This is a genomic window from Aeromonas sp. 30P, assembly GCF_051919805.1.
In the GTDB taxonomy this organism is placed as follows: domain Bacteria; phylum Pseudomonadota; class Gammaproteobacteria; order Enterobacterales; family Aeromonadaceae; genus Aeromonas; species Aeromonas veronii.
In genome coordinates this window covers 2,703,565-2,934,250 of record NZ_JBQBEA010000001.1, presented here as the reverse complement: position 1 = coordinate 2,934,250, position 230,686 = coordinate 2,703,565, and the positions used below count along the sequence as shown (strand labels likewise).

General features: G+C 58.1%; 207 protein-coding genes, 3 tRNA genes and 4 pseudogenes (1 of these 214 cut by a window edge). 126 read left to right on the top strand and 88 right to left on the bottom strand.

Annotated elements, in window-relative coordinates; genetic code table 11:
• Nucleotides 1–112: 112 nt before the first annotated feature.
• The 3 genes from ACTG2B_RS13555 to ACTG2B_RS13545 form a co-directional block, all read right to left on the bottom strand.
• Nucleotides 113–2,089, bottom strand: a complete 1,977-nt coding sequence (locus tag ACTG2B_RS13555; protein ID WP_439996082.1) for a methyl-accepting chemotaxis protein — start codon at nt 2,087–2,089, stop codon at nt 113–115.
• Nucleotides 2,090–2,313: 224 nt separating this feature from the next.
• On the bottom strand, nt 2,314–3,816 hold the full coding sequence (gene glpK, locus ACTG2B_RS13550) for a glycerol kinase GlpK (protein WP_005337546.1): 1,503 nt from the start codon (nt 3,814–3,816) through the stop codon (nt 2,314–2,316).
• Nucleotides 3,817–3,870: 54 nt separating this feature from the next.
• Nucleotides 3,871–4,719 carry an MIP/aquaporin family protein gene (locus ACTG2B_RS13545; RefSeq protein WP_005350866.1) on the bottom strand — a complete coding sequence of 283 codons (849 nt, stop codon included), beginning with the start codon at nt 4,717–4,719 and terminating at the stop codon, nt 3,871–3,873.
• Nucleotides 4,720–5,208: 489 nt separating this feature from the next.
• Here ACTG2B_RS13545 and glpT point away from each other — a divergent pair, with 489 nt between their 5' ends.
• The 9 genes from glpT to ACTG2B_RS13500 all read left to right on the top strand — a co-directional run bounded on the left by glpT (nt 5,209) and on the right by ACTG2B_RS13500 (nt 15,120).
• On the top strand, nt 5,209–6,567 hold the full coding sequence (gene glpT, locus ACTG2B_RS13540; protein WP_005337540.1) for a glycerol-3-phosphate transporter: 1,359 nt from the start codon (nt 5,209–5,211) through the stop codon (nt 6,565–6,567).
• A 102-nt stretch (nt 6,568–6,669) separates the two neighbouring features.
• Entirely contained in the window at nt 6,670–7,428 is a 759-nt protein-coding gene (locus tag ACTG2B_RS13535) for a DeoR/GlpR family transcriptional regulator (RefSeq protein WP_005347045.1), read from the top strand.
• 317 nt (nt 7,429–7,745) lie between these two features.
• Nucleotides 7,746–9,233 (top strand): glycerol-3-phosphate dehydrogenase, encoded by a 1,488-nt coding sequence (glpD, locus tag ACTG2B_RS13530; RefSeq protein ID WP_005350869.1) that lies wholly within the window; start codon nt 7,746–7,748, stop codon nt 9,231–9,233.
• Between the two features lie 106 nt (nt 9,234–9,339).
• Nucleotides 9,340–10,428, top strand: coding sequence for a glycerophosphodiester phosphodiesterase (gene glpQ, locus ACTG2B_RS13525; RefSeq protein ID WP_005337531.1), 1,089 nt, complete (start codon nt 9,340–9,342; stop codon nt 10,426–10,428).
• A gap of 218 nt (nt 10,429–10,646) precedes the next feature.
• On the top strand, nt 10,647–11,129 hold the full coding sequence (eco, locus tag ACTG2B_RS13520) for a serine protease inhibitor ecotin (protein ID WP_005337529.1): 483 nt from the start codon (nt 10,647–10,649) through the stop codon (nt 11,127–11,129).
• Between the two features lie 298 nt (nt 11,130–11,427).
• Entirely contained in the window at nt 11,428–11,799 is a 372-nt protein-coding gene (gene maoP, locus ACTG2B_RS13515) for a DUF413 domain-containing protein (protein WP_005337527.1), read from the top strand.
• Entirely contained in the window at nt 11,799–12,671 is an 873-nt protein-coding gene (hdfR, locus tag ACTG2B_RS13510; RefSeq protein WP_042081968.1) for an HTH-type transcriptional regulator HdfR, read from the top strand. The genes maoP and hdfR overlap by 1 nt, the downstream gene beginning before the upstream one ends.
• A gap of 171 nt (nt 12,672–12,842) precedes the next feature.
• The gene (locus ACTG2B_RS13505) at nt 12,843–13,784 is read left to right on the top strand and encodes a hypothetical protein (protein ID WP_439996081.1); all 942 of its coding nucleotides are present in this window, start codon (nt 12,843–12,845) and stop codon (nt 13,782–13,784) included.
• Between the two features lie 145 nt (nt 13,785–13,929).
• Nucleotides 13,930–15,120 carry an amino acid aminotransferase gene (locus ACTG2B_RS13500; protein WP_439996079.1) on the top strand — a complete coding sequence of 397 codons (1,191 nt, stop codon included), beginning with the start codon at nt 13,930–13,932 and terminating at the stop codon, nt 15,118–15,120.
• A 126-nt stretch (nt 15,121–15,246) separates the two neighbouring features.
• On the opposite strand, the gene ACTG2B_RS13495 is transcribed toward ACTG2B_RS13500, so the two are convergent.
• Complete coding sequence (locus ACTG2B_RS13495; RefSeq protein ID WP_439996939.1) at nt 15,247–15,750, bottom strand: DUF2062 domain-containing protein; 504 nt, start codon at nt 15,748–15,750, stop codon at nt 15,247–15,249.
• Entirely contained in the window at nt 15,744–16,262 is a 519-nt protein-coding gene (locus tag ACTG2B_RS13490; protein ID WP_005347037.1) for a DUF2062 domain-containing protein, read from the bottom strand. Before ACTG2B_RS13490 ends, ACTG2B_RS13495 begins: the two co-directional genes overlap by 7 nt.
• Nucleotides 16,263–16,289: 27 nt before the next feature.
• On the opposite strand from ACTG2B_RS13490, the gene ACTG2B_RS13485 reads away from it, so the two are divergent.
• From ACTG2B_RS13485 to ACTG2B_RS13435, 11 genes are all read left to right on the top strand, one after another.
• Nucleotides 16,290–18,491 (top strand): DNA internalization-related competence protein ComEC/Rec2, encoded by a 2,202-nt coding sequence (locus tag ACTG2B_RS13485; RefSeq protein ID WP_439996077.1) that lies wholly within the window; start codon nt 16,290–16,292, stop codon nt 18,489–18,491.
• A 104-nt stretch (nt 18,492–18,595) separates the two neighbouring features.
• Complete coding sequence (msbA, locus tag ACTG2B_RS13480; RefSeq protein WP_005359702.1) at nt 18,596–20,359, top strand: lipid A ABC transporter ATP-binding protein/permease MsbA; 1,764 nt, start codon at nt 18,596–18,598, stop codon at nt 20,357–20,359.
• On the top strand, nt 20,359–21,360 hold the full coding sequence (lpxK, locus tag ACTG2B_RS13475) for a tetraacyldisaccharide 4'-kinase (RefSeq protein ID WP_216963406.1): 1,002 nt from the start codon (nt 20,359–20,361) through the stop codon (nt 21,358–21,360). The genes msbA and lpxK overlap by 1 nt, the downstream gene beginning before the upstream one ends.
• 121 nt (nt 21,361–21,481) lie before the next feature.
• Complete coding sequence (locus tag ACTG2B_RS13470) at nt 21,482–21,670, top strand: Trm112 family protein (RefSeq protein ID WP_005347033.1); 189 nt, start codon at nt 21,482–21,484, stop codon at nt 21,668–21,670.
• Complete coding sequence (gene kdsB / locus ACTG2B_RS13465) at nt 21,667–22,416, top strand: 3-deoxy-manno-octulosonate cytidylyltransferase (protein WP_439996075.1); 750 nt, start codon at nt 21,667–21,669, stop codon at nt 22,414–22,416. The genes ACTG2B_RS13470 and kdsB overlap by 4 nt, the downstream gene beginning before the upstream one ends.
• 212 nt (nt 22,417–22,628) lie before the next feature.
• Entirely contained in the window at nt 22,629–23,273 is a 645-nt protein-coding gene (uvrY, locus tag ACTG2B_RS13460) for a UvrY/SirA/GacA family response regulator transcription factor (protein WP_005337448.1), read from the top strand.
• A 127-nt stretch (nt 23,274–23,400) separates the two neighbouring features.
• The gene (uvrC, locus tag ACTG2B_RS13455; protein ID WP_439996073.1) at nt 23,401–25,254 is read left to right on the top strand and encodes an excinuclease ABC subunit UvrC; all 1,854 of its coding nucleotides are present in this window, start codon (nt 23,401–23,403) and stop codon (nt 25,252–25,254) included.
• A gap of 199 nt (nt 25,255–25,453) precedes the next feature.
• Nucleotides 25,454–26,008 (top strand): CDP-diacylglycerol--glycerol-3-phosphate 3-phosphatidyltransferase, encoded by a 555-nt coding sequence (pgsA, locus tag ACTG2B_RS13450; protein ID WP_031227442.1) that lies wholly within the window; start codon nt 25,454–25,456, stop codon nt 26,006–26,008.
• A 181-nt stretch (nt 26,009–26,189) separates the two neighbouring features.
• A tRNA-Gly gene (locus ACTG2B_RS13445) sits at nt 26,190–26,265 on the top strand.
• 35 nt (nt 26,266–26,300) lie between these two features.
• Nucleotides 26,301–26,374, top strand: a tRNA-Cys gene (locus ACTG2B_RS13440).
• A 41-nt stretch (nt 26,375–26,415) separates the two neighbouring features.
• Nucleotides 26,416–26,502: transfer RNA gene (locus tag ACTG2B_RS13435), tRNA-Leu, on the top strand.
• Nucleotides 26,503–26,777: 275 nt separating this feature from the next.
• Here ACTG2B_RS13435 and ACTG2B_RS13430 read toward each other — a convergent pair.
• Nucleotides 26,778–27,848, bottom strand: coding sequence for a permease (locus ACTG2B_RS13430; protein ID WP_439996071.1), 1,071 nt, complete (start codon nt 27,846–27,848; stop codon nt 26,778–26,780).
• 106 nt (nt 27,849–27,954) lie between these two features.
• Between ACTG2B_RS13430 and ACTG2B_RS13425 the strand changes: the two genes are divergently transcribed.
• A complete protein-coding gene (locus tag ACTG2B_RS13425) occupies nt 27,955–28,281 on the top strand; it encodes an ArsR/SmtB family transcription factor (protein ID WP_439996069.1) in 327 nt (108 codons plus the stop codon).
• Between the two features lie 88 nt (nt 28,282–28,369).
• Here the strand turns inward: ACTG2B_RS13425 and ACTG2B_RS13420 are convergent, their stop codons facing one another.
• A complete protein-coding gene (locus tag ACTG2B_RS13420; protein WP_416244377.1) occupies nt 28,370–29,752 on the bottom strand; it encodes an amino acid permease in 1,383 nt (460 codons plus the stop codon).
• A 346-nt stretch (nt 29,753–30,098) separates the two neighbouring features.
• Here ACTG2B_RS13420 and ACTG2B_RS13415 point away from each other — a divergent pair, with 346 nt between their 5' ends.
• Entirely contained in the window at nt 30,099–30,434 is a 336-nt protein-coding gene (locus ACTG2B_RS13415) for a hypothetical protein (RefSeq protein WP_317115244.1), read from the top strand.
• A 239-nt stretch (nt 30,435–30,673) separates the two neighbouring features.
• Here ACTG2B_RS13415 and ppsR read toward each other — a convergent pair whose 3' ends face one another.
• Nucleotides 30,674–31,486, bottom strand: a complete 813-nt coding sequence (gene ppsR / locus ACTG2B_RS13410; protein ID WP_005333888.1) for a posphoenolpyruvate synthetase regulatory kinase/phosphorylase PpsR — start codon at nt 31,484–31,486, stop codon at nt 30,674–30,676.
• 347 nt (nt 31,487–31,833) lie between these two features.
• Between ppsR and ppsA the strand changes: the two genes are divergently transcribed.
• Nucleotides 31,834–34,218, top strand: a complete 2,385-nt coding sequence (ppsA, locus tag ACTG2B_RS13405; RefSeq protein ID WP_439996066.1) for a phosphoenolpyruvate synthase — start codon at nt 31,834–31,836, stop codon at nt 34,216–34,218.
• A 69-nt stretch (nt 34,219–34,287) separates the two neighbouring features.
• On the opposite strand, the gene ACTG2B_RS13400 is transcribed toward ppsA, so the two are convergent.
• Both ACTG2B_RS13400 and asp read right to left on the bottom strand, forming a co-directional pair.
• Nucleotides 34,288–34,746, bottom strand: a complete 459-nt coding sequence (locus ACTG2B_RS13400) for a serine protease chaperone (protein WP_139435572.1) — start codon at nt 34,744–34,746, stop codon at nt 34,288–34,290.
• An 18-nt stretch (nt 34,747–34,764) separates the two neighbouring features.
• Nucleotides 34,765–36,639: a serine protease Asp gene (gene asp, locus ACTG2B_RS13395; protein ID WP_439996064.1), complete on the bottom strand. Its 1,875-nt coding sequence runs from the start codon at nt 36,637–36,639 to the stop codon at nt 34,765–34,767.
• 602 nt (nt 36,640–37,241) lie between these two features.
• Here asp and ACTG2B_RS13390 point away from each other — a divergent pair.
• Nucleotides 37,242–38,027 (top strand): MetQ/NlpA family ABC transporter substrate-binding protein, encoded by a 786-nt coding sequence (locus ACTG2B_RS13390; RefSeq protein WP_050552791.1) that lies wholly within the window; start codon nt 37,242–37,244, stop codon nt 38,025–38,027.
• An 85-nt stretch (nt 38,028–38,112) separates the two neighbouring features.
• Here the strand turns inward: ACTG2B_RS13390 and ACTG2B_RS13385 are convergent, their stop codons facing one another.
• Complete coding sequence (locus ACTG2B_RS13385) at nt 38,113–39,963, bottom strand: DUF3413 domain-containing protein (RefSeq protein ID WP_042053125.1); 1,851 nt, start codon at nt 39,961–39,963, stop codon at nt 38,113–38,115.
• Nucleotides 39,964–40,010: 47 nt separating this feature from the next.
• Entirely contained in the window at nt 40,011–40,238 is a 228-nt protein-coding gene (locus tag ACTG2B_RS13380; RefSeq protein WP_005333874.1) for a YejL family protein, read from the bottom strand.
• Between the two features lie 73 nt (nt 40,239–40,311).
• On the opposite strand from ACTG2B_RS13380, the gene yejK reads away from it, so the two are divergent.
• The 5 genes from yejK (at nt 40,312) to ACTG2B_RS13355 (ending at nt 46,787) form a co-directional block, all read left to right on the top strand.
• Nucleotides 40,312–41,361: a nucleoid-associated protein YejK gene (yejK, locus tag ACTG2B_RS13375; protein WP_019445372.1), complete on the top strand. Its 1,050-nt coding sequence runs from the start codon at nt 40,312–40,314 to the stop codon at nt 41,359–41,361.
• Between the two features lie 408 nt (nt 41,362–41,769).
• Entirely contained in the window at nt 41,770–42,951 is a 1,182-nt protein-coding gene (gene malE, locus ACTG2B_RS13370; RefSeq protein WP_005333871.1) for a maltose/maltodextrin ABC transporter substrate-binding protein MalE, read from the top strand.
• A gap of 75 nt (nt 42,952–43,026) precedes the next feature.
• Nucleotides 43,027–44,679: a maltose ABC transporter permease MalF gene (gene malF / locus ACTG2B_RS13365; RefSeq protein WP_076494354.1), complete on the top strand. Its 1,653-nt coding sequence runs from the start codon at nt 43,027–43,029 to the stop codon at nt 44,677–44,679.
• Between the two features lie 12 nt (nt 44,680–44,691).
• Entirely contained in the window at nt 44,692–45,582 is an 891-nt protein-coding gene (gene malG / locus ACTG2B_RS13360; protein ID WP_005333868.1) for a maltose ABC transporter permease MalG, read from the top strand.
• Between the two features lie 68 nt (nt 45,583–45,650).
• Complete coding sequence (locus tag ACTG2B_RS13355) at nt 45,651–46,787, top strand: ABC transporter ATP-binding protein (RefSeq protein ID WP_005333867.1); 1,137 nt, start codon at nt 45,651–45,653, stop codon at nt 46,785–46,787.
• 111 nt (nt 46,788–46,898) lie between these two features.
• On the opposite strand, the gene ppk2 is transcribed toward ACTG2B_RS13355, so the two are convergent.
• Nucleotides 46,899–47,714, bottom strand: a complete 816-nt coding sequence (ppk2, locus tag ACTG2B_RS13350; RefSeq protein WP_439996062.1) for a polyphosphate kinase 2 — start codon at nt 47,712–47,714, stop codon at nt 46,899–46,901.
• A 128-nt stretch (nt 47,715–47,842) separates the two neighbouring features.
• Between ppk2 and ACTG2B_RS13345 the strand changes: the two genes are divergently transcribed.
• Complete coding sequence (locus tag ACTG2B_RS13345; protein ID WP_439996060.1) at nt 47,843–48,643, top strand: alpha/beta fold hydrolase; 801 nt, start codon at nt 47,843–47,845, stop codon at nt 48,641–48,643.
• 111 nt (nt 48,644–48,754) lie between these two features.
• Here the strand turns inward: ACTG2B_RS13345 and ACTG2B_RS13340 are convergent, their stop codons facing one another.
• The 3 genes from ACTG2B_RS13340 to ACTG2B_RS13330 are packed head-to-tail and all read right to left on the bottom strand — an operon-like array spanning nt 48,755 to nt 50,926.
• The gene (locus tag ACTG2B_RS13340) at nt 48,755–49,561 is read right to left on the bottom strand and encodes a MipA/OmpV family protein (RefSeq protein ID WP_439996058.1); all 807 of its coding nucleotides are present in this window, start codon (nt 49,559–49,561) and stop codon (nt 48,755–48,757) included.
• 35 nt (nt 49,562–49,596) lie between these two features.
• Nucleotides 49,597–50,667, bottom strand: coding sequence for an AI-2E family transporter (locus tag ACTG2B_RS13335; RefSeq protein ID WP_005333851.1), 1,071 nt, complete (start codon nt 50,665–50,667; stop codon nt 49,597–49,599).
• Nucleotides 50,668–50,692: 25 nt separating this feature from the next.
• The gene (locus tag ACTG2B_RS13330; protein WP_100654019.1) at nt 50,693–50,926 is read right to left on the bottom strand and encodes a sulfurtransferase TusA family protein; all 234 of its coding nucleotides are present in this window, start codon (nt 50,924–50,926) and stop codon (nt 50,693–50,695) included.
• 121 nt (nt 50,927–51,047) lie between these two features.
• On the opposite strand from ACTG2B_RS13330, the gene ACTG2B_RS13325 reads away from it, so the two are divergent.
• On the top strand, nt 51,048–52,502 hold the full coding sequence (locus ACTG2B_RS13325) for a beta-barrel assembly-enhancing protease (protein ID WP_005333848.1): 1,455 nt from the start codon (nt 51,048–51,050) through the stop codon (nt 52,500–52,502).
• A gap of 90 nt (nt 52,503–52,592) precedes the next feature.
• On the opposite strand, the gene ACTG2B_RS13320 is transcribed toward ACTG2B_RS13325, so the two are convergent.
• Nucleotides 52,593–53,075, bottom strand: a complete 483-nt coding sequence (locus tag ACTG2B_RS13320; RefSeq protein WP_439996056.1) for a TlpA family protein disulfide reductase — start codon at nt 53,073–53,075, stop codon at nt 52,593–52,595.
• A 60-nt stretch (nt 53,076–53,135) separates the two neighbouring features.
• Between ACTG2B_RS13320 and arsC the strand changes: the two genes are divergently transcribed.
• A complete protein-coding gene (gene arsC / locus ACTG2B_RS13315; protein ID WP_139444290.1) occupies nt 53,136–53,486 on the top strand; it encodes an arsenate reductase (glutaredoxin) in 351 nt (116 codons plus the stop codon).
• Entirely contained in the window at nt 53,483–53,866 is a 384-nt protein-coding gene (locus ACTG2B_RS13310) for a DUF2069 domain-containing protein (RefSeq protein ID WP_005333836.1), read from the top strand. The genes arsC and ACTG2B_RS13310 overlap by 4 nt, the downstream gene beginning before the upstream one ends.
• Nucleotides 53,867–53,922: 56 nt before the next feature.
• Here the strand turns inward: ACTG2B_RS13310 and ACTG2B_RS13305 are convergent, their stop codons facing one another.
• Nucleotides 53,923–54,531 (bottom strand): ACP phosphodiesterase, encoded by a 609-nt coding sequence (locus tag ACTG2B_RS13305; RefSeq protein WP_335819493.1) that lies wholly within the window; start codon nt 54,529–54,531, stop codon nt 53,923–53,925.
• A gap of 390 nt (nt 54,532–54,921) precedes the next feature.
• Here ACTG2B_RS13305 and ACTG2B_RS13300 point away from each other — a divergent pair, with 390 nt between their 5' ends.
• Nucleotides 54,922–55,701 carry an ABC transporter substrate-binding protein gene (locus ACTG2B_RS13300; RefSeq protein ID WP_042053117.1) on the top strand — a complete coding sequence of 260 codons (780 nt, stop codon included), beginning with the start codon at nt 54,922–54,924 and terminating at the stop codon, nt 55,699–55,701.
• A 66-nt stretch (nt 55,702–55,767) separates the two neighbouring features.
• Nucleotides 55,768–56,898 carry a beta-aspartyl-peptidase gene (gene iadA / locus ACTG2B_RS13295; RefSeq protein WP_439996054.1) on the top strand — a complete coding sequence of 377 codons (1,131 nt, stop codon included), beginning with the start codon at nt 55,768–55,770 and terminating at the stop codon, nt 56,896–56,898.
• 103 nt (nt 56,899–57,001) lie between these two features.
• Here the strand turns inward: iadA and ACTG2B_RS13290 are convergent, their stop codons facing one another.
• Nucleotides 57,002–57,904 (bottom strand): lysine exporter LysO family protein, encoded by a 903-nt coding sequence (locus tag ACTG2B_RS13290; protein WP_439996053.1) that lies wholly within the window; start codon nt 57,902–57,904, stop codon nt 57,002–57,004.
• Between the two features lie 533 nt (nt 57,905–58,437).
• Here ACTG2B_RS13290 and ACTG2B_RS13285 point away from each other — a divergent pair.
• From ACTG2B_RS13285 to maiA, 10 genes and pseudogenes are all read left to right on the top strand, one after another.
• Entirely contained in the window at nt 58,438–59,208 is a 771-nt protein-coding gene (locus tag ACTG2B_RS13285) for an ABC transporter ATP-binding protein (protein ID WP_005337310.1), read from the top strand.
• 49 nt (nt 59,209–59,257) lie between these two features.
• Complete coding sequence (locus ACTG2B_RS13280; protein ID WP_005337307.1) at nt 59,258–60,031, top strand: ABC transporter substrate-binding protein; 774 nt, start codon at nt 59,258–59,260, stop codon at nt 60,029–60,031.
• Nucleotides 60,032–60,143: 112 nt separating this feature from the next.
• Complete coding sequence (locus tag ACTG2B_RS13275; RefSeq protein WP_005352911.1) at nt 60,144–60,884, top strand: ABC transporter permease; 741 nt, start codon at nt 60,144–60,146, stop codon at nt 60,882–60,884.
• Nucleotides 60,885–60,977: 93 nt separating this feature from the next.
• Nucleotides 60,978–61,669 (top strand): annotated as a pseudogene (locus ACTG2B_RS13270) (ABC transporter permease).
• A 176-nt stretch (nt 61,670–61,845) separates the two neighbouring features.
• Nucleotides 61,846–62,504 (top strand): annotated as a pseudogene (locus ACTG2B_RS13265) (TIGR01621 family pseudouridine synthase).
• Complete coding sequence (locus tag ACTG2B_RS13260) at nt 62,504–63,211, top strand: HAD family hydrolase (protein WP_270803761.1); 708 nt, start codon at nt 62,504–62,506, stop codon at nt 63,209–63,211. The pseudogene ACTG2B_RS13265 and the gene ACTG2B_RS13260 overlap by 1 nt, the downstream one beginning before the upstream one ends.
• 224 nt (nt 63,212–63,435) lie before the next feature.
• Nucleotides 63,436–64,572, top strand: a complete 1,137-nt coding sequence (gene hppD, locus ACTG2B_RS13255; protein ID WP_139476616.1) for a 4-hydroxyphenylpyruvate dioxygenase — start codon at nt 63,436–63,438, stop codon at nt 64,570–64,572.
• Entirely contained in the window at nt 64,565–65,716 is a 1,152-nt protein-coding gene (locus ACTG2B_RS13250; RefSeq protein ID WP_439996051.1) for a homogentisate 1,2-dioxygenase, read from the top strand. Before hppD ends, ACTG2B_RS13250 begins: the two co-directional genes overlap by 8 nt.
• Nucleotides 65,717–65,726: 10 nt before the next feature.
• Nucleotides 65,727–66,722: a fumarylacetoacetate hydrolase family protein gene (locus tag ACTG2B_RS13245; protein ID WP_439996050.1), complete on the top strand. Its 996-nt coding sequence runs from the start codon at nt 65,727–65,729 to the stop codon at nt 66,720–66,722.
• Nucleotides 66,723–66,861: 139 nt separating this feature from the next.
• The gene (maiA, locus tag ACTG2B_RS13240) at nt 66,862–67,497 is read left to right on the top strand and encodes a maleylacetoacetate isomerase (RefSeq protein WP_439996048.1); all 636 of its coding nucleotides are present in this window, start codon (nt 66,862–66,864) and stop codon (nt 67,495–67,497) included.
• Nucleotides 67,498–67,622: 125 nt separating this feature from the next.
• Here maiA and ACTG2B_RS13235 read toward each other — a convergent pair.
• The 3 genes and pseudogenes from ACTG2B_RS13235 to ACTG2B_RS13225 form a co-directional block, all read right to left on the bottom strand.
• Nucleotides 67,623–69,142: pseudogene (locus ACTG2B_RS13235) on the bottom strand (tripartite tricarboxylate transporter permease).
• A 21-nt stretch (nt 69,143–69,163) separates the two neighbouring features.
• Nucleotides 69,164–69,595 (bottom strand): tripartite tricarboxylate transporter TctB family protein, encoded by a 432-nt coding sequence (locus ACTG2B_RS13230; protein ID WP_042082375.1) that lies wholly within the window; start codon nt 69,593–69,595, stop codon nt 69,164–69,166.
• Between the two features lie 11 nt (nt 69,596–69,606).
• Complete coding sequence (locus tag ACTG2B_RS13225; RefSeq protein ID WP_439996046.1) at nt 69,607–70,593, bottom strand: Bug family tripartite tricarboxylate transporter substrate binding protein; 987 nt, start codon at nt 70,591–70,593, stop codon at nt 69,607–69,609.
• A 222-nt stretch (nt 70,594–70,815) separates the two neighbouring features.
• On the opposite strand from ACTG2B_RS13225, the gene tctD reads away from it, so the two are divergent.
• On the top strand, nt 70,816–71,490 hold the full coding sequence (gene tctD, locus ACTG2B_RS13220) for a transcriptional regulator TctD (protein WP_005350926.1): 675 nt from the start codon (nt 70,816–70,818) through the stop codon (nt 71,488–71,490).
• A gap of 43 nt (nt 71,491–71,533) precedes the next feature.
• Nucleotides 71,534–72,889: a sensor histidine kinase gene (locus ACTG2B_RS13215; protein ID WP_019445076.1), complete on the top strand. Its 1,356-nt coding sequence runs from the start codon at nt 71,534–71,536 to the stop codon at nt 72,887–72,889.
• A 67-nt stretch (nt 72,890–72,956) separates the two neighbouring features.
• Here the strand turns inward: ACTG2B_RS13215 and ACTG2B_RS13210 are convergent, their stop codons facing one another.
• The 5 genes from ACTG2B_RS13210 to ACTG2B_RS13190 all read right to left on the bottom strand — a co-directional run bounded on the left by ACTG2B_RS13210 (nt 72,957) and on the right by ACTG2B_RS13190 (nt 75,896).
• Entirely contained in the window at nt 72,957–73,205 is a 249-nt protein-coding gene (locus ACTG2B_RS13210; protein WP_005359720.1) for a GlsB/YeaQ/YmgE family stress response membrane protein, read from the bottom strand.
• Between the two features lie 246 nt (nt 73,206–73,451).
• On the bottom strand, nt 73,452–73,628 hold the full coding sequence (locus tag ACTG2B_RS13205) for a DUF3606 domain-containing protein (RefSeq protein WP_005337420.1): 177 nt from the start codon (nt 73,626–73,628) through the stop codon (nt 73,452–73,454).
• A 255-nt stretch (nt 73,629–73,883) separates the two neighbouring features.
• A complete protein-coding gene (lpxH, locus tag ACTG2B_RS13200) occupies nt 73,884–74,615 on the bottom strand; it encodes a UDP-2,3-diacylglucosamine diphosphatase (RefSeq protein WP_439996044.1) in 732 nt (243 codons plus the stop codon).
• The gene (locus ACTG2B_RS13195) at nt 74,612–75,409 is read right to left on the bottom strand and encodes a DUF4269 domain-containing protein (RefSeq protein ID WP_439996042.1); all 798 of its coding nucleotides are present in this window, start codon (nt 75,407–75,409) and stop codon (nt 74,612–74,614) included. Before ACTG2B_RS13195 ends, lpxH begins: the two co-directional genes overlap by 4 nt.
• Nucleotides 75,399–75,896, bottom strand: coding sequence for a peptidylprolyl isomerase (locus ACTG2B_RS13190; protein WP_033115878.1), 498 nt, complete (start codon nt 75,894–75,896; stop codon nt 75,399–75,401). The genes ACTG2B_RS13195 and ACTG2B_RS13190 overlap by 11 nt, the downstream gene beginning before the upstream one ends.
• Nucleotides 75,897–76,108: 212 nt before the next feature.
• On the opposite strand from ACTG2B_RS13190, the gene cysS reads away from it, so the two are divergent.
• Complete coding sequence (gene cysS / locus ACTG2B_RS13185; protein ID WP_139460808.1) at nt 76,109–77,485, top strand: cysteine--tRNA ligase; 1,377 nt, start codon at nt 76,109–76,111, stop codon at nt 77,483–77,485.
• An 83-nt stretch (nt 77,486–77,568) separates the two neighbouring features.
• Here the strand turns inward: cysS and ACTG2B_RS13180 are convergent, their stop codons facing one another.
• The 11 genes from ACTG2B_RS13180 to ACTG2B_RS13130 all read right to left on the bottom strand — a co-directional run bounded on the left by ACTG2B_RS13180 (nt 77,569) and on the right by ACTG2B_RS13130 (nt 88,860).
• Nucleotides 77,569–79,683: a DEAD/DEAH box helicase gene (locus tag ACTG2B_RS13180; RefSeq protein WP_439996040.1), complete on the bottom strand. Its 2,115-nt coding sequence runs from the start codon at nt 79,681–79,683 to the stop codon at nt 77,569–77,571.
• Nucleotides 79,674–80,531, bottom strand: a complete 858-nt coding sequence (locus tag ACTG2B_RS13175; RefSeq protein WP_439996038.1) for a HamA C-terminal domain-containing protein — start codon at nt 80,529–80,531, stop codon at nt 79,674–79,676. The genes ACTG2B_RS13180 and ACTG2B_RS13175 overlap by 10 nt, the downstream gene beginning before the upstream one ends.
• Nucleotides 80,532–81,036: 505 nt before the next feature.
• Nucleotides 81,037–81,690 (bottom strand): hypothetical protein, encoded by a 654-nt coding sequence (locus tag ACTG2B_RS13170; protein WP_439996036.1) that lies wholly within the window; start codon nt 81,688–81,690, stop codon nt 81,037–81,039.
• Nucleotides 81,691–82,508: 818 nt separating this feature from the next.
• Nucleotides 82,509–83,264, bottom strand: a complete 756-nt coding sequence (locus ACTG2B_RS13165; RefSeq protein WP_439996034.1) for a substrate-binding periplasmic protein — start codon at nt 83,262–83,264, stop codon at nt 82,509–82,511.
• 139 nt (nt 83,265–83,403) lie between these two features.
• Nucleotides 83,404–84,150 carry a substrate-binding periplasmic protein gene (locus tag ACTG2B_RS13160; protein WP_159143925.1) on the bottom strand — a complete coding sequence of 249 codons (747 nt, stop codon included), beginning with the start codon at nt 84,148–84,150 and terminating at the stop codon, nt 83,404–83,406.
• A gap of 130 nt (nt 84,151–84,280) precedes the next feature.
• On the bottom strand, nt 84,281–85,027 hold the full coding sequence (locus ACTG2B_RS13155) for a substrate-binding periplasmic protein (RefSeq protein WP_042083708.1): 747 nt from the start codon (nt 85,025–85,027) through the stop codon (nt 84,281–84,283).
• 71 nt (nt 85,028–85,098) lie between these two features.
• Nucleotides 85,099–85,617 (bottom strand): GDYXXLXY domain-containing protein, encoded by a 519-nt coding sequence (locus tag ACTG2B_RS13150; protein ID WP_439996033.1) that lies wholly within the window; start codon nt 85,615–85,617, stop codon nt 85,099–85,101.
• Entirely contained in the window at nt 85,614–86,618 is a 1,005-nt protein-coding gene (locus ACTG2B_RS13145) for a DUF4401 domain-containing protein (RefSeq protein ID WP_439996031.1), read from the bottom strand. The genes ACTG2B_RS13150 and ACTG2B_RS13145 overlap by 4 nt, the downstream gene beginning before the upstream one ends.
• The gene (locus tag ACTG2B_RS13140) at nt 86,611–87,549 is read right to left on the bottom strand and encodes a DUF2157 domain-containing protein (protein WP_439996029.1); all 939 of its coding nucleotides are present in this window, start codon (nt 87,547–87,549) and stop codon (nt 86,611–86,613) included. The genes ACTG2B_RS13145 and ACTG2B_RS13140 overlap by 8 nt, the downstream gene beginning before the upstream one ends.
• A gap of 164 nt (nt 87,550–87,713) precedes the next feature.
• Nucleotides 87,714–88,271, bottom strand: a complete 558-nt coding sequence (locus tag ACTG2B_RS13135; protein WP_005337386.1) for a TMEM165/GDT1 family protein — start codon at nt 88,269–88,271, stop codon at nt 87,714–87,716.
• Between the two features lie 259 nt (nt 88,272–88,530).
• Nucleotides 88,531–88,860, bottom strand: coding sequence for a translation initiation factor (locus tag ACTG2B_RS13130; RefSeq protein ID WP_005337385.1), 330 nt, complete (start codon nt 88,858–88,860; stop codon nt 88,531–88,533).
• Between the two features lie 119 nt (nt 88,861–88,979).
• On the opposite strand from ACTG2B_RS13130, the gene ACTG2B_RS13125 reads away from it, so the two are divergent.
• The 3 genes from ACTG2B_RS13125 to ACTG2B_RS13115 all read left to right on the top strand — a co-directional run bounded on the left by ACTG2B_RS13125 (nt 88,980) and on the right by ACTG2B_RS13115 (nt 91,843).
• Nucleotides 88,980–89,207, top strand: a complete 228-nt coding sequence (locus ACTG2B_RS13125) for a FeoA family protein (protein WP_005337384.1) — start codon at nt 88,980–88,982, stop codon at nt 89,205–89,207.
• Between the two features lie 129 nt (nt 89,208–89,336).
• Nucleotides 89,337–91,607 carry a Fe(2+) transporter permease subunit FeoB gene (gene feoB, locus ACTG2B_RS13120; protein ID WP_439996028.1) on the top strand — a complete coding sequence of 757 codons (2,271 nt, stop codon included), beginning with the start codon at nt 89,337–89,339 and terminating at the stop codon, nt 91,605–91,607.
• Nucleotides 91,604–91,843, top strand: a complete 240-nt coding sequence (locus ACTG2B_RS13115) for a FeoC-like transcriptional regulator (RefSeq protein WP_005350974.1) — start codon at nt 91,604–91,606, stop codon at nt 91,841–91,843. Before feoB ends, ACTG2B_RS13115 begins: the two co-directional genes overlap by 4 nt.
• A gap of 94 nt (nt 91,844–91,937) precedes the next feature.
• Here the strand turns inward: ACTG2B_RS13115 and ACTG2B_RS13110 are convergent, their stop codons facing one another.
• Nucleotides 91,938–92,588: a DUF2913 family protein gene (locus tag ACTG2B_RS13110; protein WP_101531291.1), complete on the bottom strand. Its 651-nt coding sequence runs from the start codon at nt 92,586–92,588 to the stop codon at nt 91,938–91,940.
• A 98-nt stretch (nt 92,589–92,686) separates the two neighbouring features.
• Nucleotides 92,687–93,982 (bottom strand): DEAD/DEAH box helicase, encoded by a 1,296-nt coding sequence (locus ACTG2B_RS13105; RefSeq protein WP_005337380.1) that lies wholly within the window; start codon nt 93,980–93,982, stop codon nt 92,687–92,689.
• A 286-nt stretch (nt 93,983–94,268) separates the two neighbouring features.
• On the opposite strand from ACTG2B_RS13105, the gene ACTG2B_RS13100 reads away from it, so the two are divergent.
• Nucleotides 94,269–94,847: an O-methyltransferase gene (locus ACTG2B_RS13100; protein WP_439996026.1), complete on the top strand. Its 579-nt coding sequence runs from the start codon at nt 94,269–94,271 to the stop codon at nt 94,845–94,847.
• Nucleotides 94,848–94,922: 75 nt separating this feature from the next.
• On the opposite strand, the gene ACTG2B_RS13095 is transcribed toward ACTG2B_RS13100, so the two are convergent.
• Entirely contained in the window at nt 94,923–96,338 is a 1,416-nt protein-coding gene (locus tag ACTG2B_RS13095; protein ID WP_021229438.1) for an FAD-dependent oxidoreductase, read from the bottom strand.
• 12 nt (nt 96,339–96,350) lie between these two features.
• Nucleotides 96,351–100,807: pseudogene (gene gltB / locus ACTG2B_RS13090) on the bottom strand (glutamate synthase large subunit).
• Between the two features lie 611 nt (nt 100,808–101,418).
• On the opposite strand from gltB, the gene ACTG2B_RS13085 reads away from it, so the two are divergent.
• From ACTG2B_RS13085 to ACTG2B_RS13045, 9 genes are all read left to right on the top strand, one after another.
• Nucleotides 101,419–102,348, top strand: coding sequence for a TIGR01212 family radical SAM protein (locus ACTG2B_RS13085; protein WP_042083735.1), 930 nt, complete (start codon nt 101,419–101,421; stop codon nt 102,346–102,348).
• Between the two features lie 377 nt (nt 102,349–102,725).
• Nucleotides 102,726–104,870 carry a type I secretion system permease/ATPase gene (locus ACTG2B_RS13080; protein WP_216948819.1) on the top strand — a complete coding sequence of 715 codons (2,145 nt, stop codon included), beginning with the start codon at nt 102,726–102,728 and terminating at the stop codon, nt 104,868–104,870.
• Nucleotides 104,863–106,296, top strand: coding sequence for an HlyD family type I secretion periplasmic adaptor subunit (locus tag ACTG2B_RS13075; RefSeq protein ID WP_005350982.1), 1,434 nt, complete (start codon nt 104,863–104,865; stop codon nt 106,294–106,296). Before ACTG2B_RS13080 ends, ACTG2B_RS13075 begins: the two co-directional genes overlap by 8 nt.
• Nucleotides 106,297–106,333: 37 nt before the next feature.
• Entirely contained in the window at nt 106,334–107,659 is a 1,326-nt protein-coding gene (locus ACTG2B_RS13070; RefSeq protein WP_160881689.1) for a TolC family outer membrane protein, read from the top strand.
• Between the two features lie 135 nt (nt 107,660–107,794).
• Nucleotides 107,795–108,547, top strand: a complete 753-nt coding sequence (locus ACTG2B_RS13065; protein WP_337739136.1) for a transglutaminase-like cysteine peptidase — start codon at nt 107,795–107,797, stop codon at nt 108,545–108,547.
• A gap of 3 nt (nt 108,548–108,550) precedes the next feature.
• On the top strand, nt 108,551–110,476 hold the full coding sequence (locus ACTG2B_RS13060) for an EAL domain-containing protein (protein WP_429203093.1): 1,926 nt from the start codon (nt 108,551–108,553) through the stop codon (nt 110,474–110,476).
• Nucleotides 110,477–110,739: 263 nt separating this feature from the next.
• Nucleotides 110,740–120,264, top strand: a complete 9,525-nt coding sequence (locus tag ACTG2B_RS13055) for a retention module-containing protein (RefSeq protein WP_439996023.1) — start codon at nt 110,740–110,742, stop codon at nt 120,262–120,264.
• 86 nt (nt 120,265–120,350) lie between these two features.
• Nucleotides 120,351–121,028 (top strand): hypothetical protein, encoded by a 678-nt coding sequence (locus ACTG2B_RS13050; RefSeq protein WP_439996022.1) that lies wholly within the window; start codon nt 120,351–120,353, stop codon nt 121,026–121,028.
• Nucleotides 120,967–121,683 carry an SIMPL domain-containing protein gene (locus ACTG2B_RS13045; RefSeq protein ID WP_042056170.1) on the top strand — a complete coding sequence of 239 codons (717 nt, stop codon included), beginning with the start codon at nt 120,967–120,969 and terminating at the stop codon, nt 121,681–121,683. Before ACTG2B_RS13050 ends, ACTG2B_RS13045 begins: the two co-directional genes overlap by 62 nt.
• Before the next feature lie 136 nt (nt 121,684–121,819).
• Here ACTG2B_RS13045 and ahpF read toward each other — a convergent pair whose 3' ends face one another.
• The 3 genes from ahpF to ACTG2B_RS13030 form a co-directional block, all read right to left on the bottom strand.
• Nucleotides 121,820–123,400 carry an alkyl hydroperoxide reductase subunit F gene (gene ahpF / locus ACTG2B_RS13040; RefSeq protein WP_201906385.1) on the bottom strand — a complete coding sequence of 527 codons (1,581 nt, stop codon included), beginning with the start codon at nt 123,398–123,400 and terminating at the stop codon, nt 121,820–121,822.
• Between the two features lie 123 nt (nt 123,401–123,523).
• Nucleotides 123,524–124,090 (bottom strand): alkyl hydroperoxide reductase subunit C, encoded by a 567-nt coding sequence (gene ahpC, locus ACTG2B_RS13035; RefSeq protein ID WP_005337335.1) that lies wholly within the window; start codon nt 124,088–124,090, stop codon nt 123,524–123,526.
• Between the two features lie 692 nt (nt 124,091–124,782).
• A complete protein-coding gene (locus ACTG2B_RS13030) occupies nt 124,783–125,229 on the bottom strand; it encodes a CBS domain-containing protein (RefSeq protein ID WP_013723842.1) in 447 nt (148 codons plus the stop codon).
• A gap of 212 nt (nt 125,230–125,441) precedes the next feature.
• Here ACTG2B_RS13030 and queA point away from each other — a divergent pair, with 212 nt between their 5' ends.
• The 7 genes from queA to nlpI all read left to right on the top strand — a co-directional run bounded on the left by queA (nt 125,442) and on the right by nlpI (nt 132,411).
• Entirely contained in the window at nt 125,442–126,494 is a 1,053-nt protein-coding gene (gene queA, locus ACTG2B_RS13025; RefSeq protein WP_005344678.1) for a tRNA preQ1(34) S-adenosylmethionine ribosyltransferase-isomerase QueA, read from the top strand.
• A gap of 74 nt (nt 126,495–126,568) precedes the next feature.
• The gene (gene tgt / locus ACTG2B_RS13020; RefSeq protein ID WP_005337329.1) at nt 126,569–127,705 is read left to right on the top strand and encodes a tRNA guanosine(34) transglycosylase Tgt; all 1,137 of its coding nucleotides are present in this window, start codon (nt 126,569–126,571) and stop codon (nt 127,703–127,705) included.
• Nucleotides 127,706–127,757: 52 nt separating this feature from the next.
• Nucleotides 127,758–128,093 carry a preprotein translocase subunit YajC gene (gene yajC, locus ACTG2B_RS13015; RefSeq protein WP_005337327.1) on the top strand — a complete coding sequence of 112 codons (336 nt, stop codon included), beginning with the start codon at nt 127,758–127,760 and terminating at the stop codon, nt 128,091–128,093.
• Between the two features lie 18 nt (nt 128,094–128,111).
• Complete coding sequence (gene secD / locus ACTG2B_RS13010; RefSeq protein ID WP_005337324.1) at nt 128,112–129,965, top strand: protein translocase subunit SecD; 1,854 nt, start codon at nt 128,112–128,114, stop codon at nt 129,963–129,965.
• Between the two features lie 10 nt (nt 129,966–129,975).
• Complete coding sequence (gene secF / locus ACTG2B_RS13005; protein ID WP_139411856.1) at nt 129,976–130,923, top strand: protein translocase subunit SecF; 948 nt, start codon at nt 129,976–129,978, stop codon at nt 130,921–130,923.
• A gap of 84 nt (nt 130,924–131,007) precedes the next feature.
• Nucleotides 131,008–131,376, top strand: coding sequence for a rhodanese-like domain-containing protein (locus ACTG2B_RS13000; RefSeq protein ID WP_019446086.1), 369 nt, complete (start codon nt 131,008–131,010; stop codon nt 131,374–131,376).
• Between the two features lie 90 nt (nt 131,377–131,466).
• Nucleotides 131,467–132,411, top strand: coding sequence for a lipoprotein NlpI (nlpI, locus tag ACTG2B_RS12995; protein ID WP_005351017.1), 945 nt, complete (start codon nt 131,467–131,469; stop codon nt 132,409–132,411).
• Between the two features lie 65 nt (nt 132,412–132,476).
• Here nlpI and ACTG2B_RS12990 read toward each other — a convergent pair whose 3' ends face one another.
• Both ACTG2B_RS12990 and ubiU read right to left on the bottom strand, forming a co-directional pair.
• Nucleotides 132,477–133,349 carry a U32 family peptidase gene (locus ACTG2B_RS12990; protein WP_439996020.1) on the bottom strand — a complete coding sequence of 291 codons (873 nt, stop codon included), beginning with the start codon at nt 133,347–133,349 and terminating at the stop codon, nt 132,477–132,479.
• 11 nt (nt 133,350–133,360) lie between these two features.
• Nucleotides 133,361–134,356, bottom strand: a complete 996-nt coding sequence (gene ubiU, locus ACTG2B_RS12985; RefSeq protein ID WP_439996018.1) for a ubiquinone anaerobic biosynthesis protein UbiU — start codon at nt 134,354–134,356, stop codon at nt 133,361–133,363.
• A 188-nt stretch (nt 134,357–134,544) separates the two neighbouring features.
• Between ubiU and ubiT the strand changes: the two genes are divergently transcribed.
• Nucleotides 134,545–135,078 (top strand): ubiquinone anaerobic biosynthesis accessory factor UbiT, encoded by a 534-nt coding sequence (gene ubiT / locus ACTG2B_RS12980; RefSeq protein ID WP_439996016.1) that lies wholly within the window; start codon nt 134,545–134,547, stop codon nt 135,076–135,078.
• Here the strand turns inward: ubiT and ACTG2B_RS12975 are convergent.
• Nucleotides 135,031–135,447: a hypothetical protein gene (locus ACTG2B_RS12975; RefSeq protein ID WP_323891968.1), complete on the bottom strand. Its 417-nt coding sequence runs from the start codon at nt 135,445–135,447 to the stop codon at nt 135,031–135,033. The genes ubiT and ACTG2B_RS12975 overlap by 48 nt on opposite strands.
• A 187-nt stretch (nt 135,448–135,634) precedes the next feature.
• Here ACTG2B_RS12975 and trmJ point away from each other — a divergent pair, with 187 nt between their 5' ends.
• The 20 genes from trmJ to ACTG2B_RS12875 all read left to right on the top strand — a co-directional run bounded on the left by trmJ (nt 135,635) and on the right by ACTG2B_RS12875 (nt 154,616).
• Nucleotides 135,635–136,357, top strand: a complete 723-nt coding sequence (gene trmJ / locus ACTG2B_RS12970) for a tRNA (cytosine(32)/uridine(32)-2'-O)-methyltransferase TrmJ (RefSeq protein ID WP_127006452.1) — start codon at nt 135,635–135,637, stop codon at nt 136,355–136,357.
• A gap of 92 nt (nt 136,358–136,449) precedes the next feature.
• On the top strand, nt 136,450–136,953 hold the full coding sequence (iscR, locus tag ACTG2B_RS12965) for a Fe-S cluster assembly transcriptional regulator IscR (RefSeq protein ID WP_100653984.1): 504 nt from the start codon (nt 136,450–136,452) through the stop codon (nt 136,951–136,953).
• Nucleotides 136,954–137,006: 53 nt separating this feature from the next.
• Nucleotides 137,007–138,221 (top strand): IscS subfamily cysteine desulfurase, encoded by a 1,215-nt coding sequence (locus ACTG2B_RS12960; RefSeq protein ID WP_013723838.1) that lies wholly within the window; start codon nt 137,007–137,009, stop codon nt 138,219–138,221.
• Nucleotides 138,222–138,262: 41 nt separating this feature from the next.
• A complete protein-coding gene (gene iscU / locus ACTG2B_RS12955; protein ID WP_005333813.1) occupies nt 138,263–138,646 on the top strand; it encodes a Fe-S cluster assembly scaffold IscU in 384 nt (127 codons plus the stop codon).
• A 15-nt stretch (nt 138,647–138,661) separates the two neighbouring features.
• The gene (gene iscA / locus ACTG2B_RS12950) at nt 138,662–138,985 is read left to right on the top strand and encodes an iron-sulfur cluster assembly protein IscA (RefSeq protein WP_005333812.1); all 324 of its coding nucleotides are present in this window, start codon (nt 138,662–138,664) and stop codon (nt 138,983–138,985) included.
• A gap of 118 nt (nt 138,986–139,103) precedes the next feature.
• Nucleotides 139,104–139,622 (top strand): co-chaperone HscB, encoded by a 519-nt coding sequence (hscB, locus tag ACTG2B_RS12945; RefSeq protein WP_371153950.1) that lies wholly within the window; start codon nt 139,104–139,106, stop codon nt 139,620–139,622.
• Nucleotides 139,623–139,650: 28 nt separating this feature from the next.
• On the top strand, nt 139,651–141,498 hold the full coding sequence (hscA, locus tag ACTG2B_RS12940; RefSeq protein ID WP_323891964.1) for a Fe-S protein assembly chaperone HscA: 1,848 nt from the start codon (nt 139,651–139,653) through the stop codon (nt 141,496–141,498).
• A gap of 1 nt (nt 141,499) precedes the next feature.
• Nucleotides 141,500–141,838, top strand: a complete 339-nt coding sequence (gene fdx, locus ACTG2B_RS12935; RefSeq protein ID WP_005333808.1) for an ISC system 2Fe-2S type ferredoxin — start codon at nt 141,500–141,502, stop codon at nt 141,836–141,838.
• Between the two features lie 172 nt (nt 141,839–142,010).
• The gene (pepB, locus tag ACTG2B_RS12930; RefSeq protein WP_058057390.1) at nt 142,011–143,315 is read left to right on the top strand and encodes an aminopeptidase PepB; all 1,305 of its coding nucleotides are present in this window, start codon (nt 142,011–142,013) and stop codon (nt 143,313–143,315) included.
• Complete coding sequence (gene pepB, locus ACTG2B_RS12925; RefSeq protein WP_005359802.1) at nt 143,312–144,595, top strand: aminopeptidase PepB; 1,284 nt, start codon at nt 143,312–143,314, stop codon at nt 144,593–144,595. Before pepB (ACTG2B_RS12930) ends, pepB (ACTG2B_RS12925) begins: the two co-directional genes overlap by 4 nt.
• Nucleotides 144,596–144,862: 267 nt before the next feature.
• Nucleotides 144,863–145,291, top strand: a complete 429-nt coding sequence (gene ndk / locus ACTG2B_RS12920; protein ID WP_005333805.1) for a nucleoside-diphosphate kinase — start codon at nt 144,863–144,865, stop codon at nt 145,289–145,291.
• Between the two features lie 167 nt (nt 145,292–145,458).
• The gene (locus tag ACTG2B_RS12915) at nt 145,459–146,562 is read left to right on the top strand and encodes a bifunctional tRNA (adenosine(37)-C2)-methyltransferase TrmG/ribosomal RNA large subunit methyltransferase RlmN (protein WP_005344856.1); all 1,104 of its coding nucleotides are present in this window, start codon (nt 145,459–145,461) and stop codon (nt 146,560–146,562) included.
• A gap of 11 nt (nt 146,563–146,573) precedes the next feature.
• Complete coding sequence (tapF, locus tag ACTG2B_RS12910; protein ID WP_106844530.1) at nt 146,574–147,365, top strand: PilW family type IVa pilus biogenesis/stability lipoprotein TapF; 792 nt, start codon at nt 146,574–146,576, stop codon at nt 147,363–147,365.
• Nucleotides 147,355–148,323: a cytoskeleton protein RodZ gene (gene rodZ / locus ACTG2B_RS12905; RefSeq protein ID WP_159157089.1), complete on the top strand. Its 969-nt coding sequence runs from the start codon at nt 147,355–147,357 to the stop codon at nt 148,321–148,323. Before tapF ends, rodZ begins: the two co-directional genes overlap by 11 nt.
• A 10-nt stretch (nt 148,324–148,333) precedes the next feature.
• Nucleotides 148,334–149,449, top strand: coding sequence for a flavodoxin-dependent (E)-4-hydroxy-3-methylbut-2-enyl-diphosphate synthase (gene ispG, locus ACTG2B_RS12900; RefSeq protein ID WP_005333801.1), 1,116 nt, complete (start codon nt 148,334–148,336; stop codon nt 149,447–149,449).
• A gap of 138 nt (nt 149,450–149,587) precedes the next feature.
• Nucleotides 149,588–150,865 (top strand): histidine--tRNA ligase, encoded by a 1,278-nt coding sequence (gene hisS / locus ACTG2B_RS12895; RefSeq protein ID WP_005351051.1) that lies wholly within the window; start codon nt 149,588–149,590, stop codon nt 150,863–150,865.
• A 3-nt stretch (nt 150,866–150,868) separates the two neighbouring features.
• Nucleotides 150,869–151,519, top strand: a complete 651-nt coding sequence (locus tag ACTG2B_RS12890; protein ID WP_439996012.1) for a YfgM family protein — start codon at nt 150,869–150,871, stop codon at nt 151,517–151,519.
• Complete coding sequence (gene bamB, locus ACTG2B_RS12885; RefSeq protein ID WP_421310812.1) at nt 151,512–152,696, top strand: outer membrane protein assembly factor BamB; 1,185 nt, start codon at nt 151,512–151,514, stop codon at nt 152,694–152,696. Before ACTG2B_RS12890 ends, bamB begins: the two co-directional genes overlap by 8 nt.
• Nucleotides 152,697–152,770: 74 nt before the next feature.
• Nucleotides 152,771–154,267 (top strand): ribosome biogenesis GTPase Der, encoded by a 1,497-nt coding sequence (der, locus tag ACTG2B_RS12880; RefSeq protein ID WP_005333794.1) that lies wholly within the window; start codon nt 152,771–152,773, stop codon nt 154,265–154,267.
• A 124-nt stretch (nt 154,268–154,391) separates the two neighbouring features.
• A complete protein-coding gene (locus tag ACTG2B_RS12875) occupies nt 154,392–154,616 on the top strand; it encodes a zinc ribbon domain-containing protein (protein ID WP_005333789.1) in 225 nt (74 codons plus the stop codon).
• Nucleotides 154,617–154,988: 372 nt separating this feature from the next.
• Here ACTG2B_RS12875 and mltF read toward each other — a convergent pair whose 3' ends face one another.
• The 26 genes from mltF to ACTG2B_RS12745 all read right to left on the bottom strand — a co-directional run bounded on the left by mltF (nt 154,989) and on the right by ACTG2B_RS12745 (nt 170,991).
• Complete coding sequence (gene mltF, locus ACTG2B_RS12870) at nt 154,989–156,473, bottom strand: membrane-bound lytic murein transglycosylase MltF (protein WP_005344877.1); 1,485 nt, start codon at nt 156,471–156,473, stop codon at nt 154,989–154,991.
• A gap of 158 nt (nt 156,474–156,631) precedes the next feature.
• On the bottom strand, nt 156,632–157,471 hold the full coding sequence (locus tag ACTG2B_RS12865; RefSeq protein WP_162518379.1) for a tyrosine-type recombinase/integrase: 840 nt from the start codon (nt 157,469–157,471) through the stop codon (nt 156,632–156,634).
• The gene (locus tag ACTG2B_RS12860; RefSeq protein ID WP_162518380.1) at nt 157,452–158,009 is read right to left on the bottom strand and encodes a response regulator transcription factor; all 558 of its coding nucleotides are present in this window, start codon (nt 158,007–158,009) and stop codon (nt 157,452–157,454) included. Before ACTG2B_RS12860 ends, ACTG2B_RS12865 begins: the two co-directional genes overlap by 20 nt.
• Before the next feature lie 201 nt (nt 158,010–158,210).
• Nucleotides 158,211–160,169, bottom strand: coding sequence for a cobaltochelatase CobT-related protein (locus ACTG2B_RS12855; RefSeq protein WP_439996009.1), 1,959 nt, complete (start codon nt 160,167–160,169; stop codon nt 158,211–158,213).
• Nucleotides 160,170–160,429: 260 nt separating this feature from the next.
• A complete protein-coding gene (locus ACTG2B_RS12850; protein WP_162518382.1) occupies nt 160,430–160,591 on the bottom strand; it encodes a hypothetical protein in 162 nt (53 codons plus the stop codon).
• Between the two features lie 79 nt (nt 160,592–160,670).
• On the bottom strand, nt 160,671–160,853 hold the full coding sequence (locus tag ACTG2B_RS12845) for a carbon storage regulator (RefSeq protein ID WP_139741482.1): 183 nt from the start codon (nt 160,851–160,853) through the stop codon (nt 160,671–160,673).
• Between the two features lie 10 nt (nt 160,854–160,863).
• Nucleotides 160,864–162,111, bottom strand: a complete 1,248-nt coding sequence (locus ACTG2B_RS12840) for an AAA family ATPase (protein ID WP_139741483.1) — start codon at nt 162,109–162,111, stop codon at nt 160,864–160,866.
• Between the two features lie 94 nt (nt 162,112–162,205).
• The gene (locus ACTG2B_RS12835) at nt 162,206–163,390 is read right to left on the bottom strand and encodes a DNA sulfur modification protein DndB (RefSeq protein ID WP_439996008.1); all 1,185 of its coding nucleotides are present in this window, start codon (nt 163,388–163,390) and stop codon (nt 162,206–162,208) included.
• 7 nt (nt 163,391–163,397) lie between these two features.
• Nucleotides 163,398–163,661: a hypothetical protein gene (locus tag ACTG2B_RS12830; RefSeq protein WP_439996006.1), complete on the bottom strand. Its 264-nt coding sequence runs from the start codon at nt 163,659–163,661 to the stop codon at nt 163,398–163,400.
• A 183-nt stretch (nt 163,662–163,844) separates the two neighbouring features.
• A complete protein-coding gene (locus ACTG2B_RS12825; protein WP_139741485.1) occupies nt 163,845–164,231 on the bottom strand; it encodes a hypothetical protein in 387 nt (128 codons plus the stop codon).
• Nucleotides 164,228–164,353, bottom strand: coding sequence for a hypothetical protein (locus ACTG2B_RS12820; RefSeq protein WP_439996004.1), 126 nt, complete (start codon nt 164,351–164,353; stop codon nt 164,228–164,230). Before ACTG2B_RS12820 ends, ACTG2B_RS12825 begins: the two co-directional genes overlap by 4 nt.
• A 16-nt stretch (nt 164,354–164,369) precedes the next feature.
• Nucleotides 164,370–164,585 carry a hypothetical protein gene (locus ACTG2B_RS12815; RefSeq protein ID WP_439996003.1) on the bottom strand — a complete coding sequence of 72 codons (216 nt, stop codon included), beginning with the start codon at nt 164,583–164,585 and terminating at the stop codon, nt 164,370–164,372.
• Nucleotides 164,582–164,893, bottom strand: a complete 312-nt coding sequence (locus tag ACTG2B_RS12810) for a hypothetical protein (protein WP_139741487.1) — start codon at nt 164,891–164,893, stop codon at nt 164,582–164,584. Before ACTG2B_RS12810 ends, ACTG2B_RS12815 begins: the two co-directional genes overlap by 4 nt.
• A complete protein-coding gene (locus ACTG2B_RS12805) occupies nt 164,883–165,146 on the bottom strand; it encodes a hypothetical protein (protein WP_439996001.1) in 264 nt (87 codons plus the stop codon). Before ACTG2B_RS12805 ends, ACTG2B_RS12810 begins: the two co-directional genes overlap by 11 nt.
• A gap of 41 nt (nt 165,147–165,187) precedes the next feature.
• Nucleotides 165,188–165,595 (bottom strand): hypothetical protein, encoded by a 408-nt coding sequence (locus ACTG2B_RS12800; RefSeq protein WP_236761315.1) that lies wholly within the window; start codon nt 165,593–165,595, stop codon nt 165,188–165,190.
• Nucleotides 165,571–166,281: a hypothetical protein gene (locus ACTG2B_RS12795; RefSeq protein WP_139741489.1), complete on the bottom strand. Its 711-nt coding sequence runs from the start codon at nt 166,279–166,281 to the stop codon at nt 165,571–165,573. Before ACTG2B_RS12795 ends, ACTG2B_RS12800 begins: the two co-directional genes overlap by 25 nt.
• A complete protein-coding gene (locus ACTG2B_RS12790) occupies nt 166,278–166,481 on the bottom strand; it encodes a hypothetical protein (RefSeq protein ID WP_139741490.1) in 204 nt (67 codons plus the stop codon). The genes ACTG2B_RS12795 and ACTG2B_RS12790 overlap by 4 nt, the downstream gene beginning before the upstream one ends.
• 14 nt (nt 166,482–166,495) lie before the next feature.
• Nucleotides 166,496–167,089 (bottom strand): hypothetical protein, encoded by a 594-nt coding sequence (locus tag ACTG2B_RS12785; protein WP_139741491.1) that lies wholly within the window; start codon nt 167,087–167,089, stop codon nt 166,496–166,498.
• A 313-nt stretch (nt 167,090–167,402) separates the two neighbouring features.
• Entirely contained in the window at nt 167,403–168,287 is an 885-nt protein-coding gene (locus ACTG2B_RS12780) for a DNA cytosine methyltransferase (protein ID WP_139741492.1), read from the bottom strand.
• A gap of 31 nt (nt 168,288–168,318) precedes the next feature.
• Nucleotides 168,319–168,642 (bottom strand): type IV toxin-antitoxin system YeeU family antitoxin, encoded by a 324-nt coding sequence (locus ACTG2B_RS12775; RefSeq protein WP_139741493.1) that lies wholly within the window; start codon nt 168,640–168,642, stop codon nt 168,319–168,321.
• Nucleotides 168,639–169,001 carry a hypothetical protein gene (locus ACTG2B_RS12770; protein ID WP_139741494.1) on the bottom strand — a complete coding sequence of 121 codons (363 nt, stop codon included), beginning with the start codon at nt 168,999–169,001 and terminating at the stop codon, nt 168,639–168,641. Before ACTG2B_RS12770 ends, ACTG2B_RS12775 begins: the two co-directional genes overlap by 4 nt.
• Nucleotides 169,002–169,075: 74 nt before the next feature.
• Nucleotides 169,076–169,603, bottom strand: a complete 528-nt coding sequence (locus tag ACTG2B_RS12765; RefSeq protein ID WP_139741495.1) for a hypothetical protein — start codon at nt 169,601–169,603, stop codon at nt 169,076–169,078.
• A gap of 66 nt (nt 169,604–169,669) precedes the next feature.
• Nucleotides 169,670–169,954, bottom strand: a complete 285-nt coding sequence (locus ACTG2B_RS12760) for a hypothetical protein (protein WP_139741496.1) — start codon at nt 169,952–169,954, stop codon at nt 169,670–169,672.
• Nucleotides 169,955–169,967: 13 nt separating this feature from the next.
• Complete coding sequence (locus ACTG2B_RS12755; protein ID WP_439995998.1) at nt 169,968–170,210, bottom strand: hypothetical protein; 243 nt, start codon at nt 170,208–170,210, stop codon at nt 169,968–169,970.
• A gap of 4 nt (nt 170,211–170,214) precedes the next feature.
• Nucleotides 170,215–170,469: a hypothetical protein gene (locus ACTG2B_RS12750; protein WP_139741498.1), complete on the bottom strand. Its 255-nt coding sequence runs from the start codon at nt 170,467–170,469 to the stop codon at nt 170,215–170,217.
• Nucleotides 170,470–170,544: 75 nt separating this feature from the next.
• Entirely contained in the window at nt 170,545–170,991 is a 447-nt protein-coding gene (locus tag ACTG2B_RS12745) for a hypothetical protein (RefSeq protein WP_193558414.1), read from the bottom strand.
• 424 nt (nt 170,992–171,415) lie between these two features.
• Here ACTG2B_RS12745 and ACTG2B_RS12740 point away from each other — a divergent pair, with 424 nt between their 5' ends.
• From ACTG2B_RS12740 to terL, 6 genes are all read left to right on the top strand, one after another.
• Nucleotides 171,416–171,796, top strand: a complete 381-nt coding sequence (locus tag ACTG2B_RS12740; protein WP_139739986.1) for a hypothetical protein — start codon at nt 171,416–171,418, stop codon at nt 171,794–171,796.
• The gene (locus tag ACTG2B_RS12735; RefSeq protein ID WP_139739985.1) at nt 171,793–172,083 is read left to right on the top strand and encodes a hypothetical protein; all 291 of its coding nucleotides are present in this window, start codon (nt 171,793–171,795) and stop codon (nt 172,081–172,083) included. Before ACTG2B_RS12740 ends, ACTG2B_RS12735 begins: the two co-directional genes overlap by 4 nt.
• Nucleotides 172,071–172,541, top strand: coding sequence for a hypothetical protein (locus tag ACTG2B_RS12730; RefSeq protein ID WP_439995995.1), 471 nt, complete (start codon nt 172,071–172,073; stop codon nt 172,539–172,541). The genes ACTG2B_RS12735 and ACTG2B_RS12730 overlap by 13 nt, the downstream gene beginning before the upstream one ends.
• Nucleotides 172,538–172,768: a hypothetical protein gene (locus ACTG2B_RS12725; RefSeq protein WP_139739984.1), complete on the top strand. Its 231-nt coding sequence runs from the start codon at nt 172,538–172,540 to the stop codon at nt 172,766–172,768. The genes ACTG2B_RS12730 and ACTG2B_RS12725 overlap by 4 nt, the downstream gene beginning before the upstream one ends.
• 375 nt (nt 172,769–173,143) lie before the next feature.
• Nucleotides 173,144–174,529 (top strand): hypothetical protein, encoded by a 1,386-nt coding sequence (locus ACTG2B_RS12720; RefSeq protein ID WP_439995994.1) that lies wholly within the window; start codon nt 173,144–173,146, stop codon nt 174,527–174,529.
• Nucleotides 174,477–174,815, top strand: coding sequence for a phage terminase large subunit (gene terL / locus ACTG2B_RS12715; protein WP_439995992.1), 339 nt, complete (start codon nt 174,477–174,479; stop codon nt 174,813–174,815). Before ACTG2B_RS12720 ends, terL begins: the two co-directional genes overlap by 53 nt.
• Here terL and ACTG2B_RS12710 read toward each other — a convergent pair.
• The gene (locus ACTG2B_RS12710) at nt 174,804–175,373 is read right to left on the bottom strand and encodes a hypothetical protein (RefSeq protein ID WP_139739981.1); all 570 of its coding nucleotides are present in this window, start codon (nt 175,371–175,373) and stop codon (nt 174,804–174,806) included. The two genes, terL and ACTG2B_RS12710, sit on opposite strands and share 12 nt — an antisense overlap.
• Nucleotides 175,374–175,499: 126 nt before the next feature.
• Between ACTG2B_RS12710 and ACTG2B_RS12705 the strand changes: the two genes are divergently transcribed.
• The 5 genes from ACTG2B_RS12705 to ACTG2B_RS12685 are packed head-to-tail and all read left to right on the top strand — an operon-like array spanning nt 175,500 to nt 182,012.
• Complete coding sequence (locus tag ACTG2B_RS12705; RefSeq protein ID WP_139739980.1) at nt 175,500–177,398, top strand: portal protein; 1,899 nt, start codon at nt 175,500–175,502, stop codon at nt 177,396–177,398.
• Complete coding sequence (locus ACTG2B_RS12700) at nt 177,395–177,667, top strand: hypothetical protein (RefSeq protein WP_139739979.1); 273 nt, start codon at nt 177,395–177,397, stop codon at nt 177,665–177,667. The genes ACTG2B_RS12705 and ACTG2B_RS12700 overlap by 4 nt, the downstream gene beginning before the upstream one ends.
• A gap of 1 nt (nt 177,668) precedes the next feature.
• Nucleotides 177,669–180,941, top strand: coding sequence for a tail fiber domain-containing protein (locus ACTG2B_RS12695; protein WP_139739978.1), 3,273 nt, complete (start codon nt 177,669–177,671; stop codon nt 180,939–180,941).
• On the top strand, nt 180,925–181,449 hold the full coding sequence (locus ACTG2B_RS12690) for a hypothetical protein (RefSeq protein ID WP_139739977.1): 525 nt from the start codon (nt 180,925–180,927) through the stop codon (nt 181,447–181,449). Before ACTG2B_RS12695 ends, ACTG2B_RS12690 begins: the two co-directional genes overlap by 17 nt.
• Nucleotides 181,450–181,508: 59 nt before the next feature.
• Complete coding sequence (locus ACTG2B_RS12685; RefSeq protein WP_139739976.1) at nt 181,509–182,012, top strand: hypothetical protein; 504 nt, start codon at nt 181,509–181,511, stop codon at nt 182,010–182,012.
• A 79-nt stretch (nt 182,013–182,091) separates the two neighbouring features.
• Here ACTG2B_RS12685 and ACTG2B_RS12680 read toward each other — a convergent pair whose 3' ends face one another.
• Nucleotides 182,092–182,622 (bottom strand): phosphatase PAP2 family protein, encoded by a 531-nt coding sequence (locus ACTG2B_RS12680; protein ID WP_139739975.1) that lies wholly within the window; start codon nt 182,620–182,622, stop codon nt 182,092–182,094.
• A 330-nt stretch (nt 182,623–182,952) separates the two neighbouring features.
• On the opposite strand from ACTG2B_RS12680, the gene ACTG2B_RS12675 reads away from it, so the two are divergent.
• From ACTG2B_RS12675 to ACTG2B_RS12650, 6 genes are all read left to right on the top strand, one after another.
• Nucleotides 182,953–184,590, top strand: a complete 1,638-nt coding sequence (locus ACTG2B_RS12675; RefSeq protein WP_139739974.1) for a phosphoethanolamine transferase — start codon at nt 182,953–182,955, stop codon at nt 184,588–184,590.
• A 26-nt stretch (nt 184,591–184,616) separates the two neighbouring features.
• Nucleotides 184,617–184,997 carry a diacylglycerol kinase gene (locus ACTG2B_RS12670; RefSeq protein ID WP_139739973.1) on the top strand — a complete coding sequence of 127 codons (381 nt, stop codon included), beginning with the start codon at nt 184,617–184,619 and terminating at the stop codon, nt 184,995–184,997.
• A 77-nt stretch (nt 184,998–185,074) separates the two neighbouring features.
• The gene (locus ACTG2B_RS12665; protein ID WP_139739972.1) at nt 185,075–185,500 is read left to right on the top strand and encodes a DUF5675 family protein; all 426 of its coding nucleotides are present in this window, start codon (nt 185,075–185,077) and stop codon (nt 185,498–185,500) included.
• The gene (locus ACTG2B_RS12660) at nt 185,497–185,787 is read left to right on the top strand and encodes a hypothetical protein (protein ID WP_139739971.1); all 291 of its coding nucleotides are present in this window, start codon (nt 185,497–185,499) and stop codon (nt 185,785–185,787) included. Before ACTG2B_RS12665 ends, ACTG2B_RS12660 begins: the two co-directional genes overlap by 4 nt.
• Nucleotides 185,784–186,050 carry a hypothetical protein gene (locus tag ACTG2B_RS12655; RefSeq protein ID WP_139739970.1) on the top strand — a complete coding sequence of 89 codons (267 nt, stop codon included), beginning with the start codon at nt 185,784–185,786 and terminating at the stop codon, nt 186,048–186,050. Before ACTG2B_RS12660 ends, ACTG2B_RS12655 begins: the two co-directional genes overlap by 4 nt.
• A 54-nt stretch (nt 186,051–186,104) precedes the next feature.
• A complete protein-coding gene (locus tag ACTG2B_RS12650) occupies nt 186,105–187,103 on the top strand; it encodes a hypothetical protein (protein WP_139739969.1) in 999 nt (332 codons plus the stop codon).
• A 31-nt stretch (nt 187,104–187,134) separates the two neighbouring features.
• Here the strand turns inward: ACTG2B_RS12650 and ACTG2B_RS12645 are convergent, their stop codons facing one another.
• Nucleotides 187,135–188,232: a hypothetical protein gene (locus tag ACTG2B_RS12645; protein ID WP_139739968.1), complete on the bottom strand. Its 1,098-nt coding sequence runs from the start codon at nt 188,230–188,232 to the stop codon at nt 187,135–187,137.
• A gap of 280 nt (nt 188,233–188,512) precedes the next feature.
• Between ACTG2B_RS12645 and ACTG2B_RS12640 the strand changes: the two genes are divergently transcribed.
• The 9 genes from ACTG2B_RS12640 to ACTG2B_RS12600 all read left to right on the top strand — a co-directional run bounded on the left by ACTG2B_RS12640 (nt 188,513) and on the right by ACTG2B_RS12600 (nt 200,741).
• On the top strand, nt 188,513–189,688 hold the full coding sequence (locus ACTG2B_RS12640) for an SU10 major capsid protein (RefSeq protein WP_139739967.1): 1,176 nt from the start codon (nt 188,513–188,515) through the stop codon (nt 189,686–189,688).
• A gap of 45 nt (nt 189,689–189,733) precedes the next feature.
• A complete protein-coding gene (locus ACTG2B_RS12635) occupies nt 189,734–189,991 on the top strand; it encodes a hypothetical protein (protein ID WP_139739966.1) in 258 nt (85 codons plus the stop codon).
• Nucleotides 189,975–190,421, top strand: coding sequence for a hypothetical protein (locus ACTG2B_RS12630; RefSeq protein ID WP_139739965.1), 447 nt, complete (start codon nt 189,975–189,977; stop codon nt 190,419–190,421). Before ACTG2B_RS12635 ends, ACTG2B_RS12630 begins: the two co-directional genes overlap by 17 nt.
• A complete protein-coding gene (locus tag ACTG2B_RS12625) occupies nt 190,421–191,947 on the top strand; it encodes a hypothetical protein (RefSeq protein WP_139739964.1) in 1,527 nt (508 codons plus the stop codon). The genes ACTG2B_RS12630 and ACTG2B_RS12625 overlap by 1 nt, the downstream gene beginning before the upstream one ends.
• Nucleotides 191,948–191,949: 2 nt before the next feature.
• Nucleotides 191,950–193,506 (top strand): hypothetical protein, encoded by a 1,557-nt coding sequence (locus ACTG2B_RS12620; RefSeq protein WP_139739963.1) that lies wholly within the window; start codon nt 191,950–191,952, stop codon nt 193,504–193,506.
• A 47-nt stretch (nt 193,507–193,553) separates the two neighbouring features.
• Nucleotides 193,554–193,958, top strand: a complete 405-nt coding sequence (locus ACTG2B_RS12615; RefSeq protein ID WP_439995987.1) for a GNAT family N-acetyltransferase — start codon at nt 193,554–193,556, stop codon at nt 193,956–193,958.
• Between the two features lie 9 nt (nt 193,959–193,967).
• Nucleotides 193,968–196,757 carry a hypothetical protein gene (locus ACTG2B_RS12610; RefSeq protein ID WP_139739961.1) on the top strand — a complete coding sequence of 930 codons (2,790 nt, stop codon included), beginning with the start codon at nt 193,968–193,970 and terminating at the stop codon, nt 196,755–196,757.
• Between the two features lie 665 nt (nt 196,758–197,422).
• Nucleotides 197,423–198,604 carry a hypothetical protein gene (locus tag ACTG2B_RS12605; RefSeq protein WP_439995986.1) on the top strand — a complete coding sequence of 394 codons (1,182 nt, stop codon included), beginning with the start codon at nt 197,423–197,425 and terminating at the stop codon, nt 198,602–198,604.
• A 10-nt stretch (nt 198,605–198,614) separates the two neighbouring features.
• Nucleotides 198,615–200,741: a hypothetical protein gene (locus tag ACTG2B_RS12600; RefSeq protein ID WP_139739959.1), complete on the top strand. Its 2,127-nt coding sequence runs from the start codon at nt 198,615–198,617 to the stop codon at nt 200,739–200,741.
• Between the two features lie 12 nt (nt 200,742–200,753).
• On the opposite strand, the gene ACTG2B_RS12595 is transcribed toward ACTG2B_RS12600, so the two are convergent.
• Entirely contained in the window at nt 200,754–201,254 is a 501-nt protein-coding gene (locus ACTG2B_RS12595; protein ID WP_139739958.1) for an H-NS family histone-like protein, read from the bottom strand.
• Between the two features lie 354 nt (nt 201,255–201,608).
• Between ACTG2B_RS12595 and ACTG2B_RS12590 the strand changes: the two genes are divergently transcribed.
• Nucleotides 201,609–206,519 carry a hypothetical protein gene (locus tag ACTG2B_RS12590; protein ID WP_439995983.1) on the top strand — a complete coding sequence of 1,637 codons (4,911 nt, stop codon included), beginning with the start codon at nt 201,609–201,611 and terminating at the stop codon, nt 206,517–206,519.
• Entirely contained in the window at nt 206,453–210,661 is a 4,209-nt protein-coding gene (locus ACTG2B_RS12585) for a hypothetical protein (RefSeq protein ID WP_439995981.1), read from the top strand. The genes ACTG2B_RS12590 and ACTG2B_RS12585 overlap by 67 nt, the downstream gene beginning before the upstream one ends.
• A 34-nt stretch (nt 210,662–210,695) precedes the next feature.
• On the opposite strand, the gene ACTG2B_RS12580 is transcribed toward ACTG2B_RS12585, so the two are convergent.
• The 4 genes from ACTG2B_RS12580 to ACTG2B_RS12565 form a co-directional block, all read right to left on the bottom strand.
• A complete protein-coding gene (locus tag ACTG2B_RS12580) occupies nt 210,696–211,325 on the bottom strand; it encodes a hypothetical protein (protein WP_439995980.1) in 630 nt (209 codons plus the stop codon).
• 241 nt (nt 211,326–211,566) lie between these two features.
• On the bottom strand, nt 211,567–212,070 hold the full coding sequence (locus ACTG2B_RS12575; RefSeq protein WP_139739955.1) for a hypothetical protein: 504 nt from the start codon (nt 212,068–212,070) through the stop codon (nt 211,567–211,569).
• Complete coding sequence (locus ACTG2B_RS12570; protein ID WP_139739954.1) at nt 212,067–212,846, bottom strand: AAA family ATPase; 780 nt, start codon at nt 212,844–212,846, stop codon at nt 212,067–212,069. Before ACTG2B_RS12570 ends, ACTG2B_RS12575 begins: the two co-directional genes overlap by 4 nt.
• A 2-nt stretch (nt 212,847–212,848) precedes the next feature.
• Nucleotides 212,849–213,262 (bottom strand): hypothetical protein, encoded by a 414-nt coding sequence (locus ACTG2B_RS12565; RefSeq protein WP_139739953.1) that lies wholly within the window; start codon nt 213,260–213,262, stop codon nt 212,849–212,851.
• Between the two features lie 130 nt (nt 213,263–213,392).
• On the opposite strand from ACTG2B_RS12565, the gene ACTG2B_RS12560 reads away from it, so the two are divergent.
• From ACTG2B_RS12560 to ACTG2B_RS12525, 8 genes are all read left to right on the top strand, one after another.
• Nucleotides 213,393–213,614: a hypothetical protein gene (locus ACTG2B_RS12560; RefSeq protein WP_139739952.1), complete on the top strand. Its 222-nt coding sequence runs from the start codon at nt 213,393–213,395 to the stop codon at nt 213,612–213,614.
• Entirely contained in the window at nt 213,611–215,521 is a 1,911-nt protein-coding gene (locus ACTG2B_RS12555; RefSeq protein ID WP_139739951.1) for an AAA family ATPase, read from the top strand. Before ACTG2B_RS12560 ends, ACTG2B_RS12555 begins: the two co-directional genes overlap by 4 nt.
• Nucleotides 215,522–216,331: 810 nt before the next feature.
• Nucleotides 216,332–216,703, top strand: a complete 372-nt coding sequence (locus ACTG2B_RS12550) for a hypothetical protein (RefSeq protein WP_139739950.1) — start codon at nt 216,332–216,334, stop codon at nt 216,701–216,703.
• Nucleotides 216,700–216,963 carry a hypothetical protein gene (locus tag ACTG2B_RS12545; protein ID WP_439995978.1) on the top strand — a complete coding sequence of 88 codons (264 nt, stop codon included), beginning with the start codon at nt 216,700–216,702 and terminating at the stop codon, nt 216,961–216,963. The genes ACTG2B_RS12550 and ACTG2B_RS12545 overlap by 4 nt, the downstream gene beginning before the upstream one ends.
• Before the next feature lie 228 nt (nt 216,964–217,191).
• On the top strand, nt 217,192–217,575 hold the full coding sequence (locus ACTG2B_RS12540; RefSeq protein WP_139739948.1) for a hypothetical protein: 384 nt from the start codon (nt 217,192–217,194) through the stop codon (nt 217,573–217,575).
• Nucleotides 217,572–217,889, top strand: a complete 318-nt coding sequence (locus ACTG2B_RS12535) for a hypothetical protein (protein ID WP_139739947.1) — start codon at nt 217,572–217,574, stop codon at nt 217,887–217,889. The genes ACTG2B_RS12540 and ACTG2B_RS12535 overlap by 4 nt, the downstream gene beginning before the upstream one ends.
• 309 nt (nt 217,890–218,198) lie before the next feature.
• Nucleotides 218,199–218,594, top strand: coding sequence for a hypothetical protein (locus ACTG2B_RS12530; RefSeq protein WP_139739946.1), 396 nt, complete (start codon nt 218,199–218,201; stop codon nt 218,592–218,594).
• Between the two features lie 66 nt (nt 218,595–218,660).
• Nucleotides 218,661–219,188, top strand: a complete 528-nt coding sequence (locus tag ACTG2B_RS12525; RefSeq protein ID WP_139739945.1) for a phage N-6-adenine-methyltransferase — start codon at nt 218,661–218,663, stop codon at nt 219,186–219,188.
• A gap of 34 nt (nt 219,189–219,222) precedes the next feature.
• Here ACTG2B_RS12525 and ACTG2B_RS12520 read toward each other — a convergent pair whose 3' ends face one another.
• Nucleotides 219,223–220,287 carry a tyrosine-type recombinase/integrase gene (locus ACTG2B_RS12520; protein WP_162518275.1) on the bottom strand — a complete coding sequence of 355 codons (1,065 nt, stop codon included), beginning with the start codon at nt 220,285–220,287 and terminating at the stop codon, nt 219,223–219,225.
• 295 nt (nt 220,288–220,582) lie between these two features.
• Here ACTG2B_RS12520 and purL point away from each other — a divergent pair, with 295 nt between their 5' ends.
• Nucleotides 220,583–224,506, top strand: a complete 3,924-nt coding sequence (gene purL, locus ACTG2B_RS12515) for a phosphoribosylformylglycinamidine synthase (protein WP_439995975.1) — start codon at nt 220,583–220,585, stop codon at nt 224,504–224,506.
• Between the two features lie 64 nt (nt 224,507–224,570).
• Here purL and ACTG2B_RS12510 read toward each other — a convergent pair whose 3' ends face one another.
• The 5 genes from ACTG2B_RS12510 to nuoM all read right to left on the bottom strand — a co-directional run.
• Nucleotides 224,571–226,115 (bottom strand): HD domain-containing phosphohydrolase, encoded by a 1,545-nt coding sequence (locus ACTG2B_RS12510; RefSeq protein WP_439995974.1) that lies wholly within the window; start codon nt 226,113–226,115, stop codon nt 224,571–224,573.
• Nucleotide 226,116: 1 nt separating this feature from the next.
• Entirely contained in the window at nt 226,117–227,574 is a 1,458-nt protein-coding gene (locus tag ACTG2B_RS12505; protein ID WP_439995972.1) for an HD domain-containing phosphohydrolase, read from the bottom strand.
• Complete coding sequence (locus tag ACTG2B_RS12500) at nt 227,571–228,707, bottom strand: FIST signal transduction protein (RefSeq protein WP_439995970.1); 1,137 nt, start codon at nt 228,705–228,707, stop codon at nt 227,571–227,573. The genes ACTG2B_RS12505 and ACTG2B_RS12500 overlap by 4 nt, the downstream gene beginning before the upstream one ends.
• Nucleotides 228,708–228,939: 232 nt before the next feature.
• Entirely contained in the window at nt 228,940–230,403 is a 1,464-nt protein-coding gene (gene nuoN / locus ACTG2B_RS12495; protein WP_236375720.1) for an NADH-quinone oxidoreductase subunit NuoN, read from the bottom strand.
• Nucleotides 230,400–230,686, bottom strand: partial view of an NADH-quinone oxidoreductase subunit M gene (gene nuoM / locus ACTG2B_RS12490; protein WP_236284518.1) — the 3' end only. Its footprint extends 1,258 nt past the window's final position; 287 of the gene's 1,545 nt are visible here — the last part of the coding sequence; the start codon falls outside the window, past its right edge; it ends in the stop codon at nt 230,400–230,402. Before nuoM ends, nuoN begins: the two co-directional genes overlap by 4 nt.

The window sequence follows — 230,686 nt, the reverse complement described above, 5'->3', positions numbered from 1 at the left end:
AGTTTCGTCGTCATTCCCGTTTCGAGAGCGCAGGCAAAATGATTTGCAAAATGAAAACGCCACCCTGTGGTGGCGTCTTGGTTATTGAGAGGGAGAGAGGGAAGTGCCGGGTCTAGCCAATCCGGTATTGGCGGATCTGCTCGTCGATGGCCTTGGCCAGTTCGAACAGTTCGCGGCTGGCGGCATTGCTCTCCTGCGCGTGTTCCCGCTGGTGTTCGGCCACCATGGCCAGCTCGTCCAGCGCCGTTCTGGCTTGCCCCATCTGTTGATTCTGCGCCTGCGCCAGCGCGCTGATCTCGTTGATCTCGAGGGCGGTCTGGTTGATCTGGCTGGTGGCATCAACCAGCACCTCTCTGGCCTGATTCATCCGGTTGTATCCCTCTTCGCTCAGGTTGCGGGAGTCTGCCATCGAGCTGCTGGCCTGCCGGGTTCCCTCCTGCAGGCGCAAGATAAGATCCTGTACATCCTTGGTGGCGGTCTGGGTACGCACCGCCAGTTGGCGTACCTCGTCGGCCACCACCGCAAAGCCCCGTCCCATATCCCCCGCCCGGGCCGCTTCGATGGCCGCATTGAGGGCCAGCAGGTTGGTCTGGTTCGAGACATCGCGGATGAGGTTCATGATCTGGGTGATGTTGTTGCTGTCTTTCACCACCTCATCGAGCAGGGCCGAGGAGCTGCCGATGCTGCTGCGCAAGCTGTCGAGTTGCACGGCGCTCTGGGTCACATCCTGCTCGATGCTGAGCATATGGTTGGCGATGCGTTGGGTTACGTCGTTGACCCCTTCCGAGCGGCTGGCGATCTGCTCGGCGTTGTCACCGATGGTGGTGACCACAGTGGTCAGCTCCTGAATGCTCTGGGCCTGCTGGCACGCTTCTCCTGCCAGTGCCTGGGCCTGTTGCATGGATTGGGACGACTGGGCGGAGAGGGCGCTGCCTGACTGCTGGAAGCGGGAGAAGCTCTGGTTCAGGCTCTGGATCAGCCGATTGAAGCTTTGGGCCATCAGCCCCAGCTCCGACTCGTCAGAGAAGTCGAGGCGGGTTGCCAGATCCCGATCGGCAGTGATGTGGTGCATGCCATCGGCAGCCTGACGAATGGGGCGACTGATGGAGTGAGCCAGCCAGGCGGAGGCCAGCATGGCGATCCCGCCTATGGCGAGCGACACCATGATGATGAGCTGGCGGGATTCCTGCAGTCCCTCTTCCAGCTCGGCGCTGTTGATCTCGCCAATCAGCAGCCGGTTGAGGGTGGGGATGTAACGTACCGCGATGAGGTAGGTTTGCCCCTCCAGTGTTAGCGCCTCTACGGCCACCTGTTCCCGGGCATTGGGAATAAGCCGTTTGACGGTATCGAGGAAGGATTGTTGGTGGTGGGCGGCCCCCTCAACCTCCTGCTCGGGGTGGATCTCGATATTGCCCTCCATGTCGGCCAGATAGACCTGACCGCTCTTGCCGATCCGGTAGCCGCTGATGAGCTTGCTCAGGGCGCTCATGTCGATGGAGGTACCTGCCACCGCCAGGGTCTTGCCCTCGTGGGTGACGGCGGTGTTGATATAGAGGGAGGCGCGCTTGTCAAAATCCGAGATGTCGAGGTTCAGCTCATAGGGTTTGCTGCGTTTGAGAAAGCCGTAAAACCACCCATCTTTCGGGTCTGATTCGCTCAGCGATTTCTGGGCGGTGGGGCCGCCGCTGAAGTTGATCAGGGTGTTGCTCTGGCGGGGGGCGATAAAGACGTTGCCGCCGATCCGCCGTTGCAGATCCTGAAAGTAACGCTCCATGGCGGGCCACTCTTGCTCTGGCATGCCAGCGGTCAGCCAGTCGATGACAAAGCGGTTGCTGGCCAGCGCCTGTGCTTCGGTCAGGTGCTGGATAAGCTGCGCTGTCAGCTGGTTGGCAATGCGATCCACGCTGCTTGGCAGCTCGTAGCGTTCGACCCGCTGCTGGGCCTGACTGTGGGATATCTGCTCGAGGATCAAGGTGATGCAGCTGATAGCGATGGCCATCAGTATCGCCACGCCAGCGAGGATCCGGGTGCGGATCCCGAGCCCTGACCAGAGTGAGTGCAGTGTAAAACGGTGTATCGCCCTCTCCATATCGCTCTCCTCATAAATAAGGTCGCATATGCGACCCAGATGATGATTATAGATAGATAGCTCAATTGTGTTGTGGCGGATGGTAACAACAGAGGGCGGCAGAAAAAGGGAGGGAGCAATTAGCGGGAAGGGGGCAGAAAGCGGCAAGGGAAAGCATAAAAAGAGAGGCCGACATAGCGGTCGGCCTCTCTGGTGTTTATCTCAACGGAATGTCGGGTGCCCGATCAATCCTCTTCAGCCCAACGGCGTGAACGCTCAACTGCTTTTTGCCAGCCGCTGTAACGTTTGGCGCGATCGTCTCTGTCCATCTGCGGGATGAACTCGCGGTCCACGCTGAACTTGTCTTCCAGTTCGTCCGAGCTCTTCCAGAAGCCGACGGCCAGACCGGCCAGGAAGGCGGCGCCCATGGCGGTGGTCTCGATGCGGGTCGGACGTACCACCGGGGTGTGCATCATGTCAGCCTGGAACTGCATCAGGAAGTCGTTGGCTACGGCGCCGCCGTCTACTTTCAGCGCTGCCAGCTTGATGCCGGAGTCCTGCTGCATGGCATCCAGCACATCGCGGCTCTGATAGGCGATGGATTCCAGCGCGGCACGGATGATGTGGTTGCGGTTGGCGCCACGGGTCAGACCGACCATGGTGCCGCGAGCATACGGATCCCAGTAGGGGGCGCCCAGACCGACGAAGGCTGGTACCAGATAGACGCCGTTGGTGTCACCCACCTTGGAGGCGAAGTAGTCGGTGTCGCGGGCATCGTGAATGATCTTCAGCTCGTCACGCAGCCACTGGATGGTGGCGCCGCCCATGAACACTGCACCTTCCAGCGCGTAGTTCACTTCCCCTTTCGGGCCGATGGCAACGGTAGTCAGCAGGCCGTTGCTGGAGCGAACCGGCTCGGTGCCGGTGTTCATCAGCATGAAGCAGCCGGTGCCGTAGGTGTTCTTGGCCATCCCTTTTTCAAAGCAGAGCTGGCCGAACAGGGCAGATTGCTGGTCACCGGCAATACCGGCGATGGGGATGCGGGAGCCGCCGCCACGGGTGGTGTAGCCGTACACTTCGGAAGAGGGTTTCACTTCCGGCAGCATGGACATGGGGATGCCCAGCTCGTCCAGCATCTTCTCGTCCCACTTCAGCTCGCGGATGTTGTAGAGCATGGTACGGGAGGCGTTGGTCGGGTCGGTGACGTGCACTTCGCCATTGGTCATCTTCCAGACCAGCCAGGTATCGATGGTGCCGAACAGCAGTTCGCCGTTCATCGCTTTCTCGCGGGCACCTTCCACGTTGTCGAGGATCCACTTCACCTTGGTACCGGAGAAGTAGGCATCCAGCACCAGACCGGTGTTCTCGCGAACATACTCTTCCAGACCGCGTGCTTTCAGCTCTTCGCAGATGGCGGCGGTGCGGCGGCACTGCCAGACGATGGCGTTGTAGATGGGCTTGCCGGTGGCCTTTTCCCATACCACTGTGGTTTCACGCTGGTTGGTGATACCGATGGCAGCGATCTCTTCACTGCGCAGGCCGGTCTTGGCCAGCACTTCGGTAAAGACGGAGGATTGGGTCGCCCAGATCTCCATCGGGTCGTGCTCTACCCAGCCCGCTTTCGGGTAGTGCTGGGTGAATTCGCGCTGGGAGGTACCGACAATGTTGGCATCCTGATCAAACACGATGGCGCGGGAAGAGGTGGTTCCCTGGTCCAGAGCGACGACATATTTCTTTTCAGCAGACATGATGTTCTCCACGTTTCTATTTTCCACGTTTTTATACGTTGGAGGGGACCGCTCTTATGCGGCAGCCTCTTCTTTGGCGGTTTGGGTCGCTTGCTCGGTGGTGACGACACGGTTGCCCGGGACGCAGGGAGCCAGCACTTTGACATACAGAGCGGTACCAATCTGGGCGCCAACGATGGGGCCAAGGATCGGAACCCAGAAGTAGGGGTTGTCACGACCACCGGTCAGGGCAACATCACCCCAGCCAGCAAAGAACGCGAACAGTTTCGGACCAAAGTCACGGGCCGGGTTCATGGCAAAACCGGTTAACGGGCCAAGGGAGGCTCCGATCACCGCGATCAGGATACCGATCAGCAGGGCGGCCGCGAATCCTTTGGGGGCGCCGTTGTTGTTGTCACCCAGCGCCATGATGCCCAGCATCAGGACGGCAGTGATCACCAGCTCGACGGCAAAAGCTTGCATGTTGGTCAGCAGGGCATTGGGGTAGGTGGAGAAGATCCCGGCGGTGCCGAGGCTCTCGACGCTGCCGCGCACCACGTTATGGGTCACTTCCCACTGGGTGAAAAGGTTACCATAAAGGAAGTAGACAAGGGCGGCGAAGCAGAAGGCACCGGCCATCTGGGCGATGATGTAGGGGACCACCTTGCGCTTGTCGAACCCGCAGAAGGTCATCAGCGCCAGGGTTACAGCAGGGTTCAGGTGAGCACCTGAAATGCCGCCGGTCACATAGATGGCGATGGCCACACCCAGACCCCAGGTAATGGAGATTTCCCACTGCCCGAAGTTGGCGCCTGCCAGCACCAGTGCAGCCACACATCCGACGCCGAAAAATATCAGCAGGCCGGTTCCGATAAACTCGGCGATGCACTCGCCAAGCAGGGTATTGGGTCTTTGTATGCTCATACTTTTGTTCCTTATATCCACCCGTAGAGGTTTGATGTTCCGTTTTATCTTTTTGTGTCTATCCGTTGCCGCCGAAAACGTTTCCTTGTTGTTTTTGCGTCTTGCGCAAACGTTATGCTCGTTTGCGCTCGTTATCGGTCGTGACAGAAAATAACCCTTCCCAATAATTTCACCATCCCCCCGCCATAGGAAATGTGGACAAGATCCCACTCATTGCTAAGAAAATGTGACGTAAAGCATCTTGATAACCGCCAGTTACCACTTAGGGGGTAGCTCGCAACCCTTGCCACACAAGGGCTGGCGCTTGCTGAGTGATTTCTCATTTGGAGCTTTTATTTGTAATAAAACTGCAATATTTGAGCATGCATCACAGATTAAATGAGCGCATATGAGCACAATAGGCTCGCTTACGAATTAGTGGACTCACATGATTCGTTGGAATGGTCAGGGCATCCTCAACCGCCCATAACAACAATAAGGAAGCAGAACATGCTTAGTCTCTTCAGGCCTGCGGCGCACATCGACAGGCTCCCGGCTGACAAGGTCGACCCCTTCTACAAACGCATGCGTTGGCAGGTGTTTTTCGGGATCTTCTTCGGTTACGCCGGCTACTATCTGGTACGGAAAAACTTCAGTCTGGCGATGCCCTATCTGATCGAGCAGGGCTTCTCCCGTGGTGATCTCGGTTTCGCGCTCTCCGGGGTCTCCATCGCTTACGGTTTGTCCAAGTTCCTGATGGGGAACGTCTCTGACCGTTCCAACGCCCGTTACTTCCTCTCCGCCGGTCTGCTGCTCTCGGCTGCCATCATGTTCATGATGGGTACCATGCACTGGGCCACCTCCAGCATTGCCATCATGTTTGTGCTGTTGTTCCTGAACGGTTGGGCACAGGGCATGGGCTGGCCGCCCTGCGGTCGCACCATGGTGCACTGGTGGTCACAGAAAGAGCGCGGCGAAGTGGTTGCGGTCTGGAACGTGGCGCACAACGTGGGTGGCGGCATGATTGGCCCGCTGTTTATCCTCGGGATGGGCTGGTTCAACGACTGGCGCAGCGCCTTCTATGTGCCAGCGGCAGCGGCGGCCGCCATCGCGGTGATCGCCTTCTTCGTGATGCGTGATACCCCGCAATCGGTCGGTCTGCCTCCCATCGAGGAGTACAAGAACGATTATCCGAAGGATTACAACGAGAGCCACGAGCAGGAGTTCTCCGCCAAGGAGATCTTCGTCAAGTACGTGCTGCACAACAAACTGCTGTGGTACATCGCGATCGCCAACGCTTTCGTTTACCTCATTCGTTACGGTGTGCTGGACTGGGCGCCAACCTACCTGAAAGAGGCCAAGCACTTCACCGTTGACAACTCCTCTTGGGCTTACTTCCTCTACGAGTGGGCCGGTATTCCGGGCACCCTGTTGTGTGGCTGGATCTCTGACAAGATGTTCCAGGGCCGCCGTGCACCGGCCGGTATCCTGTTCATGGTGCTGGTGACCCTGGCTGTGCTGGTCTACTGGTTCAACCCGGCCGGCAACCCGACCATCGACATGATGGCACTGGTGGCTATCGGCTTCCTGATCTACGGCCCTGTCATGCTGATCGGCCTCTATGCTCTTGAGCTGGCACCGAAGAAAGCAGCCGGTACTGCGGCAGGTTTCACCGGTCTGTTCGGTTATCTGGGCGGCGCCGTGGCAGCCAACGCCATGCTGGGTTATACCGTTGACCACTTCGGTTGGGATGGCGGCTTCATGGTGCTGACCGTCTCCTGCGTGCTCTCCATCATCCTGCTGGCGATGACCCTCAAGCATGAGAACATTGCCGTTGCGGCCAAGAAAGCGGCTGCCCATAAGGCATAAAACGTGATCCTCAGCTTATTGATCCCAAAGGGGATCAGGTAAACTGCCAAAAGGCCCCGCATCTGCCGGGGCCTTTTTTTGTCTCATCATCGGAGTGCAAGCGTGAAGCAAACCCAACGACATCTGGAGATCCTGGACGTCCTGACGCGGCAGGGATTTGTCTCGACCGACGATCTGGTGACCCACTTTGACGTCAGCCCCCAGACCATTCGCCGGGATCTGAACGATCTCGCCGAACAGAACAAGATCCGGCGCCATCATGGCGGTGCCTCCCTGCATTCGAGTACCGTCAATACCGCCTACAGCGCCCGTAAAGTGATGCAACTCAAGGAGAAAGAGCGCATCGCCCGCGAGGTAGCGGCCAATATTCCCGACGGCTCATCGCTCTTTATCGACATAGGCACCACCACCGAAGCCATTGCCCGCGCCCTGCTCGATCACCGTGAGCTGCGCATCGTCACCAACAACCTCAACGTGGCCAGCATTTTGACGGCCAAGGATGACTTCACCGTCATCATTGCCGGCGGCGAGATCCGCAACCGCGATGGCGGCATCGTGGGGGAGGCGACCCGCGACTTTATCGGTCAGTTTCGCATGGACTATGGCGTCATCGGGATTTCGGGGATCGACAACGACGGCTCCCTGCTCGATTTCGACTATCACGAGGTGAAGATCGCCCAGGCCATTATCGCTCACTCCCGTCAGGTGTTCCTGGCCGCCGACCACACCAAGTTCGGTCGCAATGCCATGGTCAATCTGGGCAATCTCAGCCAGATCCACGCCCTCTTTACCGATCAGGAGCCACCGGAAAAGCTGACGCGATTGATGGCGCAACACCAGATCGCCTGCCACATCTGCTGACGGCGAAACACGCCCAGGCTGTGCCGGTCGCCCGTCAGGGCGGCCTCCTTTCTCTTTATCTCCCCCATCCCTGCACCCATCTCACCCCTTTATAGGTATTGCAAAAACCACTATTCAATCTGGTTTTTTTGGCTAGTAACCCGCTGATTTCGGCCCGACGCCATTTGCTCCGCTGACCTGTCCCCTTTGCCACCTCTGGCGGGCTGTGGCGATCACACTTTCGCCATAAAATGTTCGTTTGTTGTATTTTCATGTTCTAAAATGAGCGAAATCAAACATTGCTGTTATAGCAATCATAAAAATGAAAGTAGGTGAACATGAGCGAACATTATGATCTGGTCGTCGTCGGTGGCGGCATCAACGGGGTCGGCATCGCAGCCGATGCGGCAGGACGGGGTCTGAAGGTTGCCCTGTTTGAGGCGCAAGATCTCGCCTCTGCCACCTCGTCCAACTCCAGCAAGCTGATCCACGGCGGTTTGCGCTATCTCGAACATTACGAATTCCGGCTGGTGAAAGAGGCTTTGGCGGAGCGTGAGGTGCTGCTCGGTATGGCGCCTCACATCGCTCGTCCCATGCGTTTTCGCCTGCCGCACCGCCCGCACCTGCGTCCGGCCTGGATGATCCGCGCCGGTCTCTTCCTCTATGACAATCTGGCCAAGCGCGACAAGCTCAAGGGGAGCTGCGGTGTGCGCTTTCTGCCGCAAGATGGCTTGACCGCGGGGATCAACAAGGGGTTTGAATATTCCGATGCTTGGGTCGACGATGCCCGGCTGGTGGTACTCAACGCCATGATGGCCCGTGACAAGGGGGCCGACGTGCAGACCCGCACCCGCTGCATCAAGGCGGTGCGCGGTTCCAAACACTGGACGCTCACTTTGGAGCGGGAAGGGGGCGAGCAGTTCACCGTCACCTGCCGGGGTCTGGTCAATGCGGCGGGCCCCTGGGTCAAGACCTTCTATGACGAGAGCCTGCACGAAAAATCCCCCCGCGGCATTCGCCTTATTAAAGGCAGCCACATGATAGTGCCGCGCATCCATGAGCGCGAAGAGGCCTATATCCTGCAAAACGAAGACAACCGCATTGTCTTCGTCATCCCTTATCAGCAGGATTACTCCCTCATCGGCACCACCGATGTGGAGCATCACGGCAGCCCGCGGGAAGCGAAGATCAGCGAGGCCGAAATTACCTACCTGTGCAAGGTGGTCAACGCCCACTTCACTCGCCAAATTGCGCCGAAAGATGTGATCTGGACCTATGCCGGGGTGCGCCCGCTCTGTGATGACGAGTCAGACTCGCCGCAGGCGGTGACCCGCGACTACACCCTCGAGCTCTCTGGCGAATCCGACGGTGCGCCGCTCTTGTCGGTGTTTGGCGGCAAGCTCACCACCTATCGCAAGCTGGCGCAGGCCGCCTGCAACAAGCTCAAGCCCTGGTTCAGCCAGATGGGGGATGACTGGACGGCGACCAGCCGTCTGCCCGGCGGCGAGTTTGACTGCTCGGTACGCGAGCTGGCCCGCGCCTTTGCGCTGGAGTTTGACTGGCTCGATGATCGCAGCGCCCTGCGCATTGCCGAAGCTTATGGCGCCCATGCCCGTCTTTGGCTGAAAGAGGATCGCGGCATTCACTTCGGTGGTGGCCTCTACGAGTCGGAAGTGCGCTATCTCATCGAACGGGAGTGGGCCTGTTCACTGGATGATATCCTCTGGCGCCGCAGCAAGCTGGGGCTGCGCCTGAACGAGTCAGAGCAGCAGATGCTGCAGATCTGGCTCGACCAATACCATCAGGCTCTGCGCAAGGCGAGCTGATGAGTAACGGTGGGCAGTGCGCTGCTGCCCACCGCTCTCCACCGTAAATGTGCAACAAACCTCTGATAGAACAATTACCTACACACAATAATAAAGAGCATCACATATGAAAAAACTCGCCGTTTCCCTCATCGCCTTGAGCCTTGGGGCATCCCTCTCATTACCCGTGTTGGCTGCCGATGAAGGCAAGGTGGTGATCGCCCACCGTGGCGCTTCCGGCTACCTGCCCGAGCATACCCTGGAGTCCAAGGCGCTGGCCTATGGCATGGGGGCTGACTATCTGGAGCAGGATCTTGTGATGACCAAGGATGACCAGCTGGTGGTGATGCACGATCACTTCCTCGATGGTATCACCGATGTGGCGGCGCGCTTCCCCGGCCGTGCCCGTCCAGACGGCCGTTACTATGTGGTGGATTTCACCCTGGATGAGGTGCGTTCCCTGCGTATGACCGAACCGTTCCAGCTGGTGGATGGCAAGCAGGTGCCGGTCTATCCGGCCCGCTTCCCGCTCTGGAAGTCAGACTTCAAGATCCACACCTTCCAGGAGGAGATCGAGATGATCCAGGGGCTCAACAAGAGCACCGGCAAGAACATCGGCATCTACCCGGAGATCAAGGCGCCCTGGCTGTTCCGTCACGAAGGCAAGGATATCTCCAAGGCGGTGCTGAAGGTGCTCAAGGAGTACGGCTACACCGGGAAGGATGACAAGGTCTATCTGCAGTGCTTCGATGCCGATGAACTCAAGCGCATCAACAGCGAGCTGATGCCCGCCATGGGTATGGATCTGAAACTGGTGCAGCTGATGGCCGAGACCGACTGGAACGAGACCATGGTCTACGACGCCAAGGGTAAGGCGACCCCCTACAACTATGACTGGATGTTCAAGCCGGGAGCGATGAAAACCATCGCCAGCTATGCCGAAGGGATTGGCCCGTGGAAACCGATGATCGTCACCGAGCCGGGCACTTTGGGCAAACCGGTCTTCACCGGCATGGTAAAAGAAGCCCATGCGGCGGGCCTGAAAGTTCACCCCTATACCTTCCGTCAGGATGAGGGGCAGATCCCGGCCTATGCCAAGGACTTCACCGATCTCCTTAACATCTTCCTCTATCAGGCCGATGTGGATGGGGTGTTCAGCGACTTCCCCGACAAGGCGGTGGCCGTCATCAAGGCCCATCAAGAGGCGGCCAAATAGCACTCTGGCGCCATTTGAATGCAAAGCGAGGCTAATTGGCCTCGCTTTTTGTTTCAGGTTCCCGCAACGGGAGTGTGCGCCCTGTCAGAAAATAGCCAGATCACGTCATGGTGTGCCGGATCTGCATCATTTTACGCAGTTTTTACGTAGCAGATCGCTGGCATGAAATCGGCAGAGCGGTTAGTCTAGCGGCGTTGAACCAACCCCATGAGGTACAGATGAAAACCGTATTGCGTTTTAGCCTGCTGGGCGCCTTGTTGCTGGGTGGCCATGCCTTCGCCGCCGAGCCGAAAAAATTTGATATCAGCATGTTCCCAGCCGCTGACGTGAATCAGGAACGTGTGGTGATCCGCCTGCCTGAAGTCGAGAAAGAAGCCGACATGATGGTCGAGCTGCAGGTCGGCAAAAAGATGATGGTTGATTGCAACGTACCGCGTTTTGCAGGCAACCTGGAACAGCACAGCGTCAAAGGCTGGGGCTACAACTACCTGAAACTGGGCAAAGTCTCCGACCCCATCAGCACCCTGATGATGTGCCCGGATAATCAGCAGAAAGAGACCTTCGTCCAGATCTACGGTCAGGGCTTCTTCGTGAACTACAACTCAAAACTGCCGTTCGTGATTTACGTGCCGCAGGAGTATGAAGTGCGCTACCGTCTGTGGCGTGCCGACAACCTGGCCCAACCGGCAATGATTGAGTAAGCATGTTTGAACCAAAGGTTCAGCTGGTTCACCTGATGTGATAAATAAAGCGCCGTATGGCGCTTTATTTTTGCCTGCACAGTCCAGAAAGTGACGTGCAAATTGGCTGCACGTTTACATAAGTTTATTATTTATCAACGTTTTTTGTGTGTTATGCCACAAAATCGGCGTCAACGATGGGGCAAAGTGACTTCGATAAAAGATATTTATTAACATAGTGAGAAAATTGATTTTGCACTCAGCGATGGCCTGATGATACTTGCCCGCAAAGGTCAAACTAACCAGAAAAAAGAGCACTATGAGCTTCGAATCAGACAAGCGTTTCAACGACTTCAAACATTTTCCCCGTGGCCTGCGTCGCAGTGGCGAATTCACTGTGGCCGAAGCGGACAGTCTGGAAAAGTATGGTACCGCCATGCTGGCACTCTACCAGGGCAACTTGGCACCCCGTGACGATGTCGAGTCCGCCTTCGTCGAGCAGGTCAAATCCGGCGCAGCCGGTGCCAACCCCCATGCCAAGGTGTGGTTCAAGTACCTCAAGGTGATCGGTCCCAAGCGCGTTCATCGCCTCTGCACCGTCGTTGGCGGCGCCAGCGAAGAGAGCAGCGGTGGCGGCAGCTTTGATGTCGGTGGTGGCAGCGGTGGTGGCAGTGACGAGTCCATCGATTAATGGATACCGAGCTGCTTCGGACCTTTATCGAGGTGAGCAAGACCCGGCACTTTGGTCGGGCTGCTGAAAATCTCTACCTGACCCAGTCGGCGGTGAGTTTCCGGATCCGCCAGCTCGAGCAGCAACTGGGTGTCAGTCTGTTTGCCCGTCATCGCAACAACATCCGCCTGACCGCCTCTGGTGAGCGTCTGCTGCCCTATGCAGACGCCATCTTGCATACCCTTGGTCGTGCCAAGCAGGATGTGGCGCTCTCGCCGGGATTCAGCCAGCAGTTGGCCATCGGCGCGCCCGCGGTGTTCTGGGAGCTCGATTTCAACGACTGGCTCAATCACATCTATGCGCTGGCGCCCGGTTTGGCGGTGCGGCTGGAAACAGCCTCCCGCGAGCACCTCTGCCGCCAGTTGCTGGAGCGCTCCCTCGATCTGGCCCTGCTCTCCGAGCCCACCAAGATCGACGAGATTGCCCTGCATCCCATCGGTGAGCTGGTGTTCGAGCTGGTGAGCCGGGATCCGGCCGCCAATGCCGACAACCTGATGCAGATGCCGCACATCCACCTCGACTGGGGCACCAGCTTCGAGCCGCAACCCAGCCGCTTGCAGAGCCTGCAAAAGACCCCGGTGCTGCACTCCAGCTCCGCCAGCATGGCGTTGCAGTTCGTGCTGGCCAACGGTGGTGCTGCTTACCTGCCACGGCGGATGGTCAGCCCCTTCCTCGAGAAGGGGGCGCTCCATCTGGTGGAGGGGGGCCAGCCGCTGAGCCGTCCGCTCTATCTCGCCTATCTGGAGAAATCCGATCGCCGGGAGCTGATCGATCAGTTGCTGACCCTGCCACTGGGTTGGCACGATGCCGAGTTGCGTCTCAACATCGAATAAGCATCGAGTGTTATCCAAGAAAGAGCCCACCCCACGGTGGGCTCTTCTGTTTGGGGAAAATTGCAGGGAGCGGGGTCACGTAATTGGCGCGGGAGGCTTGGCGTCATCGGCCTGTAACGGTACCTTTTCAGGCAGTTTATCCGATTGAGCACTGACAGGGATGGATTGTAATTGATCGACTTTAGTCACCCCGAATGGCGGGCACTGGCGCAGCAGTTGCTGAGCCACTCACCTGTGGTGATCCGTGGCCGCCAGTGGCAACCGCTGGTGGGCCTGCTCAAGGATAACCAGCTGCTGCTTGCCCATGGCAGCCACAGCTATGAGCTCACCCCGGCTGGACGGCGCTATCTCACCCGCGAGCTGATGCTGGCCGAGATCGCCACCGCCCCCCCTGAGCCCGAGGAGTGGTTGCATGCTCAGGGCTGGCAATTGGGGGAGCAGGTCAACGAACGGGTGCTGGCGGCGCTCTATCGCAAGAGCGAAGTGAACTTCACCCCCAACGAGCAGATCGATTTCGAGGACAAGGGGATCCGGCTCTGTGCCGATCAGCTGTTGCGCTTGCGCGCCGCCCAGCCGTTCAGCCTCTTTTTCAGCGGCGGCACCCTGATCGACGCAGCCCCTTGGTTGCAGGCGCTGGGGGAGGTGGCGCTGCCCGAGCGCACCTTGGCGGGTCTTGGCAAGATCCTGTGGGGGGAGGGTAGTATCGAGCGGGTGATCACCACAGATAGCGTCGGCGCCTTTGCCGAAATGCCCCTTGATGCTGGCACCTTGCTGGTGTGGGCTCCCCCATCGGCTCCTTTTGCCTTGCAGCAGGTGGTGGCCGCCTTGCCCCCCAATGTGTTGTGGAGTCATCTCACCGCTCTCGACCCTGCCGGGGTGGATCGGCTGCAGGCGCTGGCCCAGCGGCTGGGCCGTCCGGCCAGCTGGTGGTTGCCCCGTGATCTGGCCCCCATTCTCAGCGCGTATGCCCAACCTTTGACTGAGGCTAGGCACTGGGAGCCGAGCCGGATCCCCAAGCCATTGTTAGCAGTTTGTAGCGGTTTGGTTGAGTCCAATGGTGGCTTGTCGGCCGAGGTGTGCGCGCTGGCGCCAGCGTGGCATGCCGTTGGTTGAAATTGGCCTGAAAGCGAGCCAAAAAGCGGTTTTCCCCCATTGAACGCGGTGATATAAAGAGTTGACGAAGCGCTCGCCAGATGAGCGCTTTTGTTTATCAAGCCGCTTTGCCACCCAACGAACTCAACGGAATACAGGGAATACCATGTTTGAAAAGGTTGTTGCCGCCCCAGCGGATCCGATCCTGGGCCTGACCGAAGCCTTCCGCGCTGACTCTCGCAGCCACAAGATCAATCTGGGCGTAGGGATCTACAAGGACGAGTCCGGTGCTACCCCCATTCTTCACTGCGTCAAGAAAGCCGAGCAGAAGCTGCTGACCGACGAGAAGACCAAGAACTACCTCGGTATTGAAGGCAATATCGAATATGGCCGCATCGTACAGCAACTGCTGTTCGGGCAGCACTCTGCGCTGGTTGCCAGCGGCCGCGCCAAGACCGCGCAAGCACCGGGCGGCACCGGCGCCCTGCGTATCGCGGCCGAATTCGTGGTGCGCAACGGTCTGGCCAAGACCATCTGGATCTCCGATCCCACTTGGGCCAACCACGTCAGCGTGTTCCAGGCCGCCGGTCTGACCGTCAAGTGGTACAAGTACTACGATGCCGCCACCAAGGGGCTCGACTTTGCCGCCATGCAGGCTTCGCTGGCCGAAGTGCAGCCGGGTGAGCTGGTGCTGCTGCACGGCTGCTGCCACAACCCGACCGGTATCGACCCCACCAGCGATCAGTGGCGCGCACTGGCCAAGCAGAGTGCTGCCGCTGGCTGGCTGCCAATGTTTGACTTTGCCTATCAGGGCTTTGCCCGTGGTATCGAAGAGGATGCCGAAGGTCTGCGTATCTTCGCCGAGTGCCACGACGAGCTGCTGGTGGCGAGCTCCTTCTCAAAGAACTTCGGCCTCTACAACGAACGGGTCGGCGCCTTCACTCTGGTGAGCGCGACCAAAGAGATCGCCGACGTGGCCTTCACTCAGGTCAAGACCGTGATCCGAGCCAACTACTCCAACCCGCCGTCACACGGTGCCGCTGTGGTCACCGCCGTGGTGAGCGATCCGGCTCTCTATGCCGAATGGGTCGAAGAAGTGGCCGCGATGCGGGTGCGTATTCGCGAGATGCGCGAGCTGCTGGTAGAGAAGCTTGCTGCCCTCGGCGTGAGCCAGGATTTCAGCTTTATTCGCGAGCAGAACGGCATGTTCTCCTTCTCTGGTCTCTCCAAGGATCAGGTTGCGCGCCTCAACAGCGAGTTTGCCATCTACATCGTCGGCTCCGGCCGGATCAGCGTGGCCGGTATTACCCGCGCCAATATTGATCCCCTGTGCGAGGCGATCGCCAAGGTGCTGTAACCGCATCACCTTGTGCTCTGGCACTATGCGGCTCTTTGCGCCACTATGCCATGAAAAAGCCCGTCACCTTGGTGACGGGCTTTTTTGATCGCCAAGTGCTGATCGCCAAACAATGGGAAGGATGACTCAGTGGTGGCGGGCGCCTTGCCACAGTTTGCGCAACTGCAGTAGCAGAGCGGTCAGGGCGCCGCCGCTCAGGGCGGTGACTACCGCCAGCAGCAGGCTGCCGAGCAGGAAGGGAGGCACCAGAGTGGCCGCCTCCTGCTCCAGCCAGTGCAGGGTCCAGCTGAGGTGGAAAGGCTCCGGCGTCTGGTGCAGTACCAGACAACCGGTGCGATAGGCGTAGAGATACATGAACGGCAAAGTCAGCGGATTGTTGAACCAGACCGCCAGCAGCGCCAGCGGCAGGTTGAGGTTGAATGCCAGCGCCAGACCGACTGCGATAAGCGAGTGCATCGGGATGGGGAACCAGCAGGCGAAGATCCCGGCCGCCACCGCGCCACTCAGGGCGCGAGTGCCCCCTTGCCAGAGGGCAGGGGCAAGCAGTCGCTCACCAAACAGGGCAAACCACTTCTGCTGACGAAGCGTGTCGGGATCGAGCTTGAAGCGGGAAAACCAGCGACTCAGCATGGGCGGGCCATCTTGCGTTTTTGCCACTGGCGCACCGTGCTGATCCGCCAGAAGGTGCGGATCAGGGTGTAACCGATAAGAGAACTGAGCAGGGCAAGGATCAGCGAGCCCAGCAACAGCGGCGGTGCCACAGTCCCCAGTACCGAGACCAGCCACTCCCAGGTGAATTCAATCTCTATCTGCTGCGCGGAATGTCCCATGAGCTGGCAACCCACCAGATAGGCGCCATAGAGCAGGGGAGGCATGGTAAAGGGGTTGGAGAGCCAGACCAGCGCCACCGAGAGCGGCAGATTGACCCGGCACAGGATAGCGCCACCGGCGGCCAGCAGCATCTGGCAGGGGAGCGGCACCCAGGCCATGAAGAGGCCCACCGCAAATGCCCCTGCGGCCGAGCGACGGTTGAGGTGCCAGAGGTTGGCATCGAGCAGCAGTTTGCCGAACAGCCGCAGGTGCTTGTGTTCTTTCAGGGTTTGCTGATCGGGCATCCAGCGTTTAATGAGTCGTTTGGGCATATTGAAACCTTGCTAAATACTTGCTCCATGGATCTGCGTCTGTTGTCGTTTGCCCTGGGGGCAAGCTCCTCACTGCTCTGGCCATGGTTACCTTCACTCGCATGGGGGGGCCTGTTGCTGTCCCTGCTGATCCCCCTTGCATATTGCCGTGCATGGCGGTGGCTGTTTCTCCTGCTCGGCATCCTCTGGATGCAGGCCAATCTTGCCTATCGGCTGGCCTGGCTGGAGCGGTTGGGCGATCAGACGAGCCACATGATAACCGCACAGCTGCAAAGTGCAGAGCCCGAGGGGGATAAATTTGTCCGGCTGCTGCTGCGGGTTAGCTCCCTCGACGAGCAACCGGTGACACCTGAGCCCCTGATCCGGGTCAATGCCTATCAGGCATTACCCGCCATGACGGTAGGCAGCCGGATCACCCTGGTGACCTCGTTGAAACCGGCTCACGGTCTTGCCAACGAGGCGGGGCTGGATGGGCGGCGTCTGCTGCTGGGCAAGGGGATCACCGCCACCGGCAATCTGCGTCGGGTGATCGACATTCAACAGGTACCTGCGGGTTGGCGTGAACGTTGGTTGGGGGCCGCGACCGAGAGTTGGCGCCAACTTGATCATGCCCCCTTGCTGGCGGCGCTCACTTTTGGCGAGCAGAGCGGCATCACGGATGCCCAGTGGGAGCTGTTTCGCGGCAGCGGCCTGACCCATATCATCGCCATCTCAGGGCAACACATCGCGCTGGTGGCGGTGCTCGGGTGGTGGCTGGGCAGGCTGTTTGGTCTGCGCGGCGCCATCATCACCTCCCTGCTGTTTGCCGCCGTCTACAGCGCGTTGGCCGGATTTGCGGTGGCCACCGAGCGGGCCCTCATCATGGTACTGGTCTGGAGTGTGCTGCGCTGGAGCCGGCGGGAGTGGCCGGCCTGGCGCATCTGGCTGTGGGCCTTTATGGTATTGACCCTCTGGGATCCCTTCGCCCTCTATTCGGCCGGCTTCTGGCTCTCGTTTCTGGCGGTGGCCATCCTGCTGCTGGTGGGATATCTCCACGACAAGCCGGGGCTCTGGCAGATCCAGCTCTGGCTGCTGCTCGGTCTGTTGCCGCTGCAGTTGGCGTTGTTCGAGGGGATAGCGCCCCTTGCCATGGTGATCAACCTGTTGGCGGTGCCGCTCTTTTGTATCGCCATCATCCCGCTGGCGCTGATCGGTGTGCTGCTGGCGCCGCTCTCCACCTCGCTTGCCTATGGCCTGTTCTGGCTGGCGGATCTGGGGCTCGGGTGGGTGCTGACGATCCTGAACTGGCTGGCCGATCAACTGCAACTGTGGTGGCCACTGCCTGGCTGGTGGCTGCCACTCTGCACCCTGCTGTTGCTGCTCTGGTTCGCCGCGCAGTGGCGCCCGGCACGCTGGCTCTGGCTACCGGGTCTGTGTGCGCTGTTGCTGGCGCTCTGGCCAACGCCTGTCCGCTGGCAACTGCGGGTGCTGGATGTGGGGCAGGGGCTGGCAGTGCTGATCAGCAAGGGGGAGCGTGCCATCCTCTATGACACCGGTGATCGCTATCCCGGAGGCTACAACATGGCGGACGCGGTGATCCTGCCTCAGCTGAGCCATCTGGGGATCCGGGTCATCGATCGTCTCATTATCAGCCACAAGGATCGGGACCATGCCGGCAATCGCAAGCGACTGCTCAGCGCCATGCCGGTGCGCTACGAGCTCTCCTCTTACCCTTTTAGTGAGAGAACGACGCTCTGCCAGCGTGGGCAACAGTGGCGCTGGCAGGGGCTCTCGTTTGCAGTGCTCTGGCCCGAGCGCCCCGGTGGCGGGCGCAATAACGATGGCTGCGTGGTGCGTATCAGCGATGGGCAGTGCAGCGTGCTGCTCAGTGCCGATATCGAACGGCAGGCAGAGCTGAGACTGGTGGCACTGGAGGGGGAGGGGTTGGCCAGCACCTTGCTGGTGAGCCCCCATCATGGCAGTCGCACCTCCTCCACGCCCTCGTTTGTCGCGGCGGTGGCGGCAAAGGATGTGATCCACAGCGCCGGTTTTATGAATCAGTGGGGCTTTCCCCGTCCCGATGTGGTGGCCCGCTATCGGGATGCCCGCCAGTGGATCACCGGCCAGCAAGGGGCGATGCTGGTCGAACCCACAGCAGCGGGCTTGAGCGTCACCGCCGAGCGAGATCTGGGGCCCTGGTACCGACATAGTGGTGAGTGGTGGCGACCGCGAGTGTGGTTTGAACAATAATCCGCCATTTCTGCCGTGTAGGAATGCGATATGGGTGGCGGCGCTTGGTGTAAGCCTGCGCTTTGGCTAGAATAGCCCGTCATTTCCATTACTAACGGCTATTCATGCAACAAGAAACCTCACAAGAGAGCTGGCCAGTATTCAAACGCCTGCTCGGTTATGTCCGTGATCGCAAGCTGGGCCTGGTCGGTGGCATCATCGGGATGCTGGGCTACGCCGCCGTGGATACCACCTTTGTCTACTCCATCAAGCCGTTGATCGATCAGGGCATCAATGGCAACGACAGCACCGTTTTGAAATGGATGCCCTTCTTCGTCCTCGGCATCGTGGCCCTGCGCGGTGTCGCCAACTTTCTCTCCAACTACTGCATGGCCTGGGTCGGCAACCACGTCGTGATGCGTCTGCAACAGCAGGTGTTCAATCACATGGTGGCGATGCCGATGAGCTTCTTCGACCGCCAGAACACCGGTCATTTGCTCTCCAAGGTGACCTATGACGCCAGTCAGGTCTCCTCGGCGGCGAGCACCACGCTGGTGACCCTGGTGCGGGAAGGGGCGACCGTGGTCGGTCTGCTCGGCCTGATGTTCTGGCACTCCTGGCAGTTGTCGGTGATCTTTTTGGTGGTTGGCCCGCTGGTGGGGGTCATCATCGGCCTTATCAGCCGTCGTTTCCGCCAGATCAGCCGTCATATCCAGCAGGCGGTAGGGGATATCACCACCTCCACCGAGCAGATGCTCAAAGGGCACAAAGAGGTGCTGATGTTTGGTGGCCAGAAGGTGGAAGAGAAGCGCTTCTTCCAGGTCAGCAACAACATGCGCCAGCAGACCATGAAGATGGTCGCCGCCGATGCCATCGGCAGCCCTGTGGTGCAGATGGTGGCCTCCATCGCGCTGGCGGCCTTCCTCTATGTCGCGACCATTGACAGCGTCAAATCAACCCTGACTGCCGGTACGTTTACCGTCATGATCACCTCCATGATGATGCTGCTCAAGCCGCTGAAAAGCCTGACCGACGTCAATAACCAGTTCCAGCGGGCCATCACTGCCTGCCACAGCCTGTTTGGTCTGCTCGACACCGAGCCGGAGCAGGATACCGGCACCCGCACTCTGGAGCGTGCTCGCGGCGAGATCGAGTTTCGCAACGTCACCTTCACCTACCCGACCAAGGACACCCCGGCGCTGCACAACGTCAGCTTCAAGGTGGAGGCGGGTAAATCGGTGGCGCTGGTGGGGCGTTCCGGCTCTGGCAAGAGTACCATTGCCAGCCTGTTGACTCGCTTCTACGACATCGATCAGGGCGAGATCCTGCTGGACGGCATCAACATCCGCGAATACAAGTTGAGCGAGCTGCGCAAGCAGTACGCGCTGGTCTCCCAGCATGTCCACCTGTTCAATGACTCGGTGGCCAACAACATCGCCTACGCCGCAGAAGACAAATACAGCCGCGACCAGATCGTGCAGGCCGCCCGTATCGCTCACGCCGACGAGTTCGTCAGCAAGATGAGCAACGGGTATGACACTGTGGTTGGCGAGAACGGTGCATCCCTCTCCGGTGGTCAGCGCCAGCGTGTTGCCATTGCGCGCGCTCTGCTGCGTGATGCGCCGGTTCTGCTGCTGGATGAGGCCACCTCGGCCCTCGATACCGAGTCCGAGCGCCACATTCAGGCGGCTATCGACGAGCTTTGCAAGGCGCGTACCTCGCTGGTGATCGCCCACCGTCTCTCCACCATCGAGAAGGCGGACGAGATCCTGGTGATCGACGAAGGTCATATCGTCGAGCGCGGTAACCACGAAGCATTGATGGAGCAGCGCGGCACCTATGCCCAGCTGCGCGCCATTCAGTTTGGCAACGCGGGAAGCAAGGCCTGATGCTGGAACGGCTCTGGTATCGCAAAAGTGGCTGGCGCTGGTTGCTGGCCCCCTTTGCCCTGCTGTTTGCCATCATCAGCGGCACCCGCCGCTACGCCTATCGTCACGGCTGGTGCAGGGGGTATAGCGCCTCCTTGCCGGTGATCGTGGTGGGCAATATTTCGGTGGGGGGCAACGGCAAGACGCCGGTGGTGGTCTGGCTGGTGGAGCAGTTGCAAGCCCGCGGCTATCGCCCAGGGGTGGTGAGCCGTGGTTATGGTGGCAAGGCGCCCCATTACCCCTATCGGCTGGATGAGACCAGCACTACGGCGCAGGCCGGAGATGAGCCTGTGCTGATTGCCCGGCGCTGCGGCTGCCCCGTGGTGGTTGCCCCGAAACGGGCCGACGCGGTACGACTGCTGGAGCAGAGCGGTGAGGTGGATATCATCATCACCGACGATGGTCTGCAGCACTATGCGCTGGCCCGCGACATCGAGCTGGTGGTGGTGGACGGAGCGCGCCGTTTCGGCAACGCCTGCCTGCTGCCGATGGGGCCGCTGCGCGAGCCGGTCACTCGTCTCAAACGGGTGGACGCCATCATCTGCAACGGCGGCGAGCCGGGCAAGGGGGAGTACCCCATGCAACTGGTTGCCGACACCCCGCGCCGGGTGCGCGACGATGCCCCGCTGGCCGCCCCCTTGTCGGGGCCGGTTGATGCGCTGGCGGGGATTGGTCATCCGCCCCGCTTCTTTGCCACCCTAGAAGGGCTCGGCTATCAGCTGGATCAGCAGGCCGCCTACGGCGATCATCACCCCTTCGATCGGGATGAGCTGGTGGGGCGCTTTGCCAGCAAGCCGCTGCTGATGACCGAGAAGGATGCGGTCAAGTGCCGCCCGTTTGCCCTCGATAACTGGTGGTATCTGCCGGTCAGCGCCGAGTTGCCCGCCTCCTTGCTCGATACCTTGTTGCACAAGCTGAACACGAGTGGAAAGGCGCAAGGCGTAACCAAGGCACAAGATTAATCTCTCTCGCCTCGGCGGGGGAGCAGGGGGGGAATATGCCCCGCATGGAATAGCTGGTTGCTCGACATCCATCGCTGGCGTGATGAAGCCGCCAGCGCGACATCGTTGAAGGAGTATCGTTTTGGCTTTGGACATCAAGTTGCTCGACATCATCGCCTGCCCGGTCTGCAAGGGTAAGCTGCATTACAACAAAGCAGTTCATGAGCTGGTCTGCCGCTTCGACAAGCTGGCCTATCCGCTGGAAGAGGGGATCCCGGTACTACTGGAGAACCGTGCCCGTCCGCTCAACAGCGATGAGCTGCCGTCATGAGTTTCGTCGTCGTCATTCCTGCCCGCTATGCGTCAACTCGTCTGCCGGGCAAGCCGCTGGCGGATATCCATGGTAAACCCATGGTGCAGCACGTGGTGGAGAAAGCTCTGCAATCAGGTGCCGATCGAGTGATCGTCGCCACTGACGATGCCCGGGTACAGCAGGCACTGCTGAGCACCGGCGTCGAAGTATGCATGACCTCACCGGATCACCAGTCTGGCACCGAGCGTCTGGCCGAGGTGTGCCGTCACTACGGCTTTGCCGCCGATACCATCATCGTCAATGTGCAGGGGGATGAGCCGCTCATTCCGCCCGCCATCATTCGTCAGGTAGCGGATAATCTGGCCGCTGCCACGGCGCCGATGGCGACCCTGTCTGTGCCGATCAAGGATGCCGAAGAGGCGTTCAATCCGAACGCAGTGAAAGTGGTGACTGACAAGGATGGCTACGCCCTCTACTTCAGTCGCGCCAGCATTCCCTGGGATCGGGATCGCTTTGCCAAGAGCCATGAGCAAATTGGTGACAACTACCAGCGTCATATCGGTATCTATGCCTATCGCGCCGGCTTTATCCAGCGTTACGTAGACTGGGCACCGAGCGTGCTGGAGCAGGTCGAGGCGCTGGAGCAGTTGCGGGTGCTCTGGTACGGGGAGAAGATCCACGTCGCCCAGGCCCTTGAAGCGCCACCGGTCGGGGTGGATACCCAGGCCGATCTTGAGAAGGTGCGCGCCTTTTTGGCCAAGTGATGGCCACAGCACTAACGTCATGAAAAACGGTGTCGCAAGGCACCGTTTTTTGTTTTGAAAATTTATATAATTATTTGATTTTAAACGCTAAACATGGGTTTTCTCAAACTTTTGGCGTGCATGGTTTGCCAAAGCGACGAGTTTGGTTATGATGCAAGACGCCCTGTTAACCCTAACCGGGCGGCTAAAACGAGATAAAACGGGGTGTTTGGGTGATAAATGTATTCCTGGTCGATGATCATGAGCTGGTGCGTACAGGGATAAGACGCATTCTTGAAGATGTGCGCGGGATCAAGGTGGTGGGCGAGGCACAGAGCGGCGAGACCGCAGTTACGTTCTGTCGCCAACACCATCCGGACGTGATCCTGATGGACATGAACATGCCGGGTATTGGTGGTCTGGAAGCGACCCGCAAAATTCTGCGGATCCGCCCCGATGTGCGCATCATAGTGCTGACCATTCATTCAGAAAATCCGTTCCCCACCAAGGTGATGCAGGCCGGCGCCGCCGGTTACCTGACCAAGGGGGCTGCCCCTGACGAGATGATCCAGGCGATCCGGTTGGTGCACTCCGGTCAGCGTTACATCTCCCCGGAGATTGCCCAGCAGATGGCCCTCAGCCAATTTGCCTCCGCTGACGAGAATCCCTTCAAGTCCCTCTCCGAGCGCGAGCTGCAGATCATGATGATGATCACCAAGGGGCAGAAGGTGACCGATATCTCCGAGCAGCTCAACCTGAGCCCGAAGACGGTCAACAGCTACCGCTATCGTCTGTTCAGCAAGCTGGGGATCAACGGTGACGTGGAACTGACCCATCTGGCCATTCGCTATGGCATGCTGGATGCCGATACCCTCTAATCGGGTGGCGTGTGGTCACAAAGGCGGCGCGTGCCGCCTTTTTGCTTTTCTGCCCTTTTGCTTTTCAGGCGGCGGGGGCAGTATGCTCTGCCCGTCAATTTTTGCCTTTGTGTGAGCCGAGTAGCTGATGACCCTCTCTCCCGAACCTCTCTTCGACAGCAAGGCGTTTCTGAGCGCCGTCACCCATCAGAGTGGCGTCTACCGCATGTATGACAGCGGTGGCACCGTGATCTACGTGGGCAAGGCCAAGGATCTGAAAAAGCGGCTCGCCTCCTACTTTCGCACCAACGTCGACAGCATCAAGACCCGCACCCTGGTGCGCCAGATCGCCGATATCCAGGTCACCGTCACCCACACCGAGACCGAGGCGCTGATCCTCGAGCACAACCTGATCAAGCAGTACCAGCCCCGTTATAACGTGCTGCTGCGAGACGACAAATCCTACCCCTGGATCATCATCACCGCGCACCAGCATCCGCGCATCGGCGTCCATCGCGGCGCTCGCAAGATCAAAGGAGAGTACTTCGGCCCGTACCCCTCTGGCGGCGCGGTGCGTGAGAGCTTACACCTGATGCAGAAAATATTTCCGGTACGCCAGTGCGAGGATGCGGTCTATGCCAACCGCACCCGTCCCTGTCTGCTCTATCAGCTCAAGCGCTGCGCCGGCCCTTGCGTACCCGGGTTGGTGAGCGAGGCCGAATATGCCCAGCAGGTGGAGCTGGCCAAACTGTTTCTGGCGGGCAAGAACCAGCAGGTGATTGGCGAGCTGGTGGGCAAGATGGAGTCCGCCAGCGGCGATCTGCGCTTTGAAGAGGCAGCCCGCTATCGGGATCAGATCCTGGCGCTGCGCCGGGTTACCGAACAGCAGTCGGTGAGCGGCAACGTGCTGGACGAGCTGGATGTGGTGGGGGTCGCCTTCCAGCAAGGTGCGGCCTGCATCCACGTGCTCTTTATCCGTCAGGGCAAGGTGCTCGGATCGCGCAGCTACTTCCCGAAAGTGCCGGCTGACACCCCGCTTGACGAGGTGGTGCAATCCTTCCTGCTGCAGTTCTATCTGTCGGGGCAGGGGGGACGGCAGATCCCGAGCGAGGTGCTGCTCGACGTGGCGTTGGAGGACGAGAGTGTCATTGCCGAGACCCTGAGCCAGACCGCAGGCTACAAGGTGCGGGTTGTGAGCCGAACCCGCGCCGAACGGGCCCGCTTTATCAAGCTCGCCTCCATCAACGCCGAGACGGCGCTGCGCTCGCGGCTGGCTCACAAGAGCACCATTACTGCTCGCTACGATCAGCTGGAAGAGCTGCTGGAGCTGGAGCGCCCCATCGCCCGCATGGAGTGTTTCGATATCTCCCACACCATGGGGGAGCGCACCGTGGCCTCTTGCGTGGTGTTCAACCGGGAGGGGCCGCTCTCATCGGAATATCGTCGTTTCAATATCGACGGCATCACAGGTGGTGATGACTACGCGGCGATGGAGCAGGCGCTGGAGCGCCGCTTTGGCAAGCAGCAGGAGCCGGACAAGGTGCCTGATGTGCTGTTTATTGACGGTGGCCTCGGCCAGTTGCGCCGCGCCGAAGAGATCCTGGCCCGTCAGCTGGAGTTCCTCGGCGGCAAATATCCGCTGCTGGTGGGGATTGCCAAGGGGGTCACCCGCAAGGCGGGGTTGGAAACTCTCATTATGGGGGAGAGCCACGAAGAGCTGCATTTACCGGCAGATATGCCCGCTTTGCACCTTATTCAGCATATTCGCGATGAATCCCACCGTTTTGCCATTACCGGGCACCGGGCCAGACGGGCCAAGGCCCGCACCAGCAGCAGTCTTGAGGATATTCCGGGGGTGGGGCCAAAGCGGCGGCAGGCGCTGCTCAAATATCTGGGCGGCCTGCAGGAGGTCAAAAAGGCGAGCGTGGCTGAACTGGCCAAGGTACCCGGCATCAGTCAGGAGCTGGCCCAGATCATCCACGATGGCTTGCACAGCGCCTGAGCAGGGTTAGCGGCATGGCATAATCGCTAACTCCTTGATGCACAAGAGCCGTGACGCGGGGGGGCCGTAAATGCCATAATGGCCCTCGCATTTTGAGAAGATTGATGGATTAAAAAGACCAAGACGGGCGCCAGTGCGGTTGCATCGCAAATCGGCTTTGGCGCACTATGTAGCGACGTACAAGAAGTGGCTGAAAATAATGACAAACATACCTAACCTGTTGACGTTTTTCCGGATTTTGCTCATTCCCGTCTTCGTCATCCTGTTCTATCTGCCTTATCAATGGTCCTATCTGGCTGCTGCCATCATCTTTATTCTGGCCGCTGCCACCGACTGGTTTGATGGCTATCTGGCCCGCAAGCTCAATCAGTCCACCGCCTTTGGCGCCTTCCTTGACCCGGTTGCCGACAAGATCATGGTTGCCGCCGCACTGGTGGTCATTGTCGAACACTACAACACCATCTGGGTGACCATCCCCGCCATGACCATGATTGGCCGCGAGATCATCATCTCCGCCCTGCGCGAATGGATGGCCGAGCTCGGCAAACGCTCCTCGGTGGCGGTCAGCTGGATTGGCAAGTGGAAGACCATGATCCAGATGGTGTCACTCACCGGTCTGATTTGGCAATACAACGTCTGGATGGTGTGGCTCGCCTATGTGATGCTCTATGTCGCCACCGTGCTCACCTTCTGGTCGATGTTCCAGTACATGAAGGCAGCCTGGGGCGATCTGACCCACCACGCCAACCTGTGAGTCACTTGCGCCGCAAGGTGAGGTTTCCGCTGATTTGAGGCAGGAAACGGCCAAAGGCACTAAAACTGTTCAAAAAGGGCAAAAAATGCCCGAACGATCAGGTAATTAAATATTTCTGGTTGACTGGGCGAGGAACATCGCTAGAATGCGTCCTCGTAGTCAGGCAGTCAGCCAGACCAATGCGGGAATAGCTCAGTTGGTAGAGCACGACCTTGCCAAGGTCGGGGTCGCGAGTTCGAGTCTCGTTTCCCGCTCCAAATTCAGACAATAGAGAGCCAACTCTCTTTTGCATGGCGCGTTAGCAAAGCGGTTATGCAGCGGATTGCAAATCCGTTTAGTCCGGTTCGACTCCGGAACGTGCCTCCATATTGACAAGCCCGCCACGCGAGCTTGATACCGATTGCGGTGCCCGAGTGGTGAAATCGGTAGACACAAGGGATTTAAAATCCCTCGACGTTCGCGTCGTGCCGGTTCGATTCCGGCCTCGGGCACCATTAAAATCAAAGAGTTACGAAAGGCCACTAGAAATAGTGGCCTTTTTATTTTTCTTCAGTATCCACATTTGATCCACACAGATTTATTCCGGCAGCTCTGCCAGTTTCACTTCGAGTTGCAGGCGGTTGGTGTAGCCCTTAATTGTGAGGTCGACCACTGAGATGAGGAGCAGATCAAAGGAACGCCGATCAGTTGATCGGCGTTTTGTCTATGGGAAGCCTGAAGGTTTCACACTCAGCTGGCTTCACACCCTGTCTGTTTAATGATGGGCGACTTAAAACAGCAGTTGCGTCAGGTAGCCCATCAGGATCGCCATGCCGAGGATCACGGTAAGGAAGGCCGCAATCATCGGGGTTCTGAACATGGATTTGAGCAGGATCACCTCGGTCAGACTGGCACCGGCACTGCCGATGATCAGCGCCATGACGGCGCCCATTCCCATCCCTTTGCCCAGCAGTACCGACGCCAGCGGGATCACGGCCTCGGCACGGATGTAGAGCGGGATCCCGACGATGGCGCTGAAGGGGATGGCCAGCGGGTTGTCGGCACCAGCATGGGCGGCGATCCACTCGGCCGGAATAAAACCGTAAATAAACGAGCCGATGAGCACCCCTAGCAGCAGGAAGGGCAATACCGCTTTGAACTGCTGCCAGGCATCGAGGCATGCTTTGACCCAGGCGGTGGGGAGCTGTGGCGCACGAGTCAGGGTTGCCGTGCCATCGCCGCAGCAGGAGAGGGTGGCCTGTTCTGCCATCTCTGGTTGCGGTGCCGGGCAGCACGCTGCCCCGTTGAGGGGTTTGATTGCACGAATGGCGCTGCGTTGGTTGTCACTGCAATGTGCTTGAGTGGTGGCGCGGGTCGCCGGGCCACAGCCGCTACCGCAAGAGGGGGTGGCCTCTTTGGGGTCGATGACATGGCGCTCGAACCCGAGCCTGTCGAGCAGCATGCTCGCCATGATGGAGACGCTGGCAGCGATCACGGCGTAGAGCAGGGTCACTTTCCAGCCAAAGGTGGCCCACATCAAGCCGACGATGATGGGGTTCAGCAGTGGCGAGATAAACAGAAAGGTGAGGGTGGGGCCAAAGCCAGCCTTGGCCGAGAGCAGCCCTCTCAGCATGGGGATGGTGGAACAACTGCAAAAGGGGGTGACGGCGCCGAGCAGGGCAGAGAGCAGATAGCCCTTGCCGTGGCGGGCCCCCAGCATCCGCTGGATCTTCTCGTCGGGGATCTTCTGGCGGATCAGGCTGACCCCGGCGCTAATGACCAGAAACAGCACCGACAGCTCGACAGCCAGAAACAGGAACATCTGGGCTGCATCGGTCAGCATGGTTAACCACTCATTCATTGTCGTATCCTCACCTGGTTTCTATGTTTCCAAAATAATCGAAATGAATGGCCGGTCAAGATATTTCTGGTATTATCGAAATATCAAATTTGTGGAGGGCGCAGAGATGCAACTGGAAGAGGTCGCCAAGGCATTGAAAGAGCTGGGTCATCCGACCCGGCTGTTTATCTTCAAGCATCTGGTCAAGGCAGGAGAGCAGGGGCTGCCGGTGGGTGAGCTGCAAAAGCAGCTGGCGATCCCCGCTTCCACCCTCAGCCACCATATCGCGGCGCTGGTCTCGGTGGGGCTGGTGAAGCAAAACCGGGAGAGTCGCACCCTGCTTTGCGTCTCTCAATACGCGGTGCTGGAGGAGATCATCGCCTTTTTCCGCGACGAATGTTGCGTCAGCAGCCCGGAGCATCGGCAAGATCAAAGGCAAGCGCTGCCTTCCTGAGGGCTACGGCTGCTAGTAGTGCTGCGCGCAATAAAAAAACGCCGATCATGTGATCGGCGTTTTGCATTGTTTTTCTCAGCTGCGGGTATTAACCCAGATTGGCTGCAACCTTGCTTTGGGCCTGTCCCTTGCGCTTGATGACAAAGCCGATACCCAGCACGACCAGCCATGCCGGGATCAGTTCGACCGAGATGCGGAAATCGGGGGTCATATACATGATCACCAGGATGCCAGCCATGAACGCGAGGCAGAGATAGTTGCCGAAGGGATACCAGAACGCCTTGAACTTGGGCTGCACGCCTTCTGCGACCTTGGCCTTGCGGAACTTGAGGTGCGCGAGGCTGATCATCGCCCAGTTGATCACCAGTGCGGAGACCACCAGCGCCATCAGCAGGCCGAACGCCTTGCCCGGCATCAGGTAGTTGATCAGCACGCAGAGCAGGGTGGCGATGGCCGAGACCGAGAGGGCAACCAGCGGCACGCCGCTCTTGTTGGTTTTGAGCAGGGCTTTCGGGCCGTTGCCCTGTTTGGCCAGACCGAACAGCATCCGGCTGTTGCAGTAGACGCAGCTGTTGTAGACCGACAGTGCCGCCGTCAGTACCACGATGTTGAGTACGGTGGCGACCAGATTGCTGTCCAGAGCGTGGAAAATCATCACGAATGGGCTGCCGCCGTCCACCACTTTACCCCAGGGATAGAGGGACATCAGGATAGCCAGGGCGCCGATGTAGAAGATGAGGATACGGTATATCACCTGATTGGTGGCCTTGGGAATGCTCTTCTCGGGATTGTCCGCTTCGGCGGCGGTAATACCGACCAGCTCCAGACCGCCAAAGGAGAACATGATCACCGCCATCGCCATCACCAGACCGCTGATGCCGTTGGGGAAGAAGCCCCCTTGTGCCCACAGGTTGGTGACGCTCGCCTCGGGTCCGCCGGCACCGGAGAGGAGCAGATAGCCGCCAAAGCCAATCATGCCGATGATGGCGACCACCTTGATGATGGCGAACCAGAACTCCATCTCGCCAAACGCTTTGACGTTGGAGAGGTTGATGGCGTTGATCAGCACGAAGAAGAAGGCTGCCGACATCCAGGTCGGGATCTCGGGCCACCAGTACTGGACATAGATGCCCACCGCGGTCAGCTCGGCCATGCTCACCAGCACGTAGAGCACCCAGTAGTTCCAGCCGGACGCAAAACCGGCAAACTCACCCCAGTATTTGTAGGCAAAGTGGCTGAATGAACCGGCTACCGGCTCTTCCACCACCATTTCACCGAGCTGGCGCATGATCAGGAAGGCGATAAAGCCGCCGATGGCATAACCCAGCAGGACTGAGGGGCCTGCCATCTTGATGGTTTGGGCAATGCCCAGAAAGAGGCCGGTGCCGATGGCGCCGCCCAAAGCAATCAACTGAATGTGGCGGTTTTTAAGGCCGCGCTTCAGCTCCTCACCGTCTTGTTTCAAATCCATGGGTCTGTCCTTACGTCTCTGTTGTCTCTGGTCGGTGTTGGGCTCATCCTGAGCAGGCCGCAGTGCGTAGCCAAAACCTGACGAAAGTTGTATTTATTTCGTTACGCTATGCCATTTTCAATTTTTAGTGTTGGCTGGCAACCGAAGCAGAATAGTGATAATCCGCCATGAATGCACCTATTTTCCATCTCTAATGGCCGTGTTTTGTACCAAAGGCAGCTTTTTCATGATCTGAAGAGGCTTCTTGGTAGTTTCTGGTTGATGTTTGTGCAATCGAATTCTGTTTTATTGACATTTTGTCTTGTTGGTGCTCTTTGTGGTGCCAAGCCACAAATGGATGCAAATGATGCCAAACAAGCGAGAGTACAGGGAAGAGTGCAGGGAGTTGGAGTACAGAGAGCGCGAAAGCGTGCTGCAACAAGGGGTTGCCCGGGGTGTGCTGGTGGCGCTCTGGTTAGGGATTGCCGCCAGTCCGCTGTTGTTGCTGGTGGCCGCGATTATGTTGCTGGGTTGGCTGTTACTCGGTGATCAGGAGTTGCTGCACTACTGGCAGTCGCTGTTGCTGGTGGGTGGGGTAACGGGGGCGCTCGTTGGCGGCTGGCTGGCGGAGCGGGTTCGCCTGCGCCACGGTTTGCTGGCCTTCTATGCCCGGTTGATGAACAACCCTGAGCTCAATCGTTAGTTAACGCTGGCTGTTTGCCGAGCGCAGCAGAACGGAATCGAATAGCGGCTAACTGGCAGCGGGTGACAAGGGCACAACGGCAAGGTCGACAAGAAGAGGGATAAGCATTTGTTGTGCTTATCCCTTTTTTATCCACGCTTTTCACTGTCATCTATGTGAATTGCAGTTCGCCACAGCTGACTTTCGCCGCGACACTGTAATTTTTATCTTTTGTTGATGCCGATAGCTGTCAAGTTGGCTTAACAGAGCTGGCGGCGCAGACCGGTTGCCTCGAGGACCTTGGCGCTGATCTCCTCCACCGAGTGGGAGCTGGTATCCAGGAAGCGGATCGCCTCCTGGCGAAACAGTCGCTCCACGCAGGCCAGCTCCTGCTCGCACTGTTCGATGGAGGAGTAGCGGCTGTTGGCGCGGCGCTGGTTGCGGATCTCGTGCAGCCGCTGCGGCGCTATGGTGAGGCCAAACAGCTTGTGACGGTTGGCCTTGAGGGGGGCGGGCAGCTCCAGCATCCCCATGTCCTGCTCGATAAAGGGGTAGTTGGCGGCGCGAATGCCGAACTGCAGCGCCAGATAGAGGCTGGTGGGGGTCTTGCCGCAGCGGGAGACCCCGATCAGGATGATGTCCGCCTCATCGTACTCCCTGGTGGTGATGCCATCATCGTTGGCCAGTGCGAAGTTGACCGCCTCGATGCGATCGTCATAGAGCTTGCGGTTCTCCATACCGTGGGTGCGGTGGAGGCGGGGCTCGGCTTTTACCCCCAGCTCCTGCTCCAGCGGGCTGACGAAAGTGTTGAGAAAGTCGTGGCCGCACGCCTCCGATTTGAGTACCTCTTCCCGTACCAGCGGGTCGACGATGGTGTGAAACAGAATGGGGCGTACCCCGGTCTGGCGAAACTGCTCGTCGATCCGCATCCGCACCTGACGCGCTTTCTCCAGTGTCTCCACAAAGGGGATAGTGATCTGCTCGAAGGCCAGCGGAAACTGGCTCAGTACTGCGTGGCCGAACACTTCGGCGGTGATGGCGGTGCCGTCTGAAACATAAAATACGGTGTGCACGTAGGGCTCCTGTGATACCGCGGGTGGGGTCGCATGGGGTAAGGGGTGAGAAGTATCTCCCGAAACCATACCAGTTTTGTCAACCGGTCTGCTGTGCCCAAGTTGTGAAGTGGCTTGCAAACCTGAATCGTTATCTTTTTGTGTCGCCATTGTAGAATGTTCCGGTCATTCGACCATCCCCAACTCTTGCTCGGGGATTTTTTTGAAAATCAGTAGAAAACGTTTTCATTGTCGTTGGCAACAAAAGAAACAGACAATAACGCACCTGACTTACCCATAACCTCATCGATTAAATCGGGCGCACGAGGTGCTATGGCATCGGTGCCCACCAACCTGGAGACATCCAAGTGCAACAGTACGTGCTCTGGTACGAACAACTCGGAATGCAGGACGTAGAACGAGTTGGCGGCAAAAACGCATCCCTTGGCGAGATGATCAGCAACCTCTCTGGCGCTGGTGTATCCGTGCCGGGGGGCTTTGCCACCACCGCCTTTGCGTTTAACGAGTTTCTGGAGTCAAGCGGCCTCAACGGCAAGATCCATCATCTGCTCGACAATCTGGACGTGGACGATATCGCCGCCCTCAACCGGGCCGGTCAGCAGATCCGTGACTGGGTGATCGACGCCCCGTTCCAGCCCGAGCTGGAGCAGGCGATCCGGGTTGCCTATGAAAAGTTGAGTGCAGGCTTGGGTGATGGCATGAGTGCCTCGTTTGCGGTGCGTTCCTCCGCCACTGCCGAGGATATGCCGGACGCCTCCTTTGCCGGTCAGCAGGAGACCTTCCTCAACGTACGTGGCATCGATGCCGTCATGACGGCGGTCAAGCATGTGTTTGCCTCCCTGTTCAACGATCGCGCCATCTCCTATCGGGTGCATCAGGGCTATGACCACAAGGGCGTTGCCCTCTCGGCCGGGGTGCAGCGGATGGTGCGCTCGGATCTCGCCGCCTCCGGCGTCATGTTTACTCTGGATACCGAGTCCGGCTTCAACGACGTGGTCTTTATCACCGGGGCCCATGGTCTTGGCGAGATGGTGGTGCAAGGGGCGGTCAACCCGGACGAGTTCTATGTGCACAAGCCGACCCTCAAGGGGGGGCGCCCGGCGGTGGTGCGCAAGACCCTCGGCTCCAAGCTTATCAAGATGACCTATTCGGACGATGCCGGTCACGGCCGCCAGGTGAAGATTGTCGACACCAATGAGGCCGAGCGCAGCCGCTTCTGCATCACAGATGCGGAGGTGATGGCGCTGGCGAAACAGGCCCTCATCATCGAGCAGCACTATGGCCGCCCGATGGATATCGAGTGGGCCAAGGATGGTCAGGATGGCCAACTCTACATAGTGCAGGCCCGCCCGGAAACCGTGCGCAGCCGCCAGGAGGCCAACACCCTCGAGCGTTTTGCCCTCAAGCAAGCGGGCAAGGTGCTGATCGAGGGGCGGGCCATCGGTCACAAGATTGGCGCGGGCCCGGCGCGGGTCATCTCCTCCATCAGCCAGATGGACGAAGTGCAGCCCGGCGACGTGCTGGTGACCGACATGACCGACCCGGACTGGGAGCCCATCATGAAGCGGGCCTCCGCCATCGTCACCAACCGGGGAGGCCGCACCTGTCACGCCGCCATTATCGCTCGCGAGCTGGGCATTCCGGCGGTGGTCGGCTGTGGCAACGCCACCGACCATATTCAGCCGGGCCAGCGGATCACCGTCTCCTGTGCGGAAGGGGATACCGGTTTTATCTATGACGGCGAGCTGGACTTCGATGTGGCGGTGACCGAGGTGGGCAATATGCCGCGCCTGCCCATCAAGATCATGATGAACGTCGGCAACCCGGACCGCGCTTTCGACTTTGCCCAGTTGCCCAATGCAGGGGTTGGGCTGGCGCGCCTTGAATTCATCATCAACCGGATGATCGGCGTGCACCCCAAGGCCTTGCTGGAGTTTGACCAGCAAACCCCAGAGCTGCAGGCCACCATCGGCAAGATGATCGCCGGTTACGACAGCCCGCGGGAGTTCTATGTGGCCAAGCTGACCGAGGGGATCGCCACTCTGGGGGCCGCCTTCTGGCCGGAGCGGGTGATCGTGCGGATGTCGGACTTCAAGTCCAACGAGTACGCCAATCTGGTGGGCGGTCGTGGCTACGAACCCCACGAGGAGAACCCGATGATCGGTTTTCGTGGCGCATCCCGCTACATCGCCGACAGCTTCCGACCCTGTTTTGCCCTCGAGTGTGAGGCGATCAAGCGGGTGCGCGATGTGATGGGGTTGACCAACGTCGAGGTGATGATCCCCTTCGTGCGCACCGTGGGCGAGGCGGAGCAGGTGATCGACATCCTGGCCGAGAACGGTCTGCGCCGCGGCGAGCGGGGGCTCAAGGTGATCATGATGTGCGAGATCCCAAGCAACGCCCTATTGGCAGACAAGTTCCTCGAGCACGTGGATGGCTTCTCCATCGGCTCCAATGACATGACCCAGCTCACTCTTGGGCTGGATCGGGACTCGGGGCTGATTGCCCATCTGTTCGACGAGCGTAACGAGGCGGTCAAGGCGCTGCTGGCGATGGCGATCCAGGCTGCGCGCAAGGCGGGCAAGTACGTGGGGATCTGCGGTCAGGGCCCATCTGATCATCCGGACTTCGCCGCCTGGCTGGTGGAGCAGGGGATCGATTCGGTGTCTCTCAACCCCGATACCGTGGTCGATACCTGGCTCTATCTGGCGGAGCAGCATGGTGCCAAGTAAGCCACTATCAAAATGAGCAGTACAGAAAGGGGGCCATAATGGCCCCCTTTGTTATTTGTGTGTCGCGACCTATTTCGGCTGCTGTTCGGCCCCCGACAGCTCGATCTGCACATTCACCCCTTCGCTCTTGAGCTTGGTGGCGATGGCGTTGAGATCGGTGCCCGGTTTGGCCTCCAGCAGGGCGATACCACCACTGCTCTGTTTGAAGTTCAGGCTGTGGCGAGTCGCCAGCGCCTTGGCGCTGGCATCGTCAGCTTCCACCAGCAGGGTGCCGCTTACAGTCAGCTCCGGGCTGGCGGCCCCTTGCATCAACACGTCACCGCGGCGCAGGGTCTGTTGCGGGACCTTGCTGTCAAGGCTGCGGGCGACCCGCTTCTTGCTGCCGTTGTCAGGAATGAGGTAGGTCTGGCCGTTCACCTCTATGGTGCTGTACTGCTTGCCATCCATGGTGACGGACTCCTGGGCGCAGAGCTGTCCCGAGAGGGGGGCCAGCAGGGTTGCCAGAAGCAAGGTAACAGGTTTGTTCATGGTAATACTCCTAGCGTGTTAGCTGCGGTTGGCATCGTGACCCAGGACCCGCAGGGACCATGAGATCAGCTTGCCCGGTTGGCGATTGTTGCGCTCGGTCAGGGTGGTACGCTCACGGGTCTCGCGATTGAGCAGAGAGACCTGACGGGTACCGTTGGCAACATCGGTTACTTCCAGTCGCCACTGGCCTTCGGCCGATTCACCGTAAAACTTGTTGGATAGCATCCGCATGTCACGCAATCCCTTGGTTCGTACAAAGCCCAGCTGCTGCTGGTCGAGAGATTGGCCGACCAGGCTGTTGAAGGGGCTCAGCAGGATGCTGCGGGTGCCGGCGGGGGAGACCAGTTCGATCAGCAGATCGGGCAGACGCTGATGATCCAGACTCACCATCACCTGAACCGCTTCTACCGTCAATGGTGTCGCGATGCGGGTGGTGGAACGGGTAGGGCTGTTGCCCACATCCGCAATGGCGGCGGCACTGCCGGTGACATTGATCTTCTGCCATGGCAGCTGTACCAGCGGGGGCAGGGGCTGGTGATTGGCTGCCAGCTCAAGGGCCTTGTTGACGTCGATCAGACCGAAACCGTAAGTCGGGCTGAACCACATGCCGGCGGCATTGCGCTCCCAACCTTCCAGTCCTTTCACGTCGCGCACCTTGCCGGTGCTGCTGGTGTAGCTGACCATCACGGGCTGATGTTTGGCATCGACCCGGGTTGCGCTGCGCGCCAGCAGATCCCGCAGGTCACGTACCGACAGATCCGGGTAGGCGGACATCAGCAGCGCCATGGCGCCGGAGGTGCTGGGGGTGGCGGAGGAGGTGCCGTTCATCACGCCGTTGTAGTCGCAGCTGGCATCCAGTTGCGGGTTGCCGTGCAGCCGGTTGGTGCTGGGATCGTCGGTGCGGTTGTAACCCATGTCGCAGCCGGGCAGATCCGTGGTCACCATCGCCGGAGAGTCGGTACCGTATTCGCCGCCGGTCGCGCTCAGGAAGATGTTGCTACCGACGCTGGAGTAGGAGGATCTGACGCCATCGGCGTTGAGCGCGCTCACCACCAAGTTCCAGAAGTTGCTGTTGGAGGGATCAAGGTTGCTGTTTTCAAACGGCAATTTGGGACCATTGCCGGTGCGGTTAAGCACATAGCCGCCCGCCGCTATCTTGTTGAAGCCGTTGCCGGCGGCCTTGATATAGGCCGCGCCCTGCACCTTGAGGGTCTGCTGTTCAAACAGACGATCAAGTTGGGATTGATCCAGAGAGTTGGCAGAGCGGGGATCCACCACACTCATGCCGTAGCTCTGGTTGAACACCCGGTTGTTGCGGCTGGCATCGCTGTCGCCAAGGGCGTAGAGCCAATCTTTCTGCAACTGCTGGCTGTTGTCATCCAGCAGGTTGAACCCCTGCAGCTGGGCTCGCGGGGCAATTCCCTTGGTCCCGATGGCGTTGTCTACCGCCGCAATAATACCGGAGACCGAGGTGCCGTGGGCCGTATCCGGATCGGTCGGTGTCGGGTCATCGCTGCCGGTTACCACGTTTTTCGAACCCGGACGCACGTTCTCCGCCAGATCCGGGTGGGTGATGGCCAGACCATCATCCACCACGGCCACATTGACTCCCTGGCCCAGCACGCCGGTGCGATGAGCCCACCAGAGGTTGAGATCATTGCCCGCTATGCCGCCACGGCCGCTGAATCCATCCTGGCCGCTGTTGAGCAGATACCACTGCTGATCCTGCAGGGGATTGGCACCTGGCAGGCAGCGCTCGGTGCTGCTGCGTCCGATATCCATGCCGCTCTCCTTGCCGGTGAGCGGCGCACAACCTTCATTTGCCTGAACGAGCGCACTGGGCAGGGTCGACAGCAGTGCTGTGATCGCCAGTGCTAACGATGTTTGCTTCATTATTTTTTTAACTCCATCTTGGATCGCACCATCCTGAGTGCGACGGAAATCTATACACGGGTGGTAGGGGTTCAAAAAGAGCCATTTTCAAAAAACGCAATGAGGTTCAAAGAAATCTGATCTGGTTTATGGTAGGTATTCCAATGGCGCTGATTATGTGTTTTATTGAGAATGGTTCTCACCGCTCGCTACTGATCTTTTTATCTGTAATTCACTCCTCTCGCGACTCTCCTTCGCCGCAGCCATCTCGATTCGGGGCAATCCCGAGGGGAGCTCGTGCGCTCTTGAACGTGAGTGGCATGGTTGTGTGTGCCAATGTGATACAGCTATGCATTCGGGGGTGACAGCAAGGGTGATGAGGTGGAACTAGCCGTTTATTGCTTGGCGGCGGTGGATGGCTCTGTTATGGTAGCCAAAATAGCCGTTTGGATGGCTAGATTGCTGCGGTTTGAGGGGGAGAATCTCTGAGATCCACCCCGCCGCAGTCCCATAGCTTGATGCGTACCTGACAGGGAGTCCCTATGCCGTTTCGTTCCTTCTTATCTTCTCCTTTGACTGCTTCCTTGCGCGCCACTGCTGGCGCCAGCACCTTTATTGCCGCGATGGCGGTCGGGAGCCTCTCTTTTTCCGCGGTTGCCGCCGATGCGTCCTTGCCGACCAAACAGGAGATCGTGATTGGTACCACTGTGGGGGATTTTGCCGACATGGTGACCGACTCCATCAAGCCGCAGCTGGAGGCCAAGGGGTACAAGGTCAAGCTGGTGGAGTTCACCGACTATGTGACTCCCAATATTGCTCTGGCTGACGGATCACTGGATGTGAACTGCTTCCAGCACAAACCTTATCTGGAGAGTTTTGCCAAAGATCGCGGCTTGTCGCTGGCGCCCATTACCCAGGTGCCAACCGGTCCGATGGGACTCTATTCCGGCAAGTTGGCAGCACTCGACAAGGTGAAAGAGGGGAGCACGGTGGCCATCCCCAACGATCCCACCAATCAGGCGCGGGCGTTGTTGATGCTGCAGGATCTTGGTTGGCTGACCCTCAAGGAGGGGATAAACCCGCTAAAAGCGAGCGAGTTTGATGTGGTGAACAATCCGCACAATCTCAAGCTGGTGTTGCTGGAGGCAGCACAACTGCCCCGCTCGCGCGAGGATGTGGACTTCTCGGTGATCAACGGTAATTTTGCTGCCTCCAGCGGTATCCCGTTCAGTGAAGGACTGTTTCTGGAGCGCAGCTACGATTTTATCAACTGGGTGGTGGTGAAAAGCGCAGATGCGGATCAGCCGTTTGCCAAAGATGTGGCGGCGGCCTACAACTCGGCGGCTTTCAAAGCCTATGCAGCCAAGCGTTTCGTCGGCTACAAGTACCCGCAAGGGTGGGGTGGCTAACAGTCTTGAACGTGGCCCGGCTATACAACGAAAAACGCCCCGAATTCGGGGCGTTTTTTATGGTATCAAGCCATCAACGGGCGCTTCACTGGTTGCGATAGAAGCGGTTCAGCTCGTTCATCACCTGGATCATGGCGCCCATATCCGGGGTGCCGTGCTTGATCGGGCGATAGCTGTTGCGCTCCAGCAGTTCGAAGTCACCCTGCTTGTTGAAGTGGGTGATGGTCTCCCCTTCATAGATGGCGAAGTCGTTCTGATCCCCGGCCAGCAGCCAGTTGCGCGGGCTGGTATCAAACAGCGAGCGGCCAACGCTGTAATCGCGCGCCGGATTGCGCACGCCCAGCATCCCCTGCATCAGGGTCGGCGCCAGATCGAAATGGCTGCTCGGTTGTTCCCGAACGTCACTGCCGCGCCCCGGCCAGGCCAGTACCAGCGGTACCTGCACCTGATAGGGTGAGTAGTTGCTGCCTGCGCCCCAGCTGTTGCTGCGGGTGTCGTTGAACTCCTGACCGTGGTTGGAGGTGATGACGACGATGGTGTTGCTGTCCATCCCCTGCGACTGCAATTTGGTCAGCATCTGCTCAAGCAACTGGTCGGTATAGAAGACCGAGTTCTTGTAGCGGTTCTCCAGTTTTTGCAGGTTCTCCGCCCGATAGGCGGTCGCCGGATTGAAGTTGGCAAGCTCCGGCTGGAACGGCCCCTTCATGGTGGCGGGCAACTGGTAGTCGCCGGGGCTCGAGAGATAGACCAGCGAGAACCAGGGGCGCTCGGGAGAGCGCTTCTCCAGCCATTGCTGCCAGTCGGTTAGCAGCTTGCCATCGTCACTCTGTTCGGAGACAAACACCTGTTTGCGCAGACCGGCGAGGATGCTCTTGCGATACTTCTGGGCATCTTCCATCGCGCCGAACAGCCCGAACTGGTAATCCTGACGCAGCATCTCGTCGAACAGCACAGGCGGACGCTTGTCGCTGCTGATGTCCTTGTAGTAGTGACCGGGCAATCCGTAGAAGAGGCTGAACATGCCCATCAGGTCGTCGTTGCCGCCACTCAGGTGATTGCGGAACGTCAGATGCTGATCCGCATAGCGCTGCAGATTGGGCATGTTGATGTTGTTGAGCATGTCAAATCGCAGCGAATCGACCACCACAATCAGCAGATTGTTGTGAGTCAGGGGGGCGTTGACGTTGAGCGGGCGCAGCGGATAGTGCATCCGGCTGTCGCTGTTATCCCCCTGGGAAGCAGCCTGCTTCTCGTACTGATCCAGATCCAGCCAGCCATGTTTGGCCAGGAAGGAGCGGGCCGTCATAGGGTAGGAGAGGGGGAAGTTGGCTCTCTGCATGGTGATCGGCTGATAGAGGGTCGCATCCGCCCAGCTGTTGACCACGTGGGTCAGAATAAAGCAGATCAGCAGAGCCAGCCCCACCTGATTGCCGTACTGGCGGCGCTTGCGCTTGTTGATCTTGCGCCAGACATAGGCCGACAGCAGCAGTTGCAGCAGGAAGATGGTGGGCACGGCAACGAAGATGATGCTCCAGATTGAGCCCTCTTCGGTTTGCGCCTGATCCAGCAGCAACTGCCATACCTGACTGTTGAGGTGGAACTTGAACAGCCGGAATACCTGGGTGTCGATCAGCAGCAGCACCAGCGCCAGGGTAGCGATGATGGCCGAGATGAACCGCAACGACTTCTCCTTGGGCAGCACGAAGCTGAGCGGGAAGATCGTCAACAGGTAGGTGACAAAACTCAGAAACGAGAAGTGGCCAATCCAGCTTACAACGAGATAGATCACGCCAAGCGTGGTCGATGGCCAGCTGATGGCACCCAGATAACGGGTGGCGATGAGCATGGCCAGAATAATGTTGAAGAAGGAGAACCAATGCCCCCAGGTGATCAGGCGAGAGACATTATCACGATAGGGGTTACCGGTTTCGACCATAGTGATCCATCTGCGTTGAGAAACGTCAAATCAACAGAGTCTGGGACTCAGTGTGCGTCGTGGCGATTATCGACCGATGCGGTCAGGGCCTGGACAAACTTTTCAGTGATGGCCTGGCGCTGGGCCGGTGCCATACCGTTGATGATATTGGTGGTCAGATTGCCAAGCACCATAAGGCTGAGATCTACCGGCGCTTTATGCTTTTCCAGCGCGGTGATCAGGTCGTTCATCAGGGCGTCAAATTGCTCGTTATTGTACTTTGATACGATAGGCATAATCTTCAGTTCATCTCGGTTCAAAGCGCCTTATAATACTTCACCCTTTCGGCTAACACTATGGCTTTGTGACATGAGTCTCGATATCGACAAGATCATTCTTCACTCCTTGCGCCAGGGCGGCGATGGTCAACCCCACGCCGATACCCGCAGCCAGACCCTGCCCCCTGATGAGGCGGTACAGGGACTGATGGCGGAACTGCATCGGATCTACAACGGCAAGGGTGGCAAGGGCTTTGGCTTCTTTGCCGACCCCGAGGCCGCCGTCGCCGAGCTGGCCGACGGTGAAGAGGCTCCCAAGCAGCCTTCACCCGCGTTTCGTATCGCCCTCGAACAGCTGCTCGCCGAGCAGACCGAATTCGTTCCCTTTTCGGTCACTGTGACCCAGATGCTGGTCAAGCAGCTGGTGGAGCACGCCCTCGATGAGCAGGGGGTGCTGCTGTTTGCCAAATATAACTACGTCGGGGTCGATTATCTGCTGATTGCCCTGCTGGAGGGCAAGGAGAGCGTCACCGTCAGCGAAGCGCTGGAATTGCGCCATATCCAGTATCTGGATATCGGCAAACTCAATCTGGTGGCCCGCATTGATTTGACCGAATGGAAAACCCAACCGGATTCGCGCCGCTATATCACCTTCAGCAAGGGGCGCATTGGTCGCAAACTGGGCGACTTCTTTATGGATCTGCTGGGTGCCCGCGAGGGCATGGATGCCAAGGTACAAAATAAAGGCTTGCTGCAGGCGGTTGAAGATTATTGCGACAGTCGTCAGCTCGAACCGACCGAGCGCAATGACTATAAAAAGCAGGTCTTCAAATATTGCACCGAACAGGCGAGTGCCGGTGAAGAGATCGAAATCAAGGAGCTGTCTGCAGAATTGCCCGGCGACGGTGACCTCGATTTTTACAGCTTTATCGGTCAGGAGTATGAGCTGGAAGAGCGTTTCCCGGCGGATCGCTCTACCCTGCGTGGTTTGACCAAGTTTGTCGGCTCCGGCGGCGGTCTGACTCTGAGCTTTGAGCAGAAGCTGTTGAACAGCCGGATCTTTTACGACCCCCAGACTGACACCCTGACCATCAAGGGTGTGCCGCCCAATCTCAAGGATCAGTTGCTGCGCCAGTCGTAGTCATGCTCCCTAGTGTGATCAACTCGTCATTTCTCGCAAAAAGAGACTCCGCCCCGGCGGGGTCTCTTTTTTTATTGCGCCCGGGCAGACCTCGAAACTGGCGCGGTACTTTGTTAACAAATCAAACAAAATAAACCAGCTGAAAGGGTTTTCATTGAGGTGAAAACCCTTTCATTCATGAAATTTTATTTCATTTTGGTAATTATTATTCTGTGACTGTCTGGAATTAAGCCGATAAATGGCCGTAATCCCCTGAAATAAGAAAATGTTTTCAAAACTTTCTGGAAGGAAATACGTAATTGCATTTCAAAAATGCGAGTTGCGTCATGTGAGCCGTTTGCCGCTTGGGATAATATTCATCTCGCACACAATGCTCTTACAGCGCGGAACTAATACAAGGAAAGGCTCATGAAAAAGAAATTGCTGTCATCCCTGATCGGTCTGGCCACTCTTGGCGTCGCTTGCTCTGCTACTGCTGCCATCGATGAAGGCCAGCTGACCATCTGGATCAACGGTGACAAGGGATACAACGGTCTGGCTGAAGTGGGTAAGAAGTTTGAAGCAGAAACCGGCATCAAGGTTACTGTGGCTCACCCGGATCAGGTTGAAGTGAAATTCCAGCAAGCCGCCGCCACTGGCAACGGTCCGGACATCTTCTTCTGGGCTCACGACCGTTACGGTGAGTGGGTCAAAGCCGGTTTGCTGGTTCCGGTAACGCCGAACGCTGCCACCAAAGGCAAATTTGAACAGCTGGCATGGGATGCCATGACTGTTGATGGCAAAACCTATGGCTACCCGGTTGCCATGGAAGCTGTCAGCCTGATCTATAACAAAGACCTGCTGCCCGAGCCGCCGAAAACCTTCGAAGAGATCGCCAAGATTGACGAGACTCTGAAGAAAAACGGCAAGCGCGCCATCATGTGGGCTTATGACACCCCGTACTTCAGCTATCCGCTGGTGGCTGCCAACGGTGGTTACGCCTTCAAGAAAACCGCTACCGGTTATGACGTTAAAGATACCGGCGTGAACAACGCAGGTGCCAAGATGGGCGTGGGCTACATCTCCGAGATGATCAAGTCCGGTCACCTGGAAAAAGGCATCGACTACGGTGTGATGGACGCCAAGTTCAACAAGGGCGAAGTGGCCATGATGATCAACGGTCCCTGGGCCTGGAGCAACCTGGACAAGAGCGGCATCAAGTACGGCGTAGCGCCGCTGCCGACCCTGAACGGCAAGCCGGCCAAAGCCTTCGTTGGCGTACTGGGTGCCACCATCAACGCTGCCAGCCCGAACAAGGATCTGGCTATCGAGTTCCTGGAAAACTACCTGCTGACCGATGCCGGTCTGGCGCCGGTTAACGCCGACAAGCCGCTGGGGGCCGTTGCGCTGAAATCCTTCCAGAAGACCCTGGAATCCGATCCGCACATCAAGGCCACCATGCTGAACGCCCAGGCTGGCGAGCCGATGCCATCCGTTCCCGAGATGAGCCGTTTCTGGTCTTCCTTCGAAACTGCCCTCAAGAACGTGACCTCCGGTCGTCAGGGTGTTGACGAAGCTCTGGATACTGCTGCCAAGCGTATCGTTCAGTAAGCACGCACTACCCGGGAGGCCGTCATGGCCTCCCACTCTCTCAAATCTCTCTTGGCGTTATAAAGGTTAATTGGCATGGAAGTAGTACCTTCTGTTGAGTCCTATGCCGGTCCGAAGGATAAGCACACCTGGCTTAAGTGGACCATAGCGGCCCTGGTTGCCATCCTCAACGGCTACGCAGCCGTGATGATGTACGCCAGTGGCGAGTGGGTATTCGCGCTGCTGGATCTGGTGGTGGTTTCCGTCGGTCTGTATGTCTTCATGAACAAGAAGACCTATGCCCATCGCTACATCTTTCCGGGTGTTGCGGGCATGGTTGTGTTTATCATCTTCCCTCTTGCCTACACCATTGGCATTGCCTTCACCAACTATTCGGGGTCCAACTTGCTCTCCGTGGAGCAGGCGCGGGACTACCACCTGAAGAAAACCTACAAGGTGGCGGGCGGTGAATTCGATTTTACCCTGCTGGGTGGCGACAACGGCCAGTTCCAGCTGCTGCTGACACAGGATGATCAATCCTTTATCAGCCAACCTGTTTCCCTGATGACCAACAAGGCCCGTGAGCTGGCGTCCCGCGAGGGCCGTGTGCAGAACACCCAGCAAGTGGTCGAGCTGCAGCCCTTCACCGGCGAAGCGGCCAGCAAGGCCGCACCGATCCGCGCCATTGTTGAGCATCGTACTCACCTGAGTGACCTTGATCTGGTGCTGCCGGATGGCGGTACCCACCTGACCCTGAGCAGCCTGCGCAAGTTTGCCGCCCAGAAGCAGCACTACACCCGTCTGATGGATGGTGCCGTGCTCAAGTCCGGCGTGGTGATCAAAGACAGCAACCTGCTGCGTGATACCCAGAATGGCGAGCTGATGCTGCCCAATGGCGAGACCGGCTTCTATCAGTACATCGACGATCAGGGTCAGTTTGTCGGCAAGGGTATTGCTCCGGGCTTTGTGGTGAGCGTCGGTTGGAAGAACTTCGCGCGCATCGTCACCGATCCGGGTATCCAGTCACCCTTCCTGCAGATCTTCATCTGGACCGTGATCTTCTCAACCTGCTCCGTCGCTTTCACCCTGGCTATCGGCATGGTGCTGGCCTGTCTGGTGCAGTGGGAAGAGCTCAAGGGGCGCGGTTTCTATCGGGTCATGTTGATCCTGCCCTATGCGATCCCGGCGTTTATCTCCATCCTGGTGTTCAAGGGGTTGTTCAACCAGAACTTCGGTGAGATCAACATGTTCCTGGAAGCGGCGTTTGGCATCAAGCCGGACTGGTATACCAACCCCTTCCTGGCCAAGGTGATGATCCTGATTGTCAACACCTGGCTCGGCTACCCCTACATGATGATCCTCTGCATGGGCCTGCTCAAAGCCATTCCGGAAGATCTCTATGAAGCGTCCGCCATGGACGGTGCCGGTCCGGTACAGAACTTCTTCAAGATCACCGTGCCGCTGCTGATGAAACCGCTGACACCGTTGTTGATTGCCTCGTTCGCCTTCAACTTCAACAACTTTGTGCTTATCCAGTTGTTGACCAACGGTGCGCCCGACATCATCGGCGCCAGCACCCCGGCCGGTACCACCGACCTGCTGGTGAGTTATACCTACCGGATTGCGTTCCAGGGATCGGGTGGTCAGGACTACGGTCTGGCCAGTGCCATCGCCACAGCTATCTTCCTCATCGTAGGTGCGCTGGCGCTGCTCAACCTGAAATTGTCCAAAGCCGACAAGCAGCTGTAAGGAGGCTTCAACATGGCAATCGTACAACCCAAATCAGTCAAATACCGGGTGTGGGCAACCCACCTGGTCATGTGGGGCTTCCTGGCGTTGATCATCTTCCCGTTGATCATGGTTATCGCCATCTCGTTCCGTAACGGTAACTTCGCGGTAGGGGAGATCATCCCCTCCAATCCGACGCTGGATCACTGGAAGCTGGCGCTGGGCATGTCCATCACCAACGCCGACGGCAGCATCACGCCGCCGCCGTTCCCGGTGCTGACCTGGTTGTGGAACTCCATCAAGATCGCCGGCATCACTGCCCTGATGATCGTGACGCTCTCCACCACTTGTGCTTACGCCTTTGCCCGCCTGCGTTTTCGTGGCAAGTCCACCATCCTGCAGGGCATGCTGATTTTCCAGATGTTCCCGGCGGTGTTGGCGCTGGTAGCCATCTACGCGCTCTTTAACAAGATTGGTGACTATATTCCCTGGCTGGGTCTCAACACCCACGGTGGCCTGATCCTGGCGTACATGGGGGGGATTGCCCTGCACGTCTGGACCATCAAGGGCTACTTCGAGACCATCGACTCCTCCCTGGAGGAGGCGGCGGCCATCGACGGTGCGACCCCGTGGCAGGCATTCCGTCTGATCCTGTTGCCCCTGTCGGTGCCCATCCTGGCGGTAGTGTTTATTCTGGCCTTTATCGGTTCCATTACCGAGGTGCCCATGGCCTCCATCCTGCTGCAGGATGTGAACAATCTGACCCTGGCGGTCGGGGCCCAGCAGTACCTCTATCCGCAGAACTATCTGTGGGGTGATTTCGCGGCGGCCGCAGTGCTCTCCGGTTTCCCCATCACAGTGGTCTTCCTGTTGGCACAGCGCTGGTTGGTTGGCGGTCTGACTGCTGGTGGTGTGAAAGGTTAAGTTTATGGCCGGGGGAGCTGACTCCCCCCGCTATCACGATTTGCAAAGATTCTAGAGCGGAGCTCGTCATGGCTGAAGTAGTACTCAACAACGTTCGCAAAAATTACGATCCGGCTGTTCACAAGGACACCCTGCGCAACATCAACCTCTCCATCAAGGAGGGCGAATTCATCGTCTTCGTCGGCCCGTCCGGCTGCGGTAAATCCACCCTGCTGCGGATGATCGCGGGTCTGGAAGACATCACCAGCGGTGAGCTGACCATCGGCGGTCGCTACATGAACGACGTGCCGCCGGTAGAGCGCAACGTCGGCATGGTGTTCCAGTCCTACGCCCTCTATCCGCACATGAACATCTACGAGAACATGGCCTTTGGCCTCAAGCTCAAGAAAATGGACAAGGAGAACATCCACAAGCGGGTGATGCGTGCCGCCGAGATACTGGGTCTTGAGCCGCTGCTGGACAGAAAGCCCAAGGCGCTCTCCGGTGGTCAGCGTCAGCGTGTCGCCATCGGTCGCTCCATCGTGCAGCAGCCGCAGGTGTTCCTGTTTGACGAACCGCTCTCCAACCTGGATGCCGCCCTGCGGGTCAAGATGCGGATCGAGATCGCCAAGCTGCACAAGGAGCTTAACTCCACCATCATCTACGTGACCCACGATCAGGTGGAAGCGATGACCCTGGCCGACAAGATTGTTGTGCTGAGCCCGCTCAAGGCCGAAGCTGCCACCAACCTGGAACAGTTCGGTTCACCGCTGGATCTCTACCACAACCCGGACAACAAGTTCGTGGCGGGCTTTATCGGCTCTCCCAAGATGAACTTCCTGGCGGGCGAGTTGCTGGAGATTGGCGAGCAGGAGTGCCTGGTCAAGTTGACCTCTGGCGATACCGTGCGTGCCCGGGTCGATGCCCGCAGTGGCGCTGTGGGTGACAAGGTGGAGCTGGGTATTCGCCCCGAGCATCTGATGCCGCTGGATCACCCCCATGCGCACAGCAAGGTGAGCGGGATCGTGCAGGTGGCCGAGCACCTGGGCGCCGAGTCCTTCGTTTATATGGATGTGGATGGTCACGACTTTACCGTCAAGGCCACCTCGGATGTGGATGTGGCGACCGGTCAGACCTACAGCGTGGGTATCCCGGCCGAAGCCTGCTACCTGTTCGATGCCAAGGAGCAGGCGTTCCCACGTACCGCCAAATATATCCGTACCTGATTTTTTGTTGTGCCGGTTTTCCTTTCTTAATAATCAATGCCTTTTTGCCGGTCGTCAGACCGGCTTTTTATTGCCTGCGATTTGAACATGCAGATAGGCAAGGTAACCCGGTCAAGCCTCGAGTTCGGCGGTAATATCGGGCACAAAGGTCTGGCTGGCCAGCGGCGGGCGCTCATACCCTTCGGTCTTGATGGGGGGGAGCTTGATGGGCTCGTAGTGGATCGCCTCGTAGGGCACCTTGCTCAGCAGATGGGCGATGCAGTTGAGGCGGGCACGGCGCTTGTCGTCCGCCTCCACCACGAACCAGGGGCAATCCTCGGTGTCGGTGTAGGTGAACATGTCATCCTTGGCACGGGAGTACTCCACCCAGCGCGACCGGGATTGCAAATCCATCGGGCTGAACTTCCAGCGCTTGATGGGGGTGTTGATCCGCTCTTTAAAGCGCTTCTCCTGCTCCTCGTCACTGACCGAGAACCAGTATTTGATCAAGGTGATGCCGGAGCGGATCAGCATCCGCTCAAACTCGGGGCAGGCGCGCAGAAACTCGCGATACTCGGCGTCGCTGCAAAATTCCATCACCCGCTCGACTCCGGCCCGGTTGTACCAGGAGCGGTCAAACAGCACCATCTCGCCAGCGGCGGGCAGGTGGGCCACATAACGCTGAAAGTACCACTGGGATCGCTCCCGATCGGAGGGGGCGGGCAGCGCCGTGACCCGGCAGACCCGGGGGTTGAGCGGTTCGGTAATCGCCTTGATGACGCCCCCTTTACCGGCGGCGTCCCGTCCCTCGAACAGTACCACTACCTTTAACCCCTCCTGCTTGACCCACTCCTGCAGCTTGACCAGCTCCTCCTGCAGATGGGCAAGGTGGTGCTCGTAGCACTTCTTGTCCAGACGCGGCCGCTTCTTGCTCTTCTCCTTCGCCATGGGCTTCTCCTTTTGGCATCCTTTCATGGGTGACTTCTTTGAGTCACTGTCAGCTTGCACCAGGGAGGCGTCACCTGCCAAGGGGGACGTGATACACTGCCCGCCCATCGCTGGCAACAGGAGATAACATGAAGCATTTTATGGAGATAGCGGGCCGTCGGATGGCCTATCTGGACGAAGGGCAAGGGCCGGTACTGCTGTTTGGTCACAGTTATCTGTGGGACAGCGCCATGTGGGCGCCGCAAATCGAGGCGCTCAAGGGCAGCTATCGCTGCATTGTTCCCGAGCTGTGGGGCCACGGTGATTCCGACCTGCTCCCCGAAGGTGGCTGCACCCTGGCGACTCTGGCGCGGGATCACCTGGCGCTGCTCGATGCCCTCGGGGTTGACGAGTTCGTACTGGTGGGCCTCTCCATCGGCGGCATGTGGGGTGTTGAGCTGGCGCGCATGGCGCCAAACCGCCTCAAGGGGCTGGTGCTGATGGACAGTTTTGTCGGCCTGGAACCGCAGATCACCTGCGAGCGCTACCTCGGCATGTTGGCGATGATCGAACAGCTCGGCACCGTGCCGGCGCCCATCATCGAACAGGTGGCGCCTATCTTCTTTGCCAACCAGCCCGATGCCGACTTGCTGGCCGATTTCAAGGCGCGTCTGGCCGCCTGGCCAAACGAGAAGATTGCCGCCATGGTGGCGGTGGGCCGCAGCTTTGTGACCCGCGAAGATCGTATCGAGTGGCTGGAGGAGATCACCACTCCCGCACTGGTGATGACCGGCTGCGAGGACAAGGCCCGTCCGGTGCTGGAGGGCTATCTGATGGCCGAGGTGCTGGGTTGCCCGTTCAGGGAGATCCCGATGGCTGGCCACATCTCGTCGCTGGAAAATCCGGCCTTCGTCAATCAGCAGCTGACCGAGTTTCTGGCGGCGCTGTAAGCCTGAATTGGCAGCTTGAGCAGGCTGTACGACCAGCCTGATGGTCGTGGAAAAGGGAGCCGAGGGCTCCCTTTTGTTTGGTCGTGTCTCACGGTTCAAGATTCATAACCGTTACCAGATATAGCCCAGCGCAAAACCCGCATAGAGCTCGCCGTCGTGCTGGACGATGGGGCTGTTTTTGATGTCCCGATCATACCATTCGTAGTTCATGGCAAACATGCCAATCCAGTTGGGGCTGAAGCGGTAGCTGGTGATGAGGGCCGCCATCGGGGATAGGGTGGTACCGGTATCCCAAGCGGGTCGCTGGGCGGTTGCCTCGCTCTCGGAGATGCCGCCGAAGTAGTAGTTGGCCATCTTGTCGCTGCGCAGCATCATCCCCATCCCCGGCATGATCAGCAGGTTGTCGCGCAGGATGGGGAAGTCGGCCCACAGCAGCAGCTCCTGCCCCTTGCTGCGGCCGGTGACATCGCTGTTGGCCCGCACGGTCAGCAGGGCATAGGGGGTGATGATGTTGCCACCGATCCCGCCTTCCAGCTGCCATTTTCGCTGCTCCATGCCGCTGAAGGCGGGCGAGTCCTCGGGATCCAGATTGCCAAAACGGACCCGGCCATAGCCGTAGAGGGCCACGTTCTCATCCTTGTGGAAGTAGTAGCGGGCCCGATCCCCCAGAAACATGAATTGGTCGCCGAAGTAGATAAAGCCGGGGATGGCGTAGATGGCGTTGTCCTGCGCTTCATAACGGGCCTGTCCCCCGATGAGCGCCGCACCGGCGACAAAGCCCTGTGGCACCGGGCTGGTAGGGCTGTCGCTGGTGAGCAGATCCATGGCGCCAAGATCGATATCGGCACGCGCTGGCATAGCGGCAGCGAGGAGCAGGGCCGTCAGCCCTGCCGCTCTGATTTGACGAAAAAAGGTCATGGACACTCCGTTGTCACGATTGCAGGGGAAGCAGGTTATTTTGCGGCACCGGGCATCTCTTCGCGTTTTGGCCAGGCATTGATCACCGCCTTGACCAGGGTGGCGAGGGGAATGGCGAAGAAGACTCCCCAGAATCCCCACAAGCCGCCGAAGACCAGCACGGCGATGATGATGGCCACCGGATGGAGGTTGACCGCTTCCGAGAAGAGCACCGGCACCAGCAGGTTGCCATCGAGGGCCTGAATGACCAGATAAGCTACCATCAGCCAGGCGAACTCGGGGGTGAGCCCCCACTGGAACAGGGCCACCATGGCGACCGGAACCGTCACCACGGCAGCGCCGATATAGGGGATCAGCACCGAGAAGCCGACCGCGACCGCCAGCAGCACCGAGTAGCGCAATCCCATCAGGGCGAAGGGGACATAGGTGGCGATGCCGACGATGAGGATCTCGATCACCTTGCCGCGGATGTAGTTGATGATCTGGTTGTTCATCTCGACCCACACCCGGTTGACCAGGGTGCGGTTGCGCGGCAGGAAGCGGCGCAGGCTGCCCATCAAGACCCGCTTGTCCTTGAGCATAAAGAAGACCATCAGCGGCACCAGAATGAGGTAGATCATGATGGCGACTACGTTGACCAGCGAACTGAGGGAGGCGCTCACCAGATGCTCGCCGCCACTGAGGATGCGCTGGCGAATATTGTCGATGACGGTCTCCACCAGACTGACGTCGATGAGCTCGGGGTATTTGTCAGGCAGGGTGCGCACATAATCCTGAGCGTGGGTCAGCATGGCCGGCGCCTCTTTGGCCAGATTGATCCCCTGACTGACCAGCGTCGGGATAAGACCCAGCAAGGAGGCGACTGCTACCGCAATAAAGAGGATCAGAATGACGCTGGTGGCCAGGGTGCGCGACAGCCCCGCTTTTTGCAGCCGGGCGACCGGCCACTCCAGCAGATAGGCCATTACCAGCGCCACCAGCAGGGGGGCCAGCAGATCGCCAAACAGCCAGATGATGGTGAAGCAGAACACCAGCAACAGAAAAAGGGTAACGGCATCGGGATCGGAAAAACGGGTCTGATACCAGCGCTTCAATACTTCTAACATGACGGCATCCTTACATCACTGGGGCTCAAGATGGTTGTTTCGCCCCGACAACCAACTGCAAAGAGAGGGTTTTGTCCGCTTCTTGCTGCACCTCGACATGGTGGCCCTGACGGTGCAGATAGGCCGGAATATCCTGCCGTGAGCCCGCATCGGCCAGCCGGATGGTGACGGTTTGACCGCTTTTGGCCCCCCTTAACCAGAGCTTGAGCCGGATCAGCGGCTCGGGGCAACGCCAGGGGGTCAGGTCGAGAATTTCCATGGGGGCTCCATCAGGCAGGTGGCCGCTATTATGGCCGTGATAAGAGCATGAAACAACGCTTGTAGCCCTTGATGGGCAAGGGTATTCTGCCGAGGCCCTTTCTGATGGAGATAGAGATAACGTGGCACGTTTTTCCCCCCTGATGGCATCACTTCCCCTGCTGGCTTCCCTGATGGGCGCCACGTTTCATGCCGAGGCCAACAATCAGCTTCCCGACATCGGCACGGCCGGGGTTGCTGCCCTGCCCATCGAGCAGGAAGTGCGTTACGGCAACGCTTTTATGCGCTTTGCCCGTGCGGGTCTGCCGATCATCGATGATCCGGTGCTGAGCCAGTACATTGATGATCTGGGTCAGCGATTGCTGACCAACGCCGATGGGGTACGTTTCCCGTTTACCTTCTTCCTCATCAATGATCCCAGCATCAACGCGGCCGCCTTCCTCGGCGGGCGGGTCAAGGTGCACACTGGCCTCTTCCTCTACGCCGACAGCGAGAGTGAGCTGGCCTCGGTACTGGCCCACGAAATCACCCACGTGACCCAGCGCCATATCGCCCGTTATATGGAGGCGCAGGCGAGCAGCTCGGCGGTGACCCTGGCTGGTCTGGTGGGCTCCATCGCGCTGGCAGTGATCAATCCGACTGCCGGTATCGCCGCGCTGCAGACCACGCTGGGCCTCTCCATGCAGTCGGCCATCAACTACACCCGCGACAACGAATATGAAGCGGATCGCATCGGCATGAAGACCCTCTATGATGCCGGTTTCGACCCCATGGGGATGGCCAACTTCTTCCAGAAACTGGCTGCCGAATACCGTTACGCCAGCAAGCCGCCGGAAATGCTGCTCACTCACCCGCTGCCGGAGACCCGGATCAGCGAGGCCCGCGCTCGGGCGGGTAGCTATGGTCGCCGCGACTTGCCGCCCAGTCTCGACTTCTGGCTGGCCAAGGTGCGGATTCAGGTGCGTTTTGGTACCGATACCCCGCAGGGGCTGCTGAGCTACTTCGATAGCCGGATCCAGAAGGGGGATTATCCGCTCAAGGATGCCGCCATCTATGGCAAGGCGCTGGCGCTGATCCAGCTCAAGCGCACCGACGAGGCGGATACCCTGATGCAGGAGCTGGCGGCCCGTCATCCGGAAGATCTCTTTATCGTCGATGCCCAGACCGACATCGATCTGGCCAAGGGGCGCAGTGCCCAGGCCATCGCGCGCCTCGAGAAGTTCCGCAGCCGGATGCCGGATAACGAAGTGGTGGTGGTCAATCTCGGCAACGCCTATCTCGAGAGCGGCAACTACAAGAAGTCCATCGCCATCCTCGACCCCTATGCCCGTGCCCATGAGGAGAACAATCTGGCCTGGAACCTGCTGGCCGATGCCTATCGCAAGGCGGGCAGAATGACCGAGCTGCATATGGCGCGGGCTGAGATGCTCGCACTGCGCGGGGATTATCAGGCGGCCATCGACGAGCTGATCGTGGCACGCGGTACCACCAGCGACCGGATGACCCTGGCTCGTCTGGAGGCGCGCATCACCGAGCTGGAGCGGGCCAAGAAGGATCTCGACAGCCTCAAGGGCTAACGAAACCTATCAAACAAGGGCGCACTATGGTGCGCCCTGGTTGTTTATGGCGGTGGCGTTGATGTGGGGGACGGTGATAGCAGCGATGGGCTAGTGACTCATGCTGCTGGCGGTCGCCTTGAGCATCTCGATCTGCTGCTGGTCGAGCTCGCCGACCAGCGTCTGCTTGAGCTTGCCCTCGCTATCGAGCAGATAGCTGGTGGGCAGGCCGCTTGGGAGAGGGAAGGGGAGCCTGGCATCTTCATTGGCAATAAGGAGCGGCACCTTGATGTGATACTGCGCAGCCAGCTTGTTCAGCTCTGCTGGCGTGGTCGGGTCGTAGTTGATGGCCACCACTGTGATCTGGCCTTCTGCCGCCAGCGCGTTGAGGCGCGGCATCTCCCGCAGGCAGGGAGCGCACCAGGGGGCGAAGTAGTTGACCAGCAGCGACTTGCCGGCAAAGTGGCGCAGGCTGATCGGCTGTCCTTTGGCATCGGTAAATTCAGGGGCGGGCGTGCAGGCGCCCAGCAGGCCCGCCACAATCAGCCAACAAATTCGTTTCAATTCCTTTCCACTGCCGCTTACCCTGACCATCACTTTCCCCTACAATAGCGCCGTTTCTAGTCCCATCTTGCGATTAATCAGGGAGTTACCATGAGCGAGACCCAAATCTACCACAATCCGCGCTGCTCCAAGAGTCGCGAAACCCTGGCCCTGCTGGAACAGCACGGGATCGCCCCTGATGTGGTGCTCTATCTGGAGCAGGCCCCGAGCGAAGATGAGATCCGCAACCTGCTCTCTCTGCTTGGTTTTAACGATCCCCGCCAGCTGATGCGCACCAAGGAGGATCTCTACAAGGAGCTGGGCCTCAGCGAAGTGAACGGCGACGCCCTTATTCGTGCCATGCACCAGCATCCCAAGCTGATCGAGCGCCCCATCGTCATCAAGAATGGTCAGGCCCGTATTGGTCGCCCGCCGGAGCAGGTGCTGGAGATCCTCAAGTGAGCACCCGCTTCGCACGTTGGCTGACTCTGGTCGGCTTCTTCGGCCTGCTGGGCTGGGTCATCCTCTGGCATCTGTGGCTGTCACCCCACCCGGACCTCAACCCCTGGCTGCTGCCGGTGATCTGGACGGTGCCGCTGCTCTTTCCCCTCAAGGGGATAGTGCAGGGCAATCCCTACACCCACGCCTGGGGCAACTTCGTGTTGATGCCCTATTTCCTCCACGCCCTCACCCTGATCACCACGGATGAGGGGGAGCGGTGGCTGGCGGTGGTGGAGCTGGTCTTCACCACTCTCGCCTTTGTCGGCACCATCTATTACGCCCGACTGCGTGGTCGGGAGCTGGGCTTAAGCATTCGCAAAAAGAAAGACGAAGCCAACTGATGACAAATGCCCCGCAAGGGGCTTTTTTTATGGGGAAGCTGCTTTATCCAGAGGGATCACTGTGCCCCTTGGGCTGCCCGATATTGGGCCAGCTGCTGCTGGCTAAAGTCCATCAGCTGGGGATAGAAGCGCAGAAATCCCGCCTCGCATGTTTGCCACTGCGACTCATCGAGGGTCAGCAGCGCCTCTCCCAGTTGTACCGGGCGGCGCAGTCGGCGACCTATGCCATTTAGCGCTTGCCCCAGCCCCTCCCTGTGGCGGTAGGAGGCGATCCAGTTCTGCTCGGCCATCCGTTTGAGGGGGAGTGGCAGTCCGTCCGGCAGGCGTGGGTGATCCGCCAATAGCTGCTCATAACTGCGTTGCAGGAAGCGGGGCAGGGGCTCGGTGCTGAACAGTCCCCAGTGCAGGCTCAGCCAGTGGTCGTAGATCATATCAACCACTATGCCGCCAAAGCGGCGCCAGGGGGCCTCGAAACAGGCGACGGCCGCCTTGTGCTCGGGGTGGCTGTCGGTGAAAGCGTCAATTTTGCGGTGTAGCCAGATCCCCTCATCGAAGTGGGCGGCAAGCCCAGTGGGCAGCGTGCCTTTGACGAAATCGCCGAGCAGATTGCCGGTGAGAGAGCTTCGGGTGTGGGCAGCCAGATGGAGATGGGCCAGAAAATTCATCGGTCGCTGTGGGTCTGTTATGGGATGGCAAGGTGCTTCGAGCCTAACGGATCCCGCCTGCCTTGACCATGATCGGGATTTTGCTACTGCCTGGCGGCTGCCTCTTGCCGGGCAAAATTCGGGCGTGCTAAGGTGATTGCCATCTTTGTCACAGGACGCGACAAACCACCATGATGCGCAAAGCCAGAGGCTTTTTTCTGGCCTTCTACTTCAAGCCTTTCTATCTCTCCGAGTGGTTCGACGAATAGATCGAACCTCTGGAGCAGTTCACTGACGCCCGCTCGGGCGTGATCTCGCTCATCCAGATTTTGCCACTTTTGGTCATCGCATGCATTCGCCTGCGGTGCCTTGTCCGCGCCTGTGCGCTTTTTATGTAATGGAGTACTCAAGATGAAGATCAGACTGACCCTCTCAGCCCTGTTTGTTGCCAGCCTGCTGGCTACCCCCGCCATGGCCAAGGAGTGGAAAACCGTGCGCTTCGGGGTGGAGGGGGCCTACCCACCCTTCTCCTGGACCGATGCGTCGGGCGAGATCAAGGGGTTTGATATCGACCTCGCCAACGCCCTTTGTAAGCAGATGGCGGTCAAGTGCGAGTTGGTGGCGCAGGATTGGGACGGCATGATCCCGGCCCTGCTGTCGCGCAAATACGACGCCATCATAGCCGCCATGTCGATCACCGACGAGCGGCGCCAGAAGGTCGACTTCACCGAGAAATATGCCCATATTCCCAATCGCTTTGTGGCGGCCAAGGGGACCGAGCTGACGCTGACCCCGGAAGGCATGGCGGGCAAGCGTATCGGGGTGCAGCGGGCCACCACCCACGACAAGTACCTGACCGACAATTTTGGCTCGAATGTCACCATCGTCCGCTACGGCAATGCCGATGAGGCCTATCTCGATCTGAAGGCGGGTCGGGTGCTGGCCCTGCTGGCCGATGCCTCTGCCATCGAGCAGGGGCTCCTTGGCAAAGAGGGGGGCGACAAGTTCGATTATGTGGGGCCCGCCCTGACCGATCGCCAGTGGTTTGGTGATGGCATGGGGATCGCCGTGCGCAAGAGCGATAAGGAGCTCAAGGGCAAGCTGGACGAGGCGATAAAGGCACTGCGTGCCAATGGCACCTATCAGCAGATCAACCAGAAGTACTTCAAGTACGATATATATGGTGGTTGACGGGGGGAGGGAGCTTGCTCCCTCTCTTTTCATTGGGCAAGCGACAATCGTGCAAGGAGGATCGCCATGTTGACCCTGATCGAGGGGGCCGAGATCTTCAGCCCTACCCACCTTGGCCAGCAGGATCTGCTGGTGGCCGATGGCCGTATCGCCTGGATGGGCAAGGGGTTGACGGTGCCCACAAACTGGCCGCTGCACAGGGTCGGTGGTCGAGGCCGCTATCTGGTGCCCGGGCTGGTGGATCCGCTGGCCCATATCACCGGCGGCGGCGGTGAGGGGGGCTTTGCTTTTCGCACCCCGGAACTGGCGGCGAGCGAGGCGCTCAAGGCAGGTGTCACTACCCTGGTGGCGGCGCTTGGCACCGACAGCCTGACCCGCACTCCCGCGCAGGTGCTCGGCAAGGTGCGCGAGTTTCGCGCCGCCGGGGTGAGCGCCTTTATGTATACCGGCTCTTACCATCTGCCGGTCAAGACCCTGACCGGCACGGTGGAGTCGGACATCATCCTGATCCCCGAGGTATTGGGGGTGGGGGAGGTGGCCATCAGCGACCACAGATCCAGTGCGCCGACCCACGACGAGCTGGCCAGGCTTGCCAGCGAGGCGCGGGTGGCCGGGCTGCTTGCGGGCAAGAGCGGGGTCAGCTTCTTCCATGTCGGGGATGGCAAGGGGGCATTGGCCCCCCTGAGGGCGCTGCGCGATGAGACCGATATTCCGCTGCGCCAGCTCTATCCCACTCACTGCAACCGCAACCCCTGGCTCTTTGCCGAGGCCATCGAGTGGGGCAAGGCGGGAGGTTGGGTCGACCTCACCACCTCGAGCTTTCCCGATCTGCTGGAGGATGGCGAGCGGCTTGCCGCCGATGCGCTCCTCGAGCTGCTGGCCGCCAATGTGCCTGCCGAGCGCATCACCTTCAGCTCGGATGCGAACGCCAGCCTGCCGCGCTTTGATGGCGAGGGGCGGCTAATCGAGATGCGCTGCGGCCAGATTGCCAGCCTGTGGCAGCAGTGCGTGCGCGCGATCCGGCTCGGTGTCTCGCTGGAGAGGGCGTTGGCCGTGGTGACAAGCAATCCGGCGCAGGCGCTGGGGCTCTGCAGCAAGGGCCGTATCGGGGTCGGGCAGGATGCGGATCTGCTGCTGGTGCACGACCGGACGTTTGCTATCGAACGGGTGATGAGTGGCGGCCAGTGGCGCGAATAAGGCTGCGGGCAATATCGCAGCCAGTGCGAGTGCGTGGTTGCTCCAAACAGCAAAAGCCCGACAACAAGGTCGGGCTTTTTTATCTGCAATGTGGGAATCAGGCTTAGATCGCCAGAAACCCGAGGATCAGGATGGGGCCGAGCAGGCTCAGGATAAAGCCGGAGACAATGGCCACCGGCACCACCTGAATGCCCCCTGATTTCTGGATGACCGGCAGGGTGAAGTCCAGCGCCGTGGCGCCGCCATAACCGATGGCCGCCGAGGGGTGGCGTCGCATCAGGACCGGGATGATCAGAATAGCGATAAGCTCACGCCCAAGATCGTTGATAAAGGCAGCAGAGCCGAGCACCGGCCCCAGTTTGTCGGCCACCAGAATGCCGGAGAGCGAATACCAGCCGAAGCTCGAGCTCATCGCCAGACCATGGGCAAAGGGCATCCCCAGCAACTGGGCCGCCAGCAGGCTGCCCAGCCAGCTGCTGAGGATGACGGTGGCGGCTATCTTCATCCCCCAGGGGTTGAGCAGGATCTGGCGCAGCCGCATGCCGGAGTTGCGCATCTGCACCCCGATGAGAAACAGCAGCAGCATCAGGGCCCACTCGCTCCACTTGTCGATGGGCAGGGCGCGCAGATCCACCAGTAGGCCCAGCAGCACACCGCCGAGCACCACAAAGCAGAGCTGCAGGGATTCCCACAACAGGTGCAACTTGCCCGGCATCTTGGCATCGCTCGCCTCGTGGGTCGGCGGCGTGCGTTTGTCGAGCCACCAGAGGGCCAGCAGGTTGCAGACCGTGATCGCGGTGAGCATCACCCCGGCGACCTTGAAGATCACCGCCAGATTGCTGCCCAGGTTCTCCACATAGGCAAGCCCGAGCCCCATCAGAAACAGAATGAGGTAGACCATCTTGCCCAGACTCTGGTTGACCAGCTTGATCAGCCGGGCAGAGGAGAGGGGAATCAGATAGCCGATTGCCAGTGGCAACAGGATCAGCAACACATTGAACAGCATCGAGGCCTCGATCACAAAAACTGATAAAAACACCACCTTATCATTACTTATTGGCTCTGTGTCACATATCTATCGCTTTCATGGCCGAAAACAGCCCTTTTGGGGGCAGATTGTTACTTTTTTGCCACAACCTCTCTGTTTGATAAGGTTCTGTGCGAGCCCGAGTGCACCAATGAAATCAAGTTGATCCAATCGGGGGGCCGATATTTCGCTCGGCAAGGGGGTGCATAAAGCCATTTTGGTGCCGGTTTGGCACACATCACGCTTTTCTCTTGCCACTGATATGATTGGGGTATAAAAAGGCGTTATCGGAATAGCCATTGAAACGGCTGTTTATGCAAACAAAGTGCTGAAAAATACGCAAAGAGCGAATAAAAATAGAGCGAATCCCCTGAAGACCCTCGTTCTGTATTGTTTTTTCACTATACGGGTGATATTTTCGCTGAAGGTTGCCATCGGTTAACTTTTTGTTAAATGGACGATGGTTGAGTCACGCCCCCTGCGGCGTCTAGGGACAGACAAGGTTGTAATGGATGAGCGACGTTGCCGCACTGGAAGTACGTGATCTGCACAAATATTTTGGCACCCACGAAGTGCTCAAGGGCATCGACATGACCGCCCACAAGGGGGATGTGATCTCCCTTATCGGCTCCTCCGGCTCGGGGAAGTCGACCTTTCTTCGCTGTATCAATCTGCTCGAAACCCCCTCATCCGGCACCGTCTCGCTCCACGGCGAGTTGATCCGGATGAAAACCAGCCGCGCCGGCGAGCGGTTGCCCGAGGATATGCGTCAGGTGGAGCGGATCCGCAGCCGGCTGGCCATGGTGTTTCAAAGTTTCAATCTCTGGTCACACATGACCATCATGCAGAACATCATCGAAGTGCCGATCCAGGTGCTCAAGGTACCTCGCGCCGAAGCACTGGCCAAGGCAGAGCAACTGCTCAACCGGGTTGGACTCTGGGAGCGGCGTGACTACTATCCCGGCCACCTCTCCGGTGGTCAGCAGCAGCGGGCCGCCATCGCCCGTGCGCTGGCGGTAGAGCCCGAGGTGATGCTGTTCGATGAACCCACCTCGGCGCTGGATCCCGAGCTGGTGGGGGAGGTGCTCGGCCTGATGCGCGAGCTGGCCGAAGAGGGGCGCACCATGCTGGTGGTGACCCACGAGATGTCGTTTGCCCGGGATGTATCGAACAAGGTGATGTTTCTGCATCAGGGGCGGGTGGAAGAGGAGGGCAACCCCAAGGAGATTTTCGCCCATCCCAAATCCGAGCGGTTCAAGCAATTCATCTCCTCCATCTACTGATGGCGGGATGCCTGGTTACCCAATCAACTGTTTTATCAAGGAGAGATACATGAACAAGCTGATGCTGGCGACAGCCGTAGTTACTGCCCTCGCGTCCGGTAGCCTGATGGCCAAGGAGTGGAAAGAGGTCCGGATCGGGGTTGAGGGTGCCTATCCCCCCTTCTCCTGGACCGAGCCCAGTGGCGAGGTGAAAGGTTTTGATATCGACATCGCCAACGCCCTGTGCGAAGAGATGAAAGTGAAGTGCACTCTGGTCAAGCAGGACTGGGACGGCATCATTCCGGCGCTGTTGTCGCGCAAGTTTGACGCCATCATCGCCACCATGGACATCACAGAAGAGCGCAAGAAGAAGGTGGACTTCACCCAGAAGTACCAGCACATTCCGGCCCGCTTTGCCGCCAAGAAGGGCACTGATGTGCAGCTCGACAAAGCCTTTATGGAAGGCAAGTCCGTCGCGGTGCAGCGTGCAACCTCCATGGATACCTTTATTACCGACAACTTCCCCAATGCCACCATCAAGCGTTACGGCACCGCCGATGAAGCCTATCTCGATCTGAAATCCGGTCGTGTGGACTATGTGCTGGCCGACTCTGCCGCCATCACCGACGGTCTGCTGAAGAAAGAGGGCGGTGATGCCTTTGAATTCGTCGGCCCGAAACTGACTGATCCCAAGTGGTTTGGCGAGGGGGCCGGTATTGCGGTGCGCAAGGCTGACAAGGATCTGAAAGAGAAATTCAACGCCGCCATTCTGGCGCTGCGTGCCAACGGCAAGTACAAGGAAATCAACGACAAGTACTTCGAGTTCGACGTATACGGCGAGTAAGTCCAAAGACGTCTACGGCAAGTAACGACAGGTTGATCCCGTCAGTAGTCATCGGGCCCGTCACCTCCCTGAGGGAGTTTACGGGCCCGCATTGATTGCAATGGAGCTGCATATGTTTGATTTGAAAGGATACGAAGCCTCGCTGCTGGAGGGCGCCTGGGTCACCCTGGAAGTGGCGCTGGCCTCCCTGCTGCTGGCGTTGCTGCTGGGGATGCTGGGGGCGCTGGCCAAACTCTCTCCCTACAAGTGGGCCCGGGCCATCGCCACCGGCTACACCACCATTATTCGCGGCATCCCCGATCTGGTGCTGATGATGCTGCTCTTCTTTGGCGGTCAGGTGCTGATCAACGGCATCTGCACCTGGGTCAACGAGACTTACAATAGCTGGTTACTGGAGAGCAATCCCAATCAGGAGTGGGTCTCCCTGCTTCCGGACTATATCGACATCAGCCCCTTTGTGGCCGGTGTCGCGACCATCGGCTTTATCTTCGGCGCCTACATGACCGAGACCTTTCGCGGCGCCATTCTGGCAGTGGACAAAGGCGAACTGGAGGCCGCACGGGCCTTTGGCATGCGGGCAACCCAGGTGTTTGTGCGGATCCTCTTCCCCCAGATGATGCGCCACGCTTTGCCGGGGTTTGGCAACAACTGGCTGGTGCTGCTGAAAACCACCGCGCTGGTCTCCATCATCGGCCTTGATGACATGGTGCGCAAAGCCTCGCTGGCGGCGGGCTCGACCCAGCAACCCTTCACCTTCTACATGGCGGTGGCGTTGATCTTCCTGATCTTCACCGCAGTCTCCACCTCGGCGCTCAAGTGGGCCGAGCGTCACTATGCCATCAAGACGAGGTAAGCCATGTCGTACTCAATGCAGTCATCCGTTTACTGTGAGTGTCGCAGTGCCAGTGCCGAGCGTCACTACATCACGATGAAGACGAGGTAAGCCATGGATTTCTCAATCATTCTCAAAGAGTGGCCCACCTACTGGGAGGGGCTCTATACCACCGTCTGGCTGGTGGCTCTCTCTCTGATCCTCGGCCTGATGCTGGCGGTGCCCATGGGCATCCTGCGCAATAGCCGCAACTGGCTGATCAAGGGGCCGATCTGGGCCTATATCTACTTCTTTCGCGGCACCCCGCTGCTGGTGCAGCTCTTTATCATCTACTACGGCGCCGCCCAGTGGGAGTGGCTGAAGAACAGTGCCGCCTGGTCGCTCTTCTCCGAAGCCTGGTTCTGTGCGCTGCTGGCTTTCACCCTCAATACCGCCGCCTATACCGCCGAGATCGTGCGTGGGGCGGTACACAACATGCCGCGCGGCCAGATTGAGGCAGCCAACGCCTTTGGCATGACCCGCTGGCAGACCCTGCCCGGATCATTTTGCCCAACTCGTTTCGTCGGGCACTGCCGGCTTACAGCAACGAGGTGATCTTCATGCTGCAAGGCTCGGCGGTGGCGGGCATCATCACCATCGTCGATCTGACCGGCGCGGCGCGGATCATCAACTCTCGCTACTACAGTCCGTTCGAGGCTTTTTTGACCGCAGGGCTGCTCTATATGCTGCTCACCTTTGTCATCGTCTGGCTGTTCAAGAAGTGGGAAGCGCGCTGGCACGCTCACCTGCGCCCGCGCAATGTGTAAGGTGTGATCTGCCAAGATGAGCGAAAATGGCCCCGCCTGTTGCAGGCGGGGCCATTTTTTATCTTTATCCTCTGCCCGTCCGGTTTGCCAAATGGCGGACGAGCAGGGAGAATGCAGCACTCCCGAGCGCCGCCAGTCGTTGGCTGCATGCCTTATTCCCCAGTTCCCGAGGTTTTATGTACCGGATATTGTTTGAGCATCCCGCTTTCCTGGTTATCGACAAGCAGCCGGCATCGGCATGCACGACGAGAAGGGCGACGGTGAGTCGGTCAATCCGGGGCTGGTCAATCGGGTGAAGGCCGATACAGGGCTCACGCTCTATCCGGTGCACCGGCTCGACAAGATGACATCCGGCTTGGTGCTGCTGGCCCGCAGCACGGAGGCGAACCGTGAGCTGAGCATGGCTTTTGCGGCCCGTGAGGTGAGCAAGCAGTATCTGGCGCTCTCCGATCGCAAACCCAAGAAGAAGCAGGGCTGGGTAAAAGGGGATATGCAAAAGGGGCGCGGTGGTAGCTGGATGCTGGCGCGCACGCTGGATAATCCTGCCATCAGCTGGTTTGATTCGGTGTCGGTGCGCGAGGGGCTGCGGCTCTATCGCATCAAGCCCCAGACCGGCAAAACCCACCAGATCCGGGTTGCCCTCAAAAGTATCGGCGCCCCCATTCTCGGGGATGAGCGCTATGGCGGTATGCCAGCCGATCGCGGCTATCTGCACGCCTGGCGGCTCAGCTTTACCCTGGCGGGCGAGCCGTTCGATTTTGTCTGCCCGCCCGATGTGGGGAGTGAATTTGTCACTCCCGAGCTCACGGCAGCCATCGCAGCCCTTGCGCCCTGATGCTTATGCGCCCAGCGTCTGACACCATTATCCATTCAGCAAAAGAGCGTGATGCATCCAATGCCTCTGACGGGAGCACTCCGCGCTGGATCCTGGCCGACTTTGACGACACCCTGGCCCCCGGCGACAGCCACGCCGGTCTGCTGCGCTATATCCTGCGCCGCCGGATCTGGCCGCTGCTGCTGTTGCCAGTGATTGCGCTGGGTGGCTTGGTCTATCTTCTTCCCAGCCAGCGGCGGCGCGGTATCTCCCTTATCTGGTGGGCCATCACGTTGGGGCTTTCTCCTTTGGGCTGGCGCAAGCTGGTGCGTGCCTATTGCCGCACCAGGCCGGGGCTGTATCGTCAGGCTCGCGAGTTGCTGCAAAGCGAGGGGGCGCGCTGCTGGGTGATCTCCGCCAGTCCCTGCCCGCTGGTGCGAGCCCAGCTCTATCAGCAACTGCCCGGCCAGTTGCCCCACCGGATCATTGGCTCGCAGATGCACTACCGTTTTGGCGGCCTGATGCCGCGCTTCTATTGCCACGGCCAGCACAAGCTGTTGCCGGAGATCTGCGCCCTCGATGCCGAGCTGGCGCTTAGCGACAGCCTGCACGATCTGCCGCTGCTGGGGTTGGGGAAAGAGGCGTGGTTGATCAATCCGACGCCCACGCGACTGCAAAAGGCCCGGGCCTGCTTGCCCCATCTGATGGTCAAAAACTGGCAACTGTAAGGCAAAGCTGACAGCCATACTGGTCGTCACCGTTTGATCCGCAGGGCTGCCGCTTGAATGTCACAATTTATTTACATCTTTTGCTGCCAGCTGCGAAAAACTATCTGCAACCCGCCTCTTCTCTTCCTGCTACGCCCTGCTTCTAATGAAACAAGTTGTTAACACTTGCCGCGCCGCGGGGTGCTGCAATCCGTTTTAACCGAATCAAGAGCAAGGAGCGCCCGATGAATGCCACCTCTTCCGCCACCCACACCATCAATCCGTTAGGCACAGATGGCTTCGAGTTTGTCGAGTACACGGCCCCCGATGCCAAGGGGATTGCCGCCCTCAAGAGCCTGTTTGTCTCGCTCGGGTTTGCCGAGGTCGCCAAGCACAAACACAAGCAGTGCTGGCTCTACCGGCAGGGGGATATCAACTTCGTGGTCAATGCTGAGCCTCACTCCCAGGCGGAGCAGTTTGCCAGCCTGCACGGGCCGAGCGTTTGCGGCATGGCATTTCGGGTGAGCGATGCGGGCAAAGCCCAGCAGTACGCCATCGCCAAGGGGGCAAAGCCTTTTGTCGGCAAGATTGGGCCGATGGAGCTCAATATTCCCGCCATCTACGGTATCGGCGAGAGCACCCTCTCCTTTGTTGACCGCTATGGCGACAAGGGCTCCATCTATGACGTGGATTTTGTTTTCTACCCCGACTGGCAGGCCCGGATGGCCGAGGTGGATGCCGGTCTTATGGAGATCGATCACCTGACCCACAACGTCCATCGCGGCAATATGGATGTCTGGTCCAACTTCTACGAGCGGATCGGCAACTTCCGTGAAATTCGCTACTTCGATATCGAGGGCAAGCTGACCGGGCTGCATTCACGCGCCATGACCGCGCCTTGTGGCAAGATCCGCATCCCCATCAACGAGTCGGCGGATGACAAGTCCCAGATCGAGGAGTACCTACGCCAGTACAAGGGGGAGGGGATCCAGCACATCGCCATGGCCTCCAGCGATATCTACCACACCATCCGCACCCTGCGCAGCCGCGGTACCGGCTTTATGCCGACGCCCGATACCTACTACGAGAAGGTGAACAGTCGGGTCGAGGGGCATCAGGAGGATCTGGCGGCCCTCAAAGAGCTGCGCATCCTCATCGACGGCTCCCCTACCAAAGATGGCATCCTGTTGCAGATCTTCACCGATACCGTGATAGGCCCGGTCTTCTTCGAGATCATCCAGCGCAAGGGCAACGAAGGGTTTGGTGAGGGCAATTTCAAGGCACTGTTTGAATCGATCGAGCTGGACCAGATCCGCCGTGGCGTGCTGGATGGCGCCGAGGATGAGAAGGGTGCCCGCAAAGAGGGAGCGAGCGATGCGTAACTGGATTAACTTCCCCCATCGGGAGGGGACCCACTCCCGGCAAGCCCATGCCGACCTGCCGGAGCAGGCCATCTATGAGCGCGAGCTGGGGCGAAGCGGCTTTTTCGGCCCGGCTACCCACATGCACCACAAGCATGCCCCCACCGACTGGAGCAGTTGGGAGGGGCCGCTGCGGCCACGGCTGTTTGACTTGAATGCTCTGCAAGAGGAGGTAAGCTCGCTCTCTCCCTGGGTGGCTCCCGACATTCTCAGCAACCCCCACTGCCGCTATCGCATCTGGCGGCTCTCCGAGGCGATGCCGTTTCTGGTGCGCAATGCCGATGGCGACGAGCTGCTCTTTATCCACGAGGGGAGCGGCGAGTTCTTCTGCGACTACGGCCACCTGAGCCTGCGGGACGGTGACTATGTGGTGATCCCCCGCGGCACCATGTGGCGCATCGAACCCAGCGTGCCCATGTTCATTCTGATGATCGAGGCGACCAACGACAGCTACCAGCTGCCGGACAAGGGGCTGGTGGGCAATCACGCCATCTTCGACCCGGCGGCGCTGGATGTGCCCGCCATCAACGAGCGCTTTTTGGCCCAGCAGGATGAGAATCCCTGGTCGCTGCAGGTGAAGCGCCACGACGAGATTAGCGTCATCACCTGGCCGTTCAACCCGCTGGATGCACAAGGGTGGCACGGGGATTTGTGCGTGGTGCGCCTCAACTGGCGGGATATCCGCCCGCTGATGAGCCACCGCTACCATCTGCCGCCGTCGGCCCACTCTACCTTTGTGGCGAGTCGCTTCGTGATTTGTACCTTCGTGCCGCGCCCCATCGAAAGCGATCCCGGCGCCCTCAAGGTGCCCTTCTATCACAGCAATGATGATTACGACGAGGTGCTCTTCTACCACGCCGGGGATTTCTTCAGCCGGGACAACATCGAGCGGGGCATGGTTACCTTCCACCCTGCCGGTTTTACCCACGGCCCCCATCCCAAGGCGTTTGCGGCGGGGCAGGCCTATGCCAAGAAGTTCACCGACGAGGTGGCGGTCATGCTAGATACCCGCGATGCGCTGAACGTCGGCAGTCTGTGCGAAGGGATCGAGAATACCCGGTATGTCTCCAGCTGGCAGCGCCCGGACGCTGCTGCCGGCAAATAAGGAATCGCTTATGAAATTGGCAACATTGAACAATGGCAAGCGCGATGGCGCTTTGGTGGTGGTGAGCCGGGATCTGACCCGGGCTGTACGGGTGAGCGAGATTGCCCCGACCCTGCAGGCCGCCCTCGACGAGTGGGCCGAGGTTTCCCCCAGGCTCGAGGCTGTCTATCAGCAGCTTAACGAGAGCCGCGTGGCCGAGGCGTTCCCCTTTGACGAAGCGTCTTGCCTCTCTCCGCTGCCGCGCGCCTATCAGTGGGCCGATGGCAGCGCCTACGTCAACCATGTGGAGCTGGTGCGCAAGGCGCGCGGCGCCGAGATGCCGGAGAGCTTCTGGCACGATCCGCTGATGTATCAGGGGGGCTCCGACAGCTTTTGGGCTCCCCGTGGGCCGATTGTGATGGGTTCGGAGGAGTGGGGGATCGATTTCGAGTCGGAAGTCGCCATCATCACCGACGACGTGCCGATGGAGGTGAGCCCGCAGGGGGCCGCCAGCCACGTCAAATTGCTGATGCTGGTCAATGACGTGAGCCTGCGCAACCTCATTCCGGGGGAGCTCGCCAAGGGATTTGGCTTCTTCCAGTCCAAACCATCCAGCGCCTTCTCACCGGTGGCCATCACCCCGGATGAGCTCGGCGATGACTGGCGTGATGGCAAAGTGCATCTGCCGCTTCTGACCCACCTCAACGGTGCCCTGTTTGGTGCGCCCGAAGCCGGGGTGGACATGACCTTCAACTTCTTCGAGCTGATTGCCCATGCGGCCAAGACCCGCCCCCTTGGTGCGGGCTGCATCATCGGCTCCGGCACCGTCTCAAATTACGATCGCAGCGCCGGTTCATCCTGCATCGCCGAGCGCCGCATGCTGGAAATTCTTGATTGTGATCAAGCTATAACCCCCTATTTGCAGTTTGGTGATAGAGTGTCGATCGCGATGGAGGATCGCTCTGGCCAAAACCTGTTTGGCACCATCTCTCAACAGGTGGTGCCAGCGAGCGGTCAGGGAGGTTGATGGCCAGCGCCGGTTGACGGCAAGGATATTCGGGATATGTCCGGATCACGACGAGCCCTCAACCGGTGCCGGATACACAAGGAGGCAGGTGGCGAGCACCTGCCGGGCTTCGGGCCCAGATAAGATGCAGGGACAGATTATGTTGCAGTTGTTTGGCTATTGGCGTTCGTCGGCAAGTTTTCGGGTGCGGATCGTGTTGCAGCTCAAGGGGCTCGCCTATGAGCTGCACCCCATCAATTTGCGGCAAGGCGAGCAGAGCGAGAAGGCCTATCGCCGGATCAACCCGCAAGGGCTGGTGCCGTTTCTGGTGGATGGCGATGTGCAGATCGGTCAGTCGGTCGCCATCATGGAGTACCTTGACGAGACCTATCCCGCCTATTCTCTGATGCCCTCTTCCCCCGACGCGCGGGCCCGGGTGCGCCAGATCGTCAACATGATCGCCTGTGATATTCACCCGCTCAACAATCTGCGGGTACTCAACTATCTGGAAGAGCACTTCAGGGCCAACAACGAGCAGGAGGCCCGCTGGTATCGCCACTGGATTGACGAGACCTTCACCGCCCTCGAACAGCTGTTGATGACCACCGCCGGTGTCTACTGCATCGGCAACGAAGTGACCCTGGCCGACTGCATGCTGGTGCCCCAGGTCTACAACGCCCGTCGCTACGACATGACCCTGGACGATTACCCCACCATCCGCCGCATCGTCGCCAACTGCGAACAGTTGCAGGCCTTTATCAAAGCCGCCCCTGCCAACCAGCCGGACGCGCAGTGACCTACTGACCTGAATCGCGGGATGGCATCAACACGCCATTCATAAACAAGGGCCCCACTGTGTGGGGCCCTTGTTCGTTAACGGCACTCCAGTTTGCTGGCGTGCCTCTTTCTGTTCAGAGGGGATCAGGCTCCCTGCTCCGGGCGGGCGTCCGGGATCAGCGGATCGGCTTTGCTGCGGCGCAGCAGGCGTACCAGCGGGGGCAGGGTGATCACTACGATGGCCAGTACCAGCAGGGTCTGGCTGATGCCGCTGCTCCACAGGATGGCGGTGTCGCCATTGCTGATGGAGAGGGCGCGGCGCAGGTTCTGCTCCAGCATTTCACCCAGCACGAAGCCCAGAATGAGCGGCGACATGGGGAAGTGCATCTTGCGCAGCAGGTAGCCAAAGACCCCGAGGGCCACCATCAGCAACAGGTCGAAGGTGGTGCTGTGCACCGCATAGACTCCCACTGCCGAGACGCTGGCGATGGCGGGCACCAAAAACCAGAGCGGGATGGAGAGCATGCGGGTAAAGAGCCCCACCATGGGGATGTTCATCACCAGCAGCATGACGTTGGCCAGCAAGAGGGCGGCGATCAGTCCCCACACCACATCGGGCTGTTCGGTGAACATGGTGGGGCCCGGAGTGATGTTGTAGAGGGTCAGTGCCCCCATCATAACCGCCGTGGTGCCCGAACCCGGCACCCCCAGGGTCAGCATGGGGATAAAGGAGCCACAGGCTGAGGCGTTGTTGGCCGCCTCCGGCGCGGCCACGCCGCGAATGTCCCCTTCGCCGAATTTGGCCTTGGGCCCCGCCAGGCGCTTCTCGGTCATGTAGGTGATGGCACTGGCGATGGTGGCACCGGCGCCGGGCAGAATGCCGACGAAGAAGCCGATGGTGGAGGAGCGCAGCATGGTGCCGGTGCAATGGACCAGCTCCTTGAAGTTGAACAGCATCCGTCCGGTGGTGCGCACCAGCTTGCCGCCGCCACTGGTGTGCTCCAGCATCAGCAGGATCTCGCTCACCGAGAAGAGGCCGATCACCACCACGATAAACTGCACACCGTCCGAGAGGTGAACGCTGTCGAAGGTGAAGCGATAGACGCCGGTGTTGGCATCCACCCCGACGGTGGCGAGTCCCAGCCCAATCAGCGCCGCCATAAAGGACTTGAGCGGGTTCTGGCTCATCATGCTGCCAAGGCAGGCGATGGCGAACACCATCAGGGCGAAATACTCCGCTGGGCCGAAGGCCAGTGACCAGCGCGCCAGCGCCGGGGCGAACAGAATGATCCCGCCGATGGCGAGCATGGAGCCGACAAAGGAGCTGACCGCCGAGATGGAGAGGGCCACTCCCGCCTTGCCCTGCTGGGCCATGGGGTAGCCATCCAGCGCGGTCATGATGGCGGCGGCATCCCCCGCACGTTGAGCAGGATCGAGGAGATCCGCCCGCCATACTCACAACCGATATAGACGGTGGCGAGCAGAATGAGCGCCGATTCGGGGGGCAGTTTCAGGGCAAAAGCCAGCGGCAACAGGATGGCGACCCCGTTGATGGGGCCAAGGCCCGGCAGCAGGCCGACTACGGTGCCGACAAAGCAGCCGATCAGGGCAATCACCAGATTCTCCGGGGTGAGTGCCACCGCAAAGCCCTGGGATAGGTACATCCAGGTATCCATATTGACTCCTTAAGAGAACCAGACGCCGAGGGGCAGGGTGACATCCAGCAGCCGGTCGAAGGCGAGATAGAGCACCAGACCGCCGACAACGCCGGAGAGCAGGGCGGCTTTGGCAGAGGCGCCAAACAGGCGCCCCAGAACAAAGGTGAGCAGGGTGGTGGCCAGCGGAAAGCCCAGCCACTCGAAGCTGGCACCGTACCCGGCCAGCGCCACCACCATGATGGCGAGGTGGCGCAGGGTACGCAGCGGCGGCCAGGTAACGGTGTCCGGCTGGCGGCGCAGCAGCAACAGGGCGCACAGCGCCATCAGGCCGATGATGCCGAGCGGGAAGGGGCGCGGCCCCAGCGGCTCATAGCTGTATTCGCTCTGGATCTGCCAGGCGATGGCGGCGCCTGCCAGACAGAGCAGCAGCCAGATGGCGGCGAAGATGCGATCGCTCATGGCTGCGGCTCCTATTTGGCCAGACCGAAGGCTTTGGCCTGCTCGCGATATTGCGCTACCTGCTCCTTGACGTAGCTGTCGAGGGCCTCGCCGGTGAGGTCAAACTCGAACAGGCCGCGCAGATCCCGCTGCGCCTTGAAGGTGTCGGTCTTCACCAACTGATCGAAGGTCTGCTTCCACCACTGGTATTCGCTGTCGCTCACCTTGGGGCCGACATAGAAGCCACGGATCACCGGCCACACCAGGTCATAACCCTGCTCCTTGGCGGTGGGGATGGTGGCCAGCTTGCCGGGCAGCCGCTCGGCAGAGAACACCGCCAGCACCCGCAGTTTGTCGCCACCTATATAGGGCACCATCTCGCTCAGATCGCCGGAGACCGCCTGCACATGGTTGCCCAGCAGCGCGGTGACCGGCTCGCCGCCCCCTTCAAAGGCGACGTAGCGCATCTTGTGAGGGTCAACCCCGGCCTGTTTGGCCAGCAGCGCCGTCTTCATCCAGTCCTGACTGCCGATGGAGGCACCCGCGCCGATCACCACGCTGTTGGGATCGCGCTCCATGGCGCTCACCAGCTCCTTGAGGTTCTGATAGGAGGCATCGTGGCGCACCGCGATCATGCCGTAATCGGTCCCTACCGCCGCCAGCCAGCGCACATCATCCACCCCGTAACGGCCAAATTTACCCTGTGAGAGGTTGAGCAGGGAGCCGCCGGAGAAGGCGACCACAGTCCCCGCCTCGGCAGGGCGCTGGGCCACGATGGCGTTGTAGGCCACGGCGCCGACCCCGCCCGGCATATAGGTGACCCGCATCGGTTTGTCGATGGTGCCGGTCTCCTGCAGGCTCACCTGCAGCAGCTTGCAGGTGAGATCGAAGCCACCGCCCGGTTTGGCCGGTGCGATGCATTCGGTACGGCTCGGGGTCGTGGCACTTTCGGCCGCCTGCAGTGGCAGGGCACCGAGCAGGGTCAGCAGGGCGAGGGCATGACGTGTGCGTTGCTTCATGGTTGTGTGCTCCATCTTGTCGTTGTTTTTCCTGGGTGTGACTCCGTCGATAGACGAAGTGATGCGAAATTGTTAAAACAACAACCTTTCATTCACCTTTCAATCGCTGACCAAGAGCCGGGAGTGTGACCCTGATCGCACCTTCTCCCGCAATAGCAGTGATGAAGGGATGCAGTTGAAGCACTGCGGCTGAATGCCGTGGTTAGGAACAAGGGGAGAGGGATGCGCTTGCTGTTGGCAGAAGATAATCACGAACTGGCCCACTGGCTGTCGCGGGCACTCACCAGCGCCGGTTTCGCGGTGGATTGGGTGGCTGACGGGGCTCAGGCTGATCACCTGCTGCGCCACGAACAGTACGCGCTGGCGGTGCTCGATATCGAGATGCCCAAGCTCGACGGGCTGGCGGTACTCGGCCGATTGCGCAGTAGGGGGCAGGGAGTGCCGGTGCTGCTGCTCACCGCCCGCGGCGCGGTGGAGGAGCGGATCTGTGGCCTCAATGCCGGTGCCGATGACTATCTGGCCAAGCCGTTCGATCTGGGAGAGCTGGATGCCCGGCTGCGAGCCCTGCTGCGGCGCAGCGAAAGTGGCGGTGCCGAGCTGCGGCTGGGTCGCCTGACCCTGCACCCCGACGGCTATTTTCTGCTGGCCGATGCCCGGCTGGCCCTGACTCCGCGCGAACTGGCGCTGCTGACAGCGCTGATGTACCGCCACGGGCGGCCGGTCGCCAAGGGACAGCTGTTCGAGCAGGTGTTCAACCTCGATGACGAGGTAGGGCTCGACAGCATCGATCTCTATATCCACCGGCTGCGCAAAAAGCTGGTGGGCAGCGGGGTGGTGATCACCACCCTGCGCGGTCTCGGCTATCTGCTGGAAGCGGCGCCGGAGGCCTCCCATTAGCCGCTCCCTGCTCCATCAACTGCTGCTGTTTCTGGGGGGCCCCTTGCTGATCCTGTGGGCTGCCTCGGCCTGGTACAGCTACTACGGCGCGTTGGCGGCGGCCACCTCGGCCTATGATCGCACTCTGCTCGCCTCGGCCCGTACCGTTGCCGAGCGGCTGACGGCAGCCGAAGGCAGCCTCAGGGTGGATGTGCCCTATGTGGTGCTCGACAGCTTCGAGCGCAACATGCGCGATCGCCTCTTCTATCAGGTGCGCGGTATCGACGATAGGGTCATCTCCGGCTTTGACGACTTGCCCCCCATGCCGGACGGTACGCCACTGACCGACCGCTATCCGGCGCTCGCCTACTTCTATGACGGGCTTTATCAGGAGGCGCCGATCCGCGCCGTGATGCTGCTGCAACCGGTAGGTGAGGGGGGCGTCAACGGCATGGCCCGCATCACGGTGGCGGAAACCCTGCTTGGTCGCCAGCAGTTGGCGGAGCAGTTGCTCTGGTCGGCCCTGCTGACCCAGGGGGCACTGGTGGTGCTCACCCTGCTGCTCGCTTATCTGTTGCTCAAACGGCTGCTCACCCCAATGCGCCGTTTGTCGCGGGAGATCCTGCGCCGCGATGCCGCCAATCTTGCCCCCTTGCCGGATTTGCTCCCCTGGCAGGAGACCCGGCCGTTGGTGCAGGCGTTCAACCGCCAGCTGGCTCGATTGCGCCAGCTGGTGGCCCGGCAGGAGCGCTTTAGCGCCGATGCCGCCCATCAGCTGCGGACGCCGCTCACCATTTTGAAAACCCAGGTGGAGGTGGCGCGCGGCAGTGGCGATCCGGCCCTGATGAGCGAAAGCCTCGATGCCATGGCCGTGCGGCTCGATCACACCATCGCCCTGACCGAACGGTTACTGTTGCTGGCCCGGCTCAAATCGGACGAGTGCTCCGGGCTGCGCCAGCGTGAGCCTATGGAGTTGACGGCGCTGGTGCAGCAGGCCTGTCTGTCACGGTTGGCGCAGGCCCGCAGCAAGGGGATCGATCTCGGTTACGAAGGGGAGGAGTCCGCCATCATGGTGGCGGGGGAGCCGCTGCTGCTGGGGGAGCTTTGCGCCAACCTGCTCGACAACGCCATCAAATACACCCCACCCCACGGCACCGTGACGGCGCGGGTGGTGCGAAGCAACGGGCAGATCTGGCTGGAGGTAGAGGATAGCGGCCCCGGCATCGCCCCCGAGCTGGCGGAGCGAGTCTGGCAGCCGTTCCAGCGCCTCGAGCAGGGAAGCGAACAGCCGGGAGCGGGGCTTGGTCTGGCGCTGGTGCGCGATATCGCCCACTACCACCACGGCGAAGTTGTGTTGCTGCCGGCCACCCAGCTGGGGGGCTTGCTGGTGAGGCTGATCTTGCCGCTGGCAACATCGTGAGGGCGATAAAAAAAGAGAGGGCACCTCGCGGTGCCCTGTTTATCTACACATAGATGGCGTTGGGTTGTCAGCTGCGGATCTTGTTGAAGACAAACAGGACGATAAGGGCGCCCACGGTCGCCAGCGCGATGCTCGGGATATTGAAACCGGTCACTGAGCCCAGCCCCAGCAGGGTACCCACATAGCCGCCAACCATGGCACCGACAATCCCCAGCAGGGCGGTCATGAAGAAGCCACCGCCATCGCGGCCCGGCATGATCCACTTCGCCAGAATACCCACCAACAGTCCCAATACGATCCAGGTGATAAAGCCCATGGATTAATCCTCTCTGTGTGTTTGAGCCCGCATTATAGGCAGGGATGCCGGGATGCGAAGGGCCAGACGGCGCTGGCCGGTCACAAGCTGTCGGACGGCGGCCAGTGCTGGTCGGGCTGCACAGTCCGGTTATGAGCGGCTGAATGGCGGTATGTGCACCGCCAAACAGGGGCGGGGATGGCCCACGTAAAGGCCAAAATGAGAAAAGCCCGTCAGCGGGGCCGGGTTTGTGACGGGGTTGCACCCTCACTTCTTGAGGTATTTTCTGATCGCCTTGCCTGAGGTGCCGACTGCCTTGACCGCCCGTTTCAGCTGGACTTCGGTGCACTCGAACATTTTGATCCACTGCTTCATCTCATAGGGATCGTTGACATTGATCTTCTTGGCATCGAACGGGTGAGCGACCGCATTGCTGTCAGGCATACAAACCTCAACTTGTTGAAATACTGGCGAGAAAGACGTTTCTGCCTGAGCGCTATCATCCTCTCAATCGGCAAGGGGCAAGGTGACGGGGTTCACACAACCCGGGGACGGAAGGAGGAGTGCAGGTTTGCTTTGCTGATCTGTGAGCGATCGCCACTTATTCGCTCGCGCCTGATGGGCAGTGAACCGGATGGCGCGAACGATGGGGAGTGATGGGGGGGCCGGCGCTTGGTGGTCAACCGGACTGGCGGGCTATCAAGCCTCTGCCAGCGCCCGCATTTCCAACCGCTGCTCGCCGGGGCGACAGACCAGCACCGAGCCTTGCTCGAACCAGTCTCCCAGCACAATGCGGCGGGCGGGCTGGCCATCGAGGGTGAAGTCGTGGATGGCGGGTCTGTGGGTGTGGCCATGGATCATCATCCGGCAGTCGTGGGCGCGCAGGGTGTCGTCCACCGCCGCGGGCGTTACATCCATGATGATCTGGCTCTTGTGGGCATTTTCCATCCGGCTTTGGCCGCGCATCTTGCAGGCGATGGCCTGACGGCGGGCGAGCGGCAGCCGCAAAAAGAGCCAGCGCAGCCATTTGAGCTGGGTGATGCGGCGAAACTTCTGATACCCCTCATCCAGGGTGCAGAGCAGATCGCCGTGGCTCAGCACTACCCGCTCCCCATAGAGCTCGATAACGCAAGGATCCCCCAGCAATGTCATCCCCGCGCGCTTGGCAAACTGTTGCCCCAGCAGAAAGTCACGGTTGCCGTGGATAAAGTAGATGGGCACGTTCTGCTGGCTCAGGGCCAAAAAGGCATCGGCCATCTGTTGATGGAGCGGATTGGGGTCATCATCGCCAATCCAGAACTCGAAGAGATCCCCCAGCACATAGAGGGCATCGGCGCCGGGGGCGTCGTGCTCGAGAAAGCGCACCAGTGCCGCGGTCATATCGGGCCGCTGGGCAGAGAGGTGAATGTCACTGATAAAGAGGGTGCTCATGATGTGGGGGTCGGGCTCTCGGTCGAAACAGGGCAAACAGGGATGGCAGAGATAGTAGACACAACAGGGGACGAATCGTGCGCTGCGGGCGCCATCGCGCCAGTTGAGGTATGGATATCGTCACGGGATGGCGGCTGCCATGACAGCTCGGCCAGATTGCGTCCCTCCAGCGTCAGTAGCGCTTCATAAGGATCGCCCGCCAGACCCAGCAAACGGCACATGGCTGCTTCCCCTTTCAATCCCTCCTCAAGGCGCAGACGCAGCACTTCGCGGTAGAAAGCATCGCCAAACCGCTCGAGCAACGCGGCCATCATGGTGAGGTGGCGCCAGCCGTTCAGCGTCTCGATGGGGGCGGGGGTGACATAGAGCTCCAGCGGCCAGCTGGCATCGCTTTGATCGCAACCGCTAACAGCGCAGCTCTGCTCGAGACAGGCAAAGGTGCGCTCCAGCAGCCAGATATTCTCGTCTTTGGCGCTCGCCTGCCAACCTTGGGCTGCAAGCGTCGCGGCAAACTCGGCGGGATCTGGATGCTGGCAGAGGATATCGAGATCGCTGCCCGGCCGATCGAGGCCGATGGCGAGCGTGCTCACCAGCGCCAGATCGGCGCACTGCGCTGCCAGCTCATCCCACACACCGGCGGTGAGCAGGGCATGGGCCGAGCGCTGGCGCGGGTTGCCGTGGGCCAGATAGTCGAGGCGGCGCCAGTTTGGGTTGGCTGTGGAGGAGGCAGATGGAAAAACTGCGGCCGGGGCCGCAGTTTTGTCAGTGCCGAGTCGGCAGAGATCAGTCAGCAAGGGTCACCTTGGTGATCACCACGTCTTCGGTCGGAACGTCCTGATGGATACGGCCGTAGTTGCCGGTCTTGACGCCCTTGATCTTGTTGACCACGTCCATGCCGGCGGTCACTTCACCGAATACGCAGTAGCCGAAGCCCTGAGTGGTGGCGGATTTGAAGTCGAGGAAGTCGTTGTTGTTCACGTTGATGAAGAACTGGGCGCTGGCAGAGTGCGGCTCCATGGTGCGGGCCATGGCGATGGTGCCGATCTTGTTGGACAGGCCGTTGGCCGCTTCGTTCTTGATGGGGGCGCGGGTGTCTTTCTCTTCAAAGCCCGGAGCATAGCCGCCGCCCTGGATCATGAAGCCGTCGATAACGCGGTGGAAAATAGTGTTGTCGTAGTGACCGTCACGGCAGTATTGCAGGAAGTTGGCCACGGTTTCCGGGGCTTTTTCAGCATTCAGGGTGAGGGTGATGTCGCCGTGATTGGTGTGCAGAGTGACCATGATATGTCCTTTCATTTGGTGCGGACGACGAAGTGCCCGCAGGTGTATGGCATAAAGTGGTGGCAATTCTAGCCCATCAGGGGCTGGCGGCATAGTCTCTCAGGCGCCGTAACCGTGCTGGCAGGCGGGATTGGCCCGCTTTTCTGCCTCGTTTTCTGCCCCTGAACGGGGTATTATGACCAACCATTTTACTCACAGGCAGTGGTTAGAAGATGCTGAAGATATACAACACACTCACTCGTCAAAAAGAAGAATTCAAACCTATCCACCCGGGCAAGGTGGGCATGTATGTGTGTGGTGTCACCATCTACGATCACTGTCATATCGGCCACGGCCGCACCTTCGTCGCCTTTGATGTGGTGGCTCGCTACCTGCGTTACGCCGGTTATGACCTCACCTATGTGCGCAACATCACCGACGTGGATGACAAGATCATCAAGCGTGCCGCTGAAACCCGCGTCACCTGCGACGAGCTGACCGAGCGTCTGATTGGCGACATGCACGCCGACTTCGACGCCCTCGGCATGGTGCGCCCGGATATCGAACCGCGCGCCACCCAGCACATCGAAGAGATCATCGAGCTGGTGCAATCCTTGCTGGAAAAAGAGCACGCCTACGTGGCGGACAACGGCGATGTGATGTTTATCGTCGAATCCTATGCCGACTACGGCAAGCTCTCCGGTCAGGATCTGGAGCAACTGCAAGCCGGTGCCCGCGTTGACGTGGTCGATGCCAAGCGCAACCCGCTCGACTTCGTGCTGTGGAAGATGTCCAAGCCCGGCGAGCCGACCTGGGAAAGCCCCTGGGGCCCGGGCCGTCCTGGCTGGCACATCGAGTGCTCCGCCATGAACTCCAAGCACCTTGGCAACCACTTCGACATCCATGGCGGCGGCTCCGATCTGCAGTTCCCGCACCACGAGAACGAGATCGCCCAGTCCTGCTGCGCCCACGGTGGCGACTACGTCAACACCTGGATGCACAGCGGCATGGTGATGGTGGATAAAGAGAAGATGTCCAAGTCCCTTGGCAACTTCTTCACCATCCGCGACGTGCTGGCCCACTACGACGCCGAAACCGTCCGTTACTTCCTGATGTCTGGCCATTACCGCAGCCAGCTCAACTACTCGGAAGATAACCTCAAGCAAGCCCGCGCCGCGCTGGAGCGGATGTACACCGCCCTGCGCGATCTGCCGGTAGCCGTTGCTGCCGGTGGCGACGAGCAGGTAGCGCGCTTCAAGGAAGCGATGGACGACGACTTCAACACCCCGGAAGCCTACTCCGCCCTGTTCGATCTGGTGCGCGAGATCAACCGTCAGAAAGCGGAAGACATGGCCGTCGCCGCCGCGCTGGGCGCCCGTCTGCGCGAGCTGGGTGCCGTGCTCGGCATCCTGCAGCAAGACCCCGAAGCTTTCCTCAAGGGTGACGAAGCGGACGAAGAGGTTGCCGAAATCGAGCGCCTGATCGCCGAGCGCAATCAGGCCCGTGCCGACAAGAACTGGGCTGCTGCCGATGCCGCCCGCAACCGTCTTACCGAGATGGGCATCGTGCTGGAAGATAGCGCTGGCAAGACCAGCTGGCGCCGTGCCTAAGGCCGGTTGGCCTTGTTGGCGTCTGGTGCCAACAGGTTGAGCCAATAAAAAACCGCAGCCCAAGGGCTGCGGTTTTTTTTAAATTAAATTCCTTCTTTAGCTCTAGCTAGAAAGTTAATTTCTACACTAGATAGTTGGTTTGTATATTTTAAGTTCTTCAAAGCAGCCAGAGATTTATCTAGCTCACCTTCCGAAGATAATATAGACTTGAACTTCAAAGATACCTCGAGAGGTAATCCATATTCCTCAAGTGCCACAATTGATGGGTCAAGAAAATAATTTTCTATCATAATTGAGTAAGCGCTATAGTCACATAAGTATTTGGCACCTCTCATTTTTTGAACGTTGTTCACTATTGACGCTATTGCTCTAAGTAGTCTCGGAAAATGAAAATTTGCCCAAAGTCTCCTGAAGTCTAAAATTCTACTTATTATCACATCTATTTTTTCATTAGGTCTGTATCGCTGAGATTCCTGAATTAGTTGCCATATGGGTTTATTCATCGATAATTCACGAATTTTGAATGATAGTTGAGAAGCTGAAACAACACTTCTATTACCTAGCTTAGCCCCTTCAAAAAACTCCCAAATCAAACTACAAATAAATTTAAGTTGGTCATAGCTTGGATATCCTTTCCATAGTAAGTTATTAATCCAAAGTTCATATTTTTTGTTTAAAGCTCGAGCAAAATCAATTTGCTGAGTAGGCTCTATGGTCTTATTTTCTCTTATGGTACTTAGTTCTAAGTCACTCTGCTCTACGATAGCGCGAATTCTTTCTTTAGAGCGTGGAGTAAGATCACTTTGGTCCATATTTACAAGTAGAGATTCAGGAGTATCTGGTCCCTGAGAATAGACGGGAATGTCTACATAAGGTAGTTGTTCGGTTGGTGGGGGGGCTAATAAATAAACATTACCAATGAAGTGTTTAAACATCCGACCACTTCGACCCGCTATATTATTGAATGTGAAGAAATCAATGTTTGTCCTATTTATTTTATTATCGTAGCAGATGATGTTTTTAGTGGAGGTATTAACGCCTTCAATTAATGTCGACGTGCATATTAAAAATTTAATTTTCCCCGTATTAAATAAATCTACAATATATTGCGATATGCTACGGGGTATTCTGGCATGGTGAATTCCTACTCCACATCTTAGAGCATTAGTCAAAACCCACTCTTCGTGATAATTCTCAGCTAGCCAGTCTGCTAGATTTATTGAATCATCTTCTCCATCAAGGTCAATATTACTGGCAATCAGTTCGGCCGCTACGTTTGCTCTTGCTGGTGAGCTGCAAAAGACAATTGTTTGACCGTCAATGGATTCGCATAGGTTAACTAAGGTATCTTCTTTCTCGGAGGATGTGAGGTCATGAAACTCTGTGACAACAGTACTGAAACTAAATTTAATAAATTCGAATTTTACATTTTCAATAAAGTCACCAACAACCCCCTGTATATTAGGGCCTAACATATAAAAGTGATTGCATTTCTTATATAGCCTATAGAACGCCTCATTTAATAATGAGCATCTATTACCACTATCAGCCCAAGGACTCAACTTATAAAATTCATCAATTACAAAAAAATCAACATCATCAATAAAGTTTTCTTCTAGTACACGTTCTTGTGTCAAAACGAAAATGTTTTTTTGACCTTTTGATTGTAATGAATGCGTTACAATTTTAAATTCAGAACTAAACTTTGAAAGTCGCCTTCTTGTTTCATCAATTAAGGAAATAGTAGGGACGACTATAACAATGTTATTAAATTTGCCACTTGCAATCAGTGCATCTACGATTAAGCTTTTGCCAAAGCTAGTTGGTGCACTTAATACAACGCTTTGGCCACTAATTAATTTATAATACACTTCGGCTTGTGGGCCATGAAAATAAATATCTTCACTGCCAATAGATGCTCTATGAACTTCGACTGCTAGCCTATCTCTAAGTGTCAGCTTATCCATATTTAAATATGGAAATAATCCTAACTCTCTTACCAATGAATCAATTATGTCACAAGATTGTCCAAAATATTTATATTTATCCATCGCTCTTAATACAAGATCTTGGACTTTTGAAATGGATTGAGAGTCTGCGTTATTGTAAAGTGTGACCAGTGCTCTTGTAATTGCAAAGGATTCACGTTCAATCGTCTCTATGTCCTTTAATTTTTCACTAAGAACATTTAACTCCATGATTGCAGCTCCTCATGCAATTTTTTCTGAATACTTTCTTTTGACTTTAAAGGCAGCAATATTAATCTTATATTTACAAATTCAGGTGGTTCTTTGTCTTTAAATTTTTTCCAATTGGCACGGACTTCATTTTCAAATGCAGATTCAAAATCTTTAGTTATTTTAGTGTGACTATTTATAGTATCGCTATCATAAGTAAGTAAAATAGGAATTGATACAGAGGAAAAAATTTCGTCAAGTGAGGTGTGTTCATCTAAAAGGAGTTTTAATTTATCAGAATCAGGCCAAGTGTCATCAATTTTGTTGATTATTGCAGTAAACTCATCTCGTAGATAATCTCTTTCTGTATGATCGTGTAGTTCATTAATAACATCCCTTATTGCGGATGAAATTTCTTTGTAAAATTTAACTTCGCCTATCCATAGTTCGAGTTGACCCTCTTGAGAAATGACATGAACACAATCAAAGCCTTTTACAGTATCATTTCTTGAGTCCTTGTAGTGAATTTTACAGATCGCTGGAATTGTGCCAAAAACTTGTCTCAGTATCATATGAAGAAACAATTCACCAAACTCTCCACGACTTTTAAATTTGTCAGTGTTGTATAACGCTTTTGCAGATTTTCTGAGTAACCTCACTGCATTGGATGCACCGAGGGAGCTCCATTCACTATATTTAAGAGCAAACTCAGGGAGCCATTCCATAGCGTGCTCAACTAGTTGAGACTCCCTCCATTCACCTTTTTCATATCCTGCACACATTGCTACCAGCCATGGCTCAGCATTGAAATCTGACACTCTTATTTTTAATAGTGGAGCCGGATGTTCAATTGCTTTTTTTCTGGGCATATGATTATTCCTAATAACTTATATCAATGCTTAGAACAGATTGAAGAAATATAAATGCATACTCGAGGGACCAATGTTAAATGTTGGGCATCAGATATATTTCTATTGGCTGAACTGGTTATTTGCCGTCTTTAGCTGTACTCACTTTGACTTTCCCTCTATGAAACCAAGCAGACTTTACTTGGGGAATTAAGAGTGACAATCTAGCTCGTAGATTCGATTGGCGAAGCGTAATTGGACGTTCGAGAAATAAGGTGTTATCACGTTGAAATACTCACTATCGGGCCTTCAATATAAAACCGTTTCCCGATAGGGATGGGCACCGCTTGCCGTTATACCCGCCATGATTTTTTCACCTATGCAACCATGTCGATGGCGCTTGTTGCGTAGGTGCGACAATCTGATCTCGCCATAGGGTGAGTGAGGGGGGCCGGAGATAATGGTTCCCCCTATCACTGCTTCGAAAGCACAAGGGCAACGAATGAAATGAATTGGACATCAATGTCTAAGAACGGCTTTCAATCTTCCAATATTTACCATCGTTACATGCTTTATCGTCTTTATTGCATCGAGTTACCTTTTTTTTGCCATCCCCCATATCGAGTTTAAGCAGAAGTAACTCAGAGTTTTTAAATATGAAGTAGGCGGGGTCTTCAATATTTATTTTTTGTGGCTCTTTAGGACTACAAATTAAAAAATGAGGTCTTACATTTGGCCATGTATTTTCATTGCCGAAAATAGCTTTAAATCGTTTGTTTTTACTGTCTAACTGCCCATTGCTAAAGTAGCTATCACCTTTCGCTTCAATCATCACTATATGGGTGGTGTTTTCGTGATCAACGAAGGCAATAAGAAAGTCTACATCCTCTTGAGTGCCTGATATTTGCAAATCAACCTTTTTATTATTATCGATGAAGTTGCGTGGAAATATTTTTCCACCATGTTCTTGGGTGAGAAATAAGCTGGCATAAATCCAGTCAAGGTGGTAATCCATTGCAGCAAAGTATTTTCTGGGGATGGTGAGACCGATTAGATTTGATATCTTATCAAGCTGGTTGTCATCCATGCGAAATTCTGGGTTTCCCAGCATTTGGCCAATTAGGTAAAACCGCTCTTTGCGGTTAAACGATTTTAAATTATCAATTAGGCTGTTGCTCATATAAATCTCGAAAATGTATCTTTTCTGATAGGAAATAATGCAATAGAAATCGGTGTATGTCGTAGGGTGTAATGAACGAAGTGAATTACACCTCTATCTCAGATCGGCATGAATCCTGTGTTTGATCTTTTCCTCGGGGCTACGGGTCGGGTGTTGCCCCCTGTTGTTCGCCGAGCGAGCGCCGCTGGGACAAACGGGTGAACCGGGAATCCGACGCAGGAGGGCGAACAAGTGGGGGTGGCCGCTCGATTGGTGACTTTTCTTTGGCCACGCAAAGAAAAGTCACTCGCCAAGCCGCGCAGCGGCGGCGAAACCCCGTCGAGGACGGAGTCCTCGCGTCCTGCATGGCGAAGCCATGCCAATTAGACGGCGATATTCCGCTATGTAATGACGTTACCGACCCCCCTCACCCTAGCCCTCTCCCGCAAGGGGAGAGGGGACGGTTACCGCGGACGATTACGCTTCGCTAATCGACCCTACGCTAAAGTCGCTACCGCCCCTGACTGTCGCTACCAGATTGCGCCGTTGACCATTGATCTCGGAAAAGGGGTCAACAGACGCCCATCGCCATATTACGGAGCCAGAGTGGTCTTATCTATGGTTTTGATGAGCTAACTATCAGAAAAGAGTGATTTTTTGCGCTGGCACAAACTTTTATTAATTAGTGATTAGTTGATGATTGTCGGGGCTTGGCAGTGGCAGGGTGGTGGGGTGACGCCGCGAGAGGCGTGCAAAAGGTAAAAAGAGGGAAGCACAAACAGTAAAAAGCGAAGGGGCCAGCGGTGGGCCCCTTGTTGTTGGCGCTCGACGCCGCGCCGCTATTTGGCGGCGGGGGTTGGGAAGTATTTGCTGTGCAGCAACGGGTATTCGCTGCTCGCCAGCACCTGGGTCAAGCCGGTCTGGAACTCCTTGACCAGCTCGTCGCTCACCGGATGGCTGAAGGCGAAGCAGAACTGCTCCGAGCTCAGTACCCATTGCTCCTTGAAGCGGGCGGGATCGAGTTTTTGTTCGACGATCAGCTGCTCCATGGTGGTCTTGTTGGTGGAGACCAGATCGACCCGGCCTGAGGTGAGCATCTTCAGCGCCTGTGCCAGCCGGTTGGCGGCCATCAGCCTGGTTTCGTCAAAGCCGTTGTTGAGCAGCAGTTGCTCCCCCACATCGGCCCGCACCGCCCCGATATTGAACGCCTTGGCATCGTCGAGCTTGGTGATGGTGATATTGCGATCGGCCAGCCCCACCAGCACGATCTCGGCATATCCGATGGGGCAGGCCCACTTGAACAGGGGATCCCGCGCCTGGGTGCGGGCGGTGGAGAAGAGCACCGCATTGGGTTTTTGGGTCAGCAGGTAGTAACCACGCGCCCAGGGCATGATGGTGACGGGCTGCGCCGGTGTATTGGTCTTTTTCCATACCAGTTGCAGCAGTTCGACCGCGAGGCCGGTGGGGGCGCCGCTGGCATCGGCGTAGTTGTAGGGTTTGTACTCTTCGGTGATGTAGTGCAGTTTGCCAAGCTCAGGACTCGCCTGTGCGAGGGTGGCCAGCAGCGCCCCGGCCAATCCAATCCATGGTTTCATTTTTGCCATCCTGATCAAGGGAATATCTGCTCAAGTGTGACCAAGCTGGCCGATTTCGCCAAGGCGACGGAGCATGTTTGGCAAAAAAGCGCGGGTGCACAGTCCCATCCCGCACCCAATGTCGGCGGCGATCGAGGCGTTAGCGCAGCGGCAGGTATTTGGCTTGCAGGGCCGAGAAATCCGCCGAGGCGACGACCTGGGTCAGCGCCTGCTGAAAGAGGGCGACCTCGCTGTCGGGCACCTGACGGCTGAAGGCGTAGCAGAGCGGTCTGGCATCCAGCACGAAGGCGACATGAAAGTCATCCGGCTTGAAGCCAAGCTGCTGCAGGGTTTGATAGCCCGCCAGCTTGTTGGTCGCAAACAGATCGGCGCGACCTGAGGTGAGCATTTTGGCCGCCTGGGTGAGGCGGTTGGCCAGCATCAGCTGGCGCTCATCGATACCGCGCTCGAGCAGCAGCTGTTTGGAGACGGTAGAGCGCACCACGCCGACCTTGTAGCGGCTGATCTCGGCCACCGAGCCGAGGGTGATGTTGTCCGCCTTGCGCCCCAGCAGCACAAACTCCGAGTGATCGATGGGGCAGGCCCACTTGAAGAGTGCTTCCCGCTGCGGGGTACGGGCAGTGGCAAACAGCACCACATTGGGTTTTTGTTGCAGCAGGTTGTAGCCCCGGGCCCACGGCATAATGCGGATTGGCTGGGGCGACACGCCGCGCGCTTTCCAGATAAGCTGCATCAGCTCTACCGACAATCCGGTCGGCATCCCTTGCTGGTCGCTGAAATTAAACGGGGGAGAGATTTCGCTCAGATACTCGAGTTTGCCCGGATCGGCCTGCGCGAAGGTGGCCCACAAGAGCAGTAGCAGATGAGGTAGGTGCCATGTCCGCACGGGAAAGATCCTTCACAATCAACTATGTAGCCCAGTTTGACTGCTTGCGGCGGGAATAGCTAGCCACCTCTATTGCATCTTTCATCAATAAAATGGGCAGCGAACTGCTGCCCAGCGGGTGAGTGAGTGCTCAGCGCACCGGCAGGTATTTGGCCTGCAATTTTCGAAACTCCTCCGAGGCGAGGGCGCGGGTCAGGCCCTGCTGAAAGAGGGTGATTTCGCTGTCGGGCACCTGACGGCTGAAGGCGTAGCAGAGCTGCTCGGCGCTCAGCACCATGGCCACATTGAAGTCGTCGCTGCTCAGCTTCAGTTCGCGGATGGCGTCATATCCCGCCAGCTTGCTGGTGGCGAGCAGGTCGGCGCGGCCGGAGAGCAGCATCTTCAACCCCTGCGACAGGCGGTTGGCCGGGATGATGTTGTTGTCATCCATGCCGTTGTTGAGCAGCAGCTGCTCGGCGGCGTCCGAGCGCACGGCGCTGATCTTGTACTGGCTCATCTGTTCGAAGGCGGTCAGGGTGATGTTCTGCGCTTTGCGGCCAAGCAGTATGTACTCCGAGTAGCCGATGGGGCAGACCCACTTGAAGAGATCCTCCCGGGCCTGGGTGCGGGCGGTGGAGAAGAGCACCACGTTGGGCTTCTGGGTTAGCAAGTAATAACCCCGCGCCCAGGGCAGGATGCGCACCGGCTGGGGCGTCACGCCGCTGTGCTGCCAGATCATCTGCAGCAGATCGACCGCAAGGCCGGTGGGCTGGCCTTGCGGATCGCTGTAGTTGTAGGGGGGGTACTCTTCGGTAAGGTACTCGAGCTTGCCCAGATCAGCCCGGGCCGTCGAGGCCCAGCAGAGCAGCAACAGATGACAGATCAGCCATATCCTCATTGGGAACATCCTTAGCGATCAACCTTCCCTTGAGTGTGACCATGAACAGAGTAAATAGCCACTCACTGCCGTTACCAGCGGGCGCGGATCTGCCCGATGGGCTGGTAGGCCTCATCCCGCAGCCCCACCAGCAGGGTCTTGCCATCGGCTTGCAGCCGGAACTCGCCGTAGCGGGCCGCTTCGTACTGTTCCCCCGTGCCCTCTTCAAAGAAGTAGGCATCGGGGCCGATCTGCCACTGCTGTTCGCTCTGGTGAACCTGCAATAGCCGCTCATCGCTGGCGAGCCGATCCGGTTTGCCATCGGCCACCAGAGTGGCCACATGATGGGCATCGAGGCGGATCACCAGGGTGTCGCTGCCCTTGTTTTGAGTAGTTTGGGCGTCGCGGCTGGTCAGCTCGCGGGCAATTTCATAGTTGAGCCGCATGTAATCCCCCTGCATCAGAGAGCGGGGATCGACCGGAGCGAGCCGCAGCAGCACCACTTCGCCGCTGCTCATGGCGTGCTCATAGCGCCAGACGGTGGCATTGATGCCTGCCAGGATGGCGAGGCCGCTCAGCAACAGGGCGAGTTGTCGGGTGACAGGTTTCATGAGTCGCTCCTTGCCGCAAAGGTGGTGAGCAGTTGGCGGGCCCCCAGCAGCAGGATGCCGGAGCCCAGCAGCAGCCAGGATTTGGTCATCAGGGTGAGCCCGAGATCGTAGTAATAGAGCGAGCCATAACCGAGCAGCAGCAGGGCCGAGAGGGTCATCAGCCCCAGACTACCGGCATAGAAGCCGAGGATCAGCACCAGTGCGCCTGCCCCCATGCCGGGGATGATGGCGCTGATCAGCACCAGTGGCAGGCCAAACAGCAGCGGGAGCCTCAGCTTCACCATCACCGCCAGCAGCAGGGCGGCGCAGATCAGGGGATTGAGCCAGCTCGGCAGGCGGGACAGCCCCAGCTCGTCCAGCACGCTGCTGCCGCCATCCCAGAGCGGATGGTGCAGACGTCCCAGCACCAGCAGGGAGAGGGCGAGCCCCAGCGTGATGGAGTGGTAGAGCTGGTGGCGCTCTGGATCCCTATCTGCCCGCAGCCAGCAGAAGGTGATGGCCGCCATCACCAGCGGCAGGGCCAGCAGTTGCAGCCCGAGGCAGGCAAGGCCAAGGGTGAGCAGCAGGGCCGCCGCCACGCTGTGAAACAGCCGCACCAGCCAGTGATCGAACAGCACTGCGATGGCGAGCGACAGCAGGCACAACCCAAACCAGAGCAGGGCGTGATGAAGGTCCAGCTGATCGAGCAGGCCATAGAGCAGCCAGGCATCGGCCGCCAGGGTGAGGGCCAGCACGAACTGATCCCAGAGATCGCCGCTTTGGCTGCGATTGAGGGCGTAGGCCCCCGCCAGCAGAACGGCCCCGAGCAGCAGGGCACTGTTGGCCTCGCGGGTCAGCTGCTCGAAGGTGAGAAACAGGAAAAAGAGCAGGAACAGGGCGGCAATCCAGCCCACCAGCCCCAGCAGAAAGCGGCTCGACCAGTGGGGGTGGGTATCACGGGGCTGATCCCCTTCCACCAGATTGGCCTGTTGCAGTGCTTGCCAAAGGGTCAGATCACTCATGAGACCTCCGTTGTTGTTGCAGCCAGCGGGCGGCGGTGACCGAAAGGCCGATGGCAATCAGGCTCAGCAGCAAGAAGCCGTTGATGTCGGGCTCCATCCACTTGCCCAGCGCCGCGAGGATGACGGCAATCAGACTGAGGCACCCCATGGCGAGTCCGGCGATAAATCTATGATGCCAAAGGGCATAGGCCGCAGCGAGCCAGCCAAGCCAGAGCGGCCACACCAGCGGGGAAGCGGCATCAAACAGCGCCAGCAGGGTGAGCAGGGTGGCTCCCAGACCGGCGGCAAGGCCCGCCAGCCAGCTTGGCATCAGGCGCCAGCGGTTTGGCGCCAGCAGAAGCAGACCCCAGAGGGCGGCGTTGAGCAGGGTAAGGCACCAGCCCAATCCCTCTTCATCGAAGGTAAAGAAGAACGTGAACAAACCGAGCCGCCAGTAGAGCACCAGTGCCAGCTGGCCGAGCAGCCAGCTTAAGGTCCAGAGCAGCGGGCTTTGGCCAAATACCGCCAGCGGCACCAGCATCAGCGCCCAGGTGGCGAACAGCTGCCAGGGATCGGCACCGGTCTGGTAGGTTTGACCCACCAGCGCCAGCAGGGCGCCGATATTGAGGGCGATAGCGAGCAGCAGCGCCTGACGGGGGGTATCCCCCAGTGCTTTGCGCCACAGCAGAAGCAGCATGGCGAGCAGCGGCGCCTCCAGCAGGGCGAGGCGGGAGACCCGGCCCAGCTCTTGCCAGTTGAAGGCGACGAAGAAAATAAGGCCAGCCCCGATACAGAGGGCGCCGAGCCAGAGCAGCAGCCGGTCAAACAGCCACTGCCAGCGCGCCGGATGGGGGGGAAGATCTGCGAGGGTCAGGGCGTCCGCCAGCTTCTCTGGCGCCAGCCGTCCTTGTTTGACCCATTCGAGAAGCGTCTCTCTTGATACGTTGTGCATGGGGGGACTCCACGAGGTTTGCCCCATTATGGCATGAGGCACCCGCAACCGTGCACTGCCCCTTGGCTCTACGGCTGGTGGTTGCGACAGCGGATTACGCAATAGACAAAGCTGCAAACAAAAAAGCCCTCCACAGGGGAGGGCTTGGTCAGCGGAAAAGGCGATCAGGCAAAGATCAGAGTGCTCACCCCGAGGCCGACGAAGAGGATGGCGCAGGCGATGCGGATCCCCTTGAGCGGCAGCTTGTCTGCCCCCAGCTTGCCGATCAGCACCACAGGCACGTTGGCCAGCATCATGCCGAGGGTGGTACCGGTAATGACCTGCACCAGCGAGTCATATTTGGCGGCCAGCAGCACGGTGGCAATCTGGGTCTTGTCGCCAATTTCGGCAATAAAGAAGAGCACGAAGGTGGCCATAAAGGGGCCGTATTTATCCAGCGAGCTCTCCTCGTCATCCATCTTGTCCGGCACCAAAATCCAGATAGCCATGGCGATAAAGGCGATGGCGACCAGCCAAGTCATTATCTTGGGATCGAGCCAGCGGCTGATGAACTCACCAATCCAGGCCGCGCCCGCATGGTTGAGCAAGGTAGCCGCCAGCATGCCGGCGATGATGGGCCAGGGCTTGCGAAAACGGCAGATGAGCAGCAACGCCAATAGCTGGGTTTTATCGCCGATTTCGGCAATAGCGACGCTGAGGGTTGAGGTTAACAAGGCTTCCATAAAAATGACCGGGGGACGGAATTGTTATAAACCAAAGACAAGCCTGCGCCATCCGTCCCCGGTATTGGCACTGGCCCGTCAAAGGTCTTGTCAAATCCATGGCTGGCATGGATCACCCTGACCATGGTGATTTGGCACCAAGTATGTTGATCAGGGTCGCAAACCGGTATTCATGCAATGGATGGCACCGGTGTGCGAGACTACTCCCCCTCGATGGGAGCGGGCATTCTAGGGAAAAACCGCATGAGTGACAAGGGGATCAGCCACCCACCAGCTTGACGCTGAAACCGGCTTTCTCCAGCTCGGTTTTGATCAGGTCCCGTTTATCCCCCTGGATCTCGATCACTCCCTCCTTGATACCGCCTCCGGTGCCGCACTTTTTCTTGAGCAGGGTGGCCAGGGATTTTTGCTGATCGGCGGGTACGCCATGAATGGTGATCACCCCGGCACCCTTGCGCCCCTTGGTCTCGCGGCGAATGCGCACGGTGCCGTCGGTGGGGAAGGGGGAGGCGGATTGGGGAGCGCTCTGCTCCTTGATCATGCCGCCATCTGTGCTGTAAACGAGGCGGCTGTTGTTGTCGTGACTCATGGCAATACTTTATGGGTTAGCTAAGCGGAGTTTGATTTTACTCAAATAAAAGTTGAAGACACAGCTTATAATGCCCCAAGTAAAAGCGAATTATTATTGTTTAACTTCAGGAGTCAGTCATGGTACTCACGCAGTTGTCACCGGGACAGAGTGCTCGCATCAAGAATATGAATCAGCTCGCCCGGCCGCTGCGCCGCAAACTGATGGTGATGGGCCTGTTGCCCCAGACTGAAGTCATCTATCTGCGCTCCGCCCCCCTGGGGGACCCGCTCCAGATCCAGTGCCAGGGGATCTGTCTCTCCATGCAAAAGAGTCTGGCCCAGCAAATAGAAGTCGAGCCGGTATAACCCCCTGCTCGGCTGCCGCTCCGGTCAAGAAACGTCACCGGGAGCGGTTCAGAGACAAGAAGTCGAACCTGCAAAGCGGCTTGCCACACGCACGCGGCGGGTTCAGAAGAAAATAGAGGTAGAGCTGGTATGAATTATTCCCTGGTAACGGTAGGTAACCCCAATAGCGGCAAGACCTCCCTGTTCAACGCCCTGACCGGCGCCCGCCAGCAGGTAGGCAACTGGAGTGGTGTCACCGTCGACAAGAAGATGGGTGAGTTCAGCGCGGGTGAGCATCACTTCAAGCTGATGGATCTGCCCGGCATCTATAGCCTGGCCAGTCAGGATGGCAGTCTGGACGAGCAGATTGCCAGCCGCTTTGCCCAGGGTCAACAACCCGACCTGCTGCTCAACGTCATCGACGCCGCCAATCTGGAGCGCTCCCTCTACCTCACGCTGCAACTGCGCGAACTGGGCCTGCCCATGGTGGTGGTGCTCAACAAGCTGGATATCCTGCAAAAGCGCCGCATCGTCATCGACGAGAGCAAGCTCGGCATATCCCTCGGTTGCCCGGTGGTGGCCCTCTCTGCCCACAACAGCAAGCAGGTTGCCGCCTTCAAGCAGCAGATCCGGCAGTTTATCGGTCAGCCGCAAGCCGCCTTGCAGCTCGATTACGGCAACGCGCTTGAAACCGATCTGGCGGAGCTGGAGACCCTGCTCGCCCCGCATCACCTCACTACCCGTGGCCGCGCCCTGCGCCTGCTGGAAGAGGATGCGGTGATGCAGGAGACCCTGCTGCCCGGTCAGCAGGCAGCCGCCGCCAATGTAGTGGCTCGCGCCCATCAGGGACAGGATATCGACCTGCAACTGGCGGATATTCGCTACGGCCATATCCACCAGTGGGTACAACAGGCTCGTCAGCAGAAGGGCAAGCTCACCGAGGCCCAGAGCGAGTGGCTGGATCGGGTGCTGCTCAATCGCTGGATTGGCATCCCCTTCTTCCTGTTTGTCATGTATCTGATGTTCCTGTTTGCCATCAACGTTGGCAGCGCCTTTATCGACTTCTTTGACATCATGGGCGGCGCCCTGTTTGTCGATGGGGTGCACCACCTGCTGGGACTGGTCAATGCCCCCGAGTGGCTGGGCGCCATTCTGGCAGACGGCTTTGGCGTTGGTTTGCAGACCGTGGCCACCTTTATTCCGGTGATTGGCTGCCTCTATCTCTTCCTCGCGGTGCTGGAGAGCTCCGGCTATCTGGCCCGTGCCGCCTTCGTGGTGGATGCCCTGATGCGCCGCCTCGGCCTACCGGGCAAGGCGTTCGTACCGATGCTGATGGGCTTTGGTTGTACCGTCCCCTCGGTGATGGCGACCCGTACCCTCAACTCCGAGCGGGAACGGCTGATGACCTCCGCCATGGCCCCCTTCATGTCGTGTGGTGCCCGTCTGCCGGTTTACGCCCTGTTTGCGGTGGCCTTCTTCCCCGAGTCTGGCCAGAACCTGGTGTTCGGTCTCTACCTCATCGGCATTCTGGTGGCGGTGCTCACCGGCCTGTTGCTGCGTAGCACCCTGCTGCCGGGCAAGAGCGACTCCATGCTGATGGAGATGCCGGATTACGAGTGGCCGCGTCCGGTCAACGTTGCCATCAAGACCTGGCAGAAGCTTAAATCCTTCGTCTTTGGCGCCGGTAAAACCATCGTACTGGTGGTTGCCGTGCTGAGCGTGCTCAATTCCCTGGGTACCGATGGCAGCTTTGGCCATCAGGAGCAGGAGAGCTCGGTCCTGAGCAAGATCAGCCAGGCGGTGACCCCGGTGCTGCACCCCATAGGTGTACGCGATGACAACTGGCAAGCCACGGTCGGTATCGTCACCGGTATCTTCGCCAAAGAGGCGGTGGTCGGAACCCTCAACAGCCTCTACGCCGGTGGTGGCGATGCAGAGGAGGAGAGCGAGTTTTCGCTGGTGGCCAGTTTCCACGAGGCGATCGATGCCGTGGCGGCTAATCTGGCGGAGATCAACCCGAGCGACCCCATGGGATTGTCTGTCGGTGAGCTGGATGATCAGCAGGCAGCTGCCGAAGCGCAGGAGGTGGATGTCTCCACCTACGGCAATATGCAGACCCACTTCGACGGGGCAGCCGGTGCCTTTGCCTACCTCTTGTTCGTGCTGCTCTACATGCCTTGCGCCGCCGCCATGGGCGCGCTGGTGCGGGAAACCGGTCGTCAGTGGGCGCTGATGACGGCGGTATGGTGCAACTATATGGCCTTTATGTGCGCCACCCTCTTTTATCAGGTCGCGACCTTTGCCGCTCATCCGGAGCAGAGCCTGTTCTGGATCGTCAGCTACGGCCTCTCTCTGGTACTGCTCTGGTGGGCTGGTCGCCGTCACGGTGACATCGTTGCCCGCAAGGTGGTGACCTTATGATTCTGCGCGAGCTGGGGGATTACCTCGCCGCGCAGCAGAAGGTGAGCCGGCGTGATCTTGCTCGCCACTTCCACACCTCGGAAGATGCGGTGGAGGCCATGCTCGGCGTCTGGATGCGCAAGGGGCGGGTCATCAAGCGTGAAAGCCGGGTCTGTGGTGGCAGTTGCTGCGGCAAGAGCGAAGAGGTGATGTTCGAGTGGTGTGATGCCGGCCAGATTGGCATCAAGATCCGCTAAACGACTACCCAACCTCATCATCAAACATCGAACAATAAAAAACGGCAGATCCTGCACAAGGGTCTGCCGTTTTTATTGTTGAAAACAGGCGGGATCAGGCGCTCTGGCGGGCCTCGCTCAGCAGTGCCAGCGCCGGTTGGGCGTTGTCCGGCATCAGCCGGTAGGCCTTGTGATGTTTGACCAGGGTGGTTTTCTTGTTGCCCTGGCTCAGCAGCAGGCCGTGCTTGAAGGCCGCCTCGGCCAGCACCTTCTCGTCACCGCGCACATAGAGGGTGAGGGGTTTGACAAGCTCACCGTCCTCGATATGGCCTTCATATTCGCTATGGCTTACCACCAGACTCGCCTGACCGCCAGATTGCAGGCGCAGCTTGGCGTTCACCTCGCTCTCGGTCAGCACCAGCCAGCCTGCCGCTGAGAGCTCCTCCAGCAGGGCAGCCAGCTTGGCTCCCAATTGCTGCGGATTGGTCATGGCGCACTGGTATTGGAAGGCGATGCGCTCCAGCAATCCCTTGAGATCGGCGCCCGCACCCAGAGTGCGGCCAAGCTGCACCCAAGCTTTCAAATCTTCCATCACCAGACGGGAGAAGCGCTTCTCCTTGAGGGAGTCGGCCATCCAGGTGCAGAGAAAGTGGCTCTCTTGGGCCGGAGTGCGCTTGCCCGCCTTTTGCTCGGCGGTGCGGGCCAGTTCGGCCAGGCTCTGGGTGGCCATCTCGAACAGGGCCTGATTGTAGGTCGGAGAGGTCATAAGCAATCCTTGAGTTGACCACCTGGGGCCAACACCGATGACAGAGATGGCAAAGGCGCCAGTGGCGCCTTTGCGGTTCAATAGAGCAACTGCCCGCCTTATTTCGGCTGACGGGGCTTCTTGGCTGCAGCCAGACGCTTGAGGCGCTGACCCTGCAGCTTGGCTTCGGCCATCACCTGAGCCACGGCGTTATCTTCACGCTGCGGGCGTTTGCCAAAGCGGCGACGCTCCTGCAGCTGCTTGATCAGCTCGTCACGGCTGCTCACCTCATAGCCCGGCACCATGATGCGGCGGATCTTCTGGCCGATCAGGGCCTCGATCTCCAGCAGGGTACGCTCCTCTTCACGGCTGACAAAGGAGATGGCCATGCCGCGCTTGCCGGCACGACCGGTACGACCGATGCGGTGCACGTAATCTTCCGCCAGGAACGGCAGATCATAGTTGACCACGTATTCCAGATCCGGAATGTCCAGACCACGGGCGGCCACTTCGGTGGCGACCAGTACCCGTACCTTGCCTTCCATGAATTCGCGCAGGGCGCGGCGACGATTGCCCTGGGCCTTCTCGCCATGGACAACGGCGGACTTGATGCCGTCGAGGTTCAGCTCCTCGACCAGCACATCACAGCTCTCGCGGGTACTGGCGAACACCAGCACCTGCTGCCAGTTCTGCTTGCCAATCAGCTCTGAGAGCAGCTCACGCTTGCGCTTCTGCTCGACCGGATAGACGGTGTGGCTGACGGTGTCGGCGGTGGAGTTCTGCTTGTTGACGCTGACGATCTGCGGGCGATCCAGCATCAGGTTGGCCAGCTTTTTCACCGCATCGGAGAAGGTGGCGGAGAAGAGCAGGTTTTGACGGGTCTTGTTGACCGCTTGCAGGATCTTCTGCACATCGGCGCTGAAGCCCATGTCGAGGATGCGATCCGCTTCATCCATCACCAGACACTCGACGCCGGAGAGGCTGAGGTTGCAGGCGGTGAGGTGCTCCAGCAGACGGCCCGGGGTGGCCACAATGATGTGAGCGCCCGCTTTGAGCTTCTTGGCCTGCACGTCCTGCTTGCCACCGCCGACGATGGTGATGGTGGTGATATCGAGATACTTGGCGAAGTCATTGATGTTGCTCGCCACCTGAGCCGCCAGCTCGCGGGTCGGGGTCAGGATCAGCACACGGGCGTTGGAAGGCTGGACCGGCGCCGGATTGTCTACCAGACGCTGCAAGATGGGCAGGGCGAAGGCGGCGGTCTTGCCGGTACCGGTCTGGGCGCTGGCCAGCACATCGCGGCCACGGCGAATGGCCGGGATCGCCTGTTGCTGCACAGGGGTCATCTCCTGATAACCGCAATCTGAGACAGCACGCAAAATCTCGGGGGCAAAATCGAACGATTCAAATCTCATAATGGGTTCCTGTGTTCCAGCTGGGCTGTGTTTGGCTTGGTTAGCTCGGCATGAGCGAGACGGAGGTTGTAACCACCGACGGCTGCGCCTGACATCAAGTCAGAGAGTGAGCCGGAAAATGGCGGGCGCGAAGTGTAACAGATAGACGTCACAAATTCTGCCTCAAATGGTTGTCCTTTTCTCATCCTTTGTGGTGTGAATGGTGGTTGAAAGCAATCATTTGACTCCCAAAGTCCAAGCCAAGGGTGTGGGGTAACGGTTTTGGGCAAGGACGAAAGGGATATCGATGGAACTGGAACAGTTAAAACGCCAGCTGGAGCAGCTTGGCGAGCGCAATGACAGCATGCAGCAGGCCCGCCACCGCAAGCTGCTCAATATCACCCGCGACACGGGGGAGTTGCTGTCAGTGCTGGTGCAGACCCGTGGGGCGCAGGCGGTGCTGGAGATTGGCACCTCCAATGGTTACTCCACGCTTTGGCTGGCAGAAGCGGTGCGTCGGCTTGAGGGACACGTGACCACCATTGAGCTGGATGAGGATAAGCGCGTACAGGCCCATGACAACTTTCAGAGGTCAGGGGTGGCCCCTTGGGTAACGTTGCTGGAAGGGGATGCGAGTGAGCTGTTACCGACCTTGCCGCAAGCAGGCTATCAGCTCATCTTCCTCGATTCGGATCGTCAGCACTACCGGGCATGGTGGCCGCAGATCCGCCGCCTGCTGGCACCCCGTGGCCTGCTGGTGGTTGATAACGCCATCTCCCATCGCAGCGAGATGGTGGAGTGGATGAACGAGGTCGGGCAGGATCCGGCCTTTGCCACCTCGCTGGTGCCGGTCGGCAAGGGGGAGTGGCTGGTGGTGCGTTTGTAGGGGGTAGCTACAAAAAATCAGCCTCGCATTGGCGAGGCTGATTGTGAAAGCGCATCAGGGTCTTGGTCGGTCGGATCAGACCGCCAGATAGTCCATGATCCCTTCGGCCGCTTTGCGCCCTTCGTAGATGGCGGTCACCACCAGATCGGAGCCACGTACCGCGTCGCCACCGGCGAACACCTTGGGGTTGCTGGTCTGGAAGGCATATTCCGCCTGCTCGCGGGCCTTGATGCGATCCCGGTTGTCGAGCTCGATGCCGAACTCCGCCATCCAGGGCTGGGGGTTGGGCTGGAAGCCAAACGCCATCACCACCGCATCGGCAGCCAGCACCTGCTCGGAGCCCTCGATGACCACCGGATTGCGGCGGCCATTGGCATCGGGTTCACCCAGCTCGGTGCTCACCACCTTGATGCCGACGGTGCGACCGTTGGCATCCAGCTCGACCGCCACCGGTTGCAGGTTGAACATGAACTCAACCCCCTCCTCGCGGGCATTTTTCACCTCCCGCTTGGAGCCCGGCATGTTCTCCTCGTCGCGGCGATAGGCGCAGATCACCTTGGCGGCTCCCTGACGGATGGCGGTACGCACGCAGTCCATGGCGGTATCGCCACCGCCCAGCACCACCACCTGCTTGCCGGCGAAGTCGATGTAGTCGGCTTGTGCCTTCTCGAAGCCCAGCAAGCGGTTGGCGTTGGCGATGAGGTAGGGCAGGGCATCATAGACGCCCGGTGCCTCTTCGTTGGCAAAGCCACCCTTCATGTACTTGTAGGTACCGACCCCGAGGAAGACCGCATCGAACTCGCCGAGCAGATCGGCGAAGGTGATGTCCTTGCCCACTTCGGTCTCGAGACGAAACTCCACGCCCATCCCCTGGAAGATCTCGCGGCGACGCTGCATCACCTCTTTTTCCAGCTTGAAGGAGGGGATTCCGAAGGTGAGCAGGCCGCCGATCTCCGGATACTTGTCAAACACCACAGGGGTGACGCCATTGCGTGCCAGCACGTCGGCACAGGCGAGACCAGCCGGGCCTGCGCCAATAACGGCGACCCGCTTGCCGGTCTTGACCACGTTCGAGAGATCGGGCTTCCAGCCCATCTCGAACGCCTTGTCGGTGATGTACTTTTCGATATTGCCGATAGTCACCGCACCGAAGCGATCGTTGAGGGTACAGGAGCCCTCGCAGAGGCGATCCTGCGGGCAGACCCGACCGCACACTTCCGGCAGGCTGTTGGTCTGGTGGGAGAGCTCTACCGCCTCCAGAATGCGCCCCTCTTTGGCCAGTTTCAGCCAGTTGGGGATGTAGTTGTGGACCGGACACTTCCACTCGCAATAGGGGTTGCCGCACTCGAGGCAGCGATCCGCCTGCATCTGTACCTGCGGCTGATTGAAGGACTCGTAGATCTCCACAAACTGGATTTTGCGGATCTTGAGCGGCTTCTTGGGCGGGTCGACCCGCTGGACATCGATAAACTGAAATACGTTCTGGCTCATAGGGTTCCCTCCTTATTGCGCCTGGATTCTGAGTTCTGCACTGGAACGGCTGGTGTGACCCAGCAGCGATTTCACGTCGCTGGACTTGGGTTTGATCAGCCTGAACTTGGGCACATAGGAGTCGAAGTTGGCCAGGATCTCCTCGGCGCGCGAGCTGCCGGTCTCATTGAGGTGCGCCGTGATGATGCCGCGCAGGTGCTCCTGATGGATGGCGAGATCCGCCACGTCCAGCAGTTCCACCAGCTCGGGGTTGGTTCGCTTGGCGAAGTTGCCGCACTCGTCGAGCACGTAGGCAAAGCCGCCGGTCATGCCCGCCGCAAAGTTGACGCCAGTCTGACCGAGCACGGTGACGATGCCGCCGGTCATGTATTCACAGCCGTTGTCGCCAATCCCCTCGACTACCGCCAGGGCGCCGGAGTTACGCACCGCGAAACGCTCGCCGGCAGTGCCCGCGGCGTAGAGCTTGCCGCCGGTGGCGCCGTAGAGGCAGGTGTTGCCGATAATGGCTGCTTCATGGGATTTGAACGCCACGCCGACATGGGGCTTGATCACCAGCTTGCCGCCGGTCATCCCCTTGCCCACGTAGTCGTTGGCGTCACCGGTGAGGATCATCTCGAGGCCACCTGCGTTCCAGACGCCGAAGCTCTGGCCTGCGGTGCCGTTGAAGTGCACCTTGACCGGATCTGCCGCCATCCCCTGGTTGCCGTGCCGTTTGACGATCTCGCCCGAGAGGCGTGCACCCACCGAGCGGTCGGTGTTGCGAATGTCGTAGCGGAACTCGCCGCCGCTTGAGGTTTCCACCGCCTCAAGCAGATCCTCCACCATTTTCAGGTTGAGCGGCCCCTTGTCGAAGGTGGGGTTGTGCTGCTGGCTGAACAGACTGGAGCCTGCCGGCGCAACCGGACGGGCCAGAATGCCGGAGAGATCCAGCTTGGCCTGACGGGCGGTGAGGCCGGGCAGGGCTTCCAGCAGATCGGTGCGGCCAATCAGGTCGGTCAGCTGGGTGACGCCGAGCTGAGCCATCAGCTCGCGAGTCTCTTCGGCGATGAACTTGAAGTAGTTCATCACCATCTCCGGCAGGCCGGTGAAGTGCTCGCGACGCAGCTTCTCATCCTGAGTGGCAACGCCGGTAGCGCAGTTGTTCAGGTGGCAAATACGCAGGTATTTACAACCGAGCGCCACCATGGGGCCGGTGCCAAAGCCGAAGCTCTCGGCGCCGAGGATGGCTGCCTTGATGATGTCGAGGCCGGTTTTGAGACCGCCATCCACCTGCAGCCGCACCTTGTGGCGCAGACCGTTGGCGACCAGCGCCTGCTGGGTTTCAGCCAGACCCAGTTCCCACGGGGAGCCGGCATATTTGACCGAGGTGAGGGGGCTCGCGCCAGTGCCGCCATCATAACCGGAGATGGTGATGAAGTCGGCATAGGCCTTGGCCACGCCGCAGGCAATGGTGCCAACGCCGGGTTCGGAGACCAGTTTCACCGACACCAGACAGCTCGGGTTGATCTGCTTGATGTCGAAGATGAGCTGGGCCAGATCCTCGATGGAGTAGATATATGGTGCGGCGGCGGCGAGATCAGGGTCACGCCGGGCACGGAATAGCGCAGCTGGGCGATCTGGGCGGTGACCTTGTCGCCGGGCAGCTGGCCACCTTCGCCGGGCTTGGCACCCTGCGCTACCTTGATCTGCACCACATCGGCGTTCATCAGGTAGTGGGGGGTGACGCCAAAGCGGCCGGAAGCCACCTGCTTGATGCGGGAGTTCTTCTCGGTACCGAAGCGCTTGGGATCCTCGCCACCTTCGCCGGAGTTGCTCTGACCGCCGAGGCGGTTCATGGCGACAGCCAGCGCCTCGTGTGCCTCAGGGCCGAGGGCACCGATGGACATGGCGGCGGAGTCGAAGCGGGGGAACAGCTTGTCGGCCGGCTCAACCTGATCCAGTGCGACCGGATTGTCGACCTTCTTCAGGGCCAACAGGTCACGCAAGGTGGAGACCGGGCGTTCGTTGACCAGACGGGCGTACTCCTTGTAATCGGCATAGTTGCCGGAGCGTACCGCGGTTTGCAGGGTCTGCACCACATCCGGGTTGTAGGTGTGGTACTCGCCGCCGTGAACGAACTTGAGCAGGCCGCCGTGGGCGAGGGGCTTGCGGGCCAGCCAGGCCTGACGGGCCAGCTTGAGCTGATCCTGCTGGATGTCGGCAAAGTCGGCGCCCTGAATACGGCTCGACACGCCACGGAAACAGGTCTCGACCACGGTTTTGGCCAGACCCACCGCTTCAAACAGTTGGGAGCAGCGGTAGCTGGCGACCGTGCTGATGCCCATCTTGGACATCACCTTGTAGAGCCCCTTGTTGATGCCGTTGCGGTAGTTGACCATCGCCTGGCGCAGGGGCATGGCGAGCACACCCTCTTCAACCTGTTTGGCCAGGGTTTCGTAGGCCAGATAGGGGTAGATGGCGGTCGCGCCAAAGCCCAGCAGCACCGAGAAGTGGTGCGGATCGCGCACGCTCGCGGTCTCCACCAGAATGTTGGCGTCGCAGCGCAGGTTGTTGTCCACCAGGGTGCGCTGTACCGCGCCCACCGCCATGGCGGCCGGGATCGGCAGGGTATCGGCGCTGATATCGCGATCCGACAGCACCAGCAGCACGGTGCCACTCTTGGCAGCGGTTTTGGCCTCCTCGCAGATGCGCAAGATGGCCGCTTCCAGCCCCTCTTCGGGCTTGAAGTTGAGGCTGATCACCTGATGACGGTAGTACTCGCCTTCCAGTGCCAGCAGCTGGTGGAAGTCGGAGTAGAGCAGGATCGGTGACTGGAACAGCACCCGGTGGGCGTGGCCGAAGGTCTCGTTGAAGACGTTCTGCTCGCGACCGATACAGGTGGCGAGCGACATCACGTGATTCTCCCGCAGCGGATCGATGGGCGGGTTGGTCACCTGCGCAAACATCTGGCGGAAGTAATCATAAAGGGTGCGAGCGCTGGAAGAGAGCACTGCCATCGGGGTGTCATCCCCCATGGAGCCCACCGCTTCCTGACCATTTTCACCGAGCACCCGGATGATCTGGTCCAGCTCCTCGAAGGAGTAGCCAAACAGCTTCTGATAGGTTTTCAGCTGCTCATCGGAGAACTCGCGGCTACCGGTCTGGCTGTCGTCCATCTGCTCGAAGGGGACCAGCCGGCGGCAATGTTTGTCCATCCACTGTTTGTAGGTGTGGCGGCTCTTGAGATCGTCATCGATCTCGAAGCTGGTCCACACCTTGCCGTTGCTGGTGTCGACCACGAACAGCTCGCCCGGGCCGACTCGGCCCTTCTCCAGCACTTCGTCCGGGGTGTAGTCCCAGGTGCCAACTTCGGAGGCCAAGGTTATGAACTTGTCCTTGGTGATGACGTAGCGGGCCGGACGCAGGCCGTTTCTGTCAAGGGCGCAGGTGGCGTAGCGGCCATCGGTCATGACGATACCGGCCGGGCCATCCCACGGCTCCATGTGCATGGAGTTGAAGTCGTAGAAGGCGCGCAGGTCGTCATCCATGTTCGGGTGTTTTTGCCATGCAGGCGGGATCAACAGACGCATGGCGCGGAACAGGTCCATGCCGCCGGCGAGGAAGAGATCCAGCATGTTGTCGAGGCTGGAGGAGTCAGAGCCGGTGGTATTGACGAAGGGGGCCGCTTCCTGCAGATCGGGAATGAGCGGGGTGGCAAACTTGTAGCTGCGCGCCTTGGCCCACTGGCGGTTGCCGGCGATGGTGTTGATCTCGCCGTTGTGGGCCAGATAGCGGAACGGCTGGGCCAGCGGCCAGCGCGGGCTGGTGTTGGTGGAGAAGCGCTGGTGGAAGACGCAGATGGCTGCCTGCATACGGATGTCGGCGAGATCCAGATAGAAGCGCGGCAAGTCCACCGGCATGCACAGCCCTTTATAGACGGTGACCAGGTTGGAGAGGCTGACCACATAGAAGTAGTCGTCGTTGACGCGCTTTTCGATGCGGCGACGCACGATATAGAGGCGGCGTTCGAGATCCTTGTCGACCCAGCCGGGCGGGGCGTTGACAAAGACCTGTTCAATGCTGGGCAGGGAGGCTTTGGCGATGGTACCGAGTACGTTGGTATCGACGGGCACCTTGCGCCAGCCGACCAGACTCAGGGTCTCTTTTTCCAGCTCCTCGTCGATGATGTCGCGAGTTGCCTGGGCCAATACGGGGTCAGGGTTGAGGAACAGCATGCCGACCGCATAGTTGCGGCCAAGGTGCCATCCCTTCTCCTCGGCGACAGCTCTGAAGAAGCTGTCCGGTTTTTGCAGCAACAGGCCACAACCGTCGCCGGTCTTGCCATCGGCGGAGATCCCGCCGCGGTGCTGCATGCGAGCCAATGCTGACATCGCGAGACGGACAAGCTTGTGGCTGGCTTCCCCTTCCATGTGGGCCAACAGGCCGAAGCCACAGTTATCCCTCTCCAGCTTTGGATCATATAGTGACATTGCATATCTCCCTTGCTCGGCCTTGCATCGCACAGTCATCGTCTGACTGCATAAATTGCGACTGGCTCTTGTGGTTCCGTCTGCCTGACGTGGCGAATCTCCAAACTAATGGGATTTTCTGGCGAGGTCAATCGCAGGTCAGGTTTGTCTTCATGGTTACATTCGCATAACAAAATGTCGGGTTAGGGGGATTCGCTCGCAGTTATGGAGTGTTTATTCTGTGTAGTTTGATTTTGTTGGTTAAATATATCGTCATTGGCGGGCTCAATGGTGCGCTCGGCGACGATGGGCGAATGTAGTAATTTTACCAACCCGATGTGGCCGACAGCGGAAGGGATCACATTTTCAATATCCCATGCTTGCAATTGTGTGCTGTCGGGTCTCTTTGAATTTTTCATTGTTCAACAGTGGGTTATCAGGTCTCATTTTCATATGGATGTTTACTGTTTGAATCGTCAAAGAACTGTAAAAATCCTTTTTTTGCGCTTTTTCTCTATATTTATTCAAAATTGGTCGGGTATTTATATGTTTTACCCTCTCCGCTAGCTTGATCCAGCTCAGCCCCTGTTTTACGCAAGCTCGTACAATGGCGCTCCTTTAGCGGAGGTGTCATGCAGTTACACGAACTCGTCAATACATTCGGTCAGGATCTCAAGCAACGTCATGGTCAGAAGATCCACAAACTCTCCATCCACGGGGCCTTCACCTGCCCGAACCGTGACGGCACCCTGGGCCGTGGTGGCTGCACCTTCTGCAACGTATCCTCTTTTGCTGACGAGTCGGCTCAGCAACTCTCCGTGGTGCAACAACTGCTGGCTCGCCGGGACGAAGTCACCCGTGCCAAACGCTATCTTGCCTATTTTCAGGCCTATACAAGCACCTATGCCGAGGTCGAATATCTGCAGCGGATGTATGAAGAGGCGCTGTCGGTGAGCGATATGGTGGGGCTCTGTGTGGGCACTCGCCCCGATTGCGTGCCGGATGCGGTGCTGGATCTGTTGGCGGGCTATCAGGCCCGGGGTTACGAGGTGTGGCTGGAGCTCGGGCTGCAAAGTGCCAACGATAAGACCCTGCAACGGATCAACCGCGGCCACGGTTATGCCGCCTATGAGGATGCGGTAAGACGTGCCCATCAGCGCGGCATCAAGGTATGTGCTCATCTGATCGTCGGCCTGCCGGGCGAAGTGCCGATGGACAGCCTCGATACCCTACATCGCATCGTTGAGACCGGTGTTGAGGGGATCAAGTTGCATCCGCTTCATGTGGTTGAAGGCAGTACTCTCGGCAAGGCGTGGCAGGCGGGGCGGCTTGAGGTATTGACGCTGGAGCAGTATGTGGAGGCGGCTGTCGCCATGATCCAGCACACGCCGCCCGAGGTGGTGTATCACCGGATTTCGGCATCCGCGCGCCGTCCAACCCTGTTGGCACCAGCCTGGTGTGAAAATCGCTGGACGGCCATGGCGGACATTGCCAAAGCACTCTCATTGAACGGCCCGCAAGGTCACGCGTTGGGCAGACCCTTCATACTTCCTGACCTATAATTGAGCGCAAGATTATTATTTTCACGTAAAACATAGGGTTATATAAAAAACTTCATACCCTAAACTATAGTTTTGGTACGTGCCGGTTGATATAGTGGTGCGCCATAATAAATGTCATTATCAATTAACTCCGACATTCACCCTGATTGCAGTGTTAGCATGGTGTTGATGAGCCGATTATTTTTACCAATAACGAATCATGCCGCCATTGCTGCTGTGGCGGGAAATTGGCGATGAGTGTCGCGATCTATCTGGACAGGTTTATCCCCTGATCAGTCTCATCAGCGGGAAGGCCACTCGGTTTTAGCGTGGCTATAGCAGGGAAATAGGAGCGATGAACGCTCTTATCTACCTCATTTATGCAGTGACAGGATGCTATGCAAGCAGAAACAAGTCGTATTGATGAGTTATTGGAGTGTCTGGTCTTCTTGACCCGTTTTTATGGTGTGCCCAACAGCCAGGATGCCCTGACGACCGGGTTGCCACTGGTTTCCGGACGCCTGACTACCGCACTCTTTTGCCGTGCTGCCGAGCGGGGCGGGTTATCCGCCCGTGAAGTGATCCAGCCACTGGCCGATATTTCTCCCTTGCTGCTGCCTTGCGTATTGCAGATGCGCAGTGGTGGCGCCTGCATTTTGCTGGAGTGGAACGAAGATCGCAGCCAGGGGAAAGTGATCTTCCCGCAGGCCGGTGATGCCGCTCAATGGCTGACCGCAGCCCAATTGGGTGATGAGTATCTGGGGCGCCTCTTCTATGTAAAGAAGCAGTTCAAGTTTGACGAGCGCTCTCCCAAGGTGCTGGAAACCCGTGATGGACACTGGTTCTGGAGCACCTTGTTCGAATCCCGCGGTATCTATCGCGATGTGCTGATCGCCTCCATTCTGATCAACCTGTTTGCCATTGCCAGCCCTCTTTTCACCATGAACGTCTATGACAAGATTGTGCCCAATCTGGCGTTTGATTCGCTCTGGGTGCTGGCGGTCGGGGCCATGGTGGTCTTTACCTTCGATTTTGTGATGCGGCAGTTGCGCAGTTACTTTATCGATATCGCTGGCAAAAAGTCTGATGTGCTACTGTCTGCCAAGATTTTCGCCAAGGTGATGGGCATGCGGATGGAATCTCGTCCCGCTTCCACTGGCGCGTTCGCCAAACATCTGCAGGAATTTGAATCGGTGCGGGAGTTTTTCACCTCCGCAACGGTTTCTACTCTTATCGATCTGCCCTTTGCCGTCTTCTTCCTTTTTATTATCTGGATGTTTGCAGGCGTAATGGTGGTGGTTCCCATCGTCGCCATGCTGATCCTCATCGCCTACAGCCTCTATATTCAGGAGCCCCTCAAGCAGTCCATCGAAGAGGGGTCACGCCTGGCGTCCCAGAAGAACGCCAACCTGATTGAAAGTATTTCCGGGCTGGAAACCGTCAAGATTTTCGGCGCCGAGAGCATGTTCCAGCATCGCTGGGAGCAGGCCGTCTCCCATATTTCCACCTGGGGCGTACAGACCCGCCGCATTACCAACTCCATGTCCTCGCTGGCCAGCTATATCCAGCAGGTGGTGACGGTCGGTCTGGTGATCGTCGGTGTTTACCAGATCTCCGAAGGTTTGGTCACCATGGGGGGCATGATTGCCGCCGTGATGCTCTCCAGTCGCGCCATTGCGCCCATGGTACAACTCTCCGTGTTGTCGACCCGTTATAACCAGGCCAAGTCAGCACTGGATATTCTGGAAAAAATCATGCAAACCCCGGGTGAGCAGGAGGAGGGCAAGCAATATATCCATCATCCGGTGATTGCCGGTCGAATTGAATTCGAGAATGTCTCCTTCAAATATCCCGGCATGGAAACCAGCACCCTGCACAATATCAATTTGCGCATTCAGCCGGGCGAAAAGGTGGCGATTATCGGCCGGATTGGTGCGGGTAAAACGACCCTCGAGAAGCTGTTGATGGGACTGTATCGACCGACCGATGGCTCGGTACGTATCGACGGCTTTGAACTCGATCAACTGCCACCTGCGGTGATCCGTCGCAATATCGGCTGTGTTCCGCAAGATGTCATTCTCTTTTTTGGATCGGTGCGGGACAACATCATGCTGGGTAATCCGCTGGTGGATGATGTGAGAGTCTTGCGCGCCGCCAAGCGGGCGGGTGTCACCAACTTTACCAACCGGGATCCCAACGGGCTGGATCGGCAGATAGGTGAGGGGGGGCGTCAGCTTTCCGGTGGCCAGCGTCAGTCGATCCTGCTGGCACGCGCCCTGCTCAATGATCCCCCCATTCTGGTGATGGATGAGCCGACCTCCAACATGGACAACCAGTCCGAGATGCAGGTCAAACAGGAGCTCGCCAGACTGGGCCCGGAAACCACATTGATCCTCATCACTCACAAAACCTCGATGCTGGATGTGGCATCGCGAGTGATCGTTATCGAGCAGGGGCAGATCGTTGCTGATGGCCCCAAAGAGGTGGTGTTGCAGCAGTTGAAGGAAGGCAAGGTGCGTGTGCAGGAGGTGTCCCATGGTTAAGGGGCTCATGGACTGGTTCAAGCGCAGCAAAAAGACGCCTTCCGGCGAGGTATTGCCGGCACCCGAGCATCTGGAGTTTGTCGATGACGGCGCGGCAGCTGTACTGCTGACCACGCCGACCGGAGCTCGTATCCTGCTATGGTGCTGTTTCCTCTTTTTCATGAGTGCCATCGTCTGGGCGGCCTGGGCCGAACTGGATGAAGTCACCGTGGGTCAGGGCAAGGTTATTCCGTCCCGTCAGCTGCAGGTGATCCAGAACCTGGAAGGGGGGATCGTCAAAGAGATCTTCGTCAAAGAGGGGGACATCGTCGAAAAGGGGCAGCCGCTGCTGCGTATTGATGACACCCGTTTCCGCTCCGACTTTAGAGAACGGGAGCAAGAGGTCGTCACCCTGAAGGGGGATGTGGCCCGTCTGCGCGCCGAGATGGCCAGCGTCGAGGTGAAAAACGACCCGGCACTGGGGTGGCGTGAGCAGGTAGTGGTAGGCGAAGCGCCAATCCAGTTCCCCGATGGTTATGAAACCGTCTTTGCCGAATATGCGCACCGTGAGCGCTCTGTACAGCGGGATCGCCTCAATAACCTGAAGAACCAGCTCTATATTCTTGGTCAGCAAATCGAACAGAAAGAGCAGGAGCTGATTGAACTTAATGCCAAAATTCGCACCGTGAATCGCAGTGTGGATCTGGCCAGACAGGAACTGAATATTAGTCGTCCGCTGGCGAAAGAGGGTATAGTGCCTCAAGTGGAGCTAATCAAGCTTGAGCGGCAGGTCAACGAGATGCAGGGGGAGCTGGAGAGCAACCGTCTGCTGATCCCAAAACTCAATTCGGTACTGCGTGAGACCATCTCCAAGCGTAATGATATTGCGCTGAAGTTCAGAGCAGACTCCCAGACTGAACTGAATGAGAAGCAGGGGCGGCTTGGCCAGTTGTCAGAAGGGCAGGTTGGCTTGCGAGACAGAGTTGACCGGACCAGCGTGATTGCTCCGCTCAAGGGCACCATCAAGAAACTCAAGATCAACACCCTGGGCGGCGTGGTTCAGCCCGGCATGGATTTGATGGAGATTGTGCCGCTGGAGGATACCTTGCTGGTAGAAGCCAAGGTGTCACCGAAAGATATCGCTTTCCTGCGACCGGGGCTGGATGCCATCGTCAAAATTACTGCCTACGACTTTACAATCTATGGAGGATTGCATGGCAAGGTTGAACAGATAAGTGCGGATTCGATCCAGGATGAGGAGGGGAACTCCTTTTATCTGGTTCGGGTTCGAACAGAGAAGAGTTACTTGGGCGATGAGCTTAACGCACTTCCCATCATCCCCGGTATGTTAGCCAGTGCTGATATCATTACTGGTAAAAAAAGTGTCCTAGACTATTTGCTTAAGCCGATTTTACGGGCAAAGCAGTCGGCACTGAGAGAACGATAAGCCAACAATCTAAAAACAAAACATGACTGGAGATAACATGAAAAAAACGATTGTTGCCATGCTGGTCAGTGGCTGCATCCTGATCCCGAGTTTGGGTCAGGCCCAGACTCTGGAAGAGTCGGTGGCACAGACACTTGCTACGCATCCCAAGATCAAGGAAGCGTTTGATCTGTATCAGGCACGACTCTATCAGCATGATGGAGCCAAGGGTGGCTATTATCCTACGATCGATCTGCGTGGCGGCGTAGGCTATGAAAAAACTGACAGCCCTTCTACCCGCGCTGCCAGCGCCAACAGCAATATTGATGATTCCATGACTCGCAAAGAGGCTGGACTCAGCCTGCGGCAAATGTTGTTTGATGGCTTTGATGTCAGCAACAACATCTCCAGAACCGAAGCAGAAGCCAATGCCCAGCGTCTGGCGATGATCTCCGAAGCAGAGAATACCGCGCTTCGAGTAGCTGAGGTCTACCTCAATATGCTGCGTCAGCAGGAGATCCTGGAGCTTTCCAAACAGAACCTGGAAACCCACGAACAGATCCGCAGCGACATCAGCAAGCGGACTGATTCAGGGCTTGGCTCTACTGCGGATCAGACCCAGATTGAAGGTCGTGTTGCCCGGGCCTATTCAAATCAGGCCGCTGCTGAAAACAACTATCGCGACGCAGAGAGTGAATTTATTCGTGTCGTGAACGAGGTGCCCAAAGATCTGGTACAGCCGGTTCCCAATACCGAGCTTATCCCGACCAGCCTCGATAGTGCGCTGAAAACAGCGACCGAAGTCCACCCGACCCTGCTTTCCTCCTTGCAGGATATCGAAGCGGCCAAGTATCAGCATGAAGGTGCCAAATCCGGTTTCTACCCCAATGTAACATTCGAGGTCGATCAGAACTGGAATGAGGATATCGATGCGGTCAAAGGGCGCAACGATGATCTGACCGCAATGGTGCGCATGCGTTACAACCTGTTCCGTGGCGGTTCTGATGTGGCAGAGAGCAATGCAACATCGGCTCTCTACTCTCAGGCGAAAGACATTCATTTGAATGCGTTTCGCCAGGTGGAGGAAGGCACTCGTCTGGCCTGGAACGCGAAAGAGTCGCTGGCCAAGCAGAAGACCTTCCTGAAAGAGCATGTTGACGCCAGCTATGACACCGTACAGGCATACAAGAAGCAGTTTGGTTTGGGTCAACGGACATTGCTGGACGTATTGAACACCGAGAACGAACTATTCGAGGCGCGTCGCAGCTATATCACCGCTGAGTATGATGCACTGCTGGCTGACTATCGCATTCTCAACGCGACAGGTAGTCTGCTCAATGCATTTAGCGTCAAACAACCCGCTGAATGGCAGGCCAGGCAATAACCGTTTGTTCATGATCCCGCTGGGATCATGAACGCCAACATGGTGACTGCTGCTGGCAGTCACCATGTTTGGCTAACGCAGGTTGTTGTACGAGCTTTGAGGAGTGCAGCAGTAATAATGCAGCAGGAATATGACGTGACACTCCAGCGTGGTACCGGTAGCCGATGGTGTTATCTTCTCAATGAATGGAGATACCGATCGCTACGTGCTCTGCGCCACTCCTTGTGGATCCTGCTGTTACCCTTCTCACTTCTGCTCTGTGCCAGTCAGCCTCTGCCACAGGAAGATCTCAACTTGATCAAGCGGGCGGAGCAGACCTATGGCGCCAGAGCTGGCAAGCGTGTAACCAGTTGGCGTATGTTGGTCATGGAGACGAAGGGCAGGGCCCTGAGCGAAGAAAAAAAGCTTGAGCGGGTTAATAATTTTTTCAATCGGATGCGTTTTATTGACGATATCAAGTTGTGGCGCAAAAAGGATTATTGGGCAACCCCGCTGGAATTTTTGGGAGCCGCCGGGGGAGACTGTGAAGATTTCAGTATCGCCAAATACTCTACGCTGCTCGAGATTGGGATCCCTGATGATAAAATGCGGATGGTGTACGTCAAGGCTCTTGATTACAACCAGTTTCACATGGTGGTGGCATATTATGAGACACCCTCTTCCGTTCCGGTGATTTTGGATAATTTGATAGGCTCGATTCGCCCTGCCACACAGCGGCGTGATCTGGTGCCTATTTACAGTTTTAACGGTAGTCACTTGTGGTTGATGAAGGCACGAGGCCAAGGGGAACTGGCTGGTCAATCATCCCGCTTGGGATTATGGAATGATTTACGCAATCGCATGACCTCGGGGCGATTGGCTCGGCCAGTGGTGAATTTGGATGATTAACCTATGACGCTCTATCGACAGTTATTAGCCACTATGCTGCTGCTGTTTGGATTGTTATTTGCGGCCACATACTGGGTGCAATTCAATTCAACCCGCACTTATCTGGCGCAGCAACAGGAAACAACGGTCATCAATACGGCAACTTCGCTGGGGCTTGCGCTCACTCCCTATCTGGAAAACGGTGACAAGGTCGGTGCCGAGTCGGTGATCCAGGCTATTTTTGATGGCGGCTATTATCGACTGGTTCGCCTGGATCTGCTGGCCTCAAAGGATGTCATCGAACAGGAAAATACCAACAATATTCAGGGGGTACCGCGGTGGTTTGTAAATTTGGGACTGTTTCCTGAGGTATCCAACGAGTCAATTCTGACGTCTGGCTGGTTGCAGCTTGGAAAATTAAAAGTAGTGGGTCACCCCGGCCAGGCTTATTACGAGTTGTGGCGGGGGATGAGCGAGCTGGCGAGCTGGTTTCTGGTCGGCTTTTTGATCACCACCATTTTGTTGATGAGAGCACTCAACTACTTGCTCAAGCCACTCAAACAGATCTGTGATCAAGCCGTCGAGATTGAGCTGCACCATTTCGGTCATACAATCCCGGAGCCTAAAACTCATGAATTGAAGCAGGTCGTTCAGGCGATCAACACCCTCTCAAGCAAGTTGGCGTTGCAGTTCAAAGAGCAAGCCGATGAGGCCGAGAAATTGCGTGAGCGGGTTTATGTCGATGCCGTATCGGGACTTGGCAACCGAGCCTATTTTGTGGGTCAGGTAAACGCATGGATAGCGGAGGCTGGCCAAGGTGGCGTCATGCTGGTTGCGGTCGACATGCTGGATGATATCTATCGCGATGAAGGCTTTGCTGCCCGCGACAACATGGTCAAATCGATAGCTCAGGCTTTGAAAGAGCAATTAAAAGGGTGGGATGGCGCAGCCTTGGCACGGATCTCCGCGACGGAATATGCGCTGCTCTGTCCAACTGACGATCTGACTCAGCTAAAAGAGCTGGCTGAAGTGATTAATAGCCGCATTGCCGATCTGGTGGTGAATCCAATGGGCGAAGGGGATGCGCTCTCCGTCATCGGTATTGCCGGTCGTGATGGTAATGATGATCTCTCTGCCTTGTTGACCAAAGCCGATAATGCGCTTGGCAAGGCGCGCAATGAACGCCGTGGTGCTGTGGTGATGGAAGGGGGGGCCGAGCAAGGTTTGATGGGGCGTTTGGCCTGGCGAGATCTGGTACAAGATGCCATTTCACGACAACTTTGGCGCTTCAAAGCCCAACCAGCTTGCCGGTTTGATAATGAAGCAAGGTTGCATGCCGAGCTGTTTGCTTCTATCTCTCGGGATGGCACTGATTATTTTGCAGGTCAGTTCTTGCCCGCGATTGAACAGTTCAAATTGGGTGGCGAGTTTGACCAAGCGGTGCTTGATGCTTGCGTTCCATTACTGCAAAAACAGTCTGATCTGGTACTGGCGATCAACATCACTGCTGGCTCGCTCTGCTCGGATGAATTTTTAACCTGGCTGACGCGCTATCTGACCGAGCATGCAGAGCTCAAAGAGCGGTTGTTATTTGAAATACCTGAAGCTGCCATCATGAAACATAAAGACAACGTGGCTGCGTTGGTTGGCACCTTGCAAGCTCATGGCTTCCAGTGGGGGGTTGACCACTATGGTCGTCACTTCCAGTCTCTGGGCTATCTGGAGGAGCTGTCGCCGGCTTATGTCAAGGTCGATCACGGTTATACCAGTCAGGTCATGGAGCCGGGGGCTGACACCTCATTCCTGGCCGCAGTGTGTCGCGCCGCACACAATGCCGGAGTGACCACCATTGCGACCCGTGTCGAGGATCAACATCAAGTGGAACTGCTTTCCAAGTTGCATATCGATGGTTACCAGGGATTTGTTCATCCTGCCTTCCCATTGTCTTGAACTAAATGCTGGAAATGGCCCCGATAGGGGCCTTTTTTATACCAGTCACTTCTCTTTTCGCCATTTTTCTATAACCAACTCAAGGTCAGCCTTGAATGGGGCTGTGTCTAGGATTCTGATTTGTATTAAGAAATTCCAACTCTTCGATTTTTTTCCGTCCATTTGTTGAATTCCTCTCGAACGTACGCTTTTTTGCAACGGAACAGCGCGCTATCTCCTTCTACGGTGTAGACATCAAGATCTGTCACCTTGGAGCAATGGATATGCGTACCCAAATCATCGACAAGTCCGTGGTTGTCTCAGCTATAGAAGGCAATGTGGAGATTGTGCTGGCTGATGGAAGCAGCCGCCCTCTGCAAAAAGGGGAAATTCTCCAACCCGGAGCAAAATTGGCCATAGCTGATGACGCCAAGCTGGCTCTTTCCCCTTATGACGATACTCCAGCATCGGATGTTCCGGCCGGTTCCGAGTCCGCTGAACCTGCTCAACCGCAAGTGGCGGCCAGCCAGGAAGGCGCACCTTCAGATATTGCCGCATTGCAAGAATCGATTCTGCAGGGTGTTGACCCGACTCAAAACTTTGAGGCTTCTGCTGCTGGTGGGGCTCCAGCGGCCGGTGGTGGTGGCGGTATTGGTGGGGTTGCGGGGGCCAGTGGTAATGGTGGTTTCGTCACAATTGATCGAACTGGCGATGCCACGATAGCGGCTGCAGGGTTTGATACCACCTACGATACGGCCGCTGTCATCAATGAAAATCAGGCCGAAGATTTGATTCTTGAAAATCAGCTTGATGATTTGGGCGAAACCGCCGTAACCCTGGAAGACACTCAGGTCAGTGGGAATTTGCTCGACAATAGTACCAATCCAGATGGACCCGCTGATGCCTCCATCGTTTCATATGACTGGGGTATCAATATCGGAGTCCCTGCCGGTGTTGCTGCCACCATTACCGGAGTGGGCACGCTGATCATCAATCCGGATGGGAGCTATACCTTTACTCCGGCTCCTAACTATGATGGTGCAGTTCCGCCGGTGAACTATCAGGTAACTGATGGCCAGGATACAGTGACTTCAACACTCGTTATCTCCATTACTCCGGTAGATGAGGCGGTAGGCCTTGATGGGCTGACTCTGGAAGGGGGAGAGGTGTTGGTCAGTGATGCCAACTTGGTCGACGGTTCGGCACCTAACGCTGCCGCGTTAACTCAAAGTGGGGTGTTTACTTTTAATGCCCCTGATGGTGTGCAAACGCTGGCAATCGGGGCGATCCAGTTGATCAGCAATGGCACCGTGGTTGCTCAGCCTGTATCCATTGAAACGCCGCTTGGCAATGGATTGCAAATCACCGCAATAACCTACGATCCCGTTACCGGTAACGGCAGTGTCTCCTACAGCTATACCCTCCTTGATAATGAAGCTCATCAACAACCCGCTTCTGACCTGCAATTGGGTGAGAGCCTAACGGTGACCTTGACTGATGATGACGGTGATACAGCCAGCGCAACATTGGACATCGTTATTCAGGATGATGGTCCGACCCAGGATGTGGGGGTGGCCGAAGAGGCTAATTTGGGTGGATTGTCGGTCAGTCTGGACGAGACGGTCGGCAAAGAGGATACCTACAGCGGCAGTGATGTGAATGACGGCTATGTCAGTGATGATGTAGAAGATGCATTGGCCCAGGCCACGACCGCGATTGAAGGTGGTTTGCTGTCACTGTTTACCAGCAGTGGCAGCTACGGAGCTGATGGTGCAGGTAGCATCACCGGCAGTTTCAGCTTTGTCGGAATTGGCGAGGCGGGGGTTGCCACCAACCTGTCGGCCACCAGAGGTGGTGCGATTACCCTCAATGCAGTGAGCGCGACCGAGCTGCAAGGGGTTGATGGTGACGGCGATGTGGTCTTCAGCATCAAGATTGTGGTGGTAGATGGGGTATCCCAACTGCAGACCACCCAGTTTGAAGCCTTGCCTCATGACAACACCGGTTTGTTTGATGAATCACTGTCGCTGCTGCTCAGTGGACAGAACAGTCTGGGACTGCAATACAGCGTGACCCGTGTGGACGGAGATGGCGATAGCGTGACCGACAGTGCCACTGTCAGTTTGATTGCGGGCGAGCGGTCGGTATTCAGCTTTGATGATGACGGTCCGAGCGTGACGGCGATGACGCTGACAGGCAGTGTCACCACCGATGAATCGACCCAGCTGGGTGTCACCGTGGCCAGCGTTGCGTCGATCTTCAGTGGTGGCGTGGGCAGTACAGGCGTGGACGGTGGCACGACCGATGTGTCGCTGCGTATTGATGTGGCGGCCAGCGGGCTGGTGACCACGGTGGGCAACAAGGCCATCACCCTGGTGGCGGACGGTGCTGACAGCGACATCGTGTACGGCAAGTTTGACAGCGATGGCGACAATGTTCTGGACAGCAATGCATTCAAGCTGGAGATAGGGGAAGACGGCACACTGAGCGTGACCCAGTTTGTAGCTATCAAACATCCGGATAGCCCGACCAACTATGACGAGCCGGTAGACCTGGCAGGCAAGCTGTCGGCGGTGGTGACCACCACCGATGGTGATGGTGATGTGGCGAGCAAGAGCGTGAGCATCGGTGCTGGCGTCCAGTTCGAGGACGATGGTCCGAGCGTGACGGCGATGACGCTGACAGGCAGTGTCACCACCGATGAATCGACCCAGCTGGGTGTCACCGTGGCCAGCGTTGCGTCGATCTTCAGTGGTGGCGTGGGCAGTACAGGCGTGGACGGTGGCACGACCGATGTGTCGCTGCGTATTGATGTGGCGGCCAGCGGGCTGGTGACCACGGTGGGCAACAAGGCCATCACCCTGGTGGCGGACGGTGCTGACAGCGACATCGTGTACGGCAAGTTTGACAGCGATGGCGACAATGTTCTGGACAGCAATGCATTCAAGCTGGAGATAGGGGAAGACGGCACACTGAGCGTGACCCAGTTTGTAGCTATCAAACATCCGGATAGCCCGACCAACTATGACGAGCCGGTAGACCTGGCAGGCAAGCTGTCGGCGGTGGTGACCACCACCGATGGTGATGGTGATGTGGCGAGCAAGAGCGTGAGCATCGGTGCTGGCGTCCAGTTCGAGGACGATGGTCCGAGCGTGACGGCGATGACGCTGACAGGCAGTGTCACCACCGATGAATCGACCCAGCTGGGTGTCACCGTGACCAGCGTTGCGTCGATCTTCAGTGGTGGCGTGGGCAGTACAGGCGTGGACGGTGGCACGACCGATGTGTCGCTGCGTATTGATGTGGCGGCCAGCGGGCTGGTGACCACGGTGGGCAACAAGGCCATCACCCTGGTGGCGGACGGTGCTGACAGCGACATCGTGTACGGCAAGTTTGACAGCGATGGCGACAATGTTCTGGACAGCAATGCATTCAAGCTGGAGATAGGGGAAGACGGCACACTGAGCGTGACCCAGTTTGTAGCTATCAAACATCCGGATAGCCCGACCAACTATGACGAGCCGGTAGACCTGGCAGGCAAGCTGTCGGCGGTGGTGACCACCACCGATGGTGATGGTGATGTGGCGAGCAAGAGCGTGAGCATCGGTGCTGGCGTCCAGTTCGAGGACGATGGTCCGAGCGTGACGGCGATGACGCTGACAGGCAGTGTCACCACCGATGAATCGACCCAGCTGGGTGTCACCGTGGCCAGCGTTGCGTCGATCTTCAGTGGTGGCGTGGGCAGTACAGGCGTGGACGGTGGCACGACCGATGTGTCGCTGCGTATTGATGTGGCGGCCAGCGGGCTGGTGACCACGGTGGGCAACAAGGCCATCACCCTGGTGGCGGACGGTGCTGACAGCGACATCGTGTACGGCAAGTTTGACAGCGATGGCGACAATGTTCTGGACAGCAATGCATTCAAGCTGGAGATAGGGGAAGACGGCACACTGAGCGTGACCCAGTTTGTAGCTATCAAACATCCGGATAGCCCGACCAACTATGACGAGCCGGTAGACCTGGCAGGCAAGCTGTCGGCGGTGGTGACCACCACCGATGGTGATGGTGATGTGGCGAGCAAGAGCGTGAGCATCGGTGCTGGCGTCCAGTTCGAGGACGATGGTCCGAGCGTGACGGCGATGACGCTGACAGGCAGTGTCACCACCGATGAATCGACCCAGCTGGGTGTCACCGTGGCCAGCGTTGCGTCGATCTTCAGTGGTGGCGTGGGCAGTACAGGCGTGGACGGTGGCACGACCGATGTGTCGCTGCGTATTGATGTGGCGGCCAGCGGGCTGGTGACCACGGTGGGCAACAAGGCCATCACCCTGGTGGCGGACGGTGCTGACAGCGACATCGTGTACGGTAAGTTTGACAGCGATGGCGACAATGTTCTGGACAGCAATGCATTCAAGCTGGAGATAGGGGAAGACGGCACACTGAGCGTGACCCAGTTTGTAGCTATCAAACATCCGGATAGCCCGACCAACTATGACGAGCCGGTAGACCTGGCAGGCAAGCTGTCGGCGGTGGTGACCACCACCGATGGTGATGGTGATGTGGCGAGCAAGAGCGTGAGCATCGGTGCTGGCGTCCAGTTCGAGGACGATGGTCCGAGCGTGACGGCGATGACGCTGACAGGCAGTGTCACCACCGATGAATCGACCCAGCTGGGTGTCACCGTGACCAGCGTTGCGTCGATCTTCAGTGGTGGCGTGGGCAGTACAGGCGTGGACGGTGGCACGACCGATGTGTCGCTGCGTATTGATGTGGCGGCCAGCGGGCTGGTGACCACGGTGGGCAACAAGGCCATCACCCTGGTGGCGGACGGTGCTGACAGCGACATCGTGTACGGCAAGTTTGACAGCGATGGCGACAATGTTCTGGACAGCAATGCATTCAAGCTGGAGATAGGGGAAGACGGCACACTGAGCGTGACCCAGTTTGTAGCTATCAAACATCCGGATAGCCCGACCAACTATGACGAGCCGGTAGACCTGGCAGGCAAGCTGTCGGCGGTGGTGACCACCACCGATGGTGATGGTGATGTGGCGAGCAAGAGCGTGAGCATCGGTGCTGGCGTCCAGTTCGAGGACGATGGTCCGAGCGTGACGGCGATGACGCTGACAGGCAGTGTCACCACCGATGAATCGACCCAGCTGGGTGTCACCGTGACCAGCGTTGCGTCGATCTTCAGTGGTGGCGTGGGCAGTACAGGCGTGGACGGTGGCACGACCGATGTGTCGCTGCGTATTGATGTGGCGGCCAGCGGGCTGGTGACCACGGTGGGCAACAAGGCCATCACCCTGGTGGCGGACGGTGCTGACAGCGACATCGTGTACGGCAAGTTTGACAGCGATGGCGACAATGTTCTGGACAGCAATGCATTCAAGCTGGAGATAGGGGAAGACGGCACACTGAGCGTGACCCAGTTTGTAGCTATCAAACATCCGGATAGCCCGACCAACTATGACGAGCCGGTAGACCTGGCAGGCAAGCTGTCGGCGGTGGTGACCACCACCGATGGTGATGGTGATGTGGCGAGCAAGAGCGTGAGCATCGGTGCTGGCGTCCAGTTCGAGGACGATGGTCCGAGCGTGACGGCGATGACGCTGACAGGCAGTGTCACCACCGATGAATCGACCCAGCTGGGTGTCACCGTGGCCAGCGTTGCGTCGATCTTCAGTGGTGGCGTGGGCAGTACAGGCGTGGACGGTGGCACGACCGATGTGTCGCTGCGTATTGATGTGGCGGCCAGCGGGCTGGTGACCACGGTGGGCAACAAGGCCATCACCCTGGTGGCGGACGGTGCTGACAGCGACATCGTGTACGGCAAGTTTGACAGCGATGGCGACAATGTTCTGGACAGCAATGCATTCAAGCTGGAGATAGGGGAAGACGGCACACTGAGCGTGACCCAGTTTGTAGCTATCAAACATCCGGATAGCCCGACCAACTATGACGAGCCGGTAGACCTGGCAGGCAAGCTGTCGGCGGTGGTGACCACCACCGATGGTGATGGTGATGTGGCGAGCAAGAGCGTGAGCATCGGTGCTGGCGTCCAGTTCGAGGACGATGGTCCGAGCGTGACGGCGATGACGCTGACAGGCAGTGTCACCACCGATGAATCGACCCAGCTGGGTGTCACCGTGGCCAGCGTTGCGTCGATCTTCAGTGGTGGCGTGGGCAGTACAGGCGTGGACGGTGGCACGACCGATGTGTCGCTGCGTATTGATGTGGCGGCCAGCGGGCTGGTGACCACGGTGGGCAACAAGGCCATCACCCTGGTGGCGGACGGTGCTGACAGCGACATCGTGTACGGTAAGTTTGACAGCGATGGCGACAATGTTCTGGACAGCAATGCATTCAAGCTGGAGATAGGGGAAGACGGCACACTGAGCGTGACCCAGTTTGTAGCTATCAAACATCCGGATAGCCCGACCAACTATGACGAGCCGGTAGACCTGGCAGGCAAGCTGTCGGCGGTGGTGACCACCACCGATGGTGATGGTGATGTGGCGAGCAAGAGCGTGAGCATCGGTGCTGGCGTCCAGTTCGAGGACGATGGTCCGAGCGTGACGGCGATGACGCTGACAGGCAGTGTCACCACCGATGAATCGACCCAGCTGGGTGTCACCGTGACCAGCGTTGCGTCGATCTTCAGTGGTGGCGTGGGCAGTACAGGCGTGGACGGTGGCACGACCGATGTGTCGCTGCGTATTGATGTGGCGGCCAGCGGGCTGGTGACCACGGTGGGCAACAAGGCCATCACCCTGGTGGCGGACGGTGCTGACAGCGACATCGTGTACGGCAAGTTTGACAGCGATGGCGACAATGTTCTGGACAGCAATGCATTCAAGCTGGAGATAGGGGAAGACGGCACACTGAGCGTGACCCAGTTTGTAGCTATCAAACATCCGGATAGCCCGACCAACTATGACGAGCCGGTAGACCTGGCAGGCAAGCTGTCGGCGGTGGTGACCACCACCGATGGTGATGGTGATGTGGCGAGCAAGAGCGTGAGCATCGGTGCTGGCGTCCAGTTCGAGGACGATGGTCCGAGCGTGACGGCGATGACGCTGACAGGCAGTGTCACCACCGATGAATCGACCCAGCTGGGTGTCACCGTGGCCAGCGTTGCGTCGATCTTCAGTGGTGGCGTGGGCAGTACAGGCGTGGACGGTGGCACGACCGATGTGTCGCTGCGTATTGATGTGGCGGCCAGCGGGCTGGTGACCACGGTGGGCAACAAGGCCATCACCCTGGTGGCGGACGGTGCTGACAGCGACATCGTGTACGGCAAGTTTGACAGCGATGGTAACGGTAGCCTGGACAGCAACGCATTCAAGCTGGAGATAGGGGAAGACGGCAAACTGAGCGTGACCCAGTTTGTAGCTATCAAACATCCGGATAGCCCGACCAACTATGACGAGCCGGTAGACGCAGGCAAGCTATCGGCGGTGGTGACCACCACCGATGGTGATGGTGATGTGGCGAGCAAGAGCGTGAGCATCGGTGCTGGCGTCCAGTTCGAGGACGATGGTCCGAGTGCTGTGGCTGATACCATTACCAGTGGCACTAATGGCACTGTCAACCTAGTGTTGGTTCTCGATAGCTCAGGCAGTATTGGTGATACCAATATGCAGGTTATCAAGGATGCTGTAACGAATCTGATGAACAGCTATGGCAACTCGTTGGTCAAGGTGATGCTGGTTGATTTTGCTGGCTCAGCCACCGTCAAGAGTGTCGGTAGTCAGGTATGGCTGACTAAGGACCAGGCGACTGGTCAGCTGACAACTATCTCTTCCGGTGGTTCGACAGACTACGATGATGCCTTGCAAGCGGTACAGGACAACTATGGAACACCGCCTTCGGCTGATAATACCTTTGTATTTTTCATCTCGGATGGTGTGCCCAGTTCGACCGATGACGCTATTAACACCGCAGAGCGTAATGAGTGGACGAATTTCCTGACGCAAAAAGGTATTGATGGTGCGTATGCCGTGGGAATTGGCTCAACCAGCGTGCTTGATGCCGACTTGCAAAGTGTCGCTTGGTCACCTAGTGGTGCTCACAACAGCAATGTGGTGGTGATCAATACTGCTGGTCAGTTATCGGGAACTCTGACCAACCTGACGCAGGTAATCGATGGTAATGTCACAACCAATGACAGTGCCGGTGCTGATGGTTTTGCTACGCCCAAGCTGGTTTCTGTGGAGTACAACGGAACAACCTACACCTTCAATAACAGCAATACCTTTTTCTCTATCGCATTGGGTACCAATAAGGGCTCCCTCTACATTGAAAATGATGGTGATTACCGATTCACACCACCATCAGGAGGAGCTGAGGGGGCTCCTGTCGAGGTCACTTACAAGATCAAGGATGGCGACGGTGATACCAGCAGTGCCAAGTTGACCATTATCAATCCGGTACTGGTGGTTGGTAGCAATGCCAATGACACAGGTTCCGGGGCAAGCACGGCCATTGACGATCACGCTCGTCCGAACCCTCTTCTTGCTCCGGATGTGGATGGGGCAATAGTGGGTGGAGTTGGGGCAGATGTATTGATCGGTGATGTTGGCGGAGTGACTTCGGGTAGTTACAACCTGACATTCATGATCGATATGTCGGGAAGTATTAGCGGCACTGAATTCCAGCTCATGAAAGATGCCATCAATAACTTGCTGGCCAAATTCAGTGGCATATCACAGTTGCAAGTCGAGATTGGTACGTTTGCAGATAATAGCAACGTTGTGGGTACCTATTCCTCGGTTACCGCTGCTCAGCAGGCTGTCAGTAATCTAACTCGCTCAGGGGGGGGGACCAACTATCAGGCTGCGTTGACAACTCTCAATACCATGATGACCGGGGATCCTGTCGCGGATCACAAGTATGTCTACTTCCTCACGGATGGGGAGCCAACTGTTGGAAGCTGGACCAATTCAACCCAGATTGCTGACGGTATGGCAGCCCTGAATGCGTTGACGGCTCCTGGGGTGGTGATTAATGCGGTCGGGATTGGGGTGCCATCCGGTGCATCATTTGGCAATAACCTCAATGCGATTGACAACACGCCAGACAACTACCTCGCCGTAGACAGCTTTGATGACCTGTCCAGTGGCTTGGGTTCGCTCTTTACCGCTGTTAGTGTCGGCTCTGACCTGTTGCAGGGCGGTGCAGGCAACGACGTGATTTTTGGTGACAGCATTCATGCGGACAATGTGGATGGTGGCTGGTTCGAGTTTGTGGCAGACAATCCGGGCAAGAGTGGTGGGCAACTGCTCAACGAACTTTACAGTCAGCATGCAGTGTATGGTAAGGAGGGGGCTGTCGGTGGCGATGATACCCTTGAAGGTGGCGACGGTAATGATGTGCTTTATGGCCAAAAAGGGAATGACATCCTGATTGGTGGTGACGGTATCGACATTCTGATTGGTGGAACAGGGTCTGACACCCTGACTGGAGGGGTAGGCAAGGATACCTTCAAGTGGATGGCTGGGGATGTGGGTGGTACCGATGTGATCAAGGACTTCACTACCGGTACCGGTGGGGATGTACTGGATATCAGCGAACTGCTTACTGGTGAACATGCCAATAAGAACTCGCTGGATGCCTACCTCACCTTCTCCAGTGGGCCAGGGAGTGGCAAGTCTACGCTCACTATCGATCTTGATGGTTCAGGGGGAAGCAGTACGACTCATGTCATTCGGTTTGACAGCATTGATCTGACACTGGGAGGGACGCGTAACGATCAGACCATCATTGAAGATCTGTTGAATCAGGGCAATTTGAAGGTTGATCCGTAACCTTGTCTCGGGGCCGGGCTTGCCTGGCCCCTGTTTTTTCCTCAAGGGGATGGATAAGATAGCGGCAGTAGAGGAGAGGGGGAATCATGCAGTCATTCAACTGGGTCGACATTGATGGCATCCGTTATAGCTGGGATGGGCAGGGGAACATTACCTGCGCAGGCCAGTTTGGCTATCAGGCCTCGATCGCGGGGGATCGGCTGGATGGGATGGAGATTGAGAATGAGGCCGGTGATGTAGCGGGCTCGCTCTATGTTGACTTCGCTACGGCCTCTATCACTTATGTGCCGGTCATGGATACCGAGTCTGCCCATAACATGATTTTGGTTGGCCATCATCAGGGGCAGCAGGAGTATCCGCTGGCCAGTTTTCACTCTCCGTTGTTGCAAGATTTGCTAGGACCATCTGATACCATCCCTTGGTCTGCGATGGAGGAGGATAGTGGTGGCCCCGATAGCGGACAGGCGGTGCAAGGACACGTTCTGTCGTGGGACTCGTTCCATTTCGATGATGAGGTGTTGGTCTGTGGCGCGGCTCCTGCGCTGGATATGGCAAACCAGAGCCAGGATCCCGGCAGCATGGTCACCATTAGCCTCGATCTGACCAATCAGATACTGGATCAGCTCCCCCCTTGCATGATATATGAATCCCGTAACTGCACGGGCATAATGACCTTAATCTTTCCGATTGAGGTTTTTTTCTATGTGGCGTCCCCTTCTTACTCTTTCCGCTCTGGTTGTCAGTGCTCCGCTGCTGGCGATTGAAGTGCCGCAAGCGCCCCATCTGGTGGTGAGTGGTTATGCCGAGCAGAAGACCGAACCCGATATGCTCACCCTCAATGTGGCGGTGAGTGCACTGGATAAGCAGGGCCTCAAGGCCAAGCAGCAGGTCGATACCAAGGTCGCAGCCTTTTTCAGCCAACTGGAAGGGTTGGGGATCAAGCGCAGCGATGTTGAGGCTGGCAACCTGATGGTCTCTCCGGAATATCAGTATGGCGAGAACAAGAAGCCGGTATTGTTGGGGTATCGTGCTCAGCGACAATTGGCGGTGAAGCTCTATCAGCTCGACAAGTTGAGCCCCCTGATGGATACCGCACTCAAAGCCGGGCTGGAGTCCGTATCCCAGATTGAGTACGGGTTGAAATCGCCGCAGGTCATCAAGGCGCAGGCCCGTCTGAATGCCGTTGAGGATGCCAAAACCAAGGCTGAATCTCTGGCCAAGGCGTTCGGGATGAAGCTTGGCAAGGTCTACAGTGTGGAGTACCGCAATGCTTCGCCCATTACCGCCTACAGCCGCAACCTGAAGGTGGTGCAGGCCATGGCGATGGCTGCTCCTGCGGCGGATATGGCGGACAACAGCTATCAACAACAGCAGATCACGGTAAGCGATAATATCGAGGCTGTTTTCTTGCTGGAGTGATGCCCGTCGTTGAAGTCCAGTCATGAACAACCCCGCCATTTGCTGCGGGGTTTTTATTGCGCATCGATGCAGATATAAAAAAGCCGACGCTCGTGTTTACTTAATCGAGCGTCGGCTTTTTGTTGCGCTGGTTTTATCAGGCGGTCACAGCATCAGCTTTGGTCGCTTCCGGCGCCGGGTTGCGGATGAGGTAATCAAACGCACCCAGTGCGGCGGTGGCGCCAGCACCCATGGAGATAATGATCTGCTTGAACGGTACCGTGGTGGCATCCCCTGCGGCGTAGACGCCGGGCAGGGAGGTCGCCCCTTTGGTATCGATCTCGATCTCGCCAAAGCGGGTCAGGGCAATCTCGCTCCCTTTCAGGAACTCGGTGTTCGGCACCAGGCCGATCTGGACGAAGATACCCGCCACCGCCAGATGCTTGATCTCACCGGTGGTGCGATCCTCGTAATCCATGCCCACCACCTTGCTGCCATCACCGATCACTTCGGTGGTGCGGGCGCTCATGATGATGTCGATATTGCCCATGGAGCGAGCCTTCTTCTGCAGCACTTCATCGGCTCGCAGGGTGTCGGCGAACTCCACCACAGTCACATGCTCGACGATGCCAGCCAAGTCGATCGCTGCCTCGATGCCGGAGTTACCGCCACCGATTACAGCTACTCGCTTGCCCTTGAAGAAGGGACCATCGCAGTGCGGGCAGTAGGCCACACCCTTGGTGCGGTACTCGAGCTCGCCTGGTACGTTCAGATCACGCCAGCGGGCACCGGTAGCCAGGATCACGGCGCGGCTCTTCAAGGTGGCGCCAGAGGCGAGATCCACGTTCACATATCCATCTTTGCTGATGGCGGCGGCGCGCTGCTCGGTGATCACTTCAACGCCGTACTCTTTGACGTGCTGCTCCAGGCTGGCGGCCAGCTTGGGGCCTTCGGTGTAGGGCACGGAGATAAAGTTCTCGATACCGACGGTGTCCATCACCTGACCACCGAAACGCTCGGCAACGATGGCGGTGCGAATGCCTTTACGGGCGGCATAGATGGCCGCTGCGGCGCCAGCCGGGCCACCGCCCACCACCAGTACGTCGTAGGGATCTTTCTCATTCAGCTCGGCAGCCTTGCGCTCGGCGGCACCGGTGTCGAGTTTGGCGACGATTTCTTCCAGCGAGATCCGCCCTTGGCTGAACGGTTGCCCGTTCAGGTAAACATTCGGTACCGCCATGATTTGACGCTCGGCAACTTCTTCCTGGAACAGGGCGCCGTCGATCATGGTGTGAGTGATGCCGGGGTTCAGGGTCGCCATCAGGTTGAGGGCCTGTACTACGTCCGGGCAGTTGTGGCAGGAGAGGGAGATATAGGTCTCGAAGTGATACTCACCCTTGAGATTGCGGATCTGCTCCTGCACGGCCGCATCGGCCTTGGAGGGGTGGCCGCCGCTTTGCAGCAGGGCGAGCACCAGAGAGGTAAATTCATGACCCATGGGGATACCGGCAAAGTGAACGCGCGGGGCTTGGCCCTGCGGCGCGACACTCATGGAAGGCTTGCGAGCGGCAGTGCCAGAGGTCTGGGTGATCTTGGAGGACATCTCGGCGATCTCGCTGGCCAGTGCCAGCAGCTCTGCAGATTTGTCGCTGTCGTTGCCGGACACGCTGATCTCGATGGGATTGACGATGTACTGCAGATAGGTGTTCAGCTGTTGTTTGAGGTTGGTATCCAACATGGTCGAATTCCTTCTTGTAATGGCGAGTTGGCATTAAATGTGAGTCGGTCTGCTTTCAGGCCTATTTGGCAATGCCGGAAAGCAGACCGGCCCTTATGCGGGCCGGTCTTGGAAGCGGGAGGCTTAGATCTTGCCTACCAGGTCCAGGGACGGGGCCAGAGTGGCTTCGCCTTCTTTCCATTTAGCCGGGCACACTTCACCCGGGTGGGAGGCAACGTACTGGGCCGCTTTGACTTTGCGCAGCAGTTCCAGTGCATCACGGCCGATGCCGCCAGCGTTGATCTCGACGATCTGGATGATGCCCTGCGGGTCAATTACGAAGGTACCGCGGTCAGCCAAGCCAGCTTCTTCGATCATCACGCCGAAGTTGCGGGTGATGGTTCCAGTCGGGTCACCAATCATCGGGTACTGGATCTTCTGAATGGTGTCAGAGGTGTCGTGCCATGCTTTGTGAGTGAAGTGGGTGTCGGTAGAGACAGAGTAGATCTCGACGCCCAGTTTCTGGAATTCAGCGTAGTTGTCAGCCAGGTCGCCCAGCTCGGTCGGGCAAACGAAGGTGAAGTCAGCCGGGTAGAAGAAGACCACGGACCACTTGCCTTTCAGGTCAGCGTCAGACACCTGAACGAATTTGCCATTGTGGTAGGCGGTAGCATTGAACGGCTTGATTTCAGTGTTGATGTAGGTAGACATGTAATTGCTCCTTGGTGATGTACATATGCCGGTCTGGTGTTGAAGAGTTTTGCCAGACGAGGCGCTTAACTTTCGATGGATTCATCATAGGGGCTTCCGCTAATCGATAAAAGCCGCAATTTTGAATCGCTTAAATCTACTTATTAGATAGCTCACTATGGCTGTACCTAACATGAATATCTCTGGCCTACTGAGATAACTCCTTGTCGTGGTTCAATATCTGTGCGCTACATCGCCTTTTCAAGGCATGAGAAGATGTGTGCAGAGCCACGATAACGCGATGAGATAAACGGTGGTGCAAACAGGTGGCGCAGGAGGTTGAGGCAGCTGTTCGCAGCGATGGGGGATGTGCTGGTAAGGGGGAAGCCGAAAAGCGCAGATAAAAAAATCCCGGCGCTATCGCAACGACAGGGCCGGGTCATCAAACAAGGAATGGCTATATAAACAAATGCTTTACAGCAAAGACTAACTACGGGGTGTGCAAACTTGCAGACATATGAGAGGAAGATAATGGGTGCACAATCCCTCGTCTCCCCCTCGGCAACTATTGCATGAGAGGGATGATAGTGTGACGCAGATCACAAGGCAAGCATTTGGTGTAATTTTTCAATCAAAATGAAAGTGTTTCATCATTAAAGCTTATTTAGACGGCTGAAAACGCTTTTATTGTAATTTAATTACATTCTGATCTGTCAAAAGTCGGTAGGTGGTTCCTGCTCTTCCATCAATTCCAGCAGGTTGATGGCCACGGCAATGAAGTCCGACTCGGTGACAATGCCGATCAGCTTGCGTCCTTTGAGTACCGGCAGGCAGCCATATCTGTGTCGCTGCAGGTAAAGTGCCGCCTCCTTGATACCGGCGTGAGGATCTACGCTCGCCACTTGCCGTGTCATGATCTCGTCGAGTTGTACGCTGTCGGTAAATTCTGCTTCCCGCTCCGGGCTGATGAGCAGCAGCTTGGATTCCCGGGTGGCCAGGATATCGGTGAGGGTCACCAGCCCCAGCAGGTGGTGCTGCTCGTCGACGATGGGAATGTGGCGGATCCGCTCCTGCTGCATCAGGTCCATCGCCTGTTTGACACTGTTTGACGGACCCAGAGTGAAGGGATGTTCGGTCATGATTTCGGATAGGGTCATCATGGTGGGCCTCCTTGTGTATCTGCTTTCACCCTAGCCCAGCGCCCATTGGCAAAACATGATCAGGGTCAATACAGAACATTAAAGAATCATTAACCGGAGGTGTGTCTCAATATTGCTCGCTACCCCTTGTCTCTCTTGGGTTTTTGGTCTTTTGGGTTGCCTTGGAAGATGGGGATAACTAGACTAGCCGCCGATTCCCCCCGAGGTGAAAGATGCAAGTATCCGATTTTCATTTTGATCTGCCAGACGAGCTGATTGCCCGCTATCCGATGGCAGAGCGTACCGCCAGCCGCCTGTTGCAGCTCGATGGTCAAACTGGCGCCCTGCGCCACGGTCAATTTGTGGATGTGCTGGATCAGCTCAATCCGGGTGACCTGCTGGTATTCAATAACACCCGTGTCATTCCGGCGCGCATGTTTGGCCAGAAGGCCAGCGGCGGCAAGCTGGAGGTACTGGTCGAGCGCATTCTGGACGAGCACAGCGTGCTGGCCCATGTCCGGGCCTCCAAGGCGCCCAAGCCCGGCACCCGGATGATCATGGATGGTGGTGTGGAGGCAGAGATGCGCGCCCGCCACGATGCTCTGTTCGAGATCCACTTCCTCGACCCGCGTCCGGTGCTGGAAATTTTGGAGGCCATCGGCCACATGCCGCTGCCCCCCTATATCGACCGTCCCGACGAGGATGCCGACAAGGAGCGCTACCAGACCGTTTACAATCAAAAGCCGGGCGCCGTCGCGGCCCCGACCGCCGGTCTGCACTTTGATGAGCCGCTGCTTGAGAAAATTCGGGCCAAAGGGGTTGAAACGGCCTTTGTCACCCTGCATGTAGGGGCGGGGACCTTCCAGCCGGTGCGGGTTGAGAAGATTGAAGATCACCACATGCACTCCGAGTATGCGGAAGTGCCGCAAGAGGTGGTGGATGCCATCGCGGCCACCCGTGCCCGTGGTGGCCGAGTGATAGCGGTGGGGACCACATCGGTGCGTTCGCTGGAGAGCGCGGCCAAAGTCACCCTGGCACAGGGCAAACCGCTGGCGCCCTTCTTTAGTGACACCGATATCTTCATCTTCCCTGGCTACCAGTTCCAGATTGTCGATGCCATGGTGACCAATTTCCATCTGCCGGAGTCGACCCTGATCATGCTGGTCAGCGCCTTTGCCGGTTATGACAACGTGATGGCGGCCTATCAGGCAGCTGTGGCCGGGCAGTACCGTTTCTTCAGCTACGGGGACGCCATGTTCGTCACCCGTCGCCAGGTTGAAGCATAAGCTTCAGCTTATTTACCGGGCCGTGAGCGGCCCTCCTATTGTCAGACTGTTTATCTGACGCAGCCGAGGTAGCAATGAAATTTGAACTGAAAACCACCGACGGCCGTGCCCGTCGCGGTCAACTGGTCTTCGAACGTGGTGTGGTACAAACGCCTGCCTTTATGCCGGTCGGGACTTACGGCACCGTCAAGGGGATGACCCCGGAAGAAGTGCGTGAAACCGGCGCCCAGATCCTGCTGGGTAACACCTTCCACCTCTGGCTGCGTCCGGGTCAGGAAGTGATGCGTGCCCACGGCGATCTGCATGACTTCATGAACTGGCAGGGCCCGATCCTGACTGACTCTGGTGGTTTCCAGGTGTTCAGCCTGGGCCATATTCGCAAGATCACCGAAGCGGGCGTCCACTTCCGTCACCCCATCAATGGCGAGAAGATCTTCCTCGACCCCGAGAAGTCCATGGAGATCCAGTACGATCTGGGCTCCGACATCGTGATGATATTCGACGAGTGCACCCCGTACCCGGCCACTTATGAAGAAGCGCGCAAGTCCATGGAGATGTCCCTGCGCTGGGGCAAGCGCTCCCGCGACAAGTTTGATGCGCTGGGCAACAAGAACGCCCTGTTCGGCATCATTCAGGGCTCGGTCTACGAAGATCTGCGGGATGTCTCCCTCAAGGGGCTGCTGGAGATCGGTTTCGACGGTTATGCGGTCGGCGGTCTGGCCGTGGGTGAACCCAAAGAGGACATGCACCGCATCCTCGAGCACGTCTGCCCGAAAATTCCGGCTGACAAGCCGCGCTACCTGATGGGTGTCGGCAAGCCGGAAGATCTGGTGGAAGGGGTGCGCCGTGGTATCGACATGTTCGACTGCGTCATGCCGACTCGCAACGCCCGCAACGGCCACCTGTTCACCACCGATGGCGTGGTGAAGATCCGCAACGCCCAGCACCGCAACGACACCAGCACCCTGGATGCCGAGTGTGATTGCTACACCTGCAAGAACTACAGCCGCAGCTACCTGCACCATCTGGACAAGTGCAACGAGATCCTCGGTGCCCGTCTGAATACGATTCATAACCTGCGTTACTACCAGCGTGTGATGCAGGGTTTGCGGGACGCGATCGAGCAGGGTAAATTAGACGACTTTGTAACAGAGTTTTACCGTCGGCAAGGGAAGCCTGTGCCTCCGTTAGCTGAAAATGACGTTAAATAACAACAACATATAATTTTGTTTTTTTAAATCTACATCAATAAGAGGTTGTTAAATGAGCATTATCTCCAAGGCGTATGCAGAAGGCGCAGCACCGGGTGCACAGGGTGGTGGTATGGAAATGATCATCATGCTGGCCGTATTCGGCCTGATCTTCTACTTCATGATCTATCGTCCCCAGGCCAAACGTGCCAAGGATCACCGCAATCTGATGAGCTCCTTGTCCAAGGGTGATGAAGTGCTCACTTCCGGTGGCCTGGTTGGCAAAATTGCCAAAGTGGCTGCAGACAGCGATTACCTGGTGATCGCCCTGAACGACCAGACTCAAGTCACCATCAAAAAGGACTTCGTCTCTGCCGTTCTGCCCAAGGGTTCTATCCAGTCCCTTTAATCTCCCAAGGAGCACAGCGTGTTGAATCGCTATCCGCTGTGGAAATACCTGATGGTGATCTTGGTGATCGCCATCGGTTTTCTATATGCAGCCCCCAATCTTTACGGCGAAGATCCGGCTTTGCAGGTTTCTGCCAGCCGTGGTGCCGAAGTCAAGCTAGATACTCTTGATCTGGTGAAAGAGACCCTTGAAGCGGCCAAGATCCCGGTCAAACATGCTGCATTCGAGCACGGTTTTATCCTGATCCGTTTCAAGAACACTGAAGACCAGCTGAAGGCGCGCGATATCGTTGCCAACAAGCTGGGCGACAACTTCATTACCGCACTCAACCTGGCACCTTCCACTCCCGCCTGGCTCGAAGCCATCGGTGCGGCGCCTCTGAAGCTGGGTCTTGATCTGCGCGGTGGTGTGCATTTCCTGATGGAAGTGGACATGGCCGAAGCACTGACCAAGCAGCAAGAGCAGATGGTGCAGGATTTCCGCTCCGAGCTGCGCACCCAGAAGATCCGTTACTCCGGCGTGCGCCGGGTCGGTGATCAGGTGCAGGTGATCTTCCGTGACGAAGCCGATCAGGAACGCGCCGTTTCTCATCTGCGTCGTCAGAACCCTGATTTGACTTTCACTACTGAGCAGAAAGGGGATGAGTTCATCCTGCTGGCGGGTCTGAGCGAAGCCAAGATCAAGGAAGTGAAGAAGTACGCCCTCGAGCAGAACATCACCATCATCCGTAACCGGGTCAACGAACTGGGTGTGGCCGAGCCGCTGGTACAACAGCAAGGTGCCGAGCGCATTGTCGTTGAACTGCCCGGTATTCAGGATACCGCCCGCGCCAAGGAGATCCTGGGTGCAACCGCGACCCTGGAATTCCACATGGTCGATGAGACTGCCGACATCCAGGCTGCGGCCGACGGCCGTGTCCCGCCCAGCTCCAAGGTCTATAACGATCGCAACGGTCGTCCCGTGGTGCTGCAAAAGCGGGTGATCCTGACCGGTGACCACATCGTGGGTGCCCAGTCCGGTTTCGACGAGTACAGCCGTCCCCAGGTCAACATCAAGCTGGATGGCCAGGGTGGCAACAAGATGGCCAACTTTACCAAGGACAACGTCGGTAAAGGGATGGCGACCGTCTTCATCGAGTACAAGCCGGTCGGTCAACCTGGTCCGGATGGCAAGCGCAAGTTCCGCAAGCAGGAGGAGGTGATCAACGTCGCCACCATCCAGTCGCGTCTTGGCAGCCAGTTCCGTATCACAGGTATCGACAACGCCAACGAAGCCCACAACCTAGCGCTGCTGCTGCGTGCCGGTGCCCTGATCGCCCCGATCCAGATCGTGGAAGAGCGCACCATTGGCCCGAGCCTGGGTCAACAGAACATCGACAGCGGTATGGAAGCCATCGGCTGGGCCATGCTGGTGATCGTGCTGTTCATGGGGATCTACTATCGCGCGTTCGGCTGGGTTGCCAACTTGGCGCTCTGTATGAACCTGGTGTTGATTGTCGGCATCATGTCGATGATTCCGGGGGCCACCATGACATTGCCGGGTATCGCCGGTATCGTCTTGACGCTGGGTATGGCGGTGGATGCCAACGTGCTGATCTACGAGCGTATTCGTGAAGAGATCCGCAACGGTCGGGGTGTTCAGCAAGCCATCCATCTGGGCTTTGATCGAGCATTCTCCACCATCGCCGACTCCAACGTGACCTCGCTGATCACCTGTGTGATCCTGTTCGGTATCGGCACCGGCGCCATCAAGGGCTTTGCCCTGACGCTGGGCATTGGTCTGACCGCCTCCATGTTTACTGCCATCACAGTTTCCCGTGCCATTATCAACCTGGCTTGGGGTGGACGGCGTATCGACAAGCTGCCCATCTGAGGATAGAGAGATGTTTCAGATTCTACATTTTGAAAAACCGATCCCGTTTATGCGCTATGCCAAGCCGGGTGTGGTTTTCTCTTCCGTGCTGATGGTGGTAGCCCTGTTCTTCCTGTTTGATCGGGGTCTGAACTGGGGTCTGGACTTTACCGGTGGTACCACCATCGAGGTGGGGTTCCAGCAGTCGGTGAGCCTGGACAAGGTCCACGACGCTCTGGAAGAGCAGAAGATTGAAGGGGCAACCCTGCAACACTTTGGCTCCAGCCGTGACGTGCTGTTCCGCCTGACCCCGAAAGAGGGGGTCAAGGTAGAACAACAGGGTAACGAAGTGCTGGCGGCGGCCAAGCAGCTCGACGAGGGCGCAGTGCTCAAACGCGTCGAGTTCGTCGGCCCTTCCGTGGGTGATGAACTGGCGACAGACGGTGCGCTGGCCATGCTGGCCTCCATCCTCTGTATCTTGGCCTACGTGGCAGTGCGTTTCGAATGGCGTCTGGCGCTGGGGGGCATTCTCTCCCTGGTGCACGACGTGGTGATCACGCTGGGTGTCTTTGCCTACTTCCAGTACGAGTTCGACCTGACTGTACTGGCGGCACTGATGACCCTGGTGGGTTACTCCCTGAACGATACTATCGTGGTGTTCGACCGCTTGCGGGAGAACTTCCGCAAGGTGCGTAAAGGGGATACCGAGTACATTCTGGATCTCTCCATGACCGAGACCCTGAGTCGTACCATCATCACCTCCGGCCTTACCTTTATCGTGGTGCTGGCGCTGCTGCTCAAGGGCGGTGCGCTGATCCACGGTTTTGCCGTGGCCATGGTGATCGGTGTGGCGTTCGGTACCTACTCCTCCATCTATGTGGCGAGTGCGTTTGCCATGTTCCTCGGCGTCAAGCGCGAGCACATGCTGCCCACCCAGGTAGAGAAAGAGGGTGCGGACCAACAGGAAATCCTGCCGTAACAGTGAAGAGCGCCTCATGGCGCTCTTTTCTTATCTCTGCGTGTCGTTTGCTGACGCACATGATTTAAACAACAGGAGTTTGTCATGCATCACAATCCCCGTTTTTTGGCGCTGGTTGACGGGATCCGCTCCCGCATCACCGAAACCGATGTTCACCAGATCAAGCGCTGGCAGGATGAAGGGCGCACGTTTCACCTAATCGACGTGCGGGAAGAGAGCGAGTGGGCCAAAGGCCATCTGCCCGGTGCCCGATATCTGGGTCGTGGCGTGATTGAGCGGGATATCGAGACCCAGTTCCCGGATCTTGAGACCGAGCTCTACCTCTATTGTGGTGGTGGTTTTCGCTCCATTCTGGCGGCGGACAACCTGCAACAGATGGGTTATCGCAAGGTGATCAGCGTCGACGGCGGGTTTCGCGGTTGGTGCGATGCCGGATACCCTGTCGAATCCTGATTTATTTGAGGTAGAGGGGCACAGCTACATGACAAAGCGGCTGTTGACCTTTACCATATGCGGGGTCAAGCGTAAGCGTCGGAGTGTTCATTGAACGTCAGGAAAGGGATTGGATACCTCCTCGGTATCCTGTTGTTGCTTCCCATGTGGGGTTGCAGCAGTAGCAGTCAGGTTAACACCCCCAAGGTTCCCAAGCCGCAGCCTGCTTCACTGGTGTTGGCGACCCCCCTGCAGGTCTCCTACCAGAGTGAGCTGGCGCTCGCCCGACTCGGGCAGATGCTCAGTGAAATGGAACTGACCACCGAGCAACGGGCAGAGTTGTTCTATGAACGTGCCGTGGTGTTTGATCGGGTTGGTCTGCGTTCCCTCGCGCGGCTCGATTTCAACCGTGCCCTGCGGGAGAAACCGGATTTCGCTGAAGCCTACAACTTCATCGGCGTCTATCTGGTACAGCAGCAGAATTACGACGAAGCCTATGATGCGTTCGATTCCGCCCTCGAACTGGCGCCGGACTATGACTATGCCTATCTCAACCGTGGCATCGCCCTCTATTACGGCAACCGTCCCGAACTGGCTGCGGCCGATATGAAGCGTTTCTACGAGGCGCAGCCGGAAGACCCTTATCGGGTGATCTGGCTCTATCTGGCCGAGCAGAAACTCGACCCGTCGGCCGCTATGAGCCGGATGCGCGAGCGTCTCAACAAATACGATGACGATGCCTGGAACTGGGATCTGGTACGCCTCTATACCGGTGAGATCAACGCTTCCCAGCTGATGGGCAACGTAGTGAAAGGGGTGAAGGATAACCGGGAGCTTGCCGAGCGCCTGTGTGAAACCTACTTCTATCTGGGCAAGTTCGAGCTGGGCAAAGGCAACCGCAAGGAAGCCATCAGCTACTTCAAGCTGGCCTTATCTAACAACGTCTATGACTTCATCGAGCACCGCTATGCGCTGCTGGAGCTGGAGTTGATGGCGCGCAAGCCCTTGCCGCCAGGTGCCCAGAGCGCTCGTAACAAGGGTGATCAGCCCTCCTGATCTACTGCCAGATAGTGGTAAAAAAGGCCTCGCGATGAGGCCTTTTTGTTGGGCAAATGGCGGGTTTACTCCACCAGGCTCATGCCGGGGATCTGACGCCAGTAGCCGTTGCAATCGCTTCCTTGCTGCAAGGAGAGGGGAGCCTGGCCTTGCCGGTTGGCTTTGAAGCGGGCCAGCATCTCCAGCGTTTCCATCCCTTGCGGCGAAAGCCTGACCACATCTACCAGACCTTCCATACCAGCCAGCTCGTTACCCAGGTTGTAGCAGTAGCCGGACTGGGTCTGGATCCCGTTGAGATTGAACACCCGCTCCCCCTCGCGGCTGTTGGCCAGTCGTCCGGTGGGGTAGTTGATGCAGGCGAGCTCGCAGTTGTCTTTCGGTTTGTCGAGGGAGCGGGCGGTGAAGCAGCGCGCCGAGTAGGCGAGCGGCAGATGGCCGTAGGCAAACACCTCCACCTCAAATTGGTCGCGCAGGGAGCCCAGATCCTGATTGAGCTGGATCAGCCAGTCACGGGAGAGCTCCACCGGCATGACCCAGCGTTTCATCCCCTGTTTGAGCAACATGCGCAGCACATCGGCGTTATAGGCGTTGATGGCGGGGCCACAGACGAAGGGGATCCCTGCCTCCCAGGCGAGTTGCACCGTACCGAGATCGTTGGCTTCGACCATTAGATCGCCATTGTCGACCAGTCGCTTCACCTCCTTGAGTTCGGAAGGGGCGGAGATAAGGGCGAGGGTCGAGAGCACCACCTGCTTGCCGGAGCTGGCCACCTGACGGGCCAGCGCAATCCAGTCATCGACTTTGAGTTCTCGCCGCTTGCTGCAAACGGTCTCTCCCAGATAGATGATGTCGGCCTGACTATCGGCGGCGGCATGGTAAAAGGCTTCGGTATCGGCTTTGGGCCAGTAGAAGAGCAGAGGCCCGAGAGAAAATTGCATGGGTGGACTCCTTATTGCCACTGACGATGGTAGGCACCGAGGGTAGTCTGGCTACCTTCGGAGACGCGGGCGAGCTGGGCATCCCACTCAGCTTTAACCTGATAGGCCTCGGGATTGGCCTGATAGGCATCGATGGCTGCACGCCAGACCCGGGTCACCTGCTCCACATAGGCGGGGCTGCGCTGGCGCCCTTCAATCTTGACCGACTGGATACCGGTCTTGAACAGCTCGGGCAGGAGACCCAGGGTATTGAGACTGGTGGGCTCTTCCAGCGCGTGGTAGGTCTGGCCATCCACGTCGAAACGCCCTTTGCACAGGGTCGGATAGCCAGCATTTTCGCCCGGGCCATAGCGGTCGATCAGCACCTCGTTGAGCCGCGACTCGAGACCATTCGGGGTCTCTTCCCAACGGACGAACTTGGCCGGTGAGCAGGCGCCGACGGTGTTGGGACTCTCGCCAGTCATGTAGGAGGAGAGATAGCAGCGCCCCTCGGCCATGATGCATAGGCTGCCAAAAGCGAATACCTCAAGGCCAACATCGGTCTCGCGGGCCAGCTGCTTGACCTGATGCATGGAGAGCACCCGGGGCAGCACCACCCGTGTGACATTGAATTGCTGCTGATAGAAGCGAATGGCGGCGGCATTGGTGGCGCTGGCCTGCACCGAGACATGGAGTTCCATCTCGGGGTAGTGGCGGCTGGCATATTCCAGCACGGCGAGGTCGGCGATGATCAATGCATCGGCGCCAAGGGCTACCCCGCGATCAACCGCCTGTTTCCATCGCGCATCGGCCCCGGGATGGGCAAAGGTATTGATGGCAATATGCAGCTTGCGACCATGTTGATGCACATAATCCACCGCCTTATCCAGTTTGCTGTCGGTAAAGTTGAGACCGGCAAAGTGGCGGGCATTGGTGTCATCCTTGAAACCGATATAAACGGCATCGGCCCCGTTATCCACGGCGGTTTTCAGTGCCGGCAAACTGCCTGCCGGACAGAGTAATTCCATTGGTACGCTCCGAGAGTGCATATGAAGGGCAAACGAGCCTGATTGTATGCAGTCATGCACTCCCGCTTTTTGACCTGAGGCAGCTTTGTGTGGCTTTACCCTTCTTGAGGTAACCCTGCACAAGTTTGATTTCCAACAGGATCTTGCCACTCTCCCTGTGTTTGAATGCGCAAAAAAGGGAGTCTATCGTGTTTCAACAACTGCAACGCCGCCTGGTCGAACAGGCTCCGCGCTTCTTGCGCCATCCCCTCAAGCTTGTTCCCTTCAATCTGCAAAAGCAGCTGATGGAGAGTTTGCTGGCCCGTGTTTTCAAAGAGGCTATCGAAGATGACGATTTCGAGTTTCTGGCAGACAAGTGGCTGAAAGTCGAAGTCTCTGATCTGGAGCTGTGCTGGTTTATCAGTGAGCAGAATGGCCAGCTGGTGGTGGCTCGCGAGTGTGACAAGGCCGATGTCTGCTTCAGCGGTACCGCCAACGACCTGATCCTCATCGCTGGTCGCAAAGAGGATCCGGATTCGCTCTTTTTCCAGCGCAAGCTGAAGATAGAAGGGGATACCGAACTGGGTCTTGAGGTGAAAAATCTGATGGACAGTCTGGATCTCGATGGCTTGCCAAGCCTGATGAAGTATCCCCTGATGGATCTGGCGACGTTTATCGAACGCGCCCGCACCGAGTCAGCGCAGGCTCCGGTGCAGACGGTGCCGGGCGGGATCCCGTCTTAAGTGGGCAATCACCCCATGGGCATGGCGACGATAATGGTGCCGTGCCCAGAGGCAACGACAGGCCCACAGACAGGGCACCAAGGCGATGAGTGCCGCAGGGGCGGGCAGCTGTGACATGGCCAGCCCCGCAGCCAGCCAGATGAAGGGCTGCGCTTCATACAGCCACTCCGGCTGCAGCCAGCGTTTGGTCGGAAAGATAATCAGATCGGTACGCCGGTAGCTGGAACGCATCATCCAGGTCACCGCTCCGGCGATAAACAGCAAGGCGCCTGCAAACCAGAGCAGGGGCTGTTCACTCAACGTAATCATGGCAATGGCTGCCAGCAGATAGAGGCTGGGCAATCTCTCATAGATAAAGGGAGGAAGCATGGCGTGGTGTCTCCTGTGCCGTTTATCGGATATCCATCAAGTTTAGTCCCCCCCTCTCACTTCCCTCATGCTGGTTTGTTATACAAACGGGTGGTTTTGTTCTGAAATGGCTCGGCTTTTACGGTGCCAACATCGTGTTCTCTTATGTTACAATTACGCGCCATTTTTGACTGAAGATTGACTGGGCATGTTGGATCAGATTCGTATCGTTTTGGTAAACACCTCTCATACCGGCAACATGGGGTCTGCGGCACGTGCCATGAAGACCATGGGGTTGACCCAGCTGGTATTGGTTGATCCGCAAGCCTTGCCGGATGACAATGCCTTCGCCCTGGCTGCTGGTGCCAGCGATGTGCTTGCCAATGCCCGTATCGTCCCGACACTGGACGACGCGATCGCCGATTGTGGTCTGGTGATTGGCACCAGCGCCCGCTCTCGAACCCTGAGCTGGCCCATGCTCGATCCCCGTGAGGCCGGCGAAAAGTCGGTGGTTGAGGGGATGCAGCACCCGGTTGCGCTGGTGTTTGGTCGTGAGCGCACCGGTCTCACCAACGACGAATTGCAAAAGTGCCACTACCACGTGGCCATTCCGGCCAATCCTGATTACAGCTCTCTCAATCTGGCCATGGCGGTGCAGACCCTCTGTTACGAAGTGCGGATGCGCTGGCTACAGGGGCAGGCCGCCGAGCCTGAAGAGGAGATGGCCTATCCGAGTGCCGCCCAGCTGGAAGGGTTTTATCAGCACCTGGAACAAACCCTGATGAAGACCGGTTTTATTGCCGATGATCATCCGGGTCATGTGATGAGCAAGCTGCGTCGCCTGTTCAATCGGGCTCGGCCGGAAGCAGCTGAGCTCAACATTCTGCGCGGTATTCTGACCTCGGTGCAGAAAGCGCGCGTACCGGATTAATCCGACTGATTTACTCAACCATATACTTGACTGATTTGGTCGGGTATGTGACCATGTGCCCCATTAAATTGCTTCGCAAGACGGTAAGGCACATGAGACTGACTTCAAAAGGACGTTACGCTGTAACCGCCATGCTCGACGTGGCGCTGCATGCAGAGCAGGGGCCCGTCCCCCTTGCCGATATTTCCGAGCGCCAGGGCATCTCGTTGTCCTATCTCGAGCAGCTCTTTGCCCGCCTGCGCAAACATGGTCTGGTGAGCAGTGTGCGTGGCCCGGGCGGTGGTTATCGCCTCGGTTTGGCCCCAGGCGAGATTTCGGTTGGTCAGGTGATCACCGCGGTCGATGAGTCGGTCGATGCTACCAAGTGCCTCGGCAAGGGCGGCTGCCACGGCGGTACCCAGTGCCTGACTCACTCCCTGTGGCGTGATCTGAGTGAGCGGATCTCCAGCTTCCTCGGGGATATCACCCTGGCCGAGCTGGTACGCCAGGCCGATGTGCGCCGGATTGCCGGCAAGCAAGATGAACAAATGAAGACCGTGTTGTCCCTGGTTGAACGGGCAGAACACGGCGATGTGAGCTTGAAAGTCCAACTATAAACGTGCTTTCCACAGCGGGACTCTGTATGACCCGGACTGTGACGGAGAAAAACATGAAACTGCCTATTTACCTTGATTATTCGGCAACCTGTCCGGTGGACCCGCGTGTCGCAGAAAAAATGATGCAGTGTCTCACCATGGATGGCCTGTTCGGCAATCCGGCTTCCCGTTCTCACCGCTTTGGCTGGCAAGCCGAGGAGGCGGTGGATCTGGCCCGTAATCAAGTGGCAGATCTGATCGGTGCCGATCCCCGCGAGATCGTCTTCACTTCCGGTGCGACCGAATCCAATAACCTGGCCATCAAGGGTGTTGCCCACTTCTATGCCAGCAAGGGCAAGCACATCATCACCTCCAAGACCGAACACAAGGCGGTGCTCGATACCTGTCGCCAGCTGGAGCGTGAAGGGTTCGAGGTGACCTATCTTGAGCCGATGCCCAACGGCCTGTTCACTATCGAGATGATCGAGAATGCCATGCGTGATGACACCATCCTGGTCAGCATCATGCATGTGAACAACGAAATCGGCGTGGTTCAGAACATTGCCGCCATCGGCGAGTTGTGCCGTTCCCGCAAGATCCTGCTGCACGTGGATGCCGTTCAGAGTGTGGGCAAGATCCCGGTAGATGTGGAAGCACTGAAAGTGGATCTGCTCTCCGTCTCTGCGCACAAGGTGTATGGTCCTAAAGGGATTGGTGCACTGTTTGTTCGTCGCAAACCCCGCGTTCGTCTGGAAGCCCAGATGCACGGTGGCGGCCACGAGCGCGGCATGCGTTCCGGTACTCTGCCGACCCATCAGATCGTCGGGATGGGCGAAGCTTTCCGCATTGCCAAAGAAGAGATGGTGAGTGAAGGCGAGCGTATCTTGGCACTGCGTCAGCGTCTGTGGAATGGCATCAAGGATATTGAAGCCGTCTACATCAATGGCGATCTGGAGCAACGTGTTCCGGGCAACCTCAACGTCAGCTTTGCCTATGTGGAAGGGGAATCCCTCATCATGGCGCTGAAAGATTTGGCGGTCTCTTCCGGTTCGGCCTGTACCTCCGCCAGCCTGGAACCTTCCTATGTGCTGCGCGCACTGGGTCTGAACGACGAGCTGGCACACAGCTCCATCCGTTTCAGCATGGGTCGCTTCACCACCGAGGAAGAGATTGACTACGCGGTCAAGCTTATTCGTGACTCCATCGGTCGTCTGCGCGAGATGTCCCCTCTGTGGGAGATGTACAAAGACGGCGTCGATCTGAACACGGTCGAATGGGCTCATCACTGATCTATCTGGTCAGTGAGCAACAGAATTAGCAGGAGTGAGATATGGCTTACAGTGAAAAAGTAATCGACCACTACGAGAATCCTCGCAACGTCGGTGGTTTCGACAAGAATGATCCCAGCGTTGCAACCGGCATGGTCGGTGCGCCCGCTTGTGGCGACGTGATGAAGCTGCAACTGAAGATCAGCGACGAAGGCATCATCGAAGATGCCAAGTTCAAGACCTACGGTTGCGGTTCTGCCATCGCCTCCAGCTCCCTGGTGACCGAATGGGTCAAGGGTAAGACCCTGGACGAAGCAGCTGGCATCAAGAACACCGATATCGCTGAAGAGCTGGCCCTGCCACCGGTGAAGATCCACTGCTCCATTCTGGCTGAGGACGCCATCAAGGCCGCCATCGCCGATTACAAGCAGAAGAAAGGTCTCTAAGCGCCGGAGAGCAGTATGGCTATTACCATGACAGATGCCGCCGCGGCACGGGTTTCCTCTTTTCTGGCTAACCGGGGCAAGGGCATTGGCCTGCGCCTCGGCGTCAAAACCACCGGCTGCTCCGGTCTGGCCTACGTGCTTGAGTTCGTTGATGAACTGACCGATGAGGATCAGGTGTTCGAGCAGCAGGGCGTCAAGATTATTGTCGATGCTAAGAGCCTGATCCATCTGGATGGCACCGAGCTGGATTTCGTCAAGGAGGGCCTCAACGAGGGCTTCCAGTTCAACAATCCCAACGCCAAAGGCGAGTGTGGTTGCGGCGAAAGCTTCAGTGTCTGAGATGTTTGACGTCAATGATCCTTCGTCTGTGGTTGAGCGGGTCGCCCATGACCCGTTCAACCACATCTCATTTGCCAGGGGCGAGTGAGGTTGTGGCGAACGTTTCCAAGAGGTTTGCATGAATCATTTCGAGCTGTTTGGGCTGGTTGAAGGCTTCGAGCTCGATACCCGTCAGTTGGCTGATACCTACCGCCAGCTGCAAACCCAATTCCATCCTGATCGTTTTGCCACCGCCCCCGAACGGGAGCAGCTGGCTGCGGTGCAACGTGCCGCCCAGATCAACGAAGCATTCACCATCCTCAAGGCGCCGCTGCGCCGTGCAGAATATCTGCTCTCCCTGCGTGGCACCGATATCCGTGGTGAACAGCAGACTCTGCAAGATACCGCGTTTCTGATGCAGCAGCTGGAGTGGCGCGAGCGTCTGGCCGATCTGAAAGATGACGCAGACCCTGAGCGCGCCATCAAGGATTTTCGCAGCGAGATCAGGCATGATCACCAGATGTTGATGCAGCAGCTGACCGAGTCTCTTGCCGCCGGCAAAGATCTCGTTGCCGCTGATTGCGTTCGCAAACTCAAGTTTGTCGACAAGCTCCTCGAAGAGCTGGAACGATTCGAAGACTCGCTTCTCGAGTCTTGATCCTTTAACGCTGGAAGTTTCATTACCCATGGCATTACTGCAAATCGCCGAACCCGGCCAGAGCGCTGTACCTCATCAGCACAAACGTGCCGTCGGCATCGATCTCGGCACCACCAACTCTCTCGTCGCTGCGGTTCGCAGCGGTCACGCCGATACCCTTTGCGATGAGCAAGGGCGCGACCTGCTCCCGTCAGTCGTGCACTATCAAAGCGACGCCATTCGAGTGGGGATTGATGCCAAGCGCGAAGCGGCGCTCGATCCTCACAACACCATCGTCTCGGTCAAACGGATGATGGGCAAGGCGCTGGCCGATATCGATACCCGCCAGCAGCCTTACCAGTTTGTTGCCGCCGACAATGGCATGCCGCAACTGCAAACCCGTCAGGGGTTGGTCAATCCGGTGCAGGTATCGGCCGAAATTCTCAAAAAGCTGGCCGAGCGTGGCGCCCAGACACTCGGGGGCGATCTCGATGGCGTGGTCATTACCGTGCCCGCCTATTTCGATGATGCCCAGCGTCAGGGCACCAAGGATGCGGCCCGTCTGGCCGGTCTGCACGTGCTGCGGCTGCTCAACGAGCCGACCGCAGCCGCGATTGCCTATGGCCTTGACTCCGGTCAGGAAGGGGTGATCGCGGTTTACGATCTGGGGGGCGGCACCTTCGATATATCCATCCTGCGTCTGCACCGCGGTGTGTTTGAAGTGATGGCGACCGGCGGCGATTCCGCCCTCGGCGGTGATGATTTTGATCACCTGCTGGCGGACTGGATCAAGGAGCAAGCGGGCCTCTCCGGCGAGCTGGATGCCCATCTGCAGCGCGAGCTGCTGGATGTGGCCGCTGTCGTCAAACACGGCCTGACCGATGCCGAGCAGGTGGCGTGCACCTTTGCTGGCTGGCAGGGTTCAGTGAGCCGTAGCCAGTTTGATGAACTCATCACCCCGCTGGTGAAACGGACCTTGCTGGCTTGTCGCCGCGCCCTGCGCGATGCCGGTCTCGAGCAGGTGGAAGTGTTGGAAGTGGTGATGGTCGGTGGCTCCACCCGGGTGCCGCTGGTGCGTGAACTGGTGGGTGATTTCTTCCAGCGTACGCCGCTGACCAGCATCGATCCGGACAAGGTGGTCGCCATTGGCGCCGCCATCCAGGCCGATATTCTGGTGGGCAACAAGCCCGATGCAGAGATGCTGCTGCTGGACGTTATCCCCTTGTCGCTGGGTCTGGAGACCATGGGTGGCCTCGCCGAGAAGGTGATCCCGCGCAACACCACCATCCCGGTTGCCCGCGCCCAGGAGTTCACCACCTTCAAGGATGGTCAGACCGCCATGGCCATTCACGTGGTACAAGGTGAGCGCGAACTGGTGGCCGATTGCCGCTCCCTGGCCCGCTTTACCCTGACCGGTATTCCGCCGATGGCAGCCGGCGCCGCCCATATTCGCGTCACCTTCCAGGTGGATGCGGATGGTCTGCTCTCGGTCAGCGCCATGGAGAAATCCTCCGGCGTGCAGGCCGAGATCCAGGTCAAGCCCTCTTATGGGCTGGCGGAGCAGGATATCCTCAACATGCTGAGTGCCTCCATCGAGAACGCCCAGCAGGATATGGATGCCCGCATGCTGGCCGAGCAGCAGGTTGAAGCCGACCGGGTGGTCGAGAGTCTCAATGCGGCGCTGGCCGCCGATGGCGATGCCCTGCTCAATGCTGCCGAGCGTGCCGAGATTGATGCCGCCATCGCCCATCTGCTGACCATGCGCAACAGCGGCGCAACCCATCAAATCAAAGAAGCCATTGAGGCAGCCGATGCTGTCAGTGGCGAGTTTGCAGCCCGCCGGATGGACGCCTCCATCCGCAAGGTGCTGACCGGACAAAACGTCAACAAGGTGTAATATGCCAAAACTGATCATTCTTCCTCATCCCGTACTCTGTCCGGATGGCGCCGCCCTCGAGGGGCAAAGCGGCGAGACCATTCTGGATGTGGCGCTGCGCAACGGTATCGAAATCGAGCACGCCTGCGAGAAATCCTGTGCCTGCACTACCTGCCACTGCGTAGTGCGCGAGGGCTTTGACTCGCTCGAGCCAAGCGACGAGCTGGAAGACGACATGCTGGACAAGGCGTGGGGGTTGGAGCCGGAATCGCGCCTCAGCTGCCAGGCAAAACTGGCGGACGAGGATCTGGTGGTGGAACTGCCCAAGTACACCCTGAACCTTGCCTCTGAACGCCATTAATTACACATGAGTGAATTGCACGTGCAGCATCCTGTGGTGCTTCAGTGATATGGTGGAAGGCCGTGACCCTCGGGGGCACGGCCTTTTTGTATTCGTTATTCTCTCTTTGCCAATAAGCTCTTTCCCATAAAGAGTGCTTATTCATAGTGCCAGTAAAAAGGAAGCAAACACGATGGCTGACATGATGAAGGTAGCGTTATCCACCCAGGCTGCGGCCGCCTATTGGGGCGAGGGCGCCCAGCTCAGTTTCAATGGCGACGAGGCACTGATCCATCTTGGTGCCGCCAGTCAGGAGAAGGATGTTCTGCGCACCGTTCAGCGCGCCGCCCGTCGCCTCGAATCGAGCGGGATCAAGCGGGTGACGCTGGTCGGTGAAGGCTGGGATCTGGAGAGTCGCTACGCGTTCGCCCAGGGGTTCTACGCCGCCAAGGGTGCGCGTGAACTGGATTTCGGCCAGCAGAGCGACGCGGAAGCCCGTGAACTGGATGCGCTGCTCAAGGCGGCTCGCTGGGTACGTGACATCACCAATGGCTGTCCGGAAGAGATCTACCCCATGAGTCTGGCGGAATCGGCCCTGTTGCTCATTCGTGGTATCGCCGGGGATAAGGTTACTGCCCGCATCACCGCCGGTGAAGCGCTGCGTGAGTCCGGCCATATCGGGATCTGGTCGGTTGGCCGTGGCAGCGAGCGCGAGCCTGTGCTGCTGGAGCTTGACTACAACCCGACCGGTGATCGCAATGCGCCCGTGGTGGCGGCGCTGGTGGGCAAGGGGATCACTTTTGATTCCGGTGGCTACTCCATGAAGTCCTCTGACAACATGCTGCCGATGAAGTCCGATATGGGGGGCGCAGCCATGGTGACCGGCGCACTGGCGCTGGCTATCAGCCGCGGCCTGAACCAGCGGGTGAAGCTCATTCTCTGCTGCGCCGAGAACCTGGTCTCCGGCCACGCCTTCAAGCTGGGCGACATCCTCACCTACAAGAACGGCATCTCGGTCGAGATCCAGAACACCGATGCGGAAGGTCGTCTGGTACTGGCCGATGGCCTGATGGCGGCCTCCGACAGCGGTGCAGCTTATATCCTTGACGCAGCCACCCTGACCGGCGCCGCCAAGATGGCGCTGGGCCGCGACTACAATGCGGTGTTTGCCCTCGATGAGACCGAACAGCTGCGTGCGCTGGCCGCCGCCAAGGTGGAAAACGAACAGGCGTGGGCGCTGCCGCTGGAACCCTGGCATGCCAGCCAGCTCACCTCGGCCTTTGCCGATCTGGGCAACGTCGCCTCAGCCGAAGGCACGGCCGGTGCCACCACGGCTGCAGCGTTCCTTTCCCGCTTCGTGCGCGATGAGGGCAAAGGCTGGGTGCACCTGGATCTGGCGGCCTCTTATCAGAAATCGGGCAACGATCTCTGGGCGACCGGTGCCAAGGGGCACGGTCTGCGCACCATCGCACGTTGGCTGCAGGAGGTGACCGCATGAATGTCTGGTTAAGTCGTGAATTTGCACCGGCCGAGTGGGGGGAGGGGGCGCTGCTCTCTCACCGTGCCGACGGCATGGTGATCCATCTGGTGACGGCCAATCCGCTGCTCGATATCCAGCAGGCGGCCCGTCGCCTCTGCCAGCAGGGGATCCAGAAAGTGACCCTGGCTGGTCACTGGGAGCGTGAACAGCAGTGGGCTTTTGCCCAAGGGCTGCAAACCCCCAAGGCGGAGGTGCAACTGCAGTGGGCCATGTCCTCGGAAGAGGACAGAGAGGAGCTGGAAGCGCGTTGGCTCTGCGGCCGCTGGGTGCGCGAGATGACCAATGCCACCCCGGAGCAGTTGGGCCCGCTGGAGCTGGCGGTGGAAGCTGCCTCCTTTATTACCGAGCTGGCGCCGGACAAGGTGAGTCATCGCATTTTGAAAGGCGAAGCGCTGCAACAGGCGGGCTGGGTCGGCCTCTATCAGGTGGGCCGCGGCAGTGCGCGCGAACCGGTATTGCTGGAGCTCGACTTCAACCCGGGGCGTGACCCCAAGGCGCCGGTAGCGGCAGCGCTGGTGGGCAAGGGGATCACCTTTGACTCCGGCGGCTACTCCATGAAGAGCTCCGAGGGGATGCTCACCATGAAGTGCGACATGGGGGGCGCGGCGATTGTCACCGGTGCGCTGGCGCTGGCCATGCTGCGCGGGCTCGACAAGCGGGTGAAGCTGATCCTCTGCTGCGCCGAGAACCTGGTCTCCGGCCATGCCTACAAGCTGGGCGACATCCTCACCTACAAGAACGGTACCACGGTCGAGATTGTGAATACCGATGCCGAGGGGCGGCTGGTGCTGGCCGACGGCCTGCAACTGGCGAGCGAGTCCGGCGCACCGCTGATCATCGATGCCGCGACCCTGACTGGCGCAGCCGTGATGGCGCTGGGTGGGCGCTACAATGCTCTGTTCGGCCTCGATAAAGGGCTGGTAAGCCGAGCCATGACCTATGCCGATGCCGAGCATGAGCCAGCCTGGCCGCTGCCGCTGGAGCCCTGGCACCGCCAGCAGTGCCCCTCCCATTACGCCGACACGGCCAACAGCCGTCCGGTGAAGGGGGGCGGGCCGGGTGGCGCCTCCAACGCTGCGGGTTTCCTCTCCCGTTTCGTTGCCAACGAAGGGATGGGCTGGTTGCATATCGATCTGGCCGCCTGCTTCAGTGACAACGGCGATGCCCTCTGGGCTCCGGGGGCCAATACCCTGGGGATGCGCACCATAGCGCGGGCCTTGCTGGCGGAAGCCAAATAGGCGAGACAAGGCACCTTCGGGTGCCTTTTTCATGCTGTTCGAATTGTGAACAAAAGATGGGGTTTTGGCGGCTTAAGGTAACTATCGTGCGCAAGCGCACATATTTTCCGGCTCTGCTCGGTCAAGATGAGTGTGGATGTTGATTGCAAGGGAGTGATGTTTAATAAAAAGTTGCTTGTTTGTGTGTTTTTCCGGTTTTTGTTTACGTATAATCGCCAGCGAACATGGATTCTAACAATAAAACTCTGTAGTTAAGGAAAGATATCAATGGCCATCGAACGTACCTTCTCTATCGTTAAACCGGATGCTGTCAGCAAGAACCTGATCGGTGCCATCTATAGCCGTTTCGAAAGCGCAGGCTTGAAAGTGGTGGCATCCAAAATGCTGCACATGAGCAGTGAACAGGCTGCCGGTTTCTATGCCGAGCATCAGGGCAAGCCTTTTTATGACAATCTGGTCAGCTTCATGACCTCTGGCCCTGTCATGGTGCAGGTGCTGGAAGGGGAAGACGCCATTCGTCGCAATCGCGAGATCATGGGGGCTACCAACCCGAAAGAGGCGCTGGCTGGTACCTTGCGTGCCTGTTATGCCGAGAGCATCGATCGCAACGCAGTACATGGCTCCGATGCACCGGCATCCGCAGCCCGCGAAATTGCCTACTTCTTCTCTGACAACGAGATCTGCCCGCGCGGCTGATTCTTGTGGATGATGACCCAAGGGAGCCTCGGCTCCCTTTGTTGTTTTCGCCGTTTACGCAATATCCCTCTATTCTCCAGGTGGAAAGCCAGACCCATTATTTGTACAATGCCGCCCCCTGACGTCGTCAGCCAATAATTGATGAAGTGTTTGAACTGAGGCCATTGATGAGCGAAACAAAAATCAACCTGCTGGATCTTGATCGGGATGCCATGCGTGCCTTTTTCGTCGAACTGGGCGAGAAGCCATTCCGGGCAGATCAGGTCATGAAGTGGATCTATCACTTTGGGTGTGATGATTTCGATCAGATGACCAACGTCAACAAGGTGCTTAAAGAGCGCCTCAAGGCGATCGCCGAGATCAAGGCTCCCGAGATCAGCCGCGAGCAGCGCTCTGCCGATGGCACCATCAAGTGGGCTCTGCAGGTGGGCGATCAGGAGGTAGAAACCGTCTACATCCCGGAAGATGACCGCGCGACCCTCTGCGTCTCCTCTCAAGTTGGCTGTGCGCTGGAGTGCAAGTTCTGCTCCACGGCTCAACAAGGCTTCAACCGCAATCTGAAAGTCTCCGAGATCATCGGTCAGGTGTGGCGTGCTGCCCGTGTGGTCGGTGGCAAGCGTCCCATCACCAACGTGGTGATGATGGGGATGGGCGAGCCGCTGCTCAACCTCGCCAACGTGGTGCCCGCCATGCGTCTGATGATGGATGACTACGGCTTTGGCATCTCCAAGCGCCGGGTGACCATCTCTACCTCTGGCGTGGTACCGGCGCTGGACAAGCTGGGTGACCAGATCGACGTGGCGCTGGCTATCTCCCTGCACGCCCCGAACGACAAGCTGCGCTCCGAGATCATGCCGATCAACGACAAGTACAACATCGAGGAGTTCCTCGCCGGTGTCCGTCGTTACCTGGCCAAATCCAATGCCAACGGTGGTCGGGTGACCGTCGAGTATGTGCTGCTCGATCATATCAATGACGATATGCAGCATGCTCACGAGCTGGCCAAGGTGCTCAAGGACACTCCGAGCAAGATCAACCTGATCCCGTTCAACCCCTTCCCGGGCAATCCTTACGGCAAGCCGAGCAACAGCCGTATCGATCGCTTTTCCAAGGTGCTGATGGAGTACGGTTTCACCGTGATTGTCCGCAAGACCCGTGGTGATGACATCGATGCCGCCTGTGGTCAGCTGGTGGGTGACGTGATTGACCGTACCAAGCGAACTATCAAAAATCGGATGCAACAGGATGGGATTTCCGTCAAAATGGTTTAAATGCTAAGCCATTGTATAGACAGGGAATGGATACACGTACATTGATCGTAGTGGCAGCGCTCTGCGCGCTGCCAGGCTGTGTGACCGAGACCACTTACGCTGGCCAGAACTCGACCCAGCGTGAAGTGGGTCCTGACCTCAAGGCGGCTGCCCAAACCCGCCTCGACCTGGGTATCCAGTACCTGCGTCAGGGCAATGCCGAGCAGGCCAAGTTCAATCTTGACCGCGCCCTCCAGTATGACCCCTCCAACCCCCAGACCCAGATCGGTTTTGCCTACTTTTACCAGAAGGTAGGAGATTTCAAGGCAGCCGAGACCCATTACAAGAACGCACTTGCCATGGATCCGTCCAATGCTGACGCAATGAACAACTATGGTGCCTTCCTCTGTGATCGCGGCAGGTATGCCGAGGCAGATCAGGCGTTCAACCAGGCTGTTATTCAGCCAGGCTACGTAAAAATTGCCGATACCTATGAAAATGCGGCACTTTGTGCGCTGCAAAATCGCAGAAATGATAAAGCAGGCGAGTACTATCGCCTGGCCTTGGGGTATAATCCCCGCAATCCAGGGTTATTGCTGGACTTGGCCGAGCTTTCCATGAAAGATGGCAAGCTGCCTGATGTGCAGTCCTACCTCGCCCGTTTTGCCGATGTGTCAGACGAGAACGAGGAGAGTCTCTGGTTGAGACTTCGGCTGGCACAGGCGATGGACAAGCCGGCATTACTTCACCAATTCGGGACTGAGCTGGTAAGGCAATATCCCACTTCGCAACAAGCCAAGCGTTATTTAGCCAATGACTATTGAACAGCAACACGATTTCCAAGACGACTCCCAGGCAGTAGGCCCAGGCCAATTGCTGCGCAACGCCCGTGAACAGCTTGGCTGGACACGAGAACAGGTTGCGTCCCGCATTCACCTTCGTCTGACCCTGATCGCCGCTATCGAATCGGATACCTACGACAAGCACACCTCCCATACCTTTATTCGGGGCTATCTGCGTACCTATGCCAAGCTGGTCGGGATCCCCGACGAGACCATTCTGGCTGCTTACGACAAGCTGGGTCTGACTCCTCCCGACAATATCGACATGCAGAGCTTCTCCCGTCGCTCCCGCCAGCAAGCCAACGACAGTCGGCTCAAGGTGGTGACCTGGCTGGTGATCCTGGTGTTGATTGCGCTCTCGGTCGCCTGGTGGTGGCAGAGTACTTCACGCCGCTCCGCCGGTGATGAAGCGCTGGCAGCCACCGAGATGAGTGCAACCGGTTCGACTCCGGCTGAACCTGCTATCACGCCGCCCGATGCGATCAACACCGCTCCGGTGGAAGGCGCTACCATCGCACCGGCCGCCACGGACGTGGCTGCCCCTGCAGTGGTCTCTGATGCGACGGCTACCCTGGCGCCTGCTTCTGCGGCTGTTGCCCCGACCGATGTCAGTGCGGCTGTCGGCACTGCGACCGATGCAGCGGTATCCGGCGCCAATGGCACTGAATCTGAAGAGGCTGTCGTTGATCCGGCGACTGCGCCGCAACTGAAGATGAGCTTCACCGCCGATTGCTGGCTGGATGTGAAGGATGCCAACGGCAAGACCCTGTTCAGTGGTCTGAAGAAGGCCAACGACGAGCTGGTGCTGGAAGGCGCCGAGCCCCTGAAGTTCATCATTGGCGCGCCCATGGCCGTCAAGCTTGACTACAAGGGTCAGTCGTTTGATATGAGCCGTTACAACAACGGTCGTACAGCCCGCTTCTCACTGCCGCAGGAGTAATCTGTTTCCCATGTCATCTCACGAATCCCCCATCATTCGTCGTAAATCCAGACAGATCATGGTTGGTAATGTACCGGTTGGGGGCGATGCCCCCATTACCGTGCAGACCATGACCAACACCAAGACCACAGATGTCGCCGCCACCATCGAGCAGATCCAGCGGATCGAGCGGGTCGGTGCCGATATCGTCCGTGTCTCCGTGCCCACCATGGAGGCGGCGGAAGCCTTCCGGCTCATCAAACAGCAGACCCGCATCCCCATCGTCGCCGATATCCACTTCGACTATCGCATCGCCTTGAAAGTGGCCGAGTACGGTGCCGACTGCCTGCGTATCAACCCGGGCAACATCGGCAACGAGCAGCGGGTGCGCTCGGTGGTCGATTGCGCGCGCGACCTCAATATCCCGATCCGTATCGGGGTCAATGGCGGGTCGCTGGAGAAAGATATTCAGGAGAAGTACGGCGAGCCGACCCCCGAAGCGCTGGTGGAGTCCGCCATGCGTCACGTGGACTACCTCGATCGCCTCGATTTCCAGGACTTCAAGGTGAGTGTCAAGGCCTCTGATGTGTTCCTGGCAGTCGGTGCCTATCGCCTGCTGGCCAAGCAGATCGAGCAGCCGCTGCACCTTGGCATCACCGAAGCGGGCGGTTTCCGTGCCGGCGCGGTGAAGTCTGCCATCGGTCTGGGCATGCTGCTCACCGACGGCATCGGCGATACCCTGCGTATCTCGCTGGCGGCGGATCCTGTGGAGGAGGTGAAGGTCGGTTTCGATATCCTCAAATCCCTGCGTATTCGCTCCCGTGGCATCAACTTTATCGCTTGCCCATCCTGCTCACGGCAGGAGTTCGATGTGATCGCCACTGTCAACGCGCTGGAAGAGCGGCTCGAAGACATCATCACCCCGATGGATGTTTCCATCATCGGCTGTGTGGTGAATGGCCCGGGCGAAGCACTCGTCTCCGATCTTGGTCTGGCGGGTGCCGCCAACAAGAGTGCCTTCTATGAAGGGGGCCAGCGGGTCGATCGGCTCGACAACAAGGATCTCATTCCAACTCTGGAGCGCCGCATTCGCGCCCGCGCCGCCATGCTGGATCCCGCCAACCGGATCCCGATGGACAAGGAGTGAGCGAAACAGGGCCACATTGGGTGGCCCTTTTTCCAGGTGACTGATTTTAAATCCCGCATCCGGATTCCCTGATTTTACCTTGGGGGGGAAAATCCCTATAATGCGGCCAAATTTTACCTCTTTTTCTCGAGTATCAACGTGGCAAAACAGATCCAAGCTATTCGCGGTATGAATGATTGCCTGCCGGAGCAAAGCCCGGTATGGCAGAAGGTTGAACAGATCCTGCGCCAGGTCGTTGCCAGCTATGGCTACAGCGAAGTGCGCATGCCGATTGTCGAGCAGACTCATCTGTTCAAGCGCGCCATCGGTGAAGTGACCGACGTGGTCGAAAAAGAGATGTACACCTTTGAAGATCGCAACGGCGACAGCCTGAGTCTGCGTCCGGAAGGGACCGCCAGCTGCGTCCGTGCCGGTATCGAACACGGTCTGCTCTACAATCAGGAACGCCGGATGTGGTACATGGGCCCCATGTTCCGTCACGAGCGTCCCCAGAAGGGCCGTTATCGTCAGTTCCACCAGTTCGGTGTCGAGCTGTTTGGCATCAACGGGCCGGACATTGACGCTGAGCTGATCATGCTGACCCACCGTCTGTGGCGTCTGTTTGGCATCAGCGAGCATGTCACCCTGCAGCTCAACACCTTGGGTCAGAGCGCCGAGCGTGCCGCTTACCGCGATGCGCTGGTGGCCTATCTGGAGCAGTACAAGGAGCAGCTGGACGAAGAGAGCCAGCGCCGCATGTACAGCAACCCGCTGCGGGTGCTCGACTCCAAGGATGAAAAGGTGCAGGCCATTTTGGCGGGTGCCCCGCGTCTGTTCGACCATCTGGGCGAAGAGAGCCTGGCCCACTTCGAGGGGCTCAAGCGCCTGCTCGAGTCTGCCGGTATCAAATACGAAGTGAACGAGCGTCTGGTGCGTGGTCTTGACTACTACAACCTGACCGTGTTCGAGTGGGTCACCAGCAGTCTGGGTGCCCAGGGCACCGTCTGCGCCGGTGGTCGCTACGATGGTCTGGTAGAGCAGCTGGGCGGTCAACCGACCCCGGCCGTGGGCTTTGCCATGGGCATGGAGCGTCTGGTGTTGATGCTGGAAACTCTCGAGCTCAACGCCGATATCCGCCCGGCGGTGGATGTCTATCTGGCGATGGTGGGCGAGGGGACCGAACAGGCTGGCTTCCAGCTGGCCGAGCGTCTGCGCGATGCCCTGCCGGACCTGCGCCTCATGAGCCACTGCGGTGGTGGCAACTTCAAGAAACAACTCAAACGTGCCGACAAGAGCGGCGCGGCAATCGCCCTGATCCTTGGTGAGACCGAGGTGCAAAACGGGGAGATCACTATCAAATATCTGCGTGGTCAGGCCGAGCAACAGACCGTCAAGGTTGACGCCGCCATTGCCCTGCTGGCAGCCAAAGGAGAGTAAGCTGTGGAAGTCTATACCACCGAAGAACAACAGGTTGAGGTTATCAAGGAGTGGTGGAAAGAGAACGGAACCTCGGTGATTGCCGGGACCGTGATCGGTCTGGTCGGTCTGTTCGGCTGGCGCTATTACAACCAGCACCAGCAAGAGACCATGGAGGCCTCCTCCCACTCTTACAACCGGGTGATTGAGCAGCTGGCCAAGGGCGATGCCGCCAGTTTCGAGCAGGCACAGCAGTTTGTCACCGCCAACAAGGGTGACTCCTACGGTGAACTGGCCGCGTTGCAACTGGCTGCCGCTGCCGTCAAGGCGGGCAAGCTGGATCTGGCTGCCGAGCAGCTGGAGCTGGTGGCGACCACGGGTGACGAGAGCATTCGTCCCATCGCGGCGCTGCGTCTGGCCCGTGTACTGAATGATCAGGGCAAGGCAGATGAAGCACTGGCCAAGCTGGCGACCATCCAGAATGAGGCCTTCAAGGCGCAGGTAGCCGAAGCCCGTGGTGATGTGCTGCAAAAGCAGGGCAAGACCGAAGAGGCTCGTGATGCCTATCAGGCGGCGGCGGATGCCGGCGGCCTGCAGGGTAGCGCCGAGCTCAAGCTGAAAATGGACGATCTGGCCCTGCCGGCCGTTGCGACTGGTGAGGCACCGGATGCGTAATCTATTCAAGATGGTGGCGCTGGGGGCTGCGGTCTCCTTCGCTCTGCAGGGTTGTTCCCTGTTCAGTTCCGAAGAGGATCTCAACCCGATGGCGCCGCTGCCCAAGGTTGAATCTGCCTTCACTGCCGACACCGCATGGTCATCTACTGTGGGTGATGGCATCGGTGACTTCTACTCCCAGCTCAAGCCGGTGGTGGAAGAGGATCGTATCTACGCGGCGGCCCGCGACGGCGATGTCAGCGCCTTTGACCGTGTCAGTGGGGATCGCCTCTGGACTGTCGATCTGGCCGACCTGCCGGTCAACGCCGACAAGCGCAGCGCTCGTCTCTCCGGTGGTCTGGTCTCCCGTTACGGCAAGCTGTTCCTCGGCTCCGAGAACGGGGTGGTCTACGCCCTGAACGAAGAGAATGGCGAAGTGCTGTGGCAGACCAATGTGCCCGGCGAAGTGGTGGCAAGCCCCGCGGTGGAAGATGGCCGCGTGGTGGTGTTGACCACCTCCGGTCGCCTGATCGCCCTCGACACCGACGAAGGCAAGATGCAGTGGTCGCTCTCCGAAGAGCAGCCGCCGCTGACCCTGCGCAGTGCCGGTGCACCGGTGATCACCAACGGCGCCGTGATTTACGGTCGTGCCGATGGCAAGGTGGGCATCGCCCTGCTGAGCAACGGCCAGCCGGTGCGCCAGTCCAAGGTGGCTGATCCGCGCGGTGCCACCGAGCTGGACCGCATGGTTGACGTCGATGCCAGCCCGCTGATTGCCGGTGATGAGCTCTACGCCATCGCCTACAACGGTCAGCTGATGGCGCGCAAACTGATGACCGGCGATGAAGTGTGGAAGCGCAAGTATTCCGGCTATCGCGATCTGGCGATGACCGGCAATGCCATCGTGCTGACCGACAGCCGCAGCCACCTGTTTGCCATCGACCGTCGCAACGGTCTGGAGCTGTGGTCCAACACCCAGCTGGAAAATCGTACCGTCACTGCACCTGTCATCTTCGGTGACTATGTGGTGGTGGGTGATGTGGAAGGATACCTGTATTGGCTTGATCGTACCGACGGTACCATCAAGGCGATGCAGCAGCTCGATAGCAGTGGTCTCTACGCCGCCCCGCTGGTGGATGGCGAGACCCTGTATGTGCAGAGCCGTGACGGCAAGTTGTACGCCCTCAAGCGTCCTTGATCGTCCGATAATGTGAATATCCGGCTCCTGGTCTTCGGACCCGGAGCCTTTGTCGTCTTGAGAATGAGGCTTTTATGACTCCTGTAGTAGCCCTGGTGGGCCGCCCCAACGTGGGGAAATCCACCCTGTTTAACCGCTTGACCCGTACTCGGGATGCCCTGGTTGCCGATTTTCCCGGTCTGACCCGGGACCGTAAATACGGTCAGGCGAAGTTGGGCGAGCTGGAATTTATCGTGGTCGATACCGGCGGTATCGATGGCACCGAAGAGGGGATCGAGCTGAAGATGGCCGAGCAATCCCTGCTGGCCATCGAAGAAGCGGACGTCGTGCTGTTCATGGTGGATGCCCGTGCCGGTCTGACCGCGGCGGATCAAGCCATTGCCGAGCACCTGCGCAAGGCCCACAAGAAGGTATTTCTGGTGGCCAACAAGACCGACGGTATCGACGGTGATTCCGCGGTCTCCGAGTTCTACGGTCTGGCGCTGGGCGAGGTTTACCAGATCGCGGCCGCCCACGGTCGTGGAGTGCTGAGCCTGCTGGAACTGGCCCTGGCTCCCCATCTGGAGACCCTGGTCGACTCCGCTACCGATGAAGATGCGCAGGATGAGGAAGAGGAGGACTTCGACGAAGAAGCCCTGCTGCGCATGGTGGCTGCCGGTGAACTCGATACCAAAGAGGACACCAAGGAGACCCCGTTCGCCGACCTGCCCATCAAGTTCGCCATCGTTGGCCGTCCCAACGTCGGTAAATCTACCCTGACCAACCGCATGCTGGGTGAAGATCGGGTCATCGTCTATGACATGCCCGGCACCACCCGTGACTCCGTTTACATTCCGATGGAGCGTGACGAGCAGAAGTATGTGGTTATCGACACCGCCGGTGTGCGTCGTCGTGGCAAGGTGCACGAGACGGTGGAGAAGTTCTCCGTTATCAAGACCCTGAAAGCTATCGAAGATGCCAACGTTTGCCTGCTGGTGATCGACGCCCAGGAGACCATCACCGATCAGGACTTGAGCATCCTTGGCTATGTGCTCCACGCCGGTCGCTCCGTGGTGCTGGTGGTGAACAAGTGGGATGGTCTGGATCAGAAGGTGAAAGAGGATGTGAAGAACGAGCTGGATCGTCGCTTGGGCTTCATCGACTTCGCTCGCGTCCACTTCATCTCCGCCCTGCACGGCAGTGGCGTCGGCCATCTGTTTGAATCCATTCAGGAGGCTTACCAGTCCGCCACCCGTCGTACCAGCACGGCCATGCTGACCCGCATCATGCAGATGGCGCAGGAAGATCACCAGCCGCCGATGGTCAATGGTCGCCGCGTCAAGCTCAAATATGCTCACGCCGGTGGCTACAACCCGCCGCGCATCGTGATCCATGGCAACCAGCTGAACGACTTGCCGGACTCCTACAAGCGGTATCTGATTAACTACTTCCGCAAGTCCCTCAAGATCATGGGCTCGCCGATCCGGGTCGAGTTCCAGGAGTCGGTCAACCCGTTTGAAGGCAAGAAGAACACCATGACCCTGAGTCAGGAACGTCAGCGCAAACGCCTGCTGAAAATGAAGAAGAAATAAGTCCTTGCGGCTGCCCTCACCGGCAGCCGCTTTGTTATCCTCGCCATGTTAAGGTGAGGAATAAGGGGAGGGGGATCTGCCATGGAACAAGACCATGGCAGATCCACTTTTCGAGGAGTTGATTATGGAAGCCCTGCTTTGCCCGTCATGCCAGGCTGAACTGGATACCCGCAGCAAGGAGCAAACCTGTGGCCAGTGCCAGGCCCCTGTTCGGGTTACTGCCATCTGCCCCACCTGCCAGCAGGAGCTGGAGCGTCTCAAGGCGTGCGGCGCGGTGGATTACTTCTGCAACCACTGCAACTCGCTGATCTCCAAGCGGTCGGTACAGTTCAAGGCGGCGCTGGTGTAAGACAGTATTCAGGTGAGAAAGAAGATAAAAAACCCGGCGAATGCCGGGTTTATGCTGTGTGCTCTGCAATAAGCAGGGTATAGGATCGATTTCTGCGCCACAGGTTGCGCTTGATGTCATTAAGCTTGAGTTTGCGTCTGGGGCTCCAGCTGCACTTCGCTTTTCTGACCAGACTGATTTTTCTACGTTTTTGCATCTTGGTCTCCTCCCAACTCAGTTGGCCATCCCGGCCTTGGGTCATTGATGGAGCCCATCCGAAATTGCTGTTATTTAATCTCTCAACATAATGAAAACAATGCGATTTCGGATAGGCTCCGATGTGAATCGATGGTAACAGAGAAGTTTGCGTGAAAACAGCCGAATAATGGCTGGTTAGCGCATGGTGATCTGATTGACCACTTCGGCAATGGCGGTGGGGCGCTCGGCCAGCTCGGGCTCGCTGTCGTTGTCGAGACTCTCCCGCTGATGTGCCTTCTGCTGCTCGTTGTCGAGCCAGAGCAGACTCTGGTAATACTGGCGCACGTTGTTGACATAGTTGCGCGCCTCGCTGCCACGGGCATAGCCGTAACGTACCTTGCGGTGCCAGCGCGCCTGTTGCAGCAGCGGCAGCACCTCCTTCACATCGCTCCAGGCGTCGGGATTCTTGCCAAGCTCTTTGGTCAGGCGGCGGGCATCCATCATGTGGCCGTAACCGATGTTGTAGGCGGTGAGGGCAAACCACACCTTCTCATCATCGGGCACCGAATCCGGCACCTTCTCCATCATCTGTTGCAGATAGAGGGAGCCACCTTTGATGCTCTCTTCCGGATGAAGCCGGTCGTTGACTCCCATCGCCTTGGCGGTGGGCTCGGTCAGCATCATCATGCCGCGCACGCCGGTGTAAGAGCGGGCCTGCGGGTCCCAGTGAGACTCCTGATAGCTGATGGCGGCGAGCAGACGCCAGTCGATATTCTTGGCGTGAGTCTGGAACAGCGGCTGGTACTTGGGCAGCAGGCTCTTGGCGCGCTTGAGGAAGGTACGGGTATCGACAAAGTCGAAGTTCTGCACGTGGCCGAAGTACTTCTCGTCGAGCTTGGCGATGGCACCATCCATAAAGCGCTGACCGAAGAAGTCGATCACGCTGGCATAGAGGCTGTCATCGGGCAGCTTGCTCATGGCCCAGGCAACGGTCTGCTTTTGGGCTAGGGTCAGCCCCTCGGTGAGCTCCGGGTAGTAGCGCTGGGTACGGGCCAGCACGGTATCTTGCACCACCGTGTAGTCAATCTTGCCATCCACCACCTGCTTGAGCAGCTCCTCCACATCGGCGTTGTCGCTGGTGCTCCAGGCTAGTTTCGGATTCTCTTTGCTCATCTCTTTGAGCAGATCTTCCCCGGTGGAGCCGGCGGCAACGACCAGCTTGCCCTTGATATCGTTCAATGAGGCCGGCTTGGGTTTGCCGTTGCGGTAGACCAGTTTGGGGGAGACCTGGTAGAAGCCCGGGCCGAAGCGAAACAGCTCGCGTCGCTCGGGGGTGACCATGATGGCGGCCGCAGCCAGATCGAGTTTGCCCTTTTTCAGCAGGGTGACCAGTTGGTCAGTGGTGTCGACCGGGATGATGGTGAGTTTCACCCCCAACCAGTCGGCATAATTTTGCGCCAGCTCGTAATCGAACCCCTGGGCGAGGTCATCACGCTGGTAATAGGAGGTGGGACCATAGATGGTGCCAACCCGGATCTCGCCTCGCTGGCGGATCTGCTCCAGCTGGCTGGAGGGGCTATAGAAGTCGCAGCCAACCAGCGTCAGCGTCAACAACAGCCCGATAAACAGTCGAAAAATGCAGCGCAAGTAGGTGAGTACCTTTGTTGAAAAAATCGGCATTTGTCAAAAAAGAGGCACCTTTATACCAGAGAATATAAGGGCGTTCGATAAGTGATTGAGGGGGAACGGCAAAACATAACATACCATATCTGAGCTTATCTTGCTCTATCCAAACTAGCCCTCCCTATCTAGTTGGGTGATTCCAATATCTAAAAGCATCACAACTTCTCGACCAGCGCGGCGGCCTCCTGATTCCCCGCATTGATATAGGTTCGGGTCTGCTGCAAGCTGGCATGGCCCATCAGTTCCGCCAGTATCCGCAGGTCTCCCCCCTCATTGGCCAGTAGCGTCCCGAAGGTATGCCGCAGCACATGGGGCCGAGCCTCGAACCCGAGCTTGGCCGCTACCCTCTTCATCTGCTTGCGTAGCGCTGTCGCGTCCTTGTGCCAGCGGTTCCCTTGGCCATTGCGCCAGAGTGCACCAGAGACGCTACCGTGCTGCCGGATCTCTTCCTGTACCTTCGGATGCACCGGCACCCAGCGTTCGCGCCAAAGCGTCTCGCTGCCCTTCCTGTGGCGCAGTCGGCACATCAACGCCGTGCCCATCTGCTTGAGGTCATCCACCTCTACCAGTCGGGCCTCGCAATACCGTGCGCCGGTATAGACCATGAAGGTTGCAATGGCCCTGGCTTCATCCGTCAGCCCCTCCAACAGCTTGGTCAGTTCGGGCTTGGTCAGAAATTCAGCACGGTGTTTGCCTTCGGTTGGCACCTTGATCCCCTTGGGCGCGAGGTCAAACTCACGGCACCCGTACAGGTAGACCGTGCGGGCCTGCCTGCACATCCGCGCCTTGGTTGCCTGGGCCATCCCTGTAAGCCCCTTGGCATAGTCGTCCATCGTCCGCTGGTTCACATCGACCAAACGAAACTGACCCCAGAAAGGGGCCAGTTTCGAGACGATATGAGTGGTCGAGTACGACCTTTCTCTATCGGATAGGTAGCGCAGGGCAGCGTCCATCATGGTCGGCAAGCCCTCGCCATCAATCATCCTCGTCTTCATGTCCAGCACCTCTTCCCTTGCTTGGCCGGTATAATGCGTAATGTGGGTCTTCATCCTTGCTTAGGTGAGCGTACTCTTCACCCCAGTTTTTCGGCAACCCACCGCTGATCTCGACATACACATTGTCAGCCACGCTACCGATGGCACGGCGGGCCTTAAATATCAGGTCGGATCGATTGTCCACGCCCCACTTGGTACGGATGGCCTTGGCTTGAGTCTTGATTGTATTAATCGAGACCCCAATTCGTTGAGCCATCTGGTCGTAATTGAACCCTTCAATAAACAGCAAAAGGATTACGTGTTGGCGTGGAGTTAGGTCGCTAAGAATACTTAGCGAGTCGTTATCATGGCATGGAGCTGCGCCAAATGACGCTAAGTGCTGACGCATTTCAGCAAGGCTCGTTTCGAGCTTCCCGATAGTCTCCATCGCCTTGGCGTGGTCTTCCAGCAGATTGGAAAACTTCTTATCCAATACGCGGTTTTGCAGTTCCAAACCTTGAAACTTGTGCAGAATTTGTTCTAGTTCTAGATCACCCATTTTAAACTCCATTTGCCTTGCGAGCCGCGAATCTAGCCTCGCACTCGCTCTCCACTTGGCTGATAGCATCCTCGATCTTCACACCTGACTTGACCCGCTGGGCGACAAGCACCCACCAGTTTGGGTTCTTAACGAGACTTCGCCTATGCACGGGAGCCATCCTAATCCAGCTCAACCTAATCCTATATGCCGGTCTAGCTTTCATACTCTCACCCCCGCACCACCAACCATAGTACACTTCGAGCTGGTTTGTGACGCCTTTAACACTTCTCTGACAACAGAAAGAACAACATCCTCCATCTGCCCGATTGAGGCTAATGCTACATGATTATGGAAAATCTCTGCAACTTTAGATTCGCCAAAACCAATCGCAATAATTGTTACATCTTGTTTCCGTGCCTCGATTGTCGCGGCAATAGTATAATTATTCAATGATTTAGATAGCATTCCACGCGCATATGGAAAGCCATCACATAGCATTAGAATAATTTTCCGCTTCTGTTTACAAACCTTAATTCTATTGACAGCAAATTCAATAGCGCGGTTGTCGATGTTATTGGCTCCGTACACACCCACTAAATAGGGCAACCTTTCGATCACGTCTCGGGCGTTTCTTATTCTCACCCCAAACCCTAACAAATTAAACATGACCAACGGGTCGGATGAGATATACCCTTGGGCACTCGTCAACGCGCAGCCGAGAGCGTACACCTCGTCCGCGTTGAGTGAGTGGCCCAGCTGATACCGCTCATACGCCTTGATGGCCAGCCTCTCAACCACCTTGCCAGTTCGCCCGCCCTTCAACTTCCGTCCGGTCTGGTCGGCGTTCTGGAACTTGAATGAAGCAAGCTGGGGATGGCGTTTGTCGTTGGCAAACTCGAACACCTGATCCACATCGGCCTTGGGGTAGAGGGCGTAGTTGTTCAGCGCCATGGTGGTGTGACCCAGGATCGACAGCGGCACACCCAGCGAGTCGAGCGCATCGCCCAGCATCAGCGCCGTCTTGGTGGCCCACTCAATCCGTTCGCCCCTCATGCTGGCACTCATGTCAATCAGCAGGGTGACGGCGGTATCAAGCTCGGGGTCTTTGGTGCGCAGCCGGTAAACGTCATCCTCGCCTTGGTAGGCCCGCACCAAGTCGTTGGCATCGAGCAGGCCATGAACACGGCCACCCAGCCAGCGGCTGTCATCAACACCTATCAGCGCACGTTTGAGAATGCTCTTGGCATGGGAACCCATCGGACTGATGGCGACCTTCTCCTTGGCCGAGAAGGCTACGCCACACACATGGGCGTCATCGTGCTTGTACTCGAACAGTTGGAGGTTGAACTTGGGCAAGCCCACCTCACGGCTGGCCATGCCGCTCAGGATGGCCGCCTCGTCAATGAGCGGCGCTTGCTGTTCTCCTTGGCCATCACCATCCCCGCCATCCTCTTGGCCCTCGTCACCTTCTCCATCCTCACCAATGCCCTTGGGCTGCCCATCCTCGCCCTCGTCCTTGTCATCCCCTTCGCTTGGCTCCTGCTCGGGCTCAGGCGCTTTCTGTGGCTCCGGCTCAAAATTGAGCCGCTCACGCAGTTCGTCAACGAGCGCCGCTATCTCTTGGGTACTCTTGGCCGCCATCGAGCGGGTCGCAAACTCGCTGGCGAGTGGCTGGTACTGCTCCGGTATCATGGCCACCAATTGCCGCTGTACGTCACCACCGTGGCCCATCATCTGGGAGGCCGTCCACTTGACCGCCCCGAAGATCAGCCGCCCCCAGTCGAGCAGATGCGGCGGCACCTTGGCCAGTGCATCAAGCTGGAGTTGTGCGGACACATGACGCATGGCGTTCAAGCTACTCCATGCACCAGAGTACTGCTGCTGGTAGGCCGCCTCGATCCGTGGGTCTTCCAGATAGTTGATCTGGTCGGCCTTGGTCTTGTCGTGTTGCCGGAAAAACTCAAAGTCAGTAAACAGCGAGTGCGCAGTCTCATGGTCGGTATAGCCACGCATCATCGCTACCTTGTCGTCACTTACCTTGCCCGCAGCTATCTCGGGCAGGCGGATCAGGGAGCCGTCATTCCACGCCTCACTCCCTGCAAACTCTACGCGCACCTGTGATCTGCCCAACACGCGGGCTATCGCATTGCACTCAATTACCAGATCGGTCGAGTTCATTTTCATATCTCCATGACATAAAAAAAGGGGGCCGCCTTGGCCCCCGTTGCTACCGCTCGGTTACATTCGTTTCGCCTTACCAATGGAACGGGTGTAGTACCCGTCCCCCCAGTCGAAGGATGACCGGCCACACGGGCAGGTCACGAACGTCCTTGGTCTAGTCTCTTCGGTCATTTGGGTAAACACCACCTTGCACTCGTCACACATGATCTTGAGTTCCTTGTGGGTCTGCTTGAATTGAACGAAGGGGGGAGCCGTCATTAGAAGTACCCCCAGCTCTTGGCTCTGGGCGCATCCCTACGCAGCAACGGGGCGCGTTCACGGTACAGCTCCTGCTCACGGTCGTCATAAGCGAGGTACATATCAGCCAGCTTGGCCACCTTGGCACCGCTCTGTTCAAGCTCACGCTCGACCCGCTTCATTGCAGTCTCCAAGGTTTCGTGACAACGAGAACGGCGAAAGAACCGATACCAATCACCCCGATCTCCATGCTGAACCAGCTCACTTATTGACAGCATTCTTCTCTCCTTCCTTGGCGGCCCATACCTTGAGCCTGTTGATGTCGATATGCTTGGGAGCCTCAATGTCTATCTTGGCTCCTCGTCCTTGCCACCCATCCAGGGTGATGACAAACTCCCCAACGACAACCTTTTCTCCGGGGATCATTCTGACTTTCAAACCCATCACATCCTCCTTATATGCTTAACCGTTGTGCGATGCCCGTCATCTTGACGCGCTCATGTGCAGGCATGGCATTGAAGACCACCAACTCCATGGCCTCCCATACTCCGTCCTGCGGCAACACGCCTGCATGTTGGGACATGAACATCATCCGGTTGGCCATCGTGACCAACTGACGGTACGAGATCGGAGTGAGCACCTCACGTCTGCCAAACGCTTCCCGATGCTCCTTGGCATACAGGCACAGCTTCTCGCAGATGTGGGTAGGCAGGCGGGTCTCACGCTCCAGCAAGGCCGCCTCCTTGGGCCACTCCATGTATTCAAACTCGATGAAGGTCTGGAACCGGTTGAGGAATGCGGCGGACTGCTCACGCGCCCCTCGGTACAGGCCGACATCATCACCTTGGCCACAGGTATTCGCTGCGGCCACTATCCAGCACTGCGGATGCACCGGTACACGGCGACCGTTATCACCTGTCAGCACCAGTTCATCCCCCTCCAGCACCGCCTGCATGACGTAGGCAAGGTCGGGCCGGATGAAGTCCAGTTCATCGAGCAGCACCACCCCAACGTGCGGGAGAGCACGGGGCAGCACACCCTCAATGAACCGGCTCACGGTCGTGCCGCCATCGTTGAGCAACTCGGTCTTGCCAACGAGGTCAGCACGGGTCATTTCCGAATCGAAGTTGATCCGCACCAGCGGCAAGCTGCACCGTGCGCAGATCTCCCTGATAGCCGCCGTCTTTCCGGTGCCGGTATGACCGAACAGCCATGAGCGAAAGCCCATAGCCATGGCGGTCAAGACATCGTGAAAGATGGGGGTGACTTCGTAGAAGGGATTGATCTGGGGGACGGAGTGCGGGGCTTGGTCAGCCCATTCAATGGTGGGTATCGGGACACGTAGCGTGGTATCGAACATGTCCTTGGCCAGACGGTAACGCAGCATACCCTTGCACCCGTCTATCTCCACCGCCACCCCAGCGCCCAAGTCCTCCTTGGGCTTCTGCTTCACACCGATAAACTCGAAGAACGAGTCACGGTCGCCAGCGTCTGGGGCTTTGGGCTTGCCGGTGAACATCATGCAAGCTGCCAGCGAGGCGAGATCCTGCTGGCTTATCGGTGTCTCCAGCCCTTGGGCAACCATCCAGTTGGACGCCAAGTGGGCCAGCTCCTGCCACGATTTGTTGACGTGCTTGCTGGCTTCAATGATTAACGAGGCGACTGCGGCTGGTTCCATAAGGCTATTGTTTACATCGTTCATTTGACTACCCTCACATTAAGAAAACATAACGTCCAAGTCCATATCTTTTTGGGTGATTGCTATCACACAACCAAAGACGTTGATCATAAACAACTCAATTACCGGACACGCCCGTAACAGGCATATCAAGCAGGCTTAACACGGCGCGGGCACCATCCTTGATACTGCCGCCGTTCTTAATCATCTTGGCCCCCAACATCACGTTGCCCTGCCAACCGAACCAACCCTTGTCCCAGTCGGCTTTACGCAGGTGAGTGAGCCCGTTCAATCCCTCCTGTTCCATCAGCACCTTGGCTACCCAGACCAGCACCATCAGGCCCACGGCAGTGCCGAGCACCGAGCCTTCACGCAGCTTGGCCACGTTATCCCCTGAACCGGCTGCGGTTGTGACCGGCACCCGCTTCATGATCAACGCCCAGATCTTGAGGGCTTCAACCTTGGCCTCTTCGCTCCACGCCTCGCCGTCACGCATCCCCATCAGCACGTTGTTGGCATCAATGAGCGTCTTGAACGGGTACAGGAACTCACTGCGGCCACCACAGGTGGTGCGCTCGAAGTCGATAAGCCCAGGGAACACGGCGTTGGCCACGGCCCGAGCCACTTGGCTGCCATCCTTGCGGTGGTTGTAGAGGTTGTTGATCGAGGCGTTCGGCTTGACCGCCTTGCTGTTGAGGTCAGAGAACAGCTGCTGCCGTTCGTCCAAGGTGAGGCCGGTATATAACTGGATGATTACCGACTCACCCGCAAGCGCGGCGTCACTCTCCACCTTGCTGACGATGGCACTCGCCCGATGTTGGCCATCAGCCAGCAAGATCTTGGCTCCCATGTCGATGGCGAGTGTGCCCATGTGGTCGCCGGTAAACTCGGCCTTACCCTCGACACACCCAGTCAGGGCTGGCAGGGCGTATCCCGCTTGGCCCATGTAGTCCACAAGGTCAGTCACCCGAGACTTGTTCACTTCACGTTGGGCTCGCTCGATAGCGGCAAAGCCGGTCTGGATCTGCAACAGACGGGCGAGTACCCGATAGGGCATGGTCACGGCGTAGTAAGCACGGCCACCCTGCAACCCACGCAAGGCGGGCACGTTGAATACCCACTCGTCCCCCTTGGCCTCCGCCTCCTTCGGGGTGCTCGCTTCGCTCACCCCCTCAGTCGGCTGCGGAAGTGCGCCCACTGCCTCCATAAAGCTCTTGGATTGCAGCTCGTCCAACTGACCCAGGGCGGTATGCTTGGCTTGCCCCTTGAACACCAAGAGGTTCGCCTTGACGGTGGACAGCACGGCGTCATCAGCCCTTATGCCCCACTTCCTGCTTGAGGTGGTCGATGTCCTCGTTCAGCAGGTTCGACAGGTGCATACGCAAGCTCTGCTCGGTGGTGCGCCCTGTCACCGAGCCAAAGCAAACGTGCTCACTCGCCGTGCGGCTCCAGCCCATGACATCCTTGGTGGCACCCCGACCGGTCAGTCTGACCTTGGCCTTGTTGAAGTCCTTGAGGATGTCGAACAGGTCGGTGATGTTGGCGTACAGGGTGGTTTCTACTTTTGCGTTCATAGCATTCTCCAGATGTGAAAAGGGCCAGTCCCCAAAGGAACCGGCCCCATTAAAAAGGCCGACCGGATTGGTCAGCCCAAGATTTAAGAGACCCTTTAGGGGCTCTTTAAAAACCGTGTACGCAGTGACAAAAAACCCCGCACGAAGGCGGGGAAAACTGACACTACTTACTACAAGGTGGACTTACTGAGCCTTACCGTTCATCAATGATTTGGGTATGGGGCTCACATACACTGCGTCAACGTCAGCGCGAGGTTTCACTCCCGCTAACACGCAATCCTTTGGTACAAGACTGAACATCTGCAAGACCGCCATATACATTTCGGCCTCGCCAATGCTGTTCACTGGGATGGTGAACACCTTCTGCATCTTGCGCTGGGCCTCGGGGTCAGTCTCCCGACCATGCCACTTGACCACCTCTTGCAAGGCGATGATGAAGGTGGGCAGATCGTCCAGCGGGATAACGTGCATCCCACTTGGCCGGATAGAAACGAGGTTGCCATCTTGGATAAACATCTGCTCGTCATCGGCCAGCTGGACGCCGTTCATTCCAATGATCTCTTCGGTCATTGCAGCACCTCGCCATTCATGGGTGGCAGTGCCGTAACGAAGAGGGCGTTATCATCCCTGACGGTCACGGTGGCAGGCACCAAGCCGCTTGGCATCAGGCCCGCCTGTTCCAGCTCGGTCATCAGGAAGTTGACATCATCAAGCCCATCCAGTGGGAACAGGAAGAACGGTCTTGGCCTCCAGATCTAGCCCGTCCTTGAATTGGATGAAGCTACGCAGGCCAGTGGCCAGCTGATCCGCCATTTCGACAGAGAGGTCGAAGTGCTGCCCGTTTAATTGCACCTGCATTCCGTTATCGGTGGGCACTATCTCGCCATGCTCGGCGAACTTCACCCCAGTTAATCGCTTAGTCACAATTGATCCTCCATCCATGTCATCAACTCGTCCACTTCCTCGGGGGTCAGGCGCTCACCCATCGACACCACCTGCCCGTTGTCGAGGCGGGTGATCATGACCGAGTACCCTGGCCCCCAGTATTTGCCACGCACCACGCTTAGATGCAGCTCGCCACATTCCTCAATGGCTTGGTGGCCGAAGTCCTCCGGCGTCACCCCCATCTTGGCCATCTGCTCGGCGATGTCGTCGTAGTCCTTGCCCAAGTCGGCCAAGTCCTGCGCCATCGGGTGGATGAAGAACTCCAACCGGTCGAACTTAGTCCGCATACGGCCTCCCGTTCGGGAAAACCGATGATGTGAAGGTAAGGAACTGGCCACGGCTGACACAATACATCGCATCCACCACCCCCACGAACGTGTGTTCAGCGGCCACTTCATCGACCACCTTCAACGGGCGTACCTTGAACTCGGCCAGTTGCTCTTGGGTGAACTCGTCATAGCTCCCCCCCCGAAACAGCAGGCCGTAATGCTCACCGTCTATGTGCAGGCACACGCCTATCTCGTTGGGCAGTTCATCCATCACGGGCTCACCGGCCTCAACCAGCTGCCCCATTCTTAGCGTTACCATGTAATCCCCTTTAGGTTCTCCCGTGCCACGATCAATTCGTATCCGGTGAACCTGTCTGCTCCCTTGTAGTCGTCTCTTCTTGGCGGGGTGATCTCCTTGCCACGTACCACGCCGGTCAACAACCAGCGGCGCAGCTCACCCACATGCAGGTTCAGCATCTTGGCGGCGAGGTCTATCTTGTACGACTGCTTGAACAGCAAGTTGTCCTTCACCTCGTCATAGGTGCCAGCCTGCATGGCCAACAGTGCCCGTTCGGCAAGTAGCTTCGCTCCCGCGCCGAACCGGTTCTCGCTATAGGTGATTCGCTGCCCCTTGTAGGCGGCGACCCATTGCTTCTTGCCCTTCATGTAACTGAGCCCAGGTGTGAGCCCTTCCGTTACTTCGCTTTCTTCCAAGTCCATATCCGGTTCAGTTCCTGATCACGACTGCGGGTTATGAGCCCAGTGAGTTGGTGCTCGTGATGGGGTCGCGACAAGATGCGCTTGTTGCGGTGGGTGTATGCGTTGCCCACCATGATGTAGTCGGCACGGCGCAGGATCTTGTCCTCTTCCACGCCGAATACGTTGCCGTCCTTGTCGCCAGCCCGATACTTGTGGGTGATGAACAGGCCGTATACCACCTCGGGTTTGTGCTTGATGACTGCATCCATCGCCTCACGCCGCTCCACGTTGCCGCCGTAGGTCACGAACGCTTGGCCCATCTGACGCATCGCCTCCTGCCCCTGTAGCCACAGCTGTTGATGCTTGGGCTCGGGCCGGTAGTCAGGGGCTTGGCTGTAGTTGTCGGTCGCTCTGATGCCCAAGTGCTTGGCCAATGCGCCGTTGCCTGCACCAATCTCCATGACCGATTGCCAGCAGCACTCGGCAACCAGCCAGTCAGCCAGCTCGATGGTCGGGAAGACGTAGAGACCGTGCTTGACCATCAACCTCATGCGTTGGTTCTCGGAGAAGCGGTCGAACACCTCGGCACTCACCACCCTGGGTATCCCGTGACTCTCCATGACCAGCGACTCCAGCTCGCTGATGTCCTCGTTGGCAAGGATGGTAGCGTTGCCGCTCACCACGGCGTTCATAAATACGTGGTTCATTCTTGGCTCTCGTTATGCGTGACCGTCAGCCGGTCACGGTAGGCAACCAATGCCACCCACGTCTGATCGTCTATGGCGATCTCGTTGACCCCATCCATGGCCTCGGTGCGCAACCATATCTGGTAGCCATCGAACGAGGCATAGACGCCATCGCCAAGGTAGGCGGGGTGTTGGGTGGGGTCGGTCACTGGCTGGAACATTGGCTGCCTCTGGTTCAGTTGGTCTTCTTGCGTATCTCCATGCGCCGCACGTTGGACATGACATCCTTGGTACGGCAGCGCACGGTTTCGATTACCCGACCCGACACCTTCAACGACACCGAGAAGTGATCGGGGATGGACGTTAACTCGCTGGCCGTGATGCCGCTTGGCAAGCGGACACCATCGAAGTAGTCACATGGTCGGCCTGATTGCGCTCGCCGTGTGGTCAAGTAATCCACACTGCTCCACGGCTGCGGCTTGTAGCTGCGCTTCTTGGCCCACTCCTTAGCCTGCTTGAGCAACGGCTCCAGTTGCGGGCCGTGGAACAGGTGGAAGACCTGACGTGGCTGGAAGCCTCGCCGTTGTCGGCTGGACAGGACAAGGTAGTGACCGTCCGCTGTCTTGCCGGTGTAGATGTTCAGACCGAGCTTACCCTGCTCGACCAGTGGGCCATGTCGCCACAGCACATGGTCAACGAATCGCAGGTAGCGATTGGTCAGCTTCTGGGTGTACCCCTGGGGCTTGTCTACGTGGTCGCACTCGGCTATCGAGTGGCGGATAGTCAGCTTGGGCCATGGTGTGGTGGCGCTGATGTAATGGAACTTCACAGGTTGCCCCTCTTGAGGAATCGCCATAGGTGGGCGGGCCAACACATGCTCTCCCTGCCTATGGCCCAGAAGTATTTGGCAAACGTGGGCTGCGTCGGCGGCAAGAAGCCGGTCGCAGGCATGACACACAGGCCGACCTGAAACCACAGCAACAACACCTCATGTATTTGGAACGGGGGGAGTAGCAACATGCCTAATTGCATGAATGCCAGCAACACCCCGATCCAATTCAAACGCCTAAGTAGCATCATTACTATGCTATACCTACCCTTTTGGGTGAGTATGTTATGTTTTGCCAACAGTAATTGACACTTCACACAGCGTGTTTTGTGAAGTACCTCACGATTTCATTGGCTACCCACACGCCCTTGTGGAACACAACACCATTTCCAATCATGCGATAAGCATCGCTATCGGGGGCATCAAAGGTGAAGAAATCAGGCAGCCCCATCAACCTTGCGTACTCGCGAACCGTGTAAGGGCGCGGATTGTGGGTTACTGGGTCTATCACCAATCGAGTGCCCTTGTCCTTGGCGTAGTGGGCTAGACAGGTGGGTGCGATGTCACCCTTAAAGGGGTCGCTAATGATGGGCTTGTCACGGTACTGCCCGTTGAGGCGGGCATAGACCGAGGGCGGGATGACTATCTCGGGGTCACGTTCTAACAGCGACATCAGGCTTGGCACCTTGCCCTTGTCGGGTGCATTCCATGTGAACGGACGGCGACTGCCCATGATGATCAGCCGGTCACGGCGTTGGGGAACCATGTGCTCGGCCCGCACGGGGTTGAACGTGGTCACGTAGTAGTCCGGCAACTGGGTCATGGCCTCCATCACCACCGGAAACTTGGTCATCCCAGGTACGTTCTCGACCACGTAGACTTCGGGCCGCATCAACGCAATGTGGCGGAAGAAGTGGAGGAACAAGTCGTCACCCGTGCGGGTGCCCTTGATGTCGGCAATGTTGCTGTACTTGGTGCATGGGTAGGTGCCGATGATCACATCGGCTTCACCTTGGCCAGTCACACACAGCTGGGTCACGTCCACGTTCTCAACGTGGTCGCCAAGGTTGGCAGCCTGCACCTTGCAGGCCAGCGGATCTAACTCGAACGAGCGGGCGATGGGCAGGCCACCGAAGATAAGGCCGGTGTCCATCAGGCCAGCGCCAGAGAAGTAGGAGTGTACGGTTGGTTTGAACATGATGATTCTCCATGAAACAAAAACCCCGCTGTTAGGCGGGGCGGTAGATGTCGATGTAGAGGTAGCCATAGCTACGCCTTGGGCTGGCCTCACACACCCAGCCCTTGTGTTCGAGGCGGAATACCTCATCCATGTCGGTGCATATCTGGTATGCCTTGGCCATCTTGGTTAGCTGCTTGAGGAAGTGCGGCAACACCTTGTCGCACTCGGCTTGCCACTCTTCACTTGGCTCGCCGTACACACCGGCACGGTCGCCCAGGAAGTCCACGTTTCCCCGATGCAAGATGGCCCGAGCCCCAAGGCGGGGCAGATTTGGGGTGTTCAACCCCCATGTCATGTTCTCGAAGATGCTCATGTGTGGCTGCTCCAGTTCGGGTTGTCGTTGGTGCCGTGGTTGAAGTAGGCACCCACGATGGTGCGTTGCCACTCCCCAATGGGTTGGCCACATTCGTTGCACTCACGTTGCCAACGGGCAAAGCCAATCTCTCTTGGCAGCGTGTCCACCATGTCCCGTGGACTCACGTACAGCGTGGTCTTATACATGCGGGTGACAGGTTGGATCTTGTCGGGGCCGGTACGCTTGCCGGTCTCGTCGTAGTCGTGAGCCCACTTCGGGAAGGTGAGTTGGTAGGCAATGAGGTCGTGCAACTCGCCATGTGCGCTCATAGCCTGAGCGACTGCGACTTGAGTGAAGCTATCGTTGAACTCGAGCATGTTGTTTCTCCTTGAAACAAAAAGGGCTGCCGGAATTGGCAGCCCATGATTTAACTCTCCCTTTAGGGAGAGAATTAGTTGCCCAGCAACGAGCTGAACAACCCCCACGGCGCGTCCTCCCACGCCTTGAGGGACTGGAACACATCGCAGGTGATGGCCTGATCGAACTCGCACAGCAACGTGTAGTTGCGTGGCTCGGTGCTGAACTCGGCGCACTGGTACAGCACACTGCCCATAAACTTGGCCATCTCAACGAGCTGTTGCTCCGTTGGCCTCGTTCTGTTGTTGCGCAGCTTGGCAACGCGGGTGTATTCCCAGCGCGGTGCATCGTGGCGGTAATCCCCAGTGCGGCCCAAGGTGTAGCGGTGCCACATGGCACGGCGATTCATCAGTAGCATCAGGCGGCACAACCTGCCTACCTGCCACGCAAGGTGGTTATCCTGTGAGTGGCTGTACTTGGGTGCCCACGGGTCGTATGGCCACACCTTGTTGAGCAAGGTGCGGGTTCTGTGACCGTAGAAAGTGGAGTTGCAACTGAGAAAGCGGGTCAGGAAGGTGCCAAAGCTGGCGACTTCGGTATTGGTGTTCATGTATGCGGACATGTTGTTTCTCCTTGAAACGAAAAAAGGCAGCCACTATGGCTGCCTCTCTCGGGGGATACGTGAGCGTTACCTCTCACATATGTGGACGAGTGAGCGGTGTGCTATGCCGCCCGCGTATTCGCTGCGCCAGCCCATGTATTCACCGTGGTCGGTGAGCATGAAGGGCGTCAGGTGTTGGGCCTTCTTGCGGATGTCTCTCACGCAACGTTCGGGGATGGAGCGCAAGCCTCGGCTGGTGCCCCAAGACATGATCGCCTTGGCAAGAGCATCCCAGTCCTCGCTGGTTGGTTCGCCCTCGATAGGCCGGATGAATAACCTGCCGTGCAGGTCGATAAACAGCACGTTGTCCATGTTGTGCTCCGGTTCACATTGCCTCGGCCTCAAGGCGACTGGCCTTGCTCGCATACTCACGCAGCGCGTGGACACGGGCAAGGACATCGGCTTTCGGCACTGACTCGTAACGCTCCCTCAACACTTGGCTGATGGGCACGTTGCGGGTCTCGGCCTCCCTAATGACATCACATGGGACGGTGACGCTGCCCCATGCGCACGTGATACAGACCACCGAACCGGTATTGGTCACGGTGGCCCACGGTTGACGGAGCATGGCGTTACTCCTTGGCATCCTTGATGGTTGCCAACGCTTCGCTCACGATGGATTCATTGAGCGCCACCATGTCGAGGACGATCTCGGGTTGGTCAGGGCGCTCAACGGATGTCGGTTGCACGGGCTCAAGATGGCCAATCATGGGTGCAGCCGTGGGCTGCGGTGGCAGCTCGGCAGCATGTGCGTACCCCAGCGGGGCGAACACAAACGGGATGGCAACGAGGGCGAGCGCAATCAGCAGGGCGATAATGGATTTCATGGTGCGTACCTTTTGGTTTGGGCATAAAAAAGCCCCCACGCTGTCGCGTGAGGGCCGGTTTGTTGCGGGTGTGGATTACTTAGCTTGGGTGAGTTCGACGAACAGCATCCCAACGCTGGACAGGAAAGACTTGTCTGACGCAGCACGTTCACGGAGCAGGTCGAGCAACTGGTCGTTGCTCAACGCATCCGCGTTGGCGTCAGCGGCCTTGGCCGCAGGCTTGGCCGGTGCCTGCTTCGCAGGTTGCTTTGCAGGCTGCTTCGCAGGCTTGGCTGGCTTGGCTGCCTTGAGGGCGTCCACGGGATTGGGCAGCGTAGCTGCCGTTGGCTTGGCGCGTGGCTTGAGGTCTTCCAGCTCCTTCAGGAGCTGCACACTCGGAGCGCGTGGCTTGCGGCCTTCGGCCTCGGCCTTGGCGATACGAGCACGGAGCACAGCCTTGGCATCGGTCACGGAGACCTTGCCATCTACGATGGCAGCGTGGAGTTCTTGGGCAGTCATAGCGGTAGTTGCGACGGTGTTCATAGCGACCTCCATGGTCGAAGTAAATCCGGTCGGACTATCCGAGCCGGTCGCCCCAAGATTTAATACCCCCTTTAGGGGGTGCTCAGGCAGTTCGCTAAGTTATTGGGATCTGGGTGAGGCCATTTGTAAAAGGCGAGAGTATCGTTAAATGCGATTGAATAGCGTGGGATTGATAGGGAATAGCTATGTTATGAAGGGGGTTATGTTCCTGTAATAGGAAACGTACTATTAAATAATATCAATGACTTATGAATCGACTGGGCGCGGGAAAAGAAAAAAAGAAGCCCGCGAGTAGAAAAAAAGGGGGGGGAGGGGTTCGGAAAAAGGAGGGGGGGGAGGACGACCCCGCCGAGCGCGGTCATTATTTTGTCACCCAGCACCGTCTACATTCGCGCCATTTTTTTGAAACGCTGGGAGCGCCACCATGAAGATCCCCGACAGCCCGACCGGTCGCCGCGCCCGTGGCCGCCCTTCCGAGATCGAAGCCTACCGTGGCAAGTCTGCCGCCGAGTTAGCCATTACCAAAGAAGAACAGATGATGGTTCGCCGCTCCTGCTATCACACCGTCATGTCCCGTCTGGACACCGTGCGCGATGTCCTTGATGGCGCAGTCGAGTGGTCGCCCAACCAAACTCGCCTCTTCACCGCCCTGCTCAACAAGGTTTTGCCCGATCTCAAGGTGAGCCAAGCCACCATTGAGCACACCCACTCCCGTCCCGACCAGCTGACCCGTGAGGAACTGGAGCGGATGGTGGCCGAGTCCCGCGCCATTGAGGGGGAGCTGACAGGGAGAAAGATCGGATGACCAAAGGCATCAGCTGGCTCAATCCGGCCTCCGTCCTGCCGCCTCACTTTGACCGTGCCCTCATTGGCTATCGAGTCGAGCAAGCAGGCGACCACCACCAAGCCCGCGCCGTGTACTCCATCGACAAGATCCTGGAGGTGCTGGTTGACCACGAAGGCATGACCCCCGATGAAGCCGTGGAGTGGTTCGGATTCAACATTGAGGGCTCTTACCTTGGCCCTTCAACGCCCATCTATGTAGACGAAAACGCAGAAGCAGAAGACGAGGACGAGTCATGGGACGAATGAAGCTGCTCAAGCCGTTGGCCTTCGAGGTACGCGGCATCCGCAACCACAACCCAGGGAACGTGATCTGGAACGGCACCGAATGGGAAGGCTTGGCCGAGTGTAAACACGATGGCAAGTTCTGCGTCTTCACCTCTCCCGAGTACGGCATTCGGGCGATAGTACGCATCTTGCGTAGTTACAGTAAGCAGAAGAGACTCCCAGGGTACGGCGCGGCCAATATCGACACCGTATACGAGATCATCATGCGCTGGGCTCCCCCGCAGGAGAACGAGACCAACCGCTATGTGTGGCGCTTGGCCAGCTATTGCGGCATCAACCCTGGTGAACCGTTCAACGTCTTCTTGCCGAAGACGATGCGCCGGATCATCAAGGGCATCATCCGCGAAGAGAACGGCTGCCAGCCTTACAGCGATGCACTCATTGACCGTGCCATTGAAATGGAGAACCCGCTCCTATGATCACCAAGAGCGAAGAGAATCGTATCCCCACCAACGTCAGCCTCCAGTGGTTCGTGGAAGCCATCCACTCCCTTGATCTAACCCGCATCCCACTCGACAGGCGTAGTGACGCCATGCACGAACACTTGATGCGGATCATGGCACACACCATTGATGACCCGCAGACACAACAACAACTAAACCAAGCCATCGAAACGATGGAATTTAGAAAGAAAATGGCCATCTGACTATCTTGAAAGGGGGGTGTATGTTGTGTGAGGATCGCCCCCGTTCAAACCAAAAGGAGGATTGGTGGCAAATTACATAAACAACCAAAAAGCGGAGGCAGATCTCAATACCGAGATCCGCAAACGCCTCATGAGTGGAGGCACTCATGTGGCTCCAGAGCAGTTGTGTGTGAACGAATTGGTGCAAAAGAGACCACCCTCAAGAACTGGGAAAAGGGATACCGGCAAGTGAACGTTCTGGCCATCATGGCATGGCACAGGAACGGCCTCATAAGCAGTGAAGAGAGGGATTTCATTCTCTTCGGGCATCCCACACTGTAGGACGACCGCCCCCGCCATTCTCCCTATGGTGGCTCCCAGTAATAGGGGGCCACCATGACACAGCAAACCAAAGCAGACCTCGCCAAGTACCTTCTTCGAATCCGCGACGCAGGCGAATCTTTTGTCTCGTTTGTCACTCTCTTTCACCCAGAATGGGTGATCCCAAAGTTTCATTATAAGTTGGCATTCCTTTTAGATAGGCTCGAAAAGGACACGCTCTACAGCGACTTTGAAGACGAGTTTGCCCGCTTCTGGACATGTAAGCAGAAGGGCGTCCCGTTCCATTACGAGCGAAAGCCGGACGCCAAGAAGGTCAACAACGCGATGGTCAACATGCCACCGCGTCACAGCAAGTCCAGCTACTGCACCGAGCTGTTCCCCGCCTACTACATGGGCCGCAGAGCATCACGCTACTGCATGACCACAGCGTACAACTCCGACTTGGCCAGCGGTTTTGGTCGCAACGTGCAGATGATCATCGAAGACCCGAAGTTTTCCCAGGTCTTCCCCGACTTTATCCTCAACGCCAAGGCCACCGCTGTGGACAATTGGCGTACCAGCGAAGGCGGCGCGTATTACTCCATTGGTGTGGGCGGCACCACCTCGGGCCGACCGGCCACCCTCTTGATCGTGGACGACCCCGTTAAGTCACGCATTGAGGCCGAGTCGCTGACCCAACGCAACCGCGTATGGGACTTCTACACTTCGGCCCTTGATACCCGTCTCCAGCCAGAAGTAGATGGCACTCACCCAAAACGCTTGGTTATTCTCACCCGTTGGCACCCAGACGACCTTGGCGGGCGCATTCAAAACACCGAAGAGTGGAGGGAAGGCGAGTGGCTACACATCAACTTCAAGGCCATCGAGTACCAAGACTCCGGCATCAAGGTGCGCCGTGACGACCTGCCCGAAGACCACCCCAAATACCTGCCCACCGCCCAACTCAAGAAGGGGGGCGGCAACTGGGTCTACAAGCCCATGGAGACGGCTCTATGGCCCGAGCGGTTCCCCCTCGACTGGCTGAAAAAGAAGAAGCGCCTCAACGAGCGCGACTTTGAAGCCCTCTACCAGCAGAACCCGTACATCAAGGGCGGCAACCTCATCAAGGAATCCTGGTGGCAGTTCTACACCGAGCTGCCCGAAATGAGCGCCCTGATCATCGGCGTGGATACCGCCTTCAAGACCAACGAGCGTTCCGACTACTCAGTGATGTTGGTCGCCGGTCTCAGTCGTGCCGGTGACATCTACGTGCTGGATGTCCACCGAGGCAAGTGGGCCTTCCCCGACCTCAAGCGCAAGATGCTCCCTCAACGCCATGTATCGCGGGCAGGGTCTGCGCGGCTTCTATGTGGAAGACAAGGCCAGTGGCCAAAGCCTCATTCAGGAAATGCGCCGCGAGTCCGGCGTGAGCGTCATTCCCTACAAACTGCCGTCCGGTGACAAGGTAACGCGGGCCAGTCTGGTCACGCCGCTGATCGAGGGTGGCCGCGTCTTCCTGCCACGCTCTGCCCCTTGGCTGGACGAGTTCACCCTCGAATGCAGCCAGTTCCCCAACAGCGTCAATGATGACCAGGTTGACGCCCTGACCATCAGCCTCGACACCTTGAGCCGGTACGCGATGCCAAACTTTTCAACCGTTACTGGCACAAGTTTGTTGCAAGCAGTAAAGCTGGGACAGTCAAATGTTTTGCACTATAAGGGGCAATGGCGCAGGTTAGGGAGCTAACTTTTTATCAATTAAAGACAAGACATGATTTCGATATTCCATATAAGTCCGAAACATCTGGTGTCTATATTTTCTTCCCTCTTTGGATTTAGCATCAGATGACATGATTTCAGCAATAAAAGTATCCACCTTATCTTCGATGCCATATGTTAAGTGAGTTTCAAGAACTCTATCTAAGTCAACTAAAGGGCGATATAAAAATAATGCTGAAATATACTCCTCTCGGCAGTTTTCCAGCCTTGAAGCAGCATCATTTAGTTGCTCATCACTGCTAGCTCGGTATACATCCAGAGCAGAAACGGTATAGCGATGAAGTGCCTCTCTGATTTTTACAAGATTATCAATGTGGTAGGAGAATAAACTTTGCCGCCGCCATGAAGTGTACGCCATATATGCAACAGCTAGCGTTAATATGGCAGCAATACTTTGAACGAGGGACGAAATTGTACCTAGTAATGAATATATCTGAACAGGCTCAATACTTGATAGCGAGTTACCAATAATAACACCGGTCAATATTAGTCCAAAAATCATACTAATTATGCTGATACGCTGCATTTCTCACCCCCTGATGAATGCGAGTGTAACGTAGCACTAATCACATATCAGGAACAATTCAATAATAGGACGACCCAAGGCTCCCTCTCTCTGAGAATACTGGCATCATCGAAGGAGTAAGATGCCGTGGCCAACTATCGTGACCGCCCCGCCCAAGCCGATCAGGGTCTACTGGTCGATCTCAGTCAATTCAAGGCCGCCCTTGAGAACTATGACGACATCAGCCCGCTTCTGACCGATGAACAGGAGCGCAAGCTGGTGGACTACGCCAAGGCCATGCTCGACATGAGCCACGCCAGCATCAGCAAGCGGTACAGCCACTGGAAGCAGGCCGACCGCGCCCATGATGTGTACGTGCCGCCAGAGGCAACCGAGTTCCGCGAGAAGGCGGTGATTGCCGACACCCGCGCCATCAGTGACACCGTGCTCACCTACATGATGGCCGCCCTCACAGGCCGCAACCCCGTGTTCCAGCTGGAAGGACTCAACCGCAAGAGCCGTCAGGCGAGCGCCATCATGGAGCGGGTGCTGCACCAGCAGATGCGCCGCACTGCCGCCGAAGCGCGGGTGGCCCAGCTTTGCCTCGACTCCATCCGCTACGGCTACGCACCCACCAAGGTGGTGTGGAACAAGAAGACCAACAGCAACGAGTTGATCAACGTTGACCCGCGCCGCTCCTTCCACGATCCCCGCGTTAACTGGGGCGACTGGGAACGGATGCAGTTCATTTGCTTTGCCGACTTCGCCAGCTACCACGCCCTTATCCAGACCGGCCTGTACCCCAAGCTCAAGCAGTTCCCGCAGCTTGGCGAGTCGCCTACCTCATTCGGCTGGAGTGCCCACAAGTGGACACGGGAAGAGGGGCGCGGCCTCTCCATCGACCCGAACACCGAATGGAGCAAGGAGAGCGACAGCTACTTCAACCTTGGCAACGCACACGTCACGGACGAGTGCTGGTTTCGGGTGGCCGGTTATCAAATTGGTATCCCCGACTGGGACGAGGTGTGGCTGGTGATGACCGTCTATGACGAAGAGGCCATCATCCGCTTCCAGTTCAATCCCTACGGCAGACAGTTCCCCGTCACTATCGGCGGCCTGTTCAACGATGTTCACAAGAGTCACGCCCAGTCCCTCTACGACTTGCTGCTCCCGCTGCACGACATCGCAACTTGGCTGCTCAGAAGCCGCGTGGACAACGTACAGGCCAGCCTGAACAACCTGATCTTTGCCGACCCCACCATGGTCAACATCAACGACCTGATTGACCGCAACCCGTGGGGCGTGGTGCAGACCATGCCTGGGGCAAAACCAGGGGAGGGCTTCTTCGTGGCCCAAGTGCCCGACATCACCCGTGGCCACTGGAACGACATCGCGGCCCTCTCCGACATGAAGCAGCGCCTTGCCGCCGCCAGTGACGCGCAGCAGGGTATGCCGACCGCCGATGGCATCCGTACCGCCACCGAGATCCAGCGCCTGACCCAGCTTGGCAGTCAGCGCCTTGGCGTCATCAGCCGCGTCCTGTCCGCCACCACTGTCCGGCCCATGGTGCGGATGATGGTCAGCAACATCCAGGACGCGATGGCCTACGAGGGGAGTATCCGCCTCGACCAGTCGAACATGCCCAGCAACTTGGCCGGTATGACCCAAGAGGGCTACCTCGACTACGGCGTCAAAGACCTGCAAGGCAACATCGACTATCTGGTCGTGGACGGCACCCTTCCCATCGAGCCGACCCGCAGCCCCGAGACGTGGATGAACATGCTCCAAGTCCTCAACCAGACCGGCATGATGATGGAGTTTGACATGCCTCGGATCGTGGAAGAGGCGATCCGCTCCATGGGCGTCCCCGACCTCGACCAATTCCGCATTACCCAAGAGAAGCAGGCCCAAGGGCCGACCCCCTCCCAGCAGCTGGCCATGCTCGAAAAGATGCGTGGCGCGTCCGTCCAGTCCGAAGAACAGGTTCAGTCCGAAGTGAAGAAGGGCAACCTGATCCCGCTCAGTCAAGCGAGGAAGCAGCAATGACCATCGAGCAACTGACCGCCACCATTGAGGCCATCAACCAGAGCCAGTCCGAGTTTCGCCGTGCGGTGTACGCCGAGCTGGACGCCATCAAGCAGACCGTGGCCACGATGCCGAGCCAGTCGGCCATCGACAACGCAGCCGCCGAGATCTATGCCCGCCTCTCCGTCATCGAGCGCCAAGTCGAGGGCGTCCAGTCCGTTGACCGGTACGCGGCCAACCGTGCCGCCTTGCGCAAGATCGTGCGCGAGATCCTGAGTGAGGGTCAGTGATATGAGCGACCAGCGCACCCGTCCCGCAGCGGAAGACCTTCGCTTTCGCTCCAACGCGACCGGCGAGCACATCCTCGACATTTACCTGGAAGCCTGCGAAATGGGGGGCAAGCCGCTCCCCGAGTTGTTGTCTCTGGTGTTCAACGAGCTTGGCGAGCTGGACTCCGACAACTTCGAGTTCCGCGTGAACGAGAGCACCCGCCGTCTGCAATACCGATTCGGTGTCTTCATCACCCCCGAAGAGGGCTGGTATGACGTAGCCGGTGGCAGCCTGCTGCAAAGCCGTGGAGCGTGGCAGGCCGGTATGCCCTATGAGCAGACCGACCTTGTGACCTACAACGGCGATGTTTACCTCTGCTTGGTCAAGCACAGCGGCGCGACCTTCAACACCTCCCTTTGGCAGCGGCTGATCCAGTTCAGCCACTTGGACACCTTGCGCCAAGAGGTCGCCACCAATACCACGCAGGTGGCCAACGACAAGGCCAGCGTCACCACCATGAAAAACCAAGTGGCGACCGACAAGACCACGGCAACCACTGCCGCGAGCCAAGCCGCCACCAGTGCCGCCAATGCCTCTACCAGTGAGACCAAGGCGAAGACCTCCGAGACCAATGCCAAGGCATCGGAGACTGCCGCCAAGACCTCCGAGACCAACGCGGGCAACAGTGCCACCAACGCGGCGGCCAGTGCCACAGCGAGCGCCAACAGCGCCACCACCAGTGGCACCAGCGCAACCAACGCCGCGAACAGTGCCACCTTGGCCAGCAACTGGGCCAGCGCCCCGCAGAACACCCAGGTAACGGCGGGCAAGTATTCCGCCCTGCACCACGCGACCAATGCAGCCAACAGCGCCACCGCTGCCAGCACATCGGCCAGCAACGCGAGCACCAGTGCCAGCAACGCTTCCACCTCTGCCGCCGCTGCGCTCACCAGTGCCAACAACGCCGCTGCCAGTGCGACCGCTGCGAGCACCTCCGCGAGCAACGCCAACCAGAGCGTGATCGACAGCCAAGCGGCCCGTGACGCGGCGATCACCGCCAAGAATGACACCCTGACCATCAAGGGGCAGGCCGAGACCGCCAAGGTTGACGCCGAGGCCGCTGCGACCCGTGCCGAGAACGCGGCGACCGCTGCTGCCGGTGGCATGGTGGATGGCGGCAGCGCCGACTTGAGCGGGGGCGTCTATCCGGCCCCGTTGCAAGCCGGTGGCCAGAACGTGACCACCCTTTGGAAAGTGACCGTGGGCGGCACCGTGGGCAGTGACACCTACGGCGTGGGTGATACCTTGGTGTACTCCAAGACCTTGGCCAGCTACTACAAGATCGACAACACCGAGGCCGTCACCAGCGTGAATGGCAAGAGCGGCGTGGTCTCCCTTGTCGCCGCCGATCTGCCCACCCTCCAGCCCAAAGACGCGACCCTGACCACCATTGCGGCGCTGACCCCGACCACCGACCAGCTGATCTACTTCACGGCATCGGACACCGCAGCTACCACCCCGCTGACTGCGACCGCCCGCACCTTGCTGGATGACACCAGCACGACCGCCATGCGTACCACCCTTGGCGTCTCGGCAGCCACCGACACTGCCCAGCGCAAGTATTCGTCTGCTACCTTCACCACCGTGGCCGGTACGTGGTATCGGATCGCCAGTTCCGCCGTCAACATCGTGCGCAACAGCGGCCTGTTTCGTATCCATTGGGGCGTGGGCAACGAGTCCGGCAGCGCCCGCTTCACCTGTGACCACAACAACGGCGTGGCCACCTCCATCGAGCAGATTGGCTTTGTGGAGCAAGGCACCCTTGGCTTTGACGCGATCCGCGTGGTCTACCACACCACCGCGACCGCCAACTATGCCTACCTTGAAATGCGGGCCAGCGGCGCAATGACCTCTTGCGTGGTCAGCACCGAGGTAGTCGATCCCCTTGGCTGGACGTTGACCGCACCGAACACCGCAGGGAGCATCCCTGGTGGCTACACCAGCACCGAGTTTTACTTTGTGCCGGATCTGGCCCCAGGTACTTACACCAAGGTCACGACCAACCGAGAGGGGCGTGTTGTCAGCGGCACCACCTTGGCCGCCACCGACATCCCCGACTTGGACTGGTCGAAGATCGCCAGTGGCAAGCCAACCACCGCCAGTGGCTACGGCTTCACCTTGGTGGCCAGTGACATCCCCAGCCTCGACTGGAGCAAGATCGCCACCGGCCTCCCTACCACCTTGGCCGGTTATGGCATCACCGATCAGCTCCTGCCACTCAACGGCAACGCCGTGAGCGCCAGCAAGCTGGCCACCGCGAGAACCATTACCCTCTCCGGTGATGGCACCGCCACGTTCACCTTTGACGGCACGGCAGACGCCACCCCAACCCTCACATTAGCCACCACAGGCGTGACCGCTGGCACCTTCACCAAGGTCACAGTGGATGCCAAGGGGCGCGTGACGGCAGGGGCTACCCTTGCCGCGACCGACATTCCGGCGATCGACTGGGGCAAGATCACCACCGGTAAACCCACCACCTTGGCAGGGTACGGGATCACTGACGCCTTGGCTGCCAGTGCCAACGCCGTCAGCGCGAGCAAGTGGGCAACCGCAAGAACCTTGACCCTCACGGGTGGCGTGACCGGCAGCGTCTCCATTGATGGCAGTGGCAACGTCTCGCTCGCCGCCACCGTGACCGACAGCAGCCACGCGCATACCATCGCCAACGTGACCGGCCTGCAAACTGCCCTGGACGGCAAGGCCGCCTCCAGCCACACCCACGCCTACATGGCCGATGGGGGCAGCTACGGCACTATCTACCTGAGCAACTGGTTCCGTTCAACCGGCGCATCCGGCTGGTACAACGAGACCTATGGCGGTGGCTGGCACATGACGGACACCACATGGGTTCGCGCCTACAACGCCAAGAAAGTCTTAATCTTAAACACCGAAGCGGACTCGCTGAACACATCAGGCGGTATTTACGCGGGTGGCAACGGCAACTTCAACGATGTCTACATCCGCTCCGACATCCGCTTGAAGTCCAACATCGAGCCCATCAAGTCCGCCTTGGCCAAGGTCAAGCGCCTGACCGGCAACCTCTACGACAAGCAGGGGCAACGGGAAGCGGGGCTGATTGCGCAAGACGTGGGCAAGGTGCAACCGGAGTCGGTCTTTGTGAACGAGGATGGCACTCTCTCCATCGCTCACGCGGGCGTGTTGGCCTTGATCGTGGAAGCGGTCAAAGAGCTGGATGACAAGCTGGAGGCGTACCATGCCGGTTCCCGCTAAACCCTTCTGGCTCTCGGCAGCCTATGCCGAGTTCGGCGGCAACCGCTGGATGAGTGACACGGCCAACCGAGCGGGCATTCCCGCCCCTCGGTGGTTGGGTGACTTGGCCGGTCGCAGCGCATGGACGTGGAACGCCACTCCGTCCACCTCTATGGCGGCAACGTACCCCCCAGGAAGCACCAGCGGTACGGCAACGGCAATCGTCTGGATCAGGAGCCTCAACGGGCTCACCGGCATGAACGCATCTGGTGCCTCAGAGGTTTATATCTCACCCTCTGGCCCCGTGCAGGTTCACGCTACCTTCGTGAGCGGCAATGCGATGTCGGGTACGTTCGGTCAATGGATCACTCCTGGCACTACGGCATCCACATGGTCACTGAGCACACCCAAGGTAGGTAATGCCTACTACACAGCCGTAGTTGACTTTACATTCAGATCGCAAGCAAACAACGCGATCTCCCGCGTCCAGCGGGTCAACTTCACGGCAGAAGTGTCGAACGAAATGTAAGGACGACCGCCTAACCCACCACCGGCAACATGGCAGCAAGCCCCCATCAGGACACTGCCATGTTGCCAGCCATCGTCCCCCTTGCCCTTGGCCTCGCAGGCCGCTATATCCCCGAGGCCATCAACTGGCTCAAAGGCGACAAGGCCGAAGAGGCCGCCCGTGATCTGCTCGATGTCGCCAAGAAGATCACCAAGACCGAAGATGATGAATACGCAGTCGATGCCATCATCAACGACAAGACCCTCGGCAACGAGTTCCGCCTAGAAGTCCTCAAGCTGCATCACGCCCGTGACGAGCTTTATCTGGCCGACCGGCAACATGCCCGCGCCACCTACGTGAAGAAGCCCACCACCGCCGACAAGATCGCAACCGGCGTCATGGATCGCAGTCTGGTGCTGATCATCATCTTGGTCGCCGCCAACTTCGCCGCCCTTTCCCTGCTTGGCGACAAAGCCGAGCTGGTCGCGCTGATCTCCAACCTCATTGGCGTGGTGATCGGCGCACTCCTGAACGAGCGCAACAGCGTGATCTCGTTCTTCTTTGGATCATCCATTCAAAGGTAGGTTACATCATTAATCAGTTCATAATTTTCGATTTGCTATTTAGTCGCATTTATATAGTTGGCATTGGTAATGTAATGATTCAATACTGATAGTTCATCAAAATCCCTTGGGAACCATCGAACATAATACCAGGAGCAAAAGCTAATTTTTGTTCATATGGGGTGGTAAAAAAATAGCTAAAGCCGCTTGCAATGACTGCACTTGCTATCACATCCCGCCAATAGTGATTATCAGAGTCGACTCTAGACCATCCCACCGCACCAGCCGCGATATATGCGGGCAATCCATAATCCCAGCCATAGCGCATGTGTAAGTAACTGGCACCACTAAATGCCCAAGCAGTATGCCCAGATGGAAAGCTTTTGGAGCCACCATTTGGACGTGTGGCATCAACAGTGTTCTTTAAAACCTCAACAGTTGCAGTCGTAGCCAAGAATGAATAGCCAAAATCTTTAAGTCCCTTATAATCGTCTTTATACCATGAAATACTAGCGGCAATGGCTGGTATGGCAAATTGACCAATGTCACCATACGTTTCAAATGAATTGGATGCTTGAGATTGATTAAATGTTGAGCAGGAGATGATGGTAAACAATAAGTATTTTCTCACCTTAAAATCCTTTTTTATTGTGAATTTTGCATGTAACCATAATGAAATTGATGTTGCTGTCAACAGTGATTTAATCAAAAATTGATATTGAGACCAAATAGACTTTTTACACTACTCCCACAGCAATGCGTGATTGTTTAATTTGTGAGCGTTTTTGTTATAAGTGTTTAGTTGTAGCGGGTGAAACTATTTTTAAGTGCCATCTTAATTTTTCCTTAAGTTTCTTTTGCAATGATTACTTTTTGCATTGTGTCAAGTTGTCAAATATGGCAATGTAGTAAACTGTCAGTAATGGCATAAGATAATGAAATTTAAGGGAGTGTTGTTGTTATGAAGGGGAGTTCGTTCGGCTTGTTCAAGATGAGAATCGTTCCTTTTGTTCTTGTCGTTTCAGTATTGTTTTCTTTACTGCAAAACTGGTCAATCCTGCTGCATTTTGCAAAGATACTGTTGGAGTTGGAACACTTTAAGATTGGCTTTGTGGTTTCAATTCCGATAGTTTTGGTTGCTGCACTAAATTTTGTGTTAATGCCATTTTCCATACGTTATTTCGTTAAGCCTTTTTTTGCATTTTTATTTATAACTGGTTCAATGGCTAGTTATGCCATGATTAAATATCGCGTAATTTTTGATCGTGATATGGTTCAAAACGTACTGGAAACAAATAGTGGTGAGGCAAGTTCCTATCTGAATTTTAACTCTGTTTTATGGGTGCTGCTTATTGGTGTGTTGCCAGCAGTGCTGATTTTTTTGATTAAAATTGAATACCCTCAACGATGGTATAAAGGATTGTTCGTGCGGGCGGCTTCTATGGCGGCATCACTGGCAATTGTTGGGGTTGTATTGGCATTTTATTATCAGGATTACGCATCGGTTGGTCGAAATAACACAACTCTTAATAAAGAAGTTGTTCCGGCAAATTATGTGTACGCCACAGCTAGATTTATCTATAAACGATATTTACAGGCGCCGATGCCATTTGAAAAAATAGGTGAGGATGCTGTCCGAACTCCAAACCAGACAAAGCCAACACTGATGTTCCTAGTGATTGGTGAGACTGCTCGTGGTCAGAATTTTTCCATGAATGGTTATCACAAGGAGACAAACCCGTTTACTGCAAAGGAAGAGGGGATTGTGTCGTTTAACGATGTTCGCTCCTGTGGGACAGCTACTGCTGTTTCTGTTCCCTGTATGTTTTCAAATATGGGGCGCAAAGAGTTTGATGGGAACAGGGCTCGTAACAGTGAAGGCTTGCTGGATGTGTTACAGCGCACCAAAATCAGTGTGTTGTGGAAAGAGAATGATGGCGGTTGCAAAGGTATATGTGACAGGGTTCCAACGATAGAAATTCAACCAAAAGAGTTCCCTAAACTGTGCGATAAAGACACCTGTTTTGATGAGGTCTTACTGGAGAATCTACCTCAAGAGATTGCTAAAATGAGCGGAGATAAGGTGATTGGCTTTCATCTTATTGGCAGCCATGGGCCTACTTACTACAAACGTTACCCACAAGAGTATCGTTTTTTCATGCCGGATTGTCCCCGCAGTGATATCGAGAACTGTTCAAATGAAGAACTCGAAAACACCTATGATAACACAATTCGTTATACCGACAGTGTAATAGCAAAAATGATTAACCAGCTTAAACAATATGAGAGCAGCTACAACACGGTGTTGGTCTACTTATCGGATCATGGCGAATCTTTAGGGGCGTTGGGTCTCTACTTGCATGGAACCCCTTACAAGTTTGCGCCGGATGATCAGACCAGAGTGCCGATGCAAGTTTGGTTTTCCTCAGGCTTTATTAAAGATAAAGGCATGGATATGGAATGTCTGCGTAATCAGGCTAAGGCTGAACGTTATTCACATGACAATCTGTTCTCATCTGTATTGGGGTTGTGGGATGTCAAAAGTCATGTATATAACCCGCAATTGGATATATTCCAATCATGTCGGTCATCACAATAATTCATTTGTTAGCGGGGAAATCATAGATGGCCAAACCAGGAGCTACAGGGCTGATTCGTGTAATCCATGCCACTGGTTATAGTATGAAAGGGTTACGTTCGGCATGGCTGCATGAGGCAGCCTTTCGCCAAGAAATGTTGCTAATAGTGTTATTGACTCCATTGGCTTTTTTCGTCGGCAAGGAGTTACCACAAACGTTATTGTTACTTATGCTTACTTGGCTCATTGCTGTAGTTGAAATTTTGAACTCAGCAATTGAGGCGGTAGTTGATCGCATTGGGCATGAACATCATGAGCTATCAGGACGAGCTAAAGACCTAGGCTCTGCTGCGGTCTTTATCACATTAATGATGAACCTGGTGGCTTGGGGGGCTCTGGCAGGACGCAATTTGCTTCATCTGTGGTAAAGCATAGGGTATAGCAAGGACGACCCTGCAAAAATTTTACATAAATAATGGCCCCACCAACCAGCGGGGCCATTTTCATGCACCTCACACTTCGTACTCACAATATTGATGGCATCGGCAGCTTTGGCAAACTTACCCTTGATGGGCAAGTGGTCGCTTACACCTGCGAACGTGAGTGGCTGGACAACAGACCCTGCGTGTCCTGCATCCCAGCTGGTGAATACCGTCTTATCCCCCATATCTCCCCCAAGTTCGGCCTCTGCTTCGGCCTCGAAAACCCCGAGCTGGGCGTGACCCTCCACGGCCCCAGCAAGCGAACCCGCATTCTGATCCACGCTGCTAACTTCCCCCATGAACTGGAGGGCTGCATTGCCCCTGGTGTTGGTTGGCATCGTTCCGGTTGGGGGGTACGCGAAAGCCGCCGTGCCCTCTACCGCCTCAATGACCTGCTTGGCTTGCACAACGACTGTGAGCACACACTGACCATCGAGAGAATGTTATGACCAACAACTTCCTTAGCGGGCTGATTGGCCTCGGCACCGCTGGCATTGTGGCCGTGACAGCTTTTGCCTATCGTGCTGGGGAACGTATCAGTGTGATCGAGGCGCGGCTGGAGTACATCACCAACGAGATCAGTGGCACCCAGCAGGCCACCGAGAACTTATCAAAAGCGAGCACTGACTTGGCCCGCACCACCGAGCTGATGCGCTATCAGATGGAGCAGCAACAAGCCCTCTATGTGGAAGTGCGCCGCAGCATCGAAATCCTCAAAGCCGAGAAGAACAAATGACCCTGACCAAAGAGCAGATCCGCGCCATCGAGTCCTTAGTGAAAAGCTGGCATGTGGCCGAGACCGTCCTCAAGGAAGATGTGATGCGGGCGGCCCTCTCGCTTGGCTCCACGCCCAACATGAGCGAGGCCGAAATGCACTTTAGGCGCGGGGCCATCTGGGCCGCACAGAACATGCTGACCCTTCCGGCCAAACTCAAATTGGCCGCCGAGAACCAGCAGGCCATGGAGTCGTTATTGATCAAGGACGATAAGAAACCATAACGGCTTTAAGGTGCCCCCATCCCCGCTACGGCTGGGCAACAAGGAGCACTTACCATGGCAACCCCCCAATCCCCCGAAGAACAGCAAGCCGCCCTCGACGCAATGGCCAACATGGCGCGAGGCGAGCCGCAGCAAAAACCGCAAGCCTCCCAAGAGCCAACCAAGCAAGAGCAGGCAATGGAGAAGCTGGCCCCCAAGACCGAAGGTGAGCAACAGCAGCAATCTGCCGCCGTGTTCGAGCTGAACGTGGGTAACGGCCAGAAGCGCCAACTCACCGAGAGCCAGATCCTCGGCATGATGGACAGGTACAAGAACCTGAACTATCGGCAGATGCAATCGAAACCTCTCTTGGATGCTGCCACGCAGGCGATGCAAGACCTCGGGATGAACCAGGATCAGTTCCTCGGACACATGCAGGAGCTGATGGCCAAGGCCAAAGAGAAGAACACCCAATTCGGTGGCAAGGACGAGCACCCGAACAAGGTAGGTGCGCCGCCCAACCAAGGGGCCGACCCCGACTTTGATTCCCAGTTGAAGGCGTGGGAAGACCAGAACGCTGCCAGCCTGCCGCCGATGTATAAGGACATGCTGGCCCAGCAACGCCAGATGGCCTCCGGCATGACCCAGATGCAGCAGATGATGCAGCAGCTGATCGCCGGTCAGAACGGCCAGCTTCGGGCCGCCGCCGAGGTGAACAGCCAAGCCCAGCAACAGGGCGGCGTGAACCTGCGCGAGGCGATTGCCAACAACCTCAACCGAGTGCAGCAACAGCTTGGCCTCCCTGACGAGACGGCCAATGACTTTATGACCTTCTCGGCAGAGCGTGGCTATTCGCTGGAAGACTTCATCGATCCCAACTTGGCCATCAAGGTCGCCACCGACTTCAAGAACTCCATGGAGTCGGGCGAAATGGCGCGGCTCAAGGAGATCTCCCAGCGCCGTCAAGCCTACACGGGCGCGACCGACCAAGCCGCCCTGGGTGGTGGAGCATCCCCCGCGAACAACCCCGACCTTGAAGCTCTCACCGGCTTTATCAAGTCACGTAGGGGATAATCAAGATAGTGAAAGCGCCTTTATGGGGCTTTCACTTTTTATCGGTAAGGAAGCCACATGATTCGCACCACCAAGTATTCCCCATTGAGTACATATCGGTCTCACATCTTGGGCATATGTAAACAGAACCATCATCAGTGGGTTGTTCAAGGGCTTTAGGTGACGTGCCAATGTAGTCTGCGATTTCCTCCAGTTCTTTTTTTTCTTGTTCTTTTAGCCATTCAGCATATTGCTGCTGACAGCTAGGTCTTGCACAGATACCATCGCGTGAAATATTACTTGACCTTTTATTGCATAGTTTGCATATCGGAGGGGTAGGAATATATTCATCAACATATCTGACGGAGGCTACTGCTGGCCTTGAGTGGCTTGAATTAGATACGGTGCGAACTCTCTTTTCCCACAGCATTAAATTATGTTGCTTTCTGGCTTGGTGTTCCGCTTTCGCCTTCATGTACTCCTCGTATTGCTTTATGAGGGAGTCCTGACGAGATTTTGTTTGTGGATGATATAACCAGCCCAAGCAGATTGCATGTGTCTGCAATAGCTCAACCAACAACGTTGTACTATCCATATTATCTTGGCGCTTGGAACCATACATTAACGCAGCAAATTGCAGATACCTTATAGATAAAATCGCCGTGTTAGGGTGTCTGGAAATATACTCATCCATCCACATCGGGGCAATGTCACCATGTTGCCCAGCGGGAGGGAAGTAGAGCCCGTATGAGAGCGTTTCATTAGGCCGTTGATAGACCCCTGCTGGCGATAAACCTTGGGCGTTGTGCTCGATCAAGTTTAGTTGATGTACATCGTGCGCGGGGATCAGGTCATACATGGTGCCTGAGTATGGCCATTTAAGCGCTGGTAGGCTAAGTGCGTGGATGTCATTCAACCTGGAAAGCAGCATGAGCCTTATGCTGGTTTCAAAGGCGTACTTGCATAGTTCACTGCTCTTATCGTAATGGCCAAAGTGATGAATATTGTCAGGGCCTTTCCTTGCCACCAGTCGTCCGTTGCAGCTTGGGCAGACACATCCACAAGCCAAGCCACGTTCAACATCTTCTACAGCAACAATCAGGTTATCTGCGGTTCTTCTTGCGAACGGTATTTTGGTTCCCGGATTCATCCTTGCTTACCACCATGCTTCTCTATCCTGCCAAATTCAGGATTCTGGTTTTTTTAGAGTTCAAGCGATCCTAAATGTAGAGTTCAACTGACAACAAGCATTTCAATGAAAAATCGTGAACGAAGCAGTGTTCAACTAGGACGATAAATATCCACCCCCCCGATATAAAGGAGCCGAGCAATGGCGCTACGGCTCCTTTTCTTTTGCTCGCTCGCCAGCGTTGACCATTCCGCTGACACCAGAACCCAAACCAAAGCATTCAGTTTTCAGGAGCATCATCATGCCTGCAATCCTCGGTCTGCGCGGGACTGGCGAGTTTGACCAGCACTTCCGCCCCCAGAACTACCGTGAAGCCTTCACCATGTTGGAGCCTAACGGTACTGCCCCATTGAACGCGCTGTTGGCTATGACCGGCAGTGAGTCCACTGACGACCCGCAATACCACAACTTCCGTGACGAAATGCCGGAGCGCCGTCTGGCTGCCTCTGCGGCTGCCGCTGCGGGTGTGACTGCGGTATCTGTCACCATCACCGATACCCTGGCCTTCTGCGTCAAGGGTGCGCTGCTGGTGAACACCGTGACTGGTGAAGTCATGCAGCTGACCGCTGACGCCAACCCCGCTGTGGGCACCGTCAACGTCACCCGCAACATCAGTGGCACCAACTTTGCCATTGCCAACGGCGATGAAATCATCGTGGCTGGCTACGCTGCGGCGGAAGGCGACAGATCGCCGAGCCCGATCAGCTTCGACCCGACCCGCGTGTTTAACTACACCCAGATCTTCCGCACCTCCTTCGCGGTCACTGAGACCTTGAAGCACACCCGCCTGCGTTTGGGTGACAAGGAGCAGGAGAACGCGGCGAAGGCACTCAAGATGCACATGAGTGACATCGAGCGGGCCATGTTCTTCGGCAAGAAGCACATCGTCAACCCGAGCACCGCCACCCCGACCCGCTACACGGGCGGCCTGTTGTCCAGCATTGGCACCCAAGTCGATGCGGCCACCAACACCGTGCCGAACCGCATCACCGAAGAAGAGTTCGACAACCTGCTGATCAAGACCGTGTTCGCATACGGTTCCAATCAGAAGGTGGCCTTCGTGGGTGCGACCGTGGCGGCCCAACTGCAAGCCATGGCCAAAGACCGTTGGCAACCGGAGCAGGTGTCTGGCGCTTACGGCGTCAAGTTCACCAAATACTCCACCTTCGCGGGCGATCTCCTAGTGCATCTGCACCCGCAGTTCCGCCAAATCCGCGAAATGGACGACTGCATGGTCATCGTGGACTTCCCGTACCTGAAATACCGGTACATGGAAGGGCGCGATACCCAGCTGCTCAAAGACCGTCAAGGCAATGACGAGGACTTGAAAAAGCATGAGTACCTGACCGAGTGCGGTCTGGAACTCCTGCAAGACAAAGTTCACACCGTCATCCGCAACTGGCAAAAGCGTGTGTGATCACTGGGGCTGGCTTCGGCCAGCCCTTTTTCTATGGAGGTTCCCATGACTGACCAAGAGAAACCGGCCCGCACTCGCAAGCCCGTTGAAACCGAATCCTTTGCCTTCTACCGCACTCCGCTGCCGGTAGATGCCTCTTTCTCCATCCCGTGTGCCAGTGGCGACAGCTGGTTGCCCTTTGGCTACGACAACGACCGCCGCCTGATCTTCCGCGTGAAGTCGGCAGACGCCGAGCGGTTTGAACGCCACCTGTTCTTTAGACAGGGCCGACTGGAGAAGTTTGATTATGAGCCGCAACAGTAAGCCGTTTGGCACCGCCGAGGCAGTCAATACACATGTGGCAGGGGGGCGAGAGTATTCGCCCCTCAGTTCATTATTGCGCTCCGCATTACGCCGCTATGGCGATGTGAACGCAGGCGCGGCCTATCCCGAGACGCAAGCCATGCTGCTCGAAATGGCCAACGAGGTGGTGGAAGAGGTGAACATGCACCCCTACACCAAAACCGTCACGCCGTACTACGTCCACACCGAAGACGTGCGCCCCATTGCGGACGCCATCGTGATCGCGGGTGTGCTCTACCTCTACGCCGAACAGCAGAATAGCCAGAAGGCGGGCACCTACCGTGCCAAGTTCTACCTGACCATGAACCGCATCTTGTCCCGCCTGACCATTGGCAATGGGCCAATCGAAGTGCGTCCGGTTGATGGTGGTTCCCGACTGGAGAATGAGTAATGAGCCTGCTCAACTCCGATCCCAGCCTCCAGCTTGATACCCACCCGTACTTCAAGTTCAGCGGCCTCGACACCAAGCTCGACCCCACCTCCATGGACGTGGGGGAGAACCAACCGCTCATTGGCCTGCACAATGCCTTCTGTGACAAGAACGGCCAGATCACCCTGGACAATGGAGCCTACAAGGCGCTGGATGCGAGCAACGTCTCGCACCTGCGTCACTACGACTTCAACACCCTATGTTGGGCCGAGCGAATGGATGGGGGCACCCGCCTGCGTAGCAGTCGGGGTGATGCGACCGACTTCCTGTTCGTTCGGCCTGCCGTGCTGACCAGCACCATCTTCAACCGCAAGGTGGGCTTCTACGCATACGCGAGCGTACCGCGTGAGTTTGACGGCATGACATGGCGCGAGTTTCCGGCCCCGTCCATGCGCACCCTTGGCCCCGCCTTTGGCGTGAGTATCTCCCGCCGTCTGGTGTTGGCCGGTTGCGTGGGGGACGAAACCAGCCTCTACATTTCCCGCGTGGACAACCACGCTATCTTCCCTGCCGAGGAAGACCCAAAGAGCACCAGCGTCCTCAAGGCGGGCAAGATCGACATCGCCAACCTGCTTGGCACCGCAGACATCATCACCGGCCTTGCCACCTTCGAGCAAAACCGGCTGTTGGTGTTCACCCATGACCGGACATTCATCTACGTGACCAGCCCTGGGATCGAGGACTGGGGGCTTGATGACCGCGCCAACGTGAACGTGGGCTGTGTGAGTCACAACTCCATCGCCAACGCCGGTAACGATGTGCTGTTCTGCTCCCGCTTTGGCGTCCACTCGATCCGCCGTTCTGCCGAGAACGGGATCATGGTTTACAGCTACCCGATGTCCGAGGACGTAGAGAGCCTTTACCGCTCCTTGTTCGACTCGGTGGCCACCCCGCAGGAGATCAGCGCGGTCTGGGATCAGGACGAGGGCCAGTACCACATCTTCTTCCCGCAGCGCGACAACCTGCGCACCTTGCGCCTCTCCATGACCATGCCGGTCGATGAAGAGAGCACCAAGCCCCGCTGGAATACCGGCGACTTCCTCTTTGCCCGTTGCGCCGACTCCCTTGGCGGCCAGCTGATGCTCGGCACCAGTTCCGGCATTTACAAAGCCAAGCGATTCAGCCGCGCCCTCAACAACGAAAGCCAGCAAGACGACCGCGTGAGCTACCCCGTGGCAAGGGTGACGACCCCAGTCTTGTGGAACGGGACAATGACCCGAACCAAGTCGGCGTACAGCCTGCTGGTGCAAGCCACAGGGGGCGGCACGATCACCATCCGCGCCCGCAACGAGGCAGGCATCGAGCTGTATGCGCAACGGCTGGAGATCAGCGCCATCGACAACGGCAGTTTCTCGACTGCCCCGCTCACAGACAGCTACGAGCTGCGCTTTGAAGTGCGTTATCGGGGCATCCAGCTGGAGTTTGAAATCGAAGCCGAGCAGGCCACCCGCCTGAACGGGTTCGCCATTATGACGCGCAAGGAGTAATCATGCCCCGCATCCGCCAGCTGTACCCCTTGGCCTACCTGACCAACTCGGCCATCAATGGGGACTTTGAGCAGATCATCCGCTACCTCAACGCCGCCGAGCTGGGTAACAAGACCTTGGCCGAGTTGCTGCGCGTCCTGTTCGATGAACAGGGCGAACTCTCTGCGCCTATCGAAATGCGCCTCGACCCCGAATACGGCCTGCAATACCGCGTGGGTGACTACCTGGACGAGGACGAGGGCTGGCGCAACATTGCCACCTTGGCCGAAGTGCGTGGCCCTGCCGGTCTCAACATCGGTGAGCTGACCGCGCCGGTCTTCTATGGCCGCGTGGACTACACCCAGAAGGCAGGCGCGACCTTCCTCGAATACGCCCACCGTGAAGGGGAAACCCTGATGGTGTTCAAGAACGGCATCCTCCAGCGTGAGGGCGTGGCCTATGACTACATTGGCAACCCCAATGCAGGCCCAGCCGGTCGCATCGAGTTGAATACCCCGCTGCTGGCTAACGACCTTGTGACCGCCTTCAAGATCCGCACCGAGGCGATGAACAGCTACAGCCGCGTGGACTTTGACGTAACCACGCCGCAGGTCATCTTCCCGATCAACCACAAGAACAAGAGCGACATCAACGTTTACAAGAACGGGGTGTTGCTGCGCGAGGGGGGCACCTTCGACTACGTGGCCAGCCCCGACACCTCTACGATCTCCATGATGCAGCCGGTCACTGCTGGCAACCGCCTCACCATCGTCAAGTTCGAGAACAGTCTGAGTCAGACGGTTGCGGGCTTTATGATGGAAAAGGACTACGTTGACCCGCAAAGCGGCCTTATCTCCTTTCACCGCTTGGCCATCAGCAACGACCAGATCCCACAGAGCAAGGTCGATAGCCTGATCCCTTCGCTGGAGGCCCGCGCCCGCATCTACGTGAACTCGTCCCAGCCGAGCAACCCCGTTACCCCGAGCTTCTGGCTCAACACCGCCTTGGCCTCTCCGGCGCTGTTCTACTTCAACGGACTGGCGTGGGTACAGATCAACCCAGAGAACCGCTTGCCGCCCTTTGGCACCGGCAACATCAACCAGATCTTGCGCGTCTCTCCGACCGGCACCGGTCTGGAGTGGGGCAACATCGACTTGTCCGGCTACCTCTCCATCAACCGGATCGGCGCGTCCAACGGCGTGGCGGGTCTGGACAACCAGGGTCGCCTGATCAAGACCCAGATGCCCGAGGTATTGACGACCCAATCCTTCTACTACGCCAGCGGCGCAGGGATCACCAACGGCAAGTACACCGTGGTTCGCCCGTTCAAGCAGAAGCTGCGCTTGATTGCCGTCTCGCTGCGTACCGAGTCCGGCACGGCCTCCGTCACCCTGACCGTGGGCGGCGTCAAAACCGGCAGTACCTTCACTGCCAGTTCGACCCCCTCCGAGTTCCCGCTTGGCTCTCCGGTCAGCGTGGACGCCATCGCTACCAGCATCGGGATCGGCTTTGAGGTGGAGAACGCCAACGCCGCCAACAAGCTGGAGATCACCATCGTGGCAGAGGTCATCAACGCATGATCACCATCCGCAACATGGTGGAGGCAGACGCCCCGCTCGTGGCCATGATGGCCGAAAACCTTGTCAACGAAACCGGTCTCTATGGCCGGTTTAGCTATAAGCGCATGGTCAACACCCTGCTCGCCACCGTCTACGAACCCGACAACTACCTCGGCCTGCTTGCCATGGACGAGGACGAACCGGTCGGCTTCATGGGCGCTTACATCGTCAACCACTTCGCCACCGACATCCAGATCGCCCATGACCTGTCGCTGTACGTGCGCCCCGAGTTTCGGGGCCGCAGTGACGCGGCGAGCCAGATGATCGCCCATTACGTGGCGTGGGCCACCGCCCAAGGGGCAGACCGCATCACCTTGGCCAACGGGGCACAGGTGACAAACAGCCGAGTGTACGACCGCTTGATGAAGCGGGTCGGGTTTGCCCCTGTCGGGGCGCTTTACGCATACGAATAAGGGGGCACCATGGGCGGCAGCAGCGCACCGAGCGTACCGGATTACTCTAGCCAGAACATGAACACGGCTCGGCAGGAGAACGCCAAGCGGCAACATCAGGCGGACATCTACAACACCCAGATGAACGCCCTGAACAACTACGCCACCAACGCCTTCAATCAGGGGCGGGACTACCTCTCTTCGCTGGGTAGCTGGAACTACACCGACTACCTCAAAGCGACCAACGATGCGACCGGCAAGAACCCGAACCAGTCGAACAACTTCTGGACGCCCAACTACAACCAGAGTCTGACGGTCAACCCGAACGCCGACCCCAGCGACTACTCCAGCCAGTACAACAACCAGTTGGAGGCATTGAAGGAGTTGGCCCGTGAAGAGGGCGCGGTCGGTAACAGCGGCTGGGTCGTGCAACAGAGTCAGGCGATCCAGAACAACCGCTGGCAGAACTACCGCCCCGAGCAACTGGGCCAGATGACCAACTGGGTCAATGGCGATCAGTACAAGGGTGGCGTCAACGCATGGACGGGCCAGACCGGCGCATGGGACATGGGCGAGTTTCGGCAGGGCTACCAGTCGCTGCTCAACAACTTCGACATGCTCAATTCGTGGAGTGGCCAGCTTAAACCGCTCAACTTCTCGCCCACCATTCAGGGTTATGACCGCCCCCTGAACGTGGACACCCCTGGGCTTATCAGCTACCAGGGCAAGGAGTACGCCAACCAGCTGAACGCCATGTTCCAGCAGGCCAACAACCAGTTGAGCCAGTTTGAACAGCGGATGTCGCAGGACAAGAACACCCTCAACAGCACCTTGGCTGGCTGGGGCAACAACTTCAATCAGCTGGAGGAACAGATCTCCGGCCTGAACATGAACAACGTGGATGATCTCGGGGCCAGCCTCAAGCGCAAGCTGCAACAGAGCCAGCAGGGTCTCGGTAACATCAACAACGACTACTACAACTTCTTGAAGTCGAACAACCTTGGCTACGACTACAACGGCCAGAGCCTGACCGACTACACCGGTTCCATCAAGACCGGCTATTCCTCGTTGCTCGACCAGATCACCAAGCTGGAGAAAGACCGTGAGGCCGAGGCCGCACGGGTCAGCAACTTCCAGCAGCAGATGACCGGCAACCTCAACAGCCTCTACGGCAAATTGAGTAATGCGGGGCTGGCCGAGTACGACAAGATCTACAAGGACGCGGCCAAGCAGTTCGAGGACTACCGCAGCCAAGCCGATGGGTTCAAGTCCAACTATGAGCACTACAACGGCAGCCAGCAGGCCCAGATGCTGCAACGCATCCAGACCGAATTGGCAGGCTACAAGAGCGCCTATGACATGGAGAGCCAGCGGGTGAAGTCTTACCAAGACTCCATCACCAACCAGCTCGACCAGTATCAGAACGCTATCGGTGGACTCGGGATCGCAGACGACAAGGCGATGGGCAACTACGCCCGCTACCTTGACACCCTCCAGCAGCAGATGGGCCGCTTTAACTCCGAACTCGGGGTGAAGTGGGACAACCAGAATGCCACCCTGGGGCAGTTGCGTGGCCAGTTGACCGACCTTGGCAACAAGCGCACCGCCGAACTCACGCGGATCGAGGACTTCCAGAAGCAGTTCGGGCTCGACATCGGCGGCCTCTCCAACGACATCGACAGCACCGGTATCAACGATGCCAGCAAGATCGATGCGCTGCGTAAACGCTACAGCACCTTGGCCGACCAGCTGGCTGGCTTCAAGTCCGAGCTGAACCCGCAGATGGGCACCCTGATGAACCAGCTGGGGCGCGAGCAAAGCGACCTTGAGGGCTTGAGCAACAAGCGCACCCAAGCCTTGATGAAGCTGGAGAACGAGGTAGCCCAGATGCAGGCACAAGCCAAGGAGGCCGAGCGCGGCCTGATTGGCATGGATACCAGCGTGGACGGGGCCAACTACCGCGACCTGACCGCACTCAACAACCTGCGCCAGCAGATTGCCGAGCGCCAGCAGCTGGCCGGTGATTGGCGTAGCGAGTTGGCCAAGCTGCAAGAGCGGGCCACCACCATGGGCTATGACGGGGCGGACGCTCTGACCAAGACCCAGGGTTCCCTCGACAAGCTGGCCAGCGACAAGGGCTATTCCGCGCTACTCAACGAGATCGCGGGGATGCAGACCAAGCGCCAAGGCGAGTTGGACACCATCAACACCACCCTGAGTGGCCTGCAAGGCAAGGTCAAGGACGCGCCAATCCAGAACGAGGCCGACCTCAAGACCTACCTGACCGACTTGAGCAAGCACCTCTCCAGCCTGTCGATGTACTCGGGCAACGACATCACCTCCCTGAGCAAGGGCTACAACGATGCGATCACCTCGGTGAACGACAAGCTGACCCAGCTATCGACCAAGCGTGGCGAGATTGAGAAGCAGGCTCAAGCGATGCTCAAGCGCATGAACGAGACCAGCTACTACAACCTCGGCAACCTCGATGGCGAGAAGGGCAGCATGGACGACATCAAAGCGACCATCGAGTTATACAACGCCCAGCAAGCGATGGACGAGCTGGACGCCATGACCAAGCGCCTGACCGGTGAACGCCAGCGGATCGAGTCTGACCTCCAGAAATCACAGGCTGCCCAACAGGGTGAAGCCAACTGGGTCAATCAGCAGAACCAGCAGCAGAACAAGCCGACCTATGGCACGGGTGCCAATGGTCTGCCACTGACCGAGGCGGAATACCTCGCCCTGCTCCAGCAACGCAAAGAGAAAGAAATGTACGGCGGCGCTTCGTCCTTCGCGGCGGCCATGGGTCTGGTGTAAGGGGGAAGTATGTGGGGAATGGTTGCCATGGCGGGGGCTTCGCTCGCCAGTTCAATGCTGAGTTCCAACTCGGCGGCCAAGCAGGCCCAGTATCAGGCCCAGTTGCAGTATCAAGCCCAGATGGCCCAGCTTGGCGTAGAGAGTGGGCGGCTTAATGCCGCCTATCAGGAGCAGCAACTCCAGAACCAGTGGAATCAAAAGGCGTGGGATCAGGGGCTGTTCAATCAGCAACTGACCCTCGACAACTACTATCAAAATCTCGGTCTCCAGCGCGAGCTGATGGGCAACCAGTACCAGCAGCAGCAATACATGTACGACCGGCAGGCCCAGTATGACTACTTGGCCCAGCAGGATCGGCAGTTCCAGATGCAGCAACTTCTTGGCAATCAGAACATGGCCCAGAAGGAACGCGAGCAAGCCATGATGGAGCTGATGCGAGCCCAGCAGATTGCCCAGCAGGAAGCCCAATACTCCCAGGATCGTCAGCGGTATCTGGACGGCATGGCCTATGACGAGCGCGGCTATGCCATCGACCAGTTCAATTGGGCCAAGCAGTTGGCCGACATGGAACGGCAGTTCGACATCAAGCAGTTCGAGCAGGCCAGCGCGGACAAGAAAGCCGATGCGGCCTTCGACCGCTCGAGCTGTATAAGGCCCAGCAACAATTGCTCCAGCAGCGGGCGGACGAGATTGCCGAGATCAAGCGGGTGCAAGGCATCCTCGGAGACGAGCGCGATTTCGACATCGACACCCTGCGCCAGAACCAAGCCTTGGCCATGGAAGAACGGGCCATCGATCAGCAGCTGCGTAACCTCTACCTGACCCAAGCCCAGTCGGGCACCCAGCGAGTGCAAGACCTCTTGACCAACATGGGGACACCGGCAGAGGTGCGCCGGTTCGGTGATGCGGATGTGGCCCAGCGTCAAGCCATCTTGGCCAGCAAGTACACCGAGCTGGCGGATCGCGCCGTGGATCGGGTGAGCAGCCAGAACGAGGCCCGCCTGATTGCGTCCGGTATGGATCTGTCTACCGCCGCCGACATGAGCCGTGCCGCCGTGGCCCAGCAGGCAGCGGCCAGCTACATCGAAGCGGAGACCCGTTCGTACAACGAGGCATTGGCCCAAGTGCAGGGTCTCAACGAGTTGAACGCCGGTAACGAGCGGGCCACCTTCGAGCGCCGTGGCAACCTGATCAACGAGACCATGCAAGCCTTCTTGCAACCGCTCCAGTATCTGACCCAAGCGCCGCAGGTTCGCTCTGCCATCTACGACAAGCAGCTGACCAGCGCAGGCCAGTATATGAGCCCGCAGACCAACGCGGCCTTCTACCAGCCAGGAACCAGCACGGTGTACGACCGCGCTATCCAGTCCGCCATGGCCAACGCGCCTATCCAGATTGGCAGCGGCTACAGCGGCTACGACACCCGCAGCGCGAACAACTATCAATCGCCACTGAACGTGGGCAGCGCCATCTACAACGGGCAGGTGGGCAGCGGGGCCGCGCAGCAACTGGGTATCCCTGGACTGAACGCCAGCTACATGGGTGCGCCGGTCTACAACATGCCGCAGATCAACGTGAACAACGCCTACAGCCAAGCCTTCGCTGGCATGAGCAACGTCTACGGCGGCATGAGCAACGGCTACGCCAACAACAACCAAGCCTACCTGAACGCCGCAGCCGGTGCCGGTCAAGCCGCAGGTTCTGCGTTGGCCGACTTGGGCAGCACAGCGGGCAGCTGGCTAGACAGCTACCTCAAGAAGAACGGCGGTGGGTGGAACGGCAGCAGCAGCGTACCTGCCTACAACTACGCGATGATGCCTAGCTCCGGCCAGATTGGCAGACGATAAGGGGGACACGATGGACGCTTTGATGTGGGCCAACATGGCCCAAGGCTTTGAAGAAGGCCGCCAACGCAACAATAACAAGCGGGTCGAGGCGGCCCGCTTGTTCAATGAGTTCAAGAAGGCGAACCCAGACGCCAACTTCCAAGACTATCAAACCTTCATCGGCTCCATCACGGGGGGCGCTCCGTGGCTGCGTGACGCACTGCCGGAAGAACAGCAGCTGCAAGCCTATGCGGCAGCCAACCAGCAGGCCAAGGCCCAAGCCGACCGCATGGCGCGGATGGAAATGATCAGCAAGCAAGCCCAGCTTTCCAGCGTCTTTGAACGCGGCATGGCCGACAACTTGCTGAGTACGGACGGCGACACCCAGCAGGCGCTGGAGCGCACCATTGGCGCAATGAGTGGCGGCGACCAGACCATCGCCAACGACTTGCGCAGCCAGTTTGGCAATGCCAACTACTCGACCCTGTGGCAGCGCACCCAGTCCGAGATCATGGACAGCCGCTGGGATCAAATCATTCAGCTTGGCGAGACTGGCCAACGCCTGACCGCTGGCCACCTCAAGAGTGTGCTTGGCTACACCCCGACCGGCCAACAAGTGGAAATGGCCAACTTGCGCGTGAACCAAGTGCTTGAGGCCAAGCGCGAACGGCAGGCCCAGCTTGCCCGTGAACGGCGCAACAGCGACCTCTCCTTGGCGCTGCGAGTGGCAGAGTCGTACCGTCAAAGCGGCATGGCAGCCTTGCAAGCCGGTGAGGCGGACAAGGTGAAAAGCAGCCTCAACGCCATGCTCAAGATGACCATTGGCGATGCTGACCCGAAGATGCTCAACGAGCTGGTTAACACCACCGTGGGCACTTGGGAGCAGGAGGCCCTATCCCTCAATCAGGAATCCTTGGCCCGCTTCTCGACCGACCCGAAGGGACAGGAGTGGCTGGCCACCCTGATTAGCTCCGGCAAGACCGAGCAGGAGATCGCCGCAGGGCTCAAGGCCCGTGGTATCTACGCGGACAACAAGCAGGTTGCCGACATGGTGAATGGCACCCGCACCCTGATGCAGACCAAGCAGCAAAACGACTGGCAGGCCACCGGACAAGCGGCAAGTCAGAAGGCCGTCACCGACTTCACCACCGAGCAGAAGTCTACCGATGAACTGGTGAAGGCGCGATTGAACCTCAACACCAAGGACACCGAGGCGCAAGGGGTGGGCAACGTTGCCGCCGAGTACGCCCCGCGCCAAGAGCAGGTGGACGAGTTCATCAACCGAGTGACCGAGCTGGTCAAGGACAACCCAAGCGAGCGGGTCGCAGCCGTAGAGAAGGTCGCCCAGGAAATGGGTATCCCGCGTGACCGCGATGTGATTGCGTCCATGCAGACACAGAGCGGGGCGTACCAACCGATTGACCCGATGATCTGGAGTAACACCCAGCGCACCGAGTTGGCCGGTGAACGGCAGCGACTGGAGCAGGAGATTGCCACCCTTATCCAGAAGCCTGCCAGCCAGATCCCGCTCGACAGGATGAACGAACTGCGCCGCCAGCTTCAAGCCCTCAAAAGCAAGGTGGCCTCGTTCGCCAAGGAAACCGAGTCCCGCGCTGCCAACGCTCGCCAATGGGATACCTCGTTTACCTTGGAGGCGGGTCTGCAAAACGAAGGGAACAACCACCCATTTGTGGCCAACTCACAAAGCGAAGTGGACTCAACCGTACAGCTGTTAGAGGCGTTCAAAGCGGTCGAGCAGAAAGCCCAGCAGGTCGATAAGTACGCCCGTGGTCAGTTGCCAATTGAAGAACTGACCAAAGACCCGACCGAGCAGATGCAGCTTGTCCAGACCACCCAGCGCGAGAAGTTAGTTGGGCTCTATCGGGCAGACCAAGAAGGTAAGTTAACGATGGAGGAAGCGAGCAAGCTATCGCTGATCCTGTCCGGTACTCGCTCCTTGGCTATCCCCAATTCACCCGATTACGCGGGCAGCGTGAAGCGACTTCGGATGCTGGAAAACGCCTATATCAATCTGATGAATGGCGGCTCCGTGGTGACTTATGATCGCGGGGAATATGCGTCAACGCGCAATGCAGATAAGCAGGCATTTGCAGATGTAGTTAGCCAGCTCAAGAAAGAACTGGCCAACTATCGGTAAGGAATGGGGCGGTTATACCGCTCCTTCCAATTCCGGCTCTGGGTTATAAACAAAGTCTTCCAGCTTCTTCTCGCCACTAAAGATGGCGGTTCTCATTGGCACCGGCATACGGCCCAGCCCGTACCATGAGGATTCATCGCCATGCTTGTTGATATAGCGATACTCCACGCCACTCTTGGGTTTGCTGGGGTCATCGGCCTTGGTCTTCACTGCGTTCGGGTCGCGCTTCTTGTACTGGCGCTTAACCTTTGGTTGATCGGGTACAGCTTCCATCCCGAGGAAACCTTTTAGATCGTCCTTACTTATTCCCATCTTCTCTAGGGTACTCATTGCCTCTCGCAGCTTTCTTTCCCGTTCCTCCCTGGCTCGAATAAGTTCCAATTCATCGGACTTAATTTCGTTATGGACTTCCTGAAAAATGACACTTAACGAATCTAACTGAGATAGCGTCAATCCATTTAGCGCCGCCTTTAGGCGTCTCTTATTCATCAATGTGGCAAGCATATCGCTCATTTGTCTGCTTCCTTGACTGGCCTGTTGTTGTTTTACGTAACCACCTTAAATAAGAGTGACAAAAGGATCAACAAAAAATAACGTCTTGGGTGATACCGATCAAACTAAAAGGACGACATGAGGATGTGACAAACGCACACTACGGGCGCAACGGCAACTTAGACCCGTATAGGTGCAGACATGGAAATCAAAATTAATCTCCCATCCGGCTTTCTTGATTCAAACGAAACGACCAATCCTGAAAGTAAAGCCAGCACATCGTACCAAAGCAATCCCCTTGATGACCCCAATTTCAAAGATGATCTCAGACGGCACTTTTGGTCTAAGGGTCGCCAGTTTGAGAACGATGATGACATGGTTAAGGAGTGGTACTCCGAACGTACCTATGCGAATCTCAATAGCGCGGGCATGGTGGCCGATACTGCGGAATCATACGGAGCCAACGAAGAGGAGCGCGCTCGCGCCAAACGGCTGCAAGATGCCTACAACAAGATGCCCCTTTTTTTCGAGGATGGCGGCGCGATTGATCGCGTTGGCGGCTGGGAAACCGCAAAGTCCATCGTGGGTGCCTTGGTGCTTGACCCCATCAATCTGATCCCGTTTGGCAAGGCAGCCACTGCCGCCAACATGGCTCGCCTCTCTGGCAAGACCACCGCCCAAGCCTACCGCGCCGGAGCCCTTAGCGGGGCGCTGACACAAGGCGCAGTTGAAGCCGGTGTGGGTGGTGCCATGAGCGGCCTGCAACAGACCAGAGATGTTCGCCTTGGCTTGCAGGACGAGATCTCAATGAGTCAGGTTGGCTCGAATGTGGCTCTTTCGGGTGTGCTAGGGGTGGGTATGGGTGGGCTTGTTGGCCTGCTGGCTTCTCGTACCGGTATCAAGGCTGCCGACCAATCCATTGATGCCATGCTGGGACAGGGGCTGACTGCCGACCAGATCCTCGACATTCCCCGCGACCGCCTCAAGACCATCACCGAAACCAAGTTCGGGCCAATTGACCGCAAGGCGCTCAACGAATACATGCGCGAGACCAACCTTGGCCAGTATGCAACCCAGCGCACCGGCCCCGAGGCCAAGCCGTCTACCGATTTCGTGATGGAGCCGGAAATGACCGAGGCCGAGCGCATCGCCGCCGAGTTTGATGAAGACTTGGCCAGCATTGAAGACGACCTTTCCGTTACCAACCCAGAAGACCCCGAGTATGACCAGCTGCTTGCGCTGCGTAACTCTCGCCTGACCGGCAAGATCATCCTTGGCCAGCGTGACAAGCTGCAAGGCGAAGCCGAGGCCGCCATCTCCGCAGGTGATGACAAGAAAGCCAACGAGCTGCTGACCCGCATCAACAACGCCGAGCGCGAGTTGCGGATGATCCGTGACGGCAAGTGGGCCGATACCGAGGCAGAGGCCGCCGCTGATGAAGTGACCGCCGACCCCAAAGCCGAAGGCGAGACACCGGCCAAAGAGGACGGGCAAGCCACCGAAGAGGCCGCCCAGGAAACCGAGCGCCGCACCCCGTTCAGCGCCGTGATGAAGGCCCGCCTGCAAGGGATGCCCGAGTTTGCCGGTGCCGACATCAACGGCGTGAAGGATGCCCAGAAGCTGATCCGCCGTGTGGCCAAGGCCCAGTTCGGTATTGAAGATGCGGACTCGCTGGACACTGAAACCCTGTACTACCGGATGACCAACCATGCCGACCAGCGCGAGGCCAGTGTGAAGGACATGACCCGTCAGGCGCTGGAGGACTACCTCGAAGAGGTTAGTCTGAACGGGAGTACCGATGAAGTCCCGTTCCAGCAGTTCCTTGGCGAGCGTGATACCTACGCCAGCAACAAAGAGGCCATCCTCCAGACCTTCCGCGAGTCCAGCAAGACCGAGGCCGAGGGTAAGCAGATCGTCTCCAAGATGCTGGACGAGGATGACATCGACCCCGATGATCTGGCCGTTGGCGATGAAGATGATTTGATTGACGAGATTGACGCCGAACGTGCTGCCAGCAAGGCCGCTGGTGCCAATGACCGAGCCACCGCCCGAGCCGGTGCCGAGTCTGTCCGTCAGGGCTACGAGTCCGATCAGGTCATGGGCGAGCTGCGCCACGAATTGCTGATCCTGGTGCAGGAGGCCAAGCGTCAGGGCGTGGAGATCACCCCCGAGAACATCACGCACTATGGCCGCCAAGCCCGTCAGGAGCTGGTCAACATTGAATCCCGTAATGCGATGGTCAAGCTGGTGTCCAAGCGTGGCGGCGACCCGCTGCTCGATGCCAACCTGCAAACCCAGTGGGTCATCAACCATGTGCGCAACAGCATTGAAGCGCAAATGAGCAAGGGCTCCACCGGTCGCAAGAACATCCGAGGCAACACCGACTCACTGGAACGCCAGAGCCAGTTCGCCACCGATGAAGTGGTCGCGGACAAGGCCCGTAAGGCTGCCGCCGTTGAGCGTCAACGCCAGCGGTTCGACAACCTCAAGAAGCTGCCGCAGATGGTCGAGGCCAAGGCCTCCGTGCTGGCCACCAAGCAGCCGACCCCGTTCGTGGCTGACACCCGCGTGACCTACCTCAACGCCAGCGGCGAGCTGGTGAAGGCCCGCCGTGGTGACAAGGTATTCGCCGTGGTTGACCCGAACCGGCCAGGACAAGTCGCCTTTGTGGACGCACCGGAGAGCGCCGCCATCCTGATGGGCCGCAAGCCGGACGTGACCGCCAAGCGGATCGTGGAGCTGACCACCACCGACACAGATGCGCCACAGTTGCCGAGCCTCGACTCGGACGCCATGAAAGCCCCGAGCGGCTTTGCCTTGGCGCTGGTGAAGAAGTCCCCCGAGCAGGGCAAGCACACCGTCCGCCTCGTATCCAACGCCCAGATGCAACAGGCCCAAGCGGGCAAGCGTACCCTGACTGCCCGCAACCTGCTTGGCAAGGCGGACGCCAACGAGTGGGATGTGGTGTGGCTCTCGACCAAGAACTCACTGCCCTACGAGAAGGCCCGCAGTGGCCGCGCCATCACCCCGCGTCAGTTGGCTGACATGGTGTGGCAGCCGGACGCCCCCAAGCAACAGGCCGCGCCCAAGCTGGAGCACGTAGCCGGTTCGACCATCGACACTTGGGCCAACGCCAAAGGCAAGCGGTTCCCCTTGGCTGCCACATGGCAAGCCGACTTCTTCAAGCCGACCGGCGTACCGGCCTTCGACCGCCGAATGGCCGACCTTGAGCGCACTCTGATCGAGAGCGGGATGCTGGGTGACGGCGATCTGAGCGTGGAAGGTCTCTACCTTTCCCGCGTCACGCTCGATAGCAACATCCCATGGTCTGATCCCAAGGTTGCAGCGGCCACACTGGACAAGCTGGATCAGATCCTGGTGATGGAGGAACGCCTCTACCCCCGTGGTCTGCTGCTGCCCAACGGCGAGCGGGTCAAGGCGATGCGAGCCCTCAACGAGCTGATGGCCGACTACGACCACAAGACCACCAAGTTTGTCTGGGACACCCTCAACCGTGTGGCCATTGCCCATCCTGATGGCAAGGTGCCTAACATTGAGAAGACAGCGGGAGCCCCGCACTACAGCGTCTACAGCCAGAAGGAAGGGTTCAACACCGTTCGTCTGCCGGACGCCGACCGTCCCGATAAGCGCCCGCGTCCGTATGCCCTGCTGCATGAGCTGATGCACTGGGGGTATGCGAACATCCTGACCCCGAGTGAGCGCCGCCTGTTCGTCAACGCGGTACGTGGTCGCCTTGAGACCGGCACCATTGGTGACATCCTGCCAACCTCTGACACCGGCCTGACATCCAATGTGTCACACAGCCTCAACGAGATCTTTGCCGAAGCGGGTGCCGGTTGGGCGATGAACAACCGCGAAGCGACCCTGCTCGATCAATCCTTCTGGGTGGCACTGGCAGAGAAGATCCGCGCCGTATACGACCGCATCATCAACAAGGGCAAGGCCAGCGGGATCAAAGAAGACCCCGCGCTCAACGAGCTGTTCGCCCGCATCCTGCCGGACAACGAGCAGATCATCGCCCGCCTTGGCCTGCCTGATGGCAAGGTGTTCGATGACGCACAGGCATTGCTCAAGCAGGTTGAGCAGGTGAAGACCAAGGGCAGCAAGGAGAGCTTGGCCATTCGAGCCAAAGCCTTGGCCGAGCTGGAGCAGTTCGATCAGGTGTTCGATGATCTGGCGCAGGGCCCCGACCAGTGGCCGTCCCACGTTGGCCAGGATAGCCAGCTTGGCATGGCGCTGTTCAACATGCGCAACGTGTTCACCTTCAAGAACAAAGACGGCAAGACCCTGCCGAACCTGCACTACGCCAAAGACAGCCAGCAGCGGGCGCACACCATCATCAACGAGCTGGGGACGCTGCGTGATTCGCCGGAGGCCATCGAGCAATCCGGCACTATGACCGGCGAGACCTATCTGGAGTACGTGAAGAAGACCGGCAACCATGATCCGGCCCTCTTCATGCGCGATGTGCTGTTCAACCCGAACCACCCATCGTCCGTACCCTACGCCGTGGCCATTATGAAACAGGGGCTGCGCGATGCCATGCTGGCAGAGCATGGGGTGTGGGTAGGCCGCGATGCGATGCCGACCAGCCAGACCGCTTGGAACTATGCCTTGGCCCAAAAGGCCCGTCATGCCGTGAAGGGCAAGAAGCCGACCGCTGAACCGGTTGCACCGGTAGAGAAGCTGCCGGAGGCCGTACCGGAAGTGGAGGCCGTGACCGAACAGGCCAATCTGGTTCTCGGCAAAGAGACCCCGAGTGTGGAAGTAGACCCCGCCCTTATCGAACAGGTGAAAGCGGGGCTCGCCAAGATTGAGGCCGCTCAAGAGGTGATGAAGGAGACCGTGAAGACGGTCAACAAGAAGCGCCGTGAGCGAGTGGTCAAGACCGCAGGGGCCGTCAACAAGGCGCAAGAGATTGCCGAGAAACCGGCCCGTGCTTCCCATGCACCGGTCGCCCCGCAGGCTGCCGAGAGCGCCCCGACCGTCAAGCGCCAGCCGACTGCCAAGCTGGCCGACAAGGTGGTCGAGGTCAAACCGGACGAGATTGCCAAAGACCATGAGGCCATGGCGGACGAAATGATCCGCCGTGCCCGAATGACCAAGAGCATGGTCGGCAAGAAGCGGGTCGAAATCACCTTGGCCAGTACCGCGCTACCCGTAACGAGCTGCGCGAGCAGTATATCAATGCCCTCAAGATGGCCGACCAGCCGACCCTGGATCAAATCGAGTGGGTGTACGCCCAGCGAGCTGCTGCCAAGGTAGCCGGTTCCAAGGCCGGTTTGGGCCGCGCCATGCTGGGTTCCGAGATCATTGAGGCTGATGTCTATCAGATGCTCAAGCCCAAGTTCTCCGGCAAGGTGGCGACCAAGGCCGTGGCCCGCGAGCTGGAGGATAGCCGAGGGGTAGCCGAGACCGGCATCATGCCGAGCGCCCCCGCGAACATCCGCGCCATTCAGATGGACATGACCCACCGCGATCCGCAGACCGCGCACGACATGCGAACCGTCTTCTATCGCCTGCTGGCGCTGACCGACAAGGTGACGCGCAACCTGCCCGCCAATGTCATCGACAACTTGGCTGGCGTGAACCAGAGCCCTGCTGCCGTGATGGCCAGCACGGGCGATGAAGCATTCAAGACCCTGCGCAATGCCCTGCGCCGTGACCTGACCGCCCTGCGCAAAGATGGCGATTATGAGGGGGCGTTGTCCAACATTGGACAAATGGTGGCCCGCGCCATCAACGGTCATGTGGACGCGAGCGCCATCAACAAGGTGTTCGCCAGCCACGGCGAGAGCGGCAACGTCACCCAATGGTTCATCAACCAATGGAAGGTGGTCGCCTCCGGCCAGAAGGGACTGGATACGCTGACTGAGAATGTGGATGTGTTCACCGCTGGCAAGTTCAACGAGGCGATGGGCGAGTTTGCCGAGTCGATGGCCTACGTCCTGCGTGGCACCATCGACCGCGCCGACATCTACCAGAAGTACCGCTGGCTGGGTGCGTATGGCGACCCGCTGCAACCGGACACCGTGCGTACCTTGGCCGACCTGAACAAGGATGGCGTGGGGGCGGCAGTGGCCCAGCTTCACGCCTATGACTACCTCGACAACCTCGACATCCACGCCAAGGTTGGGATGGCTCGCTGGGTCGGTGGCCCGATCCGTCCGCTCTACGTGAGCACCCGTGAGGCGACCGGCACCAAGTCCGGCCCGCTGGGTCGTGCCTTCTACACCACTGACCGGCCCAGCACCCTGGGACTCGACCCCGAGCAGGAGTTTGCAACCTTGGCCCCCGAGGTGGCAGAGGTGGCCCGCGAGTATGCCCACGCCCTTGCCGGTGTGCGCAACGCGATTGCCGAGCACCGCCGCAGTATGGAGCTGCTTGAGCCGAACGATGTGGAAGGCAGCGACCGCGCAGGCGACAAGCTGACCGACCTGCTGGCCAGCGAAGCCGAATGGCTGGAACGCTTTGACGCGCTGGGTGTACGTGCGCCCAGTGTGCAAGTAGTCGTAACCCGCGCCAAGCACACCATCGACCTGACCGGCGACACTGTAGTCGAAGGCAACAGCCCGTTGGTTGGCGGGATCATCGACATGGCCGAGCGCCTTGGCCTGAGCCATACCTCCCTGTCTAACTTGGCTGACGCGATTGTACGTGACCAGAGCGGCCCCGACTTTGTGGCCAGCATGGAGGCGTGGATTGCCAAGGAGCCCTCGCTCCGCGCCCGTAAGGGGGACGTGCTGCGTGAGTTCCTGAGTGGTATGGGCTTTGACTCTGCCATGATCGGCAAGGGTGACGAGACCCGCATGGCCGTGTTCAACCCGAGTGACATCCGCTCGATGATGGACGACTTCGAGCCGATGGCCCGCACCGACCGCTTCAACGTGGAAGGCAACCCGATGCGTCACGCTAACGCCGCGTTGGTGAAGGGGGAGCCGGTGAATGTGCCGGAGATTGTGGCCGCCATGGAAGATCAGGGGCTGCCCCGTCGTGCCGGTGACGCCCTGATTGCAGCCGCCAAGGGCCGCAAGATGAGCAAGACGGACGAGCAGGCGCTCAAGCCGTTCCAGTTCAAAGAGCTATTCACCGAGTTGTCGGTCTACATGCGGGCCAACAAGGCCAAGTGGGTGGCCGACTGGATCAAGCCCGAGGAAGGCGGCGGTATCTTCGAGCGCCTTGACAGCGAAATGGGTGCCCAGCTGATGCCGGTGATCGAACAGCTCAAGAAGCTGGAGGGTAACGAGACTTTCTTTGGTCGTGCCCTCAACGCGATCCGCCCGAACAAGGGCCAGCCTGCCAGCTTCTCCCGTGTGGTGATGGCGCTGCGCTTGGGTGACAGCACCGGCCTCAAGCCGGAAGAGGTGAAGGCATTCACCATGATCCGCGACACCTTCGCCCGCGAGTGGCAATTGCTGGTTAACACCTCCTTGGCCAACGAGGATGGCGGTATCCGCAACTACTTCCCGCAGGTGTGGGACATCGAGAAGCTGGAAAGCAACCGAGACGAGTTCATCAATCGTCTGGCCAACTTCCTGATGGACAGCCACACCGCAGAAACCGGAATGCCGCTATCCCAGCAGGACGCGCTCTACCGTGCAACGGGCATCTACGACAACCTGATCGGCAACGATGGGGTTTACAGCCCTGCCAGCCAGCTCAAGGGGACGGCTTCCGAGCATGTGGACGCGGCCCGTGTGCTGCGCCTGCATGAGCACCCTGGTCACATGATGGCCGGTAAGGTGGGCGAGTTTCTGCAAGACGATCTGGAAGGGGTCTTGGTGAAATACTTCCAAGGCACCACCCGCCGCCGCCTGTTCCATGAGCAGTTTGGCCAAGGCAACCACGCCTTCCACGACTTCATGCAAGTGCTGGTCGATGGGGACAATGGCGCATTCGAGTTGCTGACCTCCGGCAAGACCCAAGGGTTTGAAATGAAGGGGGCGGGCAGCGATGGATTGGAAGCCCGTTTCCCGACCTTCAAGCCGCTGTTCACCAACAGCACCGAGGCTTGGCAGGCGCTGGACGAGGTGAAGACCATCATCAAGCGGGACGGCAAGGAGAACGCCGTGCGCTACCTCAAGCAGAAAGACGACAGCCCCAACATGGAGCGTCGTATCCGCGCTATCGTGGAAGCCTTGGCCGAGACAGACGGCAAGCGCAACAAGGTGCCTGAGAACGTGCGCAAGAACATGGTCGCCATGTTCGAGTCGGTCGAGGGCAAGAACCCGTACCGACACACCCCAGGGTTCAAGTGGAAGAACGCAGCCAGCCATGGCCTGCGCTCCTTCAACTCCATCACCCTGCTTGGTTCGACCATCCTCTCGTCCATGTCGGATGCCGCCATGCCGCTGGTCAACTCCGGCGACTTCAAAGCCTACGTGAAAGGGATCGCCCACTACGCCCGTGACCCCGAGTATCGGGTCGCCATGCGCAACATCGGGGTGGCGATGGAGAACCTTGTTCACAACCGGATGGCCCACCTTTACGGGCAGGACGCGGGCAAGCTGACCAACGCCTTCTTCAATGCCACCTTGCTGACACCATGGACAGACATGTGGCGCGGGATTGCGGGGTCGGTCGCCATGGAAACCTTCAAAGCCGAGCAGCGCCGCGCTCTCTCCAGCCGTACCGGAGACGCGGGCCGCAAACATGCAGTGCAGTTCCTGCGCCGCTACGGCTTGGCCAGTTACATTCAGGCGGGCGACCTCTCCAGCGCCGAGGTGATGAATGATCCGAAGGTGCGTCAAGCGGTGCTGCGTTTCACCAACGAAGCGGTGTTCGCACCGAACCCGAACGACATCCCGCTGTGGGCCAAGTCGCCGGTCGGGTCGCTGGTCTATCAGTTCAAGACCTTCCCGATGATGATGGGGCGGATGGGGCTGCGGGTGGCCAAGAGTGGTCGCCTTGGCAGTCAGGTAGCATTCCTGGGTGCGCTGCCGCTGGCCGGTGCTGCCTCCTTGGCCGTCAAGGATGTGCTGCTCTCCCGTGGTGGCGAGGATCAACAGTCGATGGCGCTGCGTGACCGTGACACGGGAGAGTGGGTGACACAAGCCGTCCTGCAAGCCGGAGCCTTGGGTATCCTGGCTGACGTGCTGAGTGCCACTACCGAGCAGCTGGATAACGGCGCATACGGGCGTGAGCGCGTGGCCTCGACCTTCCTTGGCCCATCCTACGGCTTGGCTACGGATGTGATGAAGGTCGCCGCTGGCTTGGTTGACGTTGACCCCAGCAACAGCAAGGAGCGAGAGGGAACCCGCGCCCTGCTGGGGCGGGTGCCGGTGGTCGGGCGTAATGCCAACCTGCGCGAGGGAACCGTGGATGCGGTGGCCGGAGTGCGGCAAGGGCCGGATGGCGGGGGCGAGTTTGATGCCCGCTTCAAGGCCAAGTTCGACAGCGACTTCTAACAACAAGCCCCTCAATTGAGGGGCTTGTGTGTATTCAACATGCAGGTAATGGGGTGTAGCGGGTATAGCCTTGGCACACGTCATCCGCGTGGTTCACTTCATCGCTCAAGGTGCAGAGCCAGCCACCCGACTTGTGGGCGATGGCATGTTGGCAAGTGGCACAGCAGCGGGGGACATCTACCTCGCCGTGGCAGACCTGCCGCTTGAAGCAGAGTTTGCACTTGAAGAACGAGGGGATGTCCGACACCTTGCGGGCCTGATTGGTCAGGGCGTGGTGGATCATCAACTCAAGGTGCGAGACCGTGATCTGATCGAGCGCCACGATCTCGATGTGGTAGTCGGAGTTGTCCTTGCAGTAGGCCACCAACATGGCCCACTCCAGACCGGCCAACATCATGCAAGCCTGCATCTGGTTGTAATACTTGGGATGGCTGCTTCTCACCCCTTCGCGCTGGAGCTTGGCGAACATGGACTTGTTCATGCTCTTGACCTCCAGCACTGCCTTGGCTCTCGGGATGTCCCATTCCGGCATCGGCTCCAGCCACACAATACCGTCAAGGTGACACACCACATGGCCGCCAAAGGCGGTGTACGTCCATTGCTGGCCCGTTGCAGGGTCAGTCGGGTAAACCCTGTAACCGGCCAGATTAAGATCACCGAGCACCATATCCTCAAGGGCGTGGCCCAGCTTGAAGATGCGGGCGATACGGGGCTCCGGCTTGGCGCCTGGGAAACCCCCGCAGGCTAAATGCGATCTCGGCCTCACACCCACCCAGCGAGCTGGCCCCGATATAGCGGCGGGGGGACTGCGCCGGTTCCCTCATGTAAGCCTCGTCAATTCGCAACACTAAAGCACTCATAGACACTCCAAATCGGGAGGCTTAACGCCTCCCGTACAGGGCCGTTCAGAACGGGATCTCGTCCATAAAGGAGTCGTTCGCGGCGGGTCTTGGTTGCAGCACAGACGGCTGACCTTGCTGGGAGGCTTTGAAGTAGGGTGCGAAGTTACGCGGCTCACCACCACCGGAGCGGATCTGGCCGGAGTCGTCACGCCAGTCCTCACCCTTGACCACATGGACGCCGACAATCAGGCCGACCATGGTGGCGACATCCCCAGGCTGGTCTGGGTTCGGGTGGTTCGCTTGCATCAGCAGATGCTTGAGGCGCTTGCGACCGATCTCGGTGGCCTTCTCGGACGGGTTGAAGACGTTGATCACGTCACGCACGTAGCCCCCGTTGAGCCCATCGAATTGCAGTACCAGCTTGATACCGCTGCCGCTGGCAGTCTTCTCCAGCTTGGCCGAGCTGATGCGGCAGACATGCTCCCCAGGTTGCAGGGTGCGGGAGCCTTGTTCTTCTTCTACGCCGGAGAGGTTGAGGGTGGCGAAGCCTTGCCATTTTTGGTTCATACAGTTGCGTCCTTGTTGCCGGTACGGATGCGCTCAAGCAGCAGAGTGATGTCATCGCACTCTTCAACTGCCTTGAGCGTTCTCTTTGGATCACGGGTTTTGCCGTGATACCCGCGCACCTCGTCAGTGATCACGAAGCGGCGAATAGTGGGATTGGCTTTGTTCTCGGGGTTCTCTGTCACCAGACGCAGGCCCGCGAACACGTTGTCGAAGATCCCAGGGATCTGCCGACTGACGCGGTTGCCTTTGACCAGCGGCCAGTAGTTCGTAACGGTTGGCCCGTTCAGGTCATCCCCCTCGGTGTCCTCTTCAACGAGGGCGGTGACGAGGATGTGATAGGGCTTGTCACGCAACCACTTGAGGGCAGCCAACATGAAGCGGGCGTAGTCGCCCCAGACGGCGAAGCGGTTCTTCTCGCCTTCGTACTTGTGTTCGAGGTGTTCGATAAGCCTGTCGCTCAACTCGGTGAGCGAGTCGAGGGCGATCCACTGGTAGCCCGCAGCGGCGAACTCGGGGGAGTCGATCATCTGCAAGATGCCCACGAAGGAGCAGACGCCAGCCTCGGGGTCGTGTTCGCCGTTGTAGGAGGTGAACGGCAGGTAGTCGATCTCGCAATCCGCGATAGCCGACAGGCCGCTCTCACCGGAAATGATTAGCCCCTTGCCGTACCGCTCTTGGTAGTTGCGGCATTGGGTGGTCTTACCCCACCCAGGCATCGCGTAAAGCAGGGTCTTTTGGCGCGAGACGCTGACCGCGCTGGTCTTGAAGGTGAACATGATCAGCCACCCCGCACAGTCAGCTTGATCTTGCCGGTCTTGATGGTCAGCGCATCGTAGAACTTGAGTTTCAGGTCATCGGGCAAGGCTTGGAACTTGGCCTTTGCGATGGTTGCAGACACTTTGATGTGTGGGTTGGGGTTCACCTCGGCCAAGTGCATGAGCATGTCGGAGTCCCAGCTCCACGTTTCGCCCACCTCAGCATCGAGGGTGTAGTTCTCACCTTGAAGAACATATTCACCTGGGTGCAGCTCGCCATGTTCGGCCCGCAGAGCCTCGCCAATCTTGGCTTTGACCAACGCCACTTCTTCCTTGAGCGCGTCCTCTTTCTCTTCCAGCATCTCGAAGTAGTTCAGAAGCTGGTCGATCTCTTTGCTCGTCAAACGAGTCACTTCTTGGTTCGCATCCTTACGCATTGCATTCACCCTCTTGGTTGCTTTATTAAACCATTTGATGTGTAATGGGTGGGTGTTGTAGCGTAAACATAACAACTTAACAAGATGTTTTGTTACTCATAGCAAACTGAAGGGGTGAGCAGGGATGAGTGTGAAATACTACTTCGACATCGATCAGATGTTGGTTGATCTCGGCGGGATTATGCAGACATCCAAGACGCTGGGTGTGCCTCGGGTGTACGTCTGGACATGGCGCAAAGAGGGTCGCTTACCAGCGAAACGCTACGTGGAAATCAAGGAGAAGTGGCCGGAGATCTGCTTTGACAAATACTTCAAGCCGGTCGAAGAAAACCGTGGCGAGGGGCACCAATGAGCTGGCTGGATGAAGCCCTTGAGTACCGTGATCGGGGTTGGGCTGTCATTCCGCTGATCGAGAAGAGACCCGCCGTGAAGTGGCGGGCCTACCAAAGCAGGCTACCGACCGAGGAAGAGTTGGAGGGGTGGGCCGAGGTGTTCCCCAATGCCCAACTTGGCCTGATTACGGGCGAGCAATCGGGTGTTGTGGTGCTGGATTGCGACAACGATGAAGCCATCGAGTTCGTGGCCGAGCTTGGCTATTGCTCACCCATTCAGGTGAAGACCAAGCGCGGCGTCCACCAATACTTCCGCCACCCAGGGGAGCGGGTGCAGAACCATCAGGGGGGCAATCCAGGGGCGCACTGGTACGCCGTGGATGGCCTCGACTTGCGTGGTGATGGCGGTTATGTGCGGGTGCCATCCTCCAACTCGCCCGACTTGGCATGGCAGATCCAGCCACACGTAGACTTTGCAGACCAAAGTGAGTGGCCCGCGTGGGCTTACGTCCAAGGCAAGCAGGAGTACAAGGGTCTGCTCGACCTGAGTGACGTGACACCACTTGGCCACCGAACGGATGTGTGGACTGAGACTGCCGCTTATGCCCAAGGCAAGTACCCGACCGGCAAGCTGCCCACGGGTGGTGGCAACGGTCGTAATGATCGGGTGTTCAAGTACCTGAGCCAGTGCATTTTGAAGGGGTTTAGAGGTGAGGCGCTGGAGGCCGAGGGCCGCCGCTTCATGGAGACGTTCTTTGATGAACCGCTTGAAGAGTATTACTACCAAGCCAGCCTGAAAAGCGCGTGGGCGTTGGAGCTACGCAACCATCCCGAGCGGTTCGATGCGCAGGGCAATTACATCTACTCGTTGCCTGACGAGAAACCGGACTTTGACATCGACCTGAGCGATGTTGAGCCGGAGAGTTTGGAGATCGACATTGCGCGTGAGCCGTACCGGCCACTGACCGATGACGACCTTGAGCTGTTGAAGGCCAAGACCAAAGAGCTGGAGTACCTGATCCGCCCTTGGCTCACGAAGGGGTCAATCACGCAGGTGTACGGCTACACCGGCCATGGCAAATCGACCATGCTCTATCGAATCCTCTATCACCTTTGCGTTGGCCGTGACTTCGGGCGGCTGTTCCAGATCGAGCGACCGGCCAAGGTGCTGTACTTCGACTGGGAAAACTCGCCACACACCATGGTCAACCACATTGAGACCATGCGCAGCAGCTACGGGCGCACCAATGGCAACTTCAACCTGTGGTTGCCGCCGCTGGGTGACTTCAACCTGACCAGCATGGAGGGCGTGACCGAGTTCGCCAAGTGGGTGAAGGCGGCCATGCCGGACGTGGTGGTAATCGACACAGTACGTTCGGCCATGGGTGGACTGGAAGAGAACGATGCGGCGGCGTGGGCTCCGTTCAACCTGTTGCTCACCAAGCTACGCAGCGCAGGCTTTGCGGTCATCTGGTTGCACCACGCGAACAAGCCGACCCAGTTCGGTCTCGGGCGTGAGGCGGGTAGCTCCAACCAGCTGACCGTGACCGAGACTCAAATCAGAATTACGCAGGTGTTCGAGGATGCAAAGACTGCCAAGGAGAAGGGCGGCAAGGCTGCCGATTCGTTCAGCCCGAACGTGTGGGATGCGCTGGATGCCATCAAGCCGCCCCATACGCGCCTCAAGTTCGTGTGTGAGTTGAGCTACGGCAAGACCCGCAACATGACGGATGAATACATGCAGGGGCCGATGCTGGTCGGCTTGGCCCGCAGTGACTTTGATGGGCGTGAGTACATCGTGACCAACAGCTCGCCACGCTTCAACGTGTACCGGCTAATCAACGATGGCCACAGTGCGGAGGACGCATCCCGAATGCTTGGCCTACCGCTGCGAACGGTTAACGACATCCTGGGGATCGAGGAATAAACAAAGGGGCTCAAGGCCCCTTTGTTATTGGTTCATCCAGTGTAACCACTATCTCGACAGACTCACCGAAGTGAAGGCGTGCGAGTCTGATTAGTTCTGCCACATCTGGGTAGTTGTCACGGACGTACTGACGCCGTTCTTCCAGTGACATTTCAGCGGACACGCGGCCCCCCCTTTTTCAATTCACTTCGCTGCACCTTTAAAAGTCTTAAACCCTTAAAGGTTCAGGTTTTTAGGAAGTCTTAGTAGCTTGCCCAACTTTTGAACCTCGCCCCTGCGTGCGAAGCAAACGCAGAGGGGCGATCAGAGATCCAAGACTCCTAAGAAGTGAATTGAGGGTAGCATTTTTTTGACCAAAAGACAAAGGTGATTGTTTGTTTTGTTGTCTTCATAACACCTAACGGGCCTTTAGATATGCTGTATAAAAATACACTAGCCCGTTTTTATTCTTTGAGATTGCAATGGGGTGAGTGTGTGGTATGTTTTTTATGCCTTGGTGTGAGAGGGAACTATGCCGAAGAAAACCAAACTGACGAACGAGCAACTTGACTGGCTCCGTTCGTTACCGCCAGAGAGCTTACCAGTACAGGCCGAGCGAGTAGGTGTGTGTGTTGACACCCTCAAAAGGATCTTGGTGCGCGAAGGCATCAGAGAGTTTGACGGCGCGAAGTTTGTCGCCCCTCTCAAGGTCAACTATTGGACTCGTCCATGCCTGTTCTGCAAGAAGTGCGTGAAGCGCCCGAAGTGGCAATTCATCTGCGACAGGTGTGCGAGGTCGATGAAGCAACGGGATAACTAACAAGGATCGTTATGTTGAAACAGCAGGCCCGCAGTGCCCTTGAAGGGTACTTCGATGTCACGCTCACCCAGTTGGCCGAGCGGCATCCATTCACCTACGCGGGCGTCAACGAAGATGGCTGCGTGGACATCTTCATCTACTACGTTGAGCCCAACGAAGAGGTCATTCACCTCGACTTGGCTATCTTGAGCCACGCGCATGGTCTCAGTGGTGTGACCCTCAAGCATTGCATTCTCGTCTCCAACCAAGGCCCGAGTCTGCGTTATGAGTTCTTCACCAACTTGGCCCAAGCAAGACTCCCCATCCTGCCACATCACCCGCTTGGGATGATGATGCCGGTCGTGTCCGTGCCGGTGGCCTCATTGCAGGAGATCCCAGCATGAGCACCACCCTTGAGCACTGGAAGCGCCTTGTCACCCAGAAGCACCTGTTCTACCGCCCGTCCTTCACCTTCCAATGGACGGATGAACTGGACGCCCGCCTGAAAGAGTGCATCGAGGAAGGTCTGTCGTATGGCCGCATCAACATTCTCTTGGGCCTGCCACCTAACGCCGCGTCCCTTCGTGCGCGTGAGCTTGCATCGGTAAGCGGACACCCAAAGCAGCGATCCGCATCTTCACCCAAGCAGAGCTGGACTTGCTGAATGGCCCATTGTCCACGGCGACCGTGGCTAGACGCCTTGGCCTATCAACCAAGCGTGTTCATTACTTGCGTGAGACGGGGCTATGGCCAAAGACAACTGGCGGGAAGAGGAAGAAGCCGAGTACCGGCACCGCATCCGCTACCAAATGAAGCTGCTCAGGCACCCGAGCTGTCGTGACCCTGACCACCCAGGGTGCGAGCGATGTGAACCCATCATGGACGAAGAAGAATGACCGAAGTTTACGTGACCACCATGTATCGCTGGGGGGATAGGGAGTCCCACAGCTATCTCGTTGGCATCTTCCCAACCGACAAGGCCGCCCTGTTCGCAGCACGGCGCGAAGAGGACAACCGTGGCGGCAAGTATCTGGCCATGGTCGAGGCTGTCGAGCTTGGCCACGATGGCAGCAACTACGCCGAACCGCTCAAGCGCCGCGTCATCAAGGGGCTGCCAGACCAGCGGCCCATCATCTTGCGCAATGTGCAGAGCAAGGAGCGCATTGCCGAGCTGACCCACTTGGCTCACGAATACCGCGCCGTCCTGCAAAGGCCGAGCCCGCGATTCACCACCTTTTCCCGTAAGTTCCTCCACTTGATCGAGGGTCTGCAATGAACCAACAACCTTTGGGAGTACGCCAATGCTTGACCGAGGCGAGCCGGATCACCCACCACATCATCAACCTGAACGAGGCACCACTGATCCAGCGGATGCTCTCTACCTTGGCCAGCGTGAACAGCGCGACCCCATCGAACGAGCTGGAGAAGCTGCGCTTGGAGATCGACATCATCATGCACAGCCTGCCCATGGTGACATCACGCAAGGGCTACAGCTTGCGTACTCCCTTGGCCCAGTCATCGAACGAGGTGGCCAGGATCTGCCGTCAGGCAAAGGTGGCGGTGGTTGGGTTACTCGGCAGAAGGCACTGATCCCGCGCTTGGTGCCAACCAACTGGGGGGAATTGAAGGTGACGCAGCACGTCATCGACCGGTGGCACCAACGCCTTGGCCAGTTGCCGGTATTGATCGCCAACATCCAAGACGGGAAGCGGGCGAGCAAAGGACAACTCAGGCGTTGCGGCGCGTTCAACGGCTATAGCTCCGTGACGGAGGCGTTCTATAGCCAGTATTGGGGACGAGACCAATCCAAGATGTGGGGGATAGTAGCGGCTGATAACAGCGGGGTGTTCGTGGTTAAGGGCACCACAATCGTGACCTACTTGCCATTTTGGAGACGCTATGAAGGGCCGAGGATGTAAGGAGAAGGGGGCGAAGTTCGAGCGCGAGCTGGCCGAGTGGTTCAACCAGCAGGTGTACGGCAGGGATAGCGCGTTTCGAGCCCCGTTATCGGGCGGCGGCGGCGGTGTGAACGAGCGAATGACCGGAGGGGCTGACCTAGTGGGGACGCCCCTTCTTCATGTCGAGGCCAAGCGCGTGGAGCGCCTCAACTTCTTGGAGGCGATGGCGCAAGCAGAGCGCAGCTTGGCCAAAAGCAGAGGGCCGGAGGTGCCGGTGGTCATCAACCGGCGCAACCGAATGACAACAGACGACAGCCTAGTTGTGATGCGCCTCAAGCACTGGCGGATTCTCTACTTGGCTCTCTTAAACCGTGAAGGGATTCATCACATAGAGTGACACCCGATGACACCACTGTGACACATCGCCCGTGTCACTGTGTCACGGGGCAGGGAAGGGGGAGTAATGAACAGAGATCACTACAGAACACCGAGACCGGTGTTCCAGTACATGGCGGCCCGCTATCCGTTGGTTGTGGACGTTGCGGCCAGTGTCATCAACACCCAGTTGCCCATCTTCATAGACGAGCGCCATAACGCCTTGGCTACGCCGTGGACGTGGTTCGCCATGCCTGGGGAGTATGCGTGGTGCAATCCGCCGTACAGCAACATTGGCCCTTGGGTGGACGCAGCGAACGAGGCCAGAGCGGAAGGCATCGGGACGGTCATGCTGGTCATGCTCGACCAATCGACCGGCTGGTTCAAGAAAGCGAAGGCGACTTGTCAGGAGGTGGTGGTTGTAACAGGCGGGCGCTTGTCCTTCCTGCACCCCGAGACCGGCGAACCGGCGCGAGGCAACAACAAGGGCAGCATGTTCTTGGTGTGGTACCCCTTCGGTCGGGGCGCTATGCAGACGAGCTACGTGGAGCGGGACGCCCTCATGGCCTGCAATGACGATCCATTGCTATCGGTGAAGGTAGCCTCTTCGTTCTAATAGAAAACCCCTCAATCGAGGGGCTTTTTGTTGGTCACTCCATGAAGAACTTAGGGTTTGGGTAGCTTGTCGTGACGTGGCTAATACGGCGCATCTTTTCTTGTGCCAACTTTGGATCTGGTTGGGTGTACCGATTGACGGTATTCACATCAGTGTGTCCCGTATACAACATCACCTCCTTGGCCGTCAGTCCCGCACTTGATTGGGCGGCGGTAATAAAGCGGTGCCGGAATGCGTGGGGGTGGACATGATCACCTAACCCCGCCCGCTTACGATAGCGCAGAATCATCTGGGAAATTTCCCGTGGGTTATGGTAAGTGCAAAAGCGCGTGTACTGGCTTTTCCCTTGGCGAATATGTTCAGCCACCAGATCCATCAATACAGCCTGACACCCCTCAGTCATAACCCTAACCCTGGGTTCGCCTGACTTCACATCGAGGAAGTCGGCTACTGGATTAGAACCGAATCGCAAATCGCATGGGCGTAAATTGAATACCTCACCTCTTCGCCAACCACTTTCAAACAGCAGTCGTATCATCCATATGTGTTTGGTCATGGCAACATTGAGAAGCTGCTGATATTCCTCTTGAGTGATCAGCCTTTTAGGCTTGACCCGCTCACCTCCAATTCGCACTCCGTCAAGATGGTTAAAGCCTCCAATACGAAGAATGCGGCGCAGGTACAGTATGTCGCAGCGTAAGGTGTTGAAGTCGTAGTTTGGTTGTCGAAGGTACTCTTCTACTTTGTTAGGCGTAATGTTGTGAGGCATCAGGGTATTCCGCTTGGCCTGCTTGGTCTCTAAGCTGTCACCTTCACTTACACCACCAAACCAATTGAGTGCTCGATTGAGGCAATACTTGATGAACTCCTTTGTGCTGGGATTTGGGGTTCTGTTCATGTAAGCACAATGCAGCTCGAACACTGTCATCCCCTGACCACCTTTAGATTCGAGTTTCTGCCCCGCCTCCTGTCTTGCAGCCCATAGCTTGGCTTCCTCCATGTTGGCAGCTGTGTGTGTTAACTGCTTGTATTTCCCGTCAATTTTAACACTGACTCGCACCCATACTGTACCGCCAGCCCTCTCCTTGAATGATGCCATTTGATGTCTCCTTGTCATCCTAAACGATACTTTACATTATTATAAAGTAGTCAGGATAGTGTAAATTTGGCTAGTTAAACAAATCAAAAGGTTGTCATCTAAATGATGTTGGATAACTAGCGACATTTAATGCCAGAGCCATCAATCACTTGCGGTTCGCCGCACTCTCTACCAGAGAGTGTGCGCAGAGTCACACTGCACGAAGTGAGAAAAACGTTTGTCCGCTGTGAGCCAGATCCCTATAATACGCGCGTCTCAATTCCCCCCCACTTTAAAACTTGGTGAGAAAGGTCATATGGATATCTTGCGTGGTGCCCCAGCACTGTCTGATTTTCGTGTCCAAAAACTGCTGCAACGCTTCGCACAGATGAGAAACGAGAGTGGAGTAGAGAGCGGAGTAGAGATAGAGGATGTCTATGCCGAGTATGTGCACTTTGCCGAGCTGACAAGCCCACTCTCTCCCCCCGAGCGAGCGACCTTGGGCCAGCTCTTGCGCTACGGCCCGACTATCCCCGAACACACCCCCAGCGGTCAGCTGTTTCTTGTTACCCCCCGCCCCGGCACTATCTCCCCCTGGTCTTCCAAAGCAACCGACATCGCCCACAACTGCGGCCTGAAACAGGTCAAGCGGCTGGAGCGTGGTATCGCCTACTACCTGACCATCAAGGGGCAGGGTGAGCTGAGTGCCGCCCAGCGCAGCGCCATTGCCGCCGTGCTCCATGATCGAATGATGGAAGTGGTGTTTGCCGAGATGAGCGAAGCTGCCGCCCTGTTTGCTCACCACGAGCCGCGCCCCCTCACCCAGGTGGATGTGCTGGGCGGTGGTCGCGCAGCCCTGGCCGAAGCCAACGTGGCGCTCGGTCTGGCGCTGGCCGACGACGAAATCGACTATCTGGTGGAGAACTTCACCAAGTTGGGTCGCAACCCCAACGACATCGAGCTCTACATGTTCGCCCAGGCGAACTCCGAACACTGCCGTCACAAGATCTTCAATGCCGACTGGACCATCGATGGCGAACAGCAGCCCAAGTCGCTGTTCAAGATGATCAAGAACACCTTCGAGCAGACGCCGGATCATGTCCTCTCTGCCTATAAAGACAACGCCGCCGTGATGGAAGGGAGCCAGGGTGGCCGCTTCTTCCCGAGCCCGGCCAACGGCGAATACCAGTATCACCAGGAACAGGTCGACATCCTGATGAAGGTGGAGACCCACAACCACCCGACCGCCATCTCCCCGTTCCCGGGCGCAGCCACTGGCTCCGGCGGCGAAATCCGCGACGAGGGAGCCACCGGTCGCGGTGCCAAGCCCAAGGCGGGCCTGGTCGGTTTCTCAGTCTCCAACCTGCGCATCCCCGGCTTCGAGCAGCCCTGGGAGCAGGATTTCGGCAAGCCGAGCCGTATTGTCAGTGCCTTCGACATCATGCAGGAGGGGCCGCTCGGCGGAGCCGCGTTTAACAACGAGTTCGGCCGTCCGGCCATTCTCGGCTACTTCCGTACCTTCGAAGAGGAGGTGCCGAGCCACAACGGCGTCGAGTTGCGTGGCTACCACAAACCCATCATGCTGGCAGGCGGCATCGGCAACATCCGCACCGAACATGTCCAGAAAGGGGAGATCCCGGTCGGCGCGGCGCTGATCGTGCTGGGCGGCCCGGCGATGAACATCGGTCTGGGCGGTGGTGCCGCATCCTCCATGGCCTCCGGCCAATCAGCCGAAGATCTCGACTTTGCCTCGGTGCAGCGCGACAACCCCGAGATGGAGCGTCGTTGCCAGGAGGTGATCGACCGCTGCTGGCAGCTGGGTGACGATAACCCCATCGTCTTTATCCATGACGTGGGGGCCGGTGGTCTCTCCAACGCCATGCCAGAGCTGGTCAATGATGGTGAGCGCGGCGGTCGCTTTGATTTGCGCGCTATCCAGAGCGACGAGCCGGGCATGAGCCCGCTGGAGATCTGGTGCAACGAATCCCAGGAGCGTTACGTGCTGGCGGTAGCGCAGGACAAGCTGCCATTGTTCAAGGCGCTGTGCGAGCGTGAGCGCGCCCCCTATGCCGTCATCGGCACCGCGACCGAAGAGAAGCATCTGACCCTCTCTGACAGCCACTTTGACAACCAGCCCATCGATCTGCCGCTGGATGTGCTGCTGGGCAAGGCGCCCAAGATGCACCGCGACGTGGTGACCCTGCCTGCCCAAGGCAAAGCGCTTCAGCTCGATGGCATCACTTTGAGTGACGCGGCCGAGCGGGTACTGCGTCTGCCGACTGTGGCGGAGAAATCCTTCCTGATCACCATCGGCGATCGCAGCGTGACTGGCTTGGTCAATCGCGACCAGATGGTTGGTCCCTGGCAGATCCCGGTGGCCGATTGCGCCGTCACCGCTGCCACCTACGACAGCTATCACGGCGAAGCCATGTCCATGGGCGAGCGTACCCCGGTGGCGCTGCTCTCCCACGCCGCCTCCGCTCGCATGGCGGTAGCGGAAGCGCTTACCAACCTGGCGCCGGCTCATATCGGGTCGCTGAAGCGGGTCAAGCTCTCCGCCAACTGGATGGCCGCTGCCGGTCACCCGGGAGAAGATGCCGGGCTCTATGAGGCGGTCAAAGCGGTAGGTGAGGAGCTCTGTCCGGCCTTGGGTATCACCATTCCGGTGGGCAAGGACTCCATGTCCATGAAGACCCGCTGGCAGCAGGATGGCAAGGAGCACAGCGTCACCTCGCCGCTCTCCCTGCTCATCTCCGCCTTTGCCCGGGTCGAGGATGTGCGCAACACGGTTACTCCGCAACTGCGTACCGATCTCGGTGAAACCGACCTGATCCTCGTTGACCTTGGCAATGGCAAGCAGCGCCTCGGCGCCTCGGCGCTGGCGCAGGTCTATCGCCAGCTGGGTGACAAGGCGCCGGACCTCGACAATCCGGTCCAGCTCAAGGGCTTCTTCAACGCCATTCAGGCGCTGGTGGCCGATCGCAAACTGATCGCCTACCACGACCGCTCCGACGGCGGCCTGTTCGTCACCCTGACCGAAATGGCGTTTGCCGGCCACTGCGGCCTCGACATCCAGCTCGATCGCATCGGCGGCGAGCTGCTGCCGGCGCTGTTCAACGAAGAGCTGGGCGCCGTCATTCAGGTGCGCCGCGAAGATAAAGAGGCGGTGATGACCCTGCTGGCCGGTCACGGTCTGGCAGCCTGCTCCCATGTGCTCGGTACCGTGCGCGAAGGGGATCTCATCACCTTGCAGCGGGGCGGTCAGGAGGTCTATCGTGCCAGCCGTACCGCTCTTCGCACCATCTGGGGCGAGACCAGCTGGCAGATGCAGCGCCTGCGCGACAACCCGGCGTGCGCCGACAGTGAGCACGCGGCCCGTCAGGACGCCACCGATCCGGGTCTGCATGCCAAGCTGACTTACAACCCGTCCGAGGATGTGGCTGCTCCCTATATCGCCCGTGGGGTATCCCCCCGTCTGGCGGTGCTGCGCGAGCAGGGAGTCAACTCCCATGTGGAGATGGCGGCGGCGTTCGATCGTGCCGGTTTCGCGGCAGTGGACGTGCACATGAGCGACATTCTCTCCGGTCGCATCAAGCTGGAGGAGTTCCAGACCCTGGTGGCCTGTGGCGGTTTCTCCTACGGTGACGTGCTGGGGGCGGGGGAAGGCTGGGCCAAGTCCATCCTGTTCAATGACAACGCCCGCGAGCAGTTCCAGCGCTTCTTCGAGCGTGGCGATACCCTCTCTCTGGGTGTCTGCAACGGTTGCCAGATGATGTCCAACCTGCGGGATCTCATCCCGGGTGCCGATCTCTGGCCGCGCTTTGTGCGCAACCGCTCCGAGCGCTTCGAGGCCCGCTTCAGTCTGGTTGAGGTGCAGGAGTCCCCATCGGCCTTCTTCGCCGGCATGGCAGGCTCGGTGATGCCCATTGCCGTTTCCCACGGGGAAGGGCGTGTCGAGGTGCGCGATGCCGCTCACCTGAGCGCACTGCAGCAGAGCGGTCTGGTAGGGCTGCGCTTTGTCGACAACCGCGGCAGCGTGACCGAGCAGTACCCGGCCAACCCCAACGGCTCGCCGGATGGTATCACCGCCGTCACTACCACCGACGGTCGCGCCACCATCATGATGCCGCACCCGGAGCGGGTGTTCCGCACCGTGGCCAACTCCTGGCACCCCGACAACTGGGGCGAGGACGGCGCCTGGATGCGGATGTTCCGCAACGCCCGGGTTCGTCTGGGTTAATAGAGACAGCACCAGCGCATAAAAACAGAAACCGGCCAATTGGCCGGTTTTTTTATCCGTGTCGTTACGGCTTGCCGAGCGGTTGGGGGATAAAGTCTCCCCGGTCGAGGATCCGCAGACAGGCATCCACCACATCAGCATCGAGCTGATGGCCGCGCATCTGGATGATCTGCTCACGGGCCTGGGGAATGCCGAGGGCGGCGCGATAGGGGCGATCCGAGGACATGGATTCGACGATATCGGCGACGGTGAGGATGCGGGCCTCCAGCAGGATTTCATCTCCCTTGAGCCCCTGCGGATAGCCGGAGCCATCGAGATACTCGTGGTGCTGGTGGATCATCCGGGCGATGGGCCAGGGGAAGTCGATATCCTTGAGCACCAGATAGCCGATGGCGGGGTGTTCCTTGACCAGCTCGAACTCCAGCGGCGTGAGGCGCTCCGGTTTGGTGAGAATTTCGGCCGGTACCTGGATCTTGCCGATATCGTGCACCATGGCGCCCAGATAGATCCCTCGCAGTCGCTTCTCTTCCAGCCTGAGCTCCCGGCCGATGGCTTGGGCCAGTTTGGCCACATGTTTCTGATGGCCAGCGGTATAGGGATCGCGCTGCTCCAGCACGGCGGCGATGGCACCCAGCGCATCTTCCAATGCCAGCTCCAGCTGGCGGGCATGAAAGATCTTCTCCTGTTGCGAGCGCAGATAAGCCTGCTGGGTATGGCGCGCCTGCAGGCCATAGGTGAGGTAGTCGGTCAGCTGGATGAAGAGCTGCTCCTCCTCCTGGCTGAACAACCGTGGTTGGTCGCTGTGAATGATCAGCGCACCTGCCAGATCCTCCTGCAGTGGCAAGGGGATAAGCAGACGAGATCGCAACGGATGGTGGCCGGTATGGGGCCGCTCGTGGAAGATCACCTGATTGAGACGCCGCTGGTGGAGGATGGCCTGGGTGAGGGCCTCATCGTTCAGCCACAGCGTTTGTTCCGAGGCATCGGCACTGCCTGCCTGCGCCACGATCCTCGGCGGTTGGGCGAGTTCGGGCTGGCCTTGCAGCACTGCGACCAGCGGAAAACGGTCATCGACGGCGATGGCATCGCAGATATCCTGCAGCAGTTGTGGCTCATCGCCCGGTTTGAGCAGGGCGTGGTGGGCGCGGCTGATCGCCTGCTGGGTCCAGCTGTACTGTTGCAGTTTCTCCTGCTGCCACTTCTGCTCGGTAATGTCTTCGAAGAAGACGCCGACCCCCACGATGCTCCCCGCCTCATCACGCAGGGGAAACTTGGTGGTGCTGAGCCAGCGGGCTTCTCCCCCCTTCAGATAGGGCTCTTCGATGTGCTGGTGTATCCCCTTGCGCATGACTCGGGCGTCATCCTCCCGATAGCGTTGTACCAGTTCGGGGGGAAAGAAGTCGCAGTCATTCTTGCCCACCAGTGCCTCTGGGGAGAGGGCGAGATCCGCCGCCAGCAGGCGGTTGCCCGCGATGTAGCTGAATCGGGTGTCTTTGAGCAGCACCCGATAGGGAAGCTGTTCCATCACCTGGGTCAGTAACAGCGCCGAGGAGGGGAGCGCATCGGTCAGTGGGTGGGGGAGTGTACAGGAGGTGAGGAGTTCGGACATCTTATCCCGCCTTGTCTGCAAGTTGACTGATGGGAGGGCCGAAGTGGTAGCCGGTCTGCCAGAGTACGATACAGCTGTTGACCACTTTTTCATCGTAACGGATCCCGGCATAGCGGGTCAGTTCGGCAATGGCGTCACTCAGAGGCATGGCCCGGCGAAACGGGCGATGGGAGGTCATGGCGATCAGCGAGTCGGCCACCCGGATAATGCGCGCCTCCAGGATAATTGCGTTGCCCGCCAGCCCCTGCGGATAGCCGCTGCCATCGAGGTTTTCGTGGTGCTGCAGCACTATGGTGGCGATGGGCCAGGGGAAGTCGATCTGTTTGAGAATATCGTGGCCGGCCTGGGGGTGCTGCTTGATCAGTTCGAACTCCACCAGCCGCAATTCACGTGGGCGGGTGATGATCTCGGTGGGGATCTGCAGCAGGCCGATATTGTGCACCATGGCCGCTAGTCCCAGCGCATCCAGCCGCTCTTGCCGCAGTTGCATGGCCTGCCCGATGGCCAGTGCCAAATCGCGCACCCTCAGCTCATGGCCCGCACTGTTGCGATCCTTGTGGCTGATGGCGCTGGCGAGGGCACTGATGGTCTGGAACAGCAGGTCACGCTGGTGGCGCTCGCTCTCCTTGAGGCGGGTGATGTCGACCAGGGTGCCGATGATGCCGGCAACCATCCCCTGATGGTCATAGAAGAGATCCTTGAAACAGATGACCTGATAGCGCATGCCATTGCGGTCATGCAACTGCTGTTCGATGCACTGGGGCTGGCGACTTCGCAGCAACTCGGCTTCCCGCATGCTGTAGGCCTCGGCAAGCCCGACTGGCAGCAGCTCCTCGACCCGTCGACCCAGCAGCGCCTCCTTGCCGATGCCGATCACCTGATTGAAGGCCTGGTTGCAGCCCAGAAATCGCCCTTCGATATCTTTGTAGAACACCGGGATCGGGATGGCCTTGAGCAGGGATTCGTTGAAGTGTTTCAGATCCTTCAGTTCGGCCTGCTGACGCAGGGCGAGCTGCTCGCTGTCCTTGCAGAGGGAAATGGCGCGGGCCAGGTTGCCGAGCACCGGGCTGAACAGATGGCAGACCGGTACGATCTGCTGATGTGGCTGGGGGGCGAGCAGCAAGATGAGATAACCCCCTTCAACCTTGAGCCGATAGGCAAATTGGTAGGGGCGGCTGCCCGGCAGGGGGAGCGTCTGTTGCAGCAGGCAGTGCTCCTCCTCGCTGACCCACCCGGGCAGGGTCAGGGTGGTGCCGGTGTGCTGACGCAACTGCTCGTCGCCGATCACCTTGAGCAGCTTGTATCCCTCCCGTTGTTGCTGCAATACCGCGCCAACCGGCGTGGCGCAGTGATGCATGAAACGTTGCAGTACCTTGGTGAGCAGCGCATCCAGCGTGACTTCACGCCCGATGCAGAGCGCCAGATCGCAGACGATGGCCATGGCGTGGTCGTTGTTCATATCACTGCCCCGTTACAGAGAATGGCGCCGTTATGAAATTGGGGGTAATCCCCATGGCGCACGCTGCCAATTTCGCCAAGGGAGAGGGCTCCTGCCAGATCGCCGGCCCCCGAGTGGGTCAGCAGGGTGCGCAGCTCGGTCACCGTCTGCTGGTCGAAGTGCAGCTGGCGTCCTGCGCAGTAGTAGACCTCCAGCAAGTGTGCCCGGGTGAGGGTTTGTTGCTGGTTAAGGCGCCTGGCCAGTGAGCAGGCATGTTCGGTGGCACTCTCTGGCGCCTTCAGCAGAGTGAGGATGCTGTGCTCCGCGACCTCGCCGGCGCAGAGCAGGGCGCCGTCATCGTTTGCCTCGACGGGGATCCTGACAATCACATCCCCGTTGGCCCGCAGCAGGCCCAGTGGCATGTGCACCACGAAACGGTAGAGCTCCTCGCGCACAATAGTGTGCTGGAATTGCTGGCGGATCAGCCCCTGATATTTTTGAAAGGCCGGTTGCCAGTCGATGTAGGCAATCTTGTTCGCTTCACTGCTGGTGGCCAGCATTGGTTGTGCCGAGAGTTGATAACCATGTTCCAGAAAGGGAAAGCTGTTGCTGGGCAGCAGCGTGCAGGTGACCCCGTAGGCAAGTTGCCGTTGATTGTCGAACAGGCAGGCAATAGGGGTGAAGCTGCCGCTGCCTGCGTTGGCGCCGGCATAGTTGACGCGATTGGCCAGCTGCAGATAAAGCGCATCCAGAATGGAGGCGATATTGGGAATGAGGTTGTCGAAGGTCAGAAACAGGGTTGGTGGCGGCGAAGGGGTTGGCCAGGTGGCCAGCATGCTTTCCACCTGTTCCGCAATCAGGTGGGCAAGGGATGCTGCGCTGGCCTGCGGTGTCAGGGGCAGCAGTGTGGCGTGATAGGGGTTGGCTCTGGGCAGTAGCCAGGCCCCTTGCGGCAACAATCCTTGCGCACCGATCAGCTGGGGGAAAATGGCGCCATCCAGGGCGATGTTGAAGTCGCGGCACAACTGCTGCAACAGGGGAACCTGCGCGCAATCCTGTTCGGCCAGCAGTATGGTCAGCTTGCCTCCTTGCAAGGGTGCCAGCGTGGCGGCCAGTTCTGTCGGGTTAAATTGGCAAACGTAGTGTTGCTTCATCAATCTGAACTCCATTCCAGAATATAACCAATATATCAATAAGGAATTCAAGAGGGTATGAGGATCTCGCCCGGTTCTGGTTGTATGGCAAAAACCATGATGGGTATCACCCTCGCTGACTTATCTGTCATTTGCGGGCTCGCGGAGTGCGCGATGCTGTCGGGCCGGAAAGAGAAAACCGGCAGCCAAGGCTGCCGGTTTTGCGGGTAATGAGGGGTAGTGACGGTAAAGGTTACTGCAATACCACGTGCTGGAACCCTTGTACCAGGCTGATGACCGGCTGGGGATAGAGCCCCAGCAACACCACCAGCGCTGCAGAGAGCAGCACTACCACACCACCGGAGGAGAGTGCCCAGTCGGCGCTGGCATCGCGCTGCTGCATACCCGGTTCGCGCAGATAGAGGGTTACCATCACCTTGAGGTAGTAGTAGAGACCCAGTGCGCTGCCGAGCACGATGGCACCGGAGAGCCACCAAAGCTGCGCCTCGACGGTGACGCCGATGAGGTAGAACTTGCCGATAAAGCCGAGGGTCATCGGGATGCCCGCGAGTGACAACATCATCACCGTCAGTACGGCAGTCAGATAGGGGCGCTTCCAGAACAGACCACGATAGCTGTGCAGGGAGTCTGCATCCTTGCCGCGATAGGGGCTCGACATCATGCTGACGACGCCAAAGGCGCCGAGGCTGGTGAAGAGATACATCAGCAGGTAGACCCCGGCCGCTTCCACCGGCATCTGGCCGAATCGGCTCGCCACGATCACCGCCAGCAGGTAACCGAAGTGGGAGATGGAGGAGTAACCCAGCATCCGTTTGACGTTGGTCTGCACCAGGGCCAGCAGGTTGCCGACCATGATGGATATGACCGCCATGGCTGCCAGCAGCCAGTGGATCATGGGATCGCTCGCCGCCGGTACCGCCAGATAGAAGCGCAGCAGCACGGCAAAAACCGCCACCTTGCTGACGGTGGCGAGGAAGGTGGCGACCGGTGCCGGGGCACCTTCGTAGACATCCGGGGTCCAGAGGTGGAAGGGGGCCAGGGAGAGTTTAAAGGCAAAGCCGACCAGCATTAACCCCAAACCGCCCATCAGCAGCGGATGGTGAGCCGGGCTCTCGGCCAGGGTCTGCCCCAGGGCAGCAAAGCTCAGGCTGCCAGCCTGTGCATAGAGCAGCGCCATGCCAAACAGCAGGAAGGCGGTGGCGGCGGCAGAGAGCACCATGTATTTCACCGCGGCTTCCAGCGAGTGGCGCTCGCGGTAGGCGTAACCCACCAGACCGAACATTGGCAGGGTCAGCATCTCGATCCCGATAAAGAGAGAGGCGAGGTGACGGGAGCTGGCCAGCACCAGACCACCAGCGGTGGCGATCAGCAGCAGCAGGAAGAACTCCTCCCGGTTGTCCGGGTAGGCTTTCAGCCACGATTGACCGAAGGTGCAGGTGGCCAGGGCGCCGATCAGTACGAGACCCATGTAGAAGACGGCGTAACTGTCCACTTGCAGCAGCGGGGTGACCCCCTGATCCCCTTGCGCCATCACGATGGGCAGCGAGAACAGAGCAAGGTTGAGGCCAACAATGGTCACGGTAAAGGCGGTAGTGACACAGCGGCGCCAGGCGATGGCCAGCATCAGGGCCGCCATGGCCCCGGTGGTCAACAGCAGGGGAAGCAGTGCCAGCAGTTGGGAAGCGGAGAAAGTCATTGCAGGGCTCCAGCAGTCGGCAGCAGATACCAGTGCAGCACGTTGATAAGGCTGCTGCTGGCGGTGTCAATCACGGGTTGGGGATAGAGGCCAAGCAGAACCAGCAGGCCCGCGATCACCATCATCATGGTCAGCTCGCGGCGATCCAGCCCCTTGAGCATGCTCTCATCCTTGGCGGGGCCAAAGCAGGCACGCTGCAACATGATGAGAGAGTAGACCGAGGCCAGCACCAGACCGAAGGTGGCGACCGCCGTGATGACAGGGGCAACCTGGAAGCTGCCGA

Coding starts and splice junctions, on each gene's coding strand:
- ACTG2B_RS12805 (WP_439996001.1), bottom strand. CDS start 165,146: ATGGATGAACTGCCCAACGAGATAGGCGTGTGCCTGCACATAGACGGT.
- nuoN (WP_236375720.1), bottom strand. CDS start 230,403: ATGACTTTCTCCGCTTCCCAACTGCTGGCACTGCTTCCCCTGCTGTTG.
- ACTG2B_RS12760 (WP_139741496.1), bottom strand. CDS start 169,954: ATGGACAACGTGCTGTTTATCGACCTGCACGGCAGGTTATTCATCCGG.
- ACTG2B_RS13340 (WP_439996058.1), bottom strand. CDS start 49,561: ATGACCTTTTTTCGTCAAATCAGAGCGGCAGGGCTGACGGCCCTGCTC.
- hscB (WP_371153950.1), top strand. CDS start 139,104: ATGAATCATTTCGAGCTGTTTGGGCTGGTTGAAGGCTTCGAGCTCGAT.
- ACTG2B_RS12650 (WP_139739969.1), top strand. CDS start 186,105: ATGGCAACCCCCCAATCCCCCGAAGAACAGCAAGCCGCCCTCGACGCA.
- ACTG2B_RS12975 (WP_323891968.1), bottom strand. CDS start 135,447: ATGCTTCCTCCCTTTATCTATGAGAGATTGCCCAGCCTCTATCTGCTG.
- hscA (WP_323891964.1), top strand. CDS start 139,651: ATGGCATTACTGCAAATCGCCGAACCCGGCCAGAGCGCTGTACCTCAT.
- ACTG2B_RS13250 (WP_439996051.1), top strand. CDS start 64,565: ATGCGTAACTGGATTAACTTCCCCCATCGGGAGGGGACCCACTCCCGG.
- ACTG2B_RS13380 (WP_005333874.1), bottom strand. CDS start 40,238: ATGCCTATCGTATCAAAGTACAATAACGAGCAATTTGACGCCCTGATG.
- ACTG2B_RS12825 (WP_139741485.1), bottom strand. CDS start 164,231: ATGACCGAAGAGATCATTGGAATGAACGGCGTCCAGCTGGCCGATGAC.
- malG (WP_005333868.1), top strand. CDS start 44,692: ATGGCAATCGTACAACCCAAATCAGTCAAATACCGGGTGTGGGCAACC.
- ACTG2B_RS12860 (WP_162518380.1), bottom strand. CDS start 158,009: ATGGGTGATCTAGAACTAGAACAAATTCTGCACAAGTTTCAAGGTTTG.
- ACTG2B_RS12530 (WP_139739946.1), top strand. CDS start 218,199: ATGAAGGGCCGAGGATGTAAGGAGAAGGGGGCGAAGTTCGAGCGCGAG.
- ACTG2B_RS13320 (WP_439996056.1), bottom strand. CDS start 53,075: ATGGTCAGGGTAAGCGGCAGTGGAAAGGAATTGAAACGAATTTGTTGG.
- ACTG2B_RS13180 (WP_439996040.1), bottom strand. CDS start 79,683: ATGGAGTTAAATGTTCTTAGTGAAAAATTAAAGGACATAGAGACGATT.
- ACTG2B_RS12640 (WP_139739967.1), top strand. CDS start 188,513: ATGCCTGCAATCCTCGGTCTGCGCGGGACTGGCGAGTTTGACCAGCAC.
- ACTG2B_RS13130 (WP_005337385.1), bottom strand. CDS start 88,860: ATGAGTCACGACAACAACAGCCGCCTCGTTTACAGCACAGATGGCGGC.
- ACTG2B_RS12575 (WP_139739955.1), bottom strand. CDS start 212,070: ATGAACCAAAAATGGCAAGGCTTCGCCACCCTCAACCTCTCCGGCGTA.
- ACTG2B_RS13485 (WP_439996077.1), top strand. CDS start 16,290: ATGGATCTGCGTCTGTTGTCGTTTGCCCTGGGGGCAAGCTCCTCACTG.
- ACTG2B_RS13280 (WP_005337307.1), top strand. CDS start 59,258: ATGAACAAGCTGATGCTGGCGACAGCCGTAGTTACTGCCCTCGCGTCC.
- ACTG2B_RS12540 (WP_139739948.1), top strand. CDS start 217,192: ATGACCGAAGTTTACGTGACCACCATGTATCGCTGGGGGGATAGGGAG.
- ACTG2B_RS13415 (WP_317115244.1), top strand. CDS start 30,099: ATGCCAAACAAGCGAGAGTACAGGGAAGAGTGCAGGGAGTTGGAGTAC.
- ACTG2B_RS13055 (WP_439996023.1), top strand. CDS start 110,740: ATGCGTACCCAAATCATCGACAAGTCCGTGGTTGTCTCAGCTATAGAA.
- lpxH (WP_439996044.1), bottom strand. CDS start 74,615: ATGAGCACCCTCTTTATCAGTGACATTCACCTCTCTGCCCAGCGGCCC.
- ACTG2B_RS13225 (WP_439996046.1), bottom strand. CDS start 70,593: ATGAAGCAACGCACACGTCATGCCCTCGCCCTGCTGACCCTGCTCGGT.
- ACTG2B_RS12505 (WP_439995972.1), bottom strand. CDS start 227,574: ATGAACAACGACCACGCCATGGCCATCGTCTGCGATCTGGCGCTCTGC.
- rodZ (WP_159157089.1), top strand. CDS start 147,355: ATGACTATTGAACAGCAACACGATTTCCAAGACGACTCCCAGGCAGTA.
- yajC (WP_005337327.1), top strand. CDS start 127,758: ATGAGCATTATCTCCAAGGCGTATGCAGAAGGCGCAGCACCGGGTGCA.
- ACTG2B_RS12675 (WP_139739974.1), top strand. CDS start 182,953: ATGAAGGGGAGTTCGTTCGGCTTGTTCAAGATGAGAATCGTTCCTTTT.
- hppD (WP_139476616.1), top strand. CDS start 63,436: ATGAATGCCACCTCTTCCGCCACCCACACCATCAATCCGTTAGGCACA.
- ACTG2B_RS13420 (WP_416244377.1), bottom strand. CDS start 29,752: ATGGATTTGAAACAAGACGGTGAGGAGCTGAAGCGCGGCCTTAAAAAC.
- ACTG2B_RS12590 (WP_439995983.1), top strand. CDS start 201,609: ATGGTTAAGGAGTGGTACTCCGAACGTACCTATGCGAATCTCAATAGC.
- ACTG2B_RS13355 (WP_005333867.1), top strand. CDS start 45,651: ATGGCTGAAGTAGTACTCAACAACGTTCGCAAAAATTACGATCCGGCT.
- ACTG2B_RS13100 (WP_439996026.1), top strand. CDS start 94,269: ATGGAACTGGAACAGTTAAAACGCCAGCTGGAGCAGCTTGGCGAGCGC.
- ACTG2B_RS12790 (WP_139741490.1), bottom strand. CDS start 166,481: ATGTTCCAGCCAGTGACCGACCCCACCCAACACCCCGCCTACCTTGGC.
- ACTG2B_RS13060 (WP_429203093.1), top strand. CDS start 108,551: ATGACGCTCTATCGACAGTTATTAGCCACTATGCTGCTGCTGTTTGGA.
- ACTG2B_RS13155 (WP_042083708.1), bottom strand. CDS start 85,027: ATGAGGATATGGCTGATCTGTCATCTGTTGCTGCTCTGCTGGGCCTCG.
- feoB (WP_439996028.1), top strand. CDS start 89,337: ATGAATTATTCCCTGGTAACGGTAGGTAACCCCAATAGCGGCAAGACC.
- ispG (WP_005333801.1), top strand. CDS start 148,334: ATGTCATCTCACGAATCCCCCATCATTCGTCGTAAATCCAGACAGATC.
- ACTG2B_RS12595 (WP_139739958.1), bottom strand. CDS start 201,254: ATGAGCGATATGCTTGCCACATTGATGAATAAGAGACGCCTAAAGGCG.
- ACTG2B_RS12615 (WP_439995987.1), top strand. CDS start 193,554: ATGGCCGAAAACCTTGTCAACGAAACCGGTCTCTATGGCCGGTTTAGC.
- ACTG2B_RS12630 (WP_139739965.1), top strand. CDS start 189,975: ATGAGCCGCAACAGTAAGCCGTTTGGCACCGCCGAGGCAGTCAATACA.
- queA (WP_005344678.1), top strand. CDS start 125,442: ATGCAAGTATCCGATTTTCATTTTGATCTGCCAGACGAGCTGATTGCC.
- ACTG2B_RS13165 (WP_439996034.1), bottom strand. CDS start 83,264: ATGAAACCATGGATTGGATTGGCCGGGGCGCTGCTGGCCACCCTCGCA.
- ACTG2B_RS12625 (WP_139739964.1), top strand. CDS start 190,421: ATGAGCCTGCTCAACTCCGATCCCAGCCTCCAGCTTGATACCCACCCG.
- ACTG2B_RS13285 (WP_005337310.1), top strand. CDS start 58,438: ATGAGCGACGTTGCCGCACTGGAAGTACGTGATCTGCACAAATATTTT.
- ACTG2B_RS12565 (WP_139739953.1), bottom strand. CDS start 213,262: ATGCGTAAGGATGCGAACCAAGAAGTGACTCGTTTGACGAGCAAAGAG.
- ACTG2B_RS13425 (WP_439996069.1), top strand. CDS start 27,955: ATGCAACTGGAAGAGGTCGCCAAGGCATTGAAAGAGCTGGGTCATCCG.
- ACTG2B_RS12710 (WP_139739981.1), bottom strand. CDS start 175,373: ATGCAGCGTATCAGCATAATTAGTATGATTTTTGGACTAATATTGACC.
- ACTG2B_RS13175 (WP_439996038.1), bottom strand. CDS start 80,531: ATGCCCAGAAAAAAAGCAATTGAACATCCGGCTCCACTATTAAAAATA.
- ACTG2B_RS12840 (WP_139741483.1), bottom strand. CDS start 162,111: ATGAACGATGTAAACAATAGCCTTATGGAACCAGCCGCAGTCGCCTCG.
- ACTG2B_RS12600 (WP_139739959.1), top strand. CDS start 198,615: ATGGACGCTTTGATGTGGGCCAACATGGCCCAAGGCTTTGAAGAAGGC.
- ahpC (WP_005337335.1), bottom strand. CDS start 124,090: ATGTCTACCTACATCAACACTGAAATCAAGCCGTTCAATGCTACCGCC.
- ACTG2B_RS12690 (WP_139739977.1), top strand. CDS start 180,925: ATGCCGGTTCCCGCTAAACCCTTCTGGCTCTCGGCAGCCTATGCCGAG.
- ACTG2B_RS12780 (WP_139741492.1), bottom strand. CDS start 168,287: ATGTTCAAACCAACCGTACACTCCTACTTCTCTGGCGCTGGCCTGATG.
- iscA (WP_005333812.1), top strand. CDS start 138,662: ATGGCTATTACCATGACAGATGCCGCCGCGGCACGGGTTTCCTCTTTT.
- msbA (WP_005359702.1), top strand. CDS start 18,596: ATGCAACAAGAAACCTCACAAGAGAGCTGGCCAGTATTCAAACGCCTG.
- ACTG2B_RS13050 (WP_439996022.1), top strand. CDS start 120,351: ATGCAGTCATTCAACTGGGTCGACATTGATGGCATCCGTTATAGCTGG.
- ACTG2B_RS13000 (WP_019446086.1), top strand. CDS start 131,008: ATGCATCACAATCCCCGTTTTTTGGCGCTGGTTGACGGGATCCGCTCC.
- ACTG2B_RS13500 (WP_439996079.1), top strand. CDS start 13,930: ATGTTTGAAAAGGTTGTTGCCGCCCCAGCGGATCCGATCCTGGGCCTG.
- iadA (WP_439996054.1), top strand. CDS start 55,768: ATGTTGACCCTGATCGAGGGGGCCGAGATCTTCAGCCCTACCCACCTT.
- ACTG2B_RS13495 (WP_439996939.1), bottom strand. CDS start 15,750: ATGCTGAGTCGCTGGTTTTCCCGCTTCAAGCTCGATCCCGACACGCTT.
- lpxK (WP_216963406.1), top strand. CDS start 20,359: ATGCTGGAACGGCTCTGGTATCGCAAAAGTGGCTGGCGCTGGTTGCTG.
- ACTG2B_RS12735 (WP_139739985.1), top strand. CDS start 171,793: ATGACCAAAGGCATCAGCTGGCTCAATCCGGCCTCCGTCCTGCCGCCT.
- ACTG2B_RS13385 (WP_042053125.1), bottom strand. CDS start 39,963: ATGGTCGAAACCGGTAACCCCTATCGTGATAATGTCTCTCGCCTGATC.
- ACTG2B_RS13300 (WP_042053117.1), top strand. CDS start 54,922: ATGAAGATCAGACTGACCCTCTCAGCCCTGTTTGTTGCCAGCCTGCTG.
- ACTG2B_RS13400 (WP_139435572.1), bottom strand. CDS start 34,746: ATGAACAAACCTGTTACCTTGCTTCTGGCAACCCTGCTGGCCCCCCTC.
- ACTG2B_RS13085 (WP_042083735.1), top strand. CDS start 101,419: ATGCAGTTACACGAACTCGTCAATACATTCGGTCAGGATCTCAAGCAA.
- ACTG2B_RS13230 (WP_042082375.1), bottom strand. CDS start 69,595: ATGAGCGATCGCATCTTCGCCGCCATCTGGCTGCTGCTCTGTCTGGCA.
- asp (WP_439996064.1), bottom strand. CDS start 36,639: ATGAAGCAAACATCGTTAGCACTGGCGATCACAGCACTGCTGTCGACC.
- ACTG2B_RS12765 (WP_139741495.1), bottom strand. CDS start 169,603: ATGTCCGCATACATGAACACCAATACCGAAGTCGCCAGCTTTGGCACC.
- ACTG2B_RS13490 (WP_005347037.1), bottom strand. CDS start 16,262: ATGCCCAAACGACTCATTAAACGCTGGATGCCCGATCAGCAAACCCTG.
- ACTG2B_RS12635 (WP_139739966.1), top strand. CDS start 189,734: ATGACTGACCAAGAGAAACCGGCCCGCACTCGCAAGCCCGTTGAAACC.
- ACTG2B_RS12775 (WP_139741493.1), bottom strand. CDS start 168,642: ATGAGCATCTTCGAGAACATGACATGGGGGTTGAACACCCCAAATCTG.
- ACTG2B_RS12810 (WP_139741487.1), bottom strand. CDS start 164,893: ATGCGGACTAAGTTCGACCGGTTGGAGTTCTTCATCCACCCGATGGCG.
- ACTG2B_RS13075 (WP_005350982.1), top strand. CDS start 104,863: ATGGTTAAGGGGCTCATGGACTGGTTCAAGCGCAGCAAAAAGACGCCT.
- ACTG2B_RS13030 (WP_013723842.1), bottom strand. CDS start 125,229: ATGATGACCCTATCCGAAATCATGACCGAACATCCCTTCACTCTGGGT.
- mltF (WP_005344877.1), bottom strand. CDS start 156,473: ATGCCGATTTTTTCAACAAAGGTACTCACCTACTTGCGCTGCATTTTT.
- ACTG2B_RS12875 (WP_005333789.1), top strand. CDS start 154,392: ATGGAAGCCCTGCTTTGCCCGTCATGCCAGGCTGAACTGGATACCCGC.
- ACTG2B_RS12770 (WP_139741494.1), bottom strand. CDS start 169,001: ATGCTCGAGTTCAACGATAGCTTCACTCAAGTCGCAGTCGCTCAGGCT.
- ACTG2B_RS13245 (WP_439996050.1), top strand. CDS start 65,727: ATGAAATTGGCAACATTGAACAATGGCAAGCGCGATGGCGCTTTGGTG.
- ACTG2B_RS12555 (WP_139739951.1), top strand. CDS start 213,611: ATGAGCTGGCTGGATGAAGCCCTTGAGTACCGTGATCGGGGTTGGGCT.
- ACTG2B_RS12535 (WP_139739947.1), top strand. CDS start 217,572: ATGAACCAACAACCTTTGGGAGTACGCCAATGCTTGACCGAGGCGAGC.
- ndk (WP_005333805.1), top strand. CDS start 144,863: ATGGCCATCGAACGTACCTTCTCTATCGTTAAACCGGATGCTGTCAGC.
- glpK (WP_005337546.1), bottom strand. CDS start 3,816: ATGTCTGCTGAAAAGAAATATGTCGTCGCTCTGGACCAGGGAACCACC.
- ACTG2B_RS13045 (WP_042056170.1), top strand. CDS start 120,967: ATGTGGCGTCCCCTTCTTACTCTTTCCGCTCTGGTTGTCAGTGCTCCG.
- ACTG2B_RS12510 (WP_439995974.1), bottom strand. CDS start 226,115: ATGTCCGAACTCCTCACCTCCTGTACACTCCCCCACCCACTGACCGAT.
- ACTG2B_RS12960 (WP_013723838.1), top strand. CDS start 137,007: ATGAAACTGCCTATTTACCTTGATTATTCGGCAACCTGTCCGGTGGAC.
- ACTG2B_RS12720 (WP_439995994.1), top strand. CDS start 173,144: ATGACACAGCAAACCAAAGCAGACCTCGCCAAGTACCTTCTTCGAATC.
- ACTG2B_RS12730 (WP_439995995.1), top strand. CDS start 172,071: ATGGGACGAATGAAGCTGCTCAAGCCGTTGGCCTTCGAGGTACGCGGC.
- ACTG2B_RS13260 (WP_270803761.1), top strand. CDS start 62,504: ATGCTTATGCGCCCAGCGTCTGACACCATTATCCATTCAGCAAAAGAG.
- ACTG2B_RS13115 (WP_005350974.1), top strand. CDS start 91,604: ATGATTCTGCGCGAGCTGGGGGATTACCTCGCCGCGCAGCAGAAGGTG.
- ACTG2B_RS13125 (WP_005337384.1), top strand. CDS start 88,980: ATGGTACTCACGCAGTTGTCACCGGGACAGAGTGCTCGCATCAAGAAT.
- ACTG2B_RS12700 (WP_139739979.1), top strand. CDS start 177,395: ATGACCATCGAGCAACTGACCGCCACCATTGAGGCCATCAACCAGAGC.
- ACTG2B_RS12670 (WP_139739973.1), top strand. CDS start 184,617: ATGGCCAAACCAGGAGCTACAGGGCTGATTCGTGTAATCCATGCCACT.
- bamB (WP_421310812.1), top strand. CDS start 151,512: ATGCGTAATCTATTCAAGATGGTGGCGCTGGGGGCTGCGGTCTCCTTC.
- ACTG2B_RS12865 (WP_162518379.1), bottom strand. CDS start 157,471: ATGAAGACGAGGATGATTGATGGCGAGGGCTTGCCGACCATGATGGAC.
- ACTG2B_RS12610 (WP_139739961.1), top strand. CDS start 193,968: ATGGGCGGCAGCAGCGCACCGAGCGTACCGGATTACTCTAGCCAGAAC.
- pepB (WP_058057390.1), top strand. CDS start 142,011: ATGGCTGACATGATGAAGGTAGCGTTATCCACCCAGGCTGCGGCCGCC.
- ACTG2B_RS12725 (WP_139739984.1), top strand. CDS start 172,538: ATGATCACCAAGAGCGAAGAGAATCGTATCCCCACCAACGTCAGCCTC.
- ACTG2B_RS13110 (WP_101531291.1), bottom strand. CDS start 92,588: ATGACCTCTCCGACCTACAATCAGGCCCTGTTCGAGATGGCCACCCAG.
- terL (WP_439995992.1), top strand. CDS start 174,477: ATGCGCCGCGAGTCCGGCGTGAGCGTCATTCCCTACAAACTGCCGTCC.
- eco (WP_005337529.1), top strand. CDS start 10,647: ATGAAAACCGTATTGCGTTTTAGCCTGCTGGGCGCCTTGTTGCTGGGT.
- malF (WP_076494354.1), top strand. CDS start 43,027: ATGGAAGTAGTACCTTCTGTTGAGTCCTATGCCGGTCCGAAGGATAAG.
- ACTG2B_RS13105 (WP_005337380.1), bottom strand. CDS start 93,982: ATGAGATTTGAATCGTTCGATTTTGCCCCCGAGATTTTGCGTGCTGTC.
- fdx (WP_005333808.1), top strand. CDS start 141,500: ATGCCAAAACTGATCATTCTTCCTCATCCCGTACTCTGTCCGGATGGC.
- arsC (WP_139444290.1), top strand. CDS start 53,136: ATGAGCGAGACCCAAATCTACCACAATCCGCGCTGCTCCAAGAGTCGC.
- purL (WP_439995975.1), top strand. CDS start 220,583: ATGGATATCTTGCGTGGTGCCCCAGCACTGTCTGATTTTCGTGTCCAA.
- ACTG2B_RS12750 (WP_139741498.1), bottom strand. CDS start 170,469: ATGAAATCCATTATCGCCCTGCTGATTGCGCTCGCCCTCGTTGCCATC.
- ACTG2B_RS12545 (WP_439995978.1), top strand. CDS start 216,700: ATGAGCACCACCCTTGAGCACTGGAAGCGCCTTGTCACCCAGAAGCAC.
- glpD (WP_005350869.1), top strand. CDS start 7,746: ATGAGCGAACATTATGATCTGGTCGTCGTCGGTGGCGGCATCAACGGG.
- der (WP_005333794.1), top strand. CDS start 152,771: ATGACTCCTGTAGTAGCCCTGGTGGGCCGCCCCAACGTGGGGAAATCC.
- ACTG2B_RS13070 (WP_160881689.1), top strand. CDS start 106,334: ATGAAAAAAACGATTGTTGCCATGCTGGTCAGTGGCTGCATCCTGATC.
- ACTG2B_RS13545 (WP_005350866.1), bottom strand. CDS start 4,719: ATGAGCATACAAAGACCCAATACCCTGCTTGGCGAGTGCATCGCCGAG.
- ACTG2B_RS12655 (WP_139739970.1), top strand. CDS start 185,784: ATGACCCTGACCAAAGAGCAGATCCGCGCCATCGAGTCCTTAGTGAAA.
- ahpF (WP_201906385.1), bottom strand. CDS start 123,400: ATGTTGGATACCAACCTCAAACAACAGCTGAACACCTATCTGCAGTAC.
- kdsB (WP_439996075.1), top strand. CDS start 21,667: ATGAGTTTCGTCGTCGTCATTCCTGCCCGCTATGCGTCAACTCGTCTG.
- ACTG2B_RS13210 (WP_005359720.1), bottom strand. CDS start 73,205: ATGGGCTTTATCACCTGGATCGTATTGGGACTGTTGGTGGGTATTCTG.
- ACTG2B_RS13170 (WP_439996036.1), bottom strand. CDS start 81,690: ATGAGCAACAGCCTAATTGATAATTTAAAATCGTTTAACCGCAAAGAG.
- iscU (WP_005333813.1), top strand. CDS start 138,263: ATGGCTTACAGTGAAAAAGTAATCGACCACTACGAGAATCCTCGCAAC.
- ACTG2B_RS12745 (WP_193558414.1), bottom strand. CDS start 170,991: ATGAACACCGTCGCAACTACCGCTATGACTGCCCAAGAACTCCACGCT.
- ACTG2B_RS13290 (WP_439996053.1), bottom strand. CDS start 57,904: ATGCTGTTCAATGTGTTGCTGATCCTGTTGCCACTGGCAATCGGCTAT.
- ppk2 (WP_439996062.1), bottom strand. CDS start 47,714: ATGGCGAAGGAGAAGAGCAAGAAGCGGCCGCGTCTGGACAAGAAGTGC.
- ACTG2B_RS13555 (WP_439996082.1), bottom strand. CDS start 2,089: ATGGAGAGGGCGATACACCGTTTTACACTGCACTCACTCTGGTCAGGG.
- ACTG2B_RS13430 (WP_439996071.1), bottom strand. CDS start 27,848: ATGAATGAGTGGTTAACCATGCTGACCGATGCAGCCCAGATGTTCCTG.
- ACTG2B_RS13190 (WP_033115878.1), bottom strand. CDS start 75,896: ATGGTCACTCTGCACACCAATCACGGCGACATCACCCTCACCCTGAAT.
- ACTG2B_RS13140 (WP_439996029.1), bottom strand. CDS start 87,549: ATGCACAACGTATCAAGAGAGACGCTTCTCGAATGGGTCAAACAAGGA.
- ACTG2B_RS13345 (WP_439996060.1), top strand. CDS start 47,843: ATGAAGCATTTTATGGAGATAGCGGGCCGTCGGATGGCCTATCTGGAC.
- ACTG2B_RS13305 (WP_335819493.1), bottom strand. CDS start 54,531: ATGAATTTTCTGGCCCATCTCCATCTGGCTGCCCACACCCGAAGCTCT.
- ACTG2B_RS12570 (WP_139739954.1), bottom strand. CDS start 212,846: ATGTTCACCTTCAAGACCAGCGCGGTCAGCGTCTCGCGCCAAAAGACC.
- ACTG2B_RS13095 (WP_021229438.1), bottom strand. CDS start 96,338: ATGAGCCAGAACGTATTTCAGTTTATCGATGTCCAGCGGGTCGACCCG.
- secF (WP_139411856.1), top strand. CDS start 129,976: ATGTTTCAGATTCTACATTTTGAAAAACCGATCCCGTTTATGCGCTAT.
- ACTG2B_RS12855 (WP_439996009.1), bottom strand. CDS start 160,169: ATGAACTCGACCGATCTGGTAATTGAGTGCAATGCGATAGCCCGCGTG.
- cysS (WP_139460808.1), top strand. CDS start 76,109: ATGCTGAAGATATACAACACACTCACTCGTCAAAAAGAAGAATTCAAA.
- ACTG2B_RS12800 (WP_236761315.1), bottom strand. CDS start 165,595: ATGGACTTGGAAGAAAGCGAAGTAACGGAAGGGCTCACACCTGGGCTC.
- ACTG2B_RS12525 (WP_139739945.1), top strand. CDS start 218,661: ATGAACAGAGATCACTACAGAACACCGAGACCGGTGTTCCAGTACATG.
- ACTG2B_RS12665 (WP_139739972.1), top strand. CDS start 185,075: ATGCACCTCACACTTCGTACTCACAATATTGATGGCATCGGCAGCTTT.
- ACTG2B_RS12820 (WP_439996004.1), bottom strand. CDS start 164,353: ATGACCGAGCTGGAACAGGCGGGCCTGATGCCAAGCGGCTTGGTGCCT.
- ACTG2B_RS12755 (WP_439995998.1), bottom strand. CDS start 170,210: ATGCTCCGTCAACCGTGGGCCACCGTGACCAATACCGGTTCGGTGGTC.
- ACTG2B_RS12990 (WP_439996020.1), bottom strand. CDS start 133,349: ATGCAATTTTCTCTCGGGCCTCTGCTCTTCTACTGGCCCAAAGCCGAT.
- ACTG2B_RS12695 (WP_139739978.1), top strand. CDS start 177,669: ATGAGCGACCAGCGCACCCGTCCCGCAGCGGAAGACCTTCGCTTTCGC.
- ACTG2B_RS13335 (WP_005333851.1), bottom strand. CDS start 50,667: ATGTTAGAAGTATTGAAGCGCTGGTATCAGACCCGTTTTTCCGATCCC.
- ACTG2B_RS13275 (WP_005352911.1), top strand. CDS start 60,144: ATGTTTGATTTGAAAGGATACGAAGCCTCGCTGCTGGAGGGCGCCTGG.
- glpQ (WP_005337531.1), top strand. CDS start 9,340: ATGAAAAAACTCGCCGTTTCCCTCATCGCCTTGAGCCTTGGGGCATCC.
- ACTG2B_RS13205 (WP_005337420.1), bottom strand. CDS start 73,628: ATGCCTGACAGCAATGCGGTCGCTCACCCGTTCGATGCCAAGAAGATC.
- ACTG2B_RS12645 (WP_139739968.1), bottom strand. CDS start 188,232: ATGAATCCGGGAACCAAAATACCGTTCGCAAGAAGAACCGCAGATAAC.
- ACTG2B_RS12520 (WP_162518275.1), bottom strand. CDS start 220,287: ATGGCATCATTCAAGGAGAGGGCTGGCGGTACAGTATGGGTGCGAGTC.
- ACTG2B_RS12740 (WP_139739986.1), top strand. CDS start 171,416: ATGAAGATCCCCGACAGCCCGACCGGTCGCCGCGCCCGTGGCCGCCCT.
- ACTG2B_RS12915 (WP_005344856.1), top strand. CDS start 145,459: ATGAGCGAAACAAAAATCAACCTGCTGGATCTTGATCGGGATGCCATG.
- uvrC (WP_439996073.1), top strand. CDS start 23,401: ATGACCCTCTCTCCCGAACCTCTCTTCGACAGCAAGGCGTTTCTGAGC.
- ACTG2B_RS12830 (WP_439996006.1), bottom strand. CDS start 163,661: ATGAACGCAAAAGTAGAAACCACCCTGTACGCCAACATCACCGACCTG.
- ACTG2B_RS12500 (WP_439995970.1), bottom strand. CDS start 228,707: ATGAAGCAACACTACGTTTGCCAATTTAACCCGACAGAACTGGCCGCC.
- pgsA (WP_031227442.1), top strand. CDS start 25,454: ATGACAAACATACCTAACCTGTTGACGTTTTTCCGGATTTTGCTCATT.
- ACTG2B_RS13135 (WP_005337386.1), bottom strand. CDS start 88,271: ATGGAAGCCTTGTTAACCTCAACCCTCAGCGTCGCTATTGCCGAAATC.
- ACTG2B_RS13330 (WP_100654019.1), bottom strand. CDS start 50,926: ATGGAAATTCTCGACCTGACCCCCTGGCGTTGCCCCGAGCCGCTGATC.
- ACTG2B_RS12550 (WP_139739950.1), top strand. CDS start 216,332: ATGTTGAAACAGCAGGCCCGCAGTGCCCTTGAAGGGTACTTCGATGTC.
- glpT (WP_005337540.1), top strand. CDS start 5,209: ATGCTTAGTCTCTTCAGGCCTGCGGCGCACATCGACAGGCTCCCGGCT.
- ACTG2B_RS12850 (WP_162518382.1), bottom strand. CDS start 160,591: ATGAAGCGGGTCGAGCGTGAGCTTGAACAGAGCGGTGCCAAGGTGGCC.
- ACTG2B_RS12845 (WP_139741482.1), bottom strand. CDS start 160,853: ATGGGTTTGAAAGTCAGAATGATCCCCGGAGAAAAGGTTGTCGTTGGG.
- hdfR (WP_042081968.1), top strand. CDS start 11,799: ATGGATACCGAGCTGCTTCGGACCTTTATCGAGGTGAGCAAGACCCGG.
- iscR (WP_100653984.1), top strand. CDS start 136,450: ATGAGACTGACTTCAAAAGGACGTTACGCTGTAACCGCCATGCTCGAC.
- malE (WP_005333871.1), top strand. CDS start 41,770: ATGAAAAAGAAATTGCTGTCATCCCTGATCGGTCTGGCCACTCTTGGC.
- ACTG2B_RS13145 (WP_439996031.1), bottom strand. CDS start 86,618: ATGAGTGATCTGACCCTTTGGCAAGCACTGCAACAGGCCAATCTGGTG.
- ACTG2B_RS13150 (WP_439996033.1), bottom strand. CDS start 85,617: ATGAAACCTGTCACCCGACAACTCGCCCTGTTGCTGAGCGGCCTCGCC.
- yejK (WP_019445372.1), top strand. CDS start 40,312: ATGAGTCTCGATATCGACAAGATCATTCTTCACTCCTTGCGCCAGGGC.
- pepB (WP_005359802.1), top strand. CDS start 143,312: ATGAATGTCTGGTTAAGTCGTGAATTTGCACCGGCCGAGTGGGGGGAG.
- maiA (WP_439996048.1), top strand. CDS start 66,862: ATGTTGCAGTTGTTTGGCTATTGGCGTTCGTCGGCAAGTTTTCGGGTG.
- ACTG2B_RS13390 (WP_050552791.1), top strand. CDS start 37,242: ATGGCGGTCGGGAGCCTCTCTTTTTCCGCGGTTGCCGCCGATGCGTCC.
- ACTG2B_RS12585 (WP_439995981.1), top strand. CDS start 206,453: ATGGCCGACCAGCCGACCCTGGATCAAATCGAGTGGGTGTACGCCCAG.
- maoP (WP_005337527.1), top strand. CDS start 11,428: ATGAGCTTCGAATCAGACAAGCGTTTCAACGACTTCAAACATTTTCCC.
- ACTG2B_RS12620 (WP_139739963.1), top strand. CDS start 191,950: ATGCCCCGCATCCGCCAGCTGTACCCCTTGGCCTACCTGACCAACTCG.
- ACTG2B_RS13080 (WP_216948819.1), top strand. CDS start 102,726: ATGCAAGCAGAAACAAGTCGTATTGATGAGTTATTGGAGTGTCTGGTC.
- trmJ (WP_127006452.1), top strand. CDS start 135,635: ATGTTGGATCAGATTCGTATCGTTTTGGTAAACACCTCTCATACCGGC.
- ACTG2B_RS12795 (WP_139741489.1), bottom strand. CDS start 166,281: ATGAACCACGTATTTATGAACGCCGTGGTGAGCGGCAACGCTACCATC.
- tctD (WP_005350926.1), top strand. CDS start 70,816: ATGCGCTTGCTGTTGGCAGAAGATAATCACGAACTGGCCCACTGGCTG.
- ACTG2B_RS12660 (WP_139739971.1), top strand. CDS start 185,497: ATGACCAACAACTTCCTTAGCGGGCTGATTGGCCTCGGCACCGCTGGC.
- ACTG2B_RS12685 (WP_139739976.1), top strand. CDS start 181,509: ATGTTGCCAGCCATCGTCCCCCTTGCCCTTGGCCTCGCAGGCCGCTAT.
- ubiU (WP_439996018.1), bottom strand. CDS start 134,356: ATGGAATTACTCTGTCCGGCAGGCAGTTTGCCGGCACTGAAAACCGCC.
- tgt (WP_005337329.1), top strand. CDS start 126,569: ATGAAATTTGAACTGAAAACCACCGACGGCCGTGCCCGTCGCGGTCAA.